Raw genomic sequence first — 230,686 nt, forward strand, 5'->3', positions numbered from 1 at the left:
TTAGATAGACTTGACGGTCATTTTCGTTCGTGTACTTGCCTGACGCCATATCTCGATCTTTAAGAACCCAAATATCTACAGTAGGAAATACTTTGCCGAGGACTGCCAGGGCGATTGCACTGCGCTGATCAGGCTCTGTGTTCCCACCGCTAGACGTGAAAAAGGCGTTCGGATGCGACTCGGCGAAGATATTGTTGAAGACTTGCGCGTCCATTCCCCTTTCTCGTCCGCCAGGTCCTGGCTCTGCCCTACCCTCGCAATAGATAATTGTCGAGGGGCTAATGAGATGAGCCAAGTCATCCAGAGCAATAGCAAATATGTCACGCCATGTACTCTGGCTGGTCTTGATCGGCGTTAACGTTCGCGCTTCTGCTGCAAGATTGAGCTCTGGCCGAAAATGAATAATCTGGCACTTCTCCTGCATCTTGGTCTGCAATGTACGGAGGAATCCAATGCTGTGCGTTGTTAACCATATCTGGCAGTTGGCACCAATAAGCCGGTCAATTTCAACAAGCAAATCCCCCTGTATAGATGTATTAATGTGAAGTTCTGGCTCATCAATTAGAAAAATCGTGTCGGCATACTCGTTCTTACGCAGGTACAAGTCGAGCAAAATGTCAACCACCTCCTTTTCTCCAGACGATAGAACGTTGAACTCGAAATCCCCCGGATGGTCTGGTTTCTTAAAATAGAGGGTGCCTTGGTTACCCTCTACGTTTCCCAAGCTGGAAATCTCCAGATCAAGGCACTTCTGGATTGATGCATTGAGATGGCCGACGATCAATGCCTTAGCTTCACTGGGCTTAAGGTCGTTGTCGTCGCGATAGCGATTGTAGAATCCATATAGCCGTCGATAATTCTCCTCCATCTTAGCATCAATGCTTGAGGCATCAACTGCGCCGTAAGAATTCAAACGAATTTCAGGGACTGCCTTGGTTTCCGCGATTTTTAGATGGCTATTATAACGATATGGACTGCGAAACGAGAAAATAGTATTGTCATTATTGGTAGCCGCCTTTGACTGGCGAACTGTATTGAAAGAACCACTAGTGAACTCGATCTCAATATTTTCATGCGACACAGAGTTCGCACCCGTCATTGAGTGATACGTGTGATCCCTTCTAATTCCCGCACCAATATGTTTGTACGCACTTGCGTGATATAGAAGGCCGTCCAGCACGCTACTCTTACCGCATCCATTGGGTCCTACTAAAGCAACGATACGGGCAGGCTTCTCACCCAGATCAATGGTAAGATCATGGAAGCGTTTATAGCCATTTTTGAGCCGAATTTTTTTTATGCGCATAGCTGTAATAATTGTGACTGATGATTATTAAAGTGGCTGTAATTTTTTACTTTCGTATAAAATAATGGGTTGGCATGATAGCTGTTTCCAGCATGATCGCGCCACGCCCTGGGACTATGACGAGGCACTTACCGTTTGAGCTGAAGTACGCCGTGAAGCGGCATCGGTTTGGATGACCTGCCCTGCACTCCGGACCAACATTCGCTATCGGCCAGAAGCGAAAATCTTTTTTGCCACCTCCTGGTTACAGGAGAAAAGCGAGTCGGGGTTCGCCCGCGGCAGCCGGGCAGAGCCCGGGAGTACGGTTGATCGAGCACAGGGATCAAGCCATTCTCGGCCCTTGCCGCGTATGCTCATCCCGCTGCTGCTGATCCTGGTTCTGCACTTGCGCTAGTTCCTGCGCACGATCCTGTTGCTGCGCCGCCCGGCTCTGGTTGGCGGCCGCATACTGCTGCTCGGGCGCAGCCGCCAATGCCTCCTGAGTCGGCATATGCGCCCGGTTTGCCGCCGAGTCCGGCGACGCACCTGGCCCGGAACGCATCACGAACAGGGTACTGCCGGCGATGCGTGTTTCGGTCGCTTCACTCAACGCGATGTCCACTTTGTCGCCGGGCTTGAACCCGGCTTCGGCCGCCATCCGGTAAGCACTCGCCAGCAGGCGATCACTGCTGTCGTCCCACGGCTTGTTGTGCTTTTCATCCAGGCTGGCCACAGATGAGCGCAACTGCTCCACCAACCCGGCGTCTTCCGGGCGTGGTGCCATGCCGTGGCGGCGATCAACTTCGACCTTGTCCTGTGTGGCAGGTGCAGTGTCATGCGACGCAGGTCCGCTCGATGCGGGTGCGGGCGTGTCGGGGACAGTGGGCGTCACGTTGGCCGGCGGTTGCGCCTCCTGAGCAGTCGCGCGGCGTGCCTGTGCCTGTGCAATCTCTTCCGGCGTAGTTACGGATTTGATCTCCATCCGCTCATCATCCTTGCCTGCCAAGGTGACCAACGAGCCATCCTTCTGCACCTGCAGGAAATACGGCATGCGCTCGGTCATGTCGCGTGCATGGTCCTGGGTCACTGCGTACACGGCGGCGTCAATCTCTTCGGGCGTTCGGGCAATGCCGGCAGCGCGGTAGCCTGAAATCACTTGGTCGCGCAGGCTCAACTCGGTGGGGGTGGGATTGTCGCGGGCAATCTGGGCCATGGTGAATAGTTCTTGCACGCCCGCCTCCTGGCTCTGGCGAGTGCGGTTCAACTCTTCCAGCACGTTTCCTTCGGCGGTGTTCGTGCCGAAGAGCGTGCCCGGGGTTGTCCATTTACCATCGCCGCCCAACGTGTATTCGTGGCCGTCCGAGGCCATCAGTGGCAGTTGCTGGGTCTGAGCGTTGGTGATCACCTCGGGTACGGGTTCAATGTAGGCGAAGTCGCGCCAGCCGTACTGCTCATACGCTACCTGGTAGCGGGCGGCGAGTGCACCGGGCGTGTTGGCCGCGTTCTGGGCAATGATGCGCAATGATTCCGCTTCCAACTGCACCGACTTTTCCGGGCTTACCGCCACCGAGCGGTCGACCGGAACGCGTCCATCAATCACCTCATGGATGGAAAGACTCCATTCGCCGTTCTGCGGGTTGCGCACGTAATGGCGGCTAGTTTCAAACGGCTGCGGCGGCGGGGTGCGTCCCCCGCTGGCGTCGATGCGGAACGGATCTTTTGGCTCGGGCAGGTTGGCCAGGCCCAGCGAATAGGCATCATTGGCCGATTTGTAATTCAGCTCGTCCACCAGCCGTCCGCCGGCGACCATCCGCAATTCGCGGAAGCCACCTTCGGGCGTGGGCGCAACTACCGTGCGGGTCCAGGGGCTGTCAGGCTTTTCCGGGTCTCGGGTCCATTCGTTGCCGCTGCGGTCCACCTGGGTATAGACGGTCTTCTTGTCTTCCTGTTGCGCCCAGTACTCCCCTGCGAACCCACCGACCACGCCGCCCACCACGCCGGTCACCACAGCACCTGGACCGGTCTCCGAGCCGGCAATCAGCCCGTACACAAAGCCCGCGCCGACGCCACCGGCAATGCCGCCGGCGGTACGTCCGACAAAGTGGGTGGTAGCCGAGTCCGCGCCAGCCTGATTGCCCTGCGAGCGCAACTCAACTACGCGGTGGCCGGTCACCGCAAAGTCCACTGCCAACGCGGCGACGCCGGCAGCGGTGAGCATGCCGGCACCGCTGATACGTCCGCGCGCCGCCACGGCCGCCGCCTCGCTGGCCGCGCCTTCGGTTGCACCGACCCTGCCTGCATTGCCAGCCAGATCCGATGCGCTGGAGCTGGGTTTTCCCACATGACTGGCCACTTCCGAAGCTCTGGCACCAGGGCCGAGCGCGGGTGCAGGTCGCGTGGTGGTGAGCGGCTTTTCAAGATTGAAGGCGTTGCGAACGTTAGCCGCAGTGTGCTCTGCAAGCCGCAGGCGGCCGGCCTGATTGGCTTCTTCAATCGCGGTGCCCAACGATTCATGCCCACCCCAGCGTGGACTAAGCGCGGGCGCGTTGGTCCTTTTTAATTCTTCCAGCGCCAGATTGACGTTAGCTTCGGACTGGGTCACAGCGCGCCAGCGCAGCTCGTCTGGCCTCATGGCCTTGAATTCGTTGATCTGCTCGGTGTGCGCGTGCTCGTAGCCATCGACGTCACCGAAGAACACGCGGTTCTTGGCGTTGGCCACTTCCGTGGACATGCCCTCTGGCGCGTTTGTGAACAGGTCACCGTTCACCAGACCGGCCCGCAGGGTACGCTCGAGGTTCGCTATGCGAGCCCCCATGCGCTCGGCGGCCGCAGCCTGTTGTTCGGGTGTTCCCAGCTTGCCGAGCGTGGCCTTTCCATCGGGAGTTGCCTCCAGGTCTTTAAGCAACGTGGCAAGTTGTTTGGAGTAGCTGCCCAGCGGACCGCCATGATGAGGTGAAATCCCCATTTTTGCGGCCAGTTCGTCGTTGATCGGCAAATTCAGGATATTGCCTTCATCGTGCAGGTGGAAAAGACCGCGCTTGGCCAGCTCCTGAAGCAGCCGGCTTTCCTTGTACGCGACCTGCTCGAAGATATGGTGTCCTCGGAAACGCGGTTCATCAGACATCGGTCAACTCCCGCTTAGAAGTCCATTTCAGGGGATGGCTGGCCTACAGCGCTGAAGCATCCTGCAGTCGTATACCGTCCAACGTCGCGTGGTTGAGGGCGTCGAACATCACTCGGTCGCAAATGGGGTCAAACCCACTATTGGGCTGACGGAAAATGTGTGCGCCGCCGACAACTTCTTTCTTGAACACCAGCGAAGCACCACCGGCAATGCTGTAGAACTCCACTTCTTGATCAGTGATGAAGTCATACTCCATCTTGACCTTCACCCGGGAAGCTGGGACGTCAAGCGCGTCCAGCTCGCGAATCACATCGCACAGGTAGTACTGCGGTCCAGGAGTGCCATCTGCGAGCGTGAAGTCACACGCAGCAAAAGCAAACCCTTGCGCGTCCACCGCATCGAAGACGTCTTTCAACGCCTGCGAAACAATCCAGATGCTGGCGTAGACCTCGAAATCACGCGGCAATCCGCCTTCAGCCGGCACATGCACCAAGTGAGGTCGTTCGGGGTACTGGGCTGGGTCGCCGTTGGGTGGATCGACCGTATGCATACCCGGCCGGCAGAGCGCCGCTTCGTTGGCAAACTGCAGGCCATGCCCGATGCCATCATTCCAGCGGCTGGGTTCTAGAAAGTAGAACTCGCCCTGGTGGGAATCCGTGTCAACCGAAACGGGGATGGCAGTCTGCTCGTTCATGGGCTTCCATCATGGATGCGGGGGTAGAACAGCACATTGGATCAGGCTGATCGTAGCTTGAGAAAGTATCGCGGACAAGGTCGGTCGTGCGCAGCCCGACGTACCCGCCCGAGCCTCAGTTGCCTGTTCGGGCACCTCAAGCGGAATCACCGCCAACTCCCCCTCGACTGTCGTGTTGGCGATGGTGGCTGCGCCATCCACATCCTGTTGGAACTCTTCGTCCGATGCTCCACTCAACGCCGCTCTAGTGTGTAGGTGATACCCGCCTGCCAGGCAAACGACCGAGGTCCGCCTCAGTCCCAAAGCGGGCATCCGTGCTAACCCCGATAACGCTCCCTAATCCCTATTCGCCTGTTTAGCTTTACCTACCGCGGTGAATCGATAAATCTTTCTAGCTTCCTGCTCTCGATGTCAGCTTCCTATCAGGAACGGACGGCCGGCCCTAAGGCTTAATAACCCTGCGTCACTGCATCCGCTTATCTGAATGGTCGGGCCGCGGCGCTGCTCCTTAGAGCATCGCAACCCATCTGACGCGCAAATTTAATATAATAATTGCACGGCAGATTTACACGAATCTACCAGGCGATCATAAATTTTTCCAGGAATAAGTCATGTATGAATCAATATGCTTTATAAGGCTATGCAGATTAATCGTCACGCGATGAACAAAATCATCAATTGAGTTCGACGACAGCATTATCTCACCATTTTCCGCTTTAAATGATCGACCGATGCGTTCATGATGAACTTGCTTTTCCACCATTCCACCAAAATGAACTATCACATGACGGATCGCAAACATCTCATCCAGCATTTGCGGGCATTGGGCGTTTTCCCAGTTAGATGTTTTAAACTTTAGCGCTAATTTGAGGTGTCTGTATATGTAATATATTTTCCTCAGCACCTTATTTCCGTTTTGCATTCCGATATCGAATTCCTTTGCGAACTCGCCATACTTTTCACCATCAGATTCCTGCAATCCAATGATTGGGAACAACGTGCTCACGAAGGACTCCATGCTGGCGCATATACTTACCAAGCATTGCCTTCGAACCATCTCGCCGTATTCTCCGCCTTTGAGATACGTGTTGAGGTCGTCAGCGCTTATCATCGTCGTATAGCCGTCAGGAAAATCGTCGCTTAGCCTAAGGTAGCCGCTGAAGTCGACAAGCGGTATGAGGTGCTGTACGTATGCGCTTCCAATTGCAACCTTGGCGACCTGATCGAGATTTCTATATAAGTCCTCGCACTTAGAAAGTAACTCTTTATTTCCGATATTTATGGAAGTTGCAACGTTTTTCATCATTGGCGCCCTAGCTCAGGTTATATAACCATCCACAGCAGACCGCATGGCAGCCCACTTGACTGGAGTCGAGGGTAGGCATTCCGAGTTCATTTAACAAGCTGACGGATAGCGGATCAACGAGACTGGCACTAGCAACATCGGACTTCGCTTTTGTTCGGGAGCTGCCCTCTATAACCCGCATGAACCTCCATGTCATACGTTAAAGCCGATCACTTGTAGTGTTCAACATCGCCAAGCCCAATCATTGCATTGCAGTGGATGAAAAATTACAGCGCTGAAGTCTTGAAGCTGAGTCACAACTTAGCTAATCCGCAGTTGACCCGCTCAGCCCGCTGTTAGATACATATCGCAACCGCGTGCCACTCCGTGGCAAAGGGGCGCGGTTGCCGTATCTCCCACCGCACCGGCATCGAGCCGGTCTTGGCTGTCTGCTCTACCTCTGCCAATTCGTGCGTCTCTCAACAGGCACGGCCCTTGTCCGTGTTTGCTGGGTTCGTGCGGCCTGCCTAATCACATGGAGAAGTGCACTATGCGATTCCGGATCTTCCTCACCGTCTTCCTGTTCACCATCGCCAGCGCTGCAGCGCAGGCCCAGGTCGTTACGCTCAACAAAGGCGGCTTCATCTTGACCTACGACTGCGCCGAGCACACCGCTACGCGCTACGAATACTCGCTCAACGCAGACACCGGCTCCGCGGCTCGTCCGTCCGATTTCAAGCTCGACACCACCCTGCCGAGCGGCTGCGGCGGCCAGACCTCGACCAAGTCCTACGCGAGCGTGCGCTCGGGCTACGATCGCGGTCACCTGGTCACGTCGAACCACATGGACTACAACTCGACCTACATCCTTCGCGCGAACTTGATGTCCAACATCGTGCCTCAGGTGTCCGGCTTCAATCAGGGCATCTGGGTGCAAGCAGAAAACGTCGCCGAGTGCTACCGCGATATCAAGCCGGTGAAGGTTTACGGCGGTTTGGTCTTCGGCGACACATCCAACGACTACTTCCTGTCTAGCCACGGCATCCGCACGCCTGAATACTTCTGGAAGACGATCATCACCACGGACCCGAGTACGGGAGCCGAGAAGGCCATCAGTTGGATCATCCCCAACCAGACCGGCCTGGGAAGCCTGGACGACTACATCGTGTCGATCGCTGACTTGGAAGACCTCATCGGCGTCAGCAGCGTTGGCATCACTGCATCGTCTGCGGTGAAGAACATGCTGCCAGCGGCGACCTGGAAGCTGCCGAGTAACTGCGATCTGAGCTAAGCACGCGCCGGCACACCACGTCTTCTCGAAAGCCCTAGGTCACGACCTGGGGCTTTCTCTTTGCTCGCAAGGGACAGTTACAGCGAGAGACCACTCAATCGGGAGCCCCCGCTCAACTGGTCGCGTCGCCCTTGAGTACGAGCAACGGCTGGCCCGCGGCGGAGCCAATCGGAAGTCGGGATTCGGCACCAGGCGTGACGACGATGACGGTGATCACCTCGTCCTTCAGCGAGTTGATTTGAACGAACGTGAGCCCTGCCTTTTCGAACACGTAGGCCTTGAACAGCGGCGACAGGCTGACGTTTTCTTTGCCGGCGGGAACGCCCTCCCCCATACCCTCGATGACGTCGGCCGGGTTCAATGTCGGCTCCGCCGCCTTAGCGAGCGGGGGTAAGCCGGCGGCCATCATGGCCACCCCAATCACTATTCCGGAGAAGGTTTTCATCAGTCGATCCTTGAGGTATGCGGCTTGGTAGAAGCTACTGCTGGGCTAAAGGGGGCGCAAGCGCCGCCCAGAGGTATGGAAAAACCGTCTACAGGATGCTGCAGCTGCTGGGGTGCTCGCAGCAAGCGATCACACGCCAATTCCTAGCGACGGTGGTCAACGGCCAGGCCGTTCACGCCCCCTGCGGCGCCGCGGTTGGGCAGCGCCTGGCGCTGGCCCGGGCAAGACAGCATCAGCGCGACGTCGCCGCCGGCGTCGTCGACCAGGCGCAGCCTGCGGCGGCGGCCAGCACATCGCTACGGGCAAGCACGCTCAGTCTGCGGTGGGCTTCAAGTTTGTCTGTATAGCAGTCATATCCAGCACTGTGGCGTCTCCTGTCTGCGGGTCGCGCTCGTACAGCATAACGACGCAGTAGCCCTTCACGGGAATCCACTGTGTCCTTTCCGCTAGCTTTTCGTAGGTCACCAAGTCGTCTAGCCTACGGGCCAGCGCATCAATGGCGCTGTCCTGCCGGACTGCGGCCACGGGATTTTGTCCGTTGAACTTTTAAAAGAGATCCAGTCGCTGATCGGCCGCTCGCCCTGTCCAGTTGACCGCCATTAGCTGCCGAGTCCTTCCCGCAGCAATCTCACCTTCTCGCGTGCCTGATCATTGGTGAAACGAACTGGATCACGTCGGCCAGCGTCGGCTCGCTCCTGCAGGTGACTCAGGTAGGCCGCATCGGCATACGTTCGCTTAAGCGCCGCCGCGCGATCGGGCCTTCGGCGCCGTGTGGCTTCGCCGATGGCAAAGCCACTGGCATCTACATGGTAGTGGGCAATGCCAAGTTGTCCTCGTAGAACGCGAACCGCCGCATCGAGGCCGGAGAACAAACGAGGGGCGCCGTCCTTAGTGGCCAACGTACGTTCCTGCATGCCTATCTTAAACAGCACTACATAGCCCCCCTCCTTACCTACCAAGACAGTATCGCGAACGCTGCCGGCGGCGGCCAGCTCGCGGGCAGTAGCAAGTTTGACAGTGTTAGACATTATCGGCTCCCTGTTAACAATTACCCGGGGATCATACGCCGTCACGCCGCCCTCCCCACCTGACCGATCTCAAGCCCCCAATCCAGCCGGGCGAAAAGCAAAGGCCCCGCATGCGGGGCCTTTGATCGTCGGCGCTTAGGTGGAGGTTCTGGCCTCCGTCCCCCAGCCATGGTGGGTGAAGTGGCCTGGACGATGGGAACATGTTGCCATCAATGCCTCGACAGTTCGATCAGCCAGACGCTCATCGCAGTGTCAGAAAACCCCGCGCCCTGTTATGCCCCCAAGTCAGCGGCAATGACTCGTTCCAATTCCGCAATAGCGGGCTTCACGCTGGGATGCCGCTGCACCCAAACATCCCCCAGATGCTGTCTAACGTTCTTCCCAACCAACACGTCTCTTAATTTTTCAGAGCTCCTGCATTGCAGGATGTCGTGCGCAGCATTCATAACATCTTCCGAGAAATCCGCATTTTTCTCACCAAGCTCCTCGCCCCATTCCGTTTGAATGGCAGAGATAAGCTTGCCCGCGGCCCGCTGAAATTCTGTTTTCTTAGCCACGTTCTACCCATCAAGATTGGAACCTAAGTGCACGCAACTATCGATTGCGAACCATTGCTGGAATCCCCGACATACGGCGGCCCATATTGCCGCTTCGGGGTAACCGCCACACTGGGGAAGGCCGCTAGCGCGCCGGTAAGGCAGGCACCGCCGAAACGGCGGGCGGCTCGAACGTGGGGGTTCGGCATAGCTTCGTCCTTGAGCATTGATTGGGTTGTGGGTCCCGCAGCCGCAACGTGTGGCTCCTTGGCGGCGCCATCTTACCGGTCCTTGTTTCAAATTCTGAGACAGACGTTGGATTTCTTCGCTTGCGAGATTCCCGCCTGACGACCAAGCGGCAAGCGGTCGTCCCTCGACCTACTCGGCGCTCCTTGGCCCGTCGCTGGGGAGCTCAGGACAAGTCAGAGGCTCCCAACTTCCTCGGACACCCCACATCCATCCCCCTTGCCGCTCAGCCCGGATACTTGGGGAACTTCTCTTCCGGGTGGCTGGCCTTCCACTGCTTGTAGGCCGCGGTGCCTTCCCACGCCTTGAACGCCAAGGGAGTGCGTCCGCGGCCAGACCAAGTCTCCTGGGTATGGGGAAGCCAATATTTAGGCGCGACTTCCTTTTTTGCCTGGGCGGGAGCAGCCTTGCGGGGACGGCCCGGGCTGCTGGCTCCAATGGCAACCGCCAACTCGGCCCTCTGTTTCGGGGTGAAGTGCTTGCTGTACTGTGACAGCAAGCCGATGATTTCTGTTAAAGCCGATGCGGCCTGTTCTTGGCGGAGAGCAACTTCCTGCTCTTCAAGCTTCCGGATTTCATCTTGGATCTTAGATTTTGCGCTAGAGATGGCTGTAAGAGATAACTTATTCATTTGTGATCAAAAAGATAGAAACTTTCCCAGGCTAAAGCCTAACCGCCTTAAACATTGGTTGCAACAAATTTTCGTTATCACTGCTTAGCTGATGATGTTTGAGTCGAACAGATGCTAATCAGCCTAACCCAAACGAAGCCATCAAGCCAACGCTCTAGTGCATTAGCCATTATGTACTTCGCCCTGCCAATGGGCATCCTAGCGAGTACTTTCGACATCTGGAGACAATGACAATTTATCCAAGATCAAAGAGTACACCAAAGATATACTAATGTGCTCTAGGCTTAAACCTGCTATGCTCCATAAGCGGCGCGATCCCCCAAAATAGTCGCAAAATTGAAGGCAAAGAGTGACTCAAATTTTTGAATTAAAGATACAGAGTAATAGCGATTTGAGACTTGGTTGCCAGAGCTGCGATTCGATCTATCCCCAATCTAGTGATAGGATCCTAGTCGGACCAATACGGACTCGGCTCAGCGCATTACCGGCTGCTTTATCCAGGCTTAGCCATGTCGCTACTTCAGGTCAGCTCAACTAAAGCCACTATTGCGCGGATACTTTGACAGTCAGCAATCGCAGCGCGGCGGTTGGCGTCATGCCCAGCGCTCCGACCAAATCAACAAACTCCACGACGTCCAGTCGCCGTGCCCCGGCCTCCACAGCAGACAGGCGTTGTTGCGGCCAACCCAATGCCCGCGCCACATCGGTCTGCGACAGGCCTAAAGCCTCACGCTGCTGCCGCAAGCCGAGTACGAGTGCTCGGTAGTCCGCACGATAGATGGTCTTTGAACTCATAGCCGCGGGGAGAGAAGCGCGGCCTGAAATCTATGAGGCACTCACCGAATACATGAAAATCATGTGGACTGATCTGGCGATGATTGCTAGCCTTTGGCTAAGCCTCACCAGGAGGTCAGATGAGTCAGACGGGTAGCGAATATGTCGACGTGCTGCATGGCATGGGCATGCCTGCCCTGCAATTAGTACGTGCGACTGCTTGGTATGCATTCGTGCGCGCCGCGCAGGAATCGGCGCCGATAAGTCCTACACCCACACTCTCTCGCTTGCTGCTAGAGGAACTGGCGCGCGCCGGAGTCCTAAAGCCCACTGCTTCTGCGCCAAACGTGCTCGATCCCTGGGGCTGGCACTACGCGGACACGGTTGGCGACACATCGGACTTGTCTGCCCACTTACTTGTCATCATCAATAGTATTGCAACGCAGCCCGCCGCTGACGTGGCTCGCCTGTGGTTGTGGCGGCAACTCATCGATGCTGAGTCCGAGGCCCACATGGCCGACTTGTTGGCGCGCCATCAACTGGGCGCGCTACGCGCGCTCATCACGCATGTACATCCCCACTGGCAAGACCACAGCCTGTGCAGACGTCGCTATCTAGGCTGGTATGCCGTGCGTGGAGCTGCAGCCGCTTTTCTACGCACGGACGGAGATGACCAGATGACTGCTCTGACACTTCTGGGGGAACTGCGCAGACGTAGCCAATGGCTGGCACATCAATTCCATCAACATGCAGTAGGGCCAGCACAATATTGCTTCCCACCTTCGCCGACCGCTCGGCAATCTCTGCTCTCTCAGGTATTCTTGAAGCATATCGCCCCCCTCGGCAGGGCCTACTGGCGCGAGGTACCAAGCCTACAGATTTTAAACACTTCCGCTTGGGATTCAGATCGGCAATCCGCTGACGAATAGAGCAAGGAAGCTCGCGCCATTGCCGTTTCGGCGACCATCCCGCAGAATATTAGCAGTGTCGGGCAGAGTGGACCAAGCCACTTAGTCCACTCTGCCCTGAAATCGAAGCTACTAACGCTTCGCCAATTGCATCCGGATTCCATAAGCCTCATTCGATTTTTCAATCGAAGGGTTGTAACGGCGCGGCGCGCACGTCAAAGTGCTTGCGTGAATATGCGATAGCGATATTAGTCATTTTCGCGGAAAGATTTTCGCATCTGCGCGACCGCCAACGTCTTTCTAGCCAAACCCATGCTTCAATGGGCCAATCTGGAATTTTGACTCCCGTCTCCGTCCGCAAGGCAAGCCAGGCCCGCCACGCGGCGTACAGGGCCGATAAGCGATCTATCGGGGCCAGCATTCCAATCCGACTAGGGCGACCAGGTGGGTAAAGACGGCCCCGACCGGTTCGAACCCAACCTTTCTCCGCGAGAACCCAGCTAGAGCCAACACTAGCGATCGGACCCGAGATACATCCCCAATTTCGTGCGGCCGCTAACGCCAAGTCTCGCCGAAGGCGGCGGTCCAAGAGATCTAGTTTTTCATCAGTTCGCCACTCCTTTAGCCATCCACACCATCGCAAAAGTTCTGGATCTTCAGAAATATCTACTTTTATCGAAAGCGCTCGATGGTAGAGAAGAAGATCGTGTTCTTCGCAGCAGATAGTTCTTACGTCAAGCCAAGCAGCGAGTACCGGATGCCTTAGTACACCGGATTTCGTTTTTTCCACGCAAAGCGGACAGCATATGTCCCGCCATTCTGGGGCGACCCTAAAATCGACTGGCACATCAAGCGCACGCCCCAATCCTGAGGGTAAATCGGTCCACTCTCTTTTGTACAAGGGCCGCTCAGGCTCAGCAGGGTCACAAACGCACCAAGCCCACCAATCAGCCTCACTGATGCCTAGAAGTATTCGAGTAGCGTCAAGCCATGAGCGCACGCTTTCGCCAGGATAGACGGATGAAAATACGGGAATTTCAAGGATTTCCATTGCGCCCTCCTTCGCCAACATGGCCATAACTCAATGCGATCTCGAGCAACTCAATGTCAATGCGAGTAAGCCCCCTGGCGATGGCAATCCTATTGGCTCCGGAAATGACCTCAAGAATTTTAGCTGTTGAGCAGCAACCGTGCGCTATAAGCCATCTAACGGTAGCTTTATCATCCAATCCAGACGACTGCGGAAGGCCTAACTCTTTGTCAACGCTAACCAGGAAAGATCTGAATTCTTGCGACTCCTCCCACATCGGAATTTCAATTCGCGTAAATCTTGACTGAAGTTGCTCATCGGCCGATAAAACATTCACCAGATTCATAGTGGAGGCGATAGAGATCGTCACCCCTCGATTTGAAATCGCTTTGATGAATGCTAAAGTTTGCTGTTGTGTTGATCTTCCTGCGTTCAGAAAATTCCCTGCTTCATCTATTAGCAGCTGCCTAACGCCAGAAGAAGACAGTAGATCTAGCGCTTTTTCACACATCGCCGAGGGCTTTCCAGCCATCTGTGCACCAGGAAGACACGCATCCACTATTGAACGTGCTAGCTTGCTATGGTATCCATCAAATGGCGCTTCCACGTAAATGACTTCTTTTCGCCTAGCCGCAGGCTCGTTCGATGGTGGCGCAACCTGATCCAGATAATGCATCTGCAAACGCGTCTTCCCACAGCCTGGCCCCGCGGCGAGATGAACACATTTCGGACGATCGCGCCCAGCCTCTACCGTTCTTAGGTGGCTTAATAATTTTAGATACTTGACGGCTGCTGGATGAGGTATGAAGCGGAACGAATGCTCAAGACTTCTCTGCCTTCCCATGTATGCCCTCTCGGAAAGAGGGCCACTCTCATTTTCGCTTCGGGCCATCATCCGACCACCCCGTCAGTCCAGTTGAATGCGGTAACCTCTTGGGTATAGTCAACTGCTGGACTTGAAGGTTTTGGCTTCGAATTCGGTGTCCTCGCAACCTTTCGCCTAGCCAATTTAGATGACGATTCCGCTTCGATCTGAATGCTTCTTTGCCTCCGAATGGCCTCAAACATCTCACTCTCTTCGGACGCCAGCTTCCCTTTCGCTCTCAGTTCAGCCCTAGCCTCCCGCAGCTCCCATAAGGAGAATTCGCCCTGTGACCTGTCAAGCAATGGCACATCAATGAAACGATCTCCCTGTCGCAGATACACCTTTGTAAGGTCTCTCTGACTGAAGTGAATTTGATGATACTTTTGATCGTTGATCAGGGGAGTGAGGCACGGGTCCCAATAGTTTAGGCCGTGAATCGTGATTCCTGTCCGACGAATTTTCCGAGAAACAGAAGGCAAGAATCCCGCAACGAAGGAGCGTGCATCAGCAATGATTGCAGGAATGATCGGACGGCCGCTGGCGTCTCGCCAGGCCGCATCCCATGCAGCAGCTGGAGTGGTTCCTCCAAGACCCGTGTGAGGCCTATTATGATACTTCCCGGCAATTTCTTCGGCGAGCCAGCGGTCCAGATCGTGTAAAGACATCGCCGCACGTTTCTCAGATTGATAGTTCCCCCTCGCCTTTACATTAGAGAAAGTAGTTCCCGGAAGAAGATGGACGGCCCCCATCATGGTTCCTATCACGCGTTCAACATATGCACCGTAATGAGGACTCCTAACAGGCCGTTCTTGGATTCGAATTCCATACCGCTCGCACTGCGCTTTGACTTCCTTCGCCTGAAAGGTCTTTGCGTTGTCCCAATGAATGCATTCCATCTTGCCAAACATTGGGTAAGCAACATCAAGTCCGAGTCGCTTCAACCAGGCCTGCTTCGGGAAGGACGCATGCTCCAATGCATGCGCTACCGACGTCTGATTCGGAGTATCGAAACTAAGGTAGTAGCCTAGAATGCAGCGGGTATAGACATCGATTGCTACAGTTAGCCACGGTCTACCGATTGGCTTTCTGGTCGTTCCAGAAACGACTACCAGGTCAACAAGGGCATGGTCGATCTGAACAGCCTCAAGTGATCTTGATACCTTTAATCTCGCGTTTGAAGGGGCCTGTAGTGCATGAGCATCGTGAAATCCTAGGCGCCTTTTCGCGGTATACATAGGATCCTGGCTGGATATACGTGCGAGAACGGCTTTCCTCCCAGGAGCACAAACCCCAGCCTCACGGGCGAGCTCTGCAGCGCGCCGAACGACAGCAACGACGGGGCGCTTTTCGCGTGTTAGGTAGACCTCCTCGATAGCCTTGTTGATCAAGCTCTCTACGACCGGAGCTAGGCGACGACTTCCCGGGCTTGGCCCTGGGATAGATGGCAGCTGCGAACCCGGCGTCGGATTCTCGCGATGAACTCGCAGCCGCCGCCTCACCGTACGTGGATGAACACCCATTTCTCGTGCGACTTCAATGCAGTCGGTCAATTTGACTGCGCCAGTCCCCCTACGCGCGAGGCTCATGAGCGCTTCATACCATCGGAGGGCCTCCTGTTCAGTTTTCGGATCCGAGGCGCTTATATCTCGAACGCTTTTTTCCTGACGTTCGGTTCGAAAAGGCTCGATCATGCTGACGTCCGCCCAAAGGAACTCGGACGTACCCTCAACCTTCAGATGAATCCGCCCTTCGGAGTGGATGCCCACAACTACTACTGCCCGGCCACCACATACCGCCAGCAACCCCTCCTTGATTAGCAAATCAGGAACAATTCCTGCCACTCTTTTTATTGCAGCCATCGCCCAGCCCTCCGGCCGAAGACAGCAACCGCCCAGCCCTCTTGACGACGGGAGAGTAAAGTGGGAGGCTGAACAAATCGGGCACCAACCGATCATTTCCTGAATGGCACGGGCTGCAACCCGTGCCATTCGTCGTTTCAGCCTGGGCGGTTACCGAATCAAGCCACGCTAATGACTCCCGACGCCTTAGGTTCCGGGGTGATAGCACACAGCGCACGCGGCATCAATGCAAGTTATTGAAGCGCATGAATTTTTGCTATGTTTTTCCGAAAATGTTGTCGATTTTTCGGGTGGGGAATGGGTAGTACCACTACGCAAGCGGTGATCTTCGCTGGGTGCCAAGATAGCGTCCCTATCAGCGAATTTGCGCCAAGATGATGTCTCTGCCAGCTCAACCTGCTTCCGTGATGCCTAGTCAACCGTCTGATGGCGCTGCTAATTATTTGTTTCCCAAGCCAATTTTCCGAGTGACAGGAATTGGGAACACTGACAGTATCTGCGACATCTGCCTGGCACTGAAGTTGCCGCCGTGGCGATCCAGCAACGCAACCACGGTCGCGTGCGCCTCGTCTGCCCGGCGCTGTAATTCCTGGATGGCCGCGTGCTCGATTTCTTGCCATTCCTCGGCGGTCTTGCCCGTTGGGACGGCCTGGCGCTGACGGTTGGTGTCCAATGCGGTACTCACGTGGAAGCCTAGGACTGAACGTCTCCGTTCGTGCAGCGGACTTTACCGCACCGATCTCACGCTTGCCGTTTGCGCGGATGTGGCGCAGGCGCACTGCTGCGACCCGCGCCCGCATCACCTGCCAACCCGGACGGCAACCGCACCTGGGCGCATAGTCCGCCGCCCTCGCGGTTGGCGAACTCCAGCGCACCGCCGTGCGCCTGGCAGATGGCCGCGGCGATCGACAGGCCCAGGCCGCTGCCGCCGGAATGGCGCGCACGCGAGTCGTCGGCGCGCCAGAAGCGGTCGCCCATGCGTGCCAGGGCTTCTTCGTCGACGCCGGGGCCGCGATCGGCGACGCGGATCAGCACGCCATCGGCATCGGCCTGCGCCTCCAGCGCCAGTTCGCCGCCGGCCGCGGCGTAGCGCAGTGCGTTGTCGATCAGCACCGACAACACCTGGCCCAGGCGGTCGCGGTCGGCACTGATGTGCAGTTGCTCGGGGATGCGGACCTGCACGTGCATGCCGGCCTCCTGCAGCGGCTGCGCGGCCCAGGTCAGGCGTTCGCGGATCAGCGCACCGAGCGCGAACCGCTGCGGTTCCAGCATCAACTGGTTGGCGCGGGCCATCGACAGCAGGTGCAGGTCGCCGACCAGGCGATTGATCTGCTCCAGCTGGCGCTGGACCATGCGCAGTTGCTCCTCGCTGCTCGGGAACACTTGGTCGAGCATGCCCTGCACTCGCCCCATCGCCGCGTTGAGCGGGGTGCGCAGTTCGTGCGCCAGCATCGCGCTGGACTCGCGCACTTCGCGCTCGTACTGCTGCAGCTGCGCGCTCATGCCGTTGAAGTCGATCGCCAGCCCGGCCAGTTCGTCGGGCGCACCGGGCACCACCCGGGCGCGCGCGGCGAAATCGCCGTCGCTGATGCGCCGCGCCGCCTCGGCCACGTTGGAGAATTGCCGCGACAGCGGCCGCGAGGCGAGCAGGCCGCAGACCACGATCACCGGGATCGACGCCAGCACCATGCCGGCCAGCAGCCACCAGTCGCGGCTGGCCAGGCCGGGCAGGAAGTCGGCCACGTCGTAATAGGTTTCGAACAGTTCCCACAGGCGCCGCGCATTGCTGTGCGGATCCTCGCGCAGCTGCAGCATCTCCTGCCGCGCCTGCGGCGGCAGGCGGCTCAGGGTGGAGACGTCCCAGATCGCGAAGCGCAGCACCATGCCCAGCGCGATGGCGATAATGGTCAGTACCGCCAGTGCGCTCATGCGCAAGCCCACCCACTGCCACAGCGGCGCGTGGCGCTTGCGGCGGAACCAGGACCAGTTCATCGGAAGCGGTAGCCGATCGCGCGCACCGTCACCAGCAGGCCGGTGACCTGCTCGTGTTCCAGCTTCTTGCGCAGGTTGTGCACGTGCGCATCCACCACCCGCTCCAGCGCATCGCTGTCGGGCAGGCAGATCTCCAGGAGTTCACTGCGGGTGAAGGCCTTGAACGGCGTCTTCATCAACGTGGCCAGGATGTTGAATTCGGTCGGGGTCAACTCCAGCGCCACTTCCTGGCCGTCGGCAGCGCGTACCGTGGCGCGCACCGCCGCGGTGTCCACGGTGAGCCGCTCGTGGCGCAGCGGCTCCTCGCTGGCACGCGCCGGCCCGGCGCGGCGCAGCACTGCATACACCCGCGCCACCACTTCCTTGGGGCTGTACGGCTTGACCACGTAATCGTCGGCGCCGTAGCGCAGCGCGCCAAGCTTCTCCGGTTCGTCGCCCATCGCGGTGACCATGATCACCGGCGTATCGCTGCTGCGGCGGATCGTGGACAGCACCTCGGTGCCGCTGAGCCGCGGCAGCATCACGTCCAGCAGCACCAGGTCCGGCTTCCACTGCGCGTGCACCGCCACCGCCTTCTGCCCGTCCTCGGCGATGGTGACGTCGAAGCCGTCGCGGCGCAGGTAGGCCTCGAGGATGCTGGCGCTGTCGGCATCGTCTTCGACCAGCAGGATCTTCTTCGCGTGCATTGCCTGGTGCCCGTATTTCGCGTCTTGATGGAATCTTGAAGATTCCTAGAAGGCGGCTTGAACATGCCCGCCGATGCTGGCAGTCGAGTTCGATCACCCGACCGCCGCCATGATTCTACCGTCCCGATTGCTCCGCCCGCGTCGCGCCCACGCCCTGCTCGGCCTGCTCGCGCTCGCCCTGGGTGGCTGCTCCTTGGCGCCGGTCTACCAGCGCCCGCAACCTGCCCTGCCCCCTACGCTGGACGCGACCACCGCAACCGCTGGCACTGCCCCGGAGCGCAGCGACAGCGCGCTCACCGCGCAGGAACAGGAGTTCCTGCGAGCGTTCTCGCCGCAGCACGACCTGGTCCCCCTCGTGACCCAGGCGCTGACCCACGCCCCTGACTTCCGCAATGCCGTGCTGACCGTGCAGCAGGCGCGCGCCCAGTACCGCATCGAACGCGCGCAGCAACTGCCGCAGCTCGGCCTCGATGCCCAGGGCACGCGCCGCAGCTACGACGACGCGGCCACGCAGGCGCGCTATGGCCAGAAGCTGAGCACCGTCGCGGTCGGCGTGGACGGCTTCGAACTGGATCTGTTCGGCAAGCTGGCGTCGCTGTCGGCGGCGGCACAGCAGCGCTACCTGGCCACCGAAGAAGGTCGCCAGGCGGCGCGCGGTGCGTTGATCGCCGAGGTCCTGCGGGCCTACACGCTGGAACGCGCCGCCCTGCAGAGCCGGCAGCAGGCGCAGACCATCGCCGAGCGCAGTGCCGCGCTGCTGGCGATCGCCACACGCCAGCAGGCGGTCGGACTGATCTCCCAAGATGCGCTGGACCGCCAGCGCCACGATGACGACCAGGCGCAGGCGCGCGCGCAGCAGGCCGCCAGCGACCACGCCGCCGCCCGCCGCGCCCTGCAATTGCTCGCCGGCTACGCCGCGCCCGACGGCGTCGGCACCTTGCAGGAACTGTTGCCCGGCGCCGAACAGGACGACGGCCGCGCCTGGCGCGACCTCGATTCGCAGTTGCTGCTGCAGCGCCCGGACGTCCGCCAGGCCGAAGCCGAGCTGCGCGCGCGCAATGCCGACATCGGCGCCGCACGCGCCGCCTTCTTCCCGTCGATCCGGCTGAGCACCTCGCTGGGCACCGCCAGCGAGGCCTTGAACGGCCTGTTCATGCCCGGCAGCCGCACCTGGAGCTTCATGCCGCAACTGGTGCTGCCGCTGTTCGACGGCGGCCGCAACCGCGCCAATCTGGAGATCGCACAGCTGCGCAAGGACGGCGCAGTGGCGGACTACGAGAAGACCGTGGAAGCGGCGTTCCGCGAGGTTGCCGATGCGCTGGATGCGCTGCCGGCACTGCAGCAGCGCGCACGCGGCGAACGCACCAACCTGGAGCGTGAACGCCAGCGCGTGGCGCGCCTGCAGCAGCGCGTCGCGCAAGGCCTGCAGGACCGCCCCGAACTGCTGGCCGGCGACATCCAGGCGGCACAGGCCGAACTGGCGCACCTGCAGGCCCGCCAGGACCTGTTGCTCGATCACATCGCACTGTTCCGCGCGTTCTACGGCGTGCCGCTGCCGCACGCGCCCTGACCTTTCCCCCACCCGAGGTTGCCCAGATGAAACACGTCCTCTCCGTTCTGTCGCCCACGCTGACCGTGGCCTTGCTGGCACTGCCGCCGGCCGCGCGCGCCGCAGATCCCGACCCGGCGCCCGGCGCCGGCCTGTTCGGCGACCGCACCCAACTGAGCGTGGGCGCCGGCGCCATGCTGACCCCGCGCTACGCCGGTTCCGCCGACGATCGCGTGCAGGCGGTGCCGGTGTTCTCGGTACAGCGCGGCATCCTGTTCGCCGACACGGTACGCGGCGCCGGCGTGCAGTTCCAGACGGCGCACGGCTTCTCCGCCAGCCAGTCGTTCGGCTACGACCTCGGCCGCCTGCAGCGCAACAGCAGCTGGCGCCCCGGCTCCAAGAACCTGGCCGGCATGGGCGACGTGCCCGGGGCGATCACTGCGCGCAGCCTGGTCATGCAACAACTCACCCCGTACCTGGCGCTGGACGCCGAGGCCGAGTTCGCGCTCAGGGACGGCGCGCGCCGCAACCGCTATCGCGCCGGGGCGCGCTTCACCCTGCTGCAGGCCGCGGCCGACAACGTGACCCTGGACCTGGACGCGCACTTCGGCGACCGCCGCTTCAACCAGGCGTACTTCGGCGTCACCGATGCGCAGAGCCTGGCCAGCGGCTTCCAGCCACACCGCGCCGATGCCGGCGTGTACGCCTACACGGTCGGTGCCGAATGGGACCACACGCTGTCGCCGCACTGGACCGCCTCGCTGCTGCTCAACGCCACCCGCTACGTCGGCCCCGCCGACGGCAGCCCAGTGGTGCGCCGCCGCGCCGGTGCCGGCGGCGGCGCCACCCTCACCTACACCTTCTGATCGCTTCCGGGACACCGCCGACCATGATCCTGCGCCCCACCCTGCTTCTCCCGCTGAGCCTGGCGCTGGCCGCGCTGGCGTTGTCCGGCTGCGACCGCGAGGCGGCGCCGCCGGCCGATGCGCCACGCGCGGTCAAGCTGGAAACCGTCGGCGGCGACGCCGCGCACGACAGCACCCGCTACCTGGCGCAAGTGCGCCAGCAACAACGCGCCGATCTCGGCTTCGAAGGCGGCGGCCGCATCGCCGCCATCGCCGTGGACGTGGGCGACCGCGTGCGCGCCGGCCAGGTGCTCGCGCGCCTGGACCCGGAACCGAACGCGCTGCGCCTGCAGCAGGCCGAGGCCGGCGTCGGCATCGCCGCGGCCGACCTGCAGCAGCAACAGACCCAGCTCGCCCAGCAGCAGGCCATGTTCGACGACGGCGCCGCCTCCGCGGCGACCCTGACCGCGGCCAAGAGCGCCTTCACCGCGGCGCAGGCACGGGTCCGCAGCGCGCAATCGGACCTGGCGCTGGCGCGCCGCGCGGTGCGCCAGTCGGAACTGCGCGCGCCGTTCGACGGCAGCGTGGTCGCACGGCTGCAGCAACCCGACACCCTGATCGGCGCCGGCCAGCCGGTGCTGCAGTTGGACGGCGCCGATCGCGCGCAGGTGCTGGCGACGCTGCCGGCCGAGCGCGCAGCGGCGCTGCAACCCGGCCAGCGTGTACTCGCCTACCGCAGCAGCGCGCCGCAGCAAGGCTTGCCGCTGCGACTGCGCAGCGTGTCCGAACGCGTGGACGGCGGCGCCACCGTGCAGGCGCTGTTCGACAGCGCCAGTGCCGATGCAACGCAGCCGCGCAGCGGCGAATCGCTGCTGCTGGCCCTGCCCGACAGCGACGCCAGCGCGGTGCCCAGCGTGCCGCTCAGCGCGCTGCTCCCGAGCATGGCCGATGGCCAGACCATGGTGTTCGTGTACCGCCAGGACAGCGGCAGCGTGCGTCGCCGCCGGGTCGTGACCGGGCACAGCGATGGCGGCCGCGTGCAGATCCTGCGCGGCCTGGCTGCGGGTGAGCGCATCGTCGCCGCCGGCGCCGCCTTCCTCCACGACGGCCAGCACGTGGTGCCGTTCCGTCCCACCACCCGCCTCGGCACCGTCTCGCCATGAACCTGACCCGCGCCACCCTGCAGTCCAGCCGCCTGGCACTGTTCAGCGCCGCCCTGATCCTGATCGGCGGCATCGTCACCTTCCTCGGCTTCCCCTCGCAGGAAGAGCCCAGCGTGACCGTGCGCGATGCGATCGTGCAGGTCGGTTTCCCCGGCATGCCCAGCGAGCGCGTGGAAACCCTGCTCGCGCGCCCGCTGGAGGAACGGCTGCGCGAGGTCAGCGGCCTGAAGAAGATCGTCACCACCATCCATCCCGGCAGCGCCATCGTCCAGGTCACCGCGCAGGACAGCGTCAAGGACCTGCCGGCGCTGTGGCAGCGGGTGCGCAGCAAGGCGGCCGAGGCCGGCGCAGAGCTGCCCGCGGGCACCCAGGGGCCGCTGGTGGACGACGACTTCGGCCGCGTCGCCATCGCCTCGATCGCGGTCACCGCGCCCGGCTTCAACACCGTCGAGATGCTCGGACCGCTGCGGCAGATGCGCGCGCAGCTGTATGCCGTGCCGGGCGTCGAGCGGGTCACCTTCCACGGCCTGCAGGACGAGCGCGTCTACGTCGCCTTCGACCGGACCAGGCTGGGCGAGGCCGGCCTCACCCCCGCCGCGGTCGCGCAGCAACTGCGCGCGCAGAACGTGGTCGCCGGTGGCGGCCTGGTCGCCGCGTCGGGCATGGCGATGACCGTGACCACCTCCGGCGAAGTGCGCGACCTGGACGACCTGCGCAATACGCCCATCGCGACGCAGGGCACCGACGGCCCGCGGCAGATCCCGCTGGCGCAACTGGCGCGCATCGAGCTGATGCCGGTGGATCCGCCGGAGGCCGGCGCGATCTACCAGGGCCAGCCGGCCGTGGTGGTGGCGGTGTCGATGGCGCCGGGCAACAACGTCGCCGAGGTCGGCAAGGCGTTGCGGCGCACCCTGGGCGAGACCGCCAAGGCGCTGCCGGTGGGCTTCGCGCAGCACGTGGTCACCTTCCAGGCCGACGTGGTCGAGCGCGAGATGGGCAAGATGCACCACGTGATGGGCGAGACCATCGTGATCGTGATGGCGGTGGTGATGCTGTTCCTCGGCTGGCGCACCGGCCTGATCGTCGGCGCGATCGTGCCGCTGACCATCCTCGGCGCGCTGATCGCGATGCGGGCGCTGAACGTGGAACTGCAGACCGTGTCCATCGCCGCGATCATCCTGGCGCTGGGCCTGCTGGTGGACAACGGCATCGTCATCGCCGAGGACATCGAGCGGCGCCTGGCCGCCGGCGAAGAACGCCGCGCCGCCTGCGAGGCCGCCGGCCGCAGCCTGGCGATCCCGCTGCTGACCTCCTCGCTGGTGATCGTGCTGGCGTTCTCGCCGTTCTTCTTCGGCCAGACCAGCACCAACGAATACATGCGCTCGCTGGCGATCGTGCTGGCGGTGACCCTGCTCGGCTCGTGGCTGCTCAGCATCACCATCACCCCGCTGCTGTGCATGTACTTCGCCCGCGCGCATGCCGCGCCGGCCGACGGCCACGGCGATACCTATACGTCCAGGCCGTACCGCCTGTACCGGCGCGCGATCGAAGCGTTGCTGGCGCACAAGGCGCTGTTCCTGGGCAGCATGCTTGCGCTGCTGGCACTGGCGGTGACGGTGCTGGTCTCGGTGCCGTACAGCTTCCTGCCCAAGTCCGACCGCCTGCAGTTCCAGATGCCGGTGACCCTGCAGCCGGGCAGCGATGCGCGCGAGACCCTGCGCACCGTGCAGTCGATCAGCCAATGGCTGGCCGACCGCCGGCAGAACCCGCAGATCGTCGACAGCATCGGCTATGTCGCCGATGGCGGCCCGCGCATCGTGCTTGGGCTGAACCCGCCGCTGCCGGCGGCCAACATCGCCTACTTCACCGTCAGCGTGCGGCCGGGTACCGACATCGACGCGCTGATCGCCAAGGTGCGCACCCACCTGCGCCAGGCCTATCCGGCGGTGCGCGCCGAACCCAAGCGCTTTTCGCTGGGCTCCACCGAATCCGGCGTGGCCATCTACCGGGTGATCGGCCCGGACGAGGCGCAACTGCGCCGCCTCGCCGCCGGCATTGCCGACGCCTTGCGCGCCCTGCCCGGCACGCTGGACGTCAGCGACGATTGGGACAGCCGCATTCCGCGCTACGTGGTGCAGGTGGACCAGGCCAAGGCGCGCCGCGCCGGCGTCGCCAGCGAGGACATCGCCCAGGCGCTGCAGCTGCGCTACGGCGGCGTGGACGCCTCGGTGATCCGCGACGACGGCAGCAACGTGCCGATCGTGCTGCGCGGCGACAGCGACCGGCGTGCACGCGGCGGCAACCCGGGCGACACGCCGATCTATCCGTCCTCCGGCGCCGCGCCGCTGCCGCTGTCGGCGATCGCCGACGTCCAGTTGAGTTCGGAACCCTCGACCATCCAGCGCCGCAACCTCAGCCGCGCCATCACCATCACCGGCCGCAACCCGGACCTGACCACCGACCAGGTGGTGGACGCGCTGGCCGACAAGGTGGCGGCGCTGCGCCTGCCGCCGGGTTACCGCATCGAGATGGGCGGCGAGCTGGAGGACGCGGCCGAAGCCAACCAGGCGCTGCTGCAGTACATGCCGCATGCGCTGGGCGCGATCCTGCTGCTGTTCGTGTGGCAGTTCAATTCGTTCCGAAAGCTGTTCATCGTGGTCGCCAGCATTCCGTTCGTGCTGATCGGCGCCACCCTCGCCCTGCTGGTCACCGGCTATCCGTTCGGCTTCATGGCCACCTTCGGCCTGCTCGCGCTAGCCGGCATCATCGTCAACAACGCGGTGCTGCTGCTGGAGCGGATCGAGGCCGAACTGGCCGATGGCCTGGGCCGGCACGAGGCGGTGATCGCCGCGGCGGTCAAGCGCCTGCGCCCGATCGTGATGACCAAGCTGACCTGCATCGTCGGCCTGATCCCGCTGATGCTGTTCGCCGGCCCGCTGTGGACCGGCATGGCCATCACCATGATCGGCGGCCTGGCCCTGGGCACGCTGGTGACCCTGGGCGTGATCCCGGTGCTGTACGACCTGCTGTTCGCGCGCCGTGCGGGCATGCCGGCGAAGGCCGCGGCATGAGACGCCAGCACTGGCGCCGCGTGGCGCTGGCCTGCGTCGTGCTGGGGCTGGCGCTGTGCGCCGGCGGCTGCGCCAGCGTCACGCTGCAGCGCGTGGATGCCGCGCGCTACATCCAGGCCAAGCGCGGCGACGCCCTGAGCGCCGCGCGCCCCAGCGATGCCGCCCTGCAGACGCTGAACGTCGCCGGCCTCGACGCGGCAAGCTGCACGGCAACGGTTGCGCCATGCGTCGAGCAGTTGCTCGGCAACACCGACCTGGACCAGGAACGCGTCCTGGCGACGGCGTCGGAACTGTCGCTCCTGGCCGCGCAGCGTGCCGCCAGGCAGCAGCCGGACGGCGATGCCACGCTGGCCGCCTGGCTGCAGACCGCGCGCTACGCCTACGCCTACCTGTTCTTCAGCGGACGCACGCCCAGCGAACGCGCCTTCGAGGAACGCCAGACCCAGGTGCGCGACTATTACAACTATGCCGTGCAGCAGGCAGTGACCGCGTTGTTTGCGCGCTACCAGCGGCATCCGCCTGCCACCCACGACGCCGATGCGCCGATTGCCGCCCTGCCCGAGTGGACGGTGACGCTGGATGCCAGCGGCATCGGCAGCCCAAAGGACATGCCGATGCCCGAAGCGATGCTGGCGGCCAGCGGCCTGCGCTTCGACGGGCTGCGCAGCGTCTATCGGCGCGATGGCTTCGGCGCGGAGATGGTCGCGGTCCTGCCGCAGCCGGCGGACGCCATGCGCGACGCCGACGCCGCTCCCGCCTACAGCGACATGCCCACGCCCAACCTCACGGTGTTGCTGCGCTTCCATGGCCGCAGCCTCAAGGAGGTGTTGACCAGCCACACTGCGCGCGTGGAAGTCCACGACCCCTCGCTCAGCGAGCGGGTGGCGATGGGCGGTGTCGACGTGCCGCTGGCCGCGAACTTCAGCGCCGGCTATGGCGTGTGGATGGCCCGCGCCGGCTTCGCCGCGCAATCGCTGCGCACCTTGCTCGGCCTGGGACACGGCATCGACCGGCCGCACGTGTTTCTGACCCAGCCTTACGATCCGAACCGACGCGTGCTGGTGCTGCTGCACGGGCTGGCCAGCAGCCCGGAGGCGTGGGTGAACCTGGCCAACGACCTGCTCGGCGATCCACAGGTCCGCGCGCGCTACCAGATCTGGCTGGTGTACTACCCGACCAACCTGCCGATTCCCTACACCCACCTGCAGGTGCGCACGGCGCTGCAGCAGACGCTGGACCAGTTCGATCCGCAGCGCCGCAGCGTGTCCGCACACGACATGGTATTGATCGGGCACAGCATGGGCGGTGTGCTGGCGCGCTTGATGGTGTCCTCCAGCGACGGCGAGCGGCTGTGGCGCACCCTGTTCGATGGGGCCGTGCTGGATCCGCAGGCGCGCCAGGCCCTGCAAGCCAGGCTTGGACCGATGCTGCATTTCGCGCCGATGCCGGAAGTATCCGAAGCGATCTTCCTGGCCACCCCGCAGCGCGGCACGCCCGAGGCCGCCGGTACCCTCGGCGAACTGGCGCGCGCCGTGATCGGCCTGCCGCGTCGCGTGCTGGATCAGTTCAAGGACATCGCCGGCAAGGACATGCTCGGCACACTGCCCAACAGCATCGACAGCCTCAGCGACCGCGATCCCTTCATCCTTGCCGCGGCGCAGTTACCGATCTCACCGCAAGTGACCTACCACTCGATCATCGGGCAGGAGGATCCGCGCGTGCCGCTGACGCAGTCCAGCGACGGCATCGTGCCGTACTGGAGCGCCCACCTGCCCGGCGCAGCCTCGGAAACGGTGATCGTGTCCGGGCACAGCGTGCAACAAACGCCGCAAGCGATCCTGCAGATCCGCCGGCTGCTGCATTGAGCAGGGCAGCGCTACCTCTCCACCCGCAGAGCAATCGCCTTCTTCCTCGGGGAGAGGGGTTGGGGTGAGGTACGGCGCAGCCACGTGCGGTCGAACTGCCAAGGCGCATGTCACGACGGTTGGAATGTGGTGAGCACCCGGACCCTCATCCGCCCCTGCGGGGCACCTTCTCCCGCGGGGAGAAGGGAGAAGCCAAAGCACCTCTCCCTCCGGGAGAGGGGTTGGGGTGGGGTATGGCGCAGCCACGTGCGGTCGAAATGCCAAGGCACATGTCACGACGGTTGGAATGCCATGAGCGTCCGACCCTCATCCGCCCCTGCGGGGCACCTTCTCCCGCAGGGAGAAGGGAGAAGCCAAAGCCCCTCTCCCTCCGGGAGATGGGTTGGGGTGAGGGTACGGGCGCACGCCCTCTGCCATCTCCAGGCCGCCGCCCGACCACAGCACGCATAAAAAAACACCCGGCGATGCCGGGTGTTTTCGAAGAGTGGCGTCCCCACGGGGATTCGAACCCCGGTCGCCACCGTGAAAGGGTGATGTCCTAGGCCTCTAGACGATGGGGACGCAGATAACGATGTTGCTTTTGCGGACGGCCTATGTCCGAAAAGTTGGTGGAGCCAGCCGGGATCGAACCGGCGACCTCTTGCATGCCATGCAAGCGCTCTCCCAGCTGAGCTATGGCCCCACGTGTACTGGCAGAAGCGGAATCTTACCCGACTTTCTTCCGATGTACAAACCCCGCACTCAATGTGTTCGGCAGAGCCGAACCCGGATGCGTGCGAGGAATTCCTGCAAATTGGCGTCCCCACGGGGATTCGAACCCCGGTCGCCACCGTGAAAGGGTGATGTCCTAGGCCTCTAGACGATGGGGACGCTGTTAACGATGTCGCTTTGCGGACAGGCCTACGTCCGAAAAGTTGGTGGAGCCAGCCGGGATCGAACCGGCGACCTCTTGCATGCCATGCAAGCGCTCTCCCAGCTGAGCTATGGCCCCACGTGCTGCGAGGAGCGGAATATTAACGATCGTGATCGGCACACGCAAGCGTTTTTTTGCAGAACGTTTGCGGCATCGCCAAGGCACCCGCCGCACCTCATCGAATCGTCGTGGACGCCTGCATTCCACGACGCGCGCGCCTGGCGTTGACCATCGTGACGGCACGCTTCCATGACCGTGCGCGGCGCGGAATCGCTGCCGAGCGCCTGCGACCATGCCGCGCGCGCAGTTGACGATATCGGCACAACACGGAGCGCCCCCGGGAAGCGCGACACGGATGTCGCGACGGCGTACCGCCGATAAGAGAGCGGCCCGGGAACGCCCCGCCCACTGCCATCCCTCTCCCCTGCCCCTCACTGAGACAGCACCGGCATGGCGCCGCTAGCGGCACGGCCGCACAGTCGGCTATACTCCGCGGCCGCGCCGAAGTGGCGGAATCGGTAGACGCAGCGGACTCAAAATCCGCCGCCCTTAAAAGCGTGTGGGTTCGAGTCCCACCTTCGGCACCAGGACTGACGGCAGCTTCGGCTGCCGTTTGTTTTTTGCGCACCGCTGAGTGCGTCGATGGCGATCACAGGTAAACGCTTCATCTTCCTGTGGCCGTTTGTCTAGGCGGCGGCAGTGACGGTCCCGCTATACTTTCCGTTCCCAAACCTTAACGAGCAAGCGATGTCGGCATTGCGGGGCCTGCGTATCCTGGTGGTCGAGAACGACGAAATGAACGCCACGCTGCTGGAGCTGCAGCTTGCCCAGGCGGGTGCCGAGGTGGTCGGTGTCGCCGCCTCCGTGCAGCAGGCCCTTGAGTTGATCGACAGCGAACGCCCGGACCGGGCCGTGCTCGACTTCCGCCTTTCCGCTGGCGAGACCAGCGAGCCGGTGGCGCGGGCGCTGAGCGAACGCGGCACCCCCTTCGTGCTCGCCACCGGCGTCGCCGCCGACGCGCTGCCCACCGGCTTCGCCGCCGGCGTGGTGCTGACCAAGCCCTATCTGTCCGAACAGCTGATCAAGGCCTTGCAGGACGCTCACGCCAAGACGACCGCACGCCCCTGAGAATCCCTGGTCGTAAGCCCGCCGCCTGGCGGGGACGATTTCGAGGGACTCCACCATCAACGCCCAGGACTTTTCGCCGCCCCCTGTCCGGTTTCCCGCCGGCAGCGCCACGGGAGCCTTGCTGCGCGCCATCGATTGGCATGAGCACGAACTGGGACCGATGGAGCAGTGGCCGAAGAGCCTGCTCACCGCGCTGTCGATCTGCCTGAACTCGCGGTTCCCGATGGCGGTGCGCTGGGGCGAGCGCCAGTTCAACCTCTACAACGACGCCTACGTGCCGATCCTGGGCCTGCGCCACCCGCAGGGTTTCGCGCGGCCGATGGAAGAGGTGTGGCCGGACGTATGGCCGGAGGTGCGGACACAGGCCGACCAGGTCATGGCCAGCGGCGAATCGACCTGGAACGAACATATCCCGTTGACGATGATGCGCAACGGCTACAGCGAGCAGGTGTACTTCACCTTCTCCTACAGCCCGCTGTTCGACGACGACGGCCACATCGCCGGCGTGCTGTGCGTGTGCACCGAAGACACCGCGCGGATCACCCTGGCCCGCGAACGCGATGCCCTGCTCAAGGCGCTGGACGCGCAACGCGCGCAGATGGCCGATGCCTTCGAGCAGTCGCCGGCGGCGCTGGCGATCCTGCGCGGCCCGGACTACGTGATCGAGACCGTCAACCGGCGCTACCAGCAGTTGGTCGGACCACGCGAGGTGGTCGGTCGTCCGCTGACCGAAGCCATTCCCGAAATCCAGGAGCAGGGCATCATCGGCCTGCTCGACAACGTCCGCAGCAGCGGCCAGCCGTTCATCGACGAGTCGATGACCTTCCAGCTCTGCCGCACGACGCACGAAGCGACCTCGGAAACCACGCTGGAATGCGTGTATCAACCGATGCACGATGCCGAGGGCAAGGTCAGCGGGATCCTGGTGCACGGCATCGACCGCACCGAGCAGGCGCGCGCGCAAGCGCACGACAGCTTCCTGCTGATGCTCGAAGACGCGCTGCAGAACCTGCACAGCGCCGAAGCGATCTGCGAGACCGGGGCCGCCATGCTTGGCCAGCACCTGGGCGCCAGCCGCTGCGCCTACGCGATCGTCGAGGCCGACGAGGATGCCTTCGACGTGCGTGCCGACTACGTCGATGGCGTCACGCACCTGACCGGGCGCTCGCGCTTCAGCGACTTCGGCAGCGACCTGCTGGACTGCATGCGCGAGAACCGGCCATGGGTGGTGCAGGACACCGAGACCCACCGGCCGCCGATGCGGACGGACGATCCCAATTACCGGCGCCTGGGCATGCGCGCGGTGCTTACCGCGCCGCTGCACAAGGCCGGCCGGCTGGTTGCGGCGATCGGCGTGCACCAGACCCAGCCGCGGGTGTGGATGTCGGCGGAGATCGAGCTGGTACGGTTGGTGGCGGCGCGCTGCTGGGAATCGATGGAACGCGCGGGCGCGCAACGCGAACTGGCCAGCAGTGCCGCGCGGCTGAGCGAACTGGCCGATGCGATGCCGCAGATCGTGTTCACCGCCACGCAGGACGGTCACGTCGACTACTTCAACCGCCGTTGGTACGAGTACACCGGGTTGCCGGTTGGCGAGGCTGGTTATGACAGCTGGCGCCATGTGCACACCGAGGAAGGCCTGGCACGGGTGATGGAGGTGTGGCCGGAGGCGCTGCGCAGCGGCAAGCCGTACGAGATCGAGTACCCGCTGCGCCGTCACGACGGCGAGTACCGCTGGCATCTCGGCCGTGCCCTGCCGATCCGCGACGACAGCGGCCGCATCATGCGCTGGATCGGCACCAATACCGACATCCACGACCGCCGCCTGGTCGAGCAGCGCCTGCAGGAAAGCGAGCTGCGCTTCCGCCAGCTGTGCGACAACGCCCCGGTCATGATCTGGATGTCCAATGCCGACGGCGATTGCGAGTACATCAGCCGCCAGTGGTATCTGTTCACCGGGCAGAGCGAGCAGGAAGCGCTGGGCAGCGGTTGGCAGGAACAGGTCCATGCCGACGACCTGGCGACGGTCGGCCGCACCCTGGCGCGCGCCTGCGCCGACCGCCGCGCCTACACGCTGGAGTACCGCCTGCGCCGCCACGATGGCGAGTATCGCTGGTGCCTGGCGAGCGCCACGCCGCGCTTCAGCTCGTCCGGCCAATTCCTCGGTTTCATCGGCTCGCTGCTGGACATCGCCGAACGCAAGCGCATCGAGAATGCGACCACCGCCGAGCGCGCCGCGCTGGAGATGATCACCACCGGCAAGCCGCTCAACACGGTGCTGGAGGCGATCGCGCGCGGCATCGAGTCGCAGAGCGATGTCGGCTTGCGCTGCACCATCATGCTGGTCGACGAGCATCGCCAGTGCCTGCTGGAAGGGGCGGCGCCCAGCATGTCGCCCGCCTTCCGCAAGGCGGTGCAACGCTTGCCGATCGGTCCCGAAACCGGTTGCTGCGGACGCGCCGCCTACCTACGCCGGCAGGTGCTGTGCAGCGATGTGCGGGTGAATCCGCATTGGCAGGCCTACCTCGCCACCGCCCTGGAGGCGGACATCATCGCTTGCTGCTCGACGCCGATCCTGGCCAGCGACGGCGAGGTCCTGGGCGTGGTCGCGCTGTACTACCCGTTCGTGCACTACCCCAATCCGCACGAGCAGGACCTGGCGCGCTCGGCCTCGCACCTGGCCGGCATCATCATCGAGCGCCGCGGCACCGACCTGCGCCTGCAACAGTTGCTCGCCGCCGAGCAGAGCGCGCGCAGCGAGGCCGAGCGCGCCAGCCGCATGAAGGACGAATTCCTGGCCACGCTCAGCCACGAGCTGCGCACGCCACTGAACGCGATCCTGGGCTGGTCGCGGCTGATGCAGGACGAGACGGTGCGCGAGAAGGACCTGGTCAGGGGCCTGGAAGTGATCGAACGCAGCGCCCACTCGCAGGCGCAGATCATCGACGACCTGCTGGACATGAGCGCGATCCTGTCCGGCAAGGTGCACCTGGAGCCGGACGAGCTGGACCTGCGTGCGCTGCTCGCCGAGACCATCGATGCGGCCCGTCCCGGCGCGCAGAACAAGGGCATCGACATCGTGCTGGTCGCCGACGACGCCACCGCCCTGCCCCATCTGGGCGATCAGGTGCGGCTGCAGCAGGTGCTGACCAACCTGATCGGCAATGCGATCAAGTTCACCCCCAGCGCCGGCACCGTCACGGTGACCCTGGACAGCACCAGCACCCACGTGCGCATCGCCATCGGCGATACCGGCATCGGCATCGACCCGGCGTTCCTGCCGCACGTGTTCGACCGCTTCCGCCAGGCCGATGCGAGCAGCACGCGCAGCGCCGGCGGCCTCGGCCTGGGCCTGGCGATCGCCAAGCAACTGGCCGAACTGCACCAGGGGCAGTTGTCGGTGAGCAGCGACGGCGTCGGCCTCGGCGCGACCTTCACCCTGCTGCTGCCGCGCAACGACCTGCACGGCCTGGACGCGATCCGCCGCGGCGACGACGCGGTGATGCCCGGCGGCACGCTGCGACGCGGCGGCATCCGCCTGGACGGCGTGCGCGTGCTGGTGGTGGACGACGACATGGATTCGCGCGGCGTCACCCAGCGCTTCCTGCAGGAAGCCGGCGCCGTGGTCGAGACCGCGGTCTGCGCCGACGATGCCGAGGCGTTGCTGCGCGAACGGCCGTATGCGCTGCTGGTCAGCGACGTCGGCATGCCGCGCCGCGACGGCCATAGCCTGATCCGCAGCGTCCGTACCCGCGGCGCTGGCGCGGCCAGCCGCATCCCGGCCATCGCGCTGACTGCCTACGTGCGCAGCGAGGATCGCGCGCTGGCCCTGGAAGCCGGCTTCGATGCACATCTGGGCAAGCCGGTGGATCCGGTCAAGTTGCTTGGACTGGCCGCATCGCTGGTGGCACCGCCGCCGGCCACGCTCGCCACCGACCAGAGCTCGCGCGCCGAACCGGCCTGATCCGGCGCAGTGCACGACCGCAGCTTGCGGTCGCGACGGCAGCGACCGGCGCAGGCGCGCCGGCCTTCCTCCTGCAACCTCAGCCGCGCTTGGCGCGGGCGAACGCGTCGGCCAGCGCACTGTTCATCGGTGCCGCCGCCGTGGCCGGACGCGGCCTGGCGTTGCCGCCGCCCGGGGTGCCGCGCCCATCGCGCTCGCGCCGCGGCGGGCCACCGGCGCCCCGCGCGCCGCTGTCGCGTTCGGCCGGACGCGCCGGTGCCGGCGTGTCGTCCAGGCGCCGGGTCAGCGCGATGCGCTTGCGCGCCACGTCGACCTCCAGCACCTTGACCTTGACGATGTCGCCGGCCTTGACCACGTCGCGCGGATCCTTGACGTAGCTGTCCGAGAGCGCGGAGATGTGCACCAGGCCGTCCTGGTGCACGCCGATGTCGACGAACGCGCCGAAGGCGGCGACGTTGCTGACCACGCCCTCCAGCACCATGCCCGGCTTGAGGTCCTTGATGTCTTCCACGCCCTCGGCGAAACGCGCGGCCTTGAACTCCGGACGCGGGTCGCGGCCGGGCTTTTCCAGTTCCTTGAGGATGTCGCGCACGGTCGGCAGGCCGAACTTCTCGTCGGTGAACTGGTCCGGCTTGAGCCCGCGCAGGAAGCCGCCGTCGCCGATCAGCGCCTTGATCGGCTTGCCGGTGGCGCCGACGATGCGCTCCACCACCGGATAGGCTTCCGGGTGCACCGCCGAGGCATCCAGCGGTTCCTCGCCATCGGCGATGCGCAGGAAGCCGGCGCATTGCTCGAAGGTCTTCTCGCCCAGCCGCGGCACCTTGAGCAGATCCTTGCGGCGCTTGAACGGGCCGTTGTCGTCGCGGTGGCGCACGATGTTCTCGGCCACGCTCGACGACAGCCCGGACACGCGCGACAGCAGCGCCGCCGAGGCGGTGTTGACGTACACGCCGACCGCGTTCACGCAGTCCTCCACGCGCGCGTCCAGCGCCCGCGCCAGGCGGTACTGGTCGACGTCGTGCTGGTACTGGCCCACGCCGATGGCCTTGGGCTCGATCTTGACCAGCTCCGCCAGCGGATCCTGCAGGCGCCGCGCGATCGACACCGCGCCGCGCAGCGACACGTCGAGCTGCGGGAACTCCTTGGCGGCGAATTCGGAAGCCGAATACACCGAGGCGCCGGCCTCGCTGACCACGATCTTCTCCAGCTTCAGCTGCGGGTTCTGCTTGATCAGGTCCGCGGCCAGCTTGTCGGTCTCGCGGCTGGCGGTGCCGTTGCCGATCGCGATCAGTTCCACGCCGTGCTGCGTGCACAGCTGCCGCAGCGTGTGCAGCGACTGGTCCCACTGCCGGCGCGGCTCGTGCGGGTAGATGGTGTCGGTCGCCAGCAGCTTGCCGGTGGCGTCGACCACCGCGACCTTGCAGCCGGTGCGGATGCCCGGATCCAGGCCCAGGGTCACGCGCGGCCCGGCCGGCGCCGCCAGCATCAGGTCCTGCAGATTGTCGCCGAATACCGCGATCGCCTCGGCCTCGGCCTTTTCGCGGGCCTGGTTGAACAGGTCCAGCAGCAGGTGCATGTGCAGCTTGGCGCGCCAGGTCATGCGGCAGGCATCGAGCAGCCAGCGGTCGCCGGGGCGGCCCTGGTTGGCGATGCCGGCGCGCAGCGCGACGCGGCCCTCGGCGTACTGGTGGCCGGCCTCGGCCTCGCTGCCCGGATCCAGTTCCAGGTACACGATCTCCTCGCGGCGCGCACGGAACAGCGCCAGCAACCGGTGCGAGGGAATCTTGGCCAGCGCTTCGGCATGATCGAAGTAGTCGCGGTACTTGGCGCCTTCCTGCTCCTTGCCCTCGGCCACACGGGCGCGGATCACCCCGACCTCGCCCAGCCAACCGCGCAATTCGCCGACCAGCGCGGCGTCTTCGCCCCAGCGCTCCATCAGGATCGCGCGCGCGCCTTCCAGCGCGGCCTTGACGTCGGCCACGCCCTTGTCCGCATCGACGAAGCCAGCGGCGAAGGTTTCCGGGACCAGCGCCGGATCGGCCAGCAGGCCGTCGGCCAGCGGCTCCAGCCCGGCCTCACGGGCGATCTGCGCGCGGGTGCGGCGCTTGGGCTTGTACGGCAGGTACAGATCTTCCAGCCGCGACTTGGTGTCGGCGGCGACGATCTCCGCGCGCAGTTCGTCGCTGAGCTTGCCCTGCTCGGCGATGCTGGCCAGCACCGCGGCGCGGCGCTCTTCCAGCTCGCGCAGATAGGTCAGGCGCACTTCCAGGTTGCGCAACTGGGTGTCGTCCAGTCCGCCGGTGACTTCCTTGCGGTAGCGCGCGATGAACGGGACGCTGGCGCCCTCGTCGAGCAGGGCGATGGCGGCGCGCGCCTGCGCCGGCTGCGCGCCGATCTCGGCGGCGATGGTGTGGGCGATCTGCTGGGCGAGCTGAGTGTCGTGCATTGCGTCCGGCCGAAGCCGCCTTGCGGAAAACCCGCATTTTCGCAGTGCGCGCGCCGCCGGGGAACCCGTTGACAGGCGCGCGCCGACCTGTCGCGTCAGGTGACCCCGGTGGGACCGTCCAGCACCATGCGCACCTTGCGGATCAGCTCCTGGCGGTTGTAGGGCTTGGCCAGCACCTCGAACTCGTTGCCGCCGGCATCAGTGCGCTCGATCGAGGATTCGGCATAGCCGGTGGTCAGCAGCACCTTGATCTTGGGCCGGCGCCGCCGCGCCTCGCGCGCCAGCATCACGCCGTTGAGGCCGCCCGGCATGATCAGATCCGAATACAGCAGGTCCACGTGCACGCCGGTATCGAGCAGTTCCAGGGCCTCGCGGGCGTTGTAGACCACGTGCGTGGCATAGCCCTGGTCCTCCAGGAACAGCCGCGCCAACTCGGCGATGTCCGGCCTGTCCTCTACGATCAGGATGGTCTCGTCGCCCTGGCGGTCGAACGGACGGCGCGTGCGCGAATCGCGCGGCGCCATGTTCTCGACGTTGTCGTCGATCGGGAAGTACAGGCGCACGGTGGTGCCGTGGCCCTCTTCGGAATAGAGGCGCACCGCGCCGCCGGACTGCTTGGCGAAGCCGTACACCATCGACAGGCCCAGACCGGTGCCCTTGCCCTCTTCCTTGGTGGTGAAGAACGGATCCAGCACCCGCGCCAGCACCTCCGGCGGCATGCCGCTGCCGTTGTCGGTGATCGACACGCACACGTAGTGACCCGGCAGCAGGTTGTCGTAGGTGGTGGGCTCGTCGGCGCGCACCGAGACGTTGCGGGTCTGGATCACCAGGCGCGGCGACGCCTGGTCGGCCATGGCGTCGCGGGCGTTGATCAGGATGTTCAGCAGCGCCACTTCGGCCTGGGTCGGGTCGATCCGGCAGTTGCGCAGGTCCGGCGCCAGTTCCAGCGAGAACGCGATGCCGTCGCCCAGGGTGCGCTCGGCCACATCGCTCATGCCGGCCACCAGGGCGTTGAGGTTGAGCACCCGCCCTTCCAGCTTCTGCTTGCGCGCGAACGCCAGCAACTGCTGGGTCAGGCGCGCGGCCTGGCCCGCCGCGTCGCGCGCGCGCTCCACGCTCTTGCGCAGCAGCAGCGGGTTCAGCGGATCGCTCTCGACCGCATGCTCGATCAGTTCCAGGTACCCGGACATGACCTGCAGGAGATTGTTGAAGTCGTGCGCGATGCCGCCGGTGAGCTGGCCCAGCGCTTCCATCTTCTGCGCCTGGCGCAGTGCGTCCTCGGCGTCGCGGCGGCGGCTGACATCCAGCTGCGACCCGAAGAAATAGACCAGTTCGCCGCGATCGTCGTAGACCGGGGAGATGTACAGGGCGTTCCAGAAGCTGGAACCGTCCTTGCGGTAGTTGAGGATCTCCACCGCCACTTCGTCGTGCGAGGTGATGGCATCGCGGACGCTGCGCACCGTCTCGCGATCGGTGTCCGGCCCCTGCAGGAAGCGGCAGTTGTTGCCGATCAGCTCATCGCGGCCGTAGCCGGTCATCTCCAGGAACGCGCGGTTGACGAAGATGATCGGGTTGTCCGGCTGCCGCGGATCGGTCACGATCATCGGCATGCGCGTGGTCTGCACCGCAGCGAAGAAGATATCGCTGCGCTGGTTGGACATGTCGGTGGGGGCGTTCGGGTCGACGGTCGTCGGCGGCGCCGGGCTGTTGCTGGTTTCTGGTGCGGGCATGGTCGATGGCAGGTCGATGCGAACCGTCGCTGGCCCGCCTAGGCGGGCGGCCACACCGGGGTTCGCACGCCGGCGTCAACGCGAATAATACCTGTGCAACCGTTCCACGACGATCTCGTCCTGCAGCGATTCCAGCGCCATGATCCGCACCTGCCGGTCGCTTACCGCCAGCACGCGCTCGACATAGATCTCCGGGCCTGCCTCGGTTTCCTTCATGGACTTGCGGAAACCGTAGGGCACCACGCCCTTCTCTCCGTCCTTGCTGCCACCGATGTACAGAACGACCGACATGACGCTTCCTCTACAGGGAATTCGTGGAACTGGCGCGCACCATACACAGCGCCATGTGAGGGACTTCTGCACCGAGGTTAATCGCGGCTGTTTGCCCCAACGTGACGCCTGGGCGGCCTCACGCGGACTTAACCGGGCCTGCGTGTAAGTCGCACATCCTTTCTGCGCCGGGGCGCCATGGACCTTAAAAGCGGCTATCCCTTCTGGTCGGTCCGCAACGGCCTGATGCAGAGTTTTCCGCAGTTGCGCGACGATGTGCGCTGCGATGTCGCCGTGGTTGGCGGCGGCATTACCGGCGCATTGATCGCCGAGGAGTTGAGCACACACGGGCATGCCGTCACCGTCCTGGAGCAGCGCGACATCGGCTGGGGCAGCACCGCGGCCAGCACCGCCCTGTTGCAGTACGAGATCGACACCCACCTGATCGACCTAGCCAAGCGCTATGGCGAACCCGCCGCCGCGCTGGCCTACGGCGCCTGTGCGCAGGCGCTGGAGCAACTGCGCGACCTGGTGCGGCCGCTGCGCGACGTCGACTTCTCCCGCAACGACAGCCTGTACTACGCCAGCAAGCGCCGCCACGTGCGGGTGCTGCAGGAAGAGCTGGAGGTGCGCGCGCGGCACGGCCTGAACGTGGAATGGCTGGACGCGCAGGCGCTGGACACCACCTACGGCATCCAGGCACACGGCGCGATCCTCAGCCACCAGGCGGCGCGGGTGGACCCGTACCGCCTCACCTACCGTCTGCTCGGCCGCGCTTTCCGCCGGGGCGTCGGCGTCTATGACCGCACCCGCATCGCACGGATCGTGGTCAGTGGTCGCGGCGTGACCCTGCACACCGACCAGGGCGCGCAGGTGCGCGCCGGCCACGTGGTCATGGCCGCCGGCTACGCCAACCAGCACTGGCTGGACCAGCGCGTGGCGCGCAACCGCAGCAGCTATGCCTTCGTCAGCGACCCGCTGGATCCGTCCGCGCTCGGCCCGCTGCACGACACCATGGTCTGGGAGAGTGCGCGGCCGTATCTGTACCTGCGCAGCACCGGCAACGGCCGCATCGTCGCCGGCGGCGAGGACGACAGCGTCGACGTGCCGGCGCGCCGCGATGCGCGCGTGGACAGCAAGGCGCGCACGCTCTCGCGCAAGATCGCCAAGGCGATTCCCGGGCTGGAGCTGCAGCCGACCTTCGCCTGGGCCGGCACCTTCGCCGAGACCGAGGACGGCCTGCCGTTCTTCGGCCCGCATCCGCAGCACGGCCCGCGCGTGCAGTTCGCGATGGCGTATGGCGGCAACGGCATCACCTACAGCATGATCGGTGCCGGCCTGCTGCGCGCGCAGATCGAGCGGCATGCGCACCCGCTCAAGCGCCTGTTCGGCTTCTCACGACTGGATTGACGGCAGCCGCTCGCAAGGACGTGGGTCACTCGTAGGAGCGGCCTCAGCCGCGACCAGGCATTCCAGGAAACGCCCGTCGCGGCTGAAGCCGCTCCTACGCACCAATGCGATGCCTGGCGAACGCAGGTGCCATGACCTCAGCCAGTACCTGGCCACCAACCGCGACCGTGCAGCGCGTAGCGATCGGCGGCCCGCTCCAGCGGATTGCGCACGCTGACCCCGCCGCAAACCAGGTACACCGGCAGGAACAGCGGCCCCAGCAGCATGTACTGCAGCACATGCGCACGTTCGTGGTCGCCGAGCCGCACCGCCGGATGCCGGCAGCGACCGGCGGCGTGCTCGTAGGTGGCGCAGGCCACGTCCAGATCGTCGGCGCTGAGCAGGATCACGTTGCCCAGCGTCATCGCCCCGCGCGGCCGCAACGGCACGCGTTCGAACACCAGCGCCAATTCGCGGCGGCTGAAGCGCAGGCGCGCACCGAAGGCCAGCGCGAGGGTGCCGACGAGCACCCCCAGCGCAGTGTTGGGCGAGGTCCACAGGGCGCCGACGGCGATGCCGGCACGGCGCCAGGCCAGCGGCAGTGGCCGCTTCAGTCGGCTTCGTTGGGAATCAGCAGCCACAGGATCAGGTAGACCAGGATGCCGGGGAACGCGGCCGAGACGATCGACCCGACCACGTACAGCACCCGCAGCAGGGTCGCATTCCAGCCGAAGCGGTGGGCGATGCCGCCCATCACGCCCGCGATCATGCGGTCGTTCAACGAGCGCGACAGCGAACGGGGGTGCGACATGGCAGCGGCTCCAGCGACGGCGGCGCCCCACTCTACCCGCGCCGCCGCGGGTACCGCGTGACGGCGCGATGCGGTCAGCGCTCAGTGCCCGCCATCGCGCTCGGCCAGCCAGCGGTGCAGCGCCGCCGGCACTTCGCGCTGGGCGCGGCCGGAGACATAGAGGCCGATGTGGCCGCCGCGGAAACTCAGCTCGGCGTAGTCGCGGCTGCCGACCACACCGCGCAGCGCCCGCGACGCGTCCGGCGGCACCAGGTGATCCTGCTCGGCATAGACATTGAGCACCGGCATGGTGACCCGGCCCAGGTCCACGGTGTGGGGGCCGATGCGCGCGCGCCCGTGCATCAGCGCGTTGTCCTGGTAGAACTGCTTGACGAACTCGCGGAAGGTCTCGCCCGCCAGGTCCGGCGAATCGAAGATCCATTTCTCCATGCGCAGGAAATCCTCCAGCGCCCGCGGATCGTCGAGGATGTCGAGCAGGCCCACGTATTTCTGCAGGTTCAGCCGAAACGGCTTGAGCATCAGGTAACTGACGTTCATCAGGTCCGCCGGCACGTTGCCCAGCGTGTCCACGAACAGGTCGACGTCGACCTGGCGCGCCCAGTTGGACAGCATGTTGTCCGGGGTGTGGAAATCCACCGGCGTGACCATGGTGACCAGGTTGCGCACCTTCTCCGGCTGCAGCGCGGAGTAACACAGCGAGAACGTGCCGCCCTGGCAGATGCCGAGCATGTTGACCGGCGCGCCATCGCCGGCCGCGCGCAGGTGGTCCACCGCGCCATCGATGTAGCGCAGCAGGTAGTCCTCCAGCGTCAGGTAGCGCTCGGAGCGGTCCGGGTAGCCCCAGTCCAGCACATAGACGTCCTCGCCCAGCGCCAGCAGGCCCTGCACCAGCGAGCGGTCCGCCTGCAGGTCGACCATGTACGGGCGATTGACCAGGGCATAGACGATCAGCAGCGGCACCTTGGCGGTGGGCGCGCGGTCGCCGACGAAGCGATACAGCACCACCTTGCCGTCGCGCCACACTTCCTGGCGCGCGGTGGCGCCGTAGTCCACCGCGTCCAGGCCCGGCAGCACGCGCAGGCCTTCCAACAGCTTGCGCTGCAGCTCCAGGGTTTCCTGGACCAGATCGTCGCTGCTGAAACTCAACGGCCCTTTCATGAACGACTCCGACGCGCGGTGGGCGCGGCCCCGGCGCGGCGCGGCGTGGCGGTCGGCGCAGCCTTGGCTTTGGATCTGGCGGTGGATGCGGTCGCCGCGGTCTTGGCAGCGGGCGCGCCGGCGGCCGTGTTCCTGGCCTTCTTCCTTGGCGAGGTCGGCGTGGCCGCGGCCGCTGCGGGCGTCACCGCCGGACCGGCGGTAGCGCCCTGCCCGTCGCCACGCTCCAAGCGCCGCAGCCGCCGCTCCAGCTCGGCGATGCGCCGATGCGCGGCATCCAGTTCCGTGCGCGTCGGCAGGCCCACCTGCTCGCAGACCTGCTCGGTCTCGCGCTGCAGCAAGGCGCGCAGACGCATCTGCGCATTGGCGACGTCGGCGTAGACCTGGCGGAACTCCGGCGACAGCGCGGCCGCCGCATAGGCCTCCTCGGCCGCATCGATCCACAGATCGAACATCGCCCGCGCGTTGGTCAGTTGCCGACCCGGGTCCTCATGTTCGCGCAGCTTTTCCTCGAACAGGCCGAAGGCGCGGTCGATGGCGCCCTGCAGCAGCCCCAGGTAGGCCTGCAACTGCGCCTGGTAGTCCTGCTGCGCCTTGGCCAGTGCGCGCCAGCGCGCCTGGTGGTTGCGCGCCGGGCCGAACCCGGGCATCTGCAGCCACGGCCCGCTGTCGCGCTGCAGGCCCTGCAGCCACTGCGCCGCCTGCTGCAACCACGGGTCGATCCCGGTCTGGCCGGTGCCGCGCACCGCGCCCAGCAGCCACTGCAGCAACTGCTCGCGCTGGCCCTGCACCTGGCGTTTCCAGGCCTCGGCGACGTCGGCGCTGCTGGCGTCGCGGCCGGCGAACTGCGCGGCCACCTGTTGCATCGCGCCGAGCCAGTCGCCGGCATGCTGCTGGAACTGCGCCACCGCGTCCTCGGCCTGCGGCGCGCTGCCGCGCGGCAGCCACTGGCTCCAGGCCGCGACCGCCTCGCGCCAGGAGCCGGCACTGTCGCCAGCCGCGGCCGACGCAGGGGCCGGGGCGCCCTGGCGCAACGCGGCGCTCCAGGCCTCCCAGTACTGCCGCGTCATCGCCTCGAAATCGCCGGCGCCACCGCCGCCGCTAGCCTTCATCGCCACTCTCCCGAACTGGCCCGCGATGATAGCAACCCGCTGCGATCAGGGCTTGGGAATGCGCAGCGTCTTGCTGATCATCAGCGAGCCGGACAGCGCGAACAGCAGCGCCAGCGGATGCAACAGCCACGGTCCCAGCCGCCATTCACCCCACCACAAGGCATCGCCGATGTGGCCCAGGTGCGCGGCGATCGCCAGCACGATGACCAGCCCCAGGCTGCTCGGGATCGGCGTGCCCTCGAAGTACGGCACCTTGTCGCCGTCGCCGGCGATCTGCTCGGCGGTGACGTTGTAGCGGGCCAGGCGGCTGACCCCGCAGCAGACGAAGAAACTCAGCACCAGCCAGTCCCAGCCACCCTGCATGCCGCAAGCGTAGGCCAGCGCGGCCGGCGCCACGCCGAAGGAGATCACGTCGGCCAGCGAATCCAGCTCGCGGCCCAGCGTCGAGGACGACTTGCGCCAGCGCGCCACCCGGCCGTCGAGCGCGTCGAACACGAACGCCAGCGGGATCAATGCCATGCCGAACAGCAGGTCGCTGCGGCGACCGTCCTGCAGGAAGCGCATCGCCGCGAACACCGCACCGGTGCCGCAGAAGGCATTGGCCAGGGTGAACCAGTCGGCCAGCTGGAATTCGCGCAGCATGGAGAAGTGGCGTTTCATCGGCATAACGTGGCGGATCCGGCGTGAGCGGCGAGCGACGGCACAGGGTAGCGTGGCGCCGCCGCACTGGCGAGCGGCCGCTGCCGGGCGTCGCGGCGCGCTGCTACGCTGGCCGCTCCCCACTTCCGCGCAGGTATTGCCCCATGCAGACCGTCCTGATCACCGGTGCCGCCAGCGGCATCGGCTCCGGCATCGCCCACGAGTTGGCGGCCGGCGGCCGCCACATCGTCGTCAGCGACCTCGACCTGGCTGCCGCCGAGGCGGTCGCCGCGCAGCTGCGCCAGGCGGGCGGCTCGGCCGAGGCGGTGGCGCTGGACGTGGCCAGCGCCGACAGCATCCAGGCCGCACTGGCCGCGCTGAGCCGGCCGGTGGACGTGCTGGTCAACAACGCCGGGCTGCAACACGTGGCGCCGCTGCAGGAGTTCCCGATGGAGAAGTGGGGGTTGCTGGTGGAGGTGATGCTGACCGGCGTGGCGCGGCTGACCCAGGCAGTGCTGCCGGGCATGCGCGAACGCGGCTTCGGCCGCATCGTCAATATCGGCAGCATCCATTCGCTGGTCGCCAGCCCGTACAAGAGTGCCTATGTCGCCGCCAAGCACGGCTTGCTCGGCTTCTCCAAGGTCATCGCACTGGAGACCGCCGACACCGACATCACCATCAACACGCTCTGCCCCAGCTACGTGAAGACGCCACTGGTGGACAAGCAGATCGCCGACCAGGCCCGCACCCGCGGCATCTCCGAAGCCGACGTGATCGCCCAGGTGATGCTCAAGCCGATGCCCAAGGGCGTGTTCATCGCCTACGACGAACTGGCCGGCTGCGTGGCGTTCCTGGCCTCGCCGGCGGCGCGCAACATCACCGCGCAGACCATCGCCATCGACGGCGGCTGGACCGCGCAGTAGCGCTGCGACGCGCATGCACGTGCGGCGATGGGGGCGCGCGATCGACGCTGGCGAAATTTTCGCCAGCGCGGCCGCGATCGTTGCGGCACAACGCCACCCGCCCCTTATCCACAGCGTTCGTGCGATTTCATCCACACCGGCTGTGGAGAAGTGCGCACCGGACTGCTGAAATTTTCACCACCCGGCAAGATCGGGCAGGCATTTCAGCGACTTGCCGCGCTTGCCCACAGGCTTGTGCAGGAACGATCCACAGCCGTTGTGGACAAGCCGGAGGCGAGAGAGATGAGGCTGTTCCTTCTCCCGTCGGGGGAAGGTGGCCCGAAGGGCTGGATGAGGGTACGGCGGAGCCTGACGCAACAAAACTCCGCGAATCGCTTTCGCGCCGCACCCTTGTCCCACCCCGCCCAAACCCCGCGGGTCGCTTTCGCGCCGTACCCTCACCCCAACCCCTCTCCCGGCGGGAGAGGGGCTTTAGGTGTCAGACCCGCGAATAGCGCCAGGACTGCATGCGTCCGTCGCGGTACGGCATGACCCCGTGGAACGGGCGCGGGTCGCCATCGAACACCAGCGGCAGGAAGTGGCGGTCGCCCTCCCACATCGGCAGCGTGTCCATCTGCGCGATCGGCACCCAGGCCAGCGCGCCCTCGGCGTTCTCGGCGAACGGTTCGCCGCTGTAGGCCTCGATCAGGAACACGAAGCCCAGCCAGTCCTCGCCGTGCTTGCCGAACCCCGGCCAACTGATGGTGCCGCGTAACTGCAGCGCCTCGCAGGTGATGCCGGCTTCCTCCAGGATCTCGCGGCGCATGCCGGCCAGCACGTCCTCGTCCGCCTCCACCTTGCCGCCCAGGCCGTTGTACTTGCCCAGGTGATGGTCGCCGGGCCGGGCGTTGCGGTGGACCAGCAGGACCTGGCTGCGGTCAGGCGAGAGCACGTAGCCCAAGGTGGCGACGATGGGGGTGTAAGGCATGCGGCGACGGCAGGTGGCAACGGGCGCGCAGTATGCCGTATCCGCGCTGCCGCCTGGTCTGGGCGGAGGCTAGACGGCGGGCGTCGCCGCGTCCTGCGAGGCGCGCGGCAGCGGCGGCGCCGGCCGCAGCGTGGCCACGCCATGGCCGCGCTCGGCCAGGTATTCCAGCCATTTGCCGAGGAAGGTGTTCATGCGCATGCGGTGGCTGATCAGTTCCGCCGGCGGCGGGTACAGTCCCATCACGTCCTGCCAGCGGCGGCCGACATAGCAGTGGGTGGTCTCGGCCTGGCGCGCGTCCAGGTACAGGCGCACATAGGCCGAGGGGTCCGGCTCGCCGGTCAGCGGATCGCACAGGTCGTAGGTCAGGCGCAGTTCGACGGTGTAGCGATGGCGCTCGATCACGTCCAGGCGCAGGTCCAGGCCGTCGCCGATGCTGGAGACGTAGCTGCCGGCGGCCAGATCGGCCGGCACGAACAGGCGGTTCAGGTGCAGGTAGTTCTCGGCGTACAGCCCCATCAGCCAGCCGAAACGGCTGAGCCGGGGGATGCGTTCGCTGCGGGTCAGGGCGTGCTGCATGGACCGATCCTACACGCTGGATCGCGCCGGCGGCAGCATTGACGGATCGGTGCCGGCGGCCTACCGTGGAGATCCATGCGGCGACGTGCGGAAATGCCATTGCCGCCAGGAACGGTCCGGCCCGTCGCCTGCCCGCTCAGAACATCTCGCGCTGCAGTCCCAGCGTCGCCAGCACCTTGCTGGAAATCTCCTCGATCGAGGTATGCGTGGTGCTCAGCGTCGGAATCCGTTCCATGCGGAACATGGTTTCGGCCGCCGCCACTTCGCGCCGGCAGGTCTCCGCATTGGAGTAACGCGAATTCGGCCGCCGCTCCTGGCGGATCTGCTGCAGCCGTTCCGGATCGATGGTCAGCCCGAACAGCTTGTTGCGGTAGGGCCGCAGCCGCGGCGGCAGCCGATCGCTCTCCAGGTCCTCGTCGGTCAACGGATAGTTGGCCGCACGCACGCCGTAGTGCAGCGCCAGGTAGATGCAGGTCGGCGTCTTGCCCGCGCGCGAGACCGCCACCAGGATCACGTCGGCCTCGTCGTAGGTGAGCGCGATGCCGTCGTCGTGCGCCAGCGCGAAGTTCATCGCGTTGATACGGCGGTGGTAGGTCTCGAAATCGACCAGGCCGTGCGCCTGCCCCACCCGCGAGTGCCGCGGCGCGTTCAATTCGCGCTCCAGCGGCTCGATGAAGGGCGCGAACACGTCGAGCATCAGCGCCCCGCTTTCGGCCAGCAGCATGCTCAGCTGCGGATCGACGCAGGAGTTGACCACGATCGGCCGGACCTGGTAGCGCTCGCCCGCCGCATGGATGCGCTGCGCGGCATCGCGGGCTTTTTCCGGATCGTCTACGAACGACATGCGGTCGGTGACGAAGCTGAAACCGCTGAACTGGGTGAGCAGGCTATGCCCAATGGTTTCAGCGGTGATACCGGTTCCATCGGACACGTAGAACACCGGTCTGATCGTCGACATTGCCTGCATTCTCCTGGATGAAACCCAACGGATGCGCCCGCTTCGCTTGTGCCGGCTCGGGTGCGCACTGCATCATATCGGCTTCTTCCCTCACGGACGCGGCCATTCAGCCCGCCTCGGGCGATGGCCTAACGGAGCATCGCGCTTGAACGAGAACATCCTGTGGTTGCATGAGCTGCGCCTGGCCGACCTGGCCCGCGTCGGTGGCAAGAATTCCTCCCTCGGCGAAATGATCGGCAACCTGGCGGGCCTCGGCGTCTCGGTGCCGGGGGGCTTCGCCACCACCGCCGAAGCGTTCAAGGCCTTCGTCGCCCACAACGATCTGTACCAGCGCATCTTCGACAAGCTGGCCACGCTGGACGTGGAAGACGTGGGCGCGCTCACTGCGGCCGGCAAGGAAATCCGCGGCTGGGTGATCGACGCGCCGCTGCAGCCGGAACTGGACCAGGCGATCCGCGACGCCTACGCGCAGCTGTGCAACGAGAACGGCGGCGGTGACATCGCCGTGGCGGTGCGCTCCTCGGCCACCGCCGAAGACCTGCCCGACGCCAGCTTCGCCGGCCAGCAGGAGACCTTCCTCAACGTGACCGGCGCCGACGACGTGGTGCACAAGGTCAAGGAAGTCTTCGCCAGCCTCTACAACGATCGCGCCATCGCCTATCGCGTGCACCACGGCTTCAAGCACGAGGACGTGTTCCTGTCGGCCGGCGTGCAGTTGATGGTGCGCTCGGGCGTCGGCGCCTCCGGCGTGCTGTTCACCCTGGACACCGAGTCCGGTTTCCGCGACGTGGTGTTCGTTACCTCGAGCTTCGGCCTCGGCGAAATGGTCGTGCAGGGCGCGGTCAATCCCGACGAGTTCTACGTCTACAAGCCCACCCTCAAGGCCGGCAAGCCGGCGATCCTGCGCCGCTCGCTGGGCAGCAAGCTGATCCGCATGGTGTATTCGGACGTGCCGGGCGAGCGCGTGCGCATCGAGGACACCCCGGCGCAGCTGCGCAACACCTTCTCGATCAGCGACGAGGACGTGCAGGAACTGGCCAAGCAGGCACTGGTGATCGAGCAGCACTACCAGCGGCCGATGGACATCGAGTGGGCGAAGGACGGCGTCAGCGGCAAGCTGTTCATCGTGCAGGCGCGCCCGGAGACGGTGAAGTCGCGCGGCCACGCCACCCAGATCGAACGCTTCGCGCTGCAGCAGCGCGGCGAGGTGATCGCCGAAGGCCGCGCCATCGGCCAGAAGATCGGCGCCGGCGTCGCCCGCGTGGTGCGCAGCCTGGAGGACATGAACCGGGTGCAGCCCGGCGACGTGCTGGTCGCGGACATGACCGATCCCGACTGGGAGCCGGTGATGAAGCGCGCCTCGGCGATCGTCACCAACCGCGGCGGCCGTACCTGCCATGCGGCGATCATCGCCCGCGAACTGGGCGTGCCGGCAGTGGTCGGCACCGGCAACGCGATGGAACTGGTCGAGGACGGCAAGGAAGTCACCGTCAGTTGCGCCGAGGGCGATACCGGCTACATCTACGGCGGGCGCCTGCCGTTCGAGCGCACCACCACCGATCTCGGCAACATGCCGCCGGCGCCGCTGAAGATCATGATGAACGTGGCCAACCCGGAGCGCGCGTTCGACTTCGGCCAGCTGCCCAACGCCGGCATCGGCCTGGCGCGCCTGGAGATGATCATCGCCGCGCACATCGGCATCCATCCCAATGCGCTGCTGGAATACGCCAAGCAGGACGCGGCGACCAAGAAGAAGATCGACGAGAAGATCGCCGGCTACGCCGATCCGGTGAGCTTCTACGTCAACCGCCTGGCCGAAGGCATCGCCACGCTGACCGCGTCGGTGGCGCCGCATCCGGTGATCGTGCGCCTGTCGGACTTCAAGTCCAACGAGTACGCCAACCTGATCGGCGGCGGCAACTACGAGCCGCACGAAGAGAACCCGATGATCGGCTTCCGCGGCGCCAGCCGCTACGTCGATCCGAGCTTCGCCGCCGCGTTCGCGCTGGAATGCAAGGCCGTGCTCAAGGTCCGCAACGAGATGGGCCTGGACAACATGTGGGTCATGATCCCGTTCGTGCGCACCCTCGAGGAAGGCCGCAAGGTCGTCGAGGTGCTGGCCAGCAACGGCCTGCGCCAGGGCGAGAACGGGCTGAAGATCATCATGATGTGCGAGGTGCCGTCGAACGCGCTGCTGGCCGAGGAATTCCTTGAGATCTTCGACGGTTTCTCGATCGGCTCCAACGACCTGACCCAGCTGACGCTCGGCCTGGACCGCGATTCCTCGATCGTGGCGCACCTGTTCGACGAGCGCAATCCGGCGGTCAAGAAGATGCTGTCGATGGCGATCAAGGCCGCGCGCGCCAAGGGCAAGTACGTGGGCATCTGCGGCCAGGGTCCCTCGGATCACCCGGACCTGGCCGAGTGGCTGATGCAGGAAGGCATCGAATCGGTCTCGCTGAACCCCGACACCGTGGTCGACACCTGGCTGCGCCTGGCCAAGCTGAAGAGCAAAGGATGATGGCGATGGCGCAGTCGTGGCTGACGGCACTGACGGCGGCCACCACGGCCGCCGCTCCGGCGGCGCCGGCTACGCGCCCGTTCGACTGGCGCACGCTGGACTGGGCGCAGTACGCGCTCAACTGGGGCGTGGCGATCCTGATCATCGTGGTCGGGATGTGGATCGCCAAGCGCCTGAGCCTGTGGCTGCAGCGCGCCCTGCTGCGCGCGCGGGTGGAGACCACGCTCAGCAACTTCCTGCGCAACGTCGCCTATGCGCTGATGCTGGTGCTGGTGCTGGTCACCGCGCTGCAGAAGATCGGCGTGCCGCCGACCTCGCTGTTCGCCGTGCTCGGCGCCGCCGGCCTGGCCGTGGGCCTGGCGCTGAAGGACTCGCTGTCCAACATCGCCTCCGGGGTGATGCTGATCGTGCTGCGGCCGATGCGCGACGGCGACCACGTGGTGGTGGCCGGCCAGGAAGGCGTGGTCGACGAGATCCGCATCTTCCAGACCCGCATCCGCACCTTCGACGAGCGCATGGTGACCCTGCCCAACAGCACCATCACCACCGCGCCGATCGTCAACTACAGCACCCTGCCCAACCGACGGCTGGAGATCACCGTCGGCGTCGGCTACGGCGACGACCTGAAGAAGGCGCAGGAGTTGTTGCTGAAGATCGCCCAGGACAATCCGAACATCCTGAAGACCCCCGCTCCGTTCGTGCAGGTCACCAACCTGGGCGAAAGCACGGTGGACCTGATGCTGTTCGGCTACGCCAAGAATGGCGATTTCGGCGCGGCCAAGAGCACCACGCTGGAGCAGATCCGCAACCAGTTGCTGGAGAACGGGCTCAGCATTCCGTATCCGCAGCGCGACCTGCACGTGTACCACCACGATGCCGACGGCCGCCCGATCGCGGAACTGTTGACCAAGGGCGTCACCGACGACGGCGAGACCAAGCCGGGACCGCCGTTGGCGCGCTGAGCGGCGGCGTCACCCTTTCCGTATTCGCTCCTCCGCCCGACACGCATCGGGCGGCGTGTCGCAGGCGTCCGCAGGCGTCCGGAAGGCGGATCAGCCCTCGCCCTGCCCGCCCAGCCTACCCATGAACGGACGGTAGTAGCGCAGTTCGTCGATGGAGTCGTGCACGTCGCTGAGCGCGGTATGCGAGGAGGTCTTGGTCAGTCCGGCCGACACCGTCGGCGCCCAGCGCCGCGCCAGTTCCTTCAGCGTCGACACGTCCAGGTTGCGGTAGTGGAAGAAACGCTCCAGCCGCGGCATCTGCCGGTGCAGGAAGCGCCGGTCCTGGCAGATCGAGTTGCCGCACATCGGCGAGGTGCCGGGCTTGCACCACTGGGTCAGGAACGCCATGGTCTCGGCCTCGGCCTGGGCCAGCGTGACCCGGCTGTCGAGCACGCGCTGCCACAGGCCGGAATGGCGGTGCTGGTTGCGGTTCCACTCGTCCATCGCCTCCAGCGTCTGCAGCGGATGGGCAATGGCGAACTCCGGTCCTTCGGCCAGCACGTTGAGTTGGGCGTCGGTCACCACCGTGGCGATTTCGATGATCGAATCGCGATCGGTATCCAAGCCGGTCATTTCCAGATCGATCCAGATCAGCCGATCGTTCGCCACGTGCGCTTGCGCCATATCACCGTCCTGTCGTTCGCGGCGGCGATGCCGGCGCGGGAGTGTCGTATCAAGCGTCAATGATACCGCGCGGGCTGCGCGACCGGCAGGGGCGTGGCGCTCACGCGCCCAGTGGCGGCTTGCCGCGCTTGGCGCGGAAGTAGTTGGTCAGCCGCGTGCTGGCTGCCGTCGCCAGCACCCCGCTGCGGACCTGCACGCGATGGTTGTGGCGCGGATCGCCGAGCAGGTCGAACACGCTGCCGCAGGCGCCGGTCTTGGGGTCGGTGGCGGCATAGATCAGTTCCGCCACCCGCGCGTGCACCACCGCCATCGCGCACATCGCGCACGGCTCCAGGGTCACGTACAGGCGGCTGCCGACCAGGCGATGGTTGCCGAGCCGGCGGCCGGCCTGGCGCAGCGCGACGATCTCGGCATGCGCGCTGGGGTCGTGCTCGGCGATGTTGAGGTTCCAGCCCTCGCCCAACACCGTGTCGTCGGCCGAGACCACTACTGCGCCGACCGGGATCTCGTCGAAGTCGCGCTCGGCGCGTTCGGCCAGGTCCAGCGCGTGGCGCATCCAGTGCTCGTCGCGCGCCCGTTGCGCGTCATCGCCGACGCTCATCGCGACGCGCTGTGCTTGCGCACGAACTCGGCGAACACCGCCAGCGTCGCTTCGCTGACGTGGTGCTCGATGCCCTCGGCATCGCGGCGCGCGGTGTCGGGGTCGATCCCCAGGGCCAGCAGGAACTGCTCCACGGTCTGGTGGCGCTGCCGGCTGGCCGCGGCCAGCGCCTCGCCCTCGGCGGTCAGGAACACGCCACGATACGGACGCTGCACCACCCAGCCGCCCTTGACCAGGCGCTTGAGCATCTTGGCGACGGTCGGCTGGGCCACGCCCAGGCGCGCGGCGATATCCACCTGCCGCGCTTCGCCGCCGTCGGCGAGCAGGTCGGAAATCAACTCCACGTAGTCCTCGATCAGCTCCAGGCGGTGCGCTTCACGCACCTGGCGGAAGCTTTCGACCTGCACTTCGGCGTCGAGCAGCACCGCCGTCGGCGCCATCGACTTCCCGCTTTTCTGCATTGCAACGCCCTTGTCCGGTGCCGGCGCCCGCCGGCCACCTGCCTATTCTGGCCGAAATCCGGGCTATCGCAGCGATTTGAATTGCCAATGCTAATCCATATAGCACCTGCTATATACTCGTTCGCACCCCGCCTCACCCCGTCGTTGCCATGGCCGCCCCCCTGCCCCTGCCCCGTTCCGCTGCCGAACACGCCAGCCGTGGCGAGGCGCGCCCCAGCCTGGGGGCCATGAATGCCAGCGTCGCCGTGCCGCGCAGCGGCCTGGGCTGGCGCCGCTTCCTGGCCTTCCTCGGGCCGGGCTACATGGTCTCGGTCGGCTACATGGATCCGGGCAACTGGGCGACCGACATCGCCGGCGGCTCGCACTTCGGCTACCTGCTGCTGTCGGTGATCCTGCTGTCCAACCTGATGGCGATCGTGCTGCAAGGCCTGGCCGCGCGCCTGGGCATCGCCACCGGCCTGGATCTGGCCCAGGCCTGCCGCGCGCACTATTCCAAGCCGGTGAACTTCCTGCTGTGGCTGGCCTGCGAGGCGGCGATCGTCGCCTGCGATCTGGCAGAGGTGATCGGCACCGCGATCGCGCTGAAGCTGCTGTTCGGCATTCCGCTGACCGCCGGCGCGATCATCACCTCGATCGACGCGCTGCTGGTGCTGTTCCTGATGCGCCGCGGCTTCCGCGCCCTGGAAGCGTTCGTGATCGCCCTGCTGATGGTGATCTTCGCCTGCTTCCTGGTGCAGATCGTGCTGGCCGCGCCGCCGCTGCGCGAGGTGCTGGCCGGCTTCATCCCACGCGCGCAGGTGGTGACCGACCCGGACGCGCTGTACCTGGCGATCGGCATCATCGGCGCGACGGTGATGCCGCACAACCTGTACCTGCATTCCTCGATCGTGCAGACCCGCGCCTACGAACGCACCGACCAGGGCCGCCGCTCGGCGCTGCGCTGGGCACTGGCCGACAGCACCATCGCGCTGAGCCTGGCGCTGTTCGTCAACGCCGCGATCCTGATCCTCGCCGCCGCGGTGTTCCATGCGCATGGCCGCACCGACGTGGAGGAAATCGAACAGGCCCACGAACTGTTGGCGCCGATGCTCGGCGTCGGCCTGGCCTCCACCCTGTTCGCGGTGGCGCTGCTGGCCTCCGGCATCAATTCCACCGTCACCGCCACGCTGGCCGGGCAGATCGTGATGGAAGGCTTCCTGCACCTGCGCCTGCCGCCGTGGGCGCGGCGCCTGCTGACCCGCGGCCTGGCGATCGTGCCGGTGGTCGCGGTGACCTCGCTGTATGGCGAACAGGGCACCGCCAAGCTGCTGGTGCTGAGCCAGGTGGTGCTGTCGATGCAGTTGCCGTTCGCGGTGATCCCGCTGGTGCGTTTCGTCACCGACAAGCAACGCATGGGCCCGCTGGTGTTGCGCCGTGGGCTGGCCTGGCTGGCCTGGGCGATCGCCGCGCTGATCGTGGTACTGAATCTGAAACTGCTGGCGGACACCTTGTTGCACTGAACGATCCTGGCGCCGGCGCCGTGCGCAGACGCGCACGCGATGGCGATGGCGATGGCGATGGCGCGATGCGAACGGATGCCCGAGGCCATGCGCGCTCGCGGCTAACCGTCCTGCGCTGCAGACAGCGGCACCACGTACGCCTCCAGTTCCGCCATCCGCCCATCGCGAAACCGCCAGACGTCGCAGTAGGAGAACAGCGACGTCCCGGCGTCGCCGGTAGCGAGCGCGATCCGGCCGATGGCCACGACGTGGTCATCGCCGACGATGAATTTGCGGACGTCGAACTGCGGTGGCTGCCGGTAGGCCTCGGCCATCCACGCCCTCACCGCCTGCTTGCCTCGGAGTGTCCGCTCGCCGATGAAGTGCCAGGTCGTGTCTTCGGTGCAGTGGGCGAGAAAGCCTTCGTGATCGCCTGCGGCGAGGGCGGCATTCGCAGCCTGCAGGACGTGCTGGTTCGCCTCGGTCATCGGGATGGTCTCCTCTGTCAGCGACTGTCGAGATGGCGCGAGCCTAGCGTCGCCGGTGTCGCGCCTTCGTCCACGCGGGCGACTGCATCGCCGCGCGAGCGACCGAGACGCACGCGAGCGTTGCGACGATACGATGCAGAAGCCGTGTGCATCGGCAGCGACGGCGCACGCTGCATTCCTGCCTGTACGAGCCGGCAGTGCGGAGTCCTGCGAACGAGGCACCGGCACACTACCGTAACGAGCGAACAGGCTGTCGTGATCGCGAACGCGCGGATGCAAACGCGGAAAGACCAACACGCATGCACCTGCCTCCGTCGACCACGTGCGATGCATCTCACACTGTCGTCCCACGACCAACTGTCTACCCTCGACGCCGATCCGGCTTATACAGTAGCGGCGACACACCACGGATGGCGGGGATGGCCGCAGGACGAGATATCGCCAGAGGCGTTCTACTGAGCGCGGCCTACTGCGCCGCGTTCCTGCTGGCCTGGCGCTGCTCCGTGGACCAGTGGTATCTGCCGGCAGGCGTGCGCGTCGCCAGCCTGCTGTTCCTGCCCGCGCGGCGCTGGCCGTGGTTGCTGGCCGGCGATGCCGCCGCGCTGCTGACGCTGCGCATTCCCATGAGCGAGACCTGGGGCGCGAGTGCCGCCTGGGCGTATCTGAGTCCGTTCCTGCTGATGCCGATCGTGTCGCTGCTGCCCGTCCTGGTGCGTCGGCGCGTTCCGGATCTGGCGCGCAACGATCACTGGCTGCTACCGCTGACGCTGGCGACCGCGTTGTGGAGCACGCTGTGCAACATCGCGATCAACACCGCACTGGGCGGTCCGGCGGGACCGGCGCCACTGGATGTGCTGCTTCGCTACTGGCTGGGCGATTACCTGGGCACCTTGATGTTCGTGCTCCCCGCCTTGCTGTGGCTGCGCCGCGACGAGCCTGCGCAGATGCAGGCCTCGCTGCTGCGCGAGGGCCTGGCGTCGATCGCCGCGGCCGTCGTGCTGTCGGCGTCGATTGCCGCCGTCGACGATGCCGTGCTGCGGCAGGCGCTGCTGGTGCTGCTGGTGGTCCCGGCGATCGTGCTGACGTTGCGCCATGGCTGGCGGGGCGCGGCGCTCGGCGTGGTCCTGGCGAACGTGGCCGTGGCCTTGTCCATGCCCAAGGCCGTCGTACCCGGCATGCACGACGCCGACGCATTCGTGGTGCAGATCCTGCTCGCGGCCACCGCCACGGTGATGTTCGCGTTCGGATCGCGCATCTCCGCGGCCTACCGGCACATGCGCGACGACGGGCGCATGCGCGAGCAGGCGCTGGCCTTCGCGCAGGCGGGGTACCTGTCGGCCGAACGCACGCTGCGTCGGCGCGTGGTCGACTACAGCGACCTCAGCACCCAGATCAACAAGCTGCGCCGCGACGTGGTGGAGGATCTGCGCGCGCGCGGACATCACGCCGCCGCCATGCAGATGACCCGCACCGGCGTGATCCAGGCGCAACTGCTGGACGAATACGTCACCGCGCTGTATCCGCTCGGGATCGAGACGCATGGGCTGTACCCCACCCTGCGCTCGCCGACCTTCGCCAACCTGTGCACGACGGAGTTCCGCTGTCGCCTGCATGGCGATCCACGGCGCCTGTCGCTGGGCCTGCAACTGGTGGCCTATCGCTGCATCCTCGACGCCATCGAGACGCTGCCCGTGGCCCACACCCACCTGCTGCAGGCGCGGGTATGGCGTGCCAGGGGGCGGCAAGGCATCGCCATCCGCATCACCGCCGATGCGGCGATGCTGAGCGCGCTGCGCCGCCGCCCGGAGGCGCCGGACCGCGAACTGGCGGTCCGCCTGCAGGCGCATGGCGGCACCTGCCGGCGCCGCCACGCGTTGAGCTTCAGCTTCCTGGTGTCGGAAAGCCGCGCCGCCGGCCTCACTCCACCGCCGTGATCTCCCACGCATCGCCACGGGCATCCGTGCGCAGGCGCACCACCACGTCCGCCGTCCGGTAGACCACGCGCGCCGGCGCCGCAGGCGAGGCGGTCAGCGAGACCCGCGCCACGTCGCTGCCCATCGGCAGCACCCACAAGGTCGTGCCGATGCGGCCGACCGCGGCGCGCACCACGCCGCTGGCGTCGTTGATCTGCAGGTAGTTCACGCCATCGCGCGAGAACTCATAGACGCGCCAGGCCGAATCCGTCGCGAGATTCAGCGCCTTGGGCACGCTTTCCCCCAAGCCCTTGCCCACGACCCCGTGCCCGCCGGAGGGGCAGCACGACTGCGCCTGCGCCTGAAAGGACAGCGCCAGTCCTGCCGCGACCACGATTGCCAAGCCCTTCGCCTTCGTTTCCATTCCATCGATCCTTTCCCACCCGGGGAATTCCGCCTGCATCTCAGGCTGGATCAAGGTACGTGGTCCGGGCCGGGAAGCGGTCGACAAACAGCATTGCGGCGATGGCGCGGGACCAGGTCGTTGCGCGTCCATGACGACCAAGCGCAACTGTTCGCGGCGCGCGCTTGGAGGGCGGTCGCCAGCGTCAGTGCGCGGGTCGCGCTTGACCTGCCACACATTTCGAAACATCATTAGTTACATGAAACGCGACAGCCGACTGTCCTCCGTCCTGCATGCCCTGCTGCACATGGCCGAGCACGAGGGTCCCATGACCTCCGACGCCCTGGCCCAGTGCCTGGGCACCAACCCCGTCGTGGTCCGGCGCACGATGGGGTACCTGCGCGAAGCCGGCATCGTGACCTCGGACCGCGGGCATGCCGGCGGATGGCGCATCCATGCCGACCTGGCCACGGTCACCCTGCGCCAGTTGCACGAAGCGCTGGGCGAACCCGCCCTGTTCGCCATCGGCAATCGCCACGAATCCCCGGAGTGCCTGGTGGAGCAAGCGGTGAATGCCGCACTGGAAGGCACGTTCGCAGAAGCCGAGGCGTTGCTGTTGAAGCGGTTTTCGGAGATCACCCTTGCCGACCTGGCCGCCGACTTCGCGCGCCGGCATGCGGCAGCACGACGCACCAGGAGTTGAGCATGCAGTACGACACCATCGTCATCGGCGGCAGCTATGCGGGCATGGCCGCCGCCCTGCAATTGCTGCGGGCACGCCGCTCCGTGCTGGTGATCGACGCGGGCCAGCGCCGCAATCGCACGGCCCGCCATGCACATGGCTTCCTCGGCCAGGACGGCGTGCCGCCGGACGCCATCGCGGCGACCGCGCGCCAGCAACTCGACGCCTATCCGACGCTGGCCTGGCTGGACGCACACGCCCGGGCGGTCACCGGCTCCCTGGACGCCTTCACGGTGACCACCTCCGATGGCGGCGCGCACCAAGGCCGTCGCATCCTGCTGGCCACCGGCGTGGCCGACCGGCTTCCGGCCGTCGAGGGTCTTGCCGAACGCTGGGGCACAGCGGTCTTCCACTGCCCGTACTGCCACGGCTACGAGCTGGACCAGGGCCGCATCGGCATCGTCGGCGCCGGCCCGCTGTCCGCGCACCAGGCCGAACTGCTCACCGAATGGGGCAACGCGACCTTGCTCGTCAACGATGCGCTGCAACTGGACGACGCGGCCAGGGCCCGCCTGACCGGCCGCAGCGTGGTGATCGAGGAGGCGCCCATCGACAGGATCGAGGGGCATGCCGACGTGGTCCTGGCCGACGGTCGGCGGCTGACCTTCGCCGGCCTGTTCACGGCCCCGCGCACCGTCCCGTCCGGCTCCCTCGCCGAAGCCATGGGCTGCCAGCTGGAAGAGACGCCGATAGGCCTCCAGGTCCGCATCGACGCCGAGCACAGGACCTCGGTGGCCGGCGTCTTCGCCTGCGGCGACCTGGCGAAAGCGCCGCATTCGCTGTCACTGGCCGTCGCCAGCGGCGCCATGGCAGGCTCGCAGGTTCACCGCTCGCTGGTATGGCCAGAGGGCTTCGCCGCGCCGCCAGCATAAGCGCGCACAGGATGACGCTCTCTCGGATTCTGCGGCCGTAGCGGGCTACGCCGAGCAAACCGCGCGGACGCGGTCATGCCACGTGTGGCCGCTTGGCCGGGCTGCGCATCACCGCACGGGCCAGAACGCACCAGGCGCGACGTTCGCGTGTGCCGAACCTGGCCAGGTCAGCCGGGCCCGGCAAACAGGTCATGCAACTCGGCAAATCCCACCGGTTTGACCAGATGCGCGTCGAACCCGGCCCGCGCCGAATCCTGGCGGTCGCCGTCCTGTCCCCAGCCGGTCAACGCGACGATGGTGATGTCCCTGCCCCAGTCGCAGTCGCGGATGCGGCGGCACGCTTCATGGCCATCCATGCCGGGCATGCCGATGTCCATCAGGATCACCTCCGGGCGCATGCGTGCGCCCATCGCCAGCGCTTCCTCGCCGCCTCCGGCGGTACGCACGTCATGCCCGTCCAGTTCCAGCAGCGCGGCCAGCGCCAGCGCGATATCCGCGTTGTCGTCGACCACCAGGATCCGGCGCGCGGTGTGTGACGACCTGGCATCCCCGATGCCCGACGCCGCGGCCGGCGCAGTGTCGGCGGGAAGCCGCACGACGAAGGCGCTGCCCTTGCCCGGCCCCTCGCTGCGTGCCTCGACAGTGCCGCCATGCATCTCGACCAGTTGCCTGACCAGCATCAGGCCGATGCCGAGTCCGCCTTGCGCACGCTCCAGGGTGCGGTCCACCTGGGTGAACAGTTCGAAGATGGCGTCGATCTTGTCCGGCGGGATACCGGAGCCGTTGTCCTGCACCACGACCTCGGCGCTGCCCTCGATCGCGTCGACCCGCACTTCGATGTCTCCCCCGGGAGGCGTGTACTTGCACGCATTGGTGAGCAGGTTTCCGAACACTTGGGTCAGACGCACCGGGTCTCCCTGCAGCGGCAGCGGCGCCTCCGGCAACACCACGCGCAACCGATGCCGCTGCTGGTCCAGCGCAGGGCGGCAGACCTCGACCGCCTGCTGGATCACCTCGGCCAGCAGCAGCGGCTCGCGCCGCAGCTCCAGCTTGCCCTGTTTGATGCGGTTGACGTCGAGCAGGTCGTCCACCAGCCGCACCAGGTGCCGCACCTGTCGCTCCATGACCTCCTGCGCCTTGCGCGACAGCGCTTCGTTGCCGTGCGAGCGCTTGAGCACTTCCAGCATGTTGCGCAACGGCGCCAGCGGGTTGCGCAGTTCGTGCGCGAGCAAGGCCAGGAACTCGTCCTTGCGTCGACGCTCCTGCGCCAGCTCCGCCTCGATCTGATGCCGCTCGACCAGTTCGGCGGCCTGCCGTGCGAGCAGGTCGATGTAGCGCAGCGCGTCCGGGTCGGGGCCGCCCGGCCAGCGGTAGTGGTTGTTGAGCATGCCCAGCAGACGCCCATCGCGGCTGAGCAACGGCGTGCACTGGATGGAGCGGATCTGGTCCTCCATCACGACCTCCAGGCCCAGTGTCCCCTGCAGGCCCTCCAGCTTCTCCACGTCGGCCACCACCAGACGCTGCACCTGCTTTGCCGCCGCTCCGCAACTGGCATCCCATCCGTCTTCGCGGAAATGCTCGACCAGTCGCGCCCCCAGGCCCTGGTGCACGACAATCCGTAACGTTTTCTTGATCGGGTCGAAGATCTGGATGTTGCCCTTGTCGGTGCCCGAGATGTCGGCGGCCGCGGCGAGGATCTTCTGCAGCAGCGGCTCGAACTCCCCTGGCCCGACCAGTTCGGCACTCAATTCCTGCAGCCGGGCAAGCGCGGCCATCTCCTTGCGCAGATGCGCGGCCGCCCGCTCACGCTCCACGACGATGCTGGTCGCCAGCGCACCGAATTCGGCGACCTTGCGTTCCCACGGACTGGCCTGCCGCGCCTCGGAAAGACACAGGAAGAAGGATCCGACCGCCTTGCCGCCCTGCCCGATGGCAGGATGCGAGTAGCACGCCAGGATGCCGTTTTCCAGGCAAAGCGAGCGCCATGGCGCGGACCACTGCGGCGCGTGCTCCACGTCCTCGCACTCGACGGGATGCCCCTGGTGGATAGCGGTCCCGCAGGTGCCGATGAGCGCCTCCCCGATCGGCAAGCCGCGGATGGCCGCGGCGAACGCAGGAGGAAAGTGCGAAGAGTAACCGTCGCCCATCGTGCGGCGGTCCTGGCTCGCCAACAGCACGCAGGCACGGGCATCGGGCACAAGGCGGCCGACGGCATCGGTGAGCGCATCCAGGCACGCGGCGATGGGCGCGCCGGACGCGATCATCAGCAGCGCGTTGCGCTGCTCCGCATCCAATTGCGCATCGCGCTGGGCCTGGGCCAGTTCTCGGTACACGTGCACCTATTTACATGGCCGCAGCGGTGTTAATGAATAACACTGGAGACGGTTCGTCTTGAATGAAAACCGAGATCCGCGGAAAGCACGGCTGCCACGGTCCGGCGAAAAGTCATGGTGGCATAGGTGCTCCGTGAAGCGCGTGCGACATGCATCAAGGTCTGCAGCCGAAGCTGCGTCGAAACGTCTCGAAACGCAGACACTTGCCGCCCGATCTCCGCGTCGGCACCGATCCCGACCCTCCTCATGCGAGGTCCAGCCACTGCACTGTCCGGCGCCGTGCGATCTGCATACCGCAGGACACGCGGCGCATGTGCTCCACATCAGCGCGAGCCGCCGCCTTGGACGGCACCCACGCAGCACGGTCATGCGCAAGAGGATCGTGACGAGGCACGTCAACGAACAGAACCATCAGGCTGTCGGCTTCTACGAAAGAATGGGCTTCAGGCGCACAGGCCGGTCCCCGCGCGACCACCAGGACAAGCCCTATCCACTCATCCACCTTGAATACGCGCCCTAGGCGCACTGCGGCATAGCACTCGCAGCATGCCGCGGGCGGCGACAGATGCGGAAAGCGTAGGTGCTCGCGCTAGTCTCCAAAGATCCTGGCGCAATACGCGCGCAGCCGTTGCGGCGCGTCGAGCGGACCGCGGAAGGCGCTATGGCCGTCGGGCCGGAACAGCACCATCGCAGGCTGACGCTCGATCCCATAGGCGCCGTGCGCCAACCCATCCAGATCGAACAACGCCGTGGCATCGCCGGCCTGCGGCACCGCCCGGCCGAGGATCAAGCGGGGCCGGATCCACTCCCACGCATGCAGCTGCGCCAACGCACCACGCATCGCCATCAAGGCGTCCTGCTGCCGAGCATCGAACAGCAACAAGGTCCAGCCCCAGGTCACGCCATCGGGGTTGTACAGGTGCGCGAACAACGTCGTCGAGGACAGATCCTTGGCGATGACGGCCGCATCCGGTGCGCGGCCGCCGGGATGCGGAACGCGTCGGTGCACGATCTCCCGCAATCCGTTGAGGTGGTCTTCGTTCAACGGACTGTCGGGATAGGCGACGGAAAGTTGCTGGAGATCGTCGGTGCCCTGAATCAGCGCGCCGATGTTGGGCAGGAAACTGGCTGCGACACCCATGGCCGCGTCCTTGATCGCGCCCCGGTACACGCTGTTCTTGAAGCCCTTTTCCTGCTGGGCGTCCAGACGGCTGTGCTCGCCGCCGCGCTCCGCGCCGTAGGATTCCAGCAGCACCGGCGCTGCCTTGCCGTGCAAGGCCATCGCCAATCGCCACGAAAGACCGACGGCGTCCTGCAGCCCGGCGTTCATGCCCTGGCCGCCCGCGGGCAGGGTGAGATGGCCGGCATCGCCGACCAGGAACACGCGTCCGTCGGCGTAGCGCGGGGTCACGCCGTGCTGGAAGCGGCTGTGGGTGATCCAGATCGGATCGATGAGCTCCAGCGTCTCGTCCTCGGTGACCTCGCGCGCGATGGCCTGCAGTTCCTCCAGCGTCGGGTCGCGATCGGGAATGCCCGCGTCGTCGGACAGGAAGAACAGCCGGTGGTAGCCCTCCCACACCGGCAGTACGCCGCAGAAGCCCTTGGGGTAATAGAAGAACCAGAGGTGATCGGAATCGGTGGAACGTCGCCAGCGCAGCTTGGCATCAAGTTGTCGATTGATGCAGTGCGGCAGCTTTTCCGTCGCGAAGTCCGCGCCAATCCGCGTGCGCACGAAGCCTTCGGCCCCGTCCGCACCGACCAGATAGCGGCAGCGCAGTCGCTCGAGGGGGATGTCCGCGATTTCCGCGCCAGCGTCGTCCACCGTCGCGATCGCCACGGTGACGCCATCGGCATCCTGCTCGACCTCGACCACCTTGCGCCCGCGTTCCAGCGCGGCACCGCCGGCTGCGATCCGCTGCGCCAGCGTGTTCTCGATGACATCCTGTCCGCTGTAGAGCACCTCCGGATAGGGACTGTCGACCTGCGCGATGTCGATCGGATCCACCGTCTTGCCGTTCAACAGCGTGTGGATGTGGGTGATCCGATACGCCTGCTCCGCCAGGGCATCACGGATACCGATGCTCGCCAGCAATTCCTGCGGGCGCGCCCACAGATTGTTGGCGCGAGAATGCGGCCTGGGCTGCGTGCGCTGCTCGAAGATGCGGAATCGCACTCCGTGGTGGGCAATGCACACGCGGTGGTCAGCCCGACCGGTCCGCCGCCGATGATGATGACATCCGTCTCGGACCCATCGATGTGCGAAGCAGGCTCCATGGTCTCTCCTGGTGATGGACGCGTTGCGGTATCGGGCTCTGCCTTATCCCGCCAAGGACTGGTCCAGCGCATCGCGCATTTCCACGAGCACTGCGATGGCCGTGCTGACGCGCTCCGCTCCCAAGCGTTCGATCAGTTGCTGGTCGAGCGCCGCGACCGCGGCCTCGGCGGCGCCCAGGGCCGCGCGCCCTGCCGGCGTCAACACCACCAGCTTGGCGCGCGCATGGTGCGGATTGGCTTCGAACACGACGAACCCGTGTTCGGCCAGCAGCTCCACGACGCGCTGCACCGCCTGCCGGGTCAGCCCCATGTTGCGGGCGATATGCGCCACCGGCAGCGGCACCGGCGAGTAGCCCAACGCACCGAGCACCTGCCACCAGGCGGTGGTCAGCCCGATCGGGCGCACCAGGCGGTTGCCCATGTCGACCAGGCGGCCATTGGTGGCGAACACCGCCAGCACCAGCTCGCGCACCAGCAAGGGAAGGTTTTCCGCAGCCATGCACCATCCTGTCGATTTGACAGTATGTTGTCAAATAGCTCTCGCCACATCGTGTCCCTCGAAGCGCCCCCCGAGGCTCCGCACGACGTGACTGCTGAACTTCGGCATGTACTGTCGCGGTGCCTTAGGCGGGTCGACCGCCACCCAGCGACCGCCGGCGACGGATCGGCGGCGGCATTGCCACGTCCGTCGCTGGCGCTACGAATCTGCTGGCGCAGCCGTGGGCTGCAGCAGCAGCCGCACCAAGGGATTGGGGAAGCGCCGCGACATGGTGACCGCGTGGAAGGTCTCCACGATGTCCGGCAATTGGTCGCCTTCCACCAGCACGCCCGCGGCGATCTCGTCCTTGACCACGATCGGCGGGAGCACGGCCAGGCCGATGTCCTCGCGCGCCAGCAGGCGCATCATCGCCATGTCCTCCACTTCCGCCACGATCTGCGGGCGCACGCCCAGGCGATCGGCCAGGGCGTCGAACCCCGCACGCACGCTGTTGTCCACCGTCGGCAGGATGATGGGATGGGTTCGAAGGCGATCGGCGACGCTGGCGGCATGGCCCAGCCGGTCCGGCGTGCCCACCAGGCTGACCGGTCGCTCGGCGAGCCGGTGGGTGACGAACGGCGTCAGCGCGTCGCCAGGGGGCGCCTGATTCAGCAGGACGACGTCGAGGTTGAGCGCCTCCAGCGCCCGCAGCAGTTCGCCGGCACTGCCCGAGCGCAGGATCAGATCGATGTCGGGACGGCCGAGCAGCGGCCGCAGGAACTCCAGTTGGAAGTTGCGCGACAGCGTGGCCAGCGAGCCGACCCGCAGTGCCTGCCGCGCGGCACCGGTCTGCCGCAGCGTACCCAGCAGCTCCTCGCCGGTGGCAAAGATCGCGTCGGCATGGTCGAGCACGATCTGCCCGGCCTCGGTGAGGTGCAGTTGCCGCCCGCGCCGCTCGAACAGCGCATGGCCGAGGCGCTCCTCGAGCTTGCGGATCTGCACCGACAGGGCCGATTGGGTGAGGTGCAGCCGTTCGGCGGTGCGGGTCAGATTGCCGTCGTGGGCCACGGCCCAGAAGTAGCGCAGGTGGTTGTAGTTCAGGGCGGCCATCGTTCGATAATAGCGAACGATATCGTGAGAACAATGAATTTTTGTTGGATCCCACCGATCGCTATCGTGGCGCCGCCCGCCACCGTGCCCGATCCGAGGGGATTGCCTTGTCGCTCTATCTGCTGCCGCTCTCTGCACCGTTCCTGCTGCTGGTCGCCGCCGTGCTCGGCTTCGTTCGCAGCGGCCGACGTCCCCGCCTGCTGCCCGCCTTCGCCGAAGGCACCGCGCTCGGCGCGCTGCTCGTCGCCATCGCCTCGCTGGCGCTGCTGATCGCGCGCGGCGCCGGCGACAGCGGCTTGATCGGCTGGAGCGGCATCGGCCTCTCGGTCCGGCTCGATGCGATGAGCGCCACGATGCTGCTGCTGGTCGCCTTCGTCGGCTGGATCGTGGTGCGCTACACCCGCACCTATCTCGACGGCGAGGCACGGCAGGGCTACTTCACCGGCTGGCTGTGCGTCGCGCTCGCGGCGGTGCTGCTGCTGGTGCAGGCCGGCAACCTGGTCCAGGTCGTGGTGGCCTGGATCGCGACCAGCGTCGCGCTCAATCGCCTGCTGCTGTTCTATCCCGACCGCGTGGCGGCGCAACGCGCCGCGCGCAAGAAGCGCCTGTTCTCCAGCATCGGCGCCATCGCCCTGATCTCAGCGGCGCTGCTTGTCTGGAAGAGCCTGGGCACCACCGACATCGCCACGATCAACACGCTGGCGCGCAGCGGCCAGCACGATTGGTTGCTGACGGCCGCCGCCGCCCTGCTCGCGCTGGCCGCGGTGCTGAAATCGGCGCAGTTCCCCACCCATGGCTGGCTCACCGAGATGATGGAGGCGCCTACGCCGGTGTCGGCGCTGCTGCACGCCGGCGTGGTCAACGGCGGCGGCTTCCTGCTGATCCGCTTCGCCGACCTGATGCTGGCCGCCCCCGGCGTGCTGGCCGTGCTGGCGATGCTGGGCGGGTTCACCGCGCTGTTCGGGGCGCTGGTGATGTTGACCCAGCCCGCGGTCAAGACCTCGCTGGCCTGGTCGACGGTCGCGCAGATGGGCTTCATGATCCTGCAGTGCGGGCTGGCGCTGTTTCCGCTGGCGCTGCTGCACATCGTCGCGCACTCGCTGTACAAGGCGCATGCCTTCCTGGCCTCCGGCGGCGCCGTCGAGCAAGTGGCATCCATTCGCCGGCCCGGGCCGGTTGCCGTGCCCAAGGGGGCGGCGGTGGGCCGCGCCTTCCTGATCGCGCTGGCGATCTATATCGGCATCGGCGCCGCCTTCGGGTTCGCCTTCGGCTTCGGGCACAAGTCGCCGCAGGCGCTGGCCCTGGGCGCCATCCTGATCTTCGGTGTGGCCTATCTGCTGGCCCAGGGCCTGGCCGATGCCGCGCCGCGCCCGCTCACCCGCAAGACCGCGCTCTACGCCAGCGCCGCCGCGATCGGCTACTTCGCCCTGCAGACCGCCGCCGAATGGCTGACCGCCGGCGTGCTGCCGGCGACGCCGGCACCGGGCCGGCTGGAGTGGACGCTGATGGCGCTGGCGGTGCTGAGCTTCGGCCTGGTGGCGGTGGCGCAGGCGCTGTTCCCGCTCTGGGCGACGCACCCGGCCGCCGCCGGATTGCGCGTGCATCTCGCCAACGGCCTGTATGCCAATGCCACGCTCGACCGCCTGCTCGGCGGCTGGTCCGTCCGCAAGACCCCGTGACCCTCAACCGCCAGGACACCCCCATGCCGATGACCACGACCGACGCAGCGCCCCTGTCCCACGCTGCGATCATCGCCGCCGCCGCGCGTGCGGCACGCGCCATTCCCCCGCTGTGGCCGCTCGCCTCGAGCGTGGCGGTCAATCCCTTCCTCGGCCAGGCCGGCGAACCGCTGCCGATCGCCGCGGCACGGCTGCGGCGCGCGGCCGGCATCGCGGTGACCATGCCGCGCCCCTGGTATGCGCAGCGGCTGCAGTCCGGCGAGATCGCCGAGGAGGATCTGCAGGCGGCCTGGCACAACGCGCCGGCCGCGCTGCGCCCGCCGAGCTTGTCCGCACTCAAGCGCGCCACCGAAGCCACGCGCCCTGCCCCGCACGCGATCCCCACGGTCGCCGATCTGGCGCGCGCTGCCTCGGCGATCGACTGGCCGGGCATCGTCGACGAGCGCATCGGGCACTGGGCCGCCGCCTATTTCGACCAGGGCCAGGCGCTGTGGGTCGCCGGACAGTCCAGTGGCGCCTACAGCGCCTGGCGTCAGGTCGCGATGCACGATCTGACGCCGGAAATCGCCGGACTCACCCGATTCGCGCAGCAGGTGGCGGATGCGCCAGCGACTGCCGAGGACGCGATCGTCGAGGGGGTTGCCCGCCTCGGCCTCCCGCCGGACGCGCTGGACGGCTATTTCCACCGACTGCTGACCACGCTCGGCGGCTGGAGCCAGGTTGCCCGCTATCGGCTCTGGCAGGCGGAATTGAGCGGCGGAACCGATCCCTGCGTCACCGACCTGCTGGCCATCCGCATCAGCTGGGACGCCGCGCTGCTGGGCAAGTTCGGCGCGGCGATCGCGCCGCAGTGGCGGGGGGCCATCGCCGACTACGCCATGCCGGTGGCGGCGACGACGGACGATATCGTCGACGGCATCCTGCAGGAAGCAGCCGAACGCGCGGCACAACGGCGACTCGACGCCCTGCTCGCAGCGCCGGCTTCAACCCCGGTCGTTCCCGACCGGATGACGTTGCAGATGGCTTTCTGCATCGATGTGCGCTCGGAAGTGTTTCGCCGCGCCCTGGAAAGCGTCGATTCCGGCATCCAGACCCTCGGATTCGCCGGCTTCTTCGGGCTGGGCATCGGCCATCGGCGGTTCGCCTCGGATGTGGTCGAGGCGCGCCTTCCGGTGCTGCTGACGCCGGGTTTGCATACCTGCGCAGAAGAGGCGACGTCGTCGCGGGCCAAGTCCGACCTCGCCGCGCGGATCACGGCGCGAGCGAAGCGGGCCTGGGGTCGCTTCAAGCTGGCCGCCATTTCCTCGTTCGCCTTCGTCGAGGCCACCGGCCCGATCTACGTCGCCAAGCTGCTGCGCGATGGATTGGGACTGACCCGTCATCCCGCGCCGAGCGACCCCACGCCACGTCCAGCCGACGCGCTCGATCTCGACGCGCGGTTGACCATGGCCACCCGCATCCTCAAGGCGATGTCGCTCACCACCGATTTCGCTCGGTTGGTCGTGATCGCCGGCCATGGGGCCAACGTGGTCAACAATCCGCATGCCAGCGCCTTGCACTGCGGCGCTTGCGGCGGCTACTCGGGCGAAGTGAACGCGCGGCTGCTCGCCGGGTTGCTCAACGCCCCCGAGGTGCGCGCCGGCCTTGTCGAACGCGGCATCGCGATTCCCGCGGATACCTTGTTCGTGGCTGCACTGCACGACACCACGACCGACGCAGTCACGCTCTACAGCGTCGATCATCCCTCGCCCGCGCATGCCGCCGATCTCGAGCAGGCCGCACGTTGGTTGCACGCCGCCGGCGCGCTGGCGCGGGGCGAGCGCGCCCTGCGCTTGCCCCGCGCGCAGCGCAGCCAGGACATCGCGCATCGCGCCCGCGACTGGGCCGAGCTGCGCCCCGAATGGGCGTTGGCCGGCTGCCAGGCCTTCATCGCCGCGCCACGCTCACGCACGGCCGGGCGCGACCTTGCCGGACGGGCCTTCCTCCACGACTACGACTGGCGCCGCGACGAAGGCTTCGGCGTACTGGAACTGATCCTGACCGCCCCGGTCGTGGTCGCCAGCTGGATCAGCCTGCAGTACTACGGCTCGACGGTGGCGCCCGAGGTCTTCGGCGCGGGCAACAAGCTGCTGCACAACGTCACCGGCGGCATCGGTGTGGTCGAGGGCAACGGCGGCCTGTTGCGCGGTGGATTGCCGTGGCAGTCGGTGCACGACGGCGAACGGCTGATCCACGAACCGCTGCGGCTTTCCGTGCTGATCGAGGCACCGGCCGACGCGATCACCGACATCCTCGAACGCCACCCGCAAGTCCGCTCGCTGTTCGACAATCGGTGGCTGCATCTGTTCGCGCTGGACGACGCGGGGCGGATGGCGTGGCGCTATGGCGGCGATCTGCACTGGGAGGCGTGCCTGGACGATGCGCTGTCGCCGCGCACGACCGCGCCCGCGCTTGCGTGACGCAGGATGCCGCCCATCCTGCACACCCGAACGAAACGCGCCCGCATCAAGCAGCGCCGCCATTGCCGCAGCCATCGTGCGACGATCGGATCCACCACTCCGCGAAGATTCGACCGGTGGCGGGCTGTCGGCTACAGCGTGGGAACGGTACCGCCATCGATCCGATACTCGGCCCCTGCGATCGAAGCGGACCGCGGGGACGCCAGGAACGCGATCAAGTCGGCCACCTCGTGTGGCTTGGCGGGTCGGCCCACGGGAATCCCGCCGAGCCAATCCATCACCAGGCGCTTGCCGCCTTCGTAATCCGTTCCGGCCCCTTTCGCCATCCGCTGCGCAAACGCCACGGAGGCCTCGGTCTCGATCCAGCCCGGCGCAACGCTCAGCACGCGCACTCCCTTCGGCGTGACCTCTCTCGCCAGCGACTTGCTGTAGGTCGTGAGCGCTCCCTTGGCAGCGGCGTATGCGGTCGTGGATTCGGGCAGCGGCAGCACGCGCTGGATGGAGCTGACGTGGATGATGACGCCAGAGCCCTGCGCCAACATTGCCGGCAGCAGCGCACGATCCAGGCGTACGGCCGGCATCAGGTTCAGGTTCAACTCGGCGAGCCAGTGCGCATCGCTGATCGCAGCGAAACCGCCACCAGGCGTGTTCGAACCACCGAGCACGTTGATCAGGATGTCCACGCCGCCCCAGTCCTGCAGGACGCGTTGAGCGAGGTGACTCGTCCCTTCCGCGGTCGCCAGATCGGCAGCGATGTAGTCGACGCCAGTTACCCGGTGCGCTGGCAGGCTGCGCGCGGAAGTCATCACCCGCGCGCCGGCCTGCGCAAGGGCGTTCACGACTGCAGCGCCGAGACCCAACGTGCCACCGGTAACCAGGGCCCGCAGGCCACTGAGCTGAAGGTCGAAGTTCATGCCGTGACCTCCAGCGCTGCGATCAGGCCGCCTTCCAGGCGAAAACGGTAGGCCAGCACGACCGGGCTGCCAGGGAAGTTGCCGGCGACGTTGGCACGGACGCATTGGATGTCGTTTTCCTGCTCGATGGCGAACGGCTGGCTCGTCGCGCTGAACTTGGCCGACGCCTCGGCCATGAAGGTCTTGATGGCATCGATTCCGGTGTAGGTATGACCGTTGTCGTTGAAGACCGCATGCGCGGTAAAGCAATGCGTCAAGGCGTCGGGGCTGTGTTCGGCCGCGAAGTACGCCGCAATCGGCTCAGGAAGGGGCAAGGTCTGCATGTGTCGGTTCCAGGGGCAGTGAGGCCTCAGGATGCGCGCCGCCATGCATTCAGTGAATGCCTTAGAATCGGAATGGGTTATGTAGGAAATGCCACATAATGCGTGGATCCGACTTCGCCGAACTGAAGGCCTTCGTGGCGGTCGTGGAGCGCCGCAGCTTTGCCCGCGCGGCGGAACAGCTCGGCCTGTCGCCGTCGGCGCTCAGCCAGACCATCCGGCAGCTCGAGGGCCGCATCGGCGCGCGCCTGCTGAATCGCACGACGCGCAGCGTCGCACCATCGGCCAGTGGCGAACTGCTCTACAGGCGCATCGCGCCGTTGTTCCGCGAGATGGCCGCTGCGGTCGCCGAAGCCGGCGAGGCGACAGGGCAGATGAAAGGCACGCTTCGCATCAACACGCTGGGCATCGCCGCGAGAACCATCATTGCGCCCAGGCTTTCCCGCTTTCATCAGATACACCCTGACGTGGTGCTCGACATCGTGGTCGACGACGCGTTGGCGGATATCGTCGTTGGCCGCTTTGACGCTGGCATCCGCGTGGGCGGGCAGCTCGAAAAAGACATGATCGCGGTCCGCCTCACCCCGGACTTGAACATGGTCGCGGTGGCGTCACCGGACTATCTCGCGCGTCGCGGGACGCCCCAATCACCGGCCGAATTGCACGCGCATGCGTGCATCAACTGGCGGCTCCAGGTGGACGGCCGGCAGTATCGGTGGGAGTTCAAGAAACGCGGGCAGCGACGCGAAGTGGCGGTGGACGGCCCCATCGTCACCAATCATGCCGACATCGGCATTGCCGCGGCACTGAATGGACTAGGCATCGCCTATCACTTCGAGCGCGATGGCGTGGGTGAGCTTCTGGCCCAGGGACGGCTGATCCAGGTCCTGCCGGACTGGACGATCTCGCGCCCTGGCCTGTTCCTCTACTACCCGAACCGGCAGCATCGACCGGCGCTGCTCGGTGCATTCATCGACTGTCTGCTGGATCGCGCACCGTTCGATCGGCCAGCAGGTCGGGCCGGTTGACTGACACGTCTTTCATTCGAATCACGTCGCGGATTGCGGCGACGACGATGCAAACGGGTGTCCCTGACGCAGCATGTCCTCGCGCCCTGCGGCCCTTCTGGACATGAACCTGGGCAGGTGAGACAGACGCCGAGATGTGTAACGGAGCAGCAGACCGCACACAGCGACAACACAGCCTACGGCGACAGCCTCGATTCTCGGATCCCGCTTCGGCCGAGCTAGCGGACAGGTCCCTGCAGGGCCACCCTCCGGTGCGCGCAGGAGTCGATTCCGACTCCTGCGAGAACCCTCACTCCCACTCGATCGTCGCCGGCGGCTTCCCGGAGATGTCGTACACCACCCGCGACACGCCACGCAGTTCGTTGATGATGCGGTTGCTCACCGTGCCAAGGAAGTCGTACGGCAGGTGCGCCCAGTGCGCGGTCATGAAGTCGATGGTCTCGACCGCGCGCAGCGCGATCACCCACTCGTAGGCGCGGGCGTCGCCGACCACGCCGACCGACTTCACCGGCAGGAACACGGCGAAGGCCTGGCTGGTCTTGTCGTACAAATCGGCCTTGCGCAGTTCGTCGATGAAGATCGCATCGGCCTTGGCCAGCAGTTCGGCGTACTCGCGCTTCACCTCGCCGAGGATCCGCACGCCCAGCCCGGGGCCGGGGAACGGATGGCGGTAGACCATGCTGCGCGGCAGGCCGAGTTCGACGCCCAGGCGCCGCACTTCGTCCTTGAACAGTTCGCGCAGCGGCTCGACCAGGCCCAGCTTCATGTGCTCGGGCAGGCCGCCGACGTTGTGGTGGCTCTTGATGACGTGGGCCTTGCCGGTCTTGCTGCCGGCCGACTCGATCACGTCCGGGTAGATAGTGCCCTGCGCCAGCCACTTGGCGTTGCGGAGCTTGTTCGACTCTTCGTCGAAGATCTCCACGAACAGGTTGCCGATGATCTTGCGCTTGGCTTCCGGGTCGCTGACGCCGGCCAGCGCCTGGAAGTAGCGGTCGGCGGCGTTGACCCGGATCACCTTGACGCCCATGTGCTCGGCGAACATCGCCATCACTTGGTCGCCTTCCTGCCAGCGCAGCAGGCCGGTGTCGACGAACACGCAGGTCAGCTTGTCGCCGATCGCCTTGTGCAGCAGTGCGGCGACCACCGACGAATCCACGCCGCCGGACAGGCCGAGGATCACTTCGTCGTCGCCGACCTGGGCGCGCACGCGGGCGATCTGGTCGTCGATGATGTTGGCCGCGGTCCACAGCGTGGCGCAGCCGCACACGTCGACCACGAAGCGGCGCAGCAGGGTCTGGCCCTGCAGGGTGTGGGTCACTTCCGGATGGAACTGCACGCCGTACCAGCGCTTGGCCTCGTTGGCCATGGCCGCGACCGGGATGCGGTCGGTGACGGCGGTGATGGTGAAGCCCGGCGGCACCTGCGACACGTGGTCGCCGTGGCTCATCCACACATTCAAGCGCGCGCTGCCGGGGTGATCGCTGAGCCCGGAGAACAGCGCGTCGGCGGCCACCACCTCGACCTCGGCATGGCCGAACTCGCGCTGATCCGCCGCTTCGGTGACGCCACCGAGCTGCGCGGCCAGGGTCTGCATGCCGTAGCAGATGCCGAAGATCGGCAGGCCGCTGTCGAACACTGCCTGCGGCGCGGCCGGCGCACCCGGCAGCGTGGTCGATTCCGGGCCACCGGAGAGGATGATGCCCTTGGCGCCGAAGCCGGCGATCTCGGCAGGATCGTGGTCCCACGCCCAGATCTCGCAGTACACGCCCAGTTCGCGAATGCGCCGCGCGATCAACTGCGTGTACTGCGCACCGAAATCGAGGATGAGGATCTTGTCGCTGTGGATGTTGGTCATTGGGGCCGGGAATCGAGAACGGAGAATCGGGAATGGGCAAAGCGGTGCAGACGCTGGTTCATCGATTCCCGACTCCCGATTCCCCATTCCCGGATGGGCGTCAGCCCATCCTGTAGTTCGGCGGCTCCTTGGTGATCTGCACGTCGTGGACGTGGCTCTCGCGCTGGCCGGCACCGGTGATGGTGACGAACTTCGGCTTGGTGCGCATGTCCTCGATGGTGGCGCAGCCCACGTAGCCCATGGTCGCGCGCAGGCCGCCGATCAGCTGGTGGATGATGCCGCTGAGCGGGCCGCGGTACGGCACGCGGCCTTCGATGCCTTCCGGCACCAACTTGTCGGCGTCGGAGGCGTCCTGGAAGTAACGGTCCTTGCTGCCCTTCTCCATCGCGCCCAGGCTGCCCATGCCGCGGTAGCTCTTGTAGCTGCGGCCCTGGAACAGTTCGACCTCGCCCGGGGCTTCCTCGGTACCGGCGAACAGGCCGCCGACCATCACCGTGGAGGCGCCGGCGACCAGCGCCTTGCCGATGTCGCCGGAGTAGCGGATGCCGCCGTCGGCGATCAGCGGGATGCGGTCCTGCAGCGCCTCGGCGACCATGTCGATCGCGGTGATTTGCGGCACGCCGACGCCGGCGACCACGCGCGTAGTGCAGATCGAGCCGGGGCCCACGCCGACCTTGACCGCGTCGGCACCGGCGTCCATCAGCGCCAGCGCGGCGTCGCCGGTGACGATGTTGCCGCCGATCACCTGCAGCTGCGGGTAGGTCTTCTTGACCCAGGCCACGCGCTCGATCACGCCCTGCGAATGGCCGTGCGCGGTGTCGACGATGACCACGTCCACGCCGGCCGCGGCCAGCAGCTCGATGCGCTGTTCGGTGTCGCCGCCGACGCCCACCGCGGCACCGACCAGCAGCCGCGTGGCGGCGTCCTTGGCGGCGTTGGGGTTGTCGGTCTTCTTCTGGATGTCCTTGACCGTGATCAGGCCGCGCAGCTCGAAGCCGTCGTTGACCACCAGGATCTTCTCGATGCGGTGGCGGTGCAGCAACTGCAGCACTTCCTCGTCGCTGGCGCCTTCGCGCACGGTGACCAGGCGATCCTTCTTGGTCATGATGTGGCGGACCGGATCGTCGAGCTTCTTCTCGAAGCGCATGTCGCGGCTGGTGACGATGCCGACCAGTTCGCTGCCGTCCACCACCGGCACGCCGGAGATGTTGCGGGCGCGGGTGAGTTTCAGCACCTCGCCGATGGTGGTCTCCGGACCGACCGTGAACGGCTCGGTGATGACGCCGGCCTCGAACTTCTTGACCTTGGCCACTTCGGCGGCCTGCTGCGCCGGAGTCAGGTTCTTGTGGATGATGCCGATGCCGCCGAGCTGGGCCATGGCCACCGCCAGGCGGTGCTCGGTGACCGTGTCCATCGCGGCCGACAGGATCGGCAGTTTCAGGCGCAGGTCGCGGGTCAGCCGGGTTTCCAGGCTGACGTCCTTGGGCAGGACGGTCGAATGGGCGGGGACGAGCGAGACGTCGTCGTAGGTGAGAGCTTCAGCCTGGATGCGCAGCATCGGCGGACCCGAGTGTGGGGAAGCGCGGCATTTTAACGCATTTGGGGCGGGGATTGGGGATTCGGGAGTGGGGATTCGCAAAGGCAGCGCCCTGCGCGGCCGGCCGTTTGCCTGCCTATCAGATGGCCGATTTCGACGACCTACCGATCCCGAATGGGCCGTGCATGCGCTTTTGCTGTTGCTGTTACTTTAACGAATCCCGAATCCCGACTCCCGGCTTTCCACAGCCGAATGGCTGGTCATCCCGCCGCCTCAGCGGCCTCAATCGTGTTCTGCATCAGCGTCGCCACCGTCATCGGCCCCACCCCGCCCGGCACCGGGGTGATCCAGCTGGCGCGCTGCGCCGCCGCATCGAAGCCGACGTCGCCGACCAGGCGGCCATCGTCCAGGCGGTTGATGCCGACGTCGATCACCACCGCGCCCGGCTTGACCCACTCGCCCGGGATCAGCCCCGGCCGGCCCACCGCCACCACCAGGATGTCGGCGTCGCGCACCCGCGCCTGCAGCACCTCCGGCGGGGTGAACTTGTGGCAGCAGCTGACCGTGCAGCCGGCGATCAGCAGTTCCAGCGCCATCGGCCGGCCAACGTGGTTGCTGACGCCGACGATGGTGGCGTTGCGCCCGCGCACCGGCTGGTCGGTGTGTGCCAGCAGGGTGACAATGCCGCGCGGCGTGCACGGGCGCAGGCCGAATTCGCGCAGCGCCAGGTGGCCGACGTTCTCCGGATGGAAACCGTCCACGTCCTTGCGCGGATCGATGCGGTGGATCAGCCGGCTGGCATCGGGGATGCCCGGCAGCGGCAACTGCACCAGGATGCCGTGGATCTTGGGATCGGCATTGAGCCGGTCGATCAGCGCCAGCAGGTCGGCCTCGCTGGTGCCCGCCGGCAGGTCGTAGTCGAACGCCTCGATGCCGACCTTCTCGGCCGCGCGGCGCTTGTTGCGCACGTATACCGTGGACGCCGGATCGCCGCCCACCAGCACCACCGCCAGCCCGGGGCGCGACTGCCCGGCCGCCAGCCGCACGTCGACCCGCGCCTTGAGCTGGTCGAGCAGGTCGTCGGCGATGCGCCGCCCGTCGAGGATGCGGGCCGGGACGGAGGAAGCGGACACGGAATCGGTCATCGGGGCGGGCGGGTGTAGAGTCGGGGGATGTCCATTGTCCCCGATTCCGCCATGACCGACACCACCCGCATCGAGGCCGCCGCCTTCCGCCGCCTATTGCAGCACCTCAACCAGGACCGCCCCGACGTGCAGAACATCGACCTGATGATCCTGGCCGGGTTCTGCCGCAACTGCCTGGCCGACTGGTACCGCGAGGCGGCGGCGGCCGAGGGCGAAGAGCTCAGCAAGGAACAGGCGCGCGAACGCGTCTACGGCATGCCGTTCGCCGACTGGAAGGCGCAGCATCAGGCCGAGGCCACCCCGGCGCAACTGGCCGCCTTCGCCGAGGCGCAGCGCAAGCACGGCTAGCGATGCTGCGCTACACCGCGATCGCGGCCGCCACTCTCGCCGCGGCCTATGTGGTGGTCTGTACTCTGCTCTACCTGGGCCAGCGCGACCTGCTGTACGTCCCGCAGGGCACGCGGGTGGCACCGGCGCAGACCGACTTCGCGCTGCGGCGCAGTGCGGACGTGCAGGTGCGCGGCTGGCAGGTCAATCCTGGCCGCGACAAGGTGCTGCTGTACTTCGGCGGCAATGCCGAGGACCTGCGCCAGGCACGCGTGCAGTTGCAGGCCGCCCTGCCCGACCACAGCCTCTACCTGCTCGCCTACCGCGGCTATGGCGCCAGCGATGGCACGCCCAGCGAGACCGCACTGGTCGGCGATGCCGTGGCGCTGTACGACCACGTGCGTGCCGCGCAGCCGCAGGCGCAGATCGCGGTGCTGGGGCGCAGCCTGGGCAGCGGCGTGGCCAGCCAACTGGCGGCGCGTCGCGCGGTGGCGCGGCTGGTGCTGGTGACGCCGTTCGACAGCCTGGTCTCGGCGGCGCAGGCGCACTATCCGTGGGTCCCGGTGCGCTGGCTGCTGCGCGACCGCTACGACTCGGCGCAGGCCTTGCGCGCTTACCGCGGCCCGCTGCTGATCCTGCGTGCCGGCCACGATCAGGTGGTGCCTCCGGCCAGCACCGATGCCCTGCTCGAAGCCCTGCCGCAGCGCCCGACCGTGGTCGCTTTCTCGCAGGCCGACCACAACGACATCAGCGACGATCCAGACTACATGCGGGCGCTGCAGGCGTTCCTTCGCTGAGGCTGGGCGCCTGTCGTAGACGCGGCGTTAGCCGCGACCAGGCGTTCCCGGAAGACACTGTCGCGGCTGAAGCCGCTCGTACAACTCCCCGCCAACGATTGCGGCTATGTGCCGTCACTTTGCTGCGCTGGCTCCATCAAACGACATCAGCGACGGTCCTGGGCTACGTGCAGGCGTTGCAGGCGTTCTTTCGCTGATGCTGGGCGCCGTCGGAGGAGCGGCTTAGCCGCGACCAGGCGTTCCCGGGAAGGCACTGTCGCGGCTGAAGCCGCGCCTACAACTTCCCGCCAACGATTGCGGCTATGTGCCGTCACGCTCCTGCGCTGGCTCCGTCACCGGCACGCCTTCCGGATTCAGCGTGCGGCTTTCGCGCCGCGGCGGCGTGAACGGGGTCGGCGTGGGCACGGCCGGCGTGATGTTGCCGTACATCAGGCCGGCGCCGGCGCGCACGGTGCCGGCGGCGATCTCCAGTTCCAGCCGCTCGGCATCGCGGCGGCGGATCTCGCGGGCGATGGAGCGGGCTTCGCTCTCGTCCATGCCCAACTCGATCAGCGCGGCCTGGCCGAACTCCACCGCGGATTCGAACGTTTCGCGGATGTGGTAGTCGACGCCGGCGGCGATCAGCTCCAGCGCGTGCTCGCGGTCGTAGGAGCGCACCAGCAGCTTGGCCTGCGGAAACTCGGTGGTGGCCAGTTCGACGATGCGGTTGGCCGCCTCGCGGTTGTCGACGCACACCGCGATGGCGCGGGCGCTGTGCGCGCCGGAGGCGTGCAGCACGTCCAGGCGGGTGCCGTCGCCGTAGTAGATCTTGAAGCCGAACTTGGCCGCGCTCTGGATCATCTCGATGTCGTTGTCGATGATGGTCACGTCCACGTCGCGCGCCAGCAGCGACTGGCTGGCGACCTGGCCGAAGCGGCCGAAGCCGATGATCAGCACGCTGCCGGTGAGGCCGTCGGCCGCATCCACGCCTTCCATCGACGGCGCTTCCACCGGTGCCCAGCGCCGGTACAGCAGCACGAACAGCGGCGTCAGCGCCATCGACAGCACCACGATGGCGGTCAGGTTGGCGTTGATCTGCGCGTCGATGACCCCGGCGCCGCTGGCGGCGGCGAACAGCACGAAGGCGAACTCGCCGCCCTGCGCCATCAGCACGCCGCGATCCAGCGCCTGCGCATGGCCGCTGCCGGTGAGCCGCGCGACCAAGTAGATGCACGCGGCCTTGGCCGCCATGAAGGCGAGCACGCCGCTGAGGATCAGGGTCCAGTTGGCCGCCACCACCGCCAGGTTCAGCGCCATGCCGACACCGAGGAAGAACAACCCCAGCAGGATGCCGCGGAACGGCTCGATGTCGGCTTCGATCTGGTGGCGGAAGGTCGATTCGGACAGCAGCACGCCGGCCAGGAACGCCCCCATCGCCATCGACAGCCCGCCGAGCTGCATCAGCAGCGCCGCGCCCAGTACCACCAGCAGGGCGGCCGCGGTCATCACCTCGCGCGCCTTGGCCGCGGCCAACAGCCGGAACAGCGGATTGAGCAGCCAGCGCCCGGCCGCCAGCAGACCGACGATCGCCGCGGCACCGACGCCGATGCCGATCCAGCGCGACGGCGCCGAGGCATCCGCCGGCACCGGCGCCATCCACGCCACCACCGCCAGCAGCGGCACGATCAACAGGTCTTCGAACAGCAGGATCGCCACGATCTTCTGCCCCGCCGGCAAGGCGATGTCGCCGCGCTCGCCGAGCAACTGCATCACCACCACGGTGGAGGTCAGCACGAAGCCCGAGGCAGCGATGAAGGCCACCGGCAGTGGAAACCCGAAGGCCAGGCCGACGCCGGTCAGCACGCTGGCGCAGACGATGATCTGCGCGGTGCCCAGACCGAAGATCTGCTTGCGCAGGCTCCACAGGTGCGATGGCCGCATTTCCAGGCCGATCACGAACAGGAACATGACCACGCCCAGTTCGGCGACGTGCAGGATGGCCTGCGGATCGGAGAACCAGCCCAGGCCGAATGGACCGATCGCCAGGCCGGCAGCGAGATAGCCGAGCACCGAGCCCAGGCCGAGCCGACGGAACACCGGCACCGCCACCACGGCAGCGCCGAGCAGCGCCACCACCTTGATCAATTCGCTGCTGTCGGCTGCACTGGTCATGCCCCGATTCTACGCACAAGGCCGGAGCATCCCCATGGATCGGGATGCGAGGTGAGACGCGGCGCACTGCGTGCTGCGCCCAACGCGCCTTCGTGATGCGTGCACGTGATCATGCACCGGACGATCGCGATCATGCGAGCAACGTGCAGACCACGCCTCCCTTCTCCCATCGGGAGAAGGTGCCCCGAAGGGGCGGATGAGGGTACGGGTACCGCTGCGTACAACGACGGCTAGTGCAGCCAGGCATTGCGAAGCGCTTCGCGCCCGTACCCTCACCCCAACCCCTCTCCCCGGAGGGAGAGGGGCTTAAGCGTGCGCGACGCTGCTGCAGCTATCGAGACCGCAAGCCCCTTCTCCCACCGGGAGAAGGCGCCCCGAAGGGGCGGATGAGGGTACGGACGCCGCCGCGAACAGCGACACCTAATGACAGCTAACGCTCAGCGCCACAGAACTGTGCATAGTCGATATAGCCTGGAAACGGCCGCTCCGGCGCGCACAGCGGACACTGCGGATCGGCGGACAGGCGGGTTTCGCGGAAGCGCATCGCCAGCGCGTCGAAATGCAGCAGGCGGCCGCGCAGCGGTTCGCCGATGTCCAGTAGCAACTTCAAGACTTCGTTGGCCTGCAGCAGGCCGACGATGCCGGGCAGCACGCCGAGGACGCCGGCATCGGCGCAGTTCGGTGCGAACTCCGGCGGCGGCGGCTCCGGGAACAGGCAGCGGTAGCACGGTGCCTGCCCGCGCCGGCGGCCGGCGTCGAACACGCTGACCTGGCCCTCGAAGCGCTGCACCGCGCCGTACACCAACGGCTTGCCCAGCTTCACGCAGGCGTCGTTGAGCAGGTAGCGCGCGGGGAAATTGTCAGAGCCGTCCAGCACCACGTCCACGTCCTGCAGCAGCCGCTCGACGTTGTCGGCGGTGACCCGCTCGCGCACCGCTTCCACCCGCACGCCCGGATTCAGGGCGCCCAGGCTTGCCGCGGCCGAGTCCACCTTGGCCTGGCCGATCCGCGCGTCGCCGTGCAGGATCTGCCGCTGCAGGTTGCTGCGCTCGACCACGTCGTCGTCGGCGATGCGCAACTGCCCCACCCCGGCGGCGGCTAGGTAGAAACCGGCCGGCGAGCCCAGGCCGCCGGCGCCGACCAGCAGCACGCGCGCGGCCTGCAGCCGGCGCTGGCCCTCGACCCCGACTTCGGGCAGGCGCAGATGCCGCGAATAGCGGTCGAAGAAGTCCTCCTGCTCCGGCGCCAGCGCCGGCCGCTGCAGCGGCAAGCCCTCGCGTTGCCAGCGCGTGGTGCCGCCCAGCACCGAGGCGACCTGCGGGTAGCCGGCCTGCGCCAGGAACACCGCGGTGTCGTGCGAGCGCTTGCCGCTCTGGCAGATCAGCAGCACCTCGGTGTCGGTGCCGAGATAGGCGGCCGGGTCGGCCTGCAACTGCGCGCGGGCCACGCCCTGCGCGCCGGCGGCCATGCCGGTGGCGCGCTCGTGCTCCTCGCGGATGTCGAGCAAGCGCGCACCCTGCGCCTGCCGCGCCTGCGCCTGTGCCGGGGTCAGTTCTCGAATGCCCATGCGCGCATTATCGGCGCAAACCGGGCCCGCGTCCGCCGTGCGCCGCGCCGCTCAGTACGGCACCACCTCGACCACGTCGCCGGCCTGGAACTGGCGCGCGCCCTCCTCCAATCGCAGCAGCACGTCGCTGTCGGCGGCTCCGCGCAGGCGATGCGAGCCGTCCGCAGGATTCGGTTCCGCCCACAGTTGGCCGTGCGCATCGCAGCGCATGCGCCCGCGCAGGAACTCCAGCCGGTCGTGGCGCTTGTCCCAGCCGGACGCCAGCCGTGCGCGCCAGGCCCGGTGCGGCTCGCTGCGCCGCTGCAGCGCATCCAGCAGGGGCCGCCCGATCGCCAGGAAGGTCGCCAGCACCGACACCGGATTGCCCGGCAGGCCGAGGAACAAGGCACGGTCCCACTCGCCGAACAGCAGCGGCATGCCCGGGCGCATGCGCACCTTCCAGAACAGGATGCGGCCGTGCTCGGCAAGCAGCCGCGGCAGGTAGTCCTTCTCGCCGGCGGAGACGCCGCCGCAGGTCAGCACCACGTCGAACGCCGAGGCCGCATCGGCGAGCATGGCCTGGATGCGCTGCGGATCGTCCGGCAGCGTCGGCCAGGCGGTCGGCGCCAGGCCGAGCAGGCGCAGCTGCGCCATCAGCATGTCGCGGTTGCTGTTGTAGATCTGGCCCGGCTGCAACGGCATGCCCGGCTCGACCAGTTCGTCGCCGGTGGCGAACACCGCCACGGTCGGCCGTGCCGCCACCGTCAGTTGGTCCATGCCCAGGGCCGCGGCCAGGCCGATGCGCGAGGGCGTCAGCAGCATGCCGGCCTCGAGCACGCGCTCGCCGGCACGCACGTCCTCGCCGCGCGCACGCACGTGTGCGCCGGCAAGGAGTCCGTCCGGGACCTGCACGAGACCATCGTGCTCGTGCACGTTCTCCTTGATCACCACCGTATCCGCACCGGCCGGCAGCGGCGCGCCGGTGGTCACCCGCAGGCATTCGCCGGGCGCGAGCGCCTGCTGCCGATCGGCGCCGGCGAACTGTTCGCCGGCCAGGCGCACGTCGGTCGGCGCCCCCGGGGTCAGGTCGGCATGGCGCAGCGCGAAGCCGTCCATCGCGCTGTTGGCGAACGGCGGCAGGTCGATCGGCGCCTCCAGCGGTTCCAGCAGGATGCGGCCATCGGCGCGCGACGCCGCCAGGCGCTCGCTGTTGACGGGGCGGGCACGCGCGGCGGCAGCGACGATCGCCAGCGCGTCGGTGTAGGCGATCCGGGAGGGATAGTCGGTCATGGTGGCGGCAGGATACCCGCTGCGGCCAAGTCCTGCGGCGTGTTCAGATTGCCCAGCACGAGTTCCGGCAACGCCACCGCCGCCATCCGCAGGCGCTGCTGCACCGCGCGTGGCGCATAGCGGGCGGCTACCAGCGCCTCGTCCAGCGCCGGGCGCAGCGCGGCTACCCGATACAGCGCCACCAGCGGCTGCGCGCCGGCGGCATCCTCGACCCAGGCGCCATCGCGGCCCACAGCGGCCGCGACCAGCGTGGCGGCCAGGTCCGGCGGCAACCGGCACAGGTCGACCGGCACGGTCAGCAGCCAGGGCGTGGCGCAGGCGGCGGCGAGTGCGTCCAGCCCGGCGATCGGTCCCAGCGAACGTTCGGCCTCGGCCGGCGCCGCGACACGGTCCGGCAGCGCCTGCAGGCCGATGCCGGCATAGCGCGACAGGCTGCGGTTGGCGCTGACCAGCACTGCGGCCACCTGCGGGGCCAACGCCTGCACCAGCCATTGCACCTGCGCCTGCCCGTCGCGTTGCAGCCAGGCCTTGTCACATCCGCCCAGGCGTTGCGCGCGGCCGCCGGCGAGAATGCCGAGGGTGATCGCGCGCTGCGGGTCCATCGTGCGGCTACTTGCCGCGGACGTGCTTCATCAGGCGCCGCTTCTTGGCGATCTGGCGCTCGGTCAGCACGTTCTTCTTGCCTTCGTACGGATTGGCGCCTTCGCGGAACATGAAGCGCACCGGCGTGCCGACCAGCTTGAAGCGCTTGCGGAAGAAGTTCTCCAGGTAGCGCTTGTACGACTCGGGCAGCACCTTCAGGCGCGTGCCGTGAACGATGAAGGTCGGCGGGTTGCTGCCGCCCGGATGCACGTAGCGCAGCTTGGAGACGTGGCCGCGGATGCTCGGCGGCGGATTGCTCTCGTAAGCGATTTCCAGCGCCTGGTTGACTTCGCTGGTACTGAACTCACGCACCGCCGAGGCGTGCGCGCGATGGATCGCCTGGAACAGCTCGCGCATGCCCGAGCCATGCTTGGCGGAAATGCGCACCGCTTCGGCCCAGCTGACGAACCCGAGCTTGCGCGACAGCAGATCCTCGGCCTGGGCGCGCTGGTAGTCGCTCTGCCCGTCCCACTTGTTGATCGCCACCACCAGGGCGCGACCGGCGTCGAGGATCGCACCGAGCACGGTCGCGTCCTGGTCGGTCACGCCTTCGCCGGCATCGAGCATCAGCACCGCCACCTGACACTGCTCGATCGCCTGCAGCGTCTTGAACGCGCTGAACTTCTCCACCGCTTCTTCGACGCGGCCGCGACGGCGCAGGCCGGCGGTGTCGATCAGCCGATACAGGCGGCCGTCGCGCTCCAGGTCCACCGCGATCGAGTCGCGGGTGGTGCCGGGCACTTCGGAGGCGATCATGCGCTCCTCGCCCAGCAGGCGATTGACCAGGGTCGACTTGCCGACGTTCGGGCGGCCGACGAAGGCGATGCGCATGCGCGCCGGATCGGTGTCCAGGGTCTCGCCGGCACCCTCTTCCGGCAGCCGCTCCAGGACCTCGTCGAGTAGGTCGTCGATCCCGTGGCGGTGCGCCGCGGAAACCGCGATGGCGTCGCCGAGGCCGTAGCGCGCGAACTCGGCACGCACCTGGTCCTCGTCGGTGCCGTCGATCTTGTTGATCAGCAGCAGGGTCGGCCGCGCCAGTTTGCGCAGCCAGGCCAGGATCTCGTCGTCGAGTGCGGACGACCCCTCGCGGCCGTCGACCACGAACAGGATCAGGTCGGCCTCGCCGGCCGCGGCGCGGGCCTGCTCGGCGGTGGCGCCGGCCAGGCCTTCCTCTTCGCCGGAGATGCCGCCGGTATCGACGATCACGAACGGGGTGTCCGGCGCCAGCCGGCACACCCCGTAGTGGCGATCGCGGGTGACGCCGGGCTGGTCGTGGACCAGCGCGTCACGGCTGCGCGTCAGCGCGTTGAACAGCGTGGACTTGCCGACATTCGGCCGTCCAACCAGGGCGACCAGCGGCAGCATCGCGACATCCTTCTCTTGTTATTGACCCAACCGGAACGCGGTCAGGTCGCCTTTCGTGTTCTGCATCAGCAGGATCCCGTCCGCGACCACCGGCTGCGCCACCAGCGGCTGGCGTCCGACCCGCTCGCGCGCGGCGAACTCGCCGTTGTCGAGCCGCAGCCAGTGCAGATAGCCCTTGTAGTCGCCGACCACGGCGTAATCGCCCTGGATCGCCACGCCGGTCAGCGAGCGACGCGCCAGCCCCGGCTGCGACCACATCGCCGATCCGGAGGCCTTGTCCAGCGCCCACACGGTGCCGGCGTTGTCGGCCACCACCACGTTGCCGGAGCTGACGCCGACGCCGCCGGCGCCGCCATGATCGCGGTTCCACAGCGGGCGGCCGCTCGGGCCTTCCAGCGCCACGGTCTCGTTCTTGAAGCTGGTCGCGTACAGCGTGGTGCCGTCGAGCACCGGCGCGCCGTCGACGTCGGACATGCGCTCCAGTTCGGTACGGCCTTCCGGCACGCCGATGGTCTGCTCCCACAGCACGCGGCCATCCTGCATCGCCAGCGCGGCCAGGGTGCCGTCGTCGTTGCCGATGAACAGCACGCCCGGACCCGCCACCACCGGCGCGTTGCCGCGCACGGTCAGGCTCGGCAGTTCCTGCGCATTGAACCAGCGCTGCTGGCCGGTAGCCGCATCGAAGGCGGTGGTGCGGCCGTCATTGCTGCGCACGAACACCATGTTCTGCGCGATCACCGGCGCGGCGATGACTTCGTTGGGCACCTTGGCGCGCCACTTCTCGGTACCGTTGGCGGCATCGAGCGCGATCACCTCGCCGTCCAGCGCACCGACCACCACCAGGCCGTCGCCCACGCCCGGGCCGCCGGCAAAGCGCGGCAGCGGACGCTTCTTCTCGAGCCGCTTGCGCTCCTTGGCCTGCTGCTTCTCGTTGCGCAGGCGCTGCTTGTAGGCGGCGCGCTCGTCCTTGGACAGGTTCTTGCCGGACTCGCTCTCGACCTGGCTCTTCGGCTGGTCCTCGACCTGCGACAACTGCTGCTTGCGCGCCTGCTTGGCGTCGTATTCCCAGAGGGTCTTGCCGGTCTGCAGATCCAGCGCGTAGACCGTGCCGGAGGTCGCGGCCGCATACACCTTGCCGTCGGCCACCACCGGATGCTGGCGCACGCCGATGCGGCGCTCGCCCTTGCCGGCGTCGGTGGACCACAGCTTCACCACCTTCACCGACGGGGTGAACTTCACCAGTTCGGCCGGCTCGGCGGCCTTCTTGGCGGCCGCATCCTTGCCGGCGAACCAGCCCTTGACGGTGGTGCAGCCGGACAGCGCCAGACCCAGCAGGGCCACGGTGGCGACACGCTTGAACATGACTACCTTCATCAGATCGGCTCCGCGGCATTCGGCACGCTGCCGCCCGCATCCATCAATTTCGTTTCGACCACGCGCCGCTGCGGCGAGGCCACGTCCAGGCTGGTCAGCGCCTTGCTGTACGCATCGCGCGCCGCGTCGCGCTTGCCCTGCGCGATCAACGCATCGCCGCGAATTTCCAGGCCTTGCGCGTCGGTGGCCGAGGCCACCAGGGGCAGCGCGTCCTGCGGCTTGCCGCCGGAAATCAGCAGCCGGGCCACGCGGTGATCGACCAGCACCTTCATTTCGCCGTCGGCCTTGAGCGCGCGCAGCGTGCTCAGCGCGGCATCGGACTTGCCGGCGTCGACCTGCGCCTTGGCCAGGCGCAGCGCCGCCAGTTCGGCATAGATGTTGGCCGAGCCCTTCTGCAGTTCCGCCATGTCCTTGGCGGCCTTGTCCAGCTGATTGGCCTGGATGCTCTTGAGCACCGCTTCGTAGCGGGCATTGTCCTGGGCCAGGTCGTTGGACCGCTGCTTGGTCCACCACTGCCAGCCGATGATCGCGCCGAGGCCCAGCACGATGCCGCCGATCAGGCCGGCGCCGTTCTTCCTGAGCCAAGTGCGGACGCGTTCGCTTTGTTCGTGCTCGTCGAGCAGGTCGTCAATCGCCATGCGTACTCTCGCCCCGCCGCTGCGACGGGACATGAAATGTGGAAAGTGAGGAACCGCGCCGCCGTCACTCGGAGGCGGGCACCACGGAACCGTCAGAGGATACCGCAAAGCGCGCCACGTTCGCGCGCCTGAACGGGGTCAGGTCCACGGTACTCCCGGCATGCTGAACCTGGACCGCGGAGGCATTGCCCAGCACCACGCGCCCGACCTGGCCCGGCGCATAGGTGCGGCTCTCGCCGGCCTTCAGCAGCGCCTTCTCCACCGGCGTGCCGTCGGGCGCGAGGATCTGCACCCAACTGTCGCCCTGGAACGACAGACTCAGACTGTTCTTCTCCGGCTCCGCCTCCGGACGCGGCATCGGCGTCAGCGAGGCGATGTACGGCGCGGCGCTCGGCGCCGGGCGTGCGGCCGCCGGCGCGGCCGGTGCCGGCGCGGGGTTACCGGCGGCAGGCGTTGCGGTCGCGGCGGTGGTGCTGCCGGGCGCGCCCGGGACCACGTCCAGCGATGCGGTGCTGGGACCATTGTCGTCGGCGAAATGGCTGCGGGTGGCGTACCACACCGGCACCGCCAGTCCGGCGGTGATCACCACGTAGACCATGCGCCGGGTGGCGCTCTCGAGCATGCGCCGCAGCGGCGGGGTATGCGTGTGGCTGATCAATTCGACCGGCTGCACCGGCGCGATCTGCGCGGTCTGCAGCAACGGCTCCAGATCGACGCCGAGCAGGCGCGCATAGCTGCGCAGCTGCCCGCGGACGAACACCGGCGCGCCGAGGCGCTGCCACTGCTCCGACTCGAGTGCCTGCACCACATGCACCGGCATGCGCAGTCGGCTGCCGACGTCGTCGATGCTTAGGCCCGCCGCTTCGCGCGCTTCGCGGAGCTGTTGCCCGCAGCCTTTGGCGCCATCGAAAGCGTTCGGATTGGAATCACTGATCACAATGCACTAGCCCCGGGTGTCGTGGTCGCGGCGTCGGGAAACTCCTTGCGCAACCGCTGTTGGTAACGGCCGGCGGCAGCCTTGTCGCCCAGCCTTTGCTCAATCTGAATAGCAAGTTGTAACACGGAAGCGGTCGCAGGCGCAGCCGCCAGGCGCCGTTCGGAGAAGGCCCGCGCCTCGAAAAAGCGCCCTTGCGCGACCTCGTTGCGGGCCATCGCCTCGAGCGCGTACGCGTTGTCCGGGTCCAGGTCCAGCGCCTTGCGCAGGTCGCGCTCGCCGCGCTCGCGCTGGCCGACCTGCAGCGCGCAGCCGCCGGCGTTGGCCAGGGCCGAGGCCGGCGTGGCGTAGTCCTGGAGCGCGAGCGCGCGGTCGAACCAGGTCAGCGACTCGGCCGGCGAACCGTTCGCGCACAGCCAGGCGCCGTAGTTGTTCAAGGTCGCGCCGTTGTTCGGCGCCAGCTCCGCGGCCTTGCGGTAGTAGCCGCCGGCGGTCGCGGCATCGCCACGGCGATCGGCGACCACCGCCAGCACGGTGAGCGCATCCACCGATTGCGCATCCAGCGCCAGCGCCTTGCGCGCGTGGGTCTGCGCGGCATCCAGGTCGTTGGAAGCGAGTCCGTTGGCGGCCAGGCCCAGTTGCTCCTGCAAGGCCACGCGCGCCTTCACCGCGCGGTTGTCGCGGAAGGAATAATGCGGCTGCACCTGTTCGGCGGTGCGCACGGTGCCGGTCTTGGCGGCGATCCAGTTGCAGCCCGGCAAGGCCAGCACTGCGATCGCCACCACCGCGAGGGAACGCCGTTGGCTACGCCGCCGCATCCCGATCCGCCCGCGTCTGCAATTCGCGCTTGAACTCGGCCTGGCGGCGGGTGCGGTCCATGACCTGCCCCTTGAGCTGCCCGCAGGCCGCATCGATGTCGTCGCCACGCGTGCGCCGCACCATGGTCAGCACCTGCGCGTCCAGCAGGATCTTCTGGAACGCGCGGATCTCGGTCTCGCCGGAGCGCTCGTAGCGCGTGCCGGGGAACGGATTGAACGGGATCAGGTTGACCTTGCCGGCGTTGGCCGACTGCACCGCGTTGTCGAACTGGCGCATCAGCCGCGCCAGTTGCCGCGCGTGCTCGGGCTGGTCGTTGATCCCCTTCATCAGGGTGTATTCGAAGGTCACCGACTCGCGGCGCTTGTTGGCGCGCAGGTAGCGCGCGCAGGCGGCCATCAGTTCGGCGATCGGGTACTTTTTGTTGAGCGGGACCAGGGTCTCGCGCAGCGCATCGTTGGGCGCATGCAGCGACACCGCCAGCGACACGTCGCTCTCGCTGGACAGGCGGTCGATCTGCGGCACCAGGCCCGAGGTGGACAGGGTCACGCGCTTGTTGGCCAGGCCATAGCCCAGGTCGTCGCGCATCACGCTCATCGCGCGCACGACGTTGTCGAAATTCATCAGCGGCTCGCCCATGCCCATCATCACCACGTTGGTGAGACGGCGCATCTGGTGCGGCACGTTGCCCAGGTGCCGCGCCGCCACCCACACCTGGCCGATGATCTCGGCGGTGGACAGGTTGCGGTTGAAGCCCTGGGTGGCGGTGGAGCAGAAGGTGCAGTTGAGACCGCAGCCGACCTGCGAGGACACGCACAGCGTGCCGCGGGTCTTGTCGGGGATGTACACGGTCTCGATCGCGTTCTTGCCGTCCACGCCCATCGCCAGCAGCCACTTGTGGGTGCCGTCGGCGGAGGGCTTGTCGAACACGATGTTGGGGACGACGACCTCGGCATGCTGCTGCAGCTTGGCGCGCAGCGCCTTGCCGAGGTCGGTCATCTGGTCGAAGTCGGTGACGTAGCGGTGATGGATCCACTTCATCACCTGGTGGGCACGGTAGCGCGCTTCGCCGAGGGTCTCGGCGAAGAAACGCTCCAGCCCCTCGCGATCGAGGTCGAGCAGATTCTGCTTGGCCGCCGCGCCGGTCCGCACGGGATCGGCGATGGCCAAGGGAGGATGGACGACCTCGTTCACGACGACCTCGCTTAGCGCGAAACCACTTCGGTGGCGGCGAAGAAATACGCCACTTCGTTGGCGGCGTTCTCGACCGAATCCGAGCCGTGCGCGGCGTTGGCGTCGATCGAATCGGCGAAGTCGGCGCGGATGGTGCCCGGCGCGGCGTCCTTCGGGTTGGTGGCGCCCAGCAGGTCGCGGTGCGCGGCCACGGCGTTCTCGCCTTCCAGCGCCTGGATCATCACCGGGCCGGAGATCATGAACTCGACCAGCGCATTGAAGAACGGGCGCTCGCGGTGCACGGCGTAGAAGCCCTCGGCCTCGCGGCGCGACAGCTGCTTGTACTTGGCGGCCACGACCTTCAGGCCGGCCTTCTCGAAGCGCGAGTAGATTTCGCCGATGACGTTCTTGGCGACGGCATCGGGCTTGATGATGGACAGGGTGCGCTCCAGCGCCATGGGAAGTTCTCCGTTGGGCGGGCCACTGAAGGCCCGAGGTTAACATGAAAAAAACCCGCGTCAAAACGCGGGCTTAGCCAGAATTGCGATGGACAATTCTATCCAATCGGCGCCGGCTTTGCACGGCCAGGCTGAATCGTGCTGCACAGCAGCATGACGCCACTGCCGGCCGGGCCTAGACTCAAACAATCGTTTGATTGATTCTGGCGGCCGCATGGCAAAGCAAGCGCACTTCTCGACCAAGGACCGCATCCTCAGCGCGGCCGAGGACCTGTTCGCGCAGCACGGCTTTTCCGGCACCTCGCTGCGCCAGGTCACCAGCCAGGCCGACGTCAACATCGCCGCGGTCAACTACCACTTCGGGTCCAAGGAAAACCTGGTCAACGAGGTGTTCCGGCGGCGCATGGACGAAATGACCGCCGCGCGCATGGCGCAGCTGGAGGCCGCGCAGCGGCAGCATCCCGGCCAGCTCGGCCCGGTGCTGGCCGCCTTCGTCGAGCCGGCCCTGGCCATGGCCCAGGAGCGGCAGAGCGGCGGCGCCTTCGTGCGGGTGATCGCCCGCGCCTACGCCGAGAACAACGACAGCCTGCGCCAGTTCCTGTCCGACCACTACGGCCACGTGCTGCGCGAGTTCGGCAAGGCCATCGCCGCCTGCGTGCCCGGGCTGAGCAAGCAGGAACTGTACTGGCGCCTGGACTTCCTGGCCGGCGCCCTGACCTACGCCATGGCCGACTTCGGCCTGATCAAGCGCCCCGCCGGCGTCAGCGAGAGCGCGCATCGCGCCCACGCCGCCCGCGAACTCATCCGTTTCGCCGAAGCCGGCTTCCTCGCCCACTCGGCTCCCTGATCCCGCAAACGTTGACCCACAGAGGCTGATCGCTATGTCCAATCCCCTGCTAGTCCGCCGTGCCGCCGTCCTGGGCGCGGGCGTGATGGGCGCGCAGATCGCTGCGCACCTGACCAACGCCGGCGTCGACACCGTGCTGTTCGATCTTCCCGCCAAGGAAGGCCCCGCCGATGGCGTGGTGCTCAAGGCGATCGCCAACCTGACCAAGCTCAGCCCGGCGCCGCTGGCCAGCACCGCGCTGGCCGAGGCCATCACCCCGGCCAACTACGACTCCGGCCTGGAGCAGCTGCGCGGCTGCGACCTGATCATCGAAGCCATCGCCGAGCGCATGGACTGGAAACAGGACCTGTACAAGAAGATCGCGCCGTTCGTGGCCGACCACGCGGTGCTGGCGTCCAACACCTCCGGCCTGGGTATCAACGCCCTGTCCGACGTGCTGCCGGAGCAGCTGCGCCACCGCTTCTGCGGCGTGCACTTCTTCAACCCGCCGCGCTACATGCACCTGGCCGAGCTGATCCCGGCCAAGCACACCGAGCCGGCGGTGCTGGAAGGCCTGGAGAGCTTCCTGGTCACCACCCTGGGCAAGGGCGTGGTCTACGCCAAGGACACCCCGAACTTCATCGGCAACCGCATCGGCGTGTTCTCGATCCTGTCCACCATCCACCACACCGAGCAGTTCGGCCTGGGCTTCGACGAGGTCGACGGCCTCACCGGCCCGCTGGTCGGCCGTCCGAAGTCGGCCACCTACCGCACCTCCGACGTGGTCGGCCTGGACACCATGGCCCACGTCATCAAGACCATGGGCGACACCCTGCCGAACGATCCGTGGCATGCCTTCTTCAAGGCGCCGAAGTGGCTGGAGGCGCTGATCGGCAAGGGCGCGCTGGGCCAGAAGACCGGCGCCGGCATCTTCCGCAAGGTCGGCAAGGACATCGTGGTGCTGGACCTGCAGAAGCAGGACTACCGCCCGGCCGACCGCGCCGCGGCGCCGGACGTGGTCGAGATCCTGAAGATCAAGAACCCGGCCGAGAAGTTCGCCAAGCTGCGCGAGAGCCAGCATCCGCAGGCGCAGTTCCTGTGGGCGACCTTCCGCGACCTGTTCCACTACAGCGCCTACCACCTGGCCGACATCGCCGAAACCGCGCGCGACGTGGACCTGGCGATCCGCTGGGGTTACGGCTGGGCGCTGGGTCCGTTCGAGACCTGGCAGGCCGCCGGCTGGAAGCAGGTCGCGCAGTGGATCGCCGACGACATCGCCGCCGGCAAGAGCATGAGCAGCGCGCCGCTGCCGAACTGGGTGTTCGACGGCCGCGACGGCGTGCACGCCGCCGAAGGCTCGTACAGCCCGGCGCGCGACGCCAAGCTGCCGCGCTCGGCGCTGCCGGTGTACAAGCGCCAGCGCTTCCCCGATCCGCTGCTGGGCGAGACGTTCGCGCAGGGCGAGACCGTGTTCGAGAACGACGGTCTGCGCATGTGGCACGACGGCGACGACATCGCCGTGGTCAGCTTCAAGACCAAGATGAACACCGTCTCCGACCAGGTGCTCGATGGTCTGCAGGAAGCGGTCGGCCGCGCCGAGAAGGACTTCAAGGGCCTTGTGCTGTGGCAGCACAAGGAACCCTTCTCGGCCGGCGCCGACCTGGCCGGCGCGCTGGGCCTGCTGCAGGCCGGCCAGGTCGATGCGTTCGAGGCGATGGTCGCCAACTTCCAGGCCACCAGCCAGCGCATCAAGTATTCGCTGGTGCCGGTAGTCGCGGCGGTGCGCGGGCTGGCGCTGGGCGGGGGCTGCGAGTTCCAGATGCACAGCGCCAAGACCGTGGCCGCGCTGGAGAGCTACATCGGCCTGGTCGAGGCCGGCGTGGGCCTGCTGCCGGCCGGCGGCGGCCTCAAGGAGATCGCGGTGCGCGCGGCGCAGGCCGCGGGTCCGGGCGGCGATGTGTTCGCCGAACTGAAGAAGACCTTCGAGACCGTGGCGATGGCCAAGGTCTCCACCTCGGCGGTCAACGCCAAGGAGCTGGGCCTGCTGCGCGGCACCGACAAGGTGGTGTTCAACAGCTACGAATCGCTGTACATCGCCAAGGCCGAGGCGCGTGCCCTGGCCGAGGGCGGCTACCGCCCGCCGCTGCCGGCGCGCCGCATCCAGGTCGCCGGCGACGTCGGCATCGCCACCTTCAAGATGCTGCTGGTCAACATGCTGGAAGGCCGCTTCATCAGCGAGTACGACTACGAGATCGCCACCCGCATCGCCACCGTGGTCTGCGGCGGCGAGGTCGATCGCGGCGCATTGGTGGATGAGGAATGGCTGCTCAAGCTCGAGCGCAAGCACTTTGTCGAACTGGCCCAGCAGGAAAAGACCCAGGCGCGCATCGGGCACATGCTCAAGACGGGTAAGCCGCTTAGGAACTGAGAATCGGGAATGGGGAATCGGGAATGGAAACGCATTCCCGGCTCCTCCTTCTCCCCCTAATTTTCTGCCGGAAGTAGGACTGCCGCAGATCGCGCGAATCGCTTCACGATTCCCGACTCTCCATTCCCTATTCCCGGCTTTCGGAGAAAGCCAAATGAGCAAACAGATCCAGGAAGCCTACATCGTCGCCGCCACCCGTACGCCGGTCGGCAAGGCGCCCAAGGGCATGTTCCGCAATACCCGTCCCGACGACATGCTGGCGCACGTGCTGCGCGCCGTGGTGGCACAGGCGCCGGGCATCGACACCTCGCGCATCGACGACGCGATCATCGGCTGCGCGATGCCCGAGGGCGAGCAAGGCATGAACGTGGCGCGCATCGGCGTGCTGCTGGCCGGCCTGCCGAACTCGGTGGCCGGGCAGACCATCAACCGCTTCTGCTCCTCGGGCATCCAGGCGGTGGCGCTGGCCGCCGACCAGATCCGTCTGGGCAACGCCGACCTGATGCTGGCCGGCGGCACCGAATCGATGTCGATGGTGCCGATGATGGGCAACAAGGTGGCGCTGTCGCCGAGCGTGTTCGCCGAGGACCATGTCGCCATCGCCTACGGCATGGGCATCACCGCCGAGAAGGTGGCCGAGGAATGGAAGGTGTCGCGCGAGGACCAGGACGCCTTCGCCCTCGCCTCGCACCAGAAGGCCATCGCCGCGATCGCCGCCGGCGAGTTCCGCGACGAGATCAGCCCCTACGAGATCGTTTCGCACCAGCCCGACCTGGCCGGCAACGTCATCGCGCTGCGCAAGAAGCTGGTCGACACCGACGAAGGCCCGCGCCCGGACAGCTCGATCGAAGGCCTGGCCAAGCTGCGCCCGGTGTTCCGCAACGGCCAGTTCGGCGGCAGCGTCACCGCCGGCAACTCCTCGCAGATGAGCGACGGCGCCGGTGCGGTGCTGCTGGCCTCCGAGCAGGCGATCAAGGACTACGGGCTGACCCCGCTGGCCCGCTTCGTCAGCTTCTCGGTCGCCGGCGTGCGTCCGGAAGTGATGGGCATCGGTCCGATCGAGGCGATTCCGAAGGCGCTCAAGCAGGCCGGCCTGAGCAAGGACCAGCTGGACTGGATCGAGCTCAACGAAGCCTTCGCCGCGCAGTCGTTGGCGGTGATCCGCGACAGCGGCCTGGATCCGTCCAAGGTCAACCCGCTGGGTGGCGCCATCGCCCTGGGCCATCCGCTGGGCGCCACCGGCGCGATCCGCACCGCCACCCTGGTGCACGGCCTGCGCCGGCACAAGCAGAAGTACGGCATGGTCACCATGTGCATCGGCACCGGCATGGGCGCCGCGGGCATCATCGAGGCGCTGTAAGCGGCGGCACCCTCCCCTCAGGCCCTCCTGCGGGCCACCCGATGGGAGAAGGGAGCAGCACATAGCCCCTCTCCCACCGGGAGAGGGGTTGGGGTGAGGGTCCGGCATCAAGCATTGCTGTACAGACCCGCGCGCACACAAAAAAGGCAGCCTCACGGCTGCCTTTTCTGTTTGTCACCTGAGTCGACTCATCTGGATCGACATCGACTCAATTGATTGGGGATCCTTTGGCCAGCACGCCGCCCTGCAGCGACGCGCCCTGCCAGGCTCACTCCTCGGCGAGCATCTGAGTCAGCTTCTCGCGCGCGGGCTTGGCCAGCTTCTTGTTCTCCAGCGCGAAGCGGATGGTCGCCTCGACCAGGCCCAGGTGGGTGCCGCAATCGAAACGGGTGCCCTCGAAGCGATAGGCGTCGACTTCGTCGGTCTTCAGCAGCGCGGCGATGGCGTCGGTCAGCTGGATCTCGCCGCCGGCACCGGTGCCGGTGCTTTCCAGCAGGTCGAAGATCTTCGAGCTGAGCACGTAGCGCCCCACCACCGCCAGATCACTCGGCGCGTCTTCCGGCTTTGGCTTCTCGACGATCTGGGCGATGCGGCCCTTGCGGCCGTCGAAGGCCTCGGTGGCGACGATGCCGTAGCTGGCGGTGTTCTCGTGCGGCACGTCTTCCACCGCGATCACGCTGGCGCCGCTGCGCTCGTTGAGATCGGCCATCTGCTTCAGCGCGCCGTCGCCGCGGTTCCAGATCAGGTCGTCCGGCAACAGCACCGCGAACGGCTCGTCGCCGATCACCGACTTGGCGCACAGCACCGCATGGCCCAGGCCCAATGCTTCGGCCTGGGTCACGAAGATCGCGCGCACGCCCTCCGGCAGCACATGGCGGATCATCTCCAGCTGTTCGCGCTTGCCCGCGCGCTCCAGCTTCTGCTCCAGCTCGTAGGCCTTGTCGAAATAATCCGCAACCGCGTGCTTGTAGCGGTTGGTGACGAAGATCAGGGTGTCGCAACCGGCCTCGATCGCCTCGTCCACGGCGTACTGGATCAACGGCCGATCGATGATCGGCAGCATTTCCTTGGGAACGGTCTTGGTGGCGGGAAGGAAGCGGGTGCCCAAACCTGCCACCGGGAATACTGCCTTGCGGATTCTCTTGCTCATCAGAGCCTTCTGGCCTCGCGTGCGGGGAATGGAACGATGGTAGCGGAGCCGTCGTGATCGTCGTGCTGACGCAAGGGCGCGAACTCCGGCATGGTCATGCGCAGCACCTTCTCGATGGTCTCGCTGTCGTAGTCGGCCACGGCGGCACGCAACTGCTGCACGCCGCGCAGCACGTCCTCGCGCGAGAAACTGCGCACGCCCGCTTCCAGAATCTTCGGATGCGAGGTCGGCCGATAGTTCTCGTCGGCGTAGAACAGCGTCTCGTGCAGCTTCTCGCCCGGCCGCAGGCCGGTGTAGACGATGGCGATGTCGCGTCCGGGCTGCTTGCCTGCCAGGCGAATCATCTGCTCGGCCAGCAGGCGGATCGGCACCGGCTCGCCCATGTCCAGGGTGTAGATGGCGCCATGCGACGCGGACGCCGCGGCCTGCACGATCAGCTGGCTGGCCTCGGGAATGGTCATGAAGTAGCGCGTCACCTGCGGATCGGTAACGGTCACCGGGCCGCCCTGGCGGATCTGCTCGCGGAACAGCGGCACCACGCTGCCGGCCGAATCCAGCACGTTGCCGAAGCGCACCGTCACGAAGCGCGTGCTCACCGCCTGGTCGTCCAGCGACTGGCACACCATCTCGGCGTAGCGCTTGGACGCGCCGAGCAGGTTGACCGGATTGACCGCCTTGTCGGTGGAAATGAACACGAAGGTCGAGACCTTGGCAGCGACGCAGGCGCGCGCCACGTTCTCGGTGGCGAGCACGTTGTTGCGCACCGCCTCGCGGCATTGCTGCTCCAGCAAAGGCACCTGCTTGTAGGCGGCCGCATGGAACACGGCGTCGGGCTCGGCCACGCGCATGGCATGGCGGATCACCGCCGGATCGCCGCAGTCGCCGAGCACGCAGTCGATCTCCAGATCGGGGAAGGTACGGCGCAGGTCGGCATGGATGGTGATCAGCGCCAGTTCGTTGATCTCCAGCAGCACGATCTTGCGCGCGCCATGACGCGCGCACTGCCGGCACAGTTCCGAGCCGATCGAGCCGCCGGCGCCGGTGACCAGCACGGTCCGCCCGGACAGCCAGCCCTTGATCAGCTTCCAGTCCGGCGTCACCGGCTTGCGCCCGAGCAGGTCCTCGATCGCGACCTCCTTGAGCTCGCCCGGCAGGTAGTGGCCTTCGAGCACGTCGAGCAGGCGCGGCACGGTGCGGAACGGCAGGCCGGTGCTTTCGCAGATCGCCACCACGCGCTGCATGCCGGCCGCGTCCAGCGACGGGATCGCGATGACCAGCAGCTTGGCCGCGGTCTCCTTGGCGATCGCGCCGGCTTCGTCGATGCGGCCCAGGATCGGCAGGCCCTGCAGCTTGGCGCCGTGCAGATGGCCGGCATCGTCGACGAAGCCCACGGGCTGATAGGCACCGGACCGGCGCAGGTCGCGCACCAGCGCCTCGGCCGCACGGCCGGCGCCGACGATCAGCACGCGCCGCGCGCTATCGTCCGAGTGCGCGATCTGATAATCCTTCCAGGCGCGGTACAGCAGGCGCGGCGCGCCTAGCAGCGCCGACAGCGCGAACGGGTACACCATCAGCACCGACAGCGGGATCGCATCGAAGCGGCTGTAGGCCAGCCCCAGGACGATCGCCACCAGGCCATAGAAGCTGGCCTTGAAGATATTGAGCAGGTCGGGAACGCTGGCGAAGCGCCACAGGCCGCGGTACAGGCCGACCTTCCAGAACACCAGGCCCTGCGCCGCCAACACGATCGCGGTGTTGAGGTTCCACAACGGCAGCGGGTGCTCGCCGGGGAGCATGGTGTAACGCGCAGCGTGCAGCAGTTGCCAGCAGACCCAGACGATGGCCAGATCGTGGATGACCACGGAGGCCTTGGGAAACAATTCGGTGACTCGGTCGCGCGTGGAAAGCATCAGTAATCCGTAAGAGTTCGGCGCATCCGGTTGCGCAAAGCCAGCCAAAGCACACCTGCCGAACAGAACCAGGCGATCGTCAGACCGGCCTGCGTACCCGCATCCAGCGGTCTGCCCAACCGCGCAATTGTAATCGCGACAATGCTGAACAGACCGTAGGCGAGCGTGACGACAGTATGGCTACTGCCGGTGTGTACCCAACGCTGATAGAAATGTTGCGCGTGCGGTTGCCACCAGCGTTCGCCGGCGAGCATGCGCGAGGCGAGCGTGAAGCCGGCGTCGATGGCGAAGGCCGACAGCGGCAATGCCGGCAGCCAAGGCGCCTGCTCGCCGGCGACGATGCACCAGGCGAACAGCGCGGCGATCAGGTAGCCGAGCGCGCCGCTGCCGACATCGCCGAGGAAAATGCGTGCGCGGGGATAGTTGAACGGCAGAAATCCCGCGCAGGCCACCAGCAGGACCCAGCATGGCCAACGCAGCGGCGCCGGCAGCAGGCAGGCGAATCCGACGGCGGCCAGCATCGCCTGGCTGCTGGCCAAGCCATTGATGCCGTCCATGAAATTCCAGATATTGATCAGCGAGACCGTTGCCAACCACGCCAGCGCGACCATCCACAGCGGTTGGTTCGCTTTGTAGACAAGTGCAGCCAGCAGGGTCGCCGCCACCGCGTGCACCAGCAATCGGAGCCCCGCCGACAGCGAGCGGTGGTCGTCCCACCAGCCGACGCCGGCGACCAGCAGCAGGCCCGCGGCGAAGGTGGCGATCCCGGCACCCTGCTGCGGCCATTGCAACGCCGCCCAGCCGCAGGCCAGCAGCACCGCCGCCACGATGGCCACGCCACCGCCGCGCGGTGTCGCCACGGTGTGGCTGCGCCGCTCGCCGGGCGCATCCATCAACTTGCGTTTGAGTGCGTACTGGCGCGACAGCCAGGTGCCGGCCGCGCTGAACACCCCGAGCGCCAAGAGCAGCGCGGCTCCTGCGATGGGCACTACACCACCGCGTAGTTGAGCAGCGGCTTGACCGTGCCCCACTCCTTGCAGCTGGGGCATTGCCAGTGGTGGGTGCGCGCGCCGAAGCCGCAGCGGGTGCAGCGGTAGCTGGGATTGCGCACCAGCAATTGGTCGGTGATGTGCTTGAGATCCTGCAGGGTCGCGGTGGAATCGGCGCCCTCGGCCAGGGTCAGGTCGATCAGCGCCGACTCGCCGCGCACCGACGGGCGGTCCTTGAGCTGCCGACCCAGGTAGGAGCGCGCGGCGGAAATGCCTTCCTGCGACTCCATCAGGCGGGTCAGCGCCAGCACCGGGGCGATGCCGCGGTAGTGCTCGGTCATTTCCGAGAGAAACGCGCGCGCGCCGCTGAGATCGTGGCCGCGGCGGTAGCAGTCCATCAGCGCCGGCATGATCTCCGGCAGGTAGTCCGGATCATGACGTGCGGCGCGCTCGAAGGCGCGGATGGCGGCTTCGTCGTTGCCGTCGTCGACGTCGATGCGCCCTTCCAGGATGCCGGCGCGCACCGACTTGGCGTCGGCCTGGTAGGCGCGCGCGATCGCCGCCCGTGCCAGGTCGTTCTTGCCCGAGGCGCGATAACGGTCGGCCAGTTCGCATTCGAACTGGGCGATCAGCTTGCCCATCGGCTCGCCGGTCACCTCTTCGTAGCGGGTGGCGTTGTCGATGGCCTTTTCCCAGTCGCGCTCGGCCTGGTAGATGCCGATCAGGTGCTTGAGCGCCTGCGGCGCGCGCTGGTCGATCTGCGCCAGTTCGGTGAACACGGTTTCGGCGCGGTCCAGCAGCCCCGACTTCATGTAGTCCTCGCCCAGCGCCAGCAAGGCCTGCACGCGCTGCGCATCGCTCAGGTCGCCGCGCTGGACCAGGCCCTGGTGCAGGCGGATGGCGCGGTCGACCTCACCGCGCCGGCGGAACAGGTGGCCCAGCGCGACCTGGGTCTCGAAGGTTTCCTTGTCCAGTTCGGCGATGTGCAGGAACAGCTCGATCGCCTTGTCCGGCTGCTCGTTGAGCAGATAGTTGAGGCCGCGGAAATAGGTGCTGGAGAGCCGGCTGACCTGAGTATCGCCATGGCGCTGGCCGCCACGGCGGCCGATCACCCAGCCGCTCAGCGCCGCCAGCGGCAGGAACAGGAAGAACCAGAACCACTCGGTCAGAAAGTCCATCGAAGATCAGCGTCCGTCCAAGGGCTGGTGGGCATGGGGAGAGACCGGCGCGACGGCCGGCGCAGCGGCGTTCGCGGCCTTGTTGGCGCGACGCAGCTTGGCATACAGGGGGATCACCAGGGCCGCCAGCACCAGCGAGGCGCCGATCAGCACGCCCGCGAACAGCGAGACGATGATGGCGATGCCGGAGGTGGTGGCGATGCTGGAGAACACGAAGTTGATCTGGATCGGCTGCGAATTGAGCGACCCGATGACCAGGCCGGCCAACAGCAACACCAGCAGGATCAGCAGTCGTGCAATCTTCATGAGCAACTCCAGCGTCGGGAGACACTAGATTAGCCGAACAGGCGTGGATTCCGGCAAACGCCGGACGCCGGGCTCAGGGCGTGTCGGATTCGACCGGGACGACGCCGCTCACGCGCTCGCGCAGCTCCTTGCCGGGCTTGAAATGCGGCACGTGCTTGCCGGGAAGCGCGACGGACTCGCCGGTCTTGGGATTGCGTCCCAGGCGCGGCGGCCGGTAATGCAGGGAAAAGCTGCCGAAGCCGCGGATCTCGATGCGATCGCCGCCGGACAGGGCGCCGCCCATCATTTCCAACAACGACTTCACCGCCAGATCGACGTCGTCCGACTTCAGATGCGCCTGCTTGCGCGCCAGGATTTCGATCAGCTCGGATTTGGTCATTTACGGATGCGTGCAGTGGGGTCGCAACCTGGCACGGCCCGGGAACACCGGGCCGTGCCAGTAACGCTGCGTGTGGCGGATTACTCGGACTTGTTGCCGTTCAGCTGTGCACGCAGCAGCGCGCCCAGCTGGGTGGTGCCGCCCGACGCGGACTGGTATTCCTCCAGCACTTCGCGCATTTCGGCATCGTCCTTGGCCTTGATCGACAGCTGCAGGGTGCGGCCCTTGCGGTCCATGCCCACGAACTTGGCTTCGATCTTGTCGCCGACCTTCAGGTGCTGGCTGGCGTCGTCGACGCGCTCGTTGGCGATGTCGCGCGCAGCGACGTAGCCTTCGATGCCGTCGGCCAGGTCGATGGTGGCGCCCTTGGCGTCCACTTCACGCACCACGCCCTCGACCTTCGAGCCCTTCGGGTTGGCAGCCATGTACTGGCCGAACGGATCCTGCTCCAGCTGCTTGACGCCCAGGCTGATGCGCTCGCGCTCCGGGTCCACTGCCAGCACCACGGCTTCCAGCGTGTCGCCCTTCTTGAAGTTGCGCACGATGTCTTCGCCGGTGGTGTTCCAGCTGATGTCGGACAGGTGCACCAGGCCGTCGATGCCGCCGTCCAGGCCGATGAAGATGCCGAAGTCGGTGATCGACTTGATCTGGCCGGACACCTTGTCGTTCTTCTTGTGGGTGGCCGCGAAGGTCTCCCACGGATTGGCGGCGACCTGCTTCATGCCCAGCGAGATGCGACGACGCTCTTCGTCCACGTCCAGCACCATCACTTCGACTTCGTCGCCGACCTGCACGACCTTGGACGGGTTGACGTTCTTGTTGGTCCAGTCCATCTCGGACACGTGCACCAGGCCTTCCACGCCCGGCTCGATCTCGACGAACGCGCCGTAATCGGTGACGTTGGAGACCTTGCCGAACACGCGGCTGTTGGCCGGGTAACGACGCGCGATGTTGTCCCACGGATCCTCGCCCAGCTGCTTCAGGCCGAGGCTGACGCGGTTACGCTCGCGATCGAACTTCAGCACGCGCACGTCCAGCTCGTCGCCGACGTTGACCACCTCGGACGGATGGCGCACGCGCTTCCAGGCCATGTCGGTGATGTGCAGCAGGCCGTCGATGCCGCCCAGGTCCACGAACGCGCCGTAGTCGGTCAGGTTCTTGACCACGCCCTTCAGGATCGCGCCTTCCTGCAGCTTGTCCATCAGCTGCTCGCGCTCTTCCGAGTGCTCGCTCTCGACCACCGCACGACGCGAGACCACCACGTTGTTGCGCTTGCGGTCCAGCTTGATCAGCTTGAACTCCAGTTCCTTGCCTTCCAGGTAGGCCGGGTCGCGCACCGGGCGCACATCCACCAGCGAACCGGGCAGGAACGCGCGGACATCCTTGATGTCCACGGTGAAACCACCCTTGACCTTGCCGCTGATGCGGCCGGTGATGGTCTCGTTCTTTTCCAACGCTTCTTCCAGCTCGTCCCACACCATGGCGCGCTTGGCCTTCTCGCGCGACAGCACGGTCTCGCCGAAGCCGTTCTCGAGCGAGTCGAGCGCGACCTTGACCAGGTCGCCTTCGGCGACGTCGATTTCGCCAGCGTCGTTACGGAACTGCTCGATCGGCACGATGCCTTCGGACTTCAGGCCGGCGTTGATCACCACCACGTCGCCGCGGACTTCCACGACGGTACCGGTGACGATGGCGCCGGGCTTCAGCTTGGCCAGGTTGGCTTGGCTGGCTTCGAACAGTTCGGCAAAAGATTCGGTCATTTGAAATTACTCTAGTGGACACACGGACAGGGCGTTTTCTTCTGGAAAACAGCGACTGCCCACCTGGTTAGTCGGCCCGAACAGCGGCCGGGTGTGGAATGGAAAAACCGCAGCGCGGAATTGCGCAGCGGAGCCTTGGAACGATCGATGGAACATGCATGTTGCGGGTGTTGCGAGGAACCGGTGGCTCCATGACGACGCCACCCTGCTGCCCTGCCCTGCGCGCCGCTCAGAGCGGCAGCAACTGCAGGACGCGGCCCACCACCTGGTCGATGTCCATCCCGGTGGTATCGAGGAGGACGGCATCGTCTGCCGGCCTCAGCGGGGCCACCGCGCGTTGGGCATCGCGTGCGTCGCGGGCCATGATCTCGCGCAGCAGGTCGTCGAATATAACCGAAACCCCTTTTTCCTTCAACTGCTTATGCCGGCGCTGGGCACGCTCCTCGGCGCTGGCGGTCAGGAACACCTTGTAGGGGGCGTCCGGGAAAATCACCGTACCCATGTCGCGGCCGTCGGCGACCAGCCCCGGCGGGGTGCGGAAGGCCCGCTGGCGCTGCTTCAGCGCCGCGCGCACCTCGGGAATGGCGGCGATCGCCGAGGCGACCGCGCCGGTGGTCTCCAGGCGCAATTCGTCGGTGGCGTCGGCGCCGTTGATGCGGACCCGCAGGCCGCCGCCGGCGACCTCGTCGAAGTCCACCCGGGTGTCGAAGGTGCAGCGCACCAGGGCGGCGGCATCGGAAATATCCAGATTGGCCCAGCTGGCCGCGACCCCGACCGCCCGGTACAGTGCCCCCGAATCCAGGTAATGCCAGCCCAGGCGGGCGGCGACGATGCGGCTGACGGTCCCCTTGCCGGCCCCGGAAGGGCCATCGATGGTCAGGACGGGAGCGGGCTCGTTCATGCGGTTCCTCGGACGGGGGGCGGCGCATTGTAGCGCCGACGCCGGCCCTGCTGGCGCAAGCAGTTGAAACCATGAAGAAAACCAGGCTACAATCGCCGGCTTACTGATCCCGCGCCATGGTTTCGGCCGTGCCGCCCTCCTTCGAATCCACAAGTTTACGCCGAGGTGTGCCATGAAAGTCCTGTCCTCCCTGAAGTCGGCGAAGGCCCGTCACCGCGACTGCAAGGTGGTCCGCCGCCGCGGCAAGGTCTTCGTGATCTGCAAGTCCAACCCCCGTTTCAAGGCGCGTCAGCGCTGATCCGACCCGGCCTGCCCTGCCGCGCCGCGCGCAGCGGTGGCCGGTCGTCGACGAAAGCCGCCTTCGGGCGGTTTTTTGTTGCCGAAGTTTGCTGTAATCGGCGTTCGTCCTCTGGGGAGTACACGTGATGAAGCATCGTCTGTCCGTCCTGCCGCTGCTGGCCGTGTTGGGCCTGGCCGGCGGCGCCCACGCCGAGACCCTGCTGGTCGATCGGGTCAAGGAGGAACCCGCGGCGGCGCTGCCCACGCGTGGCCTGAGCATGGCCCAGGTGCAGGCGCGCTACGGCGCCCCGCAGCAGAAGCTGGAGCCGCGCGGCGGCCAGAAGCGGCAGTGGCCGACCATCAACCGCTGGGTCTATCCGGCCTTCACCGTGTACTTCGAGAAGCAGAAGGTGGTGGACGTGGTCGCCAACAAGGCCGACGCCAACGAGAACGGCCCGAAGCCGGCGATCCGTTGAGACGGGTCGCACGCAAGCGCCCGATGTAGGCGAATCCGTCGCAAGAGCCCGCACATCCCTGTGCGGGGACGTAAATAACAGCCGGCTTCGGCCTGGCAGCACGTGAGCAGTGGTCGCAATGTCTGATCGTCTTCGCCTTCCCGCGGAATGGGAGCCCCAGTCCGCCATCCTGATCGCCTGGCCGCATGCCGGCACCGACTGGGCCGAGCGCCTGGCCGAGGTCGAGGAGACCTACATCGCCCTGGTCGCGGCGATCGTGCGCTTCCAGCGGGTGTTGATCTGCGTGGCCGATGCCGACCTGCAGATCTATGCCGAGGCGCGGCTGCGCTCGGCGCGGGTGGACATGCAGCGGGTACGCTTCGTCGAGGCCGAGTACGACGACACCTGGCTGCGCGACTCCGGCCCGATCACCCTGGCGCGCGCCGGCGGCGGCTTCCAGTTGCTGGATTTCCGCTTCACCGGCTGGGGCGGCAAGTTCCAGGCCGGCCGCGACGACCAGTTGGTGAGCGTGCTGGCCGACCAAGGGCTGTTCGCCGACAGCGACGTGCGCCGCATCGATTTCGCCCTGGAAGGCGGTGCCATCGACTGCGACGGCGCCGGCACCCTGCTGACCACCTGGCAGTGCCTGCACGAGCGGCATCCGCAGCGCAGCCGCGAATCGCTCAGCCACGACCTGGCCGACTGGCTGGCGCAGCAGCGCGTGCTGTGGCTGGACCACGGCTACCTGGAAGGCGACGACACCGACGCGCACATCGACACCCTGGCCCGCTTCGCCAGCACCGACGCGATCGTCTACCAGGCCTGCGACGACGCCGGCGATTCGCACTACGCCGAGCTGCAGGCGATGGGTGCCGAACTGGCTGCGTTGCGTACCGCCGACGGCGCACCCTATCGGCTGTTCCCGCTGCCGTGGGCGCAGCCGGTGATCGACGACGGCCGACGCCTGGCCGCGTCCTACGCCAACTTCCTGATCGTCAACGGCGCGGTGCTGATGCCGGCCTACGGCGACGCGGCCGATGCGCAGGCACAGGCGGTGATGGCGCAGGCCTTCCCGCAGCACGAGATCGTGCCGATCCCCTGCCGCGCGCTGATCTGGCAGAACGGCAGCCTGCACTGCATCACCATGCAGTTGCCGGCCGGCCTGCTGGCGGACTGAGCCGCCGCACCTGCGCCGCACGCCGGCGCGGCGCCGACCCCACCCGTGCCGCCGCCACGCGCGGCGCGGGATTCATCTCCCCGGAACCTGCCGCGCGGCCATCCGCGCTACCATGCCGGTTTACCGCGAACCTTGATTCCGCAATGACCCGAACCACTCTTTCCGTCGCGCTGATCCAGGAGCGCAACCACGGCGACGCCGCGGCGAACCTGGCAGCGATCGAATCGCGTGTGGCCGAGGCCGCCGCGCAGGGCGCGCAGCTGGTGCTGCTGCAGGAACTGCACAACGGCGCGTACTTCTGCCAGCACGAGTCGGTGGACGAATTCGACCTGGCCGAGCCGATTCCCGGCCCCAGCACCGAGCGCCTGGGCGCCCTGGCCAAGCGCCATGGCGTGGTCCTGGTCGGCTCGCTATTCGAGCGCCGCGCCGCCGGCCTGTACCACAACACCGCGGTGGTGTTCGAAAAGGACGGCAGCCTGCTGGGCAAGTACCGCAAGATGCACATCCCCGACGATCCGGGCTTCTACGAGAAGTTCTACTTCACCCCGGGCGACTTGGGCTTCACCCCGATCCAGACCTCGGTCGGCCGCCTCGGCGTGCTGGTGTGCTGGGACCAGTGGTACCCGGAAGCGGCGCGACTGATGGCGCTGGCCGGCGCCGAGCTGCTGCTGTATCCCACCGCGATCGGCTGGGACCCCAACGACGAACAGGCCGAGCAGGAACGCCAGCGCGACGCCTGGATCCTCAGCCATCGCGGCCACGCGGTAGCCAACGGCGTGCCGGTGCTGAGCTGCAACCGGGTCGGCCACGAGCCCTCGCCGCTGGGCGCGTCGGGCATCCAGTTCTGGGGCAACAGCCACGTGCTCGGCCCGCAGGGCGAGTTCATCGCCGAGGCCGGTGGCGAGCCGACCGTGCTGGTGTGCGACGTGGACCTGCAGCGCAGCGAGCACGTGCGGCGGATCTGGCCGTTCCTGCGCGACCGTCGCATCGATGCCTACGGCGACCTGCTGAAGCGCTACATCGACTGAGTCACGCCGCTTTGGACGACCTGCAGCTACGTGCGGCCGAGGCCGCGGATGTGCCCGCGATCGCCGCGCTCTATGCCGACCAGGTGCGCCACCACGTCAACACGTACGAGGAACAGGCACCCGACCAGGCCGAGATGCTGCGGCGGATGCAGGGCGTGACTGCGCAGGGCTATCCCTATCTGGTCGCGCACACCAGCGATGGTCGTCTGGCCGGCTATGCCTACGCCAGCAGCTACCGGCCGCGCGCGGCGTATCGCTGGACCGTGGAGAACACGGTCTATGTGGATCCGGCGCTGCACGGCCGCGGCGTCGGTTCGGTCCTGCTGCAAGCACTGATTGCCGTCTGCGAGGCGCGCGGCTTTCGACAGATGGTCGCGGTGATCGGCGATCCAGACAATCACGCCTCGATTCGCCTGCACCAGCGTTTCGGCTTCGTACCGGTCGGCGTATTCCGCGGACTCGGCCGCAAGCACGGGCGCTGGCTGGACACCCTGCAGATGCAACGCCCGCTGGGCCCCGGTGCCGACGAGGCACCCTCCGATGAGTAACGCAATGAACGCACTTTCCCAGGCCGATGGCGACGACGCGCTGTTCGACGGCCAGCCGTACCGCATCGTCGAACGCGACGGCATCCGCTACACCCTGCTCGGCACCGCGCACGTATCCCTGGCCAGCGTTGCCGCCGTGGAACGGGCGATCGGCAGCGGCCGCTTCGATGCGGTGGCGGTGGAACTGGATCCGCAACGCCTGCAGGCGCTGACCGATCCGGACGCGCTGACCAAGCTGGACCTGGTGCAGGTGATCCGCAAGGGCCGCGTGGCCCTGTTCGCCGCCAACCTGGCGCTGGCCGCCTACCAGCGGCGCCTGGCCGAGCAACTGGGCATCGAGCCCGGCGCCGAGCTCAAGCGTGCGGTGCTGCTGGCGCGCGAACGGCAGTTGCCGGTGTACCTGATCGACCGCGAAGTGGGCCTGACCTTCAAGCGCGCCTCCAGCCGGCTCGGCTTCTTCGGCAAGCTGAAGCTGGCCAGCGGCCTGCTCGGCGGCCTGTTCGCCTCCGACGAGGTCGGCGAGGCGGAGATCGAGAAGCTCAAGCAGGGCGACATGCTCGAAGCCAGCTTCGGCGACTTCGCCAGCGAGAGCCCGGCGCTGTACGAAACCATCATCGCCGAACGCGACCGCTACATGGCCACACGCCTGCGCGAGGAACAGGCGCAGCAGCGCGCGCTGCCGCTGCCCGACAACGCCGAGCCGCTGGACGGTGCCACCGGCGCCGGCGTGCGCGAGGTGCTGGCGGTGGTCGGCGCCGGCCACCTGGCCGGCCTGGCGCGGCACCTGCAGGGCGACCAGGACGACCCGGCGACGCTGCGCAAGGCACTGGAAGACGTGCCGACCAAGAAGAAGGTGCCGTGGATCACCCTGACCCTGACCGCACTGGTGCTGGGCGGCGTGGCCTGGGGCTACTGGCACGGCGGCTTCGCGCTGGGCACCGACCTGTTGCTGCAGTGGGTGCTGTTCACCGGCGGCCTGGCCGGGCTGGGCTGCATCCTCGCCGGCGGCCATCCGCTGAGCGTGATCGCCGGCGCCATCGCCGCGCCGCTGAAGCCGTTCCGCCCCGGCGTGCCGGCCGGTGCGTTCAGCGCCCTGGTCGAAGTGCACATGCGCAAGCCGGCCTACGGCGACTTCCTGGCGCTGCGCGACGACGCGCAGAACCTGCGCGGCTGGTACCGCAACCGCGTCTCGCGGGTGGTGCTGACCTTCCTGCTGACCAACCTGGGCAGCATGCTCGGCGTGTGGCTGGCCGGCTTCCGCATCTTCGGCAAGCTGGCGGGTTGAACAGCCGAAGGCATTGATCTCGTGGGAGCGGCTTCAGCCGCGACCGGCGCTCCCTGAGGCGCCTGTCGCGGCTGAAGCCGCTCCTACGAAACGCTCATGCGGCTTGTGGTGCGGCGATACCACGCGCACGCCGCACCAAGCCCGCCACACCATTGCTGAGATCGTCCAGGATCGCGTAGATGGTCGGCAGGAACAGCAGGCTGACCACGGTCGAGAACGCCAGGCCGCCGGCAATCGCACGCGCCATCGGGTAGTAGGCCGGACCGTCGCCGAACATCTGCGTGGTGGTCAACGAGATCGGCACCATCGCCAGGATCGCCGTGCCCATGGTCATCATGATCGGCCGCAGGCGCTCGCGCGAGCCTTCGATCAATGCCTCGGTACGGCCCAGGCCGCGCCGGCGCAGATTGTTGATGTGCTCGATCATCACGATGCCGTTGTTCACCACCACGCCCATCAGCACCAGGATGCCGATGAAGGCCATGATCCCGAAGCTCGTGCCGGTGATCCAGAACAGCCAGAACACGCCGAACACCGAGAACAGCACGCCGCTCATGATCGCCGCCGGGAACAGCAGCGATTCGAACACCGCGGCCATCACCACGTAGATCATCAGCAGCGCGATCAACAGGTTGAACAGCATCTGCTTGCTGGCCTGGTCGTCGTCCTGGCCTTCCACGCCGTCGAAGCTGTAGCGGTAGCCGACCGGGAAGCTGACCGCCTTGAGCGTGTCCTCGATCGCCTGCTTGGCTTCCGGCGCGGTCACCTTGGCGCCGAGGTTGGCGGTGATGGTCAGTGTGGTCTGCCGGTTGGTCCGGGCGATCTGGGTGGCGGCCGCGCGCGGCTGCGCATCGACCAGGCTCAGCAGCGGCACGCTGCGCCCGTCCTGGGTGCGCACGTTGAAGCTGTCCAGATCCTCCGGCGTGGTCTGCTCGGCACCGGCGAAGCGCACCCACACCGGTACTTCGTTGTCGCCGTGGCGGAACTCGCGCAGCGACGCGCCACGCAGCGCCAGGCCGACGAAACTGGCGACCTGTTCGGCACTGAAGCCGAACGCGGCGGCGCGCTCGCGGTCCACCCGCACCGCCAGCTCGGTGCTGCGGTCGCCGCTGTCCACGCGCACGTCGCGCAGTTCCTTGCGCCGCGCCAGCACCGGCACCACGTCGTCGGCGAGCGCGCGCAGCGCCTCGGTGGAATCGCCGACCAGTTGCACCTGCACGGTCTGCCCGCCGCCGTTGCCGCCATCGCCGCCGTTGCTGTTGCCGACGTGGAAATCCACCCGCGCCGAGCGCGGCAGTTCCTTGCGGATGCGTTCCATCAGGGCCGGCAGATCGCGGACCTGCTTCAGGTCCACCGTCAGCGTGGTGCTGCTGCCTTCCTCCTCGCTGAACCAGGAATACACCTGGGTCACGTGGTACTGCGCACGCCGCGCATCGATGAAGCGTTCCAGCCGGGTCACTTCCTCTGCCATCTGCTCGCGGGTGTAGGCGCCCTTCCACTGGTAGCCGATGAAGACCTGCTCGCCGCCGTCGCCGCCGAACATGTCCTTCTTGGTCTGCATCATCGGGATGACGCTCAGCGCGCTGATCAGCACGATCGCGCAGACGCTCCAGCCGCGGTGCGCCAGCGACCACGCCAGCACCCGCGCGTAGCGGCGCTGCAGGCGCGGGATCAACCCATGCGGGGAATGCACCAGCGCCGGGGTGCGCATGCGCGCCGACAGCATCGGGATCAGGCTCACCGCCACCAGCCACGACGCCAGCAGCGACACCGAGATGGTGATGGCGATCTGCGACATGAAGATGCTGATGTTGTTGGTCTCGCCGAACAGGTTGGGCACGAACACGATGCAATGGCACAGTGTGCCGGCCGACAGCGCGATGGCGACGTTGCGGGTGCCGACGATGGAGGCGCGCTGCGGCTGGTCGGGCATGCGCTCGCGCTCCTGGTAGATGCTCTCCACCACCACCACGGCGTTGTCCACCAGCATGCCCACCGCCAGCAGCAGGCCCATCATGGTCAGGATGTTGAGGGTGACCCCGGCGAAGTACATGAAGCCCAGGGTGATGGCGAAGCAGATCGGGATCGCCAGGGTCACCATCAGCGTCGACGGCCAGTGCCGCAGGAAGAAGAACAGCACCGTCACCGACAGCAGCAGGCCGACCGCACCGGCCTCGGCCAGCTCCGCCAGCGAGGAGGTCACCGCCTTGCCCTGGTTGTCGATGACCTTGACCTGCACGTCGCTCAGCGCCGGCTGCTTGCGGATCTGCTCGACCTCGGCCAGCAACGCGCGCGACACCTCCACCAGGTTGGCGCTGCGCTCCTTGAACACGTCCAGGCCCACCGCCGGGCGCCCGTCCAGGCGCCGGCCGTAGCTCATCCGGGTCGGTTTCAGCCGCACCTGCGCGATGTCGCCCAGGCGCAGGCCCTTGGCGTCGATGACCAGGTCGCGCAGCTCCTGCAGGTCGCGCAGTTCACCGACCGGCTGCACCCGCAGGCGCTGGCCGTTGTCGTCGATCTGCCCGGCCGAGAGCGAGAAGTTGAGCTTGCCCAGGCGCTCGCTGAGTTGGTTGAGGCTGAGGTTGTGCGCGCTGAGCCGGTCCGGGGCGATGGCGATCTCGACCTCGTTCGGCGGCGCGCCCGACACCTCGACCTTGGCCACCCCGGGAATGCGCTCCAGGCGGCGCTTGAACTCGCGGTCGAGCATGTCGTACGCGCCGGTCAGGTCGGCCGCGCCGGCCAGCCGCACCTTCAGCACCGGCTGGTCGCTGCTGGACCACTTGAACACGTTGTAGCGCCGCAGGTCCGCCGGCAGGTCGGCGCGGATCGCGTCGATGCGCTCGCGCGCGTCGGAGGCGGCGATGGCGATGTCGCGGTCCCAGTCGGAGAACTCGATGAAGATGTTGGCGCCATCGGCGGTGGCGGTCGAGCGCATGCGCTTGATCCCGGTCATCGTCGCCAGCGCTTCCTCGGTCGGCCGCACCAGGTTGCGCTCGACCTCGTCCGGGGTCGAGCCGGTGTACGGCAACTGCACGAACAGGAACGGCGCGGAGATGTCCGGCAAGGCCTCCAGCGGCAGGCGGAAGGCGGCAATCAGCCCGACCACCACCAGCGACACGAAGCACATGATGGTGGTGACCGGACGGCGGATGCTGAACTCGGCGACGCTCATGCCGGTGCGCCCTCGCCGTCCTGCAGGCGCCGCTCGCCGTGCTCGCGTTGCCGCGCGCGCCGCCCGCGTTCGGCGTAGTACGCATCGGCGCGGCGATCCAGGCGGTCGTAGACCACCGGAATCACCAGCAGAGTCAGCAGCGTGGACACCAGCAGCCCGCCGATCACGGTGATCGCCATCGGCGCGCGCACCTCGGCGCCCTCGCCGCTGGCGATCGCCAGCGGCAGGAAGCCGAACAGCGTGCACAGCGTGGTCATCACGATCGGCCGCAGCCGCGAGCGCGCGCCTTCGATCAAGGCCGCGCGCTTGGCCACACCCTCCTCGCGCAACTGGTTGACCTTGTCGATCAGGATGATCGCGTTCTTGGTCACCAGGCCCACCAGCAGGATCAGGCCGATGAACACCACCACCGACACCGGCTTGCCGGTCAGCAGCAGCGCCAGCACCGCGCCGACCAGCGCCAGCGGGATGGTGAACAGGATGACGAACGGGTGCAGCAGCGATTCGAACTGCGAGGCCATCACCAGGTACACCAGGAACACCGCCAGGCCGAACGCGAACAGCAGCGAGCGCGCCGACTGCGCCAGTTCCTCGCCCTGCCCGCCGATGTGCATGCCGACACCGGCGCCCAGCGGATCGCGCGCCACCATCTCGCCCACCTCGCGCACCGCACCGCCCAGGTCGATGTCGCGCAGGTTGGCCGAGACGATCGCCACGCGGATCTGGTCGGCGCGGTGGATCTCGCTGGGGCCTGTGGTGGCGACCACGTCGGCGACCGCGTCCAGGGTCACCGGCCGGCTGCTGCCCGGATTGACGATCAGCCGGCGGATGCTGTCGACGCTGGCGCGGTCGCTCTGCTGCGCGCGCACCAGCACGTCGATCTTGCGGTCGCGGAAGCTGTAGCGGGTGGCGACGTCGCCGCGCACCTTCTTCACCACCACGTCGGCGATCTGCCGGGTGGTCAGGCCCAGCGCCCCGGCGCGTTCCTGGTCGAAGCGGATCTGGATCTCGGGGAAGCCCTCCTCCACCGTGGACTTGACGTCGGCGAAGTGGCCATTGCCACGCAGCAGCGCCGCTAGCTTCTGCCCAGCGTGCTGGATGGTCTGCAGGTCCTGGCCGCGCAGTTCGATCTCCAGCGGCGTGGAGAAACTGAACAGTTCGGGCCGACTGAAACCGACCTGCACGCCCGGGTGGTTGCGCATCGTCGCGCGCATGCGCTCGCTCTGCTGCGCCTCGAACTGCGCACTGCCGCCGCCGGCCATGGCGATGGTCAGCTTGCCGATGTTCTCGCCGCTCTCGGTGGGGTTGGCGTCGAGCCGGGTGCCGCTGCCGCTGACCCCGTACAGCGCCTGCACGCCGGCGTCCTTGCCGTGCGCTTCCTGCAACTCGCGCACCAGCGCGTCGGTCTGCCGCAGCGGCGTGCCGGCCGGCAGCTTCACGGTCATCTCGAAGCGGTCCTGCGCCAGCTGCGGGATCAGGTCGGCGCCGAGCAGCGGCGCCACCGCCAGGGTCGCGGCAAACGCCAGCGCCGCCAGCCCCAGCACCCAGCCCGGACGCGCCAGCGCGCCGGGCAGCAACCGCAGGTAGCCACGCTCGGCCAGCGCGTACGGCGCCATTGCCAGGTCGCTGGCCTTGCGCATTACCGGCGCGACCATCGCCACCGCGCCGCGCCACAGCCGCACGCACAACCAGGCCACGCCGAAGCACATGCCGCGCACCGCCGCCCCGGCGCCGCGCCGGCTCCAGGCCAGCGGCTTGAGCCAGCCGCGCTGCGGCTGCCAGCGCGGTGCCGCCGGCTCCACCGGGAACGCCAGCGGCGCACGGCCTCTGAGCGAGCTGAGCATCGGGATCAGGGTCATCGACACCACCAGCGAGATCGCGATGGCGATCGCCACGGTCAGCGCCTGGTCGCGGAACAGTTGCCCGGCCACGCCTTCCACGAACACCAGCGGCAGGAAGACCGCGATCGTGGTCAGGGTCGAGGCGACCACGGCCATACCCACCTCGCGGGTGCCGACGATCGCCGCATCGAGCACGCTCAGGCCGCGCTCGCGCGCCTTGGCAATGCTTTCCAGCACCACGATCGAGTCGTCCACCACCAGGCCGGTGGCCAACGCCAGCCCACCCAGCGACATCACGTTGAGGCTCAGCCCGAGCTGGCCCATGAAGAAGAAGGTGGTCACGATCGACACCGGCAGCGACAGGCCGATCACGAAGGTGCTCCAGCCGTCGCGCAGGAACAGGAAGATGATCAGGATCGCCAGCAGGCCGCCGATCACCGCATCCTTCTTGACGTCGCCGATGGCGTGCTCGATGAAGCGCGACTGGTCTTCCAGCGTGGTCAACTCGGCGTCGGCGGGAATCTGCGCCTGCAATTGCTCCAGACGCTGGCGCAGCGCCGCCGCGGTGGCCACGGTGTTGGCGTCGCCTTCCTTGTAGATGGCCAGTTCCACCGCTTCCTTGCCGCCCAGGCGGATGATCGCCTCGCGCTCCTTGTAGCCCTGCCGCACCTGCGCCACGTCCTTGAGCCGGATCGGCAGACCGCCAGCGACCGTGGTGGTCGTGCTGGAGGTCGCGCTCTGCGCCGCCGACGCGGCCGCGATCGCGGCTTCCGAGCCGGTGGAGGCGGCGATCGCGTACATCTGCTGCAGCGCCGCGTCGGCGGCGTTGCCGCCGGCGCCCTGGGTGGTCAGCAACAGATTGCGGATCTCGTCCAGGTCAGCGAACTGGTTGACGGTGCGCACCAGGTAGCGCTGCGTGCCCTGCTCCAGGCGCCCGCCGGAAAGATTGACGTTCTCGTCCTTGAGCCGCGCGATCACCGTGTCGATCGGCATGTTGAGCTGCGCCAGCCGCTGCTGGTCGATGTCGACCTGGATCTCGTCCTCCAGGCCACCGCCGACCTTGACCGCGGCCACGCCCGCCACCGGCTCCAGCTTCTTCTTCAGGTCCTCGTCGGCATAGCGGCGCAACTGGGTCAGCGCGCGCACGGCCTCGGCGTCGCTGTGCGCGGCGGTCCTGCTCGACAGCACCAGGCGCATGATCGGCTGGGTGGAGGGATTGAAGCGCAGCAGCACCGGCGCCTTGGCCTCCAGCGGCAGCGACAGCGCTTCCATCTTGTCGCGCACCTCCAGGCTGGCCTGGTCCATGTTGGTGCCCCAGGCGAACTCCAGCACCACGTCGCTCTGCCCGGTGCGCGACACCGACTTGAGCTTGCGCAGGTTCTTGACCACGCCGACCGCCTCTTCCACCGGCTCGGTCACCAGCGTCTCGATCTCCGACGGCGCGGCGCCGGCGTATTCGGTGCGCACGGTCAGGGTCGGATAGCTCAGGTCCGGCAGCAGGTTGACCTTGAGCCCGTGCAGCGCGATCGCGCCGAACAGCAGCATGGTCAGCGTGATCATCGCGATGGTCACGCGGCGGCGGGTGGCGAATTCGACCAGGCCGCCGCCGTGCGCAGCGGGCGCAGGCGGTGCGTGCGGGTCGGGACCGGCGCCGTGCATCAGCGCGCTCCGGCGGCGGTGGCGGGCGCGGCGTCGGCGACCGCGCGCTGCGGCGCGATCACCTGCACGCGGCTGCCGTCGCGCAGCGCGACCTTGCCGGCGGTGACCACCTGGTCGCCGGCCTGCAGGCCCTGGCGGATCTCCACCCACGGCCCTTCGGCATAGCCCAGCGTCACCGGCACCCGCGCGACCTTGCCGGCGACCACGCGGAACACCGCCGGCTCGCCATCGTCGAGCAGCGCCAGGCGCGGCACCACCAGCGCATCGGCGCGCTGGTCGTAATCGATGCGGATGCGGCCGAACATGCCCGGCTGCAGCGCCTCCGCTCCTTCGTCGAAGGCACAGACCACGCGGAAGGTGCCGCTGCCGGCATCCACCACCGGCGCGATGCGGTCGACCCGGCCACGGAACTGCTTGCCCGGCAGCGCGTCGGCCAGCAGGGTCACCGGTTGCCCGGTCTTGAGCGTGGCCAGTTCGCGCTCGGGCACGTTGAGCGTGGCTTCCAGGCGCGAGTCGTCGACGATGCGGAAGATCGGCGTGTTGATCTGCACGAAGTTGCCGGTCTTGATCGAGCGCGAGGCGATCACCCCGGAGATCGGCGCCACCACCGTCGCGTAGGACAGCTCCAGCGAGGCCAGTTGGTGCTGCGCGCGCACGTTGGCCAGGTCGTACTTGATCTGGTCGACGTCGGCCGCGCTGACCAGTTGCTGGCCCACCAGCTGTTGCGAGCGGCGGTAGTTGTTCTCCAGCTTGCGCAACTGCGCCTCGCTCTGCGCCAGCGCCAGCCGCGCGCGGTCCGGGTCCAGCCGCACCAGCGGCTGCCCGGCGCGCACCTGCTGGCCTTCCTCGGCCAGCACCGCCAGGGCCACGCCGGAGGTCTTGGCGACCACCTGCGATTCGGCGCGGGCCTCCAGCGCCGCGGTGCCGCTGTAGCTGGCCGCCACCGCACGGCGGCTGGCCGCGGCCACTTCCACCGGCACCGCCTCCGGCGCCTTCTCGCTGTCGGCCGCCTTGGCCTTGGCCTCGGCCGCCGGCTTGCAGCCGCCGAGCAGCAGCGTGGTGGTGACCAGCAGCGCGGCAGCGCAAGTGGCAGTGCGGCGCGGAAGCGGTCGCGTCATCGTCGTATCCCCGGTGGATGGCGTAAATGGTGTTGTAGATAAGTAGATCACCAGTCGACACCACGCCGAATGCCCCAAAGGTCACGGGTCCGCCGCGACGGCCAGTTTCGGAGCCGCGAAAGGTGAGGCTATACTCGGGCCGTTCCGTGTTCCCCCACGCCGGAACCCCAATCCGTCCTCCGGACCACGAAACCATGCGCACGCAGTCGCTAGCCGCTTGTTTTGCTCTGGCCGTACTCGTTTCTGTTGGGGCCGCCCCGGCCATGGCGCAGACCGCGCCGGCACCCGCCGCTCCCGCCGCCGCTGCCGCGGCACCCGCCCCCATTCAGGGCAACGCCGCCAACGGCCGGGTGCTCACCTACACCTGCCAGGGCTGCCACGGCGTCACCGGCTACAAGAACGCCTATCCCAGCTACCGCATCCCCAAGATCGGTGGGCAGTCGGCGCAGTACCTGACCCAGGCGCTGACCGAATACCGGCTCGGCAAGCGCAAGCATCCGACCATGCAGGCCCAGGCGGAAAGCTTCTCCGACCAGGAGATCGCCGACATCGCCGCTTTCCTGTCCACCCTCAAGTAGGCCTCCCATGCCGAACGCCGCGCACGCCTTGCGTCCCGCCCTCGTCCTGCTTGCCGCCCTGTGCCTGGGGGCCTGTTCGCAATCGCAGGTGGAATCCAACAGTAAATCCGCCGGCGACCCGGGCCACGCCAGCGGCGAGCACGGGTCCGGCTCCTCCGCCGGCCTGCCCGGCGGGCGCATCGACGCCGGCGACAAACTGGCCCACGCCAAGGGCAAGGCCACCGGGCAGAGCTGCATCGACTGCCACGGCGCCGACGGCAACGCGCCGATCGACCCGACCTACCCCAAGCTCGGCGGCCAGTACGGCGACTATCTCGCGCATGCGCTGCAGGCCTACCGCGGCGGTACCCGCACGCATCCGCTGATGAGCCCGCAGGCGGCGCAACTGAGCGACCAGGACATCGCCGACCTGGCCGCCTACTTCGGCTCGCGCAGCAGCCAGTTGCGCGATTTGCACGGTGTGAACTGAGCGGGCGAGGCCTGAAGGCTCAGGTGCAGCGTTGGATGACGTGCGCTGTCGCCTGTACCACGCTGCGCCCAACACGAGCGACGCAAGGGCGCACGGCGTGACCCCGAGGCGCCACGGTCGACGCGTGGCCATCGCATCGCCGCTTTTACTTGCTGCGCGACCGCATTCCAGCCCTATCCATGCGTCCGGCATCACGTCTCAGCGGCTCTTGATGCACACGAAAAGCATCTTGGCCGATGCCGCCGCGGGAAACGTCTAGGCACACGCGTAGGAGCGGCTTCAGCCGCGACTGGGCTTTCCCGCAAATCCGTCGCGGCTGAAGCCGCTCCTAAGACACAGCACGATGCGCGGCAGGTGATTGAAGGTGCCCTTTCGCCGCGACGCGTCCTCATCGCGAAGGCCCAAAGACAACCTGCTTCCGCCACAAGCACGCCGGATGCGCACGCCTTGTGGGAGCGGCTTCAGCCGCGACTGGCCTTCCCGGAGAGGCCCGTCGCGGCTGAAGCCGCTCCTACAGGAGCCGTCCCGGCGTTATTAGAAAAGTGCTCTGACGCCGCTCCCACACAGGGCAAGCTGCATCCGGCTCACGTGTGCTGAAAGCAGGCGATTGGAGGCACCTCATGTTGCGCTGGGCCGGTGCACCGCCGCTCAGCGGCTGCCGTTGTCTTCCTGCAACTCACGCTTGAACGGCACGTTCGGCGGCGGCCGCGCGCCGGCCGGCTGCTCGTTGAGATTGGGGTCGGTGATGCTGCAGCCACCGCCGACCTGCAGGATCGAGATCACGCAGGAAATGCTGCTGCCGGTGCCGGGAATCGGGATCTTCACCGACTTGATGCCGCGCCGCACCCACTCTTCCAGCAGCGTCGCGTTCGGCAGCCAGTACTTGTCGAACGAGGTCGGCGTGTAGTCGTACGGCGGACGCTTGAGCCACTCGCCGGCCTTTTCGATGCGCTCGCGCGTCCAGGTGTCGGTCTCGGAACCGGGCGCGCTGCGCGCCGGCGCCTGCTCGTTGCCGCGCCCCTCGGCCAGGCGCACGCTGCCGTCGGCATTGAACAGGCCACTGCCCTTGCTGGCGCCGGCCCCGGCATCGCCGGGGCGGTTGCGCGCGGCCGCGCCCCAGTCGTCGCCGCGCTGCGGCGTGGCCCAGCCGCCATCGCGGGCGACCGGCGCCGGGCCGCTGCCCGGAGCCGTGGCCTGGCTGCCGGGCGGCGCGGTGCCGAGCGCGGGTGCCGCCGGCTTGGCGGTGCCGCTGGCGGTGGCGGCGACCGAGGCGGCCGCTGCCGGCTGCGCGGTCGGCGCGCTGGCCGGTGCCGCCTCCGGGCTGGCGACCGGGGCGGCCGCCGGCATCGGTGCAGGCGCACTCGCGGTGGCCGTATCGGTGCGCGGCGTCGGGACTTCGATCTGCCGCACCTGCGGCACCTCGGCGCTGCGCAGCACCGGCGTCGGCGCCGGCGTGCGCAGCTGTGGTGCCGGAACCTGCACCTGCGGCAGCGGGGCCGGCACCTCGCGTTCGCGCACCTGCACCTGCGGTGCGGCGGGGCGCGGCACCGCGATGTCGCGCGGACGCAACTGCGCCACGGTCGGCACGTCGGTGACCACCTCGACCTCGCGCACCGGCACCTGCACGTCGGGCGGCACGACCGCGCGCGGTGTGGGCACCGGGACACGCACGCTCGGTGGCGGCGGCAGCACGAAGTCGCGCGTGGGCGTCGGCGTTTCGGTCACCTGCAGTAGCTGCTCCGCCGGTGGCGGTGGTGGCGCACTGGCCGTGGTCGGCGCGGGCGCCGGCACTGTCGGGGTCGGCTCCGCGGCCGGTGCAGGTGCAGGTGCAGCAGCGGCTGGCGGCGTCGGGCGCGGCCGCGCGGACGCGGCGCGCTGCGCACGCGGCGGGATCGGCGACGTCGCCTCCGTGGACGCGGCCGCCTCGGCCGGCGCCCCGCCACCGCTCTCGGCGGGCGTGCCGCGGCCGACGAATTCCACCTGCACGCGGCCGGCGGCGTCCGCATCGGTGCGCGGCGGCAGCCAGCGTACAAACGCCACCCACAGCAGGAAGATGGCGAACAGCAGATGCAGCAGCAGGCTCAGCAGCACGGCGATGCGCCGCCACCAGCGCTGGTCGTACGGCGCCGGATCCCAGTGCTGCCACCACAGGCGGCGGAACGCCTGCCACAGCGGCAAGGCCGGCAGACGCGTGGTCACCGGCGGCTGCGCCGGCGGCATCGCCGCAATCAGCTCCGGGGCGGCGAACGGCCGCGGCACGGCAGGTTGCGCCGCGATCCAGTGCGCCCATGCGTATGGCAGGCCGCTGCGGCGGTCGCGCAGCAGCTTGCGCGGCGTGCGCGCCAACAACACATCAAGGATGTCGGTGGCGCGCGTCACCGGCAGCGGGACGTCAGGCGGCCGAATCGCGCGGAATGTAGGGAGCGCTGCCGCTGTCGTGGTCGGTGGCGTCGCGCACCGCGGTCACCCCCGGCACCCGGCCCATCAGCGTCTTCTCGATGCCCTGCTTCAAGGTCACGTCGGCCATGCCGCAGCCGTGGCAGCCGCCGCCGAAGCGCAGCAGCACCACGCCATCGGCGGACACTTCCTGCACCGCCACGCGGCCGCCGTGCTGGGCCAGTTGCGGATTGACCTCGTTCTCCACCACCCAGCGCACCCGCTCCACCAGCGAGGCGGCTTCGCCCGGTGCTTCGCCCTTGATCTTCGGCGCCTTGATGGTGAGCTGCTGGCCGGTGCCCTGGGTGACGTAGTCGATTTCCGCGCCGTCGAGCCAGGCGACGCTATCGGCCGCCACGTACAAGGTGAAGCCGGCGCAGTCGATCGCCCACTCGTCGCCGGCCAGGTCCGCCGGCTCGGCGAACTCCAGCCGCGCATCGGCACGCGGGGTGCCGGCATCGACCGCGCTCAGGCGCACGCCCATGCCGGGCACGGCCTCGCGTTCGAGCAACTTGCGGAAATGGGCCTGTGCGTTGTCTGAGATCTGGATCATGCGGGTATTCTAGACCCTTCCACGCCCTGCGCTCATCGCGGGCGGTATGTTGATCGGCCCTGTCCGTTCCACCGCAGAGACTCTCCATGAACGACCTGATCCCGCTCGCCCAGGCCCACTGCTCGCCCTGCAAGGGCAGCGAGTACAAACTGACCCAGGCGCGCCTGGCCGAACTGCTGCCGCAGGTGCCCGGGTGGGAAGTCGTCGAGAACGGCAACGCGATCAGCCGCACCTTCCGCTTCCCCGACTATTACCGCACCCTGGCCTTCGTCAACGCGCTGGCCTGGATCGCGCACCGCGAGGACCATCACCCCGACCTGGGCGTGCACTACGACCGCGTGGTGGTGCGCTATTCCACCCACGACGTCGGTGGCCTCAGCGAAAACGACTTCATCTGCGCCGCCAAGGCCTCCGCCCTTTCGGAATGATCCCGATGATCGCTACCGTCGCCGCCCGTCGTCTGTTCCCCCTGGCCTGCCTGAGCGCCGTGCTGCTCAGCGCCTGCGGCCAATCCCAACAATCGCAGCAACACACCGTGGCCCAGCCGCCGACCGAGGTCGCCGCGGTGAAGACGCCGCCGCCGGACTACCCGATCGACGTGGCCTGCGCCGGACTCGGCGGCACGGTGGTGCTGAAGGTGGTGGTCGGCGTGCAGGGCAAGCCGACCGAGGTGGCCGTGGTCACCGGCAGCGGCCAGGCCAAGCTGGACGCCTCGGCGCAGGAGGCCGTGCGCGGCTGGACGTTCAAACCCGCCACCCGCAACGGCCAGGCAGTGCCGTGGACCATCCAGGTGCCGGTCAACTTCAATCCGCCGCAGCCGCGCCCGGACCGCTGCTTCGCGCTGGACGCGCAGGCGCACAAAGCCGGCTGAACCACGGGCGCGCGCGCCGCGCCTTCACGCGACACCCGCACCGCGCCGGGTTTGATCGACGCCTCTTTCCTTGGAGCCGCCGGCGCATGCTGGAGATCCCGCTGCACAATGTCCTGGTCGCGCTCGCCGTGACCCTCGGCGCCGGCCTGGCCACCGGCCTGGGCAGCGTGCTGGTGTTGTTCAGCAGAGGTCCCAATCCGCGCCTGCTCGCCTTCGGCCTGGCGTTCTCCGCCGGCGCGATGGTGTACGTGTCGTTGACCGAGATCCTCGGCAAGTCGATCGCCGCATTCAGCGAGGCCTTCGATCCGCGCCTGGGCCAGGCCTACGCTACCCTGGCGTTCCTGGCCGGCATGGTGCTGATCGTGACCATCGACCGGCTGGTGCCCAACCCGCACGAAAGCCTCAACAGCCGCGATCCGTTGTTTCGCGATGACAACCGCGCCTACGTCAAGCGCGTCGGCCTGCTCACCGCGGTGGCGATCACCGCGCACAATTTCCCCGAGGGCCTGGCCACCTTTTTCGCGACGCTGGAGAGCCCGGCGGTGGGCATGCCCCTGGCCTTCGCCATCGCCGTGCACAACATCCCCGAAGGCATCGCCATCGCCGTGCCGGTGCATTACGCCACCGGCCGCAAGTCCTATGCCTTCGCCGCCAGCCTGCTGTCCGGCCTGGCCGAGCCGATCGGCGCGCTGATCGGCTACGTCGCGCTAGCGCGCTTCCTGTCCGATGCGGTGTTCGGCGCGGTGTTCGGGCTGATCGCCGGGGTGATGGTGTTCCTGGCCCTGGACGAACTGCTGCCGGCGGCCAAGCGTTATGCGCAGGGGCACGAGACGGTGTACGGCCTGGTCGCGGGCATGGCCACGCTGGCCTTGAGTCTGGTGCTGTTCCGCCTGTCCGCGCCGGTCTGAGCGCACCCGCCGGCGCCGGCTGAACGCGGGCTCGCTGGCGTGCGCGGCAGCGCCGCGCAGAAAGGTCGCAGACACCAAGGGCGGCGCATGCTGCGGCCACCTTCGCCCCGCTCCGATGAGGTGTCGCATGGATCTCCGCCCCCTGCCGCCGGCCAGGCTGGCCCTGTTCACCGCGCTGAGCGTGGTGGCGCTGGGCGCCTGCCAGCGACAAGACGCGCCCGCTCCCGCAGCACAGGCCGACGCCGGCGCCCCCGCTGCGGCGCCCGCGCCTGCCCCCTACGTCCCGCCCACCGCCGACCAGCTGTATCAGTTGGTGGCGCCGATCGCGCTGTTCCCGGACAAGCTGTTGGCGCAGACCCTCGCCGCCTCGGTGTATCCGGACCAGGTGGTGTCCGCGCAGGACTGGCTGCGCAACAACCGCACCCTGTCCGCCACCGACCGCCTGCAAGCGGCCGCGTCGCAGCCCTGGGATCCCAGCGTCAAGGCGCTGACCGCCTTCCCGGACGTGGTCGACCAGTTGGCCGGCAACGGCGACTGGACCCGCGCGCTGGGCAACGCCTATGCCCACGATCCCAACCAGGTGCTGGACGCGGTGCAGGTGATGCGCCAGCGCGCGCAGGCGCAGGGCCACCTGCGCAGCACCCCGCAGCAGCGCGTGCAGGTGGTGCAGCGCACCGTGGTGGAACCGGCGCCGGCCTATGCCGACGCGGTGCCGCCGCCGACCCGCACCATCGTCATCGAGCCGGCGCAGCCGGACGTGGTCTACGTGCCGCGCTACGACCCCGACGTGGTCTACGGCGTTCCGGTCAACGTCTACCGCGAATACCGCTACCGTCCGCCGCGCCCCTACTACGACACCGGCGACCTGGTCACCGCCGGCATCATCTCCTTCGGCGTGGGCGTGCTGGTCGGCGACGCGCTCGAACACCACCACCACAGCGTGTTCGGCTGGCTGGAACCGGCGCCGCCATGGCACAGCTGGGGCTGGAACAACTGGGGGGTGAACTGGAACGCACCGCCGTCGGCGCCGAATTACGTGGTCTACCGCAACAGCGTGTACGCGCCGCGCACCACCATCATCAACAACCACTACGACAACCGCAGCTACGTGCACAACGACTACCGCGGCGCGCCAGCCCCGGCGATGCCGATGGGTGGGCCGGCCGCGCAGCAGGCCTTCGCCGCCGCGCATGCCCCGGGCGCCGCGCTGGCTGCCGCGGCGATGGGCGCGCGCACTCCGGCGGCCGCGTTCGGGCCGGCCCGCGCCCAGCCGCCGGCGATGCCGCAGACCATGCCGCACTTCACCAGCCAGATGCTGCAGGCCGGTCGTCCGGTGGCGGCGATGGCGCCGCCGATGCAGCGCCTGCCGGCTCCGGGCACCCCGGCGGCCATGGCCGCCGCGCGCGACCAGCGCCTGCTGCCCGGCTTCGCGCCGCGTGCCCCGGCACCGCAACGCGCCCTGGCGATGGCCCAGGCGAACGCGCCACGCTCGACTCCGTCGATGCCGGTGCCGCAGTTCCACGGCCGGCCGGTGCCGCAGGCACTGTCGCCCACGCCGATGCCGCGCGAGGCGGTCGCCAATCATGGCGGCATGCCGGCGCCGCGCTTCGCCGAACCGCCGCCGCGGCACGGCGACCCGGGCATGCAGCCGTCCGGCTTCGCCCGCGAGATGGCACGCGCGCAGCCGCCGCGCGCGGCGATGCCGGCCGAAGCGCCGCGCGCCCAGGCCTGGCACGCGCCGGCGCCCGAGCGCGAGGCGCGCGCGCCGGAGATGCCGCGCGAGGCGATGCGTGCGCCGATGCCGGAACCGCGCCAGCAGCAGCGCGTGGCCCGGTTCTCTCCGCCGCCGCGCATGCCGGCGCCGCGGCCGGCCGAATCACACCCGGCACAACGGCCGGCCCCGGCCCGCCATGACGGGCACCACGACCACGACCATCACGACAGCTGAACGCAACGCGGGGCGGCCGCATGCCGCTCCCGCCGCGCCGGCCTCAGCCGAGGCGGTTCAGCGCCTCGGCCAGTTCGTCGGCCAGCGGCGCGTTCAATAGATAAGGTGTCTTGCCGGCGTCCAGGGCGAACTCCAGCGACGCGGCATGCAGGAACAGACGTTTGAGTCCGATCTGCTCGCGCAGGCGCTTGTTGACTGCAGGATCGCCGTACTTGTCGTCGCCAGCGACCGGATGCCCCAGGTGCTGGGCGTGCACGCGGATCTGGTGGGTGCGGCCGGTCTCGATCCGCACCTCGCAGTAGGAATGCCCGCCGCGCCGCTCCAGTACCCGGAAATGGCTCAGCGACGGCTTGCCCGCCGCGTTCACCTGCACGTGGCGCTCGCCGCCCTGGCGCAGGCCGATGTGCAGCGGCGCATCCACGCTCATGGTGCCATCGGGCATGCGCCCGACCAGCAGGGTCAGGTAGCGCTTGCTGATGCCGCGGCCCTGGACCCGATCGTCCTCGCGCATCAGCGCCTGCAGCTCGGTCAGCGCCGAACGCTTCTTGGCCACGATCAGCAGCCCGGAGGTGTCGCGATCGAGCCGGTGCACCAGCTCCAGCGACTGATTGCGACGCAGCGCACGCAGCGTCTCGATGGCGCCGAAACTGATGCCGCTGCCGCCGTGGCTGGCGACCCCGGACGGCTTGTTCAGCGCCAGCAAGCGCGCGTCCTCGTACACGATCGCCGCCTCCAGCCGGGCCATGAACGCATCCGGCGGCGCGCTCTTCTCGCCCTCCTCGGTCAGCCGCACCGGCGGGATGCGCACCTCGTCGCCGGCCTCGAGCTTGCGCTCGGCCTTGGTGCGGCCGCCGTTGACCCGCACCTGGCCGCTGCGCATCAGCTTGTAGATCAGGCTGCGCGGCGCGCCCTTGAGCTGGCCGAGCAGGAAATTGTCTACGCGCTGTCCGGCCCTGTCTTCCGGGACCTTGAGAATGCGCACCGCGCTGGTCGCGACATCGCGCGGCTTCGGAGGGATCGGGGGGGAAGTCATCAGGCAGTTTATTCTGTTACACTCGGGGGGCGAGATAAGGGTTTGATTTCGTTGGAAGTTAGTTGAGGGCCAGAAGCCCGGCTTACGACGATTCCGGCACAGTGCGCGACCACCGCCCCCGGGGCGGCCATGTTAGCGGCTCACCGGCCTGCCCGGCCATCGCCGGATGCCGCAAGCGTCCGCGCTGAACATGCCCCGTGCGGCGCCCAGCCTGGCTGGAGTCGCCGCCGGTCCTGAACCACCTAAAAGCAAGAAGCGCTCCCGCGGCTCGCCGTGGTGTCGTAGCGCTGGAAACCCAAGACGCCCACCCCGCGCCTGCGCGATGGGCGACGAAGCGTGACCAGAAGCGAAACCCCATGGCGTTCCGCGCGGTAGCAGCGCGAGGAACGCAACAATGAAGCGAATGCTGATCAACGCCACGCAGGCAGAAGAACTGCGTGTGGCCATCGTGGACGGCCAGACCCTGTACGACATCGACATCGAGCAGCCGTCCAAGGAACAGAAGAAGTCCAACATCTACAAGGGCCGCATCACCCGGCTCGAACCCTCGCTGGAAGCGGCCTTCGTCGAATACGGCGGCGAGCGCCACGGCTTCCTGCCGCTGAAGGAAATCTCCCGCGATTACTTCCAGGCCGGCGTCGACCACAACAAGGCGACGATCCGCGAACTGCTGCGCGAGGGCCAGGAAGTGGTGGTGCAGGTGGACAAGGAGGAGCGCGGCAACAAGGGCGCGGCCCTGACCACGTTCATCTCCCTGGCCGGCCGCTACATGGTGCTGATGCCGAACTCACCCAGCGCCGGCGGCGTCTCGCGCCGGATCGAGGGCGAGGACCGCGCCGCGCTGAAGGAAGCGCTGGACAAGCTGAACATCCCCGACGACATGGGCGTGATCATCCGCACCGCCGGCGTCGGCCGCGATGCCGAAGAGCTCCAGTGGGACCTGGACTACCTGCTGCAGGTGTGGAAGTCGATCGCCGAGGCCGCCCTGGCCAAGCCGGCGCCGTTCCTGATCTACCAGGAATCGCGGCTGATCATCCGCGCCCTGCGCGACTACCTGCGCGCCGACATCGGCGAGATCCTGGTCGACACCGAGGAGATGTACGGCGACGCCAAGGAATTCATGCAGCAGGTGATGCCGCAGAGCCTGCGCAAGCTCAAGCACTACACCGACGACATCCCGCTGTTCAACCGCTTCCAGATCGAGTCGCAGATCGAGGCCGCCTACGAGCGCAGCGTGCGCCTGCCCTCCGGCGGCTCGATCGTGGTCGACCAGACCGAGGCGCTGACCGCGGTGGACGTCAACTCCTCGCGCGCCACCAAGGGCAGCGACATCGAGGACACCGCGTTCCAGACCAACCTGGAGGCGGCCGAAGAGGTCGCGCGCCAGTTGCGCCTGCGCGACCTCGGCGGCCTGGTGGTGATCGACTTCATCGACATGGCCTCCAACAAGCACCAGCGCGAAGTCGAGAACCGCCTGCAGAACGCGCTCAAGTACGACCGCGCGCGGGTGCAGATCGGCCGCATCTCGCGCTTCGGCCTTCTGGAGATGAGCCGCCAGCGCCTGCGCCCGTCGCTGGGCGAATCCAGCCAGATCGTCTGCCCGCGCTGCGACGGCCACGGCCGCATGCGCAGCGTGGAGTCGCTGTCGCTGTCGATCATCCGCGTCGCCGAAGAGCATGCGATGAAAGAGAACACCGGGCAGGTGCTGGTGCAGGCGCCGGTGGAGATCGCCAACTACCTGCTCAACGAGAAGCGCCGCGCGCTCAGCGAGATCGAGAAGCGCCACGACGCGCCGATCGTGATCGTCGCCGACGAGCAGCTGCACACCCCGCACTACGAAGTGACCCGCCTGCGCGAGAACGAGTTGGGCGAGGAAAGCACCAAGCCCAGCTACCAGCGCGGCACCCCGCGCAAGCTGCCGGTGCATGCGCTGACCAAGGCGCAGTTGAACATTCCGGCGCCTGCGGTGACCAATGTGAAGCACTCGCAGCCGGCCCCGGTGCGCGAAGTGGTCGAGGAACCGGCCGCCGCGCCGGCACCGGCCCCGGTCGTCGCGCCCGCCCCGGTCGCGCCGCCGGCCACCGGCGTGGTCGGCTGGCTGAAGCGCATCTTCGGCGCCGGCGACAGCCCGGCCCCCGCCCCGGCCGCCGCCGAGCCGGCGCAGCGTCAGCGCCCGCAGGACGGCAACCGCAACCGCAACGACCGTGGCGATCGCAGCGACCGCAACGCGCGCCGTGACGGCAACCGCAACGGCGGCCAGGGCGGCAATGCCTCCCGCGGCAACGGCAACAACGGCGGCGGCAACGCACGCCGCGACGAGCGCCGCGCCGGCAACGGCAATGGCGCCGCCGCGCCGGCCGGGCAGCAGAACCCGCAGCCCAAGGCGCCGCGCAACGAGCAGGCCACACAGCAGGCCAAGCCGCAGCAGCAGCCGCAGACGCCCAAGCCGCCGAAGCAGCAGCAGCCGCAGAACCCGCCGCGCCAGCCCAAGCCGCAGCAGGAGCCGGCGCAGGCTGCCGCGCAGGGCGACAAGCCGCCGCGTCAGCCGCGCGCCGAGGAAGCCGTCGCCAAGCAGCAGGCCGCGCCTGTCGCGACCAGCCCGGTGACGCCGGTGCAGGACGCCACCACCCTGGCCGCCGCCGCGGTCGCCGGTGGCGCGATCGCCACGTCCCAGGAGCCGGCAGCGGCCGTCGAGGCCACCGCCGCGCCGGCGCAATCGCCGACCGCCGCAGCGACCAGCATCGATGAGCGCGAAAGCGCCGCCGAAACCGCTCAGGCCGAGCCTGCCGGCGAAGGCGCCGAGGGCGAGGACGGGACCGGCGATGCCGGTGGCCGCCGCCGTCGCGGCCGTCGTGGTGGCCGCCGCCGCCGCCGTGGCAATGGCGAAGCCGGCGCCGCCGGCGATGCCGCCGGTCTGGACGACGCCGATCTGGACGCCGGCGACAGCGACGGCGAAAGCGCGCAGGCGCCGAGCCGCAGCCAGCCGGAGTTCGACTTCGACGACGACGCTGCCAGCGACGCGCCCGCGTCCAAGCCGCAGCCGCCCGTGCAGGAGAAGGAGAAGCGCGAGCCGCAGGAAAAGCGCGAACCGCGCCGCGAGCGTGCAGCCGCCGCCAGTGCACCGGCACCGGCCGACGAGGCAGCCCAGGCCCCCGCGCCGATCGCCGTCGACCCCGTGCCTGCGCCGGCCACCGCACCGATGCAGCCGTCCGCGCCGGCCGACGCCGTGATCGCAGCGCCTGCGCCGACCGCGCCGGCCGCTGCGACCCAGGGCGCCAGCGATGCCGCCGTCGCCCACGCCGACACGGTGGTGGCTGCCGCACCTGCGGCACCGGCAGCGGTCGCCGAGACGACGCCGGCAGCGCAGCACACCGTGGGCACCGAGCGCGCCGCGGCACCGGCCGAACGCGCAACGCCAGCCGCCGCACCGGCCGCGCCGCAGCCGCAGGCGGTCACCACCGCCGTCGAGCAACCGACCGCGACCGCCGCCAAGGCGCCGGTCGCGGAGCCGGACGCCGCGGATGCCACGGCCACGGTCGAGGATCCGGCGAGCGTGACCGCGCCGGCGGCAGCCGCAGCCGCAGCCGCGCCGAGCGCAGCACCGGCCGTCACCGCCACGCCCGCCGCTTTCGCGGAGCCACGTGCGGAAGAAGCTGCCCCGGCCAAGCCGGCCTACGCGCCCGTGCAGACCACCATGCTCGACGCCTTCGCCGATGCACCGGCGAAGGTCCCGCACGGTGGTGATGCAGCGGCCGCCGCGCCGACCGAGGCCGTCTCGACCACGTCGGCAATCGGCGGTACCGCAACCTCCGTCGCTGCTCCGGCTCAGGCGACGCCGACGCAAGCGGAGAGCGCGGCTGCGGACGAGGCGGCGCGGAAGGAACGCGAACGCGCTGTCGCCGCAGCACAGTCCGCAGCGCATGCCTCGCACGCCGCGGACAAGGCGGACGGCGACGAGCACAAGGATCGCAGCTGATCCTCGCTCCTTACGTTGCAGCATGAAAAAAGCGGCCTTCGGGCCGCTTTTTTCTTGGGGGCACCCGTGAAACGCGTCCGTCGCTACGGCGCAAGACGTTCGTCTGCACGCGCACGCTCTCCGCGCATCCCGTTCGGCGCAGCAGTGGCAGTGGCGTGGCGTGGCGTGGCAGTGGCAGTGACGGTGGCAGTGGCAGTGGCAGTGGCAGTGGCAGTGGCTCGAAGCCTCGCCGAAGCGCGCTTTGCCGTGGCTCAACGAGATACGCCACCACTCGTAGGAGCGGCTTCAGCCGCGACAACCATCACCGGTACGGCTGTCGCGGCTGAAGCCGCTCCTACGAAAACGGACGGTGGGTGGAGTAGGTATTGCACGGAAGGCAGGCGACCGAAGTGTCTTGAAGGCACACCAATGCATGCATGTCCGTGTGGTTGAAGGTTCGCTGCGGTCGTGAGTGATGCTGGGCGCAGCGCGTGTGCCACCTCCTCCACCGTGCTTGCACCACGTAATGCCGCGGTGGCGCCCAGTCATTCCGGCCGCGGCACGCGCGAGTGCTGGGACGTCGGTGATGCCGGAAGACGCATGGCCGCAGTCGATCCACTGCGGACAGGTCCGCGCGTTCGCGCAAGCACAACGCAAGAGCGGCCCGAAGGCCGCCCTTGTACAGATCGACAGGCGTCGCCGATTACAGCGGGTGCGTCGGATCCAGCAAGCCGTACTGCGTGGCCAGGCGCGCCAGGGCGATGTTGTCCTGGATGCCGACCTTCTCGAACAGCCGTGCCTTGTGCGTGTTGACGGTCTTGGCGCTGAGGCTCAGGCGCTTGGCGATGTCTTCCTGGCGCAGGCCGCGGGTCAGCAGCAGGGCCACTTCCAGTTCGCGCGGCGACAGCGCGTCGAACGGCGAACCGCCGCCCTCCAGATTGGCCAGCGCCAGGTTCTGCGCGATGTTGGCGCCGAGGTAGCGCTTGCCCATGGCCACGTCGCGCACCGCACGCAGCAGCTCCTGCGCGTCGCCGGCCTTGCCCACGTAGCCGGACGCACCGGCTTCCAGCAGGCGCTTGGGCAGCGGACCGTCTTCCAGCACCGAGACGATGATGACCTTGGTGCCGTGGTCGCCCTTGACGATGCGCTCGGTGACTTCCAGCCCGCTGACGCCGGGCATGTGCAGATCGCACAGGACAATGTCCGGCTTCAGCTGCCGGATCTGCGGCAGCGCGGTTTCGCCGCTGTCGGCCTCGCCGACGATGTCGATATCCGTTTGATTCGACAGGATCAGCTTCATGCCCGTACGGACAAGAGCGTGATCATCGACCAGAAAAACCCTGATGGCCATCTCTTATAACCCCAACGCAGCGGATACCGCACCATCCAGCCTATCTGCGTGAATTATTCAGGGCAATACGAATTCGTAGACAAAAGACGACGCTTCACGGGGTGCTCATCCGCACCTCGCGAAACGTCATGTTGTCGTCATCAAAACCCTGCCGAGCTTACTCAAGGCTCGGCACGCAGGGTCGAGTGACCTGCCAGCGCTGTCCTCGGAAGGCGCGCGACGGTCCCTGCGTCAGGCCGAGGCCAGTATGCTGGCACGGCGGGAAAAGCGTTATCAGGACAATCCTGATCTCACGTCAGAATTATCTGACCCTCCCCCTTCCCGCTTCCGGACACCACCCCGCTGCGGATCCCGGACAGGCCCGGCGAAATTTTCCGACAACCCGTTCGGAAACGGCCGATGCTGGCGTGCCGCATTCGACGCAACCACGACGTGACGGGCCGCCTGCGGCACACTGCCCGGGTGAACACCCTCCGTCCTTATGTCGCACAGGACCACGCCGCCTGCCTGGCGCTGTTCGACAGCAACGTCCCGCAGTTCTTCGATCGCAGCGAACGCGCCGCCTTCGAGCACTTTCTGCAGCACGAAACCAGCGCCTGGCACTATCTGGTCATCGTCCGCGCGGGCGCGATCGTGGCCTGCGGCGGCCACGCGCTGAGCGCAGACGGCCACGTCGCCAGCTTCGGCTGGGGCATGGTCGATCGCCGCCTGCACCGCCAGGGCCTGGGCCGCGCACTGACCGAGGCCCGGCTCGATGCCTGCCGGCGCAGCCCCGGTCTGGCGCGGATCGAACTGGACACCAGCCAGCACACCCAGGCGTTCTACGCGCGCTTCGGCTTCACTGTCGAACGCGTCGTGGCGGACGGCTACGGTCCGGGGCTGGAGCGTTGGGACATGGCGCTGGACCTGGACAGCGCGCGCGATCACTGACGCCGTGTCCACCCGCATGCGGCAACCTGCGCCATGCTCGTTGGGTCGGTTTCCCGTCAACGACATCCGCAGTCGGCGTTGCGCGATTGACACTCTGCGCCGCACGTAGATTCGTTCGTGCACCGCCCATGCGCATGCACGATCGTCCCAGGCGGTACCCAAGCCCTGCTGGGGCCGTTCGGTACCATGGCGGCATTGCGCAAGCGCGCCCTCCCCTCCCCGCGACGCATCGCCATGACCCGTTCCGCTCCTTCCGCACGGCTCTCTCGTGACGATCCAACCGCGCTGTTCTGGCGCGACCCGGCGCTGCCGTTCGTCGAAAGTCGCCGTGCCTGCGACAGTCGCGCCTGCTACCGGCCGCACCTGCATCCGACCTACTCCATCGGCGCGGTGGACAGCGGCAACAGCCTCTTCAGCGGTGCCGACGTCGGCCCGATCGCGCTGCACCCGGGAACGCTGGTGTTTGTCCCGGCCGAGCGCGTGCACGCCTGCAATCCCGCGCCGGATTCGGCGTGGAGCTACCAGATGCTGCATCTGGAAGCGGACTGGCTGCACGCGCTGCGCGAGGAAAACGCCGGTGCCCCCACACGCGCGGCCGAGCCGATCCGGATCGTCGATGCGCCGGCGACCTACACGCGCTTCTGCCAGCTTAACGCGCTGCTGTTTTCCGACGTCGATCCCGGTGCCAAGGAAGCCGCGCTGATCGCGTTCATCGGTGATCACGACACCGCGCAAGGGATGCGGATCGAGCCCTCCTGCGCACCGGCGCATCTCGCCGCGCAGCTGCGCCCGGCGCTGCAACGCCTGCGCAGCGTCCCTGCCGCCGACATCGCCCTGCAGGAATTGGCCGATCTGGCGGCAATGAGCCGCTATCGCCTGATCCGTGCATTCCGCACCCTCACCGGCATGACGCCGCATGCCTGGCAGCTCAATGCACGCATCACTCTCGCCAGAGCGCGGATCCGCCAGGGCACGCCGTTCGCGGACCTGGCACAGGAACTGGGCTTCGCGGACCAGGCGCATTTCCAGCGCGTGTTCAAGGCGCATGCGGGCGTCTCGCCGGGCCGCTTCCGGCGCTCGCCTGCGTAGCGGCCGCGCAATTTCGTTCAATCCGCGCCCGGCTGCGATCGGCACACTGCGACGCACCGCGTTCACGTGTGGCCCGATGGAACAGTTCCTGATGATCGCCGCAGCGCATTTCCTGGCGCTGCTCTCGCCTGGCCCCGACTTCTTCCTGGTTGCCCGCACCTCGCTGTCCGCCGGTTGGCGCATCGCCAGCGGCGCCTGCATCGGCATCGCCCTGGCCAACGGCGTGTTCATCGTCGCCGCCTTCGCCGGCACCGCGGCCCTGCGCGCGGACAGCCGCGTGTTCGTCGTCCTGCAACTGGCAGGTTGCGCCTACCTGCTGTATCTGGGTGTGCTGTTCCTGCGCCACGCCGGCCATGGCACGCTGGACGTCTCCGGTCAGCCAGGTCGCGCGGCTCCCGCAGCGTCGCTCGCCGCGTGGTGGCGCGCGGCCGGCATGGGCGCGCTGTCCGGCCTCCTCAATCCAAAGAACGCGTTGTTTTATGCCAGCCTGGCGGCGATGCTGACCGGGCCGCATGCCAGCGCCGGCTGGAAGACGTTCTACGGCGCCTGGATGTTCGGCGTGGTGCTGCTATGGGACCTGCTGGTGGCCGTACTGGTCGGCAACCGGCTCGTTTTGCACCGCTTCGCGCAGGCGTTGCCGTGGCTGGAACGCGGTTCCGGCATCGTCCTGATCCTGCTCGCCGTGGGCGTGCCGGTGGCACTGGCGCTGCGCTGAAGGACGCGCCGCGTGGCATTCGCCGTCAGGCGGCCAGCGCGTAGCGACGGCAGTGCTCCAGATAGCCGGCCTCGTGATGACCGGCGAGCGCGACCACACTCTCCCAGAGCCACGACGGGGTGTCGATGGCCTTGCGCCGGTCGGCATCCAGCAGTTGCAGCCACGCCGCGCGCGTGCCGGGCTTCATCTGCCGAGCGTGCGCCTTGCCGACGACGAAGGCGAGATAGCGCGCCGAGCGCACCGCCTCGACGTGATTGAACTGGTCGACCTCCAGCTTCAGGTCGCGCGGCGACAGTTCGCGGATGAACAGCGAGCGGCCCAACAGATGCACCGGCAGCATCCGGCTGCCCAGGTACGGCGACAGCGCCCGCGCCGCGGCGGCCACGCGTTCGGCGTTGTCCGCCGGCATCCCCGCATCCGGCGCCGCCGGCGCGATCGGGGCGACCGCCTCCTTCAGATCGACCAGCGCATACGACCAGTGGCCCTTGCCGGTCTTCAAGGCGACGATCGCCGCGTAGCGCAGCAGGCCGAGCGAACTGCAACCCTTCATCCAGTACGCGGCATCGACCAGGCGTACCTCGCGATCCTTGGGCTTCCCCTTCAGCGACAGCACCATCTGCGCCACCGCCGGATCGGCGAACAGCCGTTCCAACGCCTCGCGCTCTTCCGGCGCCAACGCCCAGAACTTCTCGCCCAGCGGGATGCGCGGCTCCACCGCCTGCAGACGCTCCTTGGCCAGGTGGCGCCAGCGCCGGCCGAAGGCCTCGCGGCGGATGCTGCGCACGGTCTCCGGTTCGGCACCGGGGTGATCGCGGGCCGGATCCTCGATGGCGGCGCCGTAGCCGTCGACCATCGTCTCCATCATCCGTGCAGTGGTAACGCCGGGCAGGTCCGAACCGCGGGCCGCGGTGGCCAGCGACAGGCCCAGGCGGATGAGATCGTGCGCAGGATTGCCGATCACGCCCTGGTCGAGGTCGCGGATCTGGATCTCGACACGTCCCTCGCCGTCGGCAACCGGACCCAGGTTGCCGAGATGGCAGTCGCCGCAGATCCAGATCGCCGGGCCCATCGGCACGCGGCGCGCCGCCGGCGACGCCGCCAGCCATTCGTAGAACCTGGCCGTGTTGCCGCGCACGTAGGCGTGTGCGGAGCGGGCCATCTTCAGGGTGCGCTTGCGTTCGAGGATGACGGGACGTTCGGCGAGGCTGGGCATCGAAGGGCGAACCTGGAGCAGATGGCGTGGAGGTCACGCGCGGCGGCGCCGACGCTAGCAGAGCCGAACGGAATGGTCCGTGCACGACACACATGCGTTCGCACTGCGCGCCGCTGTCGGTGGCCTCGCGCGCCTGCACAGTGGCCGAGGGGCTGTCTTGTCCGGCAACGGAGTGAATCTGCCGCGATCGATCCTTCCCCCTCGCGGACGCCTGCTGCATGCTCATGCGCGCACCGGCGGCAGTCCGCGGCGTCGACGTGATCTTAATCACGCCCCCGGCTATGCTCCGCGCACTTCACATAACTTAGGGAGAAGTTCATGCGTCTGACCATGCCGGCAACGCTTGCTGTGTGTGTGCTGCTCGCCGCCTGCAGCAAGGGCGGCGACAAGAACGGCGACAATGTCGCGATGTCCAACGCCTCGGTCGCCGACGTGGCCAAGGTGCAGGCGGCCAAGCTGCAGCCCGGCGAATGGGAGATGCGGATCGAGCAGGTGAGCAGCGAGACCACCGGCGGCTCCGGCAACATGCCGCAGATGCCGAAGGTGCCGCCGAGCACCACCAAGGTGTGCCTGACCGCCGAGCAGATCAACAATCCGTCGAGCATTTTCGGCAGCGCCTCGCCGATGCAGAAGAACTGCGTGTACGACACCTTCAACATGAAGGACGGCAAGATCGACGCGAAGATGCATTGCGCGATGGGCGACATCAAGATCGAAGGCACCAGCACCGGCACCTTCAGCGCCACCGAGATGGCGTCGGAATCGCACTCCACGGTCAGCGGGCTGCCCGGCGGCATGTCGATGAAGACGCACATGAAGCTGGACGGTAAGCGCCTGGGCGAGTGCCAGCCGGGCGACGTCAAGGCGGGCGATACCAAGGCGCCGGCTGCCGGCTGAGCGCGCCTGTCCTGATGGCGACGCCCAGCGTCGCTTCCGGGGACATCCCAGTCCTGTTCTGTTCCAAGCGCCGCGACGAGACCCGTCGCGGCGTTTTTCATGTGCGCGCGTCGGCGCTTGCCGCGGCGCGATCCACCCTCTGAACAGTTGCCTGCGCAGCGAGGCACTGGCCTGTTCATGCCTGGTTGCAGACGAATCGGCTGAATGTACGTCGCCCAGGCCAGTCTCCAGCGACAGCCGCGCCGCTCTTTGCGTCCGTGCCGTGCCGACCCACAACGAACAGGAGACACCCATGCGCAACACCCTTCTGGCCATGATCATCGCGCTGGCGGCAGTACCCGCCCTGGCGAGCGCACGCGCGCCGGCGCCCGACTGTCACGCGGTGATGCTCGCCACGGTGAAGGACGACATGCAGAACACCTGGAACAAGGGCCAGACCTTGCCGGTGGACATCGCGCGCGACACGCCGTCGGGCGGCGCGTTCTGCACGCATGGCGGCAGCTGCCTGCCGCGCAAGGTGGCCGGCAAGGAAGCGGTTCGCCTCACCGATTGCAAGATCGGGCCGTCGATCGGCGACGGCGACTACCGACTGGTCGCATTGCCGCGTTCGCACAAGCACTAAATTTCCGACTGCGCCAGGAGCGCCAACCATGAAACGTCCATTGCGACTGGCGGCGCTGTGCTGCCTCGCGTTCGCGTGCGTGTCCGCGGCGAACGCGCAACCCACGATCCGTGTCGCGGTCTATCGCGGCGCAGCCGGCTGCGACGATTGCTCCGAAACCGCCAAAGACGCGATCGAGGCACTGAGTCCGCAGTACAAGGTCGACATCATCGGCCCGATGGAGGCGCAAGACGTCACGCCCGCCACCCTGCGCGGCTATGCGGTCTATGTGCAACCGGGCGGCGGGCAGGACATTCCGGCCGCGCTGCAGGCGATGGGCGAGCGCCGGATCGCCGCCATCCGCGACTTCGTCGCGCGGGGCGGCGGCTATCTGGGCCTGTGCATGGGCGCCTATCTTGCCGATGACACCAACATGGGCCTGATCGACGACGATCTCGATGGCGAGGTCGGGCGGCCCGGCTTCCCCGTCACCACCATCGATGAGGAGGCCGTCGCGGTGCGCTGGAAGGGCCGCCCCGACAGCGTGTTCTTCCAGGACGGCCCCTACTTCCCGAAGAGCACCCAGGGCGGCTTCCGTGCGCTCGCCACCTACGCCAATGGCGATGTGGCCGCGGCGCGCTACAGCTTCGGCCGCGGCACCGTCGTGCTCAGCGGTCCGCATCCCGAGGCGGACCGGAGCTGGTTCGAACAGGCCGAGATCCCGCTGGACAGGATGCCCAGGACGCCGGTCCTGCAGGCGCTGTTCGACGAGTTCGCCACGCAGTCGTCGCGGCCCTGATTCTATCGGTGCCGACCGCCGGCTGACGCGTCCCCCTCCCGATGCCGACGGCTCGGGCGGCGCGGACTACTTCAACGCCCGCCAGCTCCGACCGGCCCGGAAGGCGCGCTCCAGCGTCGCCGCGAGCAGGCAGATCTTCAGCGTCTGCGGCAGGATGCCGTCGCCGGGATCGCTGGGCGTGCCCAGCACCACCGACAGCTGATTGGCGATCGCCTGCCACACCACCTGCGGATGCGGGCCGATCAGGCGGGTCAGGCCCATCCAGGCCCAGGCCGAGGCCCAGTCCAGGGCGCGATACAGCACGATCAGCGTCACCAGCGCCGCCAGCCCGGTGGCGCCGGCCAGTTGCACGCTGTTGGCCGCAGCGCGATAGCGCGAGGCGGTGCCCGCCCAGAAATGGCCGATGAAGTCGCGTAGCCAGGTCGGCAATTTCCGCCACAGTCCGAGCGTGCCGTCGACCTTGCGCGACCACCCGGCCGGCGCGTTCAATTCGACGTTGTGCACGTCGTAGCGGTAGATCAGCGCGGCCAAGGCCAGCCAGACCACCGGCAACAACGCAGAAAAGAATATCGCCACCAGCGTGTCCGCCACACCCGGCGGCGCCTGCTCCACCGCGCCCGGCAGCGCGGCATGCGCGACGCCGATGGGATGGCTGATGCCCTGCCACAGTTGCTGGCCGAGATCGGCGATGCGCAGATGCGCCAGCCAGCGGAACAGCCCACCCTTCCATTCGGTGAGCACGTACATGCCGACGAAGGTCCAACCGGCTTCGCACAGCACGATCAACATGCTCCACATCGGATGCGCGCTGCGCTGCTTCTGTTTTTTCGCGCCGCGCCGGATCAGCCACAGCAGTGCCACCGACGCCACTAGCCACCAGCCGCCGGACACCTCGAACAGCGACCCGCGGTAGGTCGGATCGAACGGATTGAACTGCCCCAGGCCCTCGCGCCCATAGGCGCGGATGGTCTCGCCAAGGAAACCCCAGGCGGCGTAGTAGGCGAAGAACGGCACCAGCGCCTGCGACACGATCGCCGACAGGCGTCGCAAGCGCGCCCTGCCCTCGTCCTGTACTGTCGTCGCGTCGGTCTGGTCGGCCAGCGCCGCGCTGGCGACCCCGGGCAAGGCCGGGCGCAGCGTCTCGAACAGCAGGACGAAGATCACCAGCTTGACCAGCACCACCAGCGTCAGCGACAGCAAGCCGGCGAGCCGGTTCTGGTAGCCGATCCACACCGCCGCCTGCAGCAGCAGTTCGTTGAGCAACACGCCGGCCAGCGCCACGGCCAGCAGTTGCGGCAGATAGCGGAACCACAGCCGCAGCGTGTCGCCGATCAGCCCCATCGGCCCGCCGCGCAGCGCCAACTCAGTCATGGCCTTGCCCCCGCGCGAAACGCAGATAGTGCGGGCGACCGCCGCGCGTGCTCACGGTGAGTTGCAGCTGCGCAGCCATCGCACGTGGCACCAGGTAGTAGCCATCGATCGCCAACGGCACGCCCGGCTTGGCCGCGGACACCGCCAATCCATCACAGGCCACGCCGGGCGACTCGCCAGGCTTGGCCAGGGCACGCCGCAACAGGTCCGGCACGGTATCGATCGCCGACCAGGAGCGACCGGCACCGTCGACCAGCTTGAGCGTGCAATCGCTCCACTGCGCGCCGGATGCACCCGGCACCAGCGTCAGCCGCGTGCGCACGAACGTGCGATCGGCGGGCAGTCCTGGCTCAAGCGGCAGCACATCGACCGAGGCGAGCCGAACGGCGGCGCCGTCGTAGTCCACGGTCTGCGCCATCGCCACATCCACCGGCCGCCATTCGCGCGCATGCAACAGTTCCCGCACGTCGCGCCAGCCGGTCGCGGCCATCGTGCATGGCACCAGCACCACCAATGCCGCCAGCGCGAGCCAGCGCGTGCGCCGCTCGGAAACGGCCGGGGCCACGTCGCGGTCAGAGGCGTGCATGCAGCGCATCCAGATCGAGCACATCGGTGACCGCCGCTGCGGGCGGGAGGGGCGGATAGCGCACCTGCGCCTCGGCCGTCAGCTGCGGGTCGCGGTCTTCCGACAGCACCAGCGTGCCGCCTGCCCTGGCGAGCGCGGAAGGCAGTTCGAACACCAGCACGTCCTTGCGCTCCAGCCCGGGCTGCAGCGTCTTGATCGACGACAACACCGCATCGCCCATCTCCGCGCGGCCGCTGGCGCGATAACGACGGCCATCGGGCGTCGCCCAGACCCGGCCGTACACGCGCGCGGTCGCGCGCGCGACCTTCGACCGCACCGGCACCACCAGCCACACCCCGCCGCTGTCGCGCTGCTGCACTGCGCCCGCCGCCTTGAAGCGGATCGTATGCGCGAGTTGCGGCGCGCCGGCGTCCACAGCCAGATTGTCGGTCTGCACCCAACCGCCCGGCGCTCCGGACACCGCGATCGGGCCCGTAATGCGCTCGTAGCGCGGCATCGTCCAGCGCATCCCGGCAAGCAGCACGAAGCCGAGCACCAGGATCGCGATGCCAGCCAGCCGCTTCACGGTTCACCCGCCTGTGCGCCGGCACGCGCTGCGCCAAGCGGCAGTTCCACGACCCCGACCGGATGCGGATCGGTCCACAGCGGCTGCGCGTAGAGATTGTCGAAGGCCTTGAAAGTCCTAGCGGTGACGTCGAAGCGCAGGCGCGCAGCCGTCTGCTCCGTCGCCGGATACGTCCACACCAGAGCGACCTGTTCCGGCAGGCCAGGTTGCAACTCGGTGGTCGCCGCGCGATCGCGCAACAGATAGGCCGTCGGCCGCGCATCGGCCCCGCGCGGCGGTGCCTTCAACGCCACTGCCTGCACCAGCGATCCGCTGGTCTGCGTGGTGCGATTGGTCGCCTGCAGATACAGCATGATCGCCTTGCGACCGTCGCGCGACACCAACTCGCCATCCGGTAACCGGTCACTGCTCTCTACGTGATCGAAGCGCAGCGACCATTCGCCTGCGGCGACGTCCTTTCCGGCATGCAACGCGGGCGGCACCGGCACCTCCTTGGCCTCGAACAAGCCGATGCCCCACCCCACCACGATCGCGGCAATGCCACCGATCCCGGCCAGCATCCGTGTCCGCCACTGTCCTAGAGACGCTTTGCTCGCCAAACCGGATGACCCTTCTGGAAGCTCGGCCGGACGGTATCACTAGGTTACTAAAATTTTCAACCCATCGAATGAATTAAATGGCGGAAAATATTTTTGTTTACTCTTCAAGCAATGCAACCCTTAGCCGCCATTCAATTCAGCGAATAAATCATTAGCTGATAGAACTAAGCTTTCGCGAAAGCCAAACCCTCTATGTCAATAATTATCTTATCAACATTTGGATTCACCCTAAATTCTTTGAAATGAACAGACCTATCAACGTATCCTTTAATTTCAGCCTTCGACAATGAATATGCCCTGGATAGATGCTTAGAGAATTTACTAACATCATCATCGAGAAAACTAATGATTGCCATGTTGAACGCTACAACAGCCTCAGCATGCCTTGATTGACCACCAAAATTTGCCGCATCTAGAAGTCGCCTTGCCTTTTCACCGTCCCCGGTTAGCTTTTCACAAAGCGCCAGATTAGAAAGCGTGAATGCATCATACCTCCCTTGCCTGATAGATGCGGAAAGTATATTTGCGGCATCCGAAACCAGAGCGCTATGCAAAAGCGTGAATGCAGCATTATTTTTATCAGCAACCATGCCATCAGTATACCGAATTTTAGACTTTTTATATTTTTTATATGCCCAAAAAACCACCAGAGCGAAAATGGCCACAGATATGGGAACAATATTCCCCGACGCACGATTAAACTTGGCACTTCTGGTATCTGAAGAATCAATCGCTGGCGCCCAGGCTTTTGCTTTACCAAAGCTATCATCACTACGCAGCGTAACAACTGGTTTACTTGGGCCAGTTATGAGAAAGTTTACAGTAACGACTTCGCGCGGCAGCAATTTGGGGAATTTTAGCAGCACTTCATTCCCATGAATTTCCTGCTCTACTCGAGGACCTTGAGGAGCATCAATCGCTATATCTTGAACCGCACCAGCGGAAAATTTTATAGTTGCAACAACATTACTTGCAGGCACCTCGCCAGAATTTCCCACATCCATAGTGCTAAAAGATATTTTTTGTTTATCACCTGAAAACTGACTTGCGCCCTTTACAGTGTAGTATAAATCCTCTACAGGCTTATTAACTGGCTCTTTAGTCACATAGTAAACAATCACGCTAGCAACGACTGTCACTGCCAGAGTCGCTAGAGAGCCGACTATAGTGTCCTTCCAGTTCATAAATTCCCCCCTCCATAAAATCCAGAATTAGTCAAACACTCTAACATTCGCAGCCATCAATGCAAGATAACCCCATCACCTGATTAGCAGCGTGCCAGACCTAAAAATTCATCCGCAACTTCAATTAAAAACAAACAGCTGCCGCCAATTAATTTTTAATCCCCAAAAGTAGATAAATAATCGCACCAAAAGGTTCAATACCTACATCTACTCACTCGGTAAGCACGTTGGCGGAGAGAGTGGGATTCGAACCCACGGAAGGTTTGACCCTTCGCCGGTTTTCAAGACCGGTGCCTTAAACCGCTCGGCCATCTCTCCGTTTGCGAACGCGGCGGTGCTGCGGACGAGCGTCGCAGCCGCTTGAAGCGCAACGTCGCAGGAGTGCGACGCTACTGTGCCTGCCCCGTTTGAGGCGATCGCTGCCTCTAACGACACGATGCAGCACGACCGGGCCACAAACACAGGCGCGCATTTTCGCACGCCCGCGTCGGTTTTGCTCGGCCAGCGTGCCCGGCCGGCGTCTGGATCAACCCGCCTCGACCGCCATCGCGCCCAGGGTCGAATGCTTGGCCTTGGTGCGTTCGGGGCAGTTGCCGCCGCAGTCCAGGCGCGAGGCTTCGATCTGGCGCGGCAGGTGTTCGGCGAGGAAGTCGATGAACACGCGCACCGCCGGCAGCAGGCCGCGGCGCGAAGCGAACACGGCGTGGCAGATGCCCTGTGGCAGCGACCACTCCGGCAGCACCACTTCCAGTTCGCCGTTGCGCACGGCTTCGGCGCAGACGGTCTCGGGCAGCAGGGTGATGCCGAAGCCATCCTTGACCATGGACTGCAGCAGCGGGAAGTCGAAGCCGGCCACGCGCGGCTGCAGGTCGACGCGGCGCACTTCGCCGGCCGGGCCGTGCAGTTCCCAGCGCTGCCGCGCCTCGTCCTCGCTGATGCTGAGGGTGACGTGCGAGGTCAGTTCCTCTGGGTCCTTGGGGCGGCCGGCGCGGTCCAGGTACTTGGGGCTGGCGACCAGCAGTTCCTGGACCTGGCCGAAGCTGCGCATCACCAGGCTGCCGTCGTCGTCCAGGCGCGAACGCACGCGCAGGGCGACGTCGTAGCCTTCGTTGATGATGTCGACACGGCGGTTGCTGATGTTCAACTGCAACCGCACCTTGGGGTACTGGTCGAGGAACATCGGCAGCAGCTTGGGCAGCTGCATCTGCGCCAGCGACACCGGCACGCTGACCCGCACCAGCCCGCGCGGCTCGGCGCTGAGCCGGTCGACCACTTCGCGCGCAGCCTGCGCCTCGGCCAGCATGGTCTGGGCGTGGCGATGCACGCTCATGCCCAGGTCGGTGACGGCGAAGCGACGCGTTGAGCGCTGCAGCAGGCGCACGCCCAGATCGCTCTCCAGCTGGCTGATGCGACGGCTCAGGCGCGACTTGGGGATGCCCAGGGCGCGTTCGGCGGCGGCGAACCCGCCGTGGTCGACCACCATGGCGAAGTAGTACAGATCGTTGAGGTCGTGCATGTTCTTTCGATATTTAGAACGATGGGGACAATCGGATCCTGTTCATTCTACTCCTACAACGATTTGCGCTGCAGGGACGCCGGTCGCGCTCGCAGGACGCAGGCACGCCTGGACGACCCAGGGTAACCCTGGCCGGGCTAGCGCGAAGTGACGGGTGCGAGGTCTGGTGCACGCGGGACGCCGTTTGCGGCGAGTGCTGCATGGCGTGCATGGGCGGGCAGGCGACTGCCCTGCCCCGCCAGGTCGACAACATGCGGGTGCACAGCGCGTCGCGTGCGAAATGGGCAATCAAGCCCGCACGCGCAGTCGCACACAGCGCGTCGCCGCCACAACAGCGGCGACGCCAGAGGATCGCCCGGAGCCGATGCCCGGGTCGGCGCAATCAGCCGATCCGCTCGGCCCCGCCCATGTACGGGCGCAGCGCGTCGGGCACGGTGATCGAGCCGTCGGCGTTCTGGTAGTTCTCCATCACCGCGATCATGGCGCGGCCGACCGCGGTGCCGGAGCCGTTGAGCGTGTGCAGCAGCTCGGGCTTGCCGGTGGCCGGGTTGCGCCAGCGCGCCTGCATGCGCCGCGCCTGGAAATCGCCGCAGTTGGAGCAGGAGGAGATCTCGCGATAGGTCTGCTGCGAGGGCAGCCAGACTTCCAGGTCGTAGGTCTTGCTGGCGGAGAAGCCCATGTCGCCGGTGCACAGCAGCATCTTGCGGTACGGCAGGCCCAGCGTTTCCAGCACCACTTCGGCGCAGCGGGTCATGCGCTCGTGTTCGGCGGCGCTATCTTCCGGGCGGCACACGCTGACCAGTTCCACCTTCTCGAACTGGTGCTGGCGGATCATGCCGCGGGTGTCGCGGCCGCCGCTGCCGGCCTCGGAACGGAAGCACAGCGAGTGCGCGGTCATGCGCAGCGGCAAGCGCTCGGCCTCGACGATCTCGTCGCGCACCAGGTTGGTCAGCGAGATCTCCGAGGTGGAGATCAGGTAGCGCTTCTGTTCGCCCAGCGCGGTGGCGAACATGTCTTCCTCGAACTTCGGCAACTGGCCGGTGCCGTACAGGCTGTCGGCGTTGACGATCACCGGCACGTTGGTTTCCTGGTAGGCGTGCGGGCCGGTGTGCAGGTCCAGCATGAACTGCGCCAGGGCGCGGTGCAGGCGCGCGATCGGCCCGCGCAGCACGGTGAATCGCGCGCCCGACAGCTTGGCCGCCGACTCGCCGTCCAGCCAGCCGTGGCGTGCGCCGAGTTCGACATGGTCCTTGACCTCGAAATCGAAGCTGCGCGGGCTGCCCCAGCGCTGCAGTTCGACGTTGTCGGCCTCGTCCTTGCCGGCCGGCACGTCGGCCTGCGGCAGGTTGGGAATCTCCAGCGCCAGCGTCTCCAGCTGCGCGCGGATCTCGTCCAGGCGCTGCTCGGAAGCCTTCAGCTCGTCGCCGAAGCCGGCCACTTCGGCCATCAGCGCGGTCACGTCCTCGCCCTTGGCCTTGGCCTGGCCGATCGCCTTGGAGCGGCTGTTGCGCAGGCTCTGCAGTTCCTGGGTCCGCACCTGGATGCGCTTGCGGTCGGCCTCCAGGGCCTCCAGGACGGCCACGTCCAGCGCATAGCCGCGGCTGGTGCGCAGGCGCTCGGCGAGGTCGGCGGGCTGTTGGCGAAGCAGAGCGGGATCGAGCATGGGCGCGGGGTGCCAGGGGGAACGAACCCGGGATTATCGCCTGTCCGCCGCGGTTTTGCCGACCCGCGCCGGACGCGGCGCGCGATTCACCGCGGCTATGCCAGAATCGGGCGGTCCCCCACGGTGAGCCCCATGTCCACGTCGCCTTCGTCTTCCAAGCCCGGCATCGTGCTGCACCTGCCGCGGCGCCTGCTCGCGATCGTCGGCATCGCCTTCGTCGCCGGCCTGCTGCTGTTCCTGGTGGTGTGGCTGGTCGGACGCAAGGACAACGATTTCTACAAGCCGCAGCCAGCGCAGGTGCAGCAGGAGACCGAACAGGTGAAGCCGCTGCCCGAGCCGCTGCCGGCCGGCAGCGCCGCCAGCAGCATGCCGCAGGCCAAGCCGGCGCCCGCCGGCGACGCGCCGAAGCTGGTGGAGACCGCACCGGCACCGCCGCCGACTACGGAAGCACCGGCGCCTGCCGCAGGCAGCGATGGCGCCGGCAGCACGGCCACCGCGCTGGCCCCGGGCGACCGCCCGGTGCCGCTGGAAGGACAGACGCCGCCGCCGCGCTATCCGCCGGCGGCGCTGCGCCGCGGCGACGCCGGCACCGTGGTGGTGCGGGTCGAGGTCGACGCCAGCGGCGCGCCCGCCGGCGTGGCCCTGGTGCGGCGCAGCGGCTCGCGCGACCTGGACCGCGCGGCGATGGAGACCGTGCGCCGCTGGAAGTTCCGCCCCGCGCAGCAGAATGGCCGCGCCGTACCGGCCAGCATCGAGATCCCGTTTGACTTCAAGCCGGGCCCCTAACTGAACCGGCACCCGGCCGCGCGGGCAGCGTTCACATGGGGGTGACACCACCGGCACGGGTCCTGGGCGACACTGGCATCGCTCCCACGGCACCGGAGTTGCCGCCATGCCCACCCCGTACAAGTCGACACAGCCGCTGGATGCGTGGAAGCGCTCGGCCCGCCCGTCGTCTGCGCGCCGGGAACCGCACGCACGGGCCGACCGCGGCTCGCCCTGGGCCTGGATGATCGTGATCGCCCTCGCCCTGGCGATCGCCGGCTGGTGGCTGGCCATGGACCGCGCCGACGACACCAGCAGCTACAGCTATCGCGCCGACGCGCCCTCGACGCCAACGAACGATCCGCCGCGTCCGCAGCCGTCGCACTAAGAGCGCACATCCCGGCGTGATGCTTGCGCCGGCCGCGCCCACACGCGGCCGGTGTAATGAACGCGTTTACGCTGTGCGCAACCCGAATCCGGCACCACGCGCCAGTGTGTCGAAACCCGGGAACGAGGTGGCCACGTTCGCCACGTCCTCGATCCGTACCTCCCCCTGCGCCAGTTGCCCGGCGATGGCGAAGGCCATGGCGATGCGATGGTCGCCGTGGCTCTCGATGGTCCCGGCGCCCAGCGTGCCGCCGTGAATGGTGGCGCCGTCCGGGGTTTCGTCGACGACGATGCCCAGGCTGCGCAGCCCGGTGGCCATCGCCGCCAGGCGGTCCGACTCCTTGACCCGCAGCTCCGCCGCGCCGCTGACCACGGTCTGGCCCTCGGCGGCAGCCGCGGCCACGAACAGCGCCGGGAACTCGTCGATCATGTCCGGCACCACGTCCTCCGGAATCCGCGCACCGCGCAGCGGCGCGTAGCGCACCCGCAGATCGGCCACCGGCTCGCCGCCGTGCTCGCTGTGGTTGTGCTCGACGATGTCTGCGCCCATCAGCCGCAACGCGGCGAGCAGGCCGGTGCGGCGCGGATTGAGCCCGACCGCCTTGAGGGTGATGGCGGAGCCGGGAATGATGCTGGCGGCGACGATGAAGAACGCCGCCGAGGAGAAGTCCGCCGGCACCGCGATATCGGTAGCGCGCAGGCGCTGGCCGCCGCGCAGGCGCGCCTGGCCGGGCGCGAACGTGATATCCACACCGAACGCGGAGAGCATGCGCTCGGTATAGTCGCGGGTGGGATGCGGTTCCTGCACCGAGGTGACGCCCTCGGCATAGAGCCCGGCCAGCAGAACCGCCGACTTGACCTGGGCACTGGCCACCGGCGAGACGAAGTCGACGCCGCGCAGCGGTTGCCCGCCATGGATGCGCAGCGGCGGCACGCCATTGGCCTCGGTGTCGATGCGCGCCCCCATCAGCGCCAGCGGCTCGGTCACCCGGCGCATCGGCCGCTTGGACAGCGACGCATCGCCGACCAGCACGCTGTCGAACGGCTGCGCCGCGAGCAGCCCGGCGAGCAGGCGCATGCCGGTGCCGGCATTGCCGCAGTCCAGCTCGCCCTGCGGTGCCTGCAGCCCATCCACGCCCACGCCATGCACGATGCGCTGCGACGGCGACGGGGTCTCGATCCGCACCCCGAGCCGCGCGAAGATCGCCGCGGTCGAACGCGTGTCCTCGCCCTCGAGAAACCCCTCGATCCGCGACGTGCCATCGGCCAACGCCGCGAACATCACCGCCCGGTGCGACACCGACTTGTCCCCCGGCACCGTCAGCGTGCCCTGCAGCGCAGTGCCGCGCGTTGCGATCCAGCCTTGCTCGTTGCTCATCATCGTTCCTGAAAGTCCAACCACCCGAAGATCCACCACCACTCAGACGACACTGCCGCCGTTACCGCGCGCTTGCACTACCACGACGACGCCCGCCCCCCACTCCATCACCGCTGTTGCTGTTGCTGTTGCTGTTGCTGTTGCCGTTGCTGCTGCTCCTGCCGTTGCTGTTGCTCTGGCTTTGCTGTTGCTCTTAATCCCCCGTGAGGGCTGGCGGACACGACGGGTAAAACCCCGTGAGGGGCGACGCGCAGGATGCGCGTCGTTTTCGGCAGGCACATGGATGTGCCTTCCGAAAATTCCCGTCGTGTCCGCGGACCCCGCGCGCAGCGCGGGGCAGCCCGCCCGGGGGTGTGTTTCTTTTGGTTACTTTTCTTTGCACAAGCAAAGAAAAGTAACTCGCGCAAAGCGCGAAAGCTGTTGCTGTTGCTGTTGCCGTTAAAGCTCTTGCTGTTGAAAGGATTTCATTTCTCAGGGAATGCCCCGTCGCGGCTGAAGCCGCTCCTACAGATGGACATCTCCTCGTGACCAAAGCGCCTCGCCTCGGTCAGAGCCGAAGCAACCGCGCAACCACCTCACGGCACCGCCACCGGATACGACCCCAACACCTTGATCTGCGCCGAATGCGCCTTCAACTCCGCCAACGCCAACTTCATCGCCTCATCCTCCACATGCCCCGCCAGATCGATGAAGAACCCATATTCCCACTTCGCCTGATGCGATGGCCGCGACTCGATCCGGTTCATGCTGATCCCATGCCGCGCGAACGGACTGAGCACATCAAACAACGCACCCGGCTTGTCGTGGATGAACACCAGCACCGACGTGCGATCGTGCCCCGACGGCGGGAAGATCTGCCGCCCGATCACCAGGAAGCGGGTGGTGTTGTCCGCGTCGTCCTCGATCGACTTCATGATGACCTTCTTCAGCGCATACACGTGCGCCGCGCTCTCCCCGCCGATCGCCGCCGCATCGTCGGCGTTGCGCGCGCGGCGCGCGCCCTCGGCGTTGCTGGAGACCGGAATCTTCTCCACCTTGGGCAGGTTCGCGCGCAGCCAGCCGGCAGTCTGGGCGAACGACTGCGGGTGCGCGTAGATCCGCTCGATCGCGTCGAGCCGCCCGCTGCGCGAGAGCAGGAACTGGTGCACGCGCAGCTCGGTCTCGCCGCAGATCTTCAGGTTGGAGGTGAGGAACATGTCCAGGGTGACCTGGATCGTGCCCTGCCCCGAGTTCTCCACCGGCACCACGCCGAAGTCGGCGTTGCCGCTTTCCACTTCCTGGAACACTTCCTCGATGGTGGCCATCGGCAGGCCCACCGCCGAGCGGCCGAAGTGCTTGAGCACCGCCTGCTGGCTGAAGGTGCCTTCCGGACCCAGGTAGCCGATCTTCAGCGGCTCCTGCTGCGCCAGGCACGCGGACATGATCTCGCGGAACACGTGCACCAGCACTTCGTCGCTGAGCGGGCCCTGGTTGCGGTCCACCACCATGCGCAGCACCTGTGCCTCGCGCTCGGGGCGGTAGTAGTCCACCGCCGCGGCGAGCTTGCCCTTGGCCTTGCCGACCTGGTGCGCGAACTGCGCGCGCTCGGCGATCAGCGCCTGGATGGTGCGGTCGATCTCGTCGATCTTGGCGCGCACGTCGGCCAGGGCCGGCGTGGCGGCAGATTTCGCGGATTTCGCGGACTTGGCCGGCGTGGCGTCGGCGGCGGGGGATTTCTTCGGCTTTGCGGCCATGGATCGGGGTTCCTCGGTGGTCCGGATCGCCGGCGCGATCCGGTCGCGGCTGACGCCGCTCCTACAAAAATCGGCGACTCAGCCGTGGCGCTGCTGGAAGTCGCGCATGAACGCGACCAGTGCCTGCGCGCCGGCCAGGGGCATGGCGTTGTACAGCGACGCGCGGATGCCGCCGACCGCCTTGTGGCCCTTCAGCGCCAGCAGGCCGGCCGCCTTGGATTCGGCGACGAAACGCGCGGTCAGCGTCTCGTCGGGCAGGAAGAACGGAATGTTCATCCGCGAGCGCACCGACGCGACGACCTCGTTGCGGTAGAAGCCGCCGGAGGCGTCGATCGCCGCGTACACCAGCGCCGACTTGGCCTGATTGCGCGCGGCGAACGCCTCCACCCCGCCCTCGGCCAGCATCCACTTGAACACCAGCCCGGCCAAGTACCAGTTCCAGGTCGGCGGGGTGTTGAGCATGGAGTCGCGCGCCACGTGCGAGCGGTAGTCGAAGATGTCCGCGCGCGGCTGGCCGGCACGTTCGAGCAGGTCGCGGCGGATGATCACCACCGTGACGCCGACCGGGCCGAGGTTCTTCTGCGCGCCCGCATAGATCAGTGCGTACTTGGACACGTCGATCGGCTCGGAGGCGATGCTGGAGCTGAAATCGGCGAACAGCGGCACCGCGCCGACGTCGGGCGTGTCGCGGAACTCCACGCCGTGGATGGTCTCGTTGGCGGTGATGTGCACGTAGGCGGCATCCTCGCGCAACTGCCAGTCGGCGCGCGGCGGGATGTCGCGGAAGCCGCCGGCCTCGCTGCTGGCGGCCACGTGCACGTCGACGTAGGGCCCGACCTGCTTGATCGCGGTCTTGCCCCAGTGCCCGGTCACCACGTAGTCCACGGTCTGCCCGGGCGCGGCGAAGTTCAACGCCAGCAGCGCCTGCTGGGTAGTGGCGCCACCGGCCAGGAACAGCACCGCGTAGTCGTCGGGAATGCCGATCAGCCGGCGCAGGTCGGCGTCGGCCTGTGCCGCCACCTCCATGAACTCGGCGCCGCGGTGGCTCAGCTCCACGATCGAGGCGCCCACGCCGTTCCACTCCAACATCTCCGCCTGCGCCTGGCGCAGGACCGATTCCGGCAAGGCAGCGGGGCCGGCACTGAAATTGAACGCGCGCGTCATGGGGCACCTATCGGACAGGACCCCTAGTATGCCGCAGCGCAACAGCTTGCGGCCCGGGCAATTTAGGTTGCATTTGCATCCATTCGCCCTGTGCATGCGTAGTCTGTGTTGAAGTTCCCGCCACTGCTCGCCCCCTTCGCTCCAGGAGTCCGCCATGTCGTTGCGCGATGCCCTCTCCGTCCCCAGCCGCGAGATCACCGACGAGGCGGTCTACCGCGACCGGCGGCGCCTGCTGCAGGTCCTGGCGCTGACCCCGGTGGCCGGCTTGGTCGGCTGCGCCGATGCCGAGCCGCCGGCCCCGCCCAAGACCGTGGTGACCCCGGAGCAGGCGCGCAGCGGGTTTCGCACCAACGAGGAGCTGACCCGCTACGAGGACGTGACCAGCTACAACAACTTCTACGAGTTCGGCACCGACAAGACCGATCCGTCCAAGGCGGCCAAGACCCTGCGCACCTCGCCGTGGTCGGTGAAGGTGTCCGGCGAGTGCGAGAAGCCCGGCACGCTGTCGCTGGACGACCTGCTCAAGGGCCACACGCCCGAGGAGCGGATCTACCGCCTGCGCTGCGTGGAAGGCTGGTCGATGGTGATCCCGTGGCTGGGCGTGCCGCTGGGCGATGTACTCAAGCGCTTCGCGCCGACCTCCAAGGCCAAGTATGTCGCCTTCACCACCCTGGCCGATCCGCAGCAGATGCCCGGCATCCGCTACAGCTCGATCGACTGGCCGTACAAGGAAGGCCTGCGCATCGACGAGGCCATGCATCCGCTGACCCTGCTCGCCACCGGCCTGTACGGCAAGCCGCTGCCGCAGCAGAACGGCGCGCCGCTGCGGCTGGTGGTGCCGTGGAAGTACGGCTTCAAGAGCATCAAGTCGATCGTCGAGATCCGCTTCGTCGAGCGCATGCCGGAGACCGCCTGGCACGAGCTGCAGCCGTCCGAGTACGGCTTCTTCTCCAACGTCAATCCGGCGGTGGACCACCCGCGCTGGAGCCAGAAGACCGAGCGGCGCATCGCCGGCAAGGCCAGCAAGCTGTTCGCCGAACGCATCCCCACCCGCCCGTTCAACGGCTATGCCGACCAGGTGGCGTCGCTGTATGCGGGGATGGATCTGAAGAAATGGTATTGAGCCGGGAGTGGGGATTCGGGAGTGGGGATTCGCGCAGCGGTCGCTGCGTGCGTGGGGCCTACGCGCCCGCGTTTGTCATCGGGTTTGCTGAGGTATTGAGGTTGCATGGCTAAGACATCTGCGTCGCTGATCGCTGCCAAGGCGGTGGTGCATGCGCTGGCGCTGGCGCCGATGGCGTATCTGGGCTGGCAGTTCTGGCAGGTGTGGCAGACCGGCAGCGCTGCGCTCGGCGCCGATCCGGTGGCCGAGGTCGAGCACCGCACCGGGCTGTGGGCGCTGCGGCTGTTGCTGTTGACCCTGGCGATCACGCCGCTGCGGCATTTGACCGGGCAACCGGTGCTGCTGCGCTTCCGGCGCATGCTCGGGCTGTATGCGTTCTTCTACGCGACCGTGCATCTGGCGGCCTACCTGGGGCTGGACCTGCGCGGCTACTGGACGCAGATCTTCGAGGAGATCGTCAAACGCCCCTACATCACCGTGGGCTTCCTCGCCTGGCTGCTGCTGGTGCCGCTGGCGATCACCTCCACCCAGGGCTGGATGCGCCGGCTCAAACGCAACTGGGGCAAGCTGCACAAGACGATCTACGCGATCGGCGTGCTCGCGGTGCTGCACTTCTGGTGGCTGGTGAAGTCGGACATCCGCGAGCCGCTGCTGTACGCGGCGATCCTGGCGGTGCTGCTGGGCTGGCGCGGCTGGCGGGCGCTCAGCGCGCGCCGAACCACAGCAGGCCGCTGAGCGCGGCGGCCAGCAGCAGGGCGCTGAGCAACAGCCACGGCCAGCGCCGCGCGGTGGCCGGACGCGGCGCCACCGCCGCCGGCGTCAGCGCCAACGCGGCCAGTGCCGGGTCGTCGCGCAGCGGCTCGGCGCCGACCACCTGCGGCACTTCCAGAACGAACCGGTGCTGGGCATCGAACACCACCTGGTCGCCGGGCTGCAGCCAGCAGCTGCGCACGGCGATGCCGTTGACCTGGGTCTGCGCATCGCCGAAGCCGCGCAGCAGCACCCGCTCTCCATGCCGTTCCAGGCGCGCATGCTGCTCGGCGCAGGCCGGATCGTCGATGCGGATATCGCACTCGCGCAGGCGGCCGATGCTGCGCACCCGGTCAACGGTGAAACTGCGGCCATGGTGCGGACCGCCGACGCCGCGCAGCACCAGCCGCGGATCGTCGTGCTCGGCCTCGCTGACCTCGGGCAGCCGGTGCAGCGGCTCGCACTTGCCCTGCACCACCATCTCCACGCCGTCGGCGTAGATCGCGTCGCCGGCGCGCAACAGGGCCATGCGCCGCACCGGGCGGCCGTTGACGTGGATCCCACGGCTGCCGTTGGCGACCTGCAGCCACAGGCCACGCCGGTCCAGGCAGAACTGCGCCAGCAGCAACGCGCCCTGGGTGTCGTCGACCACGCTGACCTGGCCGGAGGCCAGCCGCACGATGCGATGCACGCCCGCGCGCAGGGGCCGGTCGGGATGTTGGCGGTTGCTGAAATGGAGTTGCAGATCGTGCACGGCGGGCAGCCTAGCAGGTTGCCTGCGTGCGCAGAAGCGCGCGTGCTGGACAATGCACCGCGCATACGCACAATGCCTGATCGTTCACGTGGGCACCCGCCCGCACAGGAGCCAGCATGTCCAGCATCGACATCCGCCACGACCACACCAAGACCCCCGCGCAGGCCCGCAAGGCCATCGAAACCGCCGCCAAGAAACTGGCCGAGCGTTTCGATCTGGAATCGCATTGGGATGGCGATTCCTTGCTGTTCTCGCGCTCGGGCGTGGACGGACGCATCGAACTGCTGCCCAAGCAGGTGCATGTCACCGCCGAACTGGGTTTTCTGCTGTCGGCGATGAAGGGCACGGTGGAAAGCGAGATTCGCCGGGTGCTGTCGGAAAAGCTGGGCTAAGTGGATCGAGCCCCTCTCCCGCCGGGAGAGGGATTGGGGTGAGGGTGCGGCGCGAAGCGACTCGCCGAGGTTGGAACACGTGCTGCCCGTACCCTCATCCGCCCCTGCGGGGCACCTTCTTCTGGTCGGAGAAGGAAAAGCGCTAGCCCCTCTCCCGCCGGGAGAGGGGTTGGGGTGAGGGTGCGGCGCGCAGCGACTCGCTGAGCTTGGAACACGCGCCGCCGTACCCTCATCCGCCCCTTCGGGGCACCTTCTCCCGGTGGGAGAAGGAAAAGCGCTTGCCCATTTCTCCTCGGGAGAGGGGTTGGGGTGAGAGTCCGACCGCCCGGTCACTCCAACGCGAACGGATCCGGGTCGCCCGCAAACAATCGCCGCGACACGGCGCGCTCGGTGGTCTCGATATCGCCGATGAACCCCTCGGCATCGCCCAGCTTGGAGAACGCGTCGAAGCCGCGTTCCAGAAACCCCTGCAACTCCGACAGCCCCGCCGCCTTGGCCGGGCCGCGGGCGAAGCGCAGCAGCATGCGCACGCCGGGCGTGTGCACCGCGCTGGCCAGGCCCAGGCCGACGCGGGCGATCAGATCGATCTGGCGCTGGCGCAGGCGCGGCAGCCCGGTCTGCCGATAGGCCTCGGCATACAGCGCCTCGTCCAGGCGTTTGCGCCGCGGCGCCAGGGCCTGCAGCGCCTCGGCCATGCGCAGATCCAGGGCGTGGGTCAGTGCGCCCAGGCCGATGCCGTCGGCCACGGTCTCCAGCAGCGAGGCCGGCATCAGCCGCTGCATCATCGGCAGCACCTTGACGATATCGGCGTCGCGGCGGCTGAAGTCGCGGTCGCCATAGACATCGGTGAGGAAGAACATCGCCGCCGGGCGCCGCTGCGGATCCTCCAGGAAATGCTCGAAGCTGCGCTCCAGCCGTTCCGATTGCCAGCGCCGCAGTTCCTGCAGCCAGCGCAGCGCATTGCGCGGTTCGCGCGCGGGATCGTGCAGCGCCTGGTGCCACGCCAGGCGGCGGCCGAGTCGTTCCAGGACGGGATTGCTGCGCGCCATGGCCGCCGATGATGGTCGCAGGCCGGCACGACCGCAAGCGTCACGGCGCTCGGCTACACTCGCGCCACTGCCTCCTGCGGACCGCGCATGCTTTCCCTCCACAGCGCCTCGCCTCGTCCCCATTCCAACGGCCGCATCGGCCTGGCCATCGCCGGCGGCGGCCCGATCGGCGGCATGTACGGCCTGGGTGCGCTGCGTGCGCTGGACGAGGCACTCGACGGCCTGGACCTGACCCGCCTGGATTGCTACGTCGGGGTCAGTTCCGGCGCCTTCCTCACCGCCGGCCTGGCCAACCGGGTCAGCAGCGCCGAGATCTGCCGGATCTTCGTCACCGGCAACAGCGACGATGCGCACTTCCGCCCGGAAGACTTCCTGCGGCCCAACGTCTACGAATACCTGCGCCGCGCCGCGACCCTGCCGCGGCTGGCCTACGGCTGGTGGCACGACCTGCTCACCGAACCGCGCAAGACCCGCTGGTCGGACCTGATCACCCGCTTCGGCGGACTGGTGCCCAGCGGCCTGTTCGACAACGCCGGGGTCGAGCGCTTCCTGCAGGACGTGTTCAGCCGCCGCGGCCGCAGCAACGATTTCCGCGAGCTGGGCACCAACCTGTTCGTGGTCGCGGTGGATCTGGACAGCGGCGGCACGGTGCGCTTCGGCGAGCCGGGCATGGACCACGTTCCGATCTCGCTGGCGATCCAGGCCAGCGCGGCACTGCCGGGGCTGTACCCGCCGGTGCAGATCGACGGCCGCCATTACGTGGACGGCGCGCTGCGCCGCACCATGCACGCCTCCACCCTGCTGGAGCGCGGCATCGACCTGATGATCGGGATCAACCCGCTGGTGCCCTACGACGCCACCCACGCGCCGCGCCGCAACGGCCGCGTCGACCGCGCGCGCTTGCTCGCCGGTGGCCTGCCGGCGGTGCTGTCGCAGACCTTCCGCACCCTGCTGCAGTCGCGCATGCAGGTGGGGCTGGAGAAGTATGCGCGGCAGTACCCGCAGGTGGACCAGTTGGTGTTCGAGCCCAACGCCGACAATGGCGAGCTGTTCTTCACCAATCTCTTCAGCTACGCCGCGCGCCACCGCGTCTGCCAACTCGCCTACCGCAACACCCTGTCGGACCTGCGCCGCAACGCGCAGACGCTGGAGCCGCTGCTGGCCGCGCACGGCATCGCGCTGCGCCACCAGATCCTCAACGACCGCAACCGCACCTTCCTCGACGGCGTGGACGTGCAGCCGCGGCGCATGACCGAGACCACCGCGCGCCTGCGGCGTGCGCTGGACGACGTCGACCAGGTCATCGCCGGCCGCCGCGCCACGCGCCGCACCCGCCGTTCGCCACCGGCGTAGCGAAGGCCGCGCCGACCAACGGTGTCGTCCGCGTACGCCACGCGCATGCTGGTGTGATTACTCTAAGCAACCTCCCGAGTCTCGATCTCCGCCACTCACCCGCCGAAGGAACCGCACCGTCATGGCCACTCTGAAGAAATCCGCGCGCAAGAAGCGCAGCACCGCCCCTGCCGACGACACCCTGCAGGCGCAGGCGGAGAAGCTGTCCAAGCGCCTGGGCGAATCGGCACAGCAGGTCTGGCTGGCCGGCGTCGGCGCCTTCGGCCGCGCCCAGGCCGAAGGCGGCAAGCTGTTCGAGACCCTGGTGAAGGAAGGGCTGAACCTGGAGCAGAGCACGCGCAAGCTGGCCGGCGGCGGCGTCGACGCGGTGCGCGATGCGGTGGAGAACCGGGTCGGCCAGGCCCGCGAGCGCGCCGCCGACACCTGGGACCGCCTGGAGAAGGTATTCGAGGACCGCGTGCAGCGCGCCCTGCGCCGCCTGGAAGTGCCCAGCCGCGAAGACCTGGGCGCGCTGATCGAACGCGTGGACGCGCTCAATGGCGAACTGCGCCATCTGCGTGGCGGCCGTGGGCCGCAAGCGTCGGGCAAGGCGCCGGCAGCGAAGAAGACCGCCAAGAAGGCCGCCGCAGCGCAGCCCGGCACCGCCAAGCGCGCGGCACCGGCGCGCCGACGCGCCGGCCCGGTGGTCGCCAAGGTCGCGCCTGCCAGGAGCGCGAGCGCGCCCAAGCGCGCCAGCCGCAAGCGCAATGCGGTGCCGACCCCGGCCGAGTAACCGGATTGTTGCAAAGCAGCACGTTTTTCCAGACAATCGAAACGGACCCGCCAGTCCATCAGAAGACCGTTTGCTCCCCTCCCCTCTCGGCTTCGGACTGGCGGGTCTTTTTTGTCCGCCTTCCACCGCTGTCGCCTTGCCGGCGCCGTGACACGCTGGCGATACACTGACTTCTTTACGGCGCGTGTGCGGGTGCGAGCATGTTTTCCTGGATAGCGGCAGCGCTCTTGGCAGTCGCGGCATGGCTGGCGGCCAGCCTGTACCTGTGGCTGGTGCGGCGCCGCGAAAACGAGACCATGGCCGGGCTGCATGCACTGGCCGGCCTGCACTGGCGCGATTTCTCCTACATGGTGCGGCGCGCGATGCGCGAGCAGCGCGATCTGCAGGATGCGACCGTCGACGAGCACGCGAGCCAGGAACCGCAAAGCGACTTTGTGATGACCCGCGGCGACGCACGCTGGCTGCTGTCGTGCAAGCACGGCCGGGCGTATCGGATCGGCTCGGCCGCGGTCAACGAACTGGGCGCGGCGGCGCGGCTGATGGGCGCACAGGGCGGCGTCCTGATCACCGAGGGCAAGGTGCAGCGCGACGGCATCGCCGCCGCGGAGAAGCAGGCGGTCGAAATCCTCGACGGCCGCCGCATCTGGCCGATGCTCAAGCCCTACCTGCCCAGCGAACTGGAAGACGGCGTGATCGGCGCCAGCCGGCGCCGGGCGCAGCGCCACATCGCCATCGCCGGCCTGGCATCGCTGGCCCTGGGCGTGGTGGTCGGCGTCGGCGCGATGGCGCTGCAGCAGCCCGCCGAGCCGCCGGCCGCGGTGGCCACCCCGGTGTCGGCGGCTCCGCCTACGCCTGCCGTTGCTGCCGCCCCCACGCAGGCCGCGGCCACACCGACGGCCACGCCCGCCGCGCAGCCCCAGCCGACGCTCGACGACGCCGGCAATCTCGCCGACCCAGACCCCGCCACCGAACAGCGCAACCGCCAGGCACTCTCCAAGGCCCTGGCCGGCACCCCAGGCGTGATCCGCGGCATCTGGCAGACGCAGATGACCCTGGTGGTCGACCGCAGCGGCGACGACGCCCAGGTGTGGCCGCGCATCTGCAAGGAAGTGGAGCGCTACCCGTCCCTGCGTACCGTGCGCATCCAGCTCAACCCCCGGCCCGGCCGCGCGGAGCCGGTGCGCTGGCGGCAATGTAGGACGTTTTAGGCTGGGAATAGTGAGTGGAGAATGGGGAATCGGTAGAGCCGGCCATCGGCGCGCAATGAACATGCACGCAGGCGGACCTGTCTGACGAGAAAGGAGCAGCGCCGCGTGCGGCCAGCGCCTTTCCGATTCCCCACTCCCCATTCCCGATTCCCGGCTCCTACCAATGCACCCCCCGCATCAGCGCAGCAAACGCGATCTGCTCCTGGCTCGGCTTGGTCTCGCGTAGCGCCTTGCGGTCGCCCTTGGCCGCGGCCGAGTCCGGGAACAGTTCGAAGGCGGTGTTCATCACCACTTCGTAGGCCTTCGGCGCCACGGCGTTGACCAGGGCGGCGAAGATGCCCAGGCGCGTGGCCACGCGGCTGGGGCGTTCGATGATCGCCTTGACCATCAGGTCGGCGGCCTCGTCCACGCTCAGCGTCGGGACGCTGTCGTACATCTTGGTCGGGGCGATCATCGGCGTCTTCACCAGCGGCATGTTGACCGTGGTGAAGCTGATGCCCTTGCCCGACAGTTCGCCCTGCGCGCAGCGGCTCCAGGCGTCCAGCGCCGCCTTGGAGGCGACGTAGGCGGAGAAGCGCGGCGAGTTGGCCAGCACGCCGATCGAACTGACGTTGATGATGTGGCCCTTGCGCCGCGCAGTCATGCCCGGCAGCACGCCCATGATCAGGCGCAGGCTGCCGAAGTAGTTCAACTGCATGGTCCGCTCGAAATCGTGGAAGCGGTCGTAGCTCAGTTCGATCGAGCGGCGGATCGAGCGGCCGGCGTTGTTGATCAGCACGTCGACGTGGCCGTGCGCCTCCAGCACGGTCTTCAGCAGGCGGTCGCAGTCGGCCAGATCCGACAGGTCGGCGGTATAGGCGAAGACCTTGCCGCCCTTGGCGTTCATCGCGTCGCGCGCGGCGTGCAGTTCCTGCTCGCCGCGGGCCACGATGACGGTGATGGCGCCGGCCTCGGCGACGCGCTGCGCGGTGGCCAGGCCGATGCCGGAGGAACCGCCGGTGATCAGCACCACCTTGCCGCGGACCTTGCCCTTGAGCGAACGGTCGACGAACAGGTCCGGGTCCAGGTGCCGTTCCCAGTGGTCCCACAGGCGCCAGGCATAGTCTTCCAGCCGCGGCACGGCGATGCCGCTGCCCTTGAGCGCGCGCTCGGTCTCGCGGCTGTCGAAGCGCGTGGGATAGGTGATGAACTTCAGCACCTCGCGCGGGATGCGGAAATCGCGCAACAGCATGCCGGTGAAGCGGCGGATCGGCGGCAGGCTGCCGACCGCGGCGCGGATGCTCGAGGGCACGAACGCGAACATGCGCGCGTCCACCCGCAAGGTCATTTCCGGCGCGTGGCCGGCGCGGCAGAACACGTTGAGCACCTCGCCCACGCGCAGCGGCTCGGGGTCGGTGAGGTGGAAGGTGTGGCCGTCGAGCTTGGGCTTGTGCGCGATGTGGTCCATCGCGTCGGCGACGAAGTCCACCGGCACCAGGTTGATCCGTCCGCCCTCGATGCCGAGCATCGGCGCCCACGGCGGCAGCAGCTGGCGCAGCTTCTTGATCAGCGGGAAGAAATAGTACGGGCCGTCGATCTTGTCGATGGCGCCGGTACGCGAATCGCCCACCACCATCGCCGGGCGGTAGATGCGCCACTTGATCCGGGTCTCGGCGCGCACCAGCGCCTCGGCGTCGTGCTTGGTGCGCAGGTAGGGATCGTCCAGCCCCTCGGCTTCCTCGAACATGTCCTCGCGGAAGATGCCCGGGTACAGCCCGGCCACTGCGATCGAACTGGTGTGGTGGAAAATGCCGGCGCCGAGTTGCGCGGCCAGTTCCAGCGCGTTGCGGGTGCCGTCGAGGTTGGCGACGCGCTGTTCCTCGGCCTTGGCGGTGAGGTCGTACAGCGCGGCCAGGTGGAAGAAATGCTTGACCTTGCCGTGCAGCGCCTCGCGCTGCGCCGCCGACAGCCCGCAGTACGCAGCGCCGACGTCGCCGTGCAGCACCACCAGGCGCTTGGGATCCCAGCCCTGCTCGCGCACCAGCGCATCGAACTTGCGCTGCGACTCCTTGCGCAGCAGCACATGCACGACGCCCTTGCGCCGCATCAGCTTGGCCATCAGGTAGCGGCCGATGAAACCGGTGGCGCCTGTCACGAAATACGTCATGCCGAACCATCCCTCGTTCCGCGGCCACGGCCCCTCGCCCGGCCCCGGCGCTAACTTGCCAGAGTGCGGCAGGCAGGACAAACGCACGCTGGCGTATGGCGAATGTGCGGCATCGCAGCATCGCGTAGCGCAGAGGCCGCTGCGGGCGCCTCATCACCTGTGCTCGTCGCGCGTCGTGCCGCGGCCTGAAGAGCGGCGTCGGCCACAACGGCCTTCCATGGACACTTTCGTCGCGGCTGAAGCCGCTCCTATGCGATGCTTCCCGACGTACGTGAGTTGCCTAGTCGCCGTGCGCGCCAGGCTCAGCGCGCGCCGGGCGAGAACCGTGCGACCAGGTCGTAGGTATCGCCGAGAAACACCTGGCGCACGAAGGTCACCGCCTGCTCGCCGCGCCAGGTGCGGCGGTCGATCAGCAGGCAGGCGGTGCCGGCCGGCACCTGCAGGCGCGCCGCCTGCGCGGCGCTGGCGCCGACCGCGCTGATGCGGTGCTCGGCGCGGGTCCACGGCACGTGCTGCAGCAGCCAGCTGCCGGGCACGGTCACCGCGAAGTCCATCTGCAGGGCCTCGGGCACCGCCACCGGGTTGATCACCCGCTCCTCCAGCGCGAACGGGCGGCCGTCGGCATAGTGCCGGCACTGCAGCGCCAGCAGGCTGCCGCCCGCGGCGACCTCGGCCTCCTGCGGCAACGCCGCGCGCGGCGCGCGCTGCTGCCGTTCCAGCAGTTCGAAGCGGTAGGCATGGCCGCGCGCGGCGACCTCGACCGGGATGTCCGGGATCTCCAGCGCGACCTGTTCCATGTGCGGATGCGGCCGCGCCACGAACGAGCCGGCGCGGCGCCGGCGCTCGATCATGCCGACGTCGGCGAGCAGCGCCAGCACCTTGTTGACGGTCATGCGCGAGCAGCCGTACTGCGCCATCAGTTCGTGCTCGAACGGAATGCGATGGCCCGGCGGCCACTCGCCGCTGCGGATGCGCGCCTCGATGTCGCGGCGGATGCGCTGGTTGAGCGGCAGCGTCGGTGCGGCGGGACTCACGGGCACTCCGCGCTGCGGCGATCGGTGCACGCCACCACGTGATCCGCGCGCCTCATGCGTCCAGCAGCCGGGTCAACGCACGCGCATAGCGCGCGGCGACGGCGTCGCGCTGCAGGTGGCGGCCCTCGCGCACCAGTTCGCGGCCGTGGCGCCAGACCGAACGCACCGCGCCGCCGCGTGCAGCGAACAGCCAGCTGTCCAGCCAGGCGTCGCCGTGGCGCGCCTGCAGTGCCGGATGCGCGGCGTCCAGTTCGACCAGATCGGCCGGGGCGCCCACGCACAGGCCCTGGGCCACGCCGAGCGCCTGCGCCGCGCCCTGCGCGGCGGACTGGAACAGGAAGCGGCCGCTGGACAGCGCGGTGTCGCCGGTCAGCACGTTGCGCCCGCGCAGGCTCAGGCGCTGGCCATATTCGAGCAGGCGCAGTTCCTCGGCCGCATCGATCAGCACATTGGAGTCCGATCCCACGCCGAAGCGGCCGCCGGCGCGCACAAACGCCGGCATCGGGAACAGGCCGTCGCCGAGGTTGGCCTCGGTGATCGGGCACAGCCCGACCACGGCGCCGCTGGCGGCGATGCCCTGCACCTCGGCGGCGTCGACGTGGGTGGCGTGGACCAGGCACCAGCGCGCATCCACCGGCGCGTGCGCCAGCAGCCATTGCACCGGGCGCTGCCCACTCCAGGCCAGGCAGGCGTCGACTTCGCGGGTCTGCTCGGCGATATGGATGTGCACCGGGCCGTCGCACAGCGGCAGCAGCGCCGCCAATTCGTCCGGGGTGACCGCCCGCAGGCTGTGCGGGGCCAGCCCCAGCACCGCATCGTCCAGCCCCTGCAGGGCGCGGCGGCTGCCGTCCAGCAGCGCGGCGAAACCGTCGACGTCGTGCAGCAGGCGCTGCTGCGCCGGGTTCGGCGCGGCGCCACCGAAGTCGGCGTGCGCGTAGAACACCGGCAGCAGGGTCAGGCCGATGCCGCTGGTCTGCGCCGCGGCGGCCAAGCGCTGCGCCATCTCGGCGCGATCGGCATAGGGCCGGCCGTCGGCGGCGTGATGCACGTAATGGAACTCGCCGACCCGGGTGAAGCCAGCCTCGAGCATCTCGACGTAGGCCTGCTCGGCGATGGCCTGCAGATCGTCCGGGCTCAGCCGCTGCAGGAAGCGGTACATCAGCTCGCGCCAGCTCCAGAAGCTGTCGCCGCTGCGTCCGCCGATCTCGGTGAGCCCGGCCATGCCGCGCTGGAAGGCGTGGCTGTGCAGATTGCCCAGCCCCGGCACCACGATGTCCAGGCGCTGATCGCCCGGTGCCGCGGCCCCGCCGCTGTCCACCGTGGCGATGCGGCCGCCGCGCACGCCGATGCGCACGTCGCGCGCCCAGCCCTGCGGCAGCAGCGCGTGCGCGCACCAGAATTCGCCCGATCCCGCGTGGCCACTGGCCTGCTGCTGCACCTGGGTCTGCACTGGACACCCTCCATCGACCACAATATTGTATATACAAAATAACCGACGAGCCTGCCCGTGACCATGCCCTGCGACACGCTCTGGCACAACGCGCACCTGATGACGCTGGACGCCGAGGACGGCGGCTTGGGCGTGGTCCACGACGGCGTGGTCGCGTGCCGCGATGGCCGCATCGTCTATGCCGGCGCCGCCGCGCAGTTGCCCGGCCCGCTATCGGCGCAACGCAGCATCGACTGCGGCGGACGCTGGATCGGTCCTGGCCTGATCGATTGCCACACCCACCTGGTCTATGCTGGCAACCGCGCCGGCGAGTTCGAGCAGCGCCTGCTCGGCGCCAGCTACGCCGACATCGCCCGCGCCGGCGGCGGCATCGTCTCCACGGTGCGCGCCACCCGCGCCGCCGACGAGGACGCCCTGCTCGCCGCCAGCCTGCCGCGGCTGGATGCACTGCTGGCCGAAGGCGTGACCACGGTGGAGATCAAGTCCGGCTACGGCCTCACGCTGGAGGACGAACTGCGCCTGCTGCGCGTGGCCCGCCGCCTGGGCGAACTGCGCACGGTGGAGGTGTCGCCGACCTTTCTCGGCGCGCACGCGGTGCCGCCCGGCGGCGAGGCGCAGGCCTACATCGACGACGTCTGCGCGCACATGATCCCAGCGGTCGCCGCGCAGGGCCTGGCCGAGGCGGTGGACGTGTTCTGCGAGCACCTGGCGTTCACCCCGGCGCAGACCGAGCAGGTGTTCCAGGCCGCGCAACGCCATGGCCTGGCGCTGAAGATCCACGCCGAGCAGTTGTCCAACCAGGGCGGCGCGGCACTGGCGGCGCGCTACGGCGCGCGCTCGGCCGACCATGTCGAATATCTGGACGACGCCGGCGTCGCCGCGATGGCCGCCGCCGGCACCGTCGCGGTGCTGTTGCCGGGCGCGTTCTATTTCACTCGCGATACCCAGCTGCCGCCGATCGCCGCGCTGCGTGCCGCCGGCGTGCCGCGCGCGCTGGCCACCGACTGCAATCCCGGCACCTCGCCGCTGACCAGCCCGCTGCTGGCGATGAACCTGGCGGCGACGCTGTTCCGGCTGACCGTGGCCGAATGCATCGCCGGCTTCACCCGCGAGGCGGCACGCGCGCTCGGGCGCCAGGACCGGGTCGGGCGACTGCGCGCCGGGCTGGCCTGCGACCTGGCGATCTGGGACATCGCCGAACCGGCCGAATTGGTCTATCGCATGGGCTTCAACCCGCTGCATGCGCGTATCTGGAGAGGACAATGAGCGACAACGAGATCCTGCTGCGCCCGGGCGCGGTGAGCCTGGCGCAGTGGCGCGCCGTGTACCGCGGCACCGGCGTGCGCCTGGACCCGGCCTGCGCCGACGCGGTGCTGCGCAGCGCGCAGACCGTGGAGGCGATCGTGGCCAGCGGCGCGCCGGTGTACGGCATCAACACCGGCTTCGGCAAGCTGGCCAGCGTGCGCATCGAGCGCGAGGACCTGGAAGCCCTGCAGCGCAACATCGTGCTGTCGCATGCGGCCGGGGTCGGGGCGCCGATGCCGGTGCCCGTGGTGCGGCTGATGATGGCGCTGAAGCTGGCCAGCCTGGCCCAGGGCGCTTCCGGCGTGCGGCCGCAGACGCTGGCGCTGCTGGAGGCCCTGCTGCAGCACGAGGTGATCCCGGTGGTGCCGTGCCAGGGCTCGGTCGGCGCCTCCGGCGACCTGGCACCGCTGGCACATTTGGCCACGGTGATGCTCGGCGTCGGCGAGGCCTTCGTCGGCGACGCGCGCCTGCCGGCCGCACAGGCGCTGGCCCAGGCCGGGCTGCAGCCGCTGACGCTGGGCGCCAAGGAGGGCCTGGCGCTGCTCAACGGCACCCAGTACTCCACCGCCTATGCGCTGGCCGGGCTGTTCGAGATCGAGCGCGTGTTCCATGCCGCACTGGTCACCGGCGCACTGTCCACCGAGGCCGCGAAAGGCTCGGACACCCCGTTCGATCCGCGCATCCACACGCTGCGCGGCCAGCCCGGGCAGATCGCCACCGCCGCCGCGCTGCGCACTTTGATGCAGGACTCGGCGATCCGCGATTCGCACCGCGACAACGACGTACGGGTGCAGGATCCCTACTGCCTGCGCTGCCAGCCGCAGGTGATGGGCGCGGCGCTGGACGTGATGCGCCAGGCGGCCACCACCCTGGCCACCGAGGCCAACGGCGTCTCCGACAACCCGCTGGTGTTCAGCGACACCGGCGAAGCGCTGTCGGGCGGCAACTTCCATGCCGAGCCGGTGGCCTTCGCCGCCGACATGCTGGCGCTGGCGGTGTGCGAGATCGGCTCGATCAGCGAGCGCCGCGTCGCCATGCTGGTGGATCCGGCGCTGTCCGGGTTGCCGGCGTTCCTGACGCCCAAGCCCGGCCTCAACTCCGGCTTCATGATTCCGCAGGTCACCGCCGCGGCGCTGGTGTCGGAGAACAAGCAACGCGCCTATCCGGCCAGCGTCGACTCGATCCCGACCTCGGCCAACCAGGAAGACCACGTATCGATGGCCGCGCACGGCGCGCGCCGGCTGCTGCCGATGGCCGAGAACGCGGCCAACGTGGTCGGCATCGAATTGCTGGCGGCCGCGCAGGGCTGCGATTTCCACGCGCCGCTGCGCTCCAGCGCCGCACTGGAAGCGGCGCGCGCGCTGCTGCGCACCCGTGTACCGGCACTGCAGGACGACCGCTACTTCCACCCGGACATGCTCGCCGCCACCGCACTGGTGCGCGACGGCGCGCTGGCCGCGGCGGTGGGGATGCGCTTGCCCGAGGCGAGTGCTTGATCTGATGAGACCCTTGTAGGAGCGGCTTTAGCCGCGACGGGCGTTACCGGGTAATGCCCCGCGCGGCTGAAGCCGCTCCTACGACAAGCACAACGCGCGAGGCCGTATGACATCCCTGCCCGACTGGCTCACTGTGCACCGCGGCGATGCGCCGCTGATTCTCAGCTTCCCGCATACCGGCACCGAGCTGCCGGAGGCGCTGACCGACCGCTTCGTCTCGCCGTGGCTGGCGCAGCGCGATGCCGACTGGTGGGTGCACCTGCTGTACGACTTCGCCAGGACACTCGGCGCAACCACCGTGCGCACCGCGATCTCGCGCTCGGTGATCGACGTCAACCGCGATCCGGCCGGGGTGTCGCTGTATCCCGGGCAGAACACCACCGGGCTGTGCCCGCTGACCACCTTCGACGCGCAGCCGCTGTACCGGCCCGGCGCCGAGCCGGATGCGGCCGAGATCGACGCGCGCCGCACGCGCTGGTTCGCGCCGTACCACGCCGCGCTGGAGGCGGAGATCGCGCGCCTGCGCGCCCTGCACCCGGCGATCGTGGTGTACGACGCGCATTCGATCCGCTCGCGCATCCCGCACCTGTTCGAGGGCGAGTTGCCGCAGTTCAACATCGGCAGCGCCGGCGCCTCCGGTGCGGTGGAGACCAGTTGCGCGGCGGCGCTGACCGATGCGGTCGAACGCGTCTGCGCCGGCAGCGGCTTCAGCCAGGTGCGCAACGGCCGCTTCAAGGGCGGCTGGAGCACCCGCCACCACGGTGCGCCGGCCGATGGCGTGCACGCGATCCAGATGGAGCTGGCCTGCCGCGGCTACATGCACGAGCCTGAGGCGGTCGCCCCCGCCAACTGGCCCTCGCCCTGGCAACCCGACCACGCCGCGCCGCTGCGCGCGGTGCTGCAGCAGGTGCTGCAGGCCTGCCTCGACTTCGCCCGCAGCCCCGCCGCATCCGCCCGCGCCGCCGACTGACGCGCGCGCATCGCGTTCCGCCTTCCGCGCATCCACCTGAGGATTCCCGCATGACCCGCCTCGACGCCACCCGCACCATCCAAGCGCCCACCGGCAGCGCCCTCACCGCCAAGAGCTGGCTGACCGAAGCGCCGTTGCGCATGCTGATGAACAACCTGCATCCGGACGTGGCCGAGCGCCCGCAGGAACTGGTGGTGTACGGCGGCATCGGCCGCGCCGCACGCGACTGGGAGAGCTTCGACGCCATCGTCGAGACGCTCAAGCGCCTGGACGACGACCAGACCCTGCTGGTGCAGTCGGGCAAGCCGGTGGGCGTGTTCCGCACCCACGCCGATGCGCCGCGCGTGCTGATCGCCAACTCCAACCTGGTGCCGCGCTGGGCCAACTGGGACCACTTCAACGAACTGGACAAGAAAGGCCTGGCCATGTACGGCCAGATGACCGCCGGCAGCTGGATCTACATCGGCGCGCAGGGCATCGTCCAGGGCACCTACGAGACCTTCGTGGAAATGGGCCGGCAGCACTACGGCGGCGACCTGAGCGGCAAATGGCTGTTCACCGGCGGCCTCGGCGGCATGGGCGGCGCGCAGCCGTTGGCCGCGGTGATGGCCGGCGCCTCGTGCCTGGCGGTGGAATGCCGCAAGAGCAGCATCGACATGCGCCTGCGCACCGGCTACCTGGACACCTGGACCGATTCGCTGGACGAGGCGCTGCGCCTGATCGCCGACGCCTGCGCGGCGAAGACGCCGCGCTCGGTCGGCCTGCTCGGCAACGTCGCCGACGTGCTCGCCGAACTGCTGGCGCGCGGGGTCAAGCCGGACCTGCTGACCGACCAGACCTCCGCGCACGACCCGGTCAACGGCTACCTGCCGCAGGGCTGGACGGTCGAGCAGTGGGACGCCAAGCGCGTCTCCGCGCCCAAGGAGGTGGAACAGGCCGCGCGCGCTTCGATGGCCAACCACATCCGCGCCATGCTCGGCTTCCATGCCCTGGGCGTGCCGACCGTGGACTACGGCAACAACCTGCGGCAGATGGCGCTGGAAGAAGGTGTAGCCAATGCCTTCGACTTCCCGGGCTTCGTCCCCGCCTACATCCGCCCGCTGTTCTGCCGCGGCGTCGGCCCGTTCCGCTGGGCGGCGCTGAGCGGCGACCCGGAAGACATCGCCAGGACCGATGCCAAGGTCAAGGAACTGATTCCCGACAACCCGCACCTGCATCGCTGGCTGGACATGGCCGCCGAGAAGATCCAGTTCCAGGGCCTGCCGGCGCGGATCTGCTGGGTCGGCCTGGGCGACCGCGATCGCCTGGGCCTGGCGTTCAACGAGATGGTCGCCAAGGGCGAACTGAAGGCGCCGGTGGTGATCGGCCGCGACCACCTGGACAGCGGCAGCGTCGCCTCGCCCAACCGCGAGACCGAAGCGATGGCCGATGGCTCGGACGCGGTCTCCGACTGGCCGCTGCTCAACGCCCTGCTCAACACCGCCAGCGGCGCCACCTGGGTGTCGCTGCACCACGGCGGCGGCGTCGGCATGGGGTTCTCGCAGCATGCCGGCATGGTCATCGTCTGCGACGGCACCGAGGCGGCGGCCAAGCGCATCGCCCGCGTGCTGTGGAACGACCCGGCCACCGGCGTGATGCGGCACGCCGACGCCGGCTACCCCATCGCCCTGGAGTGCGCCCGCGAGAAGCACCTGGACCTGCCGGGCATCCTGCGCTGAGCCCGCACCCGGCCGCCGCCCGGAGGCGGCGACCGGGTGCACCAGGCGCCAAACCGGAACTGCGTCACCGCTCCGACGATGCACCCTCAAGATCGGCCGCGCCACGCCGACAAGGGATGCATCGTTTCAAGGAGCCTGCATGGGCATCCTGATCTACCTCACTCCTGCCGTGGCGCTGTGGGCTGCCGTTGCCACCGCGTTCGCGCATGGCTTGTTCCAGCGTCTGGGGCATGCCTATCGACGCGACGCGACTGCGAAGGAGGCCATCGCGCGGTATCAGGCGGCGCTGAGCCAGCTGAAGGCGCAGGCCGCCGCCAGCGCGCAGGAGCTGGAGACGCTGCGTCAGGACCACGAGCGCCTGCGCGCGACCTACGAATACGAGGCGGCACCCGCGGCGGCCGCGTCCGCCACCGCCGCGCCTACCAATGCGCCTGCGACCGCAACCTCGAAGGTGGCGCCCGCCCCGGCCCCGGTCGCGCCGCCGTCGACCATCGCCCTGGCGCAGATCGACATCGCCGACGAAGTCGGCACCCTGCTCGCGCACGTCGCGCGGGTGGCGCGCAGCATCCGCCGCTACAGCGCCTACAGCCGCGGCCACAACGGACCGGAACCGGCCAGCGCACGCTACGACCTGCACTGGCTCTCGGACTGCCTGCACAATCTCGACCAGGTCGGCCATGCGCTGGCCCGCAACAACATGGAAACCCTGACCGCGGCCTGCACCGAACTGCTGACCATGTACGAGCAGTACCTGCGCGATGGCTCCGGCTACAACAGCCGCGACACCTTCCAACGACTCAGCACGCAAGTGCCGCTGGCCGAAGTCACCGATGCGATCCGGTCGATCGCAGCCAAGGCCTCGCTGGCACGGCAGGCGCAGGCCGCGCAGGAACAGGCCGCGCACGCGCACGAACGCATCGCCGAGAGCCACCAGATCGACGCACTGTCGATGCTGTGACGGCGGTGTCCGCACCGACGGCCGCCGGCATGGCCGTCCGCGGCCCGCGTTGACCCGGCCGGTCGCCCGTGCTGTGATGCCTGCCGGTCAGGGCGGAGCGGGATCATGGCGGACAGCAAGGCGGCCTTCGAGAAAGCGGTCCAGGACATCAAGCAGCGCGCCGAGCGCCCCGACAACGACACCCTGTTGCGGCTGTATGCGCTGTACAAGCAAGGCTCGGAGGGCGACGTGAGCGGCGCCAAGCCAGGCTTCTTCGACTTTGTCGGCACCGCCAAGTACGAGGCCTGGGCCAAGCTCAAGGGCATGCCGCAGGCCGACGCGCAGAAGAAGTACGTGGACCTGGTGAAGAAGCTGCTGGCCTGATGGCCCGCGACACCCGGCGGCGCATCCTCGAGACCGCCCTGGCGATGTTCAACGCACAGGGCGAGCCGCACGTCACCACCAACCACATCGCCGACGAGCTGGAGATCAGCCCCGGCAATCTGTACTACCACTTCCGCAACAAGGACGACATCATCGAGCACCTGTTCGCGCGCTACGAGGAGCGCATGGACGCGGCGCTGGCGTTGCCGAGCGCGCGCCTGCCCGGGCTGGAAGACATCTGGCTGCAGTTGCACCTGGTGTTCGAGTGCATCTGGGACTACCGCTTCCTGTACCGCGACCTGGTCGAGATCCTCAGCCGCAGCCGGCGCCTGCGCCTGCGCTTCGCGCGCATCCTGCGCCGCGCCGACGCCAGCGTGCAGGCGGTGTTCCAGGGGCTGGCGCAGACCGGGGCGATGCGCGCCAGTCCTCAGGAGCTGGAGGGCGTGGCCACCAATGCGCTGGTGGTGGCCACGTTCTGGCTCAACTACGCGGCCGCACGCGGTGAGAAGGACGAGCAGGTGGCGATCCGCCACGGCATCGTGCAGGTGATGCGCCTGATCGCGCCGTTCCTGCGCGAGATCGAACGCGCGCACCTGGCCGCGCTGATGGACGCCTATCTGGATTGAGACACCCTGCCCCCGCGCGCAAACGCACGTGGCGCAACCGCGCTCAGCCGTCGGTCGTGGCGCCGTCGAGCACGTAGACCTTGCACACCAGGCCTGGCGGCTCGCGATAGGTACGAAAGCCGACGGCGTCGTAGTACGCCTGCCCGAGCGCATTGTCGGCGGCGATGCTGGCGTCGATCCGGGTCAGCCCGGCGTTGCGCGCCGCCGCACAGGTAGCCCGGAACAGTGCACTGCCGACGCCACGGCGCGCGGCGCGCGGATCGACGTGGGTGCCGATGATGCCCCAGCCGTCGGCAACGTCGTAGGCATTGCCGGGACGGGCGATCCGCAGCGACTGAAAGCCGAGGACCGCACCGTCGGCGTCCTCGGCCAGCACGCACTGGATGCGGTCGGGATGCGTCAGGTAGGTCGCGCAGACCGTCGCCAGGTCGGTCGGCGCCTTGCGCAGGCCGGCGGCGAAGATGGCGTTCTGCACCGCCACCATGGCGGCAGCATCGTCGCGCGTGGCGGGCCGGATCTGCATGACGCTGTTGCCTCGGGTCGGGTCGACGCGGCCGAGTATGCCCGAGCGCGCCTGCCGCTGCGCGCCGTGGCACACGCCAGGTCAGGCGCCGGTGCGGCGTGCCCTGCCCGCGCTCGCCGTGCGTTTGCCGGCCGGCTTCTTGACGACGCGCTTCTTGGCGGCGTGCTTGCCGGTGGCCGCGCGCTTGCGCGGGTGCGGGCGCGGCTGCAGCCCCAGCTTGACCAGCACCGGTTGCAGGCGCGCCTCGACCTCGGCGCTCAGCGGCTGCACCTGCCCGCGCAGCGTCGCCGCGCCCTGCGCGGCATCGGCCGCCGCGGCCAGCGCGCGCTTGCGGGTCAGCGCGACCACGCCCAGCCCGGCCAGCCACAGGTGCCGCGGGTTCAGCCGGTCCGGCCGCAGCGCGGAGGTGGAACGCTTCTTGGTCGCCATCGCACGATCTCCAACTGGGCCGACGTGGCCCCGATGCGCGCCATGCTGGCGCCGGCGGCTTGAGCAAACACACTATCCGCCGCCACCCTTGCCACGCGCCGGCGCCCGCGCCATGCTCGGCGCGGACGCCGTGGCCCGGCGCCGCACAGGGAGATCCGCATGGCTGCAACATCGGGCGCGTGGGCGCCGTTTCCGTACGACGCCAAGGGCTACGCCTACGCTGGCGATGCGCTGAAGAAGGCCTGGCCCAAGTTGCACGCCGGCGACCGCGAGCCCTACCCCGATCCGGCCCATGCGCAGGCGCTGCTGGACGCCGCCGGCAAGGCCGGCAAGGGCCACGATGCGCAGACCCTGTCGGCGGCGCTGATCGAGGCCTGGCGGGCCTTCCACCACGGGCAGTTCCAGCAGGCCTACGAGGGCGGCAAGGCACTGGGCGTGTTCGGCGCCTCGGTCGCGGTCAAGGCGATCGGCATCCACGCCGGCTATCTGGTCGACGACGAAAAAACGCAATTGCAGCGGCTGCAGCAGGCCGCGGCACTGGCCGAGGCGGCGATCGCCGCACTGCCGGACGAGGCCAACAGCCACTACCGCCACGCCTTCGCGCTGGGCCGCTACAGCCAGGGCCTGAGCATCGTCAAGGCGCTCAAACAAGGCATCGCTGGCAAGGTACGGGCATCACTGGAAGCGGCGCTGGAGCTGGAGCCCAAGCATGCCGAGGCGCACATGGCGCTGGCCCTGTACCACGCCGAGATCATCGGCAAGGTCGGCGCGATGATCGGCGGCCTGACCTACGGGGCCAAGGCCGCCACCGCCGAACAGCACATCCAGCAGGCGCTGAAGTTGGTGCCGGACGCGCCGATCGCCCACATCGAACACGCCAACGTGTTGCTGTTGCTGTATGGCGACAAGCGCGAAGCGGACGCCGCCGCGGCGTTCGAGAAGGCCGCCAAGCTCAAGCCACGCGATGCGATGGAGGCGCTGGACGCGGCGTTCGCGCGTGACCAGTTGGAGTAAGCGCCGCCCTGTTTGGCAGGCGTGACATGGCGGGGGCAGGCGTCAATTGCCATGCCTGCCCCTCCGCGGTAGCGCTGCGCCGCCGGCACTAGCGTGTCTCGCAGGAGCGGCTTCGGCCGCGACAGGCGTTCCCGGGGAAAACCTGTCGCGGCTGAAGCCACTCCTACCTACAAGGCGCGAATCGCCCATGCCTCGCGCGGACGCATCGCGACGCAACGCTGCTCGCTGGGCGGCAGGCAGAGCGACCGAAGACGCCCCTCCCGCGCCCACCCGTCCCGCCGCCGCGAAGCCGCATCGCGACCTCGCAGCGACAATCCGCCTCACTTTGCCGGCGGCAGCGCGTAGGCGATCACGTAGTCGCCGCGCTTGGTCTCCATGAAGTGATGGCCCGCGGCGACGATGACCAGGTACTCGCGGCCGTCGACCGCGTACACCATCGGCGTGGCCTGGCCGCCGGCGGGCAGCTTGGCCTGCCACAGGGTCTTGCCGCTGGCCAGGTCGATCGCGCGGATCATGTCGTCGGTGGCCGCGGCGATGAAGATCAGGCCGCTGGCGCTGACCACGGCGCCGCCGTTGTTTGGCGTGCCGATCTCGATCGGCAAGCCGGAGTGGATGCCAAACGGGCCGTTGCCGCGCGCGCTGCCGAACGGACGGTCCCACAGCGTCTTGCCGCTGGCCAGGTCGATCGCGCGGATGCCGCCGTAGGGCGGCTGCTTGCACAGCAGCCCGGTGAACGGCAGCCGCCAGCCGGCGTTGACGTTGATCGCGTACGGCGTGCCCGCCTGCGGATCGCCCGCGCCCTCGGCGCCGCCGCTGTCGCCGCGCACCTGATCGCGCGGCGCCCAGCCCATCTTGTCGGCCTTGGCGCGCGGCACCAGCAGGTTGTAGTTGGGCATGTCGTTGTAGTTGGCGACGACCACCCCGCGCTGCGGGTCCACCGCCACACTGCCCCAGTCCGAGCCGCCGTTGTAGCCGGGATACTCGATCGAATGGCGGTCGGCTTCCGGCGGTGTGTAGATGCCCTTGTAGCTGGCGCTGCGGAACTGGATGCGGCACACCAATTGGTCGATCGGGGTCATGCCCCACATGTCGCGCTCGGTCAGGTCGCGCTTGCGCAGCGAGTGGTACAGCGAGAACGGCTGGGTCTTGGCGCGGCGCTGCGGTTCCACGCCGCCGCCCGGCACCGCGCGTTCCTCGACCCCGACCAGGGGTGTACCGGTGCGCCGGTCGAGCACATACAGCTCGCCCTGCTTGCTCGGCAGCAGCACCGCCGGCACGCTCTTGCCGTCGTGCGGGAAATCCAGCAGGGTCGGTTGCGACCCCAGGTCGTAGTCCCACACGTCGATATGGGTGGTCTGGAAATTCCACACCGGCTTGCCGGTGGTGACGTCCAGCGCAACCAGCGAGGTCGCATAGCGGTCTTCCTGCGGGGTGCGCGAACTGCTCCAGTAATCGGCCGAGGAATTGCCCATCGGCAGGTACACGTAGCCGAGTTGTTCGTCGCCGGCCGCGCTGGTCCACATATTGGGCGTACCGCGGGTCCAGGTCTGCCCCGGCGGCGGCGCGCCGGCCCAGTCCGGATGGGTCATGTCCCAGGCCCAGCGCAGCGCACCGGTCACCGCGTCGAAGCCTTGGATCACGCCGGACGGCTCGTAGCGCTTCTGTCCATCCAGCACCTGGTGCCCGGTCACGACCACCCCGCGCACGATGGTCGGCGGCGAATTGATCGACACGTAACCCGGCGGCGTCTCGCCCATGCCGACGGTGATGTCGACCTGGCCGTGTTGGCCGAAGTCCTCGCAGGGCTTGCCGTCGGCCGCATCGACCGCGATCAGGCGCCCGTCCAGGGTGCCTTCGATGATGCGATGGCGGCACGCGGCCGACGCCGTCGGCTGGCCATCGGGCACCGCGTAGTAGCTGACGCCGCGGCAGGCGGCGGTGTACGGGATCGCCTTGTCCGCCACCTTGGGGTCGTAGCGCCAGCGTTCCCGGCCGCTGCGCGCATCCAGGGCGATCAGTTGGTTGCGTGCGCTGCACAGATACAGGCTGTCGCCGATCTTCAGCGGCGTGGTCTCCGCGCCCCAGCGCTTGTCCGGCAGGTCGCCGGTGCGGAAGGTCCAGGCGGTGCGCAGTTGCGCCACGTTGCCCGGGGCGATCTGGCGCAACGGCGTGTAGCGGCTGCCGGCGTTGTCGCGGCCGTAGGCGGCCCAGTCGGCATCGGCGGGCGCATCGGCCGGCTGCGCGCCGGCGCGCGGGGTCGCCAGCGCCGCGGCCATCCCGGCCGCATGCGCCAGCGTGCCGTCGGCCTCGGTCACGCCGTACGGCAGGAACGCCAGCGCGAACGCGCCGACGAACACCAGGGCCAGCACCGCGGCGAGCGCGCGCGACAGCGTGCGCGAGAACGGCCGGTCCAGCCGCGGCAGCAGCAGCGCCAGCAACAACGCCAGGAACACCATCAGGCCCATGCGCGGCACCCAGCGCCAATAATCGGTGCCCGACTCCCATGCCGCCCACAGCAGGGACAGCAGGAAGGTCGCGGCGAACCACAACGCGCCGCTGCGCCGCGCGCGCCACAGCTGCACGCCGGAAATCGCCAGACCGAGGCCGGCGACCAGGTAGTACCAGGACCCGCCCAGCGCCAGCAGCCAGGCGCCGCCGGCCGCCAGCACCACGCCGATCAGCGCGCAGGCGCCGCCGAGCAGGCGCAGCGGCCAGCCGCCGCGACGCTGCGTTTGTTCGAATGCATTCATTGCCACTCCTTGCAGGACACGGCCACGCGGAACATCCGACGTGGCAGCGGCGCACGCGCGCCGCGCATCCTTATCCCAAGCAGCAAGTGAACGTGATGCGTTTCTCGATGACACACGCTGACACGCAACGTTGCGGTCCTCGTGACCCGGCGCCGACCTGGGCGTCACGCCGCTTGTGTATCGCCCCCAGCGGCGATCCGACATCGTCATCCGGACGCATGGAACCGCCTTGGCACGGCACGCGTGCGCCGCACGCGGACACGCCCGCCGCGTCACGCGCCATCCCCGAAAACGACGACGCCGGCACGAGGCCGGCGTCGTCGTTCGCTCAGGCGCGGATCACTCCTGCGGCGGTGCCGCCTCGCCAGCGGATTCGGCGACGCCATCCTCGCCCGGCAGCGCGTCCTCCTCGACCAGCGAGCCATCCAGGCGTTCCACCGCCTGCAGCTTCTCGCCCTTGGACAGGCGGATCAGGGTCACGCCCTGGGTGTTGCGGCCGACGCGGGAGATTTCCGAGGCGCGGGTGCGCACCAGGGTGCCGCCGTCGGAGATCAGCAGCACTTCGTCGCGCGTGCTCAACAGCACCGCACCGACCAGCTTGCCGTTGCGCTCGCTGGTCTGGATGCCGATCACGCCCTGGGTACCGCGCCCCTTGCGCGGATACTCGCCCAGCGGGGTGCGCTTGCCGTAGCCGTTCTCGGTCGCGGTGAGGATGTAGGCATCGGCCTCGTCGCCGTTGCGCGCCTCGGCCTCGACCTCGGTGTCGGCGGCGGCGTCGACATCGTCGGCGTCCTCGTCCTGGCCCACGGCCGGCTCGGCCACGATCAGGCTGACCACGTACTCGCTCTTGGCCAGGCGGATGCCGCGCACGCCGCGGCTGCTGCGCCCGGTCGGCTTGACTCCGCCGCGGCTCTTGCGCCGCGCGCCGCGGGCCTCGTCGCCCTCCTCGCCCGCCACCTCGTCGTCGGCCGCGGCGCTTTCGTCGGCACCGGTGTCGTCGATGACCGCATCATCGGCCTCGTCGTCCTTGGGCCGCTCGGAGAAGCGCACGGTCTTGCCGTTGGAGGCGAACAGCAGCACGTCGCGCTCGCCGTCGGTGAGCGCCACGCCGACCAGCGCGTCGCCCTCGTCCAGGTTGATCGCGATCTTGCCGATCTTGCGCTGGAACGCGAACTCGCTCAGCGGGGTCTTCTTGACCATGCCGTTGCGGGTGGCGAAGAACACGTAGCGGCCTTCGGCGTACTCACGTACCGGCAGCACCGCCTGCACGCGCTCGCCGTTCTCCAGCGGAATCCAGTTGACGATCGGGCGGCCGCGCGCATTCGGTCCGGCCTCGGGCAACTGATGTACCGGCAACCAGAACACCTTGCCGCTGCTGGTGAAGGTCAGCAGCGTGTCGTGGGTGTTGACCAGCCACAGCTGGTCGATGAAATCCTCTTCCTTGGTCGCCGCCGCGCTGCGGCCGCGGCCGCCGCGGCGCTGCGCGCGGTAGGCGCTGACCGGCTGGCGCTTGGCGTAGCCGGCATGCGACAGGGTCACCACCACGTCTTCCGGCGCGATCAGGTCGAGGATGTCCAGATCCTCTTCGCTGTGGCGGATTTCGGTGCGGCGCGCATCGCCGTATTCCTCGCGGATGTTGACCAGCTCTTCGCGGATCACCTGCAGCAGCACGTCCGGGTTTTCCAGGATGCGGATCAGCCCGGCGATCGCTTCCAGCAGCTGCTTGTATTCCTCGGTCAGGCGCTCCTGCTCCAGGCCGGTCAGGCGGTGCAGGCGCATTTCCAGGATCTGCGTGGCCTGCACTTCGGTCAGCTGGTAGCCGCCGCCGACCAGGCCGACGCCGCTTGGCAGGTCTTCCGGGCGCGAGGCCTCGGCGCCGGCTGCACTGAGCAGCGCGCCGACCAGGCCCGGCTGCCAGGTCTTGGCCAGCATGCGCTCGCGCGCCTCGTTCGGGTTCGCCGAGGTCTTGATCAGCTCGATCATCTCGTCGATGTTGGCGAGCGCGACGGTCAGGCCTTCCAGGATGTGCGCACGCGCGCGCGCCTTGCGCAGTTCGAAGATGGTGCGGCGGGTCACCACTTCGCGGCGGTGGCGAACGAACGCCTCCAGCATCTGCTTGAGGTTCAGCAGCTGCGGGCGGCCGTCGACCAGCGCCACCATGTTGATGCCGAACACCGACTCCATCTGGGTCTGCTGGTACAGGTTGTTCAGCACCACGTCGGCGGCTTCGCCGCGCTTGACCTCGATGTAGATGCGCATGCCGTCCTTGTCGGACTCGTCGCGCAGCTCGCTGATGCCCTCGAGCTTCTTTTCCTTGACCAGCTCGGCGATCTTCTCGATCAGCCGCGCCTTGTTGACCTGGTACGGGATCTCGGTGACCACGATCGCTTCGCGGCCGTTGTCCTGGATCTCGATCTCGGCCTTGGCGCGCATGCGCACGCGGCCGCGGCCGGTGCGGTAGCCGGCGACGATGCCGGTGGTGCCGTTGACGATGCCCGCGGTCGGGAAATCCGGGCCCGGGATGTGTTCCATCAGCCCGTCGACATCGATCTGCGGGTTGTCGATCAGCGCCAGGCAGGCATTGATCGACTCGGTCAGGTTGTGCGGCGGGATGTTGGTGGCCATGCCCACCGCGATGCCGGCCGAGCCGTTGACCAGCAGGCTCGGGAAGCGCGTCGGCATCACCGACGGTTCCTGTTCCTTCTCGTCGTAGTTGGGCTGGAAATCGACGGTTTCCTTGTCGATGTCGGCCATCATCTCGTGCGCGAGCCGCGACATGCGCGCCTCGGTGTAACGCATCGCCGCCGCGGAATCGCCGTCGACCGAGCCGAAGTTACCCTGCCCGTCCACCATCATGTAGCGCAGCGAGAACGGCTGCGCCATGCGCACCAGGGTGTCGTACACCGACTGGTCGCCGTGCGGGTGGTACTTACCGATGACGTCGCCGACGATACGCGCCGACTTGTAGTAGGGCTTGTTGCTGTGCGCGCCCAACTCGTTCATCGCGAACAACACGCGGCGATGCACCGGCTTGAGGCCGTCGCGCGCATCCGGGAGGGCACGCCCCACGATCACGCTCATGGCGTAATCGAGGTAGCTCTTGCGCATCTCGTCTTCCAGGTTGACCTGGATGATTTCCTTGGCGGATTCTGCCATTCGGGTTCCGTAAGTCTGGTGGCGGATCGACCACGACGCCGGCCCACGACAGGCGGGCCCGCCGCGGCCGCACGCCTAGGGCGCACGGCGGTCGATCGAACCGCCGGATTCTATCATGACGGGCGCCCGATTGCCCGGTTTTTGCCGGCGCGAACAAGCACTTGCGCGCCGTCGGCCGGGTTTGCCGGGCGCTGTGGCGCCGCCCTGGCGCTCAGCCGCCGAAGGCGGCGCGCATGCGCGCCAGGTCCGGCTGCTCGATCACCCCGCGCTCGGTGACGATGGCATCGATCAGCGTCGCCGGGGTCACGTCGAACACCGGGTTCCAGGCGGCGATGCCGTCGGCCACGGTGCGCGTGCCGCCGACGCCGAACAGTTCGCCCGGATCGCGCTGCTCGATCTCGATCTGCGCACCGTCGGCGGTGTCCATGTCCACGGTGGACGACGGCGCCACCACCATGAACCTGACCCCATGGTGGCGCGCGGCGATCGCCAGCTGGTAGGTGCCGATCTTGTTGGCGGTGTCGCCGTTGGCGCAGATGCGGTCGGCGCCGACGATCACCCACTGCACCGCCCCGGTCTTCATCAGGTGCGAGGCCGCCGAGTCGGCGATCAGCGTCGCGTCGATGCCGTCCTGCTGCAGTTCCCACACGGTCAGCCGCGCGCCCTGCAGCCAGGGCCGGGTCTCGCCGGCGAACACCTTGGCGATGCGCTGCTGCGCGACGCCGGCGCGGATCACGCCCAGCGCGGTGCCGAAACCGGCGGTGGCCAGCGAGCCGGTGTTGCAGTGGGTGAGCACGCCGCTGCCGGCGGCGATCAGGCCGGCGCCGAGCGCGCCCATGTGCCGGTTGGCGGCCAGATCCTCTTCGGCGATCGCCTGCGCCTCGCGCTCCAGCACCGAGCGCCAGTCGCTGCCGGCCGCGCCCAGCGCCGTGCGCATGCGCGCCAGCGCCCAGGCCAGGTTGACCGCGGTCGGCCGCGCGGCATTGAGCCGCTGCAGGGCCGGCTCCAGCTTCAGCAGCGCCTCGGCACCGTTGTCGGCCTGCACCTCGCGCGCGGCCAGCACCGTGCCCCAGCCGGCGGCGATGCCGATCGCCGGCGCGCCGCGCACGGCCAGGGCATGGATCGCCGCGGCGACCTGGTCGCTGTCGCTGCAGCGCACATGCTCCACCGCGAACGGCAGCTTGCGCTGGTCCAGCAGTTCCAGTGCGTCGCCGGTCCACAGGATCGGGCGGATATGGTCGTAGCGGGCGTAATCGATATCGAGGGCGGCGTTCATCGCTCCATTGTAAACGCCGGCGATTGCGGATTGAGGACGGCGCGGCGCCGCGGCACTGCGCTCAGTTGACGCTGAACTCGGCGCGGCAGCCCTTGTCGACCCAGATGCCGTCGCGGTCCCAGCCCCAGCTGTCGTCCTGCACGCAGGCGGCGCCGGACAGCTGCCGGCGCAGCTCGACATGGTCCTGCACACTGACCCCGCAGCGGCGCCGGGCCTTGCCCTTGGATTCGCACAGCACCGGCCGCGGACCGGCGGGGAATCCGGATCCGTCGGCGGCACCGATCTCGAACTCGCCGCGGCAGCCGCGCGCAACCCAGATCTCGTTGCGGCGCACGCCCCAGCTGCGCTCCTCGCGGCACGGCACCGACGAAAGCTGGCGCATCAGCCGCACCGGCGCGCCGCGCAGCATCACCGGGCAACTCTCCAGGCGACCATCGGACTCGCAGCGCAGCACGCGGCGCATGGCGCTGCGCGGCGCCTCCCCCGGATTGGGGCGGAATTCGGCGCGACAGCCCAGGGTCACCCACACGCCGGTGGCGTCCGAGCCCCACTCGCTGCCGCGGATGCAGTCGTTGTCGGACAGTTGCCGCACCAGTTGCACGCCCTGCGCGGTCGGCATCGGGCAGTGCACCCAGGTCATGTCGCGCGATTCGCAGCGCACCACCGCCGCGTCGTACGCATCGGCGTTCTGCGCCGGCGACGGCATCGGCCACACGCTTGCCGCCAATCCCAGCCAACACCAGCCACCGAGCCCGTACGCCCACTTCATGCTTGGCTCTGCCCCTATGCCTAGAACCTGAACAACGAAGACCTGCTGGCGCGCGGCGTGCGCATGCCGTGCCCGATCAAACCATCATCGGTGTGGACAACGCAACAACGCGCCGCGACAGCGCGTGACGGCCGGTTCAGGCATGCGCGAAATCGTAGGCGAGCACATCGCCGATCTGCGCGGTGCCGCGCATCGCCATCAGCAGCCGGTCCACGCCCACCGCCACACCGGCGCAATCGGGCAGCGACGGCAGCGCCTGCAGCAGGCGTTCGTCCAGCGGCGGCAGCACCGCGCCGCGCGCCTGGCGCAGCGCATGGTCGCGCAGGAAACGCCGGCGCTGCTCGGCGGCATCGTTGAGCTCGTGATAGCCATTGGCCAGTTCGTAACCGCCCAGGTACAGCTCGAAGCGCTCGGCCACCGGCGGCTCGCCAGCGCGGACCCGCGCCAGCGCGCACTGGCTGGCCGGCCAGTCATGGACCACGGTAAGGCGGTCGGCGGGGAACGCGGGCTGCAGGCGATGGGTCATCAGCAGGTCCAGCCAGTCGTCGCGGCCCAGGCCCTCGGCGTCGATGCGGATATCGCGCAACGGCTGCTGCAGCGCCTCCAGTGGCGCGGCAAACGGATCCAGCTCCAGCCCCTGCAGGAACAGCGCGCGGTAGCTGAGCACCTGCAGCGTGGCGCTGCGCCCGACCAGGGCCAGCGCGGTGCGCACCAGCTCCACGGTCTCCTCGATCAACTGCCGGTGATCCCAGCCGATCCGGTACCACTCGAGCATGGTGAACTCGGGATTGTGGCGGCCGCCGGCCTCGCCGTTGCGGAACACCCGTCCGAGTTCGTAGCAGTCGCCGATGCCGGCAGCGAGCAGCCGCTTCAGCGGGTACTCGGGCGAGGTGCGCAGCCAGCGCAATGCCGGGCCGGCATCGACGTGGCCGCTGAAGCGGGTCTGGAAGCTGTCGATGTTCGGCTCGGTATTGCCGGCCGCCGACAGCATCGGCGTCTCCACTTCCAGCACGCCGCGCGCAGCGAAGAAGGCGCGGATGGCGGCATTGAGCCGGGCGCGCAACTGCAGGGTGGACAGCAGGTCCATCAGGGCGCCATGTCGAGCCGGCGGCTCAGTTGGTCGCGCGCGTCGTCGCGGTAGCCCAGTCCCAGGTACAGACGCTTGGCTGCGGTGTTGTGGTGGTTGACCTCCATCCGCAGCACATCCACGCCCAGCGCGCGGGCGCGCGCCTCGACCAGCGCCACCGCGCGCCGGCCCCAGCCGCGGCCGCGCGCGGCCGGGCCCAGGTACAACTCGTCGAGCAGCAGATAGCGCCCACCCAGTTCGACGCTGAAGCAGGCGGTGATCAGCGCATAGCCGACCACCGCACCGTCCGGCGCCAGCCACAACAGCGCCTCGCCCAGTGCCGGCTGCGCCAGCAGCGCCTGCAGGCCGCGCGTCACCCGCTCGGCATCGAAGGCGATGCCGTCTTCGGCGTAGAACGCCTGCAGCATCGCCAGCAGGGCCGGCTGGTCGGCCGTGCCGGCGGTGCGCCAGCGCAGTTCTTCCTGCACCATGCCAGGCGCGCTCATGCGCCCTGCCCCGGCGACTGCAGGAACGCCAGCAACTGCGCCTCGTCCCACACCGCCACGCCCAGTTCCTGCGCCTTGTCGAGCTTGGAGCCGGCGGCTTCGCCGGCAACCACGAACGCCGTCTTCTTCGACACGCTGCCGGCCACCTTGGCGCCCAGCGCCTCCAGTTGCGCCTTGGCCTCGTCGCGGGTCAGCGCGGTCAGCGTGCCGGTCAGGACCACGGTCTGCCCGTCCAGCGGACCGGCGCGGCGCTGCGTCTGCGCCGGCGCGGCATCGAGCAGGCGTCGCATCGCCGCCTCGGCCTCCAGCAAGGCCTGCGTCTGCGCCGGATCGGCCAGGTACGCGGCCAGGTTGGCGGCACCGGCGGTGGACAGGCCGGCCCCGGTCCAGCCGCTTTCGTTGGCGCGCAGCAGCGCGTCCAGGGTGCCGTAGGTGGCGGCCAGGCGCTGCGCGCTCTTGCCGCCGAGCTTGTCCACCGGCAGCGTGCCGAGCAGATGCGCCAGGTCCAGCCGCTCGCGCAATTCCGCCGGCGGCGCGCCCTCGTCGGAGAAGCGAATGCCGGCGGCGATCAGCGCATCGACCACTTCCGCATTGCCGGGCTGCTCGAAGAACGTCGCGATCGAGCGCGCCACCTCGCCGCCGATGTCCGGCAAGGCCTGCAACAGCACTGCCGGGGTGCTGCGCACGAACGCCAGCGAGCCCAGCCAGTAGGCCAGCGCCTTGGCCGTGGTTTCGCCCAGGTGCGGGATACCCAGCGCGAACAGGAAGCGCGGCAGCGTGGTGGCGCGGCTGGCGTCGATGCCGGCGACCAGGTTCTCGGCCCACTTGGTCGCCAGCCTGCCGCCCAGGTCCACCGCCAGGTGCGCGCGCAGGAAATCGGCGCGCCGCCACTGAGTGGCCTCGTCGTCCAACGCGGCGCGGCCGGCCGCGTCCAGCGCCAGTGCGCCCTTGCTGTCCTCCACCGCCTGCAGCAGGTCGGCAGCCGTGGCAGCGTCGAGCGCCGCCTTCATCATCACCAGGTCCTCCACGCTCAACGCGTACAAGTCGGCCAGCGACTGCACGAAGCCGAACTCGACCAGGGCGTCGGCCTGGCGCTCGCCCAGGCCTTCGATGTCCAGCGCGCGGCGCGAGGCGAAGTGGCGCAAGGCCTCCTTGCGCTGCGCGGCGCAGGCCAGGCCGCCGCTGCAGCGCCAGGCCACCGCGTCCTCTTCCTTGACCAGCTCCGAGCCGCACACCGGGCACGTCGCCGGCATCGTCCACGGCACGGTGCCGGGCGGACGCCGTTCCTCGATCACCCGTACCACCTCCGGGATCACGTCGCCGGCGCGGCGCACGATCACCGTGTCGCCCTCGCGCGCGTCCAGCCGCGCGATCTGGTCGGCGTTGTGCAAGGTGGCGTTGGTGACGGTGACGCCGGCGACCTGCACCGGCTCCAGCCGCGCCACTGGGGTGACCGCGCCGGTGCGGCCGATCTGCACCTCGATCGCGCGCAGCACGGTGGACTGTTCCTGCGCCGGGAACTTGTGCGCGAGCGCCCAGCGCGGCGCGCGCGAGACGAAGCCCATGGCCTGTTGCTGGTCGTAGTCGTCGAGCTTGTAGACCACGCCGTCGATGTCGTACGGCAGGCGGTCGCGGGCGGCGCCGATGCGGCGGAAATAGGCGATCAGGCCGTCGAAACCAGTGGCGGTGTCGGCCTCCGGCGCCACCGGGAAACCGTAGTCGCGCAGCAGTTGCAGCGTCTGCGAATGGGTTTCCGGCAGTTCCAGGCCGCGCACCTCGCCCACCGAATAGGCGAAGAACGCCAGCGGCCGGCGCCGGGTCACCGCCGGATCGAGCTGGCGCAGCGACCCCGCGGCGCCGTTGCGCGGGTTGGCCAGCAGCTTCTCGTTGCGCTCCAGCGCCTGCGCGTTCCACGCGGCGAAGGCGGCGCGCGGCATGTAGATCTCGCCACGCACCTCCAGCACCGCCGGCGGCGGCGTGCCGAGGTCGCGCAGCTTCAGCGGCACCGAGCGGACTTGGCGCAGGTTGGCGGTGACGTCCTCGCCGGTGCTGCCGTCGCCGCGGGTAGCGCCCTGCACGAACACGCCGTCCTCGTAGCGCAGGCTGATCGCCAGGCCGTCGAGCTTCGGCTCGACCGAGAACACGGGCGCGGCCAGATCCAGTTCGCGCTCGATGCGGCGCTCGAAATCGGCGACTTCGGCGAAGCGCGTGCGATCGTCGGCGTCCTCGTCCACGCCCGGGGTTTCGAAGGCGTTGGCGAGCGACAGCATCGGGATCGCGTGGCGCACTTCCGGGAAGCCGCCGTCCGGCCGCGCGCCAACCTTGCGCGTCGGCGAATCCGCGCTGGCCAGTTCCGGGTGCGCGGCCTCCAGCGCCTCCAGCTCGCGCATCAGCGCGTCGTACTCGGCGTCAGGAATCGTGTTGTCGTCGAGCACGTAGTAGCGGTGGTTGGCGTCGTCGATGCGCTGGCGCAACTCGGCGGCACGCTGCTGGGGATCGGAATTCGCGGTCATGCGCAGCGGTAGTGCGGTAACGGAGAGGGGGGTGATAGTAGCTGGAAGGCAGGGATGGGGGAGTCGGGATTTGGATTCGGGATTGGCTTAAGGGCCGAGATTGGGGATTGGAGATTGGGGATTCGCAAATGCCAACGCTCGGGCCTCTTACGGCGGCGGCGGTCGTACCCTCATCCGCCCCTGCGGGGCACCTTCTCTCGAGGGAGAAGGGAAACGCCGAAGCCCCTCTCCCACCAGGAGAGGGGTTGGGGTGAGGGTATGGGCGCGCAATGCTCTCGCGGATCTGGCAATGCGAGGCTTCGCCCGGACCCTCATCCGCCCCTGCGGGGCACCTTCTCCCGGGGGGAGAAGGGAAACGCCGAAGCCCCTCTCCCACCGGGAGAGGGGTTGGGGCGAGGGTGCGGAGCGCGCGGCGCCATCGACGTCAGCACTCCGGCTTTTGCCAATCCCCATTCCCGATTCCCGATTCCCGGCTTTTAAGCCAATCCCAAATCCCCAATCCCCGCCCCACACCACCCTTGCCCCACCATTAACACCCCGTTAACGTGACCTCCCCCGCCCGCTCTGGAGAGCCCTGTGTCGCTACCGGTCTCGCGCCGTTCCTTCCTGTCCCTGGCCACCTCCGGTCTGGCGCTCGGCGCCGTCGGCCTGGCGCCTGTCGCGGAGGCGGCGCGGCGCAAGGCGGCCGCCGCCGCGATCACGACTCCCGGCGTGGCGCCGGCGGCCGGCACGGTGTACCTGAACTTCAACGAGTGCCCGCTGGGTCCTGCGCCCGCAGCGCTGGCGGCGGCGCAGGCGATCCTGCCGCGCAGCGGCCGCTATCTGTTCGACCTCTCCGACGAACTGATCGCCGCCTTCGTCGGCCAGCAGCGCCTGCCGGCCGACCACGTCGCGGTCTATCCCGGGTCCAGCGAGCCGCTGGCGCGCGCCGCGCGCGCCTTCACCTCGCCGCGCGCCGGCGTGGTGGTAGCCGACCCGACCTTCGAGGCCGTCGCCGATGTCGCCGCCGCGCATGGCGCGCCAGTGCGGCGCGTCCCGCTGCGCGCCGACGGGGCGCACGACGTCAAGGCCATGGCCAGCGCCGACCCGAACGCCGGCCTGATCTGCCTGTGCAATCCGAACAACCCGACCGGCTCGATCACCAAGCGCGCCGACATCGAGTGGCTGCTGGCCAACAAGCCCGCCTCCAGCGTGCTGCTGGTCGACGAGGCCTATCTGCACTACAGCGAAGAGCCGTCGGTGATCGACCTGATCGGCCAGCGCCAGGACCTGCTGGTGCTGCGCACCTTCTCCAAGCTGTACGGCATGGCCGGTCTGCGCCTGGGCCTGGCGGTGGCGGCGCCGGGGCTGCAGACCAAGCTGGCCGCGTTCGGCCAGAATCCGGTCTCGGTGCCCGCCCTCGCCGCCGGCATCGCCAGCCTGCAGGACCTGCAACTGGTGCCGACCCGCCGCGCCGAGAACGCGCGCATCCGCGACGCCACCATCGCCTGGCTGCAGAGCAAGGGCTACAAGTGCCTGCCGTCGCAGGCCAACTGCTTCATGGTCGACGTCAAACGCGACGGCGCCGCCTTCGCCGCGGCGATGGCCAAGCAAGGCGTGATCGTCGGCCGCAGCTGGCCGATCTGGCCGAAGCTGGTCCGCGTCACCGTCGGCAGCGAAGCGGAGATGCTGCGGTTCCGGGAGGCGTTTGTGAAGGCGCGCAAGTAGCTTGGGGCCGGGAATCGGGAATGAAGAATCGGGAATCGTAAAAGCGGGTTGCCTTGCGCCTGAGGCGTGGATGGTCTTGCCCTGGCCTTCCCATTACAGGTTCACGGTTCACTAGTCTGGCGTCAGTGCGCCAGGCTTGGAGAGTTGGGGGATAAGGGTTCGCAAGAGTCAAAGCCAGGGGTTCTGGCGTTCGGCGGCCGTACCCTCATCCGCCCCCTTCGGGGGCGCCTTCTCTCGGTGGGAGAAGGGACAGGCAATCAGCACCAGGAATCGCTTTTACGATTCCCCATTCCCGTTTCCCTATTCCCAGCCCCAAGCTACCAGCGCGGCGCCTTCGTCAACGGCGGCGCCTGGTGCTGGCGATCATAGGCGCGCAGGTCGTCGCGGATGTGGGCGATGCGCTGGCGGCCCAGGGCGTTGCGGCTGTCGTCCAGGACCACGCCGTCGAGCAGTTCGCCCATGCGCTGCACGGTCGGCAGCATCTTCTCCCAGGCGTCGAGCGCGGTCAGCGGCGCCGGCAGGGTCAGGAAGAAGGCGATCGCCGGGGTCTCCATCTCGCGGATGTGGGCCATGTCGAAGCTGCCCGGCTTCATGATGCTGGCCATGCTGAAGATCGGACCGCGCTCGGGATGGCCTTCCACCAGGCGGTGGAACACGTTCATGTGGCCGAAGGTCAGGCCGGTCTTCTCCGCGGCCACCACGATGTCCTCGCCGCGCAGCACCTGGCCCGCGCGGGCGGCGACGTACAGCGAGACGATCTTGTCGAAATCCTGGCTCGGCCGCTTGCCGAGTTCGGCGCCCGGCGCTTCCGCCGCGGGCAGGCCCAGTTCGGGTTCGCGCGCCTCGCCGTCCGCACCCGGTGCGGCCAGCGCGTCATCGCCGGTGGCCGGGGCATCGCCCAGCGAGGGCTCGCGGCGCCGCGCGGCCGGATCGGCCGGCTCCACGCGCCGGCCCTGGCTCGGTTTCTTCGGGCGGCCGAACAGGAAGATCGCCGCAATCAACAGCAAGCCGGCGGCGAGGATGCCGATGCGTAGCATTGCCATGTCGGACATTCAGGGGTTACTCCGGCAAGGGTACACAGGGGGAAAACAACTGCTAGGTGCGCACGAGGCCTGCGGTCCGGGACCAACGCCTCCACGCGCATCGCGTCCTTTAGCATGTCACGTCAGGCCGCGCCCGCCAAACGCGCGGCCTCCTCGAGGTCCACGCTGACCAGGCGGCTGACGCCGGGTTCGCGCATGGTGACACCGCTGAGCTGATGCGCCGCCTCCATCGTCGCCTTGTTGTGGCTGACGAACAGGAACTGCACTTTCTCGCTCATTTCCTTGACCATCGCCGCCAGGCGGCCGACGTTGGCTTCGTCCAGCGGCGCGTCGACCTCGTCGAGCAGGCAGAACGGCGCCGGGTTGAGCTGGAAGATCGCGAACACCAGCGCCACCGCGGTCATCGCCTTCTCGCCGCCGGACAGCAGCGAGATGCTGGACACGCGCTTGCCCGGCGGCCGTGCCATGATCGCCACGCCGGTGTCCAGCAGGTCCTCGCCGGTCAGCTCCAGGTAGGCGTGGCCGCCGCCGAACAGGCGCGGATACAGCGCCTGCACGCCGGAATTGACCCGGTCGAAGGTGTCCTTGAAGCGGCCGCGGGTCTCGCGGTCGATCTTGCGGATGGCGTCTTCCAGGGTCTCCAGCGCGGTGTTCAGGTCGACGTCCTGCGCTTCCAGGTACTCGGCGCGCTGCGCGGCCTCGCCGTACTCGCTGATCGCAGCCAGGTTGACCGGCTCCAGTCGACGCATGCGCGCATCGATCTGCTGCACCGCCTGCTCCCACTCGGCCGGGTCGGCGTGTTCGGGCAGGCCGTTAATCACGTCCTCGAGCACGAAGCCGGCCTTGACCACAGCGGCCGACAGCTGCTCGGCGCTGAGCACCAGCGCCTGCTGGTCGAGCCGGCGCTGGGCGATGCGCTCGCGCTGCGCCAGCGCCTGTTCGTCGCGCTGCTGGCGGGTCTGCTCCAGCGCGCGCAGTTCGTTGTCGATGCCGTCCAGCAGCGCGCGCGCCTCGCCAAGCGCGCGGTCGGTGCGCACGCGCTCGCTCAGCGCGGCCTGGTGCTCGGCCTCCAGCGCCAGCACCGGCGAGTCGCCCTCGTTCAACTGCGCGCTGAGCTCGCCCAGGCGCGCGTCCAGCTGCCCGCGCTGGTTGCCCATGCGCTCCAGCGCCTGGCTCAGCGAGGCGATCTGGGTGCGCTGCGATTCCAGGGTCAGGGCCAGCGCGTGCGAGGCCTCGCGCACCCGCCGCGCGGCATCGCGGGCCAGGTCGCGTGCTTCGGTGAGCTGGCGGCGCTCGCTTTCCAGCGCATGCCGCACCGATTCCAGGTCGCCCATGCTGGTGACCGCGTCCTCCAGCTTGGAGCGCGCCTCGCGCGCCTGCTCACGGCTGCTGTCGAGGGTTTCCAGCAGTTGCGCGACTTCCAGTTCGATGCGCTCGATACGGGTGCGCGCGGCGTCGACCTTGCCCTGCTGGCTCTGCAACTGCCCGGCCAGTTCGGACACGCTGCGGTGCGCCTGGTACAGCTGGCGCTGCGCGTCCTCGCGCTGCTGCTCGCCGGCCAGCAACTGCGCGCGCAGTTCGCCCAGGCGCTGCTCGAGGTCGGCCTCGCGCTCCTGCAGCGTCTCGATCTGGCCGCGCAGGCTCTGGATCTCGCGCTCGCGCAGCAGCGCGCCCTGCTTGGCCGCGCCGGAGCGCGACACCCGCAACCAGCCCTGGCCCAGGCGCGCGCCGTCGCGGGTGACGATGGAATCGCCCTCGCCCAGCTGCGGCAGCAGCGCGCGCGCGGCAGCCAGGTCCTCGGCCGCGTGCAGCCGCGCCAGCAGCCGGCGGATCGCGATCGGGCCTTGCACCTTGGCCGCGAGCGAGGTCGGCGCGAAAGTCTCGGCCGCCTCCTCGCCGCTGACCAGGGCAATGCGGCCTTCGCCGAGTTCGCCAAGGGCGTCGACCAGGGTCTCCGGCGCCTCCACCAGCACGCCTTCGATCAACTGCCCGAGCGCGCCTTCGACCGCGTTCTCCCAGCCGCTCTCGACGCTGAGCCGCTCGCCCACGCGCGCCGCCGAGTCCAGCCCGCGCGCCTGCAGCCAGGCCACCGCCGCGCCCTGCTCCTGGCCGAGCGCGGCCTGCTGCAGGGTTTCCAGCGACGACAGCCGGCCGCGCGCGGCCTGCGCCTGCTTGCGCACGTCGGCCAGTTCGGCCTGCGCCGAGCGCTGCTGGTCCTGCAGCGCCGCCACCGCCTGCTTGCGCGCCTCGACCTGCTCGGTCAGCCCGTCCAGCGCGGCGCGCTGGGTCTCGTGCTGCAGTTCCAGTTGCGCGAACGCCTCGGACAGCGCGTCCAGGTCCAGCCCGGCGCGCTCGGCCTGCAGTGCCTCGCGGCGGCGCTCGGCTTCCAGCGACTGCCGGTCCAGGTAATCGACGCGGGTACGCTCCACTTCGCCGGCGCGCGAGGCTTCGGCGGTATTGCGCTGATGCGATTCCCAGCGCTGCTGCCAGTCGGCCAGGCGTGCCTCGGCCTCGCGCAGCGCTTCCTGCTTGTACTCGTTGTCTTCCTGCAACTGCTCCAGCTGCGGGCCGGCCACGTCCACCGATTCGCGCAACAGCGCCAGCTTGGCCTCGTCGGTGCCGATATGCTGGCCGAGCTCGGCCAGCGCCAATTGCGCCTCGTCGCGCGCCTTGTGCAGGCGCTGCGACAGATCGCGCTGGTGCTGGATCTGCTGTTCGATCCGGGCCAGGGTGCTGCCGACCTTGTAGACCTCGGCCTGCGCGGTGCTCAACGCCTCGGCGGCCTCCTCGCGGCGCACGCGGCCGGTCTCGATGCGCGCCTCGGCATCGCGCTGCTCGGCGATCAGCTGCTGCAGGCGGGTCTCTTCCTGGCCCAGCGCTTCGCGCAGGCCCTGCAGGCGTCCGTCCAGGCCACGGTATTCCAGCGCCTTCCACTGCGCGTCCTTGATCCGCCGTTCTTCCTGCAGCGCCTGGTACTGCTCGGCCTGGCGCGCCTGGCGCTTGAGGTGCTCGAGCTGCTTGCCGATCTCCTCGCGCAGGTCGCCCAGGCGTTCCAGGTTCTCGCGGGTGTGGCGGATGCGGGTCTCGGTCTCCTTGCGCCGCTCCTTGTACTTGGAGATGCCGGCGGCCTCTTCCAGGTACACGCGCAGGTCTTCCGGGCGCGCCTCGATGATCTGGCTGATCATGCCCTGCTCGATGATCGAGTAGCTGCGCGGGCCCAGGCCGGTGCCCAGGAACAGGTCGGTGATGTCGCGACGCCGGCACTTGGTGCCGTTGAGGTAATAGCTGCTGCTGCCGTCGCGGCTGACCTGGCGCTTGACCGAGATCTCGTTGAAGGAGGCGTACTCGCCGGCGATGGTGTGATCGGTGTTGTCGAAGATCAGTTCCACCGTGGCCTGCGACACCGGCTTGCGCGCCGAGGACCCGGAGAAGATCACGTCGGTCAGCGAATCGCCGCGCAACCGGCTGGCCGAACTTTCGCCCATCACCCAGCGCACCGCGTCGATGATGTTCGACTTGCCGCAGCCGTTCGGACCGACGATGCCGGTCATGTTGGTCGGCAGGTGCAGCGTGGTCGGATCGACGAAGGACTTGAAGCCGGACAGCTTGATGGTCGACAGGCGCATGGTGCGGGCAATCCATGGCAGGCGCCGCCGGCATTCCGAGCTGCGCTGCCGCTAATGAAGATCCAGGTGAGGTCCTGCGTCCAACCCATTGATGCGGCTACACCGCCGGGCCGACATCGGACACGAGTCGCTGAGTATAGCGGCCCCTGCGCGAGGCTGGGGCGGCCCGCGCCCGGGTGGCAGCGACGCGACGGCGGTCGCACATGCAGGCCGATCGTGCCCTGCCGGCCGTGCCGGCCAGGCCGCACGACCCGCCGGCGGCGGCGCAGCTCCGCAAAAACGACACGGGCACCTTGCGGTGCCCGTGTCGGTCCAGCGATGACGCAACGATCAGGCGTCGGCTTCGACCACGACCTTGACCGTGGTTTCCACGTCGGCGTGCAGGCGCACCAGCACCTCGTACTCGCCGATGTTGCGGAACGCGCCTTCGCCCAGCACCACTTCGCCCTTCTCCAGCGGCATGCCGGCGGCGGTGAAGGCCTCGGCGATGTCGCGCGGGCCGACCGAGCCGTACAGCTTGCCTTCGGTGGAGGCGTTGGCCTTGACGGTCACGCTGGCGCCTTCCAGCTTGGCGGCGCGGGCTTCGGCGTCGTCGTGGATCGACTTGGCCTTGGCTTCGTACTCGGCGCGCTTGGCTTCGAACTCGGCGATGTTGGCGGCGGTGGCCGGCACGGCCTTGCCCTGCGGCACCAGGTAGTTGCGGCCGTAGCCCGGCTTGACGTCGACCTTGTCGCCGAGGCCGCCCAGGTTGGTCACTTTCTGCAGAAGAATCAGTTGCATGGTCTTGCTCCGTTATTCGTTAGCGTCGGCACGCGGCCGCCGCAACGGGTGCTGTCCGAATAGGAGAAGCCGGGATTCGGGATTCGGGAATCGGGATTGCACCCGATCGGCACCGCACTCTTCAATCGCCAGACTTCAGTGGAATGCCCGCACCGGAGGGTGCGGGCCAGGCGTTCCGGGAAACCCCGGAATCAAACGTCGTGGTTGTCCGTGTACGGGATCAGCGCCAGGAAACGCGCGCGCTTGACCGCCGTGGCCAGCTGACGCTGGTACTTGGACTTGGTGCCGGTCACGCGGCTCGGCACGATCTTGCCGTTCTCGGTGAGGTACTGGCGCAGGGTGTTGAGATCCTTGTAGTCGATCTCCTTGACGCCCTCGGCGGTGAACTTGCAGAACTTGCGACGACGGAAGAACTTGGACATGAGCGTGTTCCTTAGGCGGCTTCGGCGGCGTCGCCGTCGGTTTCGGTGGCGGCGGCGGGCGCATCGCCCTCTTCGTCGTCGCGACGACGGCGCTCACCGCGCTCGGGCTTGTCGGCCTTCTCGTCCTTGCTCTTCATGATCAGCGACTGCTCGGTGTCGGCGCCGTCGCGCTTGATCACCAGGTGGCGCAGCACCGCGTCGTTGAAGCGGAAGCTCTCGACCAGCTCGCTCAGCACGGCCTGGTCCACTTCGATGTTCAGCATGACGTAGTGGGCCTTCACCAGGTTCTGGATCGGGTACGCCAGCTGGCGGCGGCCCCAGTCTTCCAGACGGTGGATGGTGCCCTTGCCGTTCTCGACCAGCGACTTGTAGCGCTCGATCATGGCCGGGACCTGCTCGCTCTGGTCCGGGTGGACCAGGAACACGATTTCGTAATGACGACTCATGGTGTATACCTTTCGGATGTGGCCTTGCGGCCGGACAGCCCCCCGCGGTGCGACGGCGGTGGGGCAAGGACTCCTGCCGGGAAGGCAGGAAGCCGCACATTATGGCGCAGAAGTGCCGCTGCGGGCAAGGTGCCGGGGCGGGAGGCGGGATGGAGGCCGCCTGGCCGGCGCGGCGACGCTCACGGCGCGGTGGCGTGCGTAGCGTCGGTGGTGAAGCTCTCGCCGCAGCCGCACTCGGCGGTGGCATTCGGGTTGCGGAACACGAAGGTCTCGCCCAGGCCCTGCTTGGCGAAGTCGATCTCGGTGCCATCCACCAGCGGCAGGCTGGTCGCATCGACGTAGATGCGCACGCCGTCCTGCTCGAACACGGCGTCGTCCGGACGCGCCTCGCGCGCCAGGTCGGTGACGTGGCCCCAGCCGGAACAACCGGTGCGCTCCACGCCGAAACGCAACCCCAGCGCACCGGGCGTCTGCGCGACGAAGCGCTGCACGCGGGCGTGGGCGACGGGGGTGAGACGGATGGCCATGGCAACGACTCCGGCGACTGCGAACGATCATTATAGGGAGGACGGCGGCCGATCGCCGCCACGCCTCGCAAGCGCTGCGCTCCAGCCAGTACACTTGCCCCTTCCATATCGAGTCGCTGCGGCGAGGATTCAAGTCATGACGGTGGTGAGCGTTGCACATGCGCTGGCCGGGAAGATCCCGGAAGGCGGCGAAGTCACGGTGCGGGGATGGGTGCGCACGCTGCGCGGATCTGCCGGACTGGCTTTCATCAACGTGACCGACGGCTCCTGCTTCGCCCCGATCCAGGTGGTGGCGACCGACGCGCTGCCCAACTTCGACGAGGTCAAGCGGCTCACCGGCAGCTGCTCGCTGATCGCCAAGGGCGTGCTAGTGAAGTCGCAGGGCAAGGGCCAGTCGTACGAGATCCAGGCCAGCGCGGTCGAGGTGGTGGGCTGGGTCGAGGACCCGCTGACCTACCCGATCCAGCCCAAGCCGATGTCGCCGGAGTTCCTGCGCGAGGTCGCGCACCTGCGCCCGCGCACCAACCTGTTCGGCGCGGTGACGCGCATCCGCAACTGCCTGGCGCAGGCGGTGCACCGCTATTTTCACAGCAACGGCTATTCCTGGATCAGCACGCCGATCATCACCACCTCTGACGCCGAAGGCGCCGGGCAGATGTTCCGCGTCTCCACCCTGGACATGGCCAACCTGCCGCGCGACGCGCACGGCCAGGTCGACTTCGGCCGCGACTTCTTCGGCAAGGAAACCTTCCTGACCGTATCCGGCCAGCTCAACGTCGAGGCCTACTGCCTGGCGCTGAGCAAGGTCTATACCTTCGGCCCGACCTTCCGCGCCGAGAACAGCCACACCACCCGCCACCTGGCCGAGTTCTGGATGATCGAGCCGGAGATCGCCTTCGCCGACCTGGCCGAGGACGCGCGCGTGGCCGAGGATTTCCTCAAGTACCTGTTCCGCGCGGTGCTGGACGAGCGCGCCGACGACCTGGCGTTCATCGCCGAGCGCGTGGACAAGACCGCGATCAGCAAGCTGGAGACCTTCATCAACTCGCCGTTCGAGCGCATCGAGTACGGCGACGCGATCGGCCTGCTGCAGAAGTCCGGGCAGAAGTTCGAGTTCCCGGTGGAATGGGGCCTGGACCTGCAGACCGAGCACGAGCGCTGGCTGACCGAGCAGCACGTCGGCCGTCCGGTGGTGGTGACCAATTACCCCGAGCACATCAAGGCCTTCTACATGCGCCTGAACGACGACGGCAAGACCGTCGCGGCGATGGACGTGCTGGCGCCCGGCATCGGCGAGATCATCGGCGGCAGCCAGCGCGAGGAGCGTCTGGACGTGCTCGATGCGCGCATGCTGCAGTTCGGCCTGGATCCGCAGCACTACGGCTGGTACCGCGACTTCCGCCGCTACGGCACGGTGCCGCACGCCGGCTTCGGCCTGGGCTTCGAGCGCCTGGTGGTGTACGTGTGCGGGCTGAGCAACATCCGCGACGCCATCCCCTACCCGCGCGCGCCGGGCAGCGCCGAGTTCTGAGGCGAGCCGGGGAGCGCGCGCCATGATCCTGTTCTTCGCGCTGTGCTTCGTCGGCGTGGCGATCGCCGGGGCCAGCGCGTTCCTGATCTTCTGGCCGCTGACCCTGGTGCACATCCGCGACCGCCATCCGCCGCTGGTGGCGGCGTTCGGGCCGGGCGCCTTCCTCAAGCCGGCAGCGCTGGGCTGGCTGCTGGCGCGGCGCTACCGTCCGCTCGGCGACCGCGGCCTGTCCGGGCTGGCGACGCCGGCCTGGCTGTCGCTGCTGACCATCTTCTTCGGCCTGGGCATGGCCGCCCTGCTCTGGCTGCTTTCCCTGGTGATCCCATGACTTCAGATTCCCCCGCCCACGATCAGTGGTACCTGGCCAGTCTCGGCCGCCTGCTGGTGTGGGCACGCCTGCGCGTGCGCGCGGCCGGCACCGCCGAGGTGCTGGACAGCGACGGCAACACCCTCAGCTACGACAGCGAGGACACCGCCCGCGCGGCGCTGTTCGACGCCGAGTTCGTCGCCTTCGACGGCCTCGACGAGGACGATGCGCGGGCGCGCGGTTTCTCCTTGGGCGAAGTGTCGCCGCCGCAGGCCGACGACGACGCCGGCCTGCGCGGTCGCATGACCCAGACCCTGGGCGCACGCGCCTGAGCCGGCGATGCATGTTCCACCCGCCTTCGCCGAACACGACCTGGGTGCGCTCGACGCGTTGATCGCGGACAACCCGTTCGCCACCCTGATCACCGTCGCCGACGGCCTGCCCTGCGCCACGCCGTTGCCGGTGCTGTACCGGCGCGACGGCGCGCGCATCCTGGTCGAAGGCCATTGGTCACGGGCCAACCCGCAGGCGCGGCACGTCGGGCCGGCCTTGCTGATCGTGCACGGCCCGCATGCCTACGTCTCGCCGGGCTGGTACCCGGACAAGGCGGCGATGGCGCGGGTGCCGACGTGGAACTACGCCACCGCGCACCTGCACGGGCAGTTGCACGCCAGCGACGACGAAGCACTGCTGGCCGATGTGGTGGCGCGGCTGAGCGAACACCACGAGCGTGCGCTGGGCAGCGACTGGCGCTACGAGCCGGACAACGACGCGCACCGGCGCCAGTTGCGCGGGATTGTCGGCTTCCGGCTCGAGGTCGAGCGGGTCGACCTGAAGTTCAAGCTCAGCCAGAACCATCCGCCGGCGAACCAGGCCGCGGTGCGCGAGGCGTTGCAGGCCCAGGCCGGCGCCGGTGCGCAGGCCATCGCGGCGCTGATGCACGCGCGCCGCCCGGACTGAACCTCACTGCCCTGCAGCAGGACTGACTGCACCTTGCGCCGTCGCCGCACGGCCGCGCCGCCGTGGCGTTCGCCGTCTCATCCGCAGCGGCTGGCCGGCCCCTGCCGGTCGTGCTCGGCACGGCGCGCACTGGCCCGCCCGCCCTCCAGCGGCGACAGGCCTTCGCGGATCGCATAGCGCGTCAACTGCGCGATGCTCTGCATGCCCAGCTTGAGCATGATGTGCTCGCGATGGGTGCCGATGGTCTTGACGCTGATGTGCAGGCGCGCGGCGATCTCCTTGGTCGACAGGCCCTCGGACAGCAACTGCACGATCTCGCGTTCGCGCGAGGTCAGCAGGGTGTACGCGGAGACCGTGTCGCCGGGCGGACAGCGGTACTCGCTGACCAGCGACTGCGACAGCTGCGGGCTGATGTACAACTGGTCGTTGCCGACCTGCTGGATCGCGCGCAACAGTTCGTGGAAGGTGCTATTGCGCGCCAGGTAGCCCTTGGCACCCGCGTCGATGGCCGCGCGCACGTTGGCCGCGGCATCGGAGGCGGCGATGCAGATCGCCTTGCTGCGCGGGCTGCGCTGCAGCAGCCGGCGGGTGGCCTCGATGCCGTTGAGACCCGGCAGCATCACGTCCATCAGCACGACGTCCGGCTGCCGTCGGGTCACCAGTTGCACGCACTCCAGTCCGTCGACCGCATGGCCGACCACGTCGATGTCCGGCGTGTTGTTGAGCAGGGCCACCATGCCCTCCAGCACGATGCTGCGTTCGGCGGCAATCACGATACGTGTGTTCATTCTCTACCTGTGTTGGCAATGGAACTCCCAACGCGCGACCGCGCGGCAACCCGCGTCCCCTGCAGTGCGACGCGCCCCTTTTTTCAACCGATGCGACAGCGCTGAACCTGCGCTTGCGTTACGTCCTCAGCTTGTCACGCTGCGCTATGGCAGCCATCGGCTTCAGGCTGATATGGGCGAGCAGGAGGGCTGAAATTGTGCGAATTGCCGCATTCGTCTAGCCTCGTAGACAGAATCCTGTGCTAGCGCGCTCGCGCTGTGACGCAGAACGAAGTCCTGCGACGCAATCGGTGTTGAGGCCGGGTGCGCTGCGTACGTCTCGGCGACGTCGTCAGTCGGCCGGCGCCGAGGGTGGCGGTAGCCGGGCGGCCTCCACCTGTAGCATCGCGCGGGCGAACTCGGCCAGCCGTTGCTGGATCGCCGCCGGCGGCGTGCCGGCCGCGATCGACTGCTGCAGCGCCATCAACTGCGCGGCCAGTTCGCCCTGCCAGCGCATGCGCTCGGTGTCGTTACTGGCGCGCTGCACTTCCAGCGAGGCCTGCGCCTGCGCCGAGGTGTCGCCGCGCACGAGCGTTTCCATGGAATCGACCAGGCGTTGCAGCAGGCGGTACACCGCGGTGGCGGAAAAGCCGCCCAGCATCGCCAGGGTCGGCTTGCCGAAGCTGCGCATGCTGCCGCTCTCGAACAGATCCGGCGGCAGCACCTCGACCAGGATCAGGCCGGCGATCAGGCCCAGGATCATGCGTGCGCCATAGGAGGCGTCGTACTTGGGATCGTAGGTGGCGTCGGCGACGTAGCGATGCACCTGGAACAGCGAAGAGAACGAGGCACCCAGGCCGGCGCAGAACAGCAGGAACAGCGCATTCCACAGCAGCACGCTGCCGGACGAATCCAGGAACCCCAGGCGCACGTTGTCCGCGCTGACCTTGCTGGACAGCGCCGACGCCACCACCAGGAAAAGGAACAGCAGCGACGTGACGGTCAGCGCGCGCACCAGCGGCAGCGGGCCGAGCAACGTGGCCCAGTGCGGGCGGCGGCGCTCGGCATCGAGCAGGAACACCGCCTGCGGCGTCGCCGGGCGGATCAATTGCGCCAGGCGCCGATGGGTCACCGCCAGTTCGTGCGCGCGCGGCTCGATCTCGCCATCGTCGGCCGCGCCCTCCGCGGAACCGGTGCCGACCAGCACCGACAGACGCGCGATCAGTTCCGGCGGCACCGCCATGCCGTGCTCCAGCGCGTAACGCGCCATCGCTTCGCACTCCGCACGCAATTGCGGCAGGATGCCCGGCGGCGGCAGGCGCGGCCCGGCACTGCGGGCAGCGGTCAACCGGCGCCGCAGCGCACAGGCCAGCGCCTTGATCCAGACGTTCATCGCATCACTCCTGGACGGACACGGTGGCCGGCGCCTGCGCGCGGCGGATTACGGGTTGGTGGGCGCGCGCTCCAGCAGTGCGCGTTCCCGACGCGCCCCGGTGCGGTCGATGATCTGCAGTTCGACGTGTCCATCCGGCGTTGCGCGCAAGGTCAGTTGGCCGTCGCTCAATCGCGCGCAGATCCCCTGATCGTTCATGTCCAGCGCATACAGCGCGTCTGCTTCGCGCATGCCCAGGTAGCGGCCTTGCACCCTGCACTCGCGTGGCGCGCCGTAGCGCAGTTGCACCGTGGGGTTGCCCGGCGCCTGCGGCGTCGCAGCAACGCTCAGTTCCACCGCAACGTCCCGATCGCCGCGCTCGGGGCGGACCATCCCGCGCCACTTGCCCTGCAGCGGGCTGGGCTGGCCCGGATCGCTATGCAGCACCACCGGCAGGTCCTTGCCGTCGACGGTGAGCCGCAGGTCGTCGCCGCTGCGCTGCACGCGAAGCGACTTGCCCATCAGCTTGTCGCAGTAGGCACCGCCATTGATCGAGTCCAGCGCGAAGGCGCCACCCGGTTGCAGCTTGACCAGCAGCGTGCAGTTCAGCGGCGAGCCGAACATCAGCCTGGTCTTGCCGTCGCGCTGGACCAGGCGCACCGTTGCCAGGCGCTGCGCGTCCAGCGCCAGGGTGCCACTCCATTCGCCGGCCGGCAGCGCCTCGGCGCTGGCCGCGGCGGCCGGCGTGGGCGCCTGCGGCACGGCGCCGGCGGCGAACGGCATGGCCAGGCACAGCGCCAGCCAGAGCGGGAAACGCGCAACACCACGCGAACGGATACGCATGCGACTCTCCTGTTGGATACGAAAGGAAAACGACGGCACGGTCAGGACAGACCGCGCCAGAGCAGCGCCAAGACGGCCGCCACGAGGCACAGTACGGCAAGCAGCCACAGTGCCCGGCGTCGGCGCCGGCGCAAGCGTTGCGCGCGGGCCAGCGAGCGCAGGTCGATGTGCAGTTCTCGGCACCACAGGTCGGTGTCGTGCCGGGACAGCAGAAAGCCGTGTCTACGCATGTGCGGTCTCCTGGGCGGGATCGTGCGGCGCGGCCGGTTCGGACAGGTGCCACAGCTTCAGCAGCTGGCCGTCGAACAGCACTTCGCCGACCGGGGTGTGGGTACCGCGGAACAGCACCTGCAGGCGGTGGCCCGGCCGCCGTGGCCGTCGCGGCAACACCTGCAGCAGCAGGCGCGGCGCCTCGTCCGGCATCTCCACCACGTCCAGTTCCACGTCGAAGGACAGGGCCAGCTCGCCGATCTGCGGCAGTTGCCAGGCGCGCAGTTGCCACAACGGGATCCGCCACGCTGGCGGCTCGGCTTCCTCCGTCACCACCTGCACGGTCTCGGCGGCGCCGAAGCAGGCGCGCAAGGCCTGCTCATGGCGGGCCCGGCACCGGCGCTGCGCGTCCAGCAGCGCCGCCGACAGCCCCTGCAGCAGCAGGTCAAGTTCGCAGCGCAACCTGGCCATCACTCGTCCTTCAGCCAGCCGGGCTTGCGCGGAAACCCCACGTGGTAGCACAGCCACTGCATCACCACCTGGTGCTCGCCGATCTGCAGCACGGCGAAATTCTTCTCGGTACCGATGATCGCGCCCTTGGGCGAATCGCTCAGGCACCGGTTGAGCAAGGCCCGCGCCGCTTCGATCTGCTCGGGCGATTGCATCTGCGTCGGGTTGTCGCTACCGACCACGACCCGCTTGACGAACTTGACTTCAGTAAGGTCGAACATCGTTGACGAGTTCCCCGACGAGATGGTTCAACGGACCGCTATGGGATTACGGGGTGACTGCAACCGGCTTGCCGATCTTGCGCGGCGCCACCGCGGTCTGCAGGATGTCCAGCACCCGCGCCAGGCCTTCCGGCGGGCCCTTGTCCGCGGCGTGCACCGAGACGTGGTACTTGGCCGAGTTGTCCGAGCTGCGCGTGTTCTCCTTGCTGGTGGAGACCGAGCCTTGGATGTGCACCTTGGCCTTGAACAGGCCGAAGCCGTATTCCACGTCCGCCGACATCGATGCCGCCGCATCGGTCTTTTCCTTGGAGGAGAAGGACGACTTCACTTCCATGTCGAAGGTGACGTCCACGGTCTGGATGCTCAGGCTGGGCACGTTGACGATGGCCAGCAGGGGCACTTCCAGTTCGACCTCTTCCTCGGCGATGCCGCCGGCCTTGTCCGGGTCGTCGACCGGCCGCTTGAAGCGGAAGCTGGCGGTGCGGGTCGCGCCGGTGCCCTGCGGATCCTTGGGATCGGTCGGCGGCAGGAAGCCGATGACGCGGATGAAATCGGCGGTGGCGCGGGCCAGCTTGACCTGTGCGTCGCAGGCCGCATCCAGCGGTCCGCCGATCAGGTCGCCCATCGGCAGACCCTTGAATTGACTTGACATGTTGACGAGTTCGTCAGCCATTGCAGTGACTCCTTAGTTGGTGGGATTGGTTACATCGTCCGTGCCCGCGACGTCCGGCTTGTCGGCCATGACCGTCTTGAACACGCCCTGCGTCTGCGCCAGATGGTTGAGCAATCTGGCCGCTCCGTCAGTCGGTTCGGCCCCCTCCACGCGCAGCACGACGTGGACGGCACTCTGGCGCTGGCTCCGCGCGCTGGCGCTGGTATCCACGCGCACGCTTGAACGGGTGGCCGTGCGCTTGGCCTGCCAGGCCGCTTTCGGGCCGGGCGGCTCCGGCGCGAAGAAACCGTCGGCCGACTGCAGGCCACCGAGGTCGCCGAGCTGCGCATCGAAGCTGATCTCCACGTCCTTGATCCGCAGCACATTGGTCGAGACCAGCGGCAGCAGCGGCGCGCGGTAGTAGTCCTCGTCGCCTTCGGCGGCCTGCGGGTGCTGCGACGGCAGGCGGATGATCACGCTCTTGGGCCGGTGGAACTCGTCGAAGTAGTCGCCGAGGTTGGCCATCTGGTGCTGCTCGATGCGGTCCTGCGCCTCGATCACCGCGCCGGCCAGCGCTTCGATCAGGTCGTTCAATGCGGTCGGTCCAGCCATGGTCGCTCCTGGGGAAAGAAGGCCGCCGTCGGCGACGGCGGCGGATCGGCGGCATGCGCCGCGCGCGCGCTCAACTCAGGTCGGGAAAGGAATCGGTGCGCGCCAGCCAGCCCTTGAGGAACTTGGCCAGCGGCGGCCGGGCCGCGACCAGGCGCTGGTAGTAGTCGCGACGGCCCTGCTTGTAGCGCGCGTACAGATCGCGCTGGTCCGCCGCCTTCAGCGCGGCCAGGGTGGCCGGGCCGATCTTGCCGTCCTCCGGCAGCTTCAGCGTCGGGGTCTGTGCGTTGAGCACGCGCTGCAGCAGCTTGATCGCGTTGCTGCCGGCGTTGACCTGGAAGTCGAACAGGATGTTGGCCAGCGGCTGCAGCGCGATCTCGTCGCCGTGCACCGCGTTCCAGTAGCAGGTCTTGTAGATCACCCCGGCCTGCGCGTCGGTGAGCGCGCGCAGGTTGTCCAGGGTCGGCTCCAGTTGCAGCAGGCTCTTGGCGTAGACGCGGAACGTCGCCAGGGTGATGCCCTTGTTGGTGGCGCCGCCCGGGTCCACCGGGTCGTTGACGAAACCGCCCTCGTGCTTGAGCAGGGTCGGAAAGAATGCGTTGAAGTCGGCCATGGGTTCCTCCGCTGGTGCCCGCTGGTGGGCGTGGAGGAAGTCTGCGCAGCGGTGCACGGCGGCGGGATCGGCAAAAGCCCGATCCGGCGGCGCCTGCGCACTGAGGCGCCGCGGCGATCCGGCGCGCCGGCGTGCATGCCGGTGCGCCGCGCCGGGCTGCGCACCGGCCGCGGGCTTCTGGGATAATGCCGGGCTATGAGCAAAATCGCGCAACTCCTGGACAACAACCGCTCCTGGTCCGAACGCATCAATCGCGAGGATCCCGAGTTCTTCAGTCGCCTGTCCAAGCAGCAGACGCCGGAGTACCTGTGGATCGGCTGTTCCGATTCGCGGGTGCCGGCGAACCAGATCATCGACATGGCGCCGGGCGAAGTGTTCGTCCACCGCAACATCGCCAACGTGGTCGTGCACACCGATCTGAACTGCCTGTCGGTGATCCAGTTCGCGGTCGAGGTGCTGAAGGTGCGGCACATCCTGGTGGTCGGCCACTACGGCTGCGGCGGCGTGCACGCGGGCCTGACCCGTGCGCGGCTGGGCCTGGTCGACAACTGGATCCGCCACGTCACCGACGTGGCCGAGAAGCACGAGCACTGCCTGCAGCAGGCCGGCGAACTCAACGTGCAGCACGCGCGCCTGTGCGAACTCAACGTGCTCGAGCAGGTGGTCAACGTCAGCCGCACCTCGATCGTGCTCGACGCCTGGGCGCGCGGCCAGGAACTGACCGTGCACGGCTGGGTCTACAGCTTGCGCGACGGCCGCGTGCACGACCTGGGCATGGAACTGGACCGCATCGACGACCTGGCGCCGCGCTACGATGCCGCCCTGGCGCGCATCAGCCAGGACCGCGAGGACCGCTGAGCGGCGCGCACGGCCCCGTCATTCCCCGCTAGGATCCGCATGCTCCCCGGCCCCCTCAACCTGCACGCCTGGATCGACGCCCACCGGCACCTGCTGAAGCCGCCGGTGGGCAACAAGTGCATCCACGCCGGCGACTTCATCGTGATGGTGGTCGGCGGGCCGAACGCGCGCAGCGACTACCACTACGACGAAGGCCCGGAGTGGTTCTACCAGCTCGAAGGCGAGATGGTGCTGAAGATCCAGGAGGACGGCGCGGTGCGCGAGATCCCGATCCGCGCCGGCGAGACCTTCCTTCTGCCGCCTAAGGTGCCGCACTCGCCGCAGCGTGGGCCCGACTCGGTGGGCCTGGTGATCGAACGGCGACGCCTGCCGCACGAACAGGACGGCCTGCTGTGGTACTGCGCGCACTGCAACCACCTGCTGTACGAAGCCTACTTCCCGCTGCAGGACATCGAGACCGACTTCCCGCCGGTGTTCGCGCGCTTCTACGCCTCCGAAGCGCTGCGCACCTGCGCCCGCTGCGGTCACGTGCATCCGCGGCCGCCGGCGGCCGCCGCGCCGTGACCGTCCTGCGCCCGCACCGTTCCGGATCGCGATGCTGCGCAGCCTGATCGCGCTCAAGCCGCGCGACGTGCCGGTGCGCGTGGCCCTGCGCAACACCGCCGCGGTGGTCGCGCCGCTGGCGCTGGGCGTGGCCGCCGGCCATGCCGAACTCGGCCTGGCAGTGTCCACCGGCGCGCTCAACACCATGTTCTCCGACCAACCCGGCCCGTACCGGGCGCGGATGCAGCGCATGCTGATGGCGGCGCTGGCAGCAGGCGTGGCCGCGCTGCTGGGCATGCTGATCGGCGCGCATACGGTGGCACTGGCGCTGAGCGCCCTGCTGCTCGGCCTGGGCGGCGGCCTGCTGGTGGCGCTGGGCCCGGTCGCGGCGCGGGTCGGGCTGACCAGCATGATCCTGCTGGTGGTCAGCGCCGACGTACGCCTGCCGCCGCTGCAGAGCGTCGGCGTAGCCACGCTGATCTTCGCCGGCGGCGTGCTGCAGATGCTGATGGCGCTGGCGGCCTGGCCGCTGCAGCGCTACCGGCCGGAGCGCTTCGCCCTGGCCGACCTGATGCGGCAACTGGCCGGCCTCGCCCGCCAGCGGCCGAGCGCAACCGCGGCGCCGCCGGCCACCGAGGCGGTGCTCGAGGCGATGGTGATGCTGCATGGCGAACACCGCTCGCGCGGGCGTGCGGTGCAGGCGTTCCGGGTCATCGCCGAACTGTGCGAACGCGCGCGGCTGGAGCTGCTGACGCTGGCCGATCTGCATGGGCGCCTGGAGGCGACGTCGCCGGCGCGGCTGCCGATCGAACGCGTGCTCGAACGCAGCGCGGTGGTGCTGGACCAGCTTGCGCACGCGCTGGACGGCGCCGAGGATCCCGACGCGGCCAATGCCTCGATGACCGGGTTCGACGATCTCATCGACGCGCTGGCGCAGGTGCAGGCGCAGACCGAGGACACCCGCGAACGGCGCCTGCTGCGCATCGCCGTGGCGCGTGCGCAGGGCCTGGGCGGGCAGTTGCGCGCACTGGTCCGCAACGGCCGCTGGGCCAGCAGCCGCGGCGAGATCCAGGCCGAACTGGCCGAGGCGCGGCTGCCGGCGGCGCTGCGTCCGCTGGCGCCGCTGCAGACCTTGCGGGCGAACCTGAACCTGTCCTCGGTCGCGTTCCGGCATGCGCTGCGCTGCGGCGTGTGCCTGGCGCTGGCGGTGCTGTTCGCACGCTGGCAGGCGATCCCGCACGGCTACTGGATCCCGATGACCACCGCGATCGTGCTCAAACCGGATTTCGGCGGCACCCTCAGTTTCGGCGCGCTGCGCGTGGCCGGCACCTTCGCCGGGCTGCTGCTGGCCACCGTGCTGGCGCACTTCGTGATGGACGGGGCGGTGGTGCGGCTGCTGTTGCTGACCGTGTTCTGCCTGGGCTTCCGCCTGCTGACCCAGGTCAACTACGGGCTCGGCGTGGCCTGCCTGACCGGCATGCTGGTGCTGCTGCTGTCGTTCGAGGGCATGGCCCCGGGCGAGGCGATCGGCGAGCGCATCCAGGCCACCGTGCTCGGCAGCGCGCTGGCACTGGCGGCCTATGCGCTGTGGCCGACCTGGGAACGCAAGCACATCCGCGCCATCCTCGCGCAGTTGCTGCTCGCCTACCGCGACCATCTCGACGCGGTGCTGGAGGGGCGCCTGCAGGCGCTGCCGGACACCCGCGCGGCCTCGCGGACCGCGCGCACCAACGCGCAGGCCTCGATCGAACGCCTGCGCGGCGAGCCGCGGCGCAAGCGCAACCTGCGCGAGCTGACCCTGGCCGAATCGGTACTGGCCAACGGCAACCGGCTGATCCGCGCCTCGCTGTCGCTGGAAGCGGTGCTGCGCGATGCGCCGCCGCTGCCGCCGCTGCCGGAACTGCAGCAGTTCCGGCAACAGGCGCATGCCGCGCTCACCGAGCTGGCCGAGGGCCTGCGCACCGGCACCCCACCGCCGCAGGCCAGCCTGCGCACGGACGAGCGGCGCCTGGCCGAGGCGCTGGCCGCGCACCTGCAGGACGGCAGCGACGGCGGCGCCCTGGCGGCATTGGCCGATACCGGCGACCGTGTCGCCGACAGCATCGGCACCCTCAGCCACCTGGTCCGCAGTGCGCTGCTGCCGGCCGCGGCGGCCGCAAAGGAACCGCCGCCGGTGGGCGCGCAGCGCAGCGGGTGAAGGCGCAGGCCTGTCATGCCGGCGGCGCGGAAAGCGCGCAGCCCGCCGCAGCGCCACGCCGCCGGACAGTCACCTCAGGTCATCACCCACGTTCTAGACTCTCGCCCTGCTTCCCGGAACCCAATGCCGATGAACGAGATCCTGTCCCGCCAGCACGCCATCGCCCTCGACGCCGCCGATCCGCTGCGCGCCTTGCGCCAGGAGTTCCTGTTCCCGCAGCACCAGGGCGCCGACCAGGCCTACTTCGTCGGCAACTCGCTGGGCCTGCAGCCGCGCGGGGCGCGCGCCGCGGTGCAGGAGGTGCTGGACAAGTGGTCCTCGCTGGCGGTGGAAGGCCATTTCAACGGCGACACCCAGTGGATGACCTACCACGAACTGCTGGCTGCGCCGCTGGCGCGGCTGGTCGGCGCGCATCCGCACGAAGTGGTGGCGATGAACACGCTGACGGTGAACCTGCACCTGCTCATGGTCAGCTTCTACCGGCCCACCCGCGAGCGCCCGGCGATCCTGATCGAGGCCGGCGCGTTCCCCTCCGACCAGCACGCAGTAGCCTCGCAGATCCGCTTCCACGGCTTCGACCCGGCCACCGACCTGATCGAAGTGCAGCCCGACGGCGCCGACGGCACCGTGTCGCTGGCGGCGATCGAGCACGCCATCGCCGAGCACGGCCCGCGCCTGGCACTGGTGCTGTGGCCCGGGGTGCAGTACCGCACCGGCCAGGCCTTCGACCTGGCCGCGGTGGCGCGGCTGGCGCGCGCGGCCGGCGCCGCGGTCGGCTTCGACCTGGCCCACGCGATCGGCAACGTGCCGCTGCACCTGCACGATGTCGCGCCGGATTTCGCGGTGTGGTGCCACTACAAGTACCTCAACGCCGGCCCCGGCGCGGTCGCCGGCGCCTTCGTGCACGAGCGCCACGGCCACGGCGACACGCCGCGCTTCGCCGGCTGGTGGGGCCACGACAAGCGCACCCGCTTCCGCATGGCACCCGAGTTCGTCGCCGCACCCGGCGCCGACGGCTGGCAGCTGAGCAACCCGCCGATCCTGAGCATGGCGCCGCTGCGCGCCTCGCTGGACCTGTTCGAACGCGCCGGGCTGGACGCGCTGCGGCAGAAGTCGCAGCAGCTCACCGGCTACCTGGAGACGCTGATCCGCGCCCGCCTGGCCGACACCCTGCAGATCATCACCCCGTCCGACCCGGCGCAACGCGGCTGCCAGCTGTCGCTGCGCGTGGCCGGCGGCCGCGAGCGCGGCCGCGCCCTGTTCGAGTATCTGCAGTCGGTGGGCGTGCTCGGCGACTGGCGCGAACCGGACGTGATCCGGATCAGCCCGGTGCCGCTGTACAACCGCTACCGCGACGTCTACCGCTTCGTCGAGGAAGTGGAAACCTGGGCCGGGGTCTGACCAGCCTTCTTCGCGCGGCCCGCGGCCGCGCTTTCCGGACACCGCATTGAACGCATCCCCCCGCAGCATCACCCTGATCGGCGCCGGCCTGGCCGGCTCCCTGCTCGCCATCCTGCTCTCGCGCCAGGGCTGGCAGGTCACCGTCTACGAGCGTCGTGGCGACCCGCGCGTGCACGACTACGAGCGCGGCCGCTCGATCAACCTGGCGCTGGCCGAACGCGGCCTGCACGTGCTGCGCCAGGCCGGCGCCGATGCCGCGGTGATGGCCAAGGCGGTGATGATGCGCGGGCGCATGGTGCATTTCGCCGACGGCCACCAGCAACTGCAGCGCTACGGCCGCGACGACAGCGAAGTGATCTGGTCGGTGCACCGCAACGATCTCAACATCACCCTGCTGCAACTGGCCGAGCAGGCCGGCGCGCGCATCCACTTCTACCGGCGCCTGCACACGGTGGATTTCGACGCCGGCTACGCGCGCTTCATCGACGACCGCGACGACCAGCCGCACGACATCCGCTTCGAGAGCATGATCGGCGCCGACGGCGCCGGCTCGGCGCTGCGCGCGGCGATGCAGCGCAAGGCGCCGATGGCCGAACACATCGAGTTCCTCGATCATTCCTACAAGGAACTGGAGATCCCGCCCAGCGCCAGCGGCGGCTTCCGCATCGAACCCAATGCACTGCACATCTGGCCGCGCGGGCACTACATGTGCATCGCCCTGCCCAACCACGAAGGCACTTTCACCGTCACCCTGTTCCTGCCCAACAAGGGCGAGCCCAGCTTCGCCACCGTGCGCAACGGCGAGGAGGCGCTGGCGCTGTTCGCGCGCGATTTCGCCGATGCGCTGCCGCTGATGCCGCAACTGGCCGAGCACTGGGAACAGCACCCGCCGGGCCTGCTCGGCACGCTGCGCCTGGAGCGCTGGCACCTGGACGGCCGCGCGGTGCTGCTGGGCGACGCCGCGCACGCGATGGTGCCGTTCCACGGGCAAGGCATGAACTGCGCGTTCGAGGATTGCGCGGCGCTGGCCGCGCACCTGCAGCGCGAGCCGGACCTGGCCCGTGCCTATGCCGCCTTCGAGGCCGAACGCAAGCCCAATGCCGGTGCGATCCAGCAGATGGCCCTGGAGAACTACGTGGAAATGCGCGACCGCGTCGGCGACGCCGGCTTCCTGCTGCAGCGCGAACTCGGCCAGGCCCTGCAGGCGCGGCACCCGACCCGCTTCGTGCCGCACTACACCATGGTCACTTTCCTGCGCACGCCGTACGCGCAGGCGCTGGAACGCAGCGAGGTGCAGCGCGACATCCTGGTCCAGGCCACGCAGGGCCACAGCGATCTGTCGCGGATCGACTGGCAGTGGCTGGAGCGCATCGTGCACGCGCGGCTGGCGCCGCTGGAGGGGGCGCATTGAACCGGCGTACCCTGTGCGGGCACCCGGTCTTCCGCAGGAGCGGCTCTCCCTGGTCTGGGGCGATCTGCTGCGACAGCATTCCCGGTAACGCCCATCGCGGCTGAAGCCGCTCCTACACAAGCATCCGCGCTCCGCGCCTCGCCTGCCCCGCACCATTCGACTCGTCATGCCCGACAGCTTCCTCTTCTACGACCTGGAGACCTTCGGCGCCGATCCGCGGCGCACGCGCATCGCGCAGTTCGCCGCGGTGCGCACCGACGCCGACCTCAACGTGATCGAGGAGCCGATCAGTTTCTTCGTCAAGCCGGCCGACGACCTGCTGCCCTCGCCGGTCGCCACCCTGATCACCGGCATCGCCCCACAGCAGGCTTTGCGCGAGGGCGTCAGCGAAGCCGAGGCGTTCGCGCGCATCGCCGAGCAGATGGCGCGGCCGCAGACCTGCACGCTGGGCTACAACTCGCTGCGCTTCGACGACGAGTTCGTGCGCCACGGCCTGTTCCGCAATTTTTACGATCCCTACGAACGCGAGTGGCGCAACGGCAACTCGCGCTGGGACCTGCTGGACATGCTGCGGCTGATGCACGCACTGCGCCCGGAGGGCATCGTCTGGCCACAGCGCGAGGACGGCGCCACCTCGTTCAAGCTGGAGCAACTGGCATTGGCCAACGGCGTGCGCGACGGCGATGCGCACGAGGCGCTGTCCGACGTGTACGCCACCATCGGCATGGCCCGGCATTTCCGCCGCAGCCAGCCGCGGCTGTGGGAATACGCGCTGAAGCTGCGCGACAAGCGCTTCTGCGGCAGCCTGCTCGACGCGGTGGCGATGCAGCCGGTGCTGCACGTGTCGATGCGCTATCCGGCCGCGCGCCTGTGCGCGGCACCGGTGCTGCCGCTGGCGCGGCATCCACGCATCGACAGCCGGGTGCTGGTGTTCGACCTGGAAGGCGACATCGAGCCGCTGCTGCGCTATACGCCTGACCAGATCGCCGACCGCCTGTACACCCCGCAGGCCGACCTGCCCGAGGGCGAACAGCGCATCCCACTCAAGGAAGTGCACCTGAACAAGGCGCCGGCGCTGGTCGCCTGGGCGCACCTGCGCGAGGCGGACTTCGCCCGGCTGCAGCTGGACCCGGCGCAGTTGTTGGCCAAGGCCGCGCGCCTGCGCGAGGCCGGCCCGGTGCTGGCGGAGAAGGTCCGGCGGGTGTTCGCCAGCGAGCGTGCCGCGGTGCCGACCGATGTCGACGCCTCCTTGTACGACGGCTTCCTGGCCGACGGCGACAAGCGCGCCATGGCCCAGGTGCGCGCCAGCCCACCGGCGCAACTGGCCGCGCTGGAAGGCCAGTTCCGCGATCCGCGCCTGCCCGAACTGCTGTTCCGCTACCGCGCGCGCAACTGGCCGCAGAGCCTGTCCATCGCCGAGCAGGCACGCTGGGACGACTACCGGCGGCAGCGCCTGCAACAGGACAGCGGCCTGTCCGAACTGAGCTTCGACGCCTTCTATGCGGAGCTGGCCGATTTACGCCTGGCTCACTCGCAGGATGCTACCAAGCAAGCCCTGCTCGACCAGTTGGCCGCCTGGGGCCACGACCTGCAACGCAGCCTATGACCAGCTATTTCAGCGACGCCAGCTTCAAGTTCCTGCGTGCCCTGGCCCGGCACAACGACAAGGCCTGGTTCAACGACAACCGGCACAAGTACGAAGAACACGTGCGCCAGCCGTTCCTGCGCCTGATCACCGACCTGCAGCCGGACCTGGCCCAGGTCAGCGAGCACTTCCGCGCCGATCCGCGCGGCGTCGGCGGCTCGCTGTTCCGCATCCATCGCGACGCGCGCTTCTCCCACGACAAGTCGCCGTACAAGACCTGGCAGGGCGCGCGCCTGTTCCACGAGCGGCGCAAGCAGGTGCCGGCGCCCTCGTTCTACATCCACCTGCAGCCGGGCGAGAGCTTCGTCGGCGCCGGGCTGTGGCATCCGGAACCGGACACGCAGCGCAAGGTGCGCCAGTTCATCTTCGACAATCCCGGCAGTTGGAAGGCCGCCGCGCACGCGCCGGCGCTGCGCCGCCGCTTCGACTTCGAGGAAAGCGAGATGCTGGTGCGGCCGCCGCGCGGCTTCCCGGCCGACTTCGAGTGCATCGACGACCTCAAGCACAAGAACTGGGTGTTCTGGCGCCAGCTCGACGATGCGGCGATGACCGGCCCGCGGCTGCGCACGCAGATCGCCGCCGACCTGCAGACGCTGGGCCCGTTCGTGGACTATCTGTGCGCGGCGCTGGACCTGGAATTCTAGAACGGCAGCGTTTTCTCGTAGGAGCGGCTTCGGCCGCGACAGGCATTCCCGTCGACGCCCGTCGCGGCTGAAGCCGCTCCTACGCGACCGGAGGACATCCCATGAAGAAATGGCTGGCATTGCTGTTCCTCGCCCTGTTCGCCCTCGGCGGCTACGTCGTCGCGGGGCCGTACCTGGCCATCCGCGGCATCGACCAGGCGCTGCGCGAGCGCGATGCCGCGGCGCTGGAGCGCTACGTCGACTTCCCCACCCTGCGGGTGAACCTCAAGGCCCAGGTGGACGATGCGCTGGTACGCCGCGCCGGACCCGACCTGCAGTCCAGCCTGTTCGGCGGCGCGCTGCTGTCGCTGGCCGGCGGCCTCGGTGGGATGAGCGTGGACGCGCTGGTCACCCCGGCCGGCATCGGCGCGCTGATGCAGGGCGACGCGCTATGGAAACGCGCCAGCGGCGACACCGTCGGCGGCGACACCTACGCCGCGCCGCGTCCGCCGCAACCGCTGCGACAGGCCGAACACCGCTTCGAATCGACCACGCGCTTCGTCGCTACCGTGCACACGGCCGACGGCACCGCGGTGCCCTTCGTGTTCACCCGCGACGGCCTGCGCTGGAAGCTCAGCAACATCCTGCTGCCGCTGTAGGCAATGGCGGCGGCGTGCGACTGGGCTGTGATCGCCTTTCGGAGCATCTCCAACACCCCGTTTTGCCCGGGATCGTCCTGTCTCGTAGGAGCGGCTTCAGCCGCGACGAGGCAGCCCGTGCGTAGCTGTCGCGGCTGAAGCCGCTCCTACGCGGGCGCCCTGTCGTGATCGGAGGCTCCTTCAGTCGCGACGAACGAAGCGCGGATGTCTCCCCAGGCAGCATGCAGTCGGGACTGAAGTCCCTCCCACAGGAGGCACATCCGGCCATCTCCCGCCATGCGCCTTTTGCTGGGTGTGGATCAACTGTTCGACTGGACTCACACATGCAGTTCCTCCACCGTCGCCTGCCCGGCCTCGGCAAGGAAGAGTCGCTACAACTGCAGGCAGATCAATTCGGACACTTCCGGATCGCCGGCGCTGCGCCATAGGTTTCGGGTGGCGAATGCGCGCCCGGCGTCCGGGCACATCAGCGCGATCTCGAACGCCGGCGGCGCCTGCACCCAGCGGTGTGGCGCGCACTCGTCGGTGCGGAAGGACGCGACACCCGTCTGGACATGCCGCGCTTGCTCGCCCGTCGTCGCCGTGGTGGCGGCCACCGTCAGCATGCGGCCATCGCGGGTGACCGCGATGTTCCAGAAGTCGGTGCCGAGGTCGATCTCCGTCACCGACGTGTACGGCGGGTCCATGACGCCGGCGCTCGTGGTCGGTGCCGCCCACGACACGCGGTTGCCGTCGACAATGCGGCCGGGCCCGAGCGAGAGCCACAGGCGGCCCTGTCCGTCCATCGCCGATTGGCAGATCGGCGGCGTCCGCGCGATGCGCTTGGGCGGCCGTGGTAGGCCCGGCTCCGCGAGCCACAGGCTGCCCTCGGCCGCCACCACCAGGATCTTGCCATCGGGCGTCGCGTGCAGCTGCAGTTCCTCCGCCAGCGCCCTGCGCCGCACACTGCCATCCGCCAAATTGATGGCGCTGAGCTGTGCGGAGCGGGCATTGGCCGCATGCACATGACCGTGCAGCGGCAGCAGGCGGTCGACGTAACGCGGAATGCGCGACGTCCATTTTTCCGCGACGCTCAGCGTGCCGGCCTCGAGCCGGAACAGCTTGGTCTCGGTGGCCGCCAGCACGCTGCCCTCGCCGTCGCTGGCGAAGGCCCGCGCCTGGTTGCCGAGGGCGACCGACGCCACTTCGTCGCCTGTCGCCATGGACAGCGCGCGCACCCGCAGCGCGCCGAAGCTGACGCCCCATCCATCCGCGACCAGCACCTGCCCGGTCCGCTCGTCCAGCCAGAGTCGATGGGCGGCCACGCCGGGCACGGTGGTCCGCCACAGAATCGTGGCAGCTTCGGGATCTGCGCTCGCGTGCGCAGGCGGGGACGCGGCTGAATCGTGTTGCGGACGCATCGATGCGCGGACTCTTCCATCAACGAAGCGGGAATTCTTGCAAATCGCGCCTGAGCGCAACGTGTTTTGCCAGCGTTGGCGTGCAACGTCAGACAGGCGCCGTGTGCGAGCGATTGCAGGCGCTGCGCGAGGACGGACGAACGCACGCGGCATCGCGTACCAGACCCGCGCTTCGCAATGACGCACTTGCCCCACAGCGACTGCGCGCCATCCCGCGCATCGCGCCAGTGCACGCCCCAACCAGCGCCGGTACGCGCCAGGCGACGCGTCTGATGAGCAGCCGGTCGCACCCGCAACCGTCTGAAGGAGACAGACACGCAGCGCACCCTCGGCACGCGCAGCCCAATGACCCGATACAGCCAGGCGCCGCCTAGCGCTGAGCGCCCGCCTTCGTCCCGCCCACCATCGCCTGCTGGACGCGCCGGAACGGCATGCGCAGTTGCCAGCGTGCCGACCACGGCAGGCGCGCCAGGGCCGCGTGCGCGTCCAGCGCCGGCAGCGCGCCGGTCCAGGCGAACACCACGTGGTTGTCCATCTGCGGCTCGTCCAGGCGCAGCACGCGGCCGCCGAACAGTGCGCGCAGATGCGCCAGATGGCGGCGGGTATCCGTGTCGTACAGGTTCACCGCCAGCACCCCGCCCGGCGCCAGCGCCGCGTGGCAGTCCTCGTAGAAGCCGCGGCTGAGCAGCGCGGCCGGGATGCCGTCGGCGTCGTAGGCGTCGAGCAGCAGCAGGTCGTAGCGGTCGCGCCGCTGCGGCAGTAGCCGCGCACCGTCGCCGTGCACGGCCTCGAAACGCGCGTCGTCGTCCGGGATGCGGAAAGCCGTGCGCAGGGCCAGCACGTCGGCATCGGCCTCGATCGCCTCGATCCGCGCCTGCGGCAGGTGCCGGTAGCAGAACTTGGCCTGCGAGCCACCGCCGAGGCCGACGATGCCGATCCGCCGCGGATCCGGGCGCAGCAGCAGCGCGCCGAGCATGCTGCGGGTATAGCCCACCTGCAGCACGTCCGGCCACCAGGTGTACATGCGGCTCTGGGTCACCTCACCCTTGAACTGCAGGCTGGTGTAGCGCCAGCCGTGGCGGACATAGGGTCGTCCGGGACGCAGGTCGGTGGGTGCGTCCGCTCCTTGTCGCAGCAGGCGGCGCAGCGCGGCCCAGCGGCCGCCGGGCGCCGCGCTCACGGCTTGGCGATGTCGTTGGCGACCCCGTGCGGCACATGTCCGGCGGCGACGCGCTCCCGGGCGGCGCTGTCGATGTTGTGCTGCGAATCGTCGAAGAAGATGTCCGCCCCGAAGGCCTGCAGGAACGGGCCCTTGTGGCGGCCGCCGAGGAACAGCGCCTCGTCCAGGCGCACGCCCCATTCGCGCAACGTGCGGATCACCCGCTCGTGCGCCGGCGCCGAGCGCGCGGTGACCAGCGCGGTGCGGATCGGCGACGCTTCGCCAGCCGGGAACGCGGACTGCAGCGCATGCAGTGCCGACAGGAAATTGCGGAACGGCCCGCCCGTCAGCGGCTCGCGCGCGTTCTCGCGTTCGTAGCGACCGAACGCCTCCACGCCCTGCTCGCGCGAGAAGCGCTCGCCCTCGTCGCCGAAGATCACCGCATCGCCGTCGAAGGCGATGCGCAACTGGGTGGACAGGCGGTCGGCGTCGATCGCGCCGGCCGCCGCGGCCGCTTCCTGCGCATGCTCGCCGGGCGGCTTGGGCAGGATGGTCGCCGCGGCGATGCCGTGGCTGAGTGCGCGCCGCACCGACTCCGGGTTGGCCGACAGGAACAGGTCGGTGCCGAACGGCTTGACGTAGGGCCAGGTGGCCTCGCCGGAGGTGAAGGTGGCGCGGACGATGCCCAGGCCGTAGTGCTGGATCGAATTGAAGATGCGCAGCCCGGTGTCGGCGGAATTGCGCGACAGCAGGATCACCTCCACCGGCGGCGTCTCCGGCGGCGTGCCCTGGTTCAGCGCCAACAGCTTGCGCACCACCGGAAACGCCACCCCGGGCGCCAGCACATCGTCCTCCCGCTCGCGCTGGTATGCGCTGTACGCCTCCACCCCCTCCCGCTCGAACAGGGCATGGCCCTCTTCCAGATCGAACAGGGCGCGCGAGGTGACCGCGACGGTGAGCAGACGGGGGGAGTTGTCGGACATTTTGGGCTGGGAGTGGGGAATCGGGAATGGGGAATAGGTAAAAGCGGCTTGCAGGCGCGGAAGTTATCCAGGGAAAGGAAATTGCCAGGAAACCGCTCTTGCGATTCCCCATTCCCGATTCCCCACTGCCAGCCGCTACACCATGAATTGCTCGCTCAAGATCCGCTCCTCCAGGTTGTGCTCCGGATCGAACAGCAGGGTGACCAGGCGGTCGCGGGATTCGCGGATGGTGACTTCGACCACGTCGCGGGTCTCGTGCGAGTCGGCGGTGACGCTGACCGGGCGCTTGTACGGGTCCAGCACGCGGAAGCGCACTTCGATGTCGGCCTTGAGGATCGCGCCGCGCCAGCGCCGCGGCCGGTACGGCGCGATCGGGGTCAGCGCCAGGGTGTGCGAGCCCAGCGGCAGGATCGGGCCGTGCGCGGAGGAGTTGTAGGCGGTGCTGCCGGCCGGGGTGGAGACCAGCACGCCGTCGCAGATCAGCTCGTCGACCCGGGTTTGGCCATTGAGGTCGATGCTCACGTGCGCGGCCTGGCGGGTCTGCCGCAGCAGCGAGACCTCGTTGTAGGCGAGCGAGCCGGTGGTGGCACCGGATTCGGTCTGCGCCAGCATCTCCAGCGGCCGCAGCTTGGCCGGCTCGGCCTGGGCCAGGCGCGCGACCAGGTCGTCGTCGCGGAACTGGTTCATCAGGAACCCGACCGTGCCCAGCTTCATGCCGAACACCGGCTTGCCCAGGCTGCCGTGGCGATGCAGGGTCTGCAGCATGAACCCGTCGCCGCCGAGCGCGCACAGCACATCGGCCTCGGCCGGCTCGCAATCGCCATAGCGCGCGACCAGTTGTTCGCGCGCCCGCTGCGACTCGGTGGGGACACTGGCAAGAAAACAGATGCGGGGCGAGGACGGCATGGACGCATTCATGGCGCCGATCATACCTGTCCGGGTGTAAAGCCGGGATTCGGGAGTCGGGATTCGGGATTGGCAGAAGCGGGCTATCGCGTCGGAAACGGGACAGCCAAGAGCGCGAAATTGCGCAGCCCGAAAGGATGCGATTCGGGAGTGGAGCTTCGGGATTGGCAAAAGCGGGCAACGGGATCGGAAGGTGCAAAGAGGAATCGAGAAAGCGATGCACCGTCGCGAATCCCCACTCTCGACGCCCCAATTCCCCCCACCACGACAGCCCCCTCGCCCACCCCCACATTCCTCCCTGGAGGAAAGCCCCCCTTCTGTTAAGGGGGGCGCGGCGAAGCCGCGGGGGATAGGCAAGGTGGCCGTGCGGCGCAAACGGTTGGGTCAGGCCCGCACGGGCCTGACCACGGGGCTACACCCCGTGCGCCGCCAGCTGGCCCAGCCGCTGCACCGCCACCGACACGGTGGGATAGTCCAGCGTCTTCTGCGCAGCCAGTTCCTGCAGCATGCTCAGGGTGAAGCGCAGGCTGCTGTCGTCGCGCTGCAGCCAATGCTGCACCTTGGCCTCGGCGGTGCCGCCCGGCAGGCTCAGCGCCTGGCCGGCCAGCGCACTGTGGTGCTTGGCCAGTTCGTCGCGCAGCACGCCGCGGGCCACCGCGTGCCAGCGGCCGTTGACCTCCAGCGCGTCGATCTGCTCGAACAGCCACGGCAGCTGCAGCGCCTCGCCGAGGCGGAAGTGCACCTTCGACACCTCCACCGGCTTGAGCTTGCGGGTGCGCGCCATCTCGATGATGTCGAACGCCGGCTCCAGAAAGCGCAGTTCCGACAGCTGCTGGGCCAGCGCCGGCGGCAGGCCCTTGTCCTGCCACTCCTGCACCAGGGCCTCGTAGCGCGGACGCTGCGAATCGGGCAGCACGCCGGAGGCGACGCGGATGTCGTTGAACGGCTCGTAGTAGCGCTCCACCGCCGCGGTGATGCCCGGCATCGGGCCCGGACGGAACAGCAGCCAGCGCACGAAGGCGCGCTGCAGCGTCCAGATCACCTCCAGCGCGTCGATCTGCACCGACTCGGGCACCTTGCCGTCCAACGCATCGATTTGCGTCCACAGCGCGCGCGCATCCAGCGTCTCGCGGCTGATGGTGTAGGCCTTGGCGACCTCGGCGATGCTGCGGCCGGTGTCTTCCTGCATGCGCATCAGGAAGGTGGCGCCCATGCGGTTAATGGTGGTGTTGGTCACCGCCGTGGCGATGATCTCGCGCTTGAGGCGGTGCCGCTCCATCGCGTCGGCGTACTTCTTCTGCAGCGGCTGCGGGAAGTAGCGCTGCAGTTCCTTGGACAGGTACGGGTCCTCGGGGATGTCCGATTCCAGCAGCTGCTGGAACGCCACCAGCTTGGAGTAGGACAGCAGCACCGCCAGTTCCGGCCGGGTCAGGCCCTGACCGCGGGCCTTGCGTGCGGAGATCTCCGCGTCCGAGGGCAGGTACTCGATCTGCCGGTCGAGCAGGCCCTGCGCTTCCAGGGTGCGGATGAAGTGCTGCTTGGAACCCAGGCGCTTGACGCTCATCCGCTCCATCAGGCTCAGCGCCTGGTTCTGGCGGATGTTGTCCCACAGCACCAGCTCGGCGACCTCGTCGGTCATCGACGCCAGCAGCTTGTTGCGCGCGTCCAGGGTCAGCTTCTTGGCCTGAACCACGTCGTTGAGCAGGATCTTGATGTTGACCTCGTGGTCGGAGGTGTCCACGCCGGCCGAGTTGTCGATGAAGTCGGTGTTGAGCAGCACGCCGACCTGCGCGGCCTCGATGCGACCGAGCTGGGTCAGGCCGAGGTTGCCGCCCTCGCCGACGATCTTGCAGCGCAGCTCGCCGCCGTTGACGCGCAGGCCGTTGTTGGCGCGGTCGCCGACGTCGCCGTGGGTCTCGCTGGCGGCCTTGACGTAGGTACCGATGCCGCCGTTCCAGAACAGGTCCACCGGCGCCTTGAGAATGGCGTGCATCAGGTCGTTCGGCGAGAGCTGCTTGACCCCCGGCTCCAGGCCCAGCGCCTCGCGTACCGGCGCACTGATCTCGATGGACTTGAGCGTGCGCGGATAGATGCCGCCGCCGGCGCTGATCAGCTTGGCGTCGTAATCGGCCCAACTGGAGCGCGGCAGCTTGAACAGGCGCTCGCGCTCGGCGAAGGACGCTGCCGCGTCCGGGTTCGGGTCGAGGAAGATGTGGCGGTGGTCGAACGCGGCCAGCAGGCGGATGTGGCGCGACAGCAGCATGCCGTTGCCGAACACGTCGCCGGACATGTCGCCGATGCCCACGCAGGTGAAGTCCTCGTTCTGGCAGTCGCGGCCCAGCGCGCGGAAGTGGCGCTTGACCGACTCCCAGGCGCCGCGCGCGGTGATGCCCATGCCCTTGTGGTCGTAGCCGACCGAGCCGCCGGAGGCGAACGCGTCGCCCAGCCAGAAGCCGTGGTCCAGCGCCAGGCCATTGGCGATGTCGGAGAAGGTGGCCGTGCCCTTGTCGGCGGCGACCACCAGGTACGGGTCGTCCTGGTCGTGGCGCACCACCTGCGGCGGCGGCACGATCTTGCCGCCGGCGATGTTGTCGGTGATGTCCAGCAGGCCCTGGATGAACAGCTTGTAGCAGGCGATGCCTTCGGCCAGCACCGCATCGCGGTCGCCGCCGACCGGCGGGCGCTTGCAGAAGAAACCGCCCTTGGCGCCGACCGGCACGATCACCGTGTTCTTGACCATCTGCGCCTTGACCAGGCCCAGCACCTCGGTGCGGAAGTCCTCGCGCCGGTCGGACCAGCGCAGGCCGCCGCGCGCCACCGCGCCGAAGCGCAGGTGCACGCCTTCCACGCGCGGGCCGTACACGAAGATCTCGCGGTACGGACGCGGCTTGGGCAGGTCCGGCACCTTGGCCGAATCCAGCTTGAAGCTGATGCAGTGGCCCAGCCCGCCATCGGCGTTGCGCTGGTAGTGGCTGGTGCGCAGGGTCGCCTCGATCACGCCCTTGAAGCTGCGCAGGATGCGGTCCTCGTCCAGGCTCGCCACCTGGTCGAACAGCTTCAGCAGCGCGGCCGAGACCGCCTCCAGCTGCGCCTCTCGGTTGCCGCTGCGCGCGTCGATCACCGGCTGCAGCGCCTTCAGCGCGGCCTCGTCGCCGTGGGCGAGCAGGCGCAGCTGCGCCGCCAGCGCGACCTGGCCTTCGGCGATCTGCGCCTTGCTCTCGCTGCCGGTGGCCGGATCGAAGCGCGCCTCGAACAGTTCCACCAGCAGCCGCGCCAGCAGCGGATAGCGGTTGCAGGTCTCTTCCACGTAGGCCTGCGAGAACGGCACGCCGGTCTGCAGCAGGTACTTGCAGTAGCCGCGCAGCACCGCGACCTGGCGCCAGCTCAGGCTGGCGCCGACGATCAGGCGGTTGAAGCCGTCGTTCTCGGCGTCGCCGCGCCAGATCCGCACGAACGCCTCGCACAGCGGCGCGTCGGCGGCTTCCACGTCGATGCTGCCGGCCAGCGGCTCGACCTCGAAGTCCTGGATCGACAGCGGCGTGCCGTCCACCACCAGCCGGTACGGACGCTCGGAGATCACCCGCAGGCCCAGGTTCTCCATCATCGGCAGCACGTCCGACAGCGGCAGGTCGTCGTGCTGGCGGTACAGCTTCAGGCGCAGGCTGTCGGCACCGTCGCGGCGCAGCGCCTGCAGGCTCAGGTGCAGGTCTTCCGGACCGCGCAGCGCGGCCAGGCGCTCGACGTCGCGCGCGGCGATCTGCGCGGTCGACTCCTCGATGTAGCCCGCCGGCAGCGCGCGGCCGTAGCCGGCGGCCAGGCGCAGGCCATAGCGCTCGCCGCGGCTGGCCACCAGCGCCTCGCGCAGGTCGTCGTGCCAGTTGCGCAGCAGGTGCGCCAGGCGCGATTCCAGTTCGGTGGTGTCGAACTCCAGCGCCTCGCCCGGCTTCGGCCGCACGATCATGTGCAACTGCGCCAGCGGCGATTCGCCCAGCACCACGTTGGAATCGATGTATTCGCCGTGCAGCGCGTCCTTCAGCAATGCCTCGATGCGCAGGCGCACGTCGGTGTTAAAGCGCTCGCGCGGGATGTACACCAGCGCGGAAATGAAACGGCCGTACTTGTCGCGGCGCAGGAACAGGCGGCTGCGCACCCGCTCCTGCAGGCCGAGGATGCCCATCGCGGTGCGGTACAGCTCTTCCTCGTTGGACTGGAACAGTTCCTCGCGCGGCAACGTCTCCAGGATGTGGCGCAGCGCCTTGCCGCTGTGACTGCTCGGGGTCAGCTCGGACTTGCGCATGACCGAGTCGAAGCGCTCGCGCACCAGCGGAATCTCCCACGGGCGGCGGTTGTAGGCGCTGGAGGTGAACAGGCCGAGGAAGCGCTGCTCGGCGATGATGCGGCCCTTGGCGTCGAACTCCAGCACGCCGATGTAGTCCATGTAGCCGCTGCGGTGCACCCGCGAGCGCGCATTGGTCTTGGTCAGGATCAGCGCCTCCTTGGTGCCGGACTCGCTGAGGCCGTGCGCGGCCAGCGTGCGCACCGGCCGCGCCGGCGACTTGTCCTGCCCGCGCAGCAGGCCCAGGCCGCTGTCTTCCAGCGGCGCCAGCACGTCTTCGCCGCCCTGCTTCTCCACGCGGTACTCGCGGTAGCCGAAGAAGGTGAAGTGGTCGGCCGCGGCCCAGCGCAGGAATTCCTGCGCCTCGCGCCGGCCCTTGTCGTCCACCGGCAGGCGCCGGGTGGTCAGGTCGTCGGCCAGCGCCAGCATCTTCTCGCGCATGCTGCCCCAGTCGCGCACGATGTTGCGCACCTCGCCGAGGATGCGCCGGATCGCCGCTTCCACCTGCGCCATGTCTTCCGGCGGCTGCCGGTCGATCTCCAGCGCCATCAGCGATTCCGCCTTGCCCTCGCCCACGTTCTCCAGCGTGCCGCTCTTGTCGCGCTGCATGCGCAGCACCGGATGGCCCAGCACGTGCACGCCGATGCCCAGTTCCGCCAGCGCCATGCTCACCGAATCGACCAGGAACGGCATGTCGTCGTTGACGATCTGCAGCACCGTGTGCGACGACTCCCAACCGTCGTCCTTCAGATTCGGATTGAACACCCGCACGTTGACCGTGCCCGGCTTGCGCTTGCGCGCGAATTCCAGCATCGACGCGGCCAGCGCCGCCCACTCCTGCGCGCTGTGGTGGGGGAACTCGTCCTCCTCCATGCGCTTGTAGAACTCCTCGGCGAACGTCTGCGCTTCCTCCTGGCGGGCGGCCGGATAGCGCTTGCGCAGCGCCGCGAACACCGGGGTCAGGCTGAAACCGCTGGCGGCGGGCGCCGCGTCGATCACCTTGGCCGTGGCCGGCACGGTCGCGGCCAGCTTGGGCGGCGTTGCGGCCTTGCGCGGGGCGGCGGGCTTGGCCGCAGGCTTGGCGGCCGCCTTGGTCTTGGCAGGTGCCTTGGCCGGCTTGGTGGCGGACGGGGTCGCGGTGGTGCGGGTGGCGGCCGGAGATTTGGAACGGGAAGCGGCGTGTTTGGGTTTCATGACGGAGAGCAGCAACGATGCTCGATGGGAAAGCGAGAATTGTACCGGTGCTCCGTTCAACTACCTTGCTGCATCGCAAACCGAGGGCGTGGCGGAGACGAGGCGCCAAATCGGGCAAAGCGGTTCGCAACACCATCGTCACGCGGCGATCACCATGCTTTGCGGGCCGTGTTGTTGTCAGCAAGAACGCCGCGGTGTCAAGGCTGTTCTAATTCTAAACTGGACGGTATAGTCCACAATCGATGAGCACCCCCCTCGCCTCTGCCGCACAGCGCCAGGCGCGCGACCAGCGCGTGTACGCGGTCGTGCGCGAGCTGCTGGCCGAGGAAGGCATGGGCCTGAGCATGGACACGGTGGCGGCACGCGCCGGCTGCTCCAAGCAGACCCTGTACAGCCGCTACCGCAGCAAGCAGGCCTTGCTGCGGCGGGCCCTGCAGGACCACCTGGACCTGGCCACCGCGCACCTGGAGCCGGCGCAGGGCGACCTGCGCGGCAGCCTGCTGCGCTTCGCCTGCGAATACCTGGAACAGTTGTTCGAGCCGAGCGTTCTGCAGAGTTCCCAGCTGATCGCCGCCGAGTCCCGGCACTTCCCCGAAGAAGCCCGCGCCTTGTTCCACGACAGCGCCGGTGCGCTGATGCAGCGCCTGAGCGAGCACCTGCGCGATGCCATGGCCCGCGGCCAGCTCCGGCATGACGATCCGCACTTCATGGCCGAACTGCTGTTGAGCATGATCGTCGGCATGGATTTCGAGCGTCGGCGCTTCCACAGCGCGCATCGCGACGCGCCCGCCGCGCAGCGCGCCTGGGCCGAGTTCGCCGTGGACGGTTTCCTGCGCGCCTTCACCCCCGCCCCTTCCCTTCCTTCTACAAAACCAGACCGGAGTACCACCCGATGACCTCCCCGTTGCGTTCTCTCGCCCTGGCCTGCGCCGTTGTGGTGGTGTTGGCGTCCTGCAAGAAACAGGATCAGCAGCAGGCCATGCCGCCGCCGGAGGTGGGCGTGCTGCAGGCGCAGCCGCAGACCGTGCCGCTGCAGCGCGACCTGGTCGGCCGCCTGTCCGCGTTCCGTAGCGCCGATGTGCGCGCCCGCGTGGCCGGCGTGCTGGAAAAGCGCCTGTACACCGAAGGCACCGACGTCAAGGAAGGCCAGCCGCTGTTCCAGATCGACCCGGCGCCGCTGCGGGCGACGCTGGCCTCGGCGCAGGGCCAGCTGGCCGCCGCCGAAGCCACCTACGCCAACGCCAAGGCCGCCGCCGCCCGCGCGCGCAGCCTGGCACCGCAAGCCTACGTGTCCAAGTCCGACCTGGACAACGCCGAGGCCACCGAGCGCAGTTCCGCCGCGTCGGTGCAGCAGGCCCGCGCGGCGGTCGAAACCGCGCGCATCAACCTCGGCTACGCCACCGTCACCGCGCCGATCGCCGGCCGCGCCGGCAAGCAGCAGGTGACCGAGGGCGCACTGGTCGGCCAGGGCGACAGCACCCTGCTGACCACGATCGACCAGCTCGACCCGCTATACGTCAACTTCTCGATGAGCGCCGACGAACTGGCGCAGCTGCGCCAGGCGCAGACCGAGGGCAACGTCGCCCTCAACGCCGAGGACAAGTCCACCGTGCAGATCAAGCTCGGCGACGGCAGCACCTATGCGCATGCCGGCACCCTGGACTTCTCCGGCGCCGCGGTGGATCCGAGCACCGGCTCGGTGACGCTGCGCGCACTGCTGCCGAACCCGGACCGGGTGCTGCTGCCCGGCGCCTTCGTCAGCTTCGCGGCCAACCTGGGCCAGCGCAAGGACGTCTACCTGATCCCGCAGGCGGCGGTGCTGCGCGATGCCAAGGGCGCCTACGCCATGGTCGTCGGCAAGGACAGCAAGGTGGTGCGCAAGGACCTGACCACGGTCGGCCAGCAGGGCGACAAGTGGATCGTCAGCGGCGGCCTGCAGAGCGGCGACCAGGTGGTCGTCAGTGGCCTGCCCAAGGTCAAGGAAGGCGCACCGGCCGTGGCCAAGCCGTGGGACCCGAACGCCGCTGCGCAGGGCCAGGGCCAGGGCCCGGGCGCTGGCGCGGCCCCCGGCCAGGGCGCCCAGGGTGCTGCCGCGCCGGCCAAGGGCGCCGCCCCGGCGCAGGGCGCAGCGCACGGCGATTCGCCGGACGCCGCCTCGCATTCCGACCAGCCGAAGCAGTAACGGACTCCCCCCATGCCTAAGTTCTTCATCGAACACCCGGTCTTCGCCTGGGTGGTGGCGATCCTGATCTCGCTCAGCGGCGTGATCGCCATCCTCAATCTCGGCGTCGAGTCGTATCCCTCGATCGCCCCGCCCCAGGTCACCGTCACCGCCACCTATCCCGGCGCCAGCGCCAGCACCACCGAACGCTCGGTCACCCAGGTGATCGAGCAGCAGCTGACCGGCATCGACCACCTGCTGTACTTCAGCTCGTCGTCGTCCTCCAGCGGCAGCGCCACCATCACCCTGACCTTCGAGACCGGCACCGATCCGGACATCGCCCAGGTGCAGGTGCAGAACAAGGTGTCGCTGGCCACCCCGCGCCTGCCCTCGGAAGTGACCGCGCAGGGCGTGGTGGTGGCCAAGGCCAATGCCGGCTTCCTCAGCGTGATCGCGTTGCGTTCGGACAACCCGTCGATCGACCGCGACGCGCTCAACGACATCGTCGGTTCGCGCGTGCTGGAGCAGATCTCGCGCGTGCCCGGCGTCGGCAGCACCCAGCAGTTCGGTGCCGAATACGCCATGGACATCTGGCTGAACCCGGAGAAGCTGCAGGGTTACCACATGTCCGCCAACGACGTGTACACCGCGATCCGCGCCCAGAACGTGCAGTTCGCGGCCGGCTCGCTGGGTTCCGACCCGGCACCGCAAGGCCAGTCGTTCACCGCCACGGTCAGCGCCGAAGGCCGCTTCACCTCGCCCGAGCAGTTCGAGAACATCATCCTGCGCGCCGACGGCAACGGCACCGTGGTGCGGCTGAAGGACGTGGCCCGGGTCGCGTTCGGCCCGACCAACTTCGGCTTCGACACCCAGTACAACGGCAAGCCGACCGGCGCCTTCGCGATCCAGCTGCTGCCCGGCGCCAATGCGCTGAGCGTGTCCGAGGCGGTCAAGTCCAAGATGGACGAGCTGCAGCCCAGCTTCCCGCAGGGCGTCACCTGGTTCACGCCGTACGAGAGCACCACCTTCGTCAAGATCTCGATCGAGGAAGTGGTCAAGACCCTGGCCGAGGCGATCGTGCTGGTGTTCCTGGTGATGCTGGTGTTCCTGCAGAACTTCCGCGCCACCATCATCCCCACCCTGGTCATCCCGGTGGCGTTGCTGGGCACCTTCCTGGGCATGTGGGTCATCGGCTTCACCATCAACCAGTTGACGCTGTTCGCGATGGTGCTGGCGATCGGCATCGTGGTCGACGACGCGATCGTGGTGATCGAGAACGTCGAACGCATCATGTCCGAAGAGCACCTGGCACCGAAGGCGGCCACGCACAAGGCGATGACCCAGATCACCGGCGCGGTGGTGGCGATCACCGTGGTGCTGGCGGCGGTGTTCATCCCCTCGGCGATGCAGCCCGGCGCGGCCGGCGCGATCTACAAGCAGTTCGCGATCACCATCGCCATGTCGATGGCGTTCTCGGCGTTCCTGGCGCTGAGCTTCACCCCGGCGCTGTGCGCGGCCTTCCTCAAGCCCACCCACAACGACAACCCGAACTGGGTCTACCGCACCTTCAACAAGTACTACGACAAGCTGGCGCACCGCTATGTCGGCGCGGTCGGCAGCACCATCCGCCGCGCGCCGCGCTGGATGGCGGTGTTCGCCCTGCTGTTGGTGCTGTGCGGCTTCCTGTTCACGCGCATGCCGGGCAGCTTCCTGCCGGAAGAGGACCAGGGCTTCGCGCTGGCGATCGTGCAGTTGCCGCCGGGTGCGACCAAGACCCGCACCAACGAGGTGTTCGCGCAGATGCGCGGCGTGCTGCAGCAGCAGAAGGCGGTCGAAGGCATGCTGCAGGTGGCCGGCTTCAGCTTCCTGGGCCGCGGCGAGAACGTGGGCATGGGCTTCATCCGGCTCAAGCCCTGGGAAGACCGCGACATCGCCGCAGGCGACCTGATCCAGCAGTTGAACGGGATGTTCTACGGGATCAAGGACGCGCAGATCTTCGTGGTCAACCTGCCGACCGTGCAGGGCCTGGGCCAGTTCGGCGGCTTCGACATGTGGCTGCAGGACCGGACCGGTGCCGGCGAAGAAGCCCTGCTGCAGGCGCGCAACATCGTGCTCGGCAAGGCCGCGCAGCGCCAGGACACCCTGGCCGGCGTGCGCCCGAACGGCCTGGAGAACTCGCCGCAGCTGCAGTTGAAGGTGGACCGCGTGCAGGCGCAGTCGATGGGCCTGTCGGTCAACGACATCTACCAGTCGATCCAGCTGATGCTGGCGCCGGTGTACGTCAACGACTTCTTCTACGAAGGCCGCATCAAGCGCGTCAACATGCAGGCCGACGCGCCGTTCCGCACCGGTCCGGAGTCGCTGCGCAACTTCTACGTGCCCAGCAGCACCGCCACCGACAGCAGCGGCCTGCCGCAGATGATCCCGTTGAGCACGGTGGTGAGCTCGGACTGGATCTACAGCTCGCCCTCGCTGAGCCGCTACAACGGCTACTCGGCGGTCAACATCGTCGGTAACCCGGCCCCGGGCGGCAGCTCGGGCCAGGCGATGGGTGCGATGGAGGACATCGTCAACAACGACCTGCCGCCGGGCTTCGGCTTCGACTGGAGCGGCATGTCGTACCAGGAAATCATCGCCGGCAACACTGCCACGCTGCTGCTGGTGCTGTCGATCGTGGTGGTGTTCCTGTGCCTGGCGGCGCTGTACGAGAGCTGGTCGATCCCGGTGTCGGTGCTGCTGGTGGTACCGATCGGCGTGCTCGGTGCGGTGGCGTTCTCGCTGCTGCGCGGCCTGCCCAACGACATCTACTTCAAGATCGGCCTGATCACGGTGATCGGCCTGGCCGCCAAGAACGCGATCCTGATCGTCGAGTTCGCGGTGGAGCAGCGGGCGATGGGCAAGACCCTGCGCGAGGCTGCGGCCGAGGCGGCGCACCTGCGCTTCCGTCCGATCCTGATGACCTCGTTCGCGTTCATCCTCGGCGTGCTGCCGATGGCGATCTCCACCGGTGCCGGCGCCAACGCCCGCCACGCCATCGGTACCGGCGTGATCGGCGGCATGCTGTTCGCCACCGTGCTGGGCGTGCTGTTCATCCCGCTGTTCTTCGTGATGGTGCGGCGCATGCTCGGCGACAAGCTGGACGAGCCGTCGAAGGAGTTCACGCAGATGCAGGAAGCCGGTTTGGCGCGGCATCAGCCGGATCGCTGAGGGGCGGGGATTGGGGATTCGGGAGTGGGGATTCGTGAATCGACCCGCTCCCGGTCCTGATCCTTCCGCCCTGCAGAGGCAAAACAAGAAGCGGCCGCAAGGCCGCTTTTTGTTGTCCGGGAATCTGGTCGGGAAGCGCGGTCCAAAACCCGGCGCGAGACGGAGCGCTCCTTGAAGGCCGAGCGCTCCTTGTGGGAGGGACTTCAGTCCCGACGCATTGCAGCCAGAGCCCGCTCATTCCTTTTGCCCCCCAAAGAAAAAGCGGCCCTGCGGCCGCTTCTCCTTGAATCATCAGCCGATGCAGGAACCGGCTAATCCCCAATCCCGACTCCCGGCCTCAGCGCAATCCCGTCTCGTTGCGCGCGATCACCAGGCGCTGGATCTCGCTGGTGCCCTCATAGATCTCGGTGATCTTGGCATCGCGGAAGTAGCGCTCCAGCGGCATTTCCTTGGAGTAGCCCATGCCGCCGTGGATCTGCACCGCCTGGTGGGTGATCCACATCGCCGCCTCGGAGGCGGTCAGCTTGGCCACCGAGGCCTCGGTGGTGAAGCGCTGGCCCTGCCCCTTCAGCCACGCCGCGCGCAAGGTCAGCAGCAGCGCCGCGTCCAGCTTGCACTTCATGTCGGCGATTTTGGCCTGGGTCATCTGGAACGCGCCGATCGGCGAACCGAAGGCCTTGCGCTCCTTCACGTACTCCAGCGTCGCCTCGTAGGCGGCGCGGGCCAGGCCGATCGCCTGCGAGGCGATGCCGATGCGGCCGGCGTCGAGCACGCTCATGGCGATCTTGAAGCCCTCGCCCGGGGTGCCCAGCACCTCGTCGGCGCTGGCCACGTAGTCCTGGAACTCGATTTCGCAGGTGGCCGAGGCGCGGATGCCCAGCTTGGGCTCGGTCTTGCCACGGTGGAAGCCCGGCTTGTCGGTATCGACCACGAACGCGGTGATGCCGCGCGCGCCCTTGTCCGGCTCGCTCATCGCGAACAGCACGATGTACTTGGCGACCGGGCCGGAGGTGATCCAGCTCTTCTTGCCGTTGATGACGAAGCTGCCGTCGTCCTGGCGCACCGCGCGGCACCGCATCGCGGTGGCGTCGGAGCCGGACTGCGGCTCGGTCAGGGCGAAGGCGCCGATCTCGCGGCCCTCGGCGATGGCGCGCACGTAGGTCTGCTTCTGTTCCTCGTTGCCGTTCTTGAGGATGCCGGCGCAGAACAGCGAGTTGTTGACCGACACGATGGTCGAATGCGCTGCATCGCCTGCGGCGATCTCGACCATCGCCAGCACGTAGGCGATCGGGTCCATGCCGGCGCCGCCGTATTCCTCCGGCACCTCGATGCCCATCAGCCCGTTCTCGCCCAGCAGGCGGATGTTCTCCAGCGGGAATTCGCCGGTACGGTCGTGGTGCTCGGCGCTGGGGGCGATTCGCTCCTGGGCGATGCGCCGCGCCACATCCTGGATCATCAATTGCTCTTCGGTAAAGCTGAAATCCACGTCGAACCCCTCCCGGGCTTGTTGGTGCGGCCATTGTAGCCGCGCCGACCATACGCCGGCGTGTGCAACTTGACCGCAACCGCCGCGCGGACCAAAATATCTCTATATCGCGATAGGAAGATATTTATGGATCTGGAGGACTGGTCGTCCCGGCTGAAGGTCTTCGCCGACGCCACCCGCGTGCGCCTGCTGGCGCTGCTGGAGCAGGAGGAGCTGACCGTGGCCGAACTGTCGGCCATCACCCGCCTGGCGCAGCCGCGCGTCTCGACCCACCTGGCCAAGCTCAAGGAGGCCGGGCTGGTGCGCGACCGCCGCGCCGGCGTGTCGGCCTATTATCGCTTCGACGAGACCCTGCTGGACCCGGCCCAGCGCGCGCTGTGGCTGGCGCTGAGCACCGGCAGCGACGACCCGCTGCTGCGCCAGGACGCCGAACGCGTGGCCGCGGTGCTGGCCAACCGCGCCGCCGACCAGAACTGGGCCGACTCGGTGGCCGGCGACATGGAACGCCACTATTCGCCCGGCCGCACCTGGGAGGCGCTGGCGCGCACCGCCCTGCCGCTGCTGGAGACCGGCGACGTGCTCGACATCGCCTCCGGCGACGGCGTGCTGGCCGAACTGGTGGCGCCGCACGCGCGCCGCTACGTCTGCATCGACACCAGCGCGCGGGTGGTGGCCGCGGCCAGCGAGCGCCTGCGCCGGCTCGGCAACGTGGAAGTGCGCGAGGGCGACATGCACGCCCTGCCCTTCCCGGACGCCAGCTTCGACCTGGTGGTGATGATGCACGCCCTCACCTACGCCACCAAGCCGGCGCAGGCGGTGTGCGAATCGGCGCGGGTGCTGCGCCCGGGCGGCCGCCTGCTGCTGTGCAGCCTGGCGCGCCACGAACACAAGGCCGCGGTGCAGGCCTACGGCCACGTCAACCTCGGCTTCGCCGCCAAGGAACTGCGCAAGTTCGTCGGCAAGGCCGGGCTCGAGGTCTCCAGCCTGGAAACCGTGACCCGCGAGAAGCGCCCGCCGCACTTCGAAGTGATTTCGTTGATTGCCGGGAAGCCGGGAATCGGGATTGGGGAATCGGGAATCGAAAAAGCAACCGCCAAGGCCAAGGCGGCCGCAGGAGATGTCGCATGAGCACCATCGCTCCTCCCCCATTCCCCATTCCCCATTCCCCACTCCCGGCCTCCCAATGGCTCCACCCCCAGCGCGCCGAGGCGCTGCTGCAGGCCCTGTCCGAGCGCATCCTGATCATCGACGGGGCGATGGGCACGATGATCCAGCGCCATGGGCTGCAGGAGGCCGACTACCGCGGCGAGCGCTTCGCCGAGGGCTACGACGCGCAGGCCGCGCACGTGCATGGCCCCGGCTGCGACCACGCGCCGCAGGGCCACGACCTGAAGGGCAACAACGACCTGTTGCTGCTGACCCGCCCCGAGGTGATCGCCGAGATCCACCGGGCCTACCTCGACGCCGGCGCCGACCTGCTCGAGACCAACACCTTCAACGCCACCGCCATCAGCCAGGCCGACTACCACCTGGAACACCTGGTCTACGAACTCAACAAGGCAGGCGCGCAGGTCGCCCGCGCCTGTTGCGATGCGGTCGAGGCACTGACGCCGGACAAGCCGCGGTTCGTGATCGGCGTGCTCGGCCCGACCAGCCGCACCGCCTCGATCAGCCCGGACGTCAACGATCCCGGCTTCCGCAACACCAGCTTCGACGAACTGCGCACCACCTACCGCGAGGCCATCGACGGCCTGATCGACGGCGGCGCCGACACGCTGATGGTGGAGACCATCTTCGACACGCTCAACGCCAAGGCCGCGCTGTACGCGATCGAAGAGGTGTTCGACGCGCGCGGCGGGCGCCTGCCGGTGATGATCTCCGGCACCATCACCGACGCCTCCGGCCGCACCCTGTCCGGGCAGACCGCCGAAGCGTTCTACGCCTCGGTCGCGCATGGGCGGCCGCTGTCGGTGGGGCTGAACTGCGCGCTCGGCGCCAAGGACCTGCGCCCGCACGTGGAAACCCTGGCGCGGATCGCCGACGGCTACGTCAGCGCGCACCCCAACGCCGGCCTGCCCAACGCCTTCGGCGAGTACGACGAGACGCCCGAGGAAATGGCGGCGACGCTGCGCGAGTTCGCCGAGTCCGGGCTGCTGAACCTGGTCGGCGGCTGCTGCGGCACCACCCCCGCCCACATCCGCGCCATCGCCGAAGCGGTGCGCGGGCTGCCGCCGCGCGTGCCGCTGGCGGCGCAGGCGCAGGCCGCCTGATGTCCGCCGCGCGCATGCCCGCCGTCGCCGCCCGCGCGCCCTGGCGCCAGTGCGGTACCGCCTGCGTGCGCGCCGGCACCTACCCGTTTCCGGAACGCTGACCATGTCCTCCGCCCGCCACACCCGCCTGTCCGGCCTGGAGCCGTTGCTGCTGACCCCGGACCTGCTGTTCGTCAACGTCGGCGAGCGCACCAACGTCACCGGCAGCGCGCAGTTCCGCAAGCTGATCAAGGAAGAGCGCTACGAGGAAGCGGTGGAGGTGGCGCGCCAGCAGGTCGCCAATGGCGCGCAGATCCTCGACGTCAACATGGACGAGGGCCTGATCGATTCGGAGAAGGCGATGGTGCGCTTTCTCAACCTGATCATGTCCGAGCCGGACATCGCGCGCATCCCGATCATGGTCGACTCCTCCAAGTGGAGCGTGATCGAGGCCGGGCTGAAGTGCCTGCAGGGCAAGAGCGTGGTCAACTCGATCTCGCTCAAGGAAGGCGAGGCGCTGTTCGTCGAACAGGCGCGCAAGGTGCTGCGCTACGGCGCCGCGGCGGTGGTGATGGCCTTCGACGAGGTCGGCCAGGCCGACACCTGCGCGCGCAAGGTGCAGATCTGCACCCGCGCCTACCGCATCCTCACCGAGCAGGTCGGGTTCCCGCCGGAAGACATCATCTTCGACCCGAACATCTTCGCCGTGGCCACCGGCATCGAGGAGCACGACAACTACGCGGTCGACTTCATCGAGGCGACCCGCGAGATCAAGCGCACCCTGCCGCACTGCCACGTCTCCGGCGGCGTGTCCAACGTATCGTTTTCGTTCCGCGGCAACGAGACCGTGCGCCAGGCGATCCATTCGGTGTTCCTGTACCACGCCATCGCCGCCGGCATGGACATGGGCATCGTCAACGCCGGCGGCATGCCGATCTACGACGACTTGGATGCGGAGCTGCGCGAGCGCGTGGAGGACGTGATCCTCAACCGCCGCCGCGACGCCACCGAACGCCTGCTGGAGATCGCCGAGCGTTACAAAAAGACGGGGAATCGGGAGGCGGGAATCGGGAATCGGGAAAAGCTGGCCTGGCGCGAGAAGACCGTGCGCGAGCGGTTGAGCCATGCGCTGGTGCACGGCATCGACGAGTTCGTCGAGACCGATACCGAAGAGGCGCGGCAGCAGGCCGCGCGCCCGCTGGACGTGATCGAAGGCCCGTTGATGGACGGCATGAACGTGGTCGGCGACCTGTTCGGCGCCGGCAAGATGTTCCTGCCGCAGGTGGTGAAGTCGGCGCGGGTGATGAAGAAGGCGGTCGCCTACCTGCTGCCCTACATCGAGGCGGAGAAACTGCGCAGCGGCGACACCGGCAAATCCAACGGCAAGATCATCATGGCCACGGTCAAGGGCGACGTACACGACATCGGCAAGAACATCGTCGGCGTGGTCCTGGCCTGCAACAACTTCGACGTGATCGACCTGGGGGTGATGGTGCCGACCCAGACCATCCTCGACCGCGCCCGCGCCGAGAACGCCGACATCATCGGCCTGTCCGGGCTGATCACCCCGTCGCTGGAAGAGATGACCCACGTCGCCCGCGAGATGCAGCGCCAGGGCTTTTCGATGCCGCTGCTGATCGGCGGCGCCACCACCTCGCGCGCGCACACCGCGCTGAAGATCGACCCGCACTATGCGGCGCCGACGGTGTGGGTCAAGGACGCCTCGCGCGCGGTGGGCGTGGCGCAGTCGCTGATCTCGCGCGAACTGCGCGCCGCCTTCGTCGCTTCCAACGACGCCGACTACGCCGAGATCCGCCAGCGCCACAAGAACCGCGGCGACGCCAAGCGCCTGGTGTCGCTCGCGCACGCCCGCGGGCAGCGCTTCGACGGCGGCTGGGACGCCTACACCCCGCCGACCCCGCGCCAGCCCGGCCTGCACGTGTTCGACGACTACCCGCTGGACGACCTGGTCCCGCTGATCGACTGGACGCCGTTCTTCCAGGCCTGGGAACTGGCCGGCAAGTTCCCGGCGATCCTCACCGACGAGATCGTCGGCCAGCAGGCCAGCGAGCTGTACCAGGACGCGCGGGCGATGCTGCAGCGGATCGTCGCCGAGAAATGGCTGACCGCCAAGGCGGTGTTCGGGCTGTGGCCGGCGCAGTCGGTCGGGGATGACGTTGTGGTCCTGACGGACCGGGAATCGGGAGACGGGAATGGGGAATCGTCGAGCGGGACTGCGCCGCTCGACCATTCCCGATTCTCCATTCCCCATTCCCTGCATTTTTTGCGGCAACAGGTCGACAAGCCCGCCGAGCGCCCGGACTTCTGCCTGGCCGACTTCATCGCCCCGCGCGACAGCGGCAAGCAGGACTGGATCGGTGCGTTCGCGGTCACCGCCGGCATCGGCATCGAGCCGCACGTGGCGCGCTTCGAGGCGGCGCACGACGACTACAACGCGATCCTGCTCAAGGCCCTGGCCGACCGCCTGGCCGAGGCGCTGGCCGAGCGCCTGCACCAGCGCGTGCGCACCGAGTTCTGGGGCTATGTCGACGACGAGGCGCTGGACAACGAGGCGCTGATCGCCGAGCGCTACCGCGGCATCCGTCCCGCCCCCGGCTACCCGGCCTGCCCCGACCACAGCGAGAAGCAGACCCTGTTCGCGCTGCTCGACGCCGGACGCAACGCCGGCATGTCGCTGACCGAGAGTTTCGCGATGCTGCCGACCGCCGCGGTGTCCGGCTACTACTTCAGCCACCCGCAGAGCCAGTACTTCGTGGTCGGCCGACTGGGCAAGGAGCAACTCGCCGACTACGCCCGGCGCAAGGGTGTCTCGCTGCAACAGGCCGAGCGCTGGCTGGCCTCCAACCTGGACTACGACCCGGAGTGAGCCGGAGCCGGTCGCAGGTGCGACCGGCATCGCCCACATCGGTACCACCCAAGTCCCTTCCTACCAGCGCCATGCCGATGTCCACTTCGTCCCCGCTGAAGATCGTGGTCACCGGCAGTGCCGGCCGAATCGGCCGCGCCATCCACATCCGGCTCGCGCGCGAGCACCGCGTCAGCGGCTTCGACCTCACGCCCTGCTCCACCGCCGACTGGGTCGGCGACCTCGACGATGCCGCGCTGCTGGCGCGAGCGCTGCAGGGCGCGGACGCGGTGATCCATACCGCCGCGCTGCATGCCCCGCACGTCGCACATGTGCCGGCGGCGCGCTTCCGCCAGGTCAATGTCGACGGCACGCGCCGCGTCCTGGATGCCGCCGCGGCGGCCGGCGTGCGCCGCATCGTGTTCACCAGCACCACCGCGTTGTACGGCGGTGCCGCCAGCCCCGACGGCACCGCCGCCTGGGTCGACGAGGCGCTGACGCCGCAGCCGCAGACCATCTACCACCACACCAAACTGGAGGCCGAGGCGCTGCTGCGCGCCGCCGCCGACCAGGGCGGGCCGAGCGTGCGCATCCTGCGCATGTCGCGCTGCTTCCCGGAAGCGGTCAACGTGATGGCGGCATTCCGCCTGCATCGCGGCATCGACGCGCGCGACGTCGCCGAGGCCCATGCCGCGGCATTGCGGCATGCCGGGCCGGCCGAGGCAACGTTCGTGATTTCCGGAGCCACGCCGTTCCTGCGCGAGGATTGCGCCGAGCTGCACCGCGCGGCGCCGGCGGTCCTGCGACGTCGCGCACCCGAGTTGGTGGATGCATTCAAGCAACGCGGCTGGACGCTCCCGGAGCGGATCGACCGCGTCTACTCGGCACAGCACGCGATGCAGGCGCTGGATTGGCGACCGCGCTACGGTTTCGAGGAGGTGCTGGTGCAGTACGACCAGCACGTCCCGGAGGTCCTACCGCCTGGCGATGGCGCGGCCGCGCGCGAGTAAGCATGCGACGGTAGGGGCAAGAATCTCGCGCACTCCAGCTCCACGAGACGCTTCGCGCCGCCCCTCACCGCACCCCCTCTCCCGACGGGAGAGGGGCACGCGTCTTACCGCTGTTCCCTTCTCCCCTCGGGCGAAGCTGCCCCGAAGGGGCGGATGAGGGTACGGGCGCAGCCCCGTCAACCCAAACACCACGAGACGCTTCGCGCCCACCCTCACCCACCCCCTCTCCCGACGGGAGAGGGGCTTCGGGCTCAGCGCAGCAGCACGGAAATGCCGAGGCCGCCCTGCCAGTCCGGCGTCTGCGACGACAGGCCGCGCAGAACCGACACATCCAGTTGCACGCGCTCGGCGAACAGCCAGGTGACGCCGCTGCCGAGCGCGCGCATGTCGTCCTCGCCACCGCCGATGCCGGCCTCGACGTAGGCACTCAGGGTGTCGCCGGCATAGAAGGTGTAGCTCGGCGACACGCTCCAGCCGGAACCGTCCTCGCTGTCGCTGACATTGCCGTACAGCGCCAGGCTGCGGCCTTCGGGAAGGTCCCATCCGGCACTCAGGCCCAGGTCGTAGCGGTGGCCGGCATCGCCGTACGGCGCGCGGCCGACCGGCAGGCTGGCGCTGCCGAGCAGCGCCCAGGTGAAGCCGTCGCTGGCGCTGGGCAGCGCCTGCTTCAGGCCGATGCTGGCGTCGCCGCCGCTGTGCCCGCGCCGGTCCTGGCCGCCGCCGCGCACGCGTTGCCACACCTGGCTGTCGATCGCCAACTGCAGTTCGGTGCGCGCACTCAGGCCGATCCGCAGCCGGCTGTTGGCGACGTACTCGGTGCTGCGCACGTCGCCGTCGCGGTCGTAGCTGCCATCGAAGAACGCCTGCTCCC

Annotated in this window: 192 protein-coding genes, 6 tRNA genes and 1 pseudogene (2 of these 199 only partly in view); 82 read left to right on the forward strand and 117 right to left on the reverse strand. The window is 68.2% G+C overall.

From position 1 onward, the window contains the following. The 4 genes from M3U25_RS06085 to M3U25_RS06100 all read right to left on the reverse strand — a co-directional run. On the reverse strand, positions 1-1,306 hold the 5' portion of the coding sequence (locus M3U25_RS06085; protein ID WP_355497425.1) for an AAA family ATPase. 305 nt of this gene lie to the left of the window's left edge; the window shows 1,306 of its 1,611 coding nt (coding positions 1-1,306); the start codon lies at positions 1,304-1,306; its stop codon lies beyond the left edge, outside the window. Between the two features lie 322 nt (positions 1,307-1,628). Next, the gene (locus tag M3U25_RS06090; protein WP_355497422.1) at positions 1,629-4,409 is read right to left on the reverse strand and encodes an XVIPCD domain-containing protein; all 2,781 of its coding nucleotides are present in this window, start codon (positions 4,407-4,409) and stop codon (positions 1,629-1,631) included. 43 nt (positions 4,410-4,452) lie between these two features. Then, positions 4,453-5,103 carry a DUF1629 domain-containing protein gene (locus tag M3U25_RS06095; protein WP_355497419.1) on the reverse strand — a complete coding sequence of 217 codons (651 nt, stop codon included), beginning with the start codon at positions 5,101-5,103 and terminating at the stop codon, positions 4,453-4,455. A gap of 586 nt (positions 5,104-5,689) precedes the next feature. Continuing rightward, entirely contained in the window at positions 5,690-6,109 is a 420-nt protein-coding gene (locus M3U25_RS06100) for a hypothetical protein (RefSeq protein WP_355497416.1), read from the reverse strand. 829 nt (positions 6,110-6,938) lie between these two features. On the opposite strand from M3U25_RS06100, the gene M3U25_RS06105 reads away from it, so the two are divergent. Continuing rightward, positions 6,939-7,679 carry a DNA/RNA non-specific endonuclease gene (locus M3U25_RS06105; RefSeq protein WP_355497413.1) on the forward strand — a complete coding sequence of 247 codons (741 nt, stop codon included), beginning with the start codon at positions 6,939-6,941 and terminating at the stop codon, positions 7,677-7,679. Between the two features lie 112 nt (positions 7,680-7,791). On the opposite strand, the gene M3U25_RS06110 is transcribed toward M3U25_RS06105, so the two are convergent. From M3U25_RS06110 to M3U25_RS06130, 5 genes are all read right to left on the reverse strand, one after another. Continuing rightward, positions 7,792-8,124 (reverse strand): hypothetical protein, encoded by a 333-nt coding sequence (locus M3U25_RS06110; RefSeq protein WP_355497410.1) that lies wholly within the window; start codon positions 8,122-8,124, stop codon positions 7,792-7,794. A gap of 599 nt (positions 8,125-8,723) precedes the next feature. Next, positions 8,724-9,152, reverse strand: a complete 429-nt coding sequence (locus tag M3U25_RS06115; protein ID WP_355497407.1) for a hypothetical protein — start codon at positions 9,150-9,152, stop codon at positions 8,724-8,726. A gap of 272 nt (positions 9,153-9,424) precedes the next feature. Continuing rightward, the gene (locus M3U25_RS06120) at positions 9,425-9,709 is read right to left on the reverse strand and encodes a hypothetical protein (RefSeq protein ID WP_355497405.1); all 285 of its coding nucleotides are present in this window, start codon (positions 9,707-9,709) and stop codon (positions 9,425-9,427) included. A 451-nt stretch (positions 9,710-10,160) separates the two neighbouring features. Further along, a complete protein-coding gene (locus M3U25_RS06125) occupies positions 10,161-10,565 on the reverse strand; it encodes an H-NS family nucleoid-associated regulatory protein (protein ID WP_355497402.1) in 405 nt (134 codons plus the stop codon). A 543-nt stretch (positions 10,566-11,108) separates the two neighbouring features. After that, on the reverse strand, positions 11,109-11,360 hold the full coding sequence (locus M3U25_RS06130; RefSeq protein ID WP_010340403.1) for a helix-turn-helix transcriptional regulator: 252 nt from the start codon (positions 11,358-11,360) through the stop codon (positions 11,109-11,111). A 119-nt stretch (positions 11,361-11,479) separates the two neighbouring features. Here M3U25_RS06130 and M3U25_RS06135 point away from each other — a divergent pair, with 119 nt between their 5' ends. After that, complete coding sequence (locus tag M3U25_RS06135) at positions 11,480-12,268, forward strand: hypothetical protein (protein WP_355497399.1); 789 nt, start codon at positions 11,480-11,482, stop codon at positions 12,266-12,268. Positions 12,269-13,284: 1,016 nt separating this feature from the next. On the opposite strand, the gene M3U25_RS06140 is transcribed toward M3U25_RS06135, so the two are convergent. The 5 genes from M3U25_RS06140 to M3U25_RS06160 all read right to left on the reverse strand — a co-directional run bounded on the left by M3U25_RS06140 (position 13,285) and on the right by M3U25_RS06160 (position 18,679). Further along, positions 13,285-14,172, reverse strand: coding sequence for a TniB family NTP-binding protein (locus tag M3U25_RS06140; protein WP_355588538.1), 888 nt, complete (start codon positions 14,170-14,172; stop codon positions 13,285-13,287). Then, positions 14,169-16,001 carry a DDE-type integrase/transposase/recombinase gene (locus tag M3U25_RS06145; protein WP_355497396.1) on the reverse strand — a complete coding sequence of 611 codons (1,833 nt, stop codon included), beginning with the start codon at positions 15,999-16,001 and terminating at the stop codon, positions 14,169-14,171. Before M3U25_RS06145 ends, M3U25_RS06140 begins: the two co-directional genes overlap by 4 nt. A 439-nt stretch (positions 16,002-16,440) precedes the next feature. After that, positions 16,441-16,686 carry a hypothetical protein gene (locus M3U25_RS06150; protein ID WP_355497393.1) on the reverse strand — a complete coding sequence of 82 codons (246 nt, stop codon included), beginning with the start codon at positions 16,684-16,686 and terminating at the stop codon, positions 16,441-16,443. Positions 16,687-16,742: 56 nt separating this feature from the next. Beyond that, a complete protein-coding gene (locus M3U25_RS06155) occupies positions 16,743-17,993 on the reverse strand; it encodes an ATP-binding protein (protein WP_355497390.1) in 1,251 nt (416 codons plus the stop codon). Next, positions 17,990-18,679, reverse strand: a complete 690-nt coding sequence (locus tag M3U25_RS06160) for a response regulator (RefSeq protein ID WP_160947259.1) — start codon at positions 18,677-18,679, stop codon at positions 17,990-17,992. The genes M3U25_RS06155 and M3U25_RS06160 overlap by 4 nt, the downstream gene beginning before the upstream one ends. A 109-nt stretch (positions 18,680-18,788) precedes the next feature. Between M3U25_RS06160 and M3U25_RS06165 the strand changes: the two genes are divergently transcribed. From M3U25_RS06165 to M3U25_RS06185, 5 genes are read left to right on the forward strand one after another with little or no spacing between them, the layout of a single operon-like run. Beyond that, positions 18,789-20,249 carry an efflux transporter outer membrane subunit gene (locus M3U25_RS06165; RefSeq protein ID WP_355497386.1) on the forward strand — a complete coding sequence of 487 codons (1,461 nt, stop codon included), beginning with the start codon at positions 18,789-18,791 and terminating at the stop codon, positions 20,247-20,249. Positions 20,250-20,275: 26 nt separating this feature from the next. After that, on the forward strand, positions 20,276-21,094 hold the full coding sequence (locus M3U25_RS06170) for a MipA/OmpV family protein (RefSeq protein WP_355497383.1): 819 nt from the start codon (positions 20,276-20,278) through the stop codon (positions 21,092-21,094). A 23-nt stretch (positions 21,095-21,117) separates the two neighbouring features. Beyond that, positions 21,118-22,236 carry an efflux RND transporter periplasmic adaptor subunit gene (locus tag M3U25_RS06175; protein WP_355497380.1) on the forward strand — a complete coding sequence of 373 codons (1,119 nt, stop codon included), beginning with the start codon at positions 21,118-21,120 and terminating at the stop codon, positions 22,234-22,236. After that, the gene (locus M3U25_RS06180; protein WP_355497377.1) at positions 22,233-25,307 is read left to right on the forward strand and encodes an efflux RND transporter permease subunit; all 3,075 of its coding nucleotides are present in this window, start codon (positions 22,233-22,235) and stop codon (positions 25,305-25,307) included. The genes M3U25_RS06175 and M3U25_RS06180 overlap by 4 nt, the downstream gene beginning before the upstream one ends. Next, positions 25,304-27,172, forward strand: coding sequence for an alpha/beta hydrolase (locus M3U25_RS06185; protein WP_355497373.1), 1,869 nt, complete (start codon positions 25,304-25,306; stop codon positions 27,170-27,172). The genes M3U25_RS06180 and M3U25_RS06185 overlap by 4 nt, the downstream gene beginning before the upstream one ends. Positions 27,173-27,657: 485 nt before the next feature. Here M3U25_RS06185 and M3U25_RS06190 read toward each other — a convergent pair. From M3U25_RS06190 to M3U25_RS06205, 4 genes are all read right to left on the reverse strand, one after another. Further along, positions 27,658-27,733, reverse strand: a tRNA-Glu gene (locus M3U25_RS06190). 45 nt (positions 27,734-27,778) lie between these two features. Further along, positions 27,779-27,854: transfer RNA gene (locus tag M3U25_RS06195), tRNA-Ala, on the reverse strand. A gap of 112 nt (positions 27,855-27,966) precedes the next feature. Further along, positions 27,967-28,042, reverse strand: a tRNA-Glu gene (locus M3U25_RS06200). 45 nt (positions 28,043-28,087) lie between these two features. Next, a tRNA-Ala gene (locus M3U25_RS06205) sits at positions 28,088-28,163 on the reverse strand. Between the two features lie 422 nt (positions 28,164-28,585). Here M3U25_RS06205 and M3U25_RS06210 point away from each other — a divergent pair. From M3U25_RS06210 to M3U25_RS06220, 3 genes are all read left to right on the forward strand, one after another. Next, positions 28,586-28,672, forward strand: a tRNA-Leu gene (locus M3U25_RS06210). A 160-nt stretch (positions 28,673-28,832) separates the two neighbouring features. After that, the gene (locus M3U25_RS06215; protein WP_242158868.1) at positions 28,833-29,213 is read left to right on the forward strand and encodes a response regulator; all 381 of its coding nucleotides are present in this window, start codon (positions 28,833-28,835) and stop codon (positions 29,211-29,213) included. 160 nt (positions 29,214-29,373) lie between these two features. Beyond that, positions 29,374-33,177: a PAS domain-containing protein gene (locus M3U25_RS06220; RefSeq protein ID WP_355497369.1), complete on the forward strand. Its 3,804-nt coding sequence runs from the start codon at positions 29,374-29,376 to the stop codon at positions 33,175-33,177. A 79-nt stretch (positions 33,178-33,256) separates the two neighbouring features. Here the strand turns inward: M3U25_RS06220 and M3U25_RS06225 are convergent, their stop codons facing one another. The 3 genes from M3U25_RS06225 to M3U25_RS06235 all read right to left on the reverse strand — a co-directional run bounded on the left by M3U25_RS06225 (position 33,257) and on the right by M3U25_RS06235 (position 37,644). Next, complete coding sequence (locus tag M3U25_RS06225; RefSeq protein WP_355497366.1) at positions 33,257-35,623, reverse strand: Tex family protein; 2,367 nt, start codon at positions 35,621-35,623, stop codon at positions 33,257-33,259. A 95-nt stretch (positions 35,624-35,718) separates the two neighbouring features. Further along, complete coding sequence (locus M3U25_RS06230; RefSeq protein ID WP_355497363.1) at positions 35,719-37,353, reverse strand: hybrid sensor histidine kinase/response regulator; 1,635 nt, start codon at positions 37,351-37,353, stop codon at positions 35,719-35,721. Positions 37,354-37,428: 75 nt separating this feature from the next. Continuing rightward, a complete protein-coding gene (locus M3U25_RS06235) occupies positions 37,429-37,644 on the reverse strand; it encodes a hypothetical protein (protein WP_160947268.1) in 216 nt (71 codons plus the stop codon). Positions 37,645-37,821: 177 nt separating this feature from the next. Between M3U25_RS06235 and M3U25_RS06240 the strand changes: the two genes are divergently transcribed. Further along, positions 37,822-39,033, forward strand: a complete 1,212-nt coding sequence (locus tag M3U25_RS06240; protein ID WP_355497359.1) for an FAD-dependent oxidoreductase — start codon at positions 37,822-37,824, stop codon at positions 39,031-39,033. A gap of 137 nt (positions 39,034-39,170) precedes the next feature. On the opposite strand, the gene M3U25_RS06245 is transcribed toward M3U25_RS06240, so the two are convergent. The 5 genes from M3U25_RS06245 to M3U25_RS06265 form a co-directional block, all read right to left on the reverse strand. Continuing rightward, on the reverse strand, positions 39,171-39,626 hold the full coding sequence (locus M3U25_RS06245) for a hypothetical protein (RefSeq protein ID WP_355497745.1): 456 nt from the start codon (positions 39,624-39,626) through the stop codon (positions 39,171-39,173). Next, positions 39,623-39,823: a PspC domain-containing protein gene (locus M3U25_RS06250; RefSeq protein ID WP_242158876.1), complete on the reverse strand. Its 201-nt coding sequence runs from the start codon at positions 39,821-39,823 to the stop codon at positions 39,623-39,625. Before M3U25_RS06250 ends, M3U25_RS06245 begins: the two co-directional genes overlap by 4 nt. 81 nt (positions 39,824-39,904) lie before the next feature. Beyond that, positions 39,905-40,981, reverse strand: a complete 1,077-nt coding sequence (locus tag M3U25_RS06255; protein ID WP_355497355.1) for a class III poly(R)-hydroxyalkanoic acid synthase subunit PhaC — start codon at positions 40,979-40,981, stop codon at positions 39,905-39,907. Continuing rightward, on the reverse strand, positions 40,978-42,090 hold the full coding sequence (phaE, locus tag M3U25_RS06260; RefSeq protein ID WP_355497352.1) for a class III poly(R)-hydroxyalkanoic acid synthase subunit PhaE: 1,113 nt from the start codon (positions 42,088-42,090) through the stop codon (positions 40,978-40,980). Before phaE ends, M3U25_RS06255 begins: the two co-directional genes overlap by 4 nt. A gap of 45 nt (positions 42,091-42,135) precedes the next feature. After that, positions 42,136-42,750 (reverse strand): CDP-alcohol phosphatidyltransferase family protein, encoded by a 615-nt coding sequence (locus tag M3U25_RS06265; protein ID WP_017909499.1) that lies wholly within the window; start codon positions 42,748-42,750, stop codon positions 42,136-42,138. 143 nt (positions 42,751-42,893) lie between these two features. Between M3U25_RS06265 and M3U25_RS06270 the strand changes: the two genes are divergently transcribed. Beyond that, positions 42,894-43,652 (forward strand): 3-hydroxybutyrate dehydrogenase, encoded by a 759-nt coding sequence (locus M3U25_RS06270; RefSeq protein WP_355497349.1) that lies wholly within the window; start codon positions 42,894-42,896, stop codon positions 43,650-43,652. A gap of 478 nt (positions 43,653-44,130) precedes the next feature. On the opposite strand, the gene M3U25_RS06275 is transcribed toward M3U25_RS06270, so the two are convergent. From M3U25_RS06275 to M3U25_RS06285, 3 genes are all read right to left on the reverse strand, one after another. After that, the gene (locus tag M3U25_RS06275) at positions 44,131-44,619 is read right to left on the reverse strand and encodes an 8-oxo-dGTP diphosphatase (RefSeq protein WP_242158898.1); all 489 of its coding nucleotides are present in this window, start codon (positions 44,617-44,619) and stop codon (positions 44,131-44,133) included. A 69-nt stretch (positions 44,620-44,688) separates the two neighbouring features. Further along, the gene (locus M3U25_RS06280; RefSeq protein WP_160947274.1) at positions 44,689-45,195 is read right to left on the reverse strand and encodes a DUF1249 domain-containing protein; all 507 of its coding nucleotides are present in this window, start codon (positions 45,193-45,195) and stop codon (positions 44,689-44,691) included. A gap of 136 nt (positions 45,196-45,331) precedes the next feature. Next, entirely contained in the window at positions 45,332-46,153 is an 822-nt protein-coding gene (locus M3U25_RS06285) for a pyruvate, water dikinase regulatory protein (protein WP_160947275.1), read from the reverse strand. Between the two features lie 145 nt (positions 46,154-46,298). Between M3U25_RS06285 and ppsA the strand changes: the two genes are divergently transcribed. Continuing rightward, positions 46,299-48,674: a phosphoenolpyruvate synthase gene (gene ppsA / locus M3U25_RS06290; RefSeq protein ID WP_355497344.1), complete on the forward strand. Its 2,376-nt coding sequence runs from the start codon at positions 46,299-46,301 to the stop codon at positions 48,672-48,674. Next, positions 48,674-49,636 (forward strand): mechanosensitive ion channel family protein, encoded by a 963-nt coding sequence (locus tag M3U25_RS06295; protein ID WP_355497742.1) that lies wholly within the window; start codon positions 48,674-48,676, stop codon positions 49,634-49,636. The genes ppsA and M3U25_RS06295 overlap by 1 nt, the downstream gene beginning before the upstream one ends. A 90-nt stretch (positions 49,637-49,726) precedes the next feature. On the opposite strand, the gene orn is transcribed toward M3U25_RS06295, so the two are convergent. The 3 genes from orn to mntR all read right to left on the reverse strand — a co-directional run bounded on the left by orn (position 49,727) and on the right by mntR (position 51,361). Beyond that, positions 49,727-50,299, reverse strand: a complete 573-nt coding sequence (orn, locus tag M3U25_RS06300) for an oligoribonuclease (protein WP_043092079.1) — start codon at positions 50,297-50,299, stop codon at positions 49,727-49,729. Between the two features lie 100 nt (positions 50,300-50,399). Further along, entirely contained in the window at positions 50,400-50,900 is a 501-nt protein-coding gene (gene tadA, locus M3U25_RS06305; RefSeq protein ID WP_355497340.1) for a tRNA adenosine(34) deaminase TadA, read from the reverse strand. Beyond that, positions 50,897-51,361 carry a manganese-binding transcriptional regulator MntR gene (gene mntR / locus M3U25_RS06310; RefSeq protein WP_355497337.1) on the reverse strand — a complete coding sequence of 155 codons (465 nt, stop codon included), beginning with the start codon at positions 51,359-51,361 and terminating at the stop codon, positions 50,897-50,899. The genes tadA and mntR overlap by 4 nt, the downstream gene beginning before the upstream one ends. Before the next feature lie 227 nt (positions 51,362-51,588). Here mntR and M3U25_RS06315 point away from each other — a divergent pair, with 227 nt between their 5' ends. Next, on the forward strand, positions 51,589-52,860 hold the full coding sequence (locus tag M3U25_RS06315) for an Nramp family divalent metal transporter (protein ID WP_355497739.1): 1,272 nt from the start codon (positions 51,589-51,591) through the stop codon (positions 52,858-52,860). 101 nt (positions 52,861-52,961) lie between these two features. On the opposite strand, the gene M3U25_RS06320 is transcribed toward M3U25_RS06315, so the two are convergent. Beyond that, positions 52,962-53,327, reverse strand: coding sequence for a nuclear transport factor 2 family protein (locus M3U25_RS06320; RefSeq protein ID WP_355497335.1), 366 nt, complete (start codon positions 53,325-53,327; stop codon positions 52,962-52,964). Positions 53,328-53,746: 419 nt separating this feature from the next. On the opposite strand from M3U25_RS06320, the gene M3U25_RS06325 reads away from it, so the two are divergent. Beyond that, positions 53,747-55,261 (forward strand): MASE1 domain-containing protein, encoded by a 1,515-nt coding sequence (locus M3U25_RS06325; protein ID WP_355497333.1) that lies wholly within the window; start codon positions 53,747-53,749, stop codon positions 55,259-55,261. Here M3U25_RS06325 and M3U25_RS06330 read toward each other — a convergent pair. After that, positions 55,245-55,664: a hypothetical protein gene (locus M3U25_RS06330; RefSeq protein WP_242159061.1), complete on the reverse strand. Its 420-nt coding sequence runs from the start codon at positions 55,662-55,664 to the stop codon at positions 55,245-55,247. The two genes, M3U25_RS06325 and M3U25_RS06330, sit on opposite strands and share 17 nt — an antisense overlap. 238 nt (positions 55,665-55,902) lie before the next feature. Between M3U25_RS06330 and M3U25_RS06335 the strand changes: the two genes are divergently transcribed. Together M3U25_RS06335 and M3U25_RS06340 are read left to right on the forward strand one after the other, a co-directional pair. Continuing rightward, a complete protein-coding gene (locus tag M3U25_RS06335; protein ID WP_355497330.1) occupies positions 55,903-56,346 on the forward strand; it encodes an Rrf2 family transcriptional regulator in 444 nt (147 codons plus the stop codon). Positions 56,347-56,348: 2 nt separating this feature from the next. Continuing rightward, the gene (locus tag M3U25_RS06340) at positions 56,349-57,257 is read left to right on the forward strand and encodes an NAD(P)/FAD-dependent oxidoreductase (RefSeq protein ID WP_355497327.1); all 909 of its coding nucleotides are present in this window, start codon (positions 56,349-56,351) and stop codon (positions 57,255-57,257) included. Between the two features lie 167 nt (positions 57,258-57,424). Here the strand turns inward: M3U25_RS06340 and M3U25_RS06345 are convergent, their stop codons facing one another. After that, positions 57,425-59,551 (reverse strand): ATP-binding protein, encoded by a 2,127-nt coding sequence (locus M3U25_RS06345; RefSeq protein WP_355497324.1) that lies wholly within the window; start codon positions 59,549-59,551, stop codon positions 57,425-57,427. A 421-nt stretch (positions 59,552-59,972) separates the two neighbouring features. Here M3U25_RS06345 and M3U25_RS06350 point away from each other — a divergent pair. Beyond that, a pseudogene (locus M3U25_RS06350) lies at positions 59,973-60,110 on the forward strand (GNAT family N-acetyltransferase); the annotation flags it as partial. 69 nt (positions 60,111-60,179) lie between these two features. On the opposite strand, the gene M3U25_RS06355 reads toward M3U25_RS06350, so the two are convergent. The 3 genes from M3U25_RS06355 to M3U25_RS06365 all read right to left on the reverse strand — a co-directional run bounded on the left by M3U25_RS06355 (position 60,180) and on the right by M3U25_RS06365 (position 63,452). Next, positions 60,180-61,763, reverse strand: coding sequence for an FAD-dependent monooxygenase (locus M3U25_RS06355; RefSeq protein ID WP_355497321.1), 1,584 nt, complete (start codon positions 61,761-61,763; stop codon positions 60,180-60,182). 144 nt (positions 61,764-61,907) lie between these two features. Beyond that, positions 61,908-62,363, reverse strand: a complete 456-nt coding sequence (locus M3U25_RS06360; protein ID WP_242158969.1) for a helix-turn-helix domain-containing protein — start codon at positions 62,361-62,363, stop codon at positions 61,908-61,910. A gap of 198 nt (positions 62,364-62,561) precedes the next feature. Then, complete coding sequence (locus M3U25_RS06365; RefSeq protein WP_242158970.1) at positions 62,562-63,452, reverse strand: LysR family transcriptional regulator; 891 nt, start codon at positions 63,450-63,452, stop codon at positions 62,562-62,564. A gap of 107 nt (positions 63,453-63,559) precedes the next feature. On the opposite strand from M3U25_RS06365, the gene M3U25_RS06370 reads away from it, so the two are divergent. Together M3U25_RS06370 and M3U25_RS06375 are read left to right on the forward strand one after the other, a co-directional pair. Beyond that, a complete protein-coding gene (locus tag M3U25_RS06370) occupies positions 63,560-65,131 on the forward strand; it encodes a proton-conducting transporter membrane subunit (RefSeq protein WP_355497316.1) in 1,572 nt (523 codons plus the stop codon). A gap of 23 nt (positions 65,132-65,154) precedes the next feature. Continuing rightward, positions 65,155-67,590, forward strand: coding sequence for a DUF2309 domain-containing protein (locus tag M3U25_RS06375; protein WP_355497313.1), 2,436 nt, complete (start codon positions 65,155-65,157; stop codon positions 67,588-67,590). Positions 67,591-67,721: 131 nt separating this feature from the next. On the opposite strand, the gene M3U25_RS06380 is transcribed toward M3U25_RS06375, so the two are convergent. Further along, a complete protein-coding gene (locus M3U25_RS06380) occupies positions 67,722-68,504 on the reverse strand; it encodes an SDR family oxidoreductase (RefSeq protein WP_355497310.1) in 783 nt (260 codons plus the stop codon). Then, a complete protein-coding gene (locus M3U25_RS06385; protein ID WP_355497307.1) occupies positions 68,501-68,827 on the reverse strand; it encodes a nuclear transport factor 2 family protein in 327 nt (108 codons plus the stop codon). The genes M3U25_RS06380 and M3U25_RS06385 overlap by 4 nt, the downstream gene beginning before the upstream one ends. Before the next feature lie 98 nt (positions 68,828-68,925). Between M3U25_RS06385 and M3U25_RS06390 the strand changes: the two genes are divergently transcribed. Further along, on the forward strand, positions 68,926-69,852 hold the full coding sequence (locus M3U25_RS06390; RefSeq protein ID WP_355497304.1) for a LysR family transcriptional regulator: 927 nt from the start codon (positions 68,926-68,928) through the stop codon (positions 69,850-69,852). Positions 69,853-70,141: 289 nt separating this feature from the next. Here the strand turns inward: M3U25_RS06390 and guaA are convergent, their stop codons facing one another. The 3 genes from guaA to folD all read right to left on the reverse strand — a co-directional run bounded on the left by guaA (position 70,142) and on the right by folD (position 74,389). Beyond that, the gene (gene guaA, locus M3U25_RS06395; RefSeq protein WP_355497301.1) at positions 70,142-71,707 is read right to left on the reverse strand and encodes a glutamine-hydrolyzing GMP synthase; all 1,566 of its coding nucleotides are present in this window, start codon (positions 71,705-71,707) and stop codon (positions 70,142-70,144) included. A gap of 100 nt (positions 71,708-71,807) precedes the next feature. Then, positions 71,808-73,265, reverse strand: coding sequence for an IMP dehydrogenase (guaB, locus tag M3U25_RS06400; RefSeq protein WP_160963519.1), 1,458 nt, complete (start codon positions 73,263-73,265; stop codon positions 71,808-71,810). 239 nt (positions 73,266-73,504) lie between these two features. Then, positions 73,505-74,389, reverse strand: coding sequence for a bifunctional methylenetetrahydrofolate dehydrogenase/methenyltetrahydrofolate cyclohydrolase FolD (folD, locus tag M3U25_RS06405; RefSeq protein ID WP_355497296.1), 885 nt, complete (start codon positions 74,387-74,389; stop codon positions 73,505-73,507). 51 nt (positions 74,390-74,440) lie between these two features. On the opposite strand from folD, the gene M3U25_RS06410 reads away from it, so the two are divergent. Beyond that, positions 74,441-74,737: a DUF1244 domain-containing protein gene (locus M3U25_RS06410; protein ID WP_242158977.1), complete on the forward strand. Its 297-nt coding sequence runs from the start codon at positions 74,441-74,443 to the stop codon at positions 74,735-74,737. A 2-nt stretch (positions 74,738-74,739) separates the two neighbouring features. Next, positions 74,740-75,513, forward strand: coding sequence for an alpha/beta fold hydrolase (locus M3U25_RS06415; protein ID WP_355497292.1), 774 nt, complete (start codon positions 74,740-74,742; stop codon positions 75,511-75,513). Positions 75,514-75,813: 300 nt separating this feature from the next. Here M3U25_RS06415 and M3U25_RS06420 read toward each other — a convergent pair whose 3' ends face one another. From M3U25_RS06420 to ndk, 11 genes are all read right to left on the reverse strand, one after another. Then, on the reverse strand, positions 75,814-77,664 hold the full coding sequence (locus tag M3U25_RS06420) for a monovalent cation:proton antiporter-2 (CPA2) family protein (RefSeq protein ID WP_355497288.1): 1,851 nt from the start codon (positions 77,662-77,664) through the stop codon (positions 75,814-75,816). Between the two features lie 430 nt (positions 77,665-78,094). Beyond that, a complete protein-coding gene (gene moeB, locus M3U25_RS06425) occupies positions 78,095-79,231 on the reverse strand; it encodes a molybdopterin-synthase adenylyltransferase MoeB (protein ID WP_355497285.1) in 1,137 nt (378 codons plus the stop codon). A gap of 51 nt (positions 79,232-79,282) precedes the next feature. Continuing rightward, the gene (glp, locus tag M3U25_RS06430; RefSeq protein ID WP_355497282.1) at positions 79,283-80,500 is read right to left on the reverse strand and encodes a gephyrin-like molybdotransferase Glp; all 1,218 of its coding nucleotides are present in this window, start codon (positions 80,498-80,500) and stop codon (positions 79,283-79,285) included. Then, a complete protein-coding gene (locus M3U25_RS06435; RefSeq protein ID WP_355497279.1) occupies positions 80,497-81,102 on the reverse strand; it encodes an NTP transferase domain-containing protein in 606 nt (201 codons plus the stop codon). The genes glp and M3U25_RS06435 overlap by 4 nt, the downstream gene beginning before the upstream one ends. A gap of 7 nt (positions 81,103-81,109) precedes the next feature. After that, positions 81,110-82,507, reverse strand: coding sequence for a ribosome biogenesis GTPase Der (gene der / locus M3U25_RS06440; RefSeq protein ID WP_160947809.1), 1,398 nt, complete (start codon positions 82,505-82,507; stop codon positions 81,110-81,112). 18 nt (positions 82,508-82,525) lie between these two features. Next, a complete protein-coding gene (gene bamB, locus M3U25_RS06445; RefSeq protein WP_160947810.1) occupies positions 82,526-83,881 on the reverse strand; it encodes an outer membrane protein assembly factor BamB in 1,356 nt (451 codons plus the stop codon). Then, a complete protein-coding gene (locus tag M3U25_RS06450; RefSeq protein WP_355497273.1) occupies positions 83,881-84,519 on the reverse strand; it encodes a tetratricopeptide repeat protein in 639 nt (212 codons plus the stop codon). Before M3U25_RS06450 ends, bamB begins: the two co-directional genes overlap by 1 nt. A 64-nt stretch (positions 84,520-84,583) precedes the next feature. Then, positions 84,584-85,456, reverse strand: a complete 873-nt coding sequence (locus tag M3U25_RS06455; protein ID WP_355497269.1) for a RodZ domain-containing protein — start codon at positions 85,454-85,456, stop codon at positions 84,584-84,586. Further along, positions 85,453-86,271: a type IV pilus biogenesis/stability protein PilW gene (gene pilW, locus M3U25_RS06460; RefSeq protein ID WP_355497266.1), complete on the reverse strand. Its 819-nt coding sequence runs from the start codon at positions 86,269-86,271 to the stop codon at positions 85,453-85,455. Before pilW ends, M3U25_RS06455 begins: the two co-directional genes overlap by 4 nt. After that, positions 86,258-87,439, reverse strand: a complete 1,182-nt coding sequence (gene rlmN, locus M3U25_RS06465; RefSeq protein ID WP_160947870.1) for a 23S rRNA (adenine(2503)-C(2))-methyltransferase RlmN — start codon at positions 87,437-87,439, stop codon at positions 86,258-86,260. The genes pilW and rlmN overlap by 14 nt, the downstream gene beginning before the upstream one ends. A gap of 35 nt (positions 87,440-87,474) precedes the next feature. Next, positions 87,475-87,900: a nucleoside-diphosphate kinase gene (ndk, locus tag M3U25_RS06470; protein WP_002812972.1), complete on the reverse strand. Its 426-nt coding sequence runs from the start codon at positions 87,898-87,900 to the stop codon at positions 87,475-87,477. A 214-nt stretch (positions 87,901-88,114) separates the two neighbouring features. Here ndk and M3U25_RS06475 point away from each other — a divergent pair, with 214 nt between their 5' ends. The 3 genes from M3U25_RS06475 (at position 88,115) to M3U25_RS06485 (ending at position 92,514) form a co-directional block, all read left to right on the forward strand. Further along, positions 88,115-88,747: a TetR family transcriptional regulator gene (locus tag M3U25_RS06475; protein ID WP_160947814.1), complete on the forward strand. Its 633-nt coding sequence runs from the start codon at positions 88,115-88,117 to the stop codon at positions 88,745-88,747. Between the two features lie 34 nt (positions 88,748-88,781). Next, positions 88,782-91,154, forward strand: coding sequence for a 3-hydroxyacyl-CoA dehydrogenase/enoyl-CoA hydratase family protein (locus M3U25_RS06480; RefSeq protein WP_355497219.1), 2,373 nt, complete (start codon positions 88,782-88,784; stop codon positions 91,152-91,154). A gap of 154 nt (positions 91,155-91,308) precedes the next feature. After that, complete coding sequence (locus M3U25_RS06485) at positions 91,309-92,514, forward strand: acetyl-CoA C-acyltransferase (RefSeq protein WP_355497216.1); 1,206 nt, start codon at positions 91,309-91,311, stop codon at positions 92,512-92,514. 268 nt (positions 92,515-92,782) lie between these two features. Here M3U25_RS06485 and galU read toward each other — a convergent pair whose 3' ends face one another. The 8 genes from galU to cmk all read right to left on the reverse strand — a co-directional run bounded on the left by galU (position 92,783) and on the right by cmk (position 101,087). Beyond that, positions 92,783-93,664: a UTP--glucose-1-phosphate uridylyltransferase GalU gene (galU, locus tag M3U25_RS06490; protein WP_160947817.1), complete on the reverse strand. Its 882-nt coding sequence runs from the start codon at positions 93,662-93,664 to the stop codon at positions 92,783-92,785. After that, entirely contained in the window at positions 93,664-95,574 is a 1,911-nt protein-coding gene (locus M3U25_RS06495) for a nucleoside-diphosphate sugar epimerase/dehydratase (RefSeq protein ID WP_242083215.1), read from the reverse strand. Before M3U25_RS06495 ends, galU begins: the two co-directional genes overlap by 1 nt. Further along, positions 95,574-96,563 (reverse strand): glycosyltransferase family 4 protein, encoded by a 990-nt coding sequence (locus tag M3U25_RS06500; protein ID WP_355497211.1) that lies wholly within the window; start codon positions 96,561-96,563, stop codon positions 95,574-95,576. The genes M3U25_RS06495 and M3U25_RS06500 overlap by 1 nt, the downstream gene beginning before the upstream one ends. Next, positions 96,563-97,741 carry a lipopolysaccharide assembly protein LapB gene (lapB, locus tag M3U25_RS06505; RefSeq protein WP_355497208.1) on the reverse strand — a complete coding sequence of 393 codons (1,179 nt, stop codon included), beginning with the start codon at positions 97,739-97,741 and terminating at the stop codon, positions 96,563-96,565. The genes M3U25_RS06500 and lapB overlap by 1 nt, the downstream gene beginning before the upstream one ends. A gap of 6 nt (positions 97,742-97,747) precedes the next feature. Further along, the gene (locus M3U25_RS06510; protein ID WP_010342891.1) at positions 97,748-98,047 is read right to left on the reverse strand and encodes a LapA family protein; all 300 of its coding nucleotides are present in this window, start codon (positions 98,045-98,047) and stop codon (positions 97,748-97,750) included. Positions 98,048-98,120: 73 nt separating this feature from the next. Further along, a complete protein-coding gene (locus tag M3U25_RS06515) occupies positions 98,121-98,426 on the reverse strand; it encodes an integration host factor subunit beta (protein WP_010342890.1) in 306 nt (101 codons plus the stop codon). Positions 98,427-98,506: 80 nt separating this feature from the next. Next, complete coding sequence (gene rpsA / locus M3U25_RS06520) at positions 98,507-100,186, reverse strand: 30S ribosomal protein S1 (protein ID WP_010342889.1); 1,680 nt, start codon at positions 100,184-100,186, stop codon at positions 98,507-98,509. 229 nt (positions 100,187-100,415) lie between these two features. Continuing rightward, positions 100,416-101,087 (reverse strand): (d)CMP kinase, encoded by a 672-nt coding sequence (gene cmk, locus M3U25_RS06525; RefSeq protein ID WP_160947821.1) that lies wholly within the window; start codon positions 101,085-101,087, stop codon positions 100,416-100,418. Positions 101,088-101,259: 172 nt separating this feature from the next. On the opposite strand from cmk, the gene ykgO reads away from it, so the two are divergent. From ykgO to M3U25_RS06555, 6 genes are all read left to right on the forward strand, one after another. Then, complete coding sequence (ykgO, locus tag M3U25_RS06530) at positions 101,260-101,385, forward strand: type B 50S ribosomal protein L36 (RefSeq protein ID WP_010342887.1); 126 nt, start codon at positions 101,260-101,262, stop codon at positions 101,383-101,385. A 127-nt stretch (positions 101,386-101,512) separates the two neighbouring features. Beyond that, positions 101,513-101,842: a hypothetical protein gene (locus M3U25_RS06535; RefSeq protein ID WP_355497192.1), complete on the forward strand. Its 330-nt coding sequence runs from the start codon at positions 101,513-101,515 to the stop codon at positions 101,840-101,842. Positions 101,843-101,960: 118 nt separating this feature from the next. Continuing rightward, positions 101,961-102,998 (forward strand): agmatine deiminase family protein, encoded by a 1,038-nt coding sequence (locus tag M3U25_RS06540; protein ID WP_355497189.1) that lies wholly within the window; start codon positions 101,961-101,963, stop codon positions 102,996-102,998. Between the two features lie 143 nt (positions 102,999-103,141). Beyond that, a complete protein-coding gene (locus tag M3U25_RS06545) occupies positions 103,142-104,026 on the forward strand; it encodes a carbon-nitrogen hydrolase (RefSeq protein ID WP_160969924.1) in 885 nt (294 codons plus the stop codon). A gap of 11 nt (positions 104,027-104,037) precedes the next feature. Beyond that, positions 104,038-104,574, forward strand: coding sequence for an N-acetyltransferase family protein (locus M3U25_RS06550; RefSeq protein ID WP_355497185.1), 537 nt, complete (start codon positions 104,038-104,040; stop codon positions 104,572-104,574). Positions 104,575-104,578: 4 nt separating this feature from the next. Then, the gene (locus M3U25_RS06555) at positions 104,579-105,859 is read left to right on the forward strand and encodes a TraB/GumN family protein (RefSeq protein ID WP_242158996.1); all 1,281 of its coding nucleotides are present in this window, start codon (positions 104,579-104,581) and stop codon (positions 105,857-105,859) included. A 94-nt stretch (positions 105,860-105,953) separates the two neighbouring features. Here the strand turns inward: M3U25_RS06555 and M3U25_RS06560 are convergent, their stop codons facing one another. Genes M3U25_RS06560 through M3U25_RS06570 form a run of 3 tightly spaced genes read right to left on the reverse strand, consistent with a single transcriptional unit; the run spans position 105,954 to position 113,649 of the window. Beyond that, positions 105,954-109,031 carry an efflux RND transporter permease subunit gene (locus M3U25_RS06560; RefSeq protein WP_355497181.1) on the reverse strand — a complete coding sequence of 1,026 codons (3,078 nt, stop codon included), beginning with the start codon at positions 109,029-109,031 and terminating at the stop codon, positions 105,954-105,956. Continuing rightward, complete coding sequence (locus M3U25_RS06565; RefSeq protein ID WP_355497178.1) at positions 109,028-112,531, reverse strand: efflux RND transporter permease subunit; 3,504 nt, start codon at positions 112,529-112,531, stop codon at positions 109,028-109,030. The genes M3U25_RS06560 and M3U25_RS06565 overlap by 4 nt, the downstream gene beginning before the upstream one ends. Next, a complete protein-coding gene (locus M3U25_RS06570; RefSeq protein WP_355497175.1) occupies positions 112,531-113,649 on the reverse strand; it encodes an efflux RND transporter periplasmic adaptor subunit in 1,119 nt (372 codons plus the stop codon). The genes M3U25_RS06565 and M3U25_RS06570 overlap by 1 nt, the downstream gene beginning before the upstream one ends. Before the next feature lie 194 nt (positions 113,650-113,843). On the opposite strand from M3U25_RS06570, the gene M3U25_RS06575 reads away from it, so the two are divergent. Continuing rightward, positions 113,844-114,227, forward strand: a complete 384-nt coding sequence (locus M3U25_RS06575; RefSeq protein WP_355497172.1) for a cytochrome c — start codon at positions 113,844-113,846, stop codon at positions 114,225-114,227. Between the two features lie 7 nt (positions 114,228-114,234). Beyond that, positions 114,235-114,696 (forward strand): cytochrome c, encoded by a 462-nt coding sequence (locus M3U25_RS06580; RefSeq protein ID WP_355497170.1) that lies wholly within the window; start codon positions 114,235-114,237, stop codon positions 114,694-114,696. Between the two features lie 648 nt (positions 114,697-115,344). Here M3U25_RS06580 and M3U25_RS06585 read toward each other — a convergent pair. Next, positions 115,345-117,075 (reverse strand): hypothetical protein, encoded by a 1,731-nt coding sequence (locus tag M3U25_RS06585; protein ID WP_355497167.1) that lies wholly within the window; start codon positions 117,073-117,075, stop codon positions 115,345-115,347. Positions 117,076-117,088: 13 nt separating this feature from the next. Then, positions 117,089-117,685 (reverse strand): NfuA family Fe-S biogenesis protein, encoded by a 597-nt coding sequence (locus tag M3U25_RS06590; protein ID WP_019800223.1) that lies wholly within the window; start codon positions 117,683-117,685, stop codon positions 117,089-117,091. An 86-nt stretch (positions 117,686-117,771) separates the two neighbouring features. Between M3U25_RS06590 and M3U25_RS06595 the strand changes: the two genes are divergently transcribed. The 4 genes from M3U25_RS06595 (at position 117,772) to M3U25_RS06610 (ending at position 121,412) form a co-directional block, all read left to right on the forward strand. Then, positions 117,772-118,113, forward strand: coding sequence for a 4a-hydroxytetrahydrobiopterin dehydratase (locus tag M3U25_RS06595; RefSeq protein WP_019798438.1), 342 nt, complete (start codon positions 117,772-117,774; stop codon positions 118,111-118,113). Positions 118,114-118,118: 5 nt separating this feature from the next. Then, positions 118,119-118,556 (forward strand): energy transducer TonB, encoded by a 438-nt coding sequence (locus M3U25_RS06600; protein ID WP_355497162.1) that lies wholly within the window; start codon positions 118,119-118,121, stop codon positions 118,554-118,556. Between the two features lie 86 nt (positions 118,557-118,642). After that, positions 118,643-119,464 carry a zinc transporter ZupT gene (gene zupT / locus M3U25_RS06605; RefSeq protein ID WP_019798069.1) on the forward strand — a complete coding sequence of 274 codons (822 nt, stop codon included), beginning with the start codon at positions 118,643-118,645 and terminating at the stop codon, positions 119,462-119,464. A gap of 127 nt (positions 119,465-119,591) precedes the next feature. Continuing rightward, positions 119,592-121,412: a DUF3300 domain-containing protein gene (locus tag M3U25_RS06610; protein ID WP_355497159.1), complete on the forward strand. Its 1,821-nt coding sequence runs from the start codon at positions 119,592-119,594 to the stop codon at positions 121,410-121,412. Between the two features lie 43 nt (positions 121,413-121,455). Here the strand turns inward: M3U25_RS06610 and M3U25_RS06615 are convergent, their stop codons facing one another. Continuing rightward, on the reverse strand, positions 121,456-122,445 hold the full coding sequence (locus tag M3U25_RS06615) for an RluA family pseudouridine synthase (protein ID WP_355497156.1): 990 nt from the start codon (positions 122,443-122,445) through the stop codon (positions 121,456-121,458). A gap of 403 nt (positions 122,446-122,848) precedes the next feature. Between M3U25_RS06615 and M3U25_RS06620 the strand changes: the two genes are divergently transcribed. Continuing rightward, positions 122,849-126,421: an Rne/Rng family ribonuclease gene (locus tag M3U25_RS06620; RefSeq protein WP_355497734.1), complete on the forward strand. Its 3,573-nt coding sequence runs from the start codon at positions 122,849-122,851 to the stop codon at positions 126,419-126,421. A 682-nt stretch (positions 126,422-127,103) separates the two neighbouring features. Here M3U25_RS06620 and M3U25_RS06625 read toward each other — a convergent pair. Continuing rightward, a complete protein-coding gene (locus tag M3U25_RS06625; RefSeq protein ID WP_355497152.1) occupies positions 127,104-127,751 on the reverse strand; it encodes a response regulator in 648 nt (215 codons plus the stop codon). Between the two features lie 462 nt (positions 127,752-128,213). Between M3U25_RS06625 and M3U25_RS06630 the strand changes: the two genes are divergently transcribed. From M3U25_RS06630 to M3U25_RS06640, 3 genes are all read left to right on the forward strand, one after another. Continuing rightward, positions 128,214-128,681, forward strand: coding sequence for a GNAT family N-acetyltransferase (locus M3U25_RS06630; protein ID WP_355497148.1), 468 nt, complete (start codon positions 128,214-128,216; stop codon positions 128,679-128,681). A gap of 234 nt (positions 128,682-128,915) precedes the next feature. Next, the gene (locus tag M3U25_RS06635) at positions 128,916-129,770 is read left to right on the forward strand and encodes an AraC family transcriptional regulator (RefSeq protein ID WP_355497145.1); all 855 of its coding nucleotides are present in this window, start codon (positions 128,916-128,918) and stop codon (positions 129,768-129,770) included. A gap of 76 nt (positions 129,771-129,846) precedes the next feature. Beyond that, complete coding sequence (locus M3U25_RS06640) at positions 129,847-130,485, forward strand: LysE family translocator (protein WP_355497142.1); 639 nt, start codon at positions 129,847-129,849, stop codon at positions 130,483-130,485. A gap of 25 nt (positions 130,486-130,510) precedes the next feature. Here the strand turns inward: M3U25_RS06640 and M3U25_RS06645 are convergent, their stop codons facing one another. Beyond that, positions 130,511-131,698 carry a DUF2252 family protein gene (locus tag M3U25_RS06645; RefSeq protein WP_355497140.1) on the reverse strand — a complete coding sequence of 396 codons (1,188 nt, stop codon included), beginning with the start codon at positions 131,696-131,698 and terminating at the stop codon, positions 130,511-130,513. Between the two features lie 318 nt (positions 131,699-132,016). Here M3U25_RS06645 and M3U25_RS06650 point away from each other — a divergent pair, with 318 nt between their 5' ends. The 3 genes from M3U25_RS06650 (at position 132,017) to M3U25_RS06660 (ending at position 133,995) form a co-directional block, all read left to right on the forward strand. After that, positions 132,017-132,595 carry a DUF3617 domain-containing protein gene (locus tag M3U25_RS06650; RefSeq protein WP_263392897.1) on the forward strand — a complete coding sequence of 193 codons (579 nt, stop codon included), beginning with the start codon at positions 132,017-132,019 and terminating at the stop codon, positions 132,593-132,595. A gap of 292 nt (positions 132,596-132,887) precedes the next feature. After that, positions 132,888-133,217: a hypothetical protein gene (locus M3U25_RS06655; RefSeq protein WP_242083182.1), complete on the forward strand. Its 330-nt coding sequence runs from the start codon at positions 132,888-132,890 to the stop codon at positions 133,215-133,217. A 28-nt stretch (positions 133,218-133,245) separates the two neighbouring features. Beyond that, positions 133,246-133,995, forward strand: coding sequence for a BPL-N domain-containing protein (locus tag M3U25_RS06660; protein ID WP_355497137.1), 750 nt, complete (start codon positions 133,246-133,248; stop codon positions 133,993-133,995). 66 nt (positions 133,996-134,061) lie between these two features. Here M3U25_RS06660 and M3U25_RS06665 read toward each other — a convergent pair whose 3' ends face one another. The 8 genes from M3U25_RS06665 to serS all read right to left on the reverse strand — a co-directional run bounded on the left by M3U25_RS06665 (position 134,062) and on the right by serS (position 141,479). After that, positions 134,062-135,366, reverse strand: a complete 1,305-nt coding sequence (locus M3U25_RS06665) for a hypothetical protein (RefSeq protein ID WP_355497134.1) — start codon at positions 135,364-135,366, stop codon at positions 134,062-134,064. Further along, complete coding sequence (locus M3U25_RS06670) at positions 135,359-135,952, reverse strand: hypothetical protein (protein WP_355497131.1); 594 nt, start codon at positions 135,950-135,952, stop codon at positions 135,359-135,361. The genes M3U25_RS06665 and M3U25_RS06670 overlap by 8 nt, the downstream gene beginning before the upstream one ends. Next, positions 135,939-136,517, reverse strand: a complete 579-nt coding sequence (locus tag M3U25_RS06675; protein ID WP_355497128.1) for a hypothetical protein — start codon at positions 136,515-136,517, stop codon at positions 135,939-135,941. Before M3U25_RS06675 ends, M3U25_RS06670 begins: the two co-directional genes overlap by 14 nt. After that, positions 136,514-137,077: a hypothetical protein gene (locus M3U25_RS06680; RefSeq protein ID WP_355497125.1), complete on the reverse strand. Its 564-nt coding sequence runs from the start codon at positions 137,075-137,077 to the stop codon at positions 136,514-136,516. Before M3U25_RS06680 ends, M3U25_RS06675 begins: the two co-directional genes overlap by 4 nt. Positions 137,078-137,280: 203 nt before the next feature. After that, on the reverse strand, positions 137,281-138,300 hold the full coding sequence (locus M3U25_RS06685; protein ID WP_355497122.1) for a tetratricopeptide repeat protein: 1,020 nt from the start codon (positions 138,298-138,300) through the stop codon (positions 137,281-137,283). Positions 138,301-138,528: 228 nt separating this feature from the next. After that, a tRNA-Ser gene (locus M3U25_RS06690) sits at positions 138,529-138,618 on the reverse strand. A 208-nt stretch (positions 138,619-138,826) separates the two neighbouring features. Then, positions 138,827-139,816, reverse strand: coding sequence for a LysR family transcriptional regulator (locus M3U25_RS06695; RefSeq protein ID WP_160947841.1), 990 nt, complete (start codon positions 139,814-139,816; stop codon positions 138,827-138,829). Positions 139,817-140,198: 382 nt separating this feature from the next. After that, positions 140,199-141,479 carry a serine--tRNA ligase gene (gene serS, locus M3U25_RS06700; protein WP_242083164.1) on the reverse strand — a complete coding sequence of 427 codons (1,281 nt, stop codon included), beginning with the start codon at positions 141,477-141,479 and terminating at the stop codon, positions 140,199-140,201. 132 nt (positions 141,480-141,611) lie between these two features. Between serS and M3U25_RS06705 the strand changes: the two genes are divergently transcribed. Both M3U25_RS06705 and M3U25_RS06710 read left to right on the forward strand, forming a co-directional pair. Next, complete coding sequence (locus tag M3U25_RS06705; RefSeq protein WP_355497117.1) at positions 141,612-142,265, forward strand: energy transducer TonB; 654 nt, start codon at positions 141,612-141,614, stop codon at positions 142,263-142,265. 106 nt (positions 142,266-142,371) lie between these two features. Next, positions 142,372-142,632: a hypothetical protein gene (locus tag M3U25_RS06710; RefSeq protein WP_184502624.1), complete on the forward strand. Its 261-nt coding sequence runs from the start codon at positions 142,372-142,374 to the stop codon at positions 142,630-142,632. 66 nt (positions 142,633-142,698) lie between these two features. Here the strand turns inward: M3U25_RS06710 and aroA are convergent, their stop codons facing one another. The 3 genes from aroA to serC all read right to left on the reverse strand — a co-directional run bounded on the left by aroA (position 142,699) and on the right by serC (position 146,906). Continuing rightward, positions 142,699-144,012 (reverse strand): 3-phosphoshikimate 1-carboxyvinyltransferase, encoded by a 1,314-nt coding sequence (aroA, locus tag M3U25_RS06715; protein WP_355497113.1) that lies wholly within the window; start codon positions 144,010-144,012, stop codon positions 142,699-142,701. 572 nt (positions 144,013-144,584) lie between these two features. Beyond that, positions 144,585-145,742 carry a prephenate dehydratase gene (gene pheA, locus M3U25_RS06720; RefSeq protein WP_160947846.1) on the reverse strand — a complete coding sequence of 386 codons (1,158 nt, stop codon included), beginning with the start codon at positions 145,740-145,742 and terminating at the stop codon, positions 144,585-144,587. A gap of 78 nt (positions 145,743-145,820) precedes the next feature. Next, on the reverse strand, positions 145,821-146,906 hold the full coding sequence (gene serC, locus M3U25_RS06725) for a 3-phosphoserine/phosphohydroxythreonine transaminase (RefSeq protein WP_355497109.1): 1,086 nt from the start codon (positions 146,904-146,906) through the stop codon (positions 145,821-145,823). A gap of 154 nt (positions 146,907-147,060) precedes the next feature. On the opposite strand from serC, the gene msrP reads away from it, so the two are divergent. After that, a complete protein-coding gene (gene msrP / locus M3U25_RS06730; RefSeq protein ID WP_160947848.1) occupies positions 147,061-148,029 on the forward strand; it encodes a protein-methionine-sulfoxide reductase catalytic subunit MsrP in 969 nt (322 codons plus the stop codon). 105 nt (positions 148,030-148,134) lie between these two features. Then, positions 148,135-148,764, forward strand: coding sequence for a protein-methionine-sulfoxide reductase heme-binding subunit MsrQ (gene msrQ, locus M3U25_RS06735; protein WP_355497104.1), 630 nt, complete (start codon positions 148,135-148,137; stop codon positions 148,762-148,764). Here the strand turns inward: msrQ and M3U25_RS06740 are convergent. Next, the gene (locus M3U25_RS06740) at positions 148,733-149,533 is read right to left on the reverse strand and encodes an FHA domain-containing protein (RefSeq protein WP_160947850.1); all 801 of its coding nucleotides are present in this window, start codon (positions 149,531-149,533) and stop codon (positions 148,733-148,735) included. The two genes, msrQ and M3U25_RS06740, sit on opposite strands and share 32 nt — an antisense overlap. A 116-nt stretch (positions 149,534-149,649) precedes the next feature. Here M3U25_RS06740 and M3U25_RS06745 point away from each other — a divergent pair, with 116 nt between their 5' ends. Then, complete coding sequence (locus tag M3U25_RS06745) at positions 149,650-149,925, forward strand: polyhydroxyalkanoic acid system family protein (RefSeq protein ID WP_160947851.1); 276 nt, start codon at positions 149,650-149,652, stop codon at positions 149,923-149,925. Between the two features lie 329 nt (positions 149,926-150,254). Here M3U25_RS06745 and M3U25_RS06750 read toward each other — a convergent pair whose 3' ends face one another. Beyond that, positions 150,255-150,974, reverse strand: a complete 720-nt coding sequence (locus M3U25_RS06750; protein WP_242083144.1) for an exocyst complex component Sec6 family protein — start codon at positions 150,972-150,974, stop codon at positions 150,255-150,257. Between the two features lie 87 nt (positions 150,975-151,061). Between M3U25_RS06750 and M3U25_RS06755 the strand changes: the two genes are divergently transcribed. The 3 genes from M3U25_RS06755 (at position 151,062) to M3U25_RS06765 (ending at position 154,307) form a co-directional block, all read left to right on the forward strand. After that, positions 151,062-152,327, forward strand: coding sequence for a patatin-like phospholipase family protein (locus tag M3U25_RS06755; RefSeq protein ID WP_160947853.1), 1,266 nt, complete (start codon positions 151,062-151,064; stop codon positions 152,325-152,327). Between the two features lie 121 nt (positions 152,328-152,448). Continuing rightward, entirely contained in the window at positions 152,449-153,099 is a 651-nt protein-coding gene (locus tag M3U25_RS06760) for a phasin family protein (protein WP_355497097.1), read from the forward strand. Between the two features lie 227 nt (positions 153,100-153,326). Next, positions 153,327-154,307, forward strand: a complete 981-nt coding sequence (locus M3U25_RS06765) for a restriction endonuclease (RefSeq protein WP_355497094.1) — start codon at positions 153,327-153,329, stop codon at positions 154,305-154,307. Between the two features lie 157 nt (positions 154,308-154,464). On the opposite strand, the gene M3U25_RS06770 is transcribed toward M3U25_RS06765, so the two are convergent. The 3 genes from M3U25_RS06770 to M3U25_RS06780 all read right to left on the reverse strand — a co-directional run bounded on the left by M3U25_RS06770 (position 154,465) and on the right by M3U25_RS06780 (position 158,937). Continuing rightward, positions 154,465-156,453 carry an SDR family oxidoreductase gene (locus M3U25_RS06770; protein WP_355497090.1) on the reverse strand — a complete coding sequence of 663 codons (1,989 nt, stop codon included), beginning with the start codon at positions 156,451-156,453 and terminating at the stop codon, positions 154,465-154,467. Between the two features lie 302 nt (positions 156,454-156,755). Then, positions 156,756-157,487 (reverse strand): histidine utilization repressor, encoded by a 732-nt coding sequence (gene hutC / locus M3U25_RS06775; RefSeq protein ID WP_355497088.1) that lies wholly within the window; start codon positions 157,485-157,487, stop codon positions 156,756-156,758. Between the two features lie 52 nt (positions 157,488-157,539). Beyond that, positions 157,540-158,937, reverse strand: a complete 1,398-nt coding sequence (locus M3U25_RS06780) for a formimidoylglutamate deiminase (protein WP_355497085.1) — start codon at positions 158,935-158,937, stop codon at positions 157,540-157,542. Between the two features lie 63 nt (positions 158,938-159,000). Between M3U25_RS06780 and hutI the strand changes: the two genes are divergently transcribed. The 7 genes from hutI (at position 159,001) to M3U25_RS06815 (ending at position 166,373) form a co-directional block, all read left to right on the forward strand. Beyond that, positions 159,001-160,203, forward strand: coding sequence for an imidazolonepropionase (hutI, locus tag M3U25_RS06785; RefSeq protein WP_355497731.1), 1,203 nt, complete (start codon positions 159,001-159,003; stop codon positions 160,201-160,203). Beyond that, complete coding sequence (gene hutH, locus M3U25_RS06790; protein WP_355497082.1) at positions 160,200-161,738, forward strand: histidine ammonia-lyase; 1,539 nt, start codon at positions 160,200-160,202, stop codon at positions 161,736-161,738. Before hutI ends, hutH begins: the two co-directional genes overlap by 4 nt. A 106-nt stretch (positions 161,739-161,844) precedes the next feature. Next, entirely contained in the window at positions 161,845-162,708 is an 864-nt protein-coding gene (hutG, locus tag M3U25_RS06795) for an N-formylglutamate deformylase (protein WP_355497079.1), read from the forward strand. A gap of 50 nt (positions 162,709-162,758) precedes the next feature. Next, positions 162,759-164,426 (forward strand): urocanate hydratase, encoded by a 1,668-nt coding sequence (hutU, locus tag M3U25_RS06800; protein ID WP_355497076.1) that lies wholly within the window; start codon positions 162,759-162,761, stop codon positions 164,424-164,426. A 139-nt stretch (positions 164,427-164,565) separates the two neighbouring features. Beyond that, on the forward strand, positions 164,566-165,384 hold the full coding sequence (locus M3U25_RS06805; RefSeq protein WP_355497073.1) for a hypothetical protein: 819 nt from the start codon (positions 164,566-164,568) through the stop codon (positions 165,382-165,384). 105 nt (positions 165,385-165,489) lie between these two features. Beyond that, positions 165,490-165,747, forward strand: coding sequence for an acyl-CoA-binding protein (locus tag M3U25_RS06810; RefSeq protein WP_010342548.1), 258 nt, complete (start codon positions 165,490-165,492; stop codon positions 165,745-165,747). Then, positions 165,747-166,373, forward strand: coding sequence for a TetR/AcrR family transcriptional regulator (locus tag M3U25_RS06815; protein WP_160947862.1), 627 nt, complete (start codon positions 165,747-165,749; stop codon positions 166,371-166,373). Before M3U25_RS06810 ends, M3U25_RS06815 begins: the two co-directional genes overlap by 1 nt. A gap of 43 nt (positions 166,374-166,416) precedes the next feature. On the opposite strand, the gene M3U25_RS06820 is transcribed toward M3U25_RS06815, so the two are convergent. Beyond that, a complete protein-coding gene (locus tag M3U25_RS06820; RefSeq protein ID WP_355497068.1) occupies positions 166,417-166,896 on the reverse strand; it encodes a GNAT family N-acetyltransferase in 480 nt (159 codons plus the stop codon). A gap of 81 nt (positions 166,897-166,977) precedes the next feature. Further along, positions 166,978-167,325: a hypothetical protein gene (locus M3U25_RS06825; protein WP_355497066.1), complete on the reverse strand. Its 348-nt coding sequence runs from the start codon at positions 167,323-167,325 to the stop codon at positions 166,978-166,980. A gap of 159 nt (positions 167,326-167,484) precedes the next feature. Here M3U25_RS06825 and M3U25_RS06830 point away from each other — a divergent pair, with 159 nt between their 5' ends. Then, positions 167,485-168,339, forward strand: coding sequence for a hypothetical protein (locus tag M3U25_RS06830; RefSeq protein ID WP_355497063.1), 855 nt, complete (start codon positions 167,485-167,487; stop codon positions 168,337-168,339). 320 nt (positions 168,340-168,659) lie between these two features. Here the strand turns inward: M3U25_RS06830 and M3U25_RS06835 are convergent, their stop codons facing one another. The 7 genes from M3U25_RS06835 to ligA form a co-directional block, all read right to left on the reverse strand. After that, positions 168,660-171,089, reverse strand: a complete 2,430-nt coding sequence (locus M3U25_RS06835; protein WP_355497060.1) for a membrane-bound PQQ-dependent dehydrogenase, glucose/quinate/shikimate family — start codon at positions 171,087-171,089, stop codon at positions 168,660-168,662. 339 nt (positions 171,090-171,428) lie between these two features. Further along, entirely contained in the window at positions 171,429-174,245 is a 2,817-nt protein-coding gene (gene gyrA, locus M3U25_RS06840) for a DNA gyrase subunit A (RefSeq protein WP_355497057.1), read from the reverse strand. A 211-nt stretch (positions 174,246-174,456) separates the two neighbouring features. After that, the gene (gene mtnA, locus M3U25_RS06845) at positions 174,457-175,521 is read right to left on the reverse strand and encodes an S-methyl-5-thioribose-1-phosphate isomerase (protein WP_160947866.1); all 1,065 of its coding nucleotides are present in this window, start codon (positions 175,519-175,521) and stop codon (positions 174,457-174,459) included. A gap of 61 nt (positions 175,522-175,582) precedes the next feature. Beyond that, a complete protein-coding gene (locus M3U25_RS06850; protein WP_355497729.1) occupies positions 175,583-176,227 on the reverse strand; it encodes a DUF3011 domain-containing protein in 645 nt (214 codons plus the stop codon). A gap of 199 nt (positions 176,228-176,426) precedes the next feature. Beyond that, positions 176,427-177,377 (reverse strand): EF-P lysine aminoacylase EpmA, encoded by a 951-nt coding sequence (gene epmA, locus M3U25_RS06855; RefSeq protein WP_355497053.1) that lies wholly within the window; start codon positions 177,375-177,377, stop codon positions 176,427-176,429. Then, positions 177,377-177,862 carry a GNAT family N-acetyltransferase gene (locus M3U25_RS06860; protein ID WP_355497050.1) on the reverse strand — a complete coding sequence of 162 codons (486 nt, stop codon included), beginning with the start codon at positions 177,860-177,862 and terminating at the stop codon, positions 177,377-177,379. The genes epmA and M3U25_RS06860 overlap by 1 nt, the downstream gene beginning before the upstream one ends. Then, entirely contained in the window at positions 177,859-180,375 is a 2,517-nt protein-coding gene (gene ligA, locus M3U25_RS06865) for an NAD-dependent DNA ligase LigA (RefSeq protein ID WP_355497047.1), read from the reverse strand. The genes M3U25_RS06860 and ligA overlap by 4 nt, the downstream gene beginning before the upstream one ends. 576 nt (positions 180,376-180,951) lie before the next feature. Here ligA and M3U25_RS06870 point away from each other — a divergent pair. After that, complete coding sequence (locus tag M3U25_RS06870; protein WP_355497044.1) at positions 180,952-182,082, forward strand: pyridoxal phosphate-dependent aminotransferase; 1,131 nt, start codon at positions 180,952-180,954, stop codon at positions 182,080-182,082. Between the two features lie 317 nt (positions 182,083-182,399). Here M3U25_RS06870 and zipA read toward each other — a convergent pair whose 3' ends face one another. From zipA to M3U25_RS06900, 6 genes are all read right to left on the reverse strand, one after another. After that, positions 182,400-183,134, reverse strand: a complete 735-nt coding sequence (gene zipA, locus M3U25_RS06875) for a cell division protein ZipA (protein WP_355497041.1) — start codon at positions 183,132-183,134, stop codon at positions 182,400-182,402. Between the two features lie 113 nt (positions 183,135-183,247). After that, complete coding sequence (gene smc, locus M3U25_RS06880) at positions 183,248-186,751, reverse strand: chromosome segregation protein SMC (protein ID WP_355497038.1); 3,504 nt, start codon at positions 186,749-186,751, stop codon at positions 183,248-183,250. Between the two features lie 330 nt (positions 186,752-187,081). Next, positions 187,082-187,531 (reverse strand): 50S ribosomal protein L9, encoded by a 450-nt coding sequence (rplI, locus tag M3U25_RS06885; protein WP_010342531.1) that lies wholly within the window; start codon positions 187,529-187,531, stop codon positions 187,082-187,084. Between the two features lie 191 nt (positions 187,532-187,722). Continuing rightward, a complete protein-coding gene (gene rpsR, locus M3U25_RS06890) occupies positions 187,723-187,953 on the reverse strand; it encodes a 30S ribosomal protein S18 (protein ID WP_002804494.1) in 231 nt (76 codons plus the stop codon). Between the two features lie 11 nt (positions 187,954-187,964). Further along, positions 187,965-188,399: a 30S ribosomal protein S6 gene (rpsF, locus tag M3U25_RS06895; RefSeq protein WP_010342529.1), complete on the reverse strand. Its 435-nt coding sequence runs from the start codon at positions 188,397-188,399 to the stop codon at positions 187,965-187,967. Positions 188,400-188,578: 179 nt separating this feature from the next. Next, positions 188,579-188,926, reverse strand: a complete 348-nt coding sequence (locus M3U25_RS06900; protein ID WP_242160390.1) for an iron-sulfur cluster assembly accessory protein — start codon at positions 188,924-188,926, stop codon at positions 188,579-188,581. A gap of 136 nt (positions 188,927-189,062) precedes the next feature. Between M3U25_RS06900 and asnS the strand changes: the two genes are divergently transcribed. The 4 genes from asnS to M3U25_RS06920 are packed head-to-tail and all read left to right on the forward strand — an operon-like array spanning position 189,063 to position 191,724. After that, entirely contained in the window at positions 189,063-190,457 is a 1,395-nt protein-coding gene (gene asnS, locus M3U25_RS06905; protein ID WP_355496997.1) for an asparagine--tRNA ligase, read from the forward strand. 22 nt (positions 190,458-190,479) lie between these two features. Then, positions 190,480-190,785 (forward strand): hypothetical protein, encoded by a 306-nt coding sequence (locus M3U25_RS06910; RefSeq protein ID WP_160948275.1) that lies wholly within the window; start codon positions 190,480-190,482, stop codon positions 190,783-190,785. Beyond that, positions 190,782-191,096, forward strand: a complete 315-nt coding sequence (locus tag M3U25_RS06915; protein ID WP_010342525.1) for a hypothetical protein — start codon at positions 190,782-190,784, stop codon at positions 191,094-191,096. The genes M3U25_RS06910 and M3U25_RS06915 overlap by 4 nt, the downstream gene beginning before the upstream one ends. A gap of 7 nt (positions 191,097-191,103) precedes the next feature. Then, the gene (locus M3U25_RS06920) at positions 191,104-191,724 is read left to right on the forward strand and encodes an FMN-binding negative transcriptional regulator (protein WP_355496992.1); all 621 of its coding nucleotides are present in this window, start codon (positions 191,104-191,106) and stop codon (positions 191,722-191,724) included. 77 nt (positions 191,725-191,801) lie between these two features. Here the strand turns inward: M3U25_RS06920 and M3U25_RS06925 are convergent, their stop codons facing one another. The 9 genes from M3U25_RS06925 to M3U25_RS06965 form a co-directional block, all read right to left on the reverse strand. After that, complete coding sequence (locus tag M3U25_RS06925) at positions 191,802-192,512, reverse strand: response regulator transcription factor (RefSeq protein WP_160948272.1); 711 nt, start codon at positions 192,510-192,512, stop codon at positions 191,802-191,804. Positions 192,513-192,843: 331 nt separating this feature from the next. Further along, positions 192,844-193,884, reverse strand: coding sequence for a hypothetical protein (locus M3U25_RS06930; RefSeq protein ID WP_355496989.1), 1,041 nt, complete (start codon positions 193,882-193,884; stop codon positions 192,844-192,846). Positions 193,885-193,932: 48 nt separating this feature from the next. After that, positions 193,933-194,706 carry a hypothetical protein gene (locus tag M3U25_RS06935; protein WP_355496986.1) on the reverse strand — a complete coding sequence of 258 codons (774 nt, stop codon included), beginning with the start codon at positions 194,704-194,706 and terminating at the stop codon, positions 193,933-193,935. A gap of 41 nt (positions 194,707-194,747) precedes the next feature. Further along, positions 194,748-194,936: a hypothetical protein gene (locus M3U25_RS06940; protein ID WP_355496983.1), complete on the reverse strand. Its 189-nt coding sequence runs from the start codon at positions 194,934-194,936 to the stop codon at positions 194,748-194,750. Beyond that, on the reverse strand, positions 194,929-195,387 hold the full coding sequence (locus tag M3U25_RS06945; RefSeq protein WP_355496980.1) for a hypothetical protein: 459 nt from the start codon (positions 195,385-195,387) through the stop codon (positions 194,929-194,931). Before M3U25_RS06945 ends, M3U25_RS06940 begins: the two co-directional genes overlap by 8 nt. Beyond that, positions 195,387-195,647 (reverse strand): hypothetical protein, encoded by a 261-nt coding sequence (locus M3U25_RS06950; RefSeq protein WP_242160398.1) that lies wholly within the window; start codon positions 195,645-195,647, stop codon positions 195,387-195,389. The genes M3U25_RS06945 and M3U25_RS06950 overlap by 1 nt, the downstream gene beginning before the upstream one ends. A gap of 46 nt (positions 195,648-195,693) precedes the next feature. Further along, positions 195,694-196,320: a DUF2589 domain-containing protein gene (locus tag M3U25_RS06955; RefSeq protein ID WP_242160399.1), complete on the reverse strand. Its 627-nt coding sequence runs from the start codon at positions 196,318-196,320 to the stop codon at positions 195,694-195,696. A 12-nt stretch (positions 196,321-196,332) separates the two neighbouring features. Then, positions 196,333-196,911 carry a DUF2589 domain-containing protein gene (locus M3U25_RS06960; RefSeq protein ID WP_355496975.1) on the reverse strand — a complete coding sequence of 193 codons (579 nt, stop codon included), beginning with the start codon at positions 196,909-196,911 and terminating at the stop codon, positions 196,333-196,335. A 70-nt stretch (positions 196,912-196,981) separates the two neighbouring features. Further along, the gene (locus M3U25_RS06965; RefSeq protein WP_242160400.1) at positions 196,982-197,521 is read right to left on the reverse strand and encodes a glycosyl hydrolase 108 family protein; all 540 of its coding nucleotides are present in this window, start codon (positions 197,519-197,521) and stop codon (positions 196,982-196,984) included. A 195-nt stretch (positions 197,522-197,716) separates the two neighbouring features. Between M3U25_RS06965 and can the strand changes: the two genes are divergently transcribed. The 8 genes from can to M3U25_RS07005 all read left to right on the forward strand — a co-directional run bounded on the left by can (position 197,717) and on the right by M3U25_RS07005 (position 206,858). Then, positions 197,717-198,379, forward strand: coding sequence for a carbonate dehydratase (gene can, locus M3U25_RS06970; protein WP_355496970.1), 663 nt, complete (start codon positions 197,717-197,719; stop codon positions 198,377-198,379). A 39-nt stretch (positions 198,380-198,418) separates the two neighbouring features. After that, positions 198,419-198,943 carry a 3-hydroxyanthranilate 3,4-dioxygenase gene (locus tag M3U25_RS06975; protein WP_160948264.1) on the forward strand — a complete coding sequence of 175 codons (525 nt, stop codon included), beginning with the start codon at positions 198,419-198,421 and terminating at the stop codon, positions 198,941-198,943. 31 nt (positions 198,944-198,974) lie between these two features. After that, positions 198,975-201,119 carry an FUSC family protein gene (locus M3U25_RS06980; RefSeq protein WP_355496967.1) on the forward strand — a complete coding sequence of 715 codons (2,145 nt, stop codon included), beginning with the start codon at positions 198,975-198,977 and terminating at the stop codon, positions 201,117-201,119. A gap of 129 nt (positions 201,120-201,248) precedes the next feature. Beyond that, positions 201,249-202,520, forward strand: a complete 1,272-nt coding sequence (kynU, locus tag M3U25_RS06985; protein WP_355496964.1) for a kynureninase — start codon at positions 201,249-201,251, stop codon at positions 202,518-202,520. Positions 202,521-202,566: 46 nt separating this feature from the next. Next, positions 202,567-203,931, forward strand: coding sequence for an NAD(P)/FAD-dependent oxidoreductase (locus M3U25_RS06990; RefSeq protein WP_355496961.1), 1,365 nt, complete (start codon positions 202,567-202,569; stop codon positions 203,929-203,931). A 166-nt stretch (positions 203,932-204,097) separates the two neighbouring features. Further along, the gene (sbcB, locus tag M3U25_RS06995; protein WP_355496958.1) at positions 204,098-205,537 is read left to right on the forward strand and encodes an exodeoxyribonuclease I; all 1,440 of its coding nucleotides are present in this window, start codon (positions 204,098-204,100) and stop codon (positions 205,535-205,537) included. Then, positions 205,534-206,220, forward strand: a complete 687-nt coding sequence (locus M3U25_RS07000; RefSeq protein ID WP_242160406.1) for a DUF2461 domain-containing protein — start codon at positions 205,534-205,536, stop codon at positions 206,218-206,220. Before sbcB ends, M3U25_RS07000 begins: the two co-directional genes overlap by 4 nt. Positions 206,221-206,321: 101 nt before the next feature. Then, positions 206,322-206,858, forward strand: coding sequence for a DUF2939 domain-containing protein (locus tag M3U25_RS07005; protein WP_160948258.1), 537 nt, complete (start codon positions 206,322-206,324; stop codon positions 206,856-206,858). A 371-nt stretch (positions 206,859-207,229) separates the two neighbouring features. Here the strand turns inward: M3U25_RS07005 and M3U25_RS07010 are convergent, their stop codons facing one another. The 5 genes from M3U25_RS07010 to M3U25_RS07030 all read right to left on the reverse strand — a co-directional run bounded on the left by M3U25_RS07010 (position 207,230) and on the right by M3U25_RS07030 (position 216,836). Further along, complete coding sequence (locus tag M3U25_RS07010) at positions 207,230-208,258, reverse strand: hypothetical protein (RefSeq protein WP_355496953.1); 1,029 nt, start codon at positions 208,256-208,258, stop codon at positions 207,230-207,232. Between the two features lie 370 nt (positions 208,259-208,628). Beyond that, positions 208,629-209,438: a transferase gene (locus M3U25_RS07015; protein WP_355496950.1), complete on the reverse strand. Its 810-nt coding sequence runs from the start codon at positions 209,436-209,438 to the stop codon at positions 208,629-208,631. Beyond that, entirely contained in the window at positions 209,435-210,400 is a 966-nt protein-coding gene (locus tag M3U25_RS07020) for a 5'-nucleotidase (RefSeq protein WP_017907609.1), read from the reverse strand. Before M3U25_RS07020 ends, M3U25_RS07015 begins: the two co-directional genes overlap by 4 nt. Positions 210,401-210,535: 135 nt before the next feature. Beyond that, a complete protein-coding gene (locus M3U25_RS07025) occupies positions 210,536-211,306 on the reverse strand; it encodes an NAD kinase (RefSeq protein ID WP_184502413.1) in 771 nt (256 codons plus the stop codon). A 412-nt stretch (positions 211,307-211,718) separates the two neighbouring features. Then, a complete protein-coding gene (locus M3U25_RS07030) occupies positions 211,719-216,836 on the reverse strand; it encodes an NAD-glutamate dehydrogenase domain-containing protein (protein ID WP_355496946.1) in 5,118 nt (1,705 codons plus the stop codon). Between the two features lie 242 nt (positions 216,837-217,078). Between M3U25_RS07030 and M3U25_RS07035 the strand changes: the two genes are divergently transcribed. The 3 genes from M3U25_RS07035 to M3U25_RS07045 are packed head-to-tail and all read left to right on the forward strand — an operon-like array spanning position 217,079 to position 222,204. Next, complete coding sequence (locus M3U25_RS07035) at positions 217,079-217,732, forward strand: TetR/AcrR family transcriptional regulator (RefSeq protein WP_242160410.1); 654 nt, start codon at positions 217,079-217,081, stop codon at positions 217,730-217,732. Next, positions 217,729-219,018: an efflux RND transporter periplasmic adaptor subunit gene (locus M3U25_RS07040; protein WP_355496942.1), complete on the forward strand. Its 1,290-nt coding sequence runs from the start codon at positions 217,729-217,731 to the stop codon at positions 219,016-219,018. The genes M3U25_RS07035 and M3U25_RS07040 overlap by 4 nt, the downstream gene beginning before the upstream one ends. 12 nt (positions 219,019-219,030) lie before the next feature. After that, positions 219,031-222,204, forward strand: coding sequence for a multidrug efflux RND transporter permease subunit (locus tag M3U25_RS07045; RefSeq protein WP_355496940.1), 3,174 nt, complete (start codon positions 219,031-219,033; stop codon positions 222,202-222,204). A 337-nt stretch (positions 222,205-222,541) separates the two neighbouring features. On the opposite strand, the gene M3U25_RS07050 is transcribed toward M3U25_RS07045, so the two are convergent. Next, entirely contained in the window at positions 222,542-223,690 is a 1,149-nt protein-coding gene (locus tag M3U25_RS07050; RefSeq protein WP_242160413.1) for an acyl-CoA dehydrogenase family protein, read from the reverse strand. Positions 223,691-223,816: 126 nt separating this feature from the next. On the opposite strand from M3U25_RS07050, the gene M3U25_RS07055 reads away from it, so the two are divergent. The 4 genes from M3U25_RS07055 to M3U25_RS07070 all read left to right on the forward strand — a co-directional run bounded on the left by M3U25_RS07055 (position 223,817) and on the right by M3U25_RS07070 (position 229,815). Next, positions 223,817-224,818 carry a metalloregulator ArsR/SmtB family transcription factor gene (locus tag M3U25_RS07055; RefSeq protein ID WP_242160414.1) on the forward strand — a complete coding sequence of 334 codons (1,002 nt, stop codon included), beginning with the start codon at positions 223,817-223,819 and terminating at the stop codon, positions 224,816-224,818. Beyond that, positions 224,815-225,960, forward strand: coding sequence for a homocysteine S-methyltransferase family protein (locus tag M3U25_RS07060; RefSeq protein ID WP_355496936.1), 1,146 nt, complete (start codon positions 224,815-224,817; stop codon positions 225,958-225,960). The genes M3U25_RS07055 and M3U25_RS07060 overlap by 4 nt, the downstream gene beginning before the upstream one ends. Positions 225,961-226,063: 103 nt before the next feature. Then, entirely contained in the window at positions 226,064-228,826 is a 2,763-nt protein-coding gene (gene metH / locus M3U25_RS07065; protein WP_355496933.1) for a methionine synthase, read from the forward strand. A 77-nt stretch (positions 228,827-228,903) separates the two neighbouring features. Continuing rightward, positions 228,904-229,815, forward strand: coding sequence for an NAD(P)-dependent oxidoreductase (locus M3U25_RS07070; protein WP_355496930.1), 912 nt, complete (start codon positions 228,904-228,906; stop codon positions 229,813-229,815). 251 nt (positions 229,816-230,066) lie between these two features. Here M3U25_RS07070 and M3U25_RS07075 read toward each other — a convergent pair whose 3' ends face one another. After that, on the reverse strand, positions 230,067-230,686 hold the 3' portion of the coding sequence (locus M3U25_RS07075; protein ID WP_355496927.1) for a transporter. The gene runs 235 nt beyond the window's last position; the window shows 620 of its 855 coding nt (coding positions 236-855); its start codon lies off the right edge, out of view; it ends in the stop codon at positions 230,067-230,069.

It is taken from the genome of Xanthomonas sp. PPL134, from assembly GCF_040595915.1.
GTDB lineage: Bacteria > Pseudomonadota > Gammaproteobacteria > Xanthomonadales > Xanthomonadaceae > Xanthomonas_A > Xanthomonas_A indica.

Coding starts and splice junctions, on each gene's coding strand:
- M3U25_RS06090 (WP_355497422.1), bottom strand. CDS start 4,409: ATGTCTGATGAACCGCGTTTCCGAGGACACCATATCTTCGAGCAGGTC.
- M3U25_RS06095 (WP_355497419.1), bottom strand. CDS start 5,103: ATGAACGAGCAGACTGCCATCCCCGTTTCGGTTGACACGGATTCCCAC.
- M3U25_RS06105 (WP_355497413.1), top strand. CDS start 6,939: ATGCGATTCCGGATCTTCCTCACCGTCTTCCTGTTCACCATCGCCAGC.
- M3U25_RS06110 (WP_355497410.1), bottom strand. CDS start 8,124: ATGAAAACCTTCTCCGGAATAGTGATTGGGGTGGCCATGATGGCCGCC.
- M3U25_RS06115 (WP_355497407.1), bottom strand. CDS start 9,152: ATGTCTAACACTGTCAAACTTGCTACTGCCCGCGAGCTGGCCGCCGCC.
- M3U25_RS06125 (WP_355497402.1), bottom strand. CDS start 10,565: ATGAATAAGTTATCTCTTACAGCCATCTCTAGCGCAAAATCTAAGATC.
- M3U25_RS06130 (WP_010340403.1), bottom strand. CDS start 11,360: ATGAGTTCAAAGACCATCTATCGTGCGGACTACCGAGCACTCGTACTC.
- M3U25_RS06135 (WP_355497399.1), top strand. CDS start 11,480: ATGAGTCAGACGGGTAGCGAATATGTCGACGTGCTGCATGGCATGGGC.
- M3U25_RS06140 (WP_355588538.1), bottom strand. CDS start 14,172: ATGATGGCCCGAAGCGAAAATGAGAGTGGCCCTCTTTCCGAGAGGGCA.
- M3U25_RS06145 (WP_355497396.1), bottom strand. CDS start 16,001: ATGGCTGCAATAAAAAGAGTGGCAGGAATTGTTCCTGATTTGCTAATC.
- M3U25_RS06155 (WP_355497390.1), bottom strand. CDS start 17,993: ATGAACTGGTCCTGGTTCCGCCGCAAGCGCCACGCGCCGCTGTGGCAG.
- M3U25_RS06160 (WP_160947259.1), bottom strand. CDS start 18,679: ATGCACGCGAAGAAGATCCTGCTGGTCGAAGACGATGCCGACAGCGCC.
- M3U25_RS06165 (WP_355497386.1), top strand. CDS start 18,789: ATGATTCTACCGTCCCGATTGCTCCGCCCGCGTCGCGCCCACGCCCTG.
- M3U25_RS06170 (WP_355497383.1), top strand. CDS start 20,276: ATGAAACACGTCCTCTCCGTTCTGTCGCCCACGCTGACCGTGGCCTTG.
- M3U25_RS06175 (WP_355497380.1), top strand. CDS start 21,118: ATGATCCTGCGCCCCACCCTGCTTCTCCCGCTGAGCCTGGCGCTGGCC.
- M3U25_RS06180 (WP_355497377.1), top strand. CDS start 22,233: ATGAACCTGACCCGCGCCACCCTGCAGTCCAGCCGCCTGGCACTGTTC.
- M3U25_RS06185 (WP_355497373.1), top strand. CDS start 25,304: ATGAGACGCCAGCACTGGCGCCGCGTGGCGCTGGCCTGCGTCGTGCTG.
- M3U25_RS06215 (WP_242158868.1), top strand. CDS start 28,833: ATGTCGGCATTGCGGGGCCTGCGTATCCTGGTGGTCGAGAACGACGAA.
- M3U25_RS06220 (WP_355497369.1), top strand. CDS start 29,374: ATGGAGCAGTGGCCGAAGAGCCTGCTCACCGCGCTGTCGATCTGCCTG.
- M3U25_RS06225 (WP_355497366.1), bottom strand. CDS start 35,623: ATGCACGACACTCAGCTCGCCCAGCAGATCGCCCACACCATCGCCGCC.
- M3U25_RS06230 (WP_355497363.1), bottom strand. CDS start 37,353: ATGCCCGCACCAGAAACCAGCAACAGCCCGGCGCCGCCGACGACCGTC.
- M3U25_RS06235 (WP_160947268.1), bottom strand. CDS start 37,644: ATGTCGGTCGTTCTGTACATCGGTGGCAGCAAGGACGGAGAGAAGGGC.
- M3U25_RS06240 (WP_355497359.1), top strand. CDS start 37,822: ATGGACCTTAAAAGCGGCTATCCCTTCTGGTCGGTCCGCAACGGCCTG.
- M3U25_RS06250 (WP_242158876.1), bottom strand. CDS start 39,823: ATGTCGCACCCCCGTTCGCTGTCGCGCTCGTTGAACGACCGCATGATC.
- M3U25_RS06255 (WP_355497355.1), bottom strand. CDS start 40,981: ATGAAAGGGCCGTTGAGTTTCAGCAGCGACGATCTGGTCCAGGAAACC.
- phaE (WP_355497352.1), bottom strand. CDS start 42,090: ATGAAGGCTAGCGGCGGCGGTGGCGCCGGCGATTTCGAGGCGATGACG.
- M3U25_RS06265 (WP_017909499.1), bottom strand. CDS start 42,750: ATGAAACGCCACTTCTCCATGCTGCGCGAATTCCAGCTGGCCGACTGG.
- M3U25_RS06270 (WP_355497349.1), top strand. CDS start 42,894: ATGCAGACCGTCCTGATCACCGGTGCCGCCAGCGGCATCGGCTCCGGC.
- M3U25_RS06275 (WP_242158898.1), bottom strand. CDS start 44,619: ATGCCTTACACCCCCATCGTCGCCACCTTGGGCTACGTGCTCTCGCCT.
- M3U25_RS06280 (WP_160947274.1), bottom strand. CDS start 45,195: ATGCAGCACGCCCTGACCCGCAGCGAACGCATCCCCCGGCTCAGCCGT.
- M3U25_RS06285 (WP_160947275.1), bottom strand. CDS start 46,153: ATGTCGACGATCAGACCGGTGTTCTACGTGTCCGATGGAACCGGTATC.
- M3U25_RS06295 (WP_355497742.1), top strand. CDS start 48,674: ATGGCGATGGCGCAGTCGTGGCTGACGGCACTGACGGCGGCCACCACG.
- orn (WP_043092079.1), bottom strand. CDS start 50,299: ATGGCGCAAGCGCACGTGGCGAACGATCGGCTGATCTGGATCGATCTG.
- tadA (WP_355497340.1), bottom strand. CDS start 50,900: ATGAGCGTCGGCGATGACGCGCAACGGGCGCGCGACGAGCACTGGATG.
- mntR (WP_355497337.1), bottom strand. CDS start 51,361: ATGCAGAAAAGCGGGAAGTCGATGGCGCCGACGGCGGTGCTGCTCGAC.
- M3U25_RS06315 (WP_355497739.1), top strand. CDS start 51,589: ATGAATGCCAGCGTCGCCGTGCCGCGCAGCGGCCTGGGCTGGCGCCGC.
- M3U25_RS06320 (WP_355497335.1), bottom strand. CDS start 53,327: ATGACCGAGGCGAACCAGCACGTCCTGCAGGCTGCGAATGCCGCCCTC.
- M3U25_RS06325 (WP_355497333.1), top strand. CDS start 53,747: ATGGCCGCAGGACGAGATATCGCCAGAGGCGTTCTACTGAGCGCGGCC.
- M3U25_RS06330 (WP_242159061.1), bottom strand. CDS start 55,664: ATGGAAACGAAGGCGAAGGGCTTGGCAATCGTGGTCGCGGCAGGACTG.
- M3U25_RS06335 (WP_355497330.1), top strand. CDS start 55,903: ATGAAACGCGACAGCCGACTGTCCTCCGTCCTGCATGCCCTGCTGCAC.
- M3U25_RS06340 (WP_355497327.1), top strand. CDS start 56,349: ATGCAGTACGACACCATCGTCATCGGCGGCAGCTATGCGGGCATGGCC.
- M3U25_RS06360 (WP_242158969.1), bottom strand. CDS start 62,363: ATGGCTGCGGAAAACCTTCCCTTGCTGGTGCGCGAGCTGGTGCTGGCG.
- M3U25_RS06365 (WP_242158970.1), bottom strand. CDS start 63,452: ATGGCCGCCCTGAACTACAACCACCTGCGCTACTTCTGGGCCGTGGCC.
- M3U25_RS06375 (WP_355497313.1), top strand. CDS start 65,155: ATGCCGATGACCACGACCGACGCAGCGCCCCTGTCCCACGCTGCGATC.
- M3U25_RS06380 (WP_355497310.1), bottom strand. CDS start 68,504: ATGAACTTCGACCTTCAGCTCAGTGGCCTGCGGGCCCTGGTTACCGGT.
- M3U25_RS06385 (WP_355497307.1), bottom strand. CDS start 68,827: ATGCAGACCTTGCCCCTTCCTGAGCCGATTGCGGCGTACTTCGCGGCC.
- M3U25_RS06390 (WP_355497304.1), top strand. CDS start 68,926: ATGCGTGGATCCGACTTCGCCGAACTGAAGGCCTTCGTGGCGGTCGTG.
- guaA (WP_355497301.1), bottom strand. CDS start 71,707: ATGACCAACATCCACAGCGACAAGATCCTCATCCTCGATTTCGGTGCG.
- guaB (WP_160963519.1), bottom strand. CDS start 73,265: ATGCTGCGCATCCAGGCTGAAGCTCTCACCTACGACGACGTCTCGCTC.
- folD (WP_355497296.1), bottom strand. CDS start 74,389: ATGACCGATTCCGTGTCCGCTTCCTCCGTCCCGGCCCGCATCCTCGAC.
- M3U25_RS06410 (WP_242158977.1), top strand. CDS start 74,441: ATGACCGACACCACCCGCATCGAGGCCGCCGCCTTCCGCCGCCTATTG.
- M3U25_RS06415 (WP_355497292.1), top strand. CDS start 74,740: ATGCTGCGCTACACCGCGATCGCGGCCGCCACTCTCGCCGCGGCCTAT.
- M3U25_RS06420 (WP_355497288.1), bottom strand. CDS start 77,664: ATGACCAGTGCAGCCGACAGCAGCGAATTGATCAAGGTGGTGGCGCTG.
- moeB (WP_355497285.1), bottom strand. CDS start 79,231: ATGGGCATTCGAGAACTGACCCCGGCACAGGCGCAGGCGCGGCAGGCG.
- glp (WP_355497282.1), bottom strand. CDS start 80,500: ATGACCGACTATCCCTCCCGGATCGCCTACACCGACGCGCTGGCGATC.
- M3U25_RS06435 (WP_355497279.1), bottom strand. CDS start 81,102: ATGGACCCGCAGCGCGCGATCACCCTCGGCATTCTCGCCGGCGGCCGC.
- der (WP_160947809.1), bottom strand. CDS start 82,507: ATGCTGCCGCTGGTCGCCCTGGTTGGACGGCCGAATGTCGGCAAGTCC.
- bamB (WP_160947810.1), bottom strand. CDS start 83,881: ATGAAGGTAGTCATGTTCAAGCGTGTCGCCACCGTGGCCCTGCTGGGT.
- M3U25_RS06450 (WP_355497273.1), bottom strand. CDS start 84,519: ATGGCGATTGACGACCTGCTCGACGAGCACGAACAAAGCGAACGCGTC.
- pilW (WP_355497266.1), bottom strand. CDS start 86,271: ATGCGGCGGCGTAGCCAACGGCGTTCCCTCGCGGTGGTGGCGATCGCA.
- ndk (WP_002812972.1), bottom strand. CDS start 87,900: ATGGCGCTGGAGCGCACCCTGTCCATCATCAAGCCCGATGCCGTCGCC.
- M3U25_RS06475 (WP_160947814.1), top strand. CDS start 88,115: ATGGCAAAGCAAGCGCACTTCTCGACCAAGGACCGCATCCTCAGCGCG.
- M3U25_RS06480 (WP_355497219.1), top strand. CDS start 88,782: ATGTCCAATCCCCTGCTAGTCCGCCGTGCCGCCGTCCTGGGCGCGGGC.
- M3U25_RS06485 (WP_355497216.1), top strand. CDS start 91,309: ATGAGCAAACAGATCCAGGAAGCCTACATCGTCGCCGCCACCCGTACG.
- galU (WP_160947817.1), bottom strand. CDS start 93,664: ATGAGCAAGAGAATCCGCAAGGCAGTATTCCCGGTGGCAGGTTTGGGC.
- M3U25_RS06495 (WP_242083215.1), bottom strand. CDS start 95,574: ATGCTTTCCACGCGCGACCGAGTCACCGAATTGTTTCCCAAGGCCTCC.
- lapB (WP_355497208.1), bottom strand. CDS start 97,741: ATGGACTTTCTGACCGAGTGGTTCTGGTTCTTCCTGTTCCTGCCGCTG.
- M3U25_RS06510 (WP_010342891.1), bottom strand. CDS start 98,047: ATGAAGATTGCACGACTGCTGATCCTGCTGGTGTTGCTGTTGGCCGGC.
- M3U25_RS06515 (WP_010342890.1), bottom strand. CDS start 98,426: ATGACCAAATCCGAGCTGATCGAAATCCTGGCGCGCAAGCAGGCGCAT.
- rpsA (WP_010342889.1), bottom strand. CDS start 100,186: ATGACCGAATCTTTTGCCGAACTGTTCGAAGCCAGCCAAGCCAACCTG.
- cmk (WP_160947821.1), bottom strand. CDS start 101,087: ATGAACGAGCCCGCTCCCGTCCTGACCATCGATGGCCCTTCCGGGGCC.
- ykgO (WP_010342887.1), top strand. CDS start 101,260: ATGAAAGTCCTGTCCTCCCTGAAGTCGGCGAAGGCCCGTCACCGCGAC.
- M3U25_RS06535 (WP_355497192.1), top strand. CDS start 101,513: ATGAAGCATCGTCTGTCCGTCCTGCCGCTGCTGGCCGTGTTGGGCCTG.
- M3U25_RS06540 (WP_355497189.1), top strand. CDS start 101,961: ATGTCTGATCGTCTTCGCCTTCCCGCGGAATGGGAGCCCCAGTCCGCC.
- M3U25_RS06545 (WP_160969924.1), top strand. CDS start 103,142: ATGACCCGAACCACTCTTTCCGTCGCGCTGATCCAGGAGCGCAACCAC.
- M3U25_RS06555 (WP_242158996.1), top strand. CDS start 104,579: ATGAACGCACTTTCCCAGGCCGATGGCGACGACGCGCTGTTCGACGGC.
- M3U25_RS06560 (WP_355497181.1), bottom strand. CDS start 109,031: ATGAGCGTCGCCGAGTTCAGCATCCGCCGTCCGGTCACCACCATCATG.
- M3U25_RS06565 (WP_355497178.1), bottom strand. CDS start 112,531: ATGCACGGCGCCGGTCCCGACCCGCACGCACCGCCTGCGCCCGCTGCG.
- M3U25_RS06570 (WP_355497175.1), bottom strand. CDS start 113,649: ATGACGCGACCGCTTCCGCGCCGCACTGCCACTTGCGCTGCCGCGCTG.
- M3U25_RS06575 (WP_355497172.1), top strand. CDS start 113,844: ATGCGCACGCAGTCGCTAGCCGCTTGTTTTGCTCTGGCCGTACTCGTT.
- M3U25_RS06580 (WP_355497170.1), top strand. CDS start 114,235: ATGCCGAACGCCGCGCACGCCTTGCGTCCCGCCCTCGTCCTGCTTGCC.
- M3U25_RS06590 (WP_019800223.1), bottom strand. CDS start 117,685: ATGATCCAGATCTCAGACAACGCACAGGCCCATTTCCGCAAGTTGCTC.
- M3U25_RS06595 (WP_019798438.1), top strand. CDS start 117,772: ATGAACGACCTGATCCCGCTCGCCCAGGCCCACTGCTCGCCCTGCAAG.
- M3U25_RS06600 (WP_355497162.1), top strand. CDS start 118,119: ATGATCGCTACCGTCGCCGCCCGTCGTCTGTTCCCCCTGGCCTGCCTG.
- zupT (WP_019798069.1), top strand. CDS start 118,643: ATGCTGGAGATCCCGCTGCACAATGTCCTGGTCGCGCTCGCCGTGACC.
- M3U25_RS06610 (WP_355497159.1), top strand. CDS start 119,592: ATGGATCTCCGCCCCCTGCCGCCGGCCAGGCTGGCCCTGTTCACCGCG.
- M3U25_RS06615 (WP_355497156.1), bottom strand. CDS start 122,445: ATGACTTCCCCCCCGATCCCTCCGAAGCCGCGCGATGTCGCGACCAGC.
- M3U25_RS06620 (WP_355497734.1), top strand. CDS start 122,849: ATGCTGATCAACGCCACGCAGGCAGAAGAACTGCGTGTGGCCATCGTG.
- M3U25_RS06625 (WP_355497152.1), bottom strand. CDS start 127,751: ATGGCCATCAGGGTTTTTCTGGTCGATGATCACGCTCTTGTCCGTACG.
- M3U25_RS06635 (WP_355497145.1), top strand. CDS start 128,916: ATGACCCGTTCCGCTCCTTCCGCACGGCTCTCTCGTGACGATCCAACC.
- M3U25_RS06640 (WP_355497142.1), top strand. CDS start 129,847: ATGGAACAGTTCCTGATGATCGCCGCAGCGCATTTCCTGGCGCTGCTC.
- M3U25_RS06645 (WP_355497140.1), bottom strand. CDS start 131,698: ATGCCCAGCCTCGCCGAACGTCCCGTCATCCTCGAACGCAAGCGCACC.
- M3U25_RS06650 (WP_263392897.1), top strand. CDS start 132,017: ATGCGTCTGACCATGCCGGCAACGCTTGCTGTGTGTGTGCTGCTCGCC.
- M3U25_RS06655 (WP_242083182.1), top strand. CDS start 132,888: ATGCGCAACACCCTTCTGGCCATGATCATCGCGCTGGCGGCAGTACCC.
- M3U25_RS06660 (WP_355497137.1), top strand. CDS start 133,246: ATGAAACGTCCATTGCGACTGGCGGCGCTGTGCTGCCTCGCGTTCGCG.
- M3U25_RS06665 (WP_355497134.1), bottom strand. CDS start 135,366: ATGACTGAGTTGGCGCTGCGCGGCGGGCCGATGGGGCTGATCGGCGAC.
- M3U25_RS06670 (WP_355497131.1), bottom strand. CDS start 135,952: ATGCACGCCTCTGACCGCGACGTGGCCCCGGCCGTTTCCGAGCGGCGC.
- M3U25_RS06680 (WP_355497125.1), bottom strand. CDS start 137,077: ATGCTGGCCGGGATCGGTGGCATTGCCGCGATCGTGGTGGGGTGGGGC.
- M3U25_RS06685 (WP_355497122.1), bottom strand. CDS start 138,300: ATGAACTGGAAGGACACTATAGTCGGCTCTCTAGCGACTCTGGCAGTG.
- M3U25_RS06695 (WP_160947841.1), bottom strand. CDS start 139,816: ATGCACGACCTCAACGATCTGTACTACTTCGCCATGGTGGTCGACCAC.
- serS (WP_242083164.1), bottom strand. CDS start 141,479: ATGCTCGATCCCGCTCTGCTTCGCCAACAGCCCGCCGACCTCGCCGAG.
- M3U25_RS06705 (WP_355497117.1), top strand. CDS start 141,612: ATGTCCACGTCGCCTTCGTCTTCCAAGCCCGGCATCGTGCTGCACCTG.
- M3U25_RS06710 (WP_184502624.1), top strand. CDS start 142,372: ATGCCCACCCCGTACAAGTCGACACAGCCGCTGGATGCGTGGAAGCGC.
- aroA (WP_355497113.1), bottom strand. CDS start 144,012: ATGATGAGCAACGAGCAAGGCTGGATCGCAACGCGCGGCACTGCGCTG.
- pheA (WP_160947846.1), bottom strand. CDS start 145,742: ATGGCCGCAAAGCCGAAGAAATCCCCCGCCGCCGACGCCACGCCGGCC.
- serC (WP_355497109.1), bottom strand. CDS start 146,906: ATGACGCGCGCGTTCAATTTCAGTGCCGGCCCCGCTGCCTTGCCGGAA.
- msrP (WP_160947848.1), top strand. CDS start 147,061: ATGTCGTTGCGCGATGCCCTCTCCGTCCCCAGCCGCGAGATCACCGAC.
- msrQ (WP_355497104.1), top strand. CDS start 148,135: ATGGCTAAGACATCTGCGTCGCTGATCGCTGCCAAGGCGGTGGTGCAT.
- M3U25_RS06745 (WP_160947851.1), top strand. CDS start 149,650: ATGTCCAGCATCGACATCCGCCACGACCACACCAAGACCCCCGCGCAG.
- M3U25_RS06750 (WP_242083144.1), bottom strand. CDS start 150,974: ATGGCGCGCAGCAATCCCGTCCTGGAACGACTCGGCCGCCGCCTGGCG.
- M3U25_RS06755 (WP_160947853.1), top strand. CDS start 151,062: ATGCTTTCCCTCCACAGCGCCTCGCCTCGTCCCCATTCCAACGGCCGC.
- M3U25_RS06760 (WP_355497097.1), top strand. CDS start 152,449: ATGGCCACTCTGAAGAAATCCGCGCGCAAGAAGCGCAGCACCGCCCCT.
- M3U25_RS06770 (WP_355497090.1), bottom strand. CDS start 156,453: ATGACGTATTTCGTGACAGGCGCCACCGGTTTCATCGGCCGCTACCTG.
- hutI (WP_355497731.1), top strand. CDS start 159,001: ATGCCCTGCGACACGCTCTGGCACAACGCGCACCTGATGACGCTGGAC.
- hutH (WP_355497082.1), top strand. CDS start 160,200: ATGAGCGACAACGAGATCCTGCTGCGCCCGGGCGCGGTGAGCCTGGCG.
- hutG (WP_355497079.1), top strand. CDS start 161,845: ATGACATCCCTGCCCGACTGGCTCACTGTGCACCGCGGCGATGCGCCG.
- hutU (WP_355497076.1), top strand. CDS start 162,759: ATGACCCGCCTCGACGCCACCCGCACCATCCAAGCGCCCACCGGCAGC.
- M3U25_RS06805 (WP_355497073.1), top strand. CDS start 164,566: ATGGGCATCCTGATCTACCTCACTCCTGCCGTGGCGCTGTGGGCTGCC.
- M3U25_RS06810 (WP_010342548.1), top strand. CDS start 165,490: ATGGCGGACAGCAAGGCGGCCTTCGAGAAAGCGGTCCAGGACATCAAG.
- M3U25_RS06815 (WP_160947862.1), top strand. CDS start 165,747: ATGGCCCGCGACACCCGGCGGCGCATCCTCGAGACCGCCCTGGCGATG.
- M3U25_RS06820 (WP_355497068.1), bottom strand. CDS start 166,896: ATGCAGATCCGGCCCGCCACGCGCGACGATGCTGCCGCCATGGTGGCG.
- M3U25_RS06825 (WP_355497066.1), bottom strand. CDS start 167,325: ATGGCGACCAAGAAGCGTTCCACCTCCGCGCTGCGGCCGGACCGGCTG.
- M3U25_RS06830 (WP_355497063.1), top strand. CDS start 167,485: ATGGCTGCAACATCGGGCGCGTGGGCGCCGTTTCCGTACGACGCCAAG.
- M3U25_RS06835 (WP_355497060.1), bottom strand. CDS start 171,089: ATGAATGCATTCGAACAAACGCAGCGTCGCGGCGGCTGGCCGCTGCGC.
- gyrA (WP_355497057.1), bottom strand. CDS start 174,245: ATGGCAGAATCCGCCAAGGAAATCATCCAGGTCAACCTGGAAGACGAG.
- mtnA (WP_160947866.1), bottom strand. CDS start 175,521: ATGAACGCCGCCCTCGATATCGATTACGCCCGCTACGACCATATCCGC.
- M3U25_RS06850 (WP_355497729.1), bottom strand. CDS start 176,227: ATGCCGTCGCCGGCGCAGAACGCCGATGCGTACGACGCGGCGGTGGTG.
- epmA (WP_355497053.1), bottom strand. CDS start 177,377: ATGGACCTGCTGTCCACCCTGCAGTTGCGCGCCCGGCTCAATGCCGCC.
- M3U25_RS06860 (WP_355497050.1), bottom strand. CDS start 177,862: ATGAGCGCGCCTGGCATGGTGCAGGAAGAACTGCGCTGGCGCACCGCC.
- ligA (WP_355497047.1), bottom strand. CDS start 180,375: ATGACCGCGAATTCCGATCCCCAGCAGCGTGCCGCCGAGTTGCGCCAG.
- zipA (WP_355497041.1), bottom strand. CDS start 183,134: ATGTCCGACATGGCAATGCTACGCATCGGCATCCTCGCCGCCGGCTTG.
- smc (WP_355497038.1), bottom strand. CDS start 186,751: ATGCGCCTGTCGACCATCAAGCTGTCCGGCTTCAAGTCCTTCGTCGAT.
- rplI (WP_010342531.1), bottom strand. CDS start 187,531: ATGCAACTGATTCTTCTGCAGAAAGTGACCAACCTGGGCGGCCTCGGC.
- rpsR (WP_002804494.1), bottom strand. CDS start 187,953: ATGTCCAAGTTCTTCCGTCGTCGCAAGTTCTGCAAGTTCACCGCCGAG.
- rpsF (WP_010342529.1), bottom strand. CDS start 188,399: ATGAGTCGTCATTACGAAATCGTGTTCCTGGTCCACCCGGACCAGAGC.
- M3U25_RS06900 (WP_242160390.1), bottom strand. CDS start 188,926: ATGGCCATCCGTCTCACCCCCGTCGCCCACGCCCGCGTGCAGCGCTTC.
- asnS (WP_355496997.1), top strand. CDS start 189,063: ATGACGGTGGTGAGCGTTGCACATGCGCTGGCCGGGAAGATCCCGGAA.
- M3U25_RS06910 (WP_160948275.1), top strand. CDS start 190,480: ATGATCCTGTTCTTCGCGCTGTGCTTCGTCGGCGTGGCGATCGCCGGG.
- M3U25_RS06915 (WP_010342525.1), top strand. CDS start 190,782: ATGACTTCAGATTCCCCCGCCCACGATCAGTGGTACCTGGCCAGTCTC.
- M3U25_RS06920 (WP_355496992.1), top strand. CDS start 191,104: ATGCATGTTCCACCCGCCTTCGCCGAACACGACCTGGGTGCGCTCGAC.
- M3U25_RS06925 (WP_160948272.1), bottom strand. CDS start 192,512: ATGAACACACGTATCGTGATTGCCGCCGAACGCAGCATCGTGCTGGAG.
- M3U25_RS06930 (WP_355496989.1), bottom strand. CDS start 193,884: ATGAACGTCTGGATCAAGGCGCTGGCCTGTGCGCTGCGGCGCCGGTTG.
- M3U25_RS06935 (WP_355496986.1), bottom strand. CDS start 194,706: ATGCGTATCCGTTCGCGTGGTGTTGCGCGTTTCCCGCTCTGGCTGGCG.
- M3U25_RS06940 (WP_355496983.1), bottom strand. CDS start 194,936: ATGCGTAGACACGGCTTTCTGCTGTCCCGGCACGACACCGACCTGTGG.
- M3U25_RS06945 (WP_355496980.1), bottom strand. CDS start 195,387: ATGGCCAGGTTGCGCTGCGAACTTGACCTGCTGCTGCAGGGGCTGTCG.
- M3U25_RS06950 (WP_242160398.1), bottom strand. CDS start 195,647: ATGTTCGACCTTACTGAAGTCAAGTTCGTCAAGCGGGTCGTGGTCGGT.
- M3U25_RS06955 (WP_242160399.1), bottom strand. CDS start 196,320: ATGGCTGACGAACTCGTCAACATGTCAAGTCAATTCAAGGGTCTGCCG.
- M3U25_RS06960 (WP_355496975.1), bottom strand. CDS start 196,911: ATGGCTGGACCGACCGCATTGAACGACCTGATCGAAGCGCTGGCCGGC.
- M3U25_RS06965 (WP_242160400.1), bottom strand. CDS start 197,521: ATGGCCGACTTCAACGCATTCTTTCCGACCCTGCTCAAGCACGAGGGC.
- can (WP_355496970.1), top strand. CDS start 197,717: ATGAGCAAAATCGCGCAACTCCTGGACAACAACCGCTCCTGGTCCGAA.
- M3U25_RS06975 (WP_160948264.1), top strand. CDS start 198,419: ATGCTCCCCGGCCCCCTCAACCTGCACGCCTGGATCGACGCCCACCGG.
- M3U25_RS06980 (WP_355496967.1), top strand. CDS start 198,975: ATGCTGCGCAGCCTGATCGCGCTCAAGCCGCGCGACGTGCCGGTGCGC.
- kynU (WP_355496964.1), top strand. CDS start 201,249: ATGAACGAGATCCTGTCCCGCCAGCACGCCATCGCCCTCGACGCCGCC.
- sbcB (WP_355496958.1), top strand. CDS start 204,098: ATGCCCGACAGCTTCCTCTTCTACGACCTGGAGACCTTCGGCGCCGAT.
- M3U25_RS07000 (WP_242160406.1), top strand. CDS start 205,534: ATGACCAGCTATTTCAGCGACGCCAGCTTCAAGTTCCTGCGTGCCCTG.
- M3U25_RS07005 (WP_160948258.1), top strand. CDS start 206,322: ATGAAGAAATGGCTGGCATTGCTGTTCCTCGCCCTGTTCGCCCTCGGC.
- M3U25_RS07010 (WP_355496953.1), bottom strand. CDS start 208,258: ATGCGTCCGCAACACGATTCAGCCGCGTCCCCGCCTGCGCACGCGAGC.
- M3U25_RS07020 (WP_017907609.1), bottom strand. CDS start 210,400: ATGTCCGACAACTCCCCCCGTCTGCTCACCGTCGCGGTCACCTCGCGC.
- M3U25_RS07025 (WP_184502413.1), bottom strand. CDS start 211,306: ATGCCGTCCTCGCCCCGCATCTGTTTTCTTGCCAGTGTCCCCACCGAG.
- M3U25_RS07030 (WP_355496946.1), bottom strand. CDS start 216,836: ATGAAACCCAAACACGCCGCTTCCCGTTCCAAATCTCCGGCCGCCACC.
- M3U25_RS07035 (WP_242160410.1), top strand. CDS start 217,079: ATGAGCACCCCCCTCGCCTCTGCCGCACAGCGCCAGGCGCGCGACCAG.
- M3U25_RS07040 (WP_355496942.1), top strand. CDS start 217,729: ATGACCTCCCCGTTGCGTTCTCTCGCCCTGGCCTGCGCCGTTGTGGTG.
- M3U25_RS07045 (WP_355496940.1), top strand. CDS start 219,031: ATGCCTAAGTTCTTCATCGAACACCCGGTCTTCGCCTGGGTGGTGGCG.
- M3U25_RS07055 (WP_242160414.1), top strand. CDS start 223,817: ATGGATCTGGAGGACTGGTCGTCCCGGCTGAAGGTCTTCGCCGACGCC.
- M3U25_RS07060 (WP_355496936.1), top strand. CDS start 224,815: ATGAGCACCATCGCTCCTCCCCCATTCCCCATTCCCCATTCCCCACTC.
- metH (WP_355496933.1), top strand. CDS start 226,064: ATGTCCTCCGCCCGCCACACCCGCCTGTCCGGCCTGGAGCCGTTGCTG.
- M3U25_RS07070 (WP_355496930.1), top strand. CDS start 228,904: ATGTCCACTTCGTCCCCGCTGAAGATCGTGGTCACCGGCAGTGCCGGC.